Source organism: Streptomyces sp. P1-3 (assembly GCF_050613155.1).
Classification (GTDB): Bacteria; Actinomycetota; Actinomycetes; order Streptomycetales; family Streptomycetaceae; genus Streptomyces.
This window is the reverse complement of sequence record NZ_CP192512.1, coordinates 3,685,585-3,912,758: the sequence shown is the minus strand read 5'-3', so window position 1 is coordinate 3,912,758 and position 227,174 is coordinate 3,685,585. Positions and strand designations below refer to the sequence as shown.

The 227,174-nt window shown below is 71.2% G+C and carries 206 protein-coding genes, 3 tRNA genes and 3 pseudogenes (2 of these 212 only partly in view); 104 read left to right on the top strand and 108 right to left on the bottom strand.

From position 1 onward, the window contains the following. Nucleotides 1-1,707, bottom strand: the 5' portion of a protein-coding gene (aspS, locus tag ACQUSR_RS16720) for an aspartate--tRNA ligase (protein WP_431043368.1). It extends 72 nt beyond the left edge of the window; 1,707 of the gene's 1,779 nt are visible here — the first part of the coding sequence; the start codon lies at nt 1,705-1,707; its stop codon lies off the left edge, out of view. A gap of 163 nt (nt 1,708-1,870) precedes the next feature. On the opposite strand from aspS, the gene ACQUSR_RS16715 reads away from it, so the two are divergent. Then, on the top strand, nt 1,871-4,018 hold the full coding sequence (locus ACQUSR_RS16715; RefSeq protein WP_431043367.1) for an ATP-binding SpoIIE family protein phosphatase: 2,148 nt from the start codon (nt 1,871-1,873) through the stop codon (nt 4,016-4,018). Here ACQUSR_RS16715 and ACQUSR_RS16710 read toward each other — a convergent pair. Then, a complete protein-coding gene (locus ACQUSR_RS16710) occupies nt 4,015-5,142 on the bottom strand; it encodes an AI-2E family transporter (protein ID WP_431043366.1) in 1,128 nt (375 codons plus the stop codon). The two genes, ACQUSR_RS16715 and ACQUSR_RS16710, sit on opposite strands and share 4 nt — an antisense overlap. 94 nt (nt 5,143-5,236) lie before the next feature. Next, on the bottom strand, nt 5,237-6,190 hold the full coding sequence (locus ACQUSR_RS16705; protein ID WP_431043365.1) for a pirin family protein: 954 nt from the start codon (nt 6,188-6,190) through the stop codon (nt 5,237-5,239). Nucleotides 6,191-6,371: 181 nt separating this feature from the next. On the opposite strand from ACQUSR_RS16705, the gene ACQUSR_RS16700 reads away from it, so the two are divergent. Together ACQUSR_RS16700 and ACQUSR_RS16695 are read left to right on the top strand one after the other, a co-directional pair. Further along, nucleotides 6,372-7,217, top strand: coding sequence for a class I SAM-dependent methyltransferase (locus ACQUSR_RS16700; protein ID WP_431043364.1), 846 nt, complete (start codon nt 6,372-6,374; stop codon nt 7,215-7,217). Nucleotides 7,218-7,265: 48 nt separating this feature from the next. Then, complete coding sequence (locus ACQUSR_RS16695) at nt 7,266-7,910, top strand: TetR/AcrR family transcriptional regulator (protein ID WP_431043363.1); 645 nt, start codon at nt 7,266-7,268, stop codon at nt 7,908-7,910. A 12-nt stretch (nt 7,911-7,922) separates the two neighbouring features. Here the strand turns inward: ACQUSR_RS16695 and ACQUSR_RS16690 are convergent, their stop codons facing one another. Continuing rightward, nucleotides 7,923-8,402 (bottom strand): SseB family protein, encoded by a 480-nt coding sequence (locus ACQUSR_RS16690; RefSeq protein ID WP_431043362.1) that lies wholly within the window; start codon nt 8,400-8,402, stop codon nt 7,923-7,925. Between the two features lie 241 nt (nt 8,403-8,643). Here ACQUSR_RS16690 and ACQUSR_RS16685 point away from each other — a divergent pair, with 241 nt between their 5' ends. From ACQUSR_RS16685 to ACQUSR_RS16670, 4 genes are all read left to right on the top strand, one after another. After that, complete coding sequence (locus tag ACQUSR_RS16685; RefSeq protein ID WP_431043361.1) at nt 8,644-10,470, top strand: acyl-CoA dehydrogenase; 1,827 nt, start codon at nt 8,644-8,646, stop codon at nt 10,468-10,470. Nucleotides 10,471-10,625: 155 nt separating this feature from the next. After that, the gene (locus ACQUSR_RS16680; RefSeq protein ID WP_431043360.1) at nt 10,626-11,918 is read left to right on the top strand and encodes a M18 family aminopeptidase; all 1,293 of its coding nucleotides are present in this window, start codon (nt 10,626-10,628) and stop codon (nt 11,916-11,918) included. Between the two features lies 1 nt (nt 11,919). Continuing rightward, nucleotides 11,920-14,244, top strand: coding sequence for a BTAD domain-containing putative transcriptional regulator (locus ACQUSR_RS16675; RefSeq protein WP_431043359.1), 2,325 nt, complete (start codon nt 11,920-11,922; stop codon nt 14,242-14,244). Nucleotides 14,245-14,363: 119 nt separating this feature from the next. Further along, nucleotides 14,364-15,101: a DUF4232 domain-containing protein gene (locus tag ACQUSR_RS16670; RefSeq protein ID WP_431043358.1), complete on the top strand. Its 738-nt coding sequence runs from the start codon at nt 14,364-14,366 to the stop codon at nt 15,099-15,101. Between the two features lie 186 nt (nt 15,102-15,287). Here ACQUSR_RS16670 and ACQUSR_RS16665 read toward each other — a convergent pair whose 3' ends face one another. Then, nucleotides 15,288-17,123, bottom strand: a complete 1,836-nt coding sequence (locus ACQUSR_RS16665; protein WP_431043357.1) for an NHL domain-containing thioredoxin family protein — start codon at nt 17,121-17,123, stop codon at nt 15,288-15,290. A gap of 112 nt (nt 17,124-17,235) precedes the next feature. On the opposite strand from ACQUSR_RS16665, the gene ACQUSR_RS16660 reads away from it, so the two are divergent. The 3 genes from ACQUSR_RS16660 (at nt 17,236) to ACQUSR_RS16650 (ending at nt 19,830) form a co-directional block, all read left to right on the top strand. Further along, complete coding sequence (locus tag ACQUSR_RS16660; RefSeq protein WP_431043356.1) at nt 17,236-17,553, top strand: hypothetical protein; 318 nt, start codon at nt 17,236-17,238, stop codon at nt 17,551-17,553. A gap of 23 nt (nt 17,554-17,576) precedes the next feature. Continuing rightward, on the top strand, nt 17,577-19,283 hold the full coding sequence (locus tag ACQUSR_RS16655; RefSeq protein ID WP_431043355.1) for an alpha/beta hydrolase: 1,707 nt from the start codon (nt 17,577-17,579) through the stop codon (nt 19,281-19,283). A 100-nt stretch (nt 19,284-19,383) separates the two neighbouring features. Beyond that, nucleotides 19,384-19,830, top strand: coding sequence for a hypothetical protein (locus ACQUSR_RS16650; RefSeq protein WP_431043354.1), 447 nt, complete (start codon nt 19,384-19,386; stop codon nt 19,828-19,830). A gap of 12 nt (nt 19,831-19,842) precedes the next feature. On the opposite strand, the gene ACQUSR_RS16645 is transcribed toward ACQUSR_RS16650, so the two are convergent. Further along, a complete protein-coding gene (locus ACQUSR_RS16645) occupies nt 19,843-20,640 on the bottom strand; it encodes a carbon-nitrogen family hydrolase (protein ID WP_431043353.1) in 798 nt (265 codons plus the stop codon). Between the two features lie 146 nt (nt 20,641-20,786). Here ACQUSR_RS16645 and ACQUSR_RS16640 point away from each other — a divergent pair, with 146 nt between their 5' ends. After that, the gene (locus ACQUSR_RS16640) at nt 20,787-21,614 is read left to right on the top strand and encodes a maleylpyruvate isomerase family mycothiol-dependent enzyme (protein WP_431043352.1); all 828 of its coding nucleotides are present in this window, start codon (nt 20,787-20,789) and stop codon (nt 21,612-21,614) included. Between the two features lie 246 nt (nt 21,615-21,860). Here the strand turns inward: ACQUSR_RS16640 and ACQUSR_RS16635 are convergent, their stop codons facing one another. The 3 genes from ACQUSR_RS16635 to ACQUSR_RS16625 form a co-directional block, all read right to left on the bottom strand. After that, entirely contained in the window at nt 21,861-22,949 is a 1,089-nt protein-coding gene (locus tag ACQUSR_RS16635; protein WP_431043351.1) for an alanine racemase, read from the bottom strand. Between the two features lie 71 nt (nt 22,950-23,020). Further along, entirely contained in the window at nt 23,021-24,346 is a 1,326-nt protein-coding gene (locus ACQUSR_RS16630) for an MFS transporter (protein WP_431043350.1), read from the bottom strand. Beyond that, nucleotides 24,343-25,029 (bottom strand): GntR family transcriptional regulator, encoded by a 687-nt coding sequence (locus ACQUSR_RS16625; protein ID WP_431043349.1) that lies wholly within the window; start codon nt 25,027-25,029, stop codon nt 24,343-24,345. Before ACQUSR_RS16625 ends, ACQUSR_RS16630 begins: the two co-directional genes overlap by 4 nt. 100 nt (nt 25,030-25,129) lie before the next feature. On the opposite strand from ACQUSR_RS16625, the gene ACQUSR_RS16620 reads away from it, so the two are divergent. Both ACQUSR_RS16620 and ACQUSR_RS16615 read left to right on the top strand, forming a co-directional pair. After that, nucleotides 25,130-25,357, top strand: a complete 228-nt coding sequence (locus ACQUSR_RS16620) for a FitA-like ribbon-helix-helix domain-containing protein (protein WP_431043348.1) — start codon at nt 25,130-25,132, stop codon at nt 25,355-25,357. Then, nucleotides 25,354-25,746 (top strand): type II toxin-antitoxin system VapC family toxin, encoded by a 393-nt coding sequence (locus tag ACQUSR_RS16615; protein WP_431043347.1) that lies wholly within the window; start codon nt 25,354-25,356, stop codon nt 25,744-25,746. Before ACQUSR_RS16620 ends, ACQUSR_RS16615 begins: the two co-directional genes overlap by 4 nt. 26 nt (nt 25,747-25,772) lie before the next feature. Here the strand turns inward: ACQUSR_RS16615 and ACQUSR_RS16610 are convergent, their stop codons facing one another. From ACQUSR_RS16610 to ACQUSR_RS16600, 3 genes are read right to left on the bottom strand one after another with little or no spacing between them, the layout of a single operon-like run. After that, nucleotides 25,773-26,609 carry a GNAT family N-acetyltransferase gene (locus tag ACQUSR_RS16610; protein WP_431043346.1) on the bottom strand — a complete coding sequence of 279 codons (837 nt, stop codon included), beginning with the start codon at nt 26,607-26,609 and terminating at the stop codon, nt 25,773-25,775. Between the two features lie 41 nt (nt 26,610-26,650). Next, nucleotides 26,651-27,007 (bottom strand): ASCH domain-containing protein, encoded by a 357-nt coding sequence (locus ACQUSR_RS16605; RefSeq protein WP_431043345.1) that lies wholly within the window; start codon nt 27,005-27,007, stop codon nt 26,651-26,653. Nucleotides 27,008-27,024: 17 nt separating this feature from the next. Next, a complete protein-coding gene (locus tag ACQUSR_RS16600) occupies nt 27,025-28,353 on the bottom strand; it encodes a tetratricopeptide repeat protein (protein WP_431043344.1) in 1,329 nt (442 codons plus the stop codon). Nucleotides 28,354-28,494: 141 nt separating this feature from the next. On the opposite strand from ACQUSR_RS16600, the gene ACQUSR_RS16595 reads away from it, so the two are divergent. The 4 genes from ACQUSR_RS16595 (at nt 28,495) to fabI (ending at nt 31,262) form a co-directional block, all read left to right on the top strand. Continuing rightward, the gene (locus ACQUSR_RS16595; RefSeq protein ID WP_431043343.1) at nt 28,495-28,767 is read left to right on the top strand and encodes a hypothetical protein; all 273 of its coding nucleotides are present in this window, start codon (nt 28,495-28,497) and stop codon (nt 28,765-28,767) included. Between the two features lie 44 nt (nt 28,768-28,811). Next, nucleotides 28,812-29,354 carry a hypothetical protein gene (locus ACQUSR_RS16590; RefSeq protein ID WP_431043342.1) on the top strand — a complete coding sequence of 181 codons (543 nt, stop codon included), beginning with the start codon at nt 28,812-28,814 and terminating at the stop codon, nt 29,352-29,354. Nucleotides 29,355-29,503: 149 nt separating this feature from the next. After that, the gene (locus ACQUSR_RS16585) at nt 29,504-30,490 is read left to right on the top strand and encodes a radical SAM protein (RefSeq protein WP_431043341.1); all 987 of its coding nucleotides are present in this window, start codon (nt 29,504-29,506) and stop codon (nt 30,488-30,490) included. Next, a complete protein-coding gene (fabI, locus tag ACQUSR_RS16580; RefSeq protein ID WP_431043340.1) occupies nt 30,471-31,262 on the top strand; it encodes an enoyl-ACP reductase FabI in 792 nt (263 codons plus the stop codon). Before ACQUSR_RS16585 ends, fabI begins: the two co-directional genes overlap by 20 nt. 86 nt (nt 31,263-31,348) lie before the next feature. Here fabI and ACQUSR_RS16575 read toward each other — a convergent pair whose 3' ends face one another. From ACQUSR_RS16575 to pdhA (ACQUSR_RS16565), 3 genes are read right to left on the bottom strand one after another with little or no spacing between them, the layout of a single operon-like run. Then, nucleotides 31,349-32,815 (bottom strand): dihydrolipoamide acetyltransferase family protein, encoded by a 1,467-nt coding sequence (locus tag ACQUSR_RS16575; protein WP_431043339.1) that lies wholly within the window; start codon nt 32,813-32,815, stop codon nt 31,349-31,351. Between the two features lie 23 nt (nt 32,816-32,838). Continuing rightward, on the bottom strand, nt 32,839-33,819 hold the full coding sequence (locus ACQUSR_RS16570) for an alpha-ketoacid dehydrogenase subunit beta (RefSeq protein WP_431043338.1): 981 nt from the start codon (nt 33,817-33,819) through the stop codon (nt 32,839-32,841). A gap of 1 nt (nt 33,820) precedes the next feature. Next, the gene (pdhA, locus tag ACQUSR_RS16565) at nt 33,821-35,008 is read right to left on the bottom strand and encodes a pyruvate dehydrogenase (acetyl-transferring) E1 component subunit alpha (RefSeq protein ID WP_431043337.1); all 1,188 of its coding nucleotides are present in this window, start codon (nt 35,006-35,008) and stop codon (nt 33,821-33,823) included. A 323-nt stretch (nt 35,009-35,331) separates the two neighbouring features. On the opposite strand from pdhA (ACQUSR_RS16565), the gene ACQUSR_RS16560 reads away from it, so the two are divergent. The 3 genes from ACQUSR_RS16560 to ACQUSR_RS16550 all read left to right on the top strand — a co-directional run bounded on the left by ACQUSR_RS16560 (nt 35,332) and on the right by ACQUSR_RS16550 (nt 37,762). After that, entirely contained in the window at nt 35,332-36,003 is a 672-nt protein-coding gene (locus tag ACQUSR_RS16560) for a response regulator (RefSeq protein ID WP_431047633.1), read from the top strand. A gap of 235 nt (nt 36,004-36,238) precedes the next feature. Then, nucleotides 36,239-36,685: a pyridoxamine 5'-phosphate oxidase family protein gene (locus ACQUSR_RS16555; protein ID WP_431043336.1), complete on the top strand. Its 447-nt coding sequence runs from the start codon at nt 36,239-36,241 to the stop codon at nt 36,683-36,685. Between the two features lie 24 nt (nt 36,686-36,709). Further along, entirely contained in the window at nt 36,710-37,762 is a 1,053-nt protein-coding gene (locus ACQUSR_RS16550; protein WP_431043335.1) for a phosphotransferase, read from the top strand. A 161-nt stretch (nt 37,763-37,923) separates the two neighbouring features. Here ACQUSR_RS16550 and ACQUSR_RS16545 read toward each other — a convergent pair whose 3' ends face one another. After that, nucleotides 37,924-39,561, bottom strand: a complete 1,638-nt coding sequence (locus ACQUSR_RS16545) for a protein kinase domain-containing protein (RefSeq protein WP_431043334.1) — start codon at nt 39,559-39,561, stop codon at nt 37,924-37,926. A gap of 338 nt (nt 39,562-39,899) precedes the next feature. Between ACQUSR_RS16545 and ACQUSR_RS16540 the strand changes: the two genes are divergently transcribed. Further along, complete coding sequence (locus ACQUSR_RS16540) at nt 39,900-41,594, top strand: protein kinase domain-containing protein (RefSeq protein ID WP_431043333.1); 1,695 nt, start codon at nt 39,900-39,902, stop codon at nt 41,592-41,594. Nucleotides 41,595-41,788: 194 nt separating this feature from the next. On the opposite strand, the gene ACQUSR_RS16535 is transcribed toward ACQUSR_RS16540, so the two are convergent. The 11 genes and pseudogenes from ACQUSR_RS16535 to pdhA (ACQUSR_RS16485) all read right to left on the bottom strand — a co-directional run bounded on the left by ACQUSR_RS16535 (nt 41,789) and on the right by pdhA (ACQUSR_RS16485) (nt 54,467). Beyond that, nucleotides 41,789-42,493 carry an NAD-dependent epimerase/dehydratase family protein gene (locus tag ACQUSR_RS16535; protein ID WP_431043332.1) on the bottom strand — a complete coding sequence of 235 codons (705 nt, stop codon included), beginning with the start codon at nt 42,491-42,493 and terminating at the stop codon, nt 41,789-41,791. 186 nt (nt 42,494-42,679) lie between these two features. Next, a complete protein-coding gene (locus ACQUSR_RS16530; RefSeq protein WP_304462826.1) occupies nt 42,680-43,243 on the bottom strand; it encodes a bacterial proteasome activator family protein in 564 nt (187 codons plus the stop codon). 182 nt (nt 43,244-43,425) lie between these two features. Then, nucleotides 43,426-44,154, bottom strand: a complete 729-nt coding sequence (locus ACQUSR_RS16525; protein ID WP_431043331.1) for an ABC transporter ATP-binding protein — start codon at nt 44,152-44,154, stop codon at nt 43,426-43,428. 491 nt (nt 44,155-44,645) lie between these two features. Next, nucleotides 44,646-45,209: pseudogene (locus tag ACQUSR_RS16520) on the bottom strand (PadR family transcriptional regulator); the annotation flags it as partial. Nucleotides 45,210-45,226: 17 nt separating this feature from the next. Continuing rightward, nucleotides 45,227-45,730, bottom strand: coding sequence for a hypothetical protein (locus ACQUSR_RS16515; RefSeq protein WP_431043330.1), 504 nt, complete (start codon nt 45,728-45,730; stop codon nt 45,227-45,229). Nucleotides 45,731-46,026: 296 nt separating this feature from the next. Further along, entirely contained in the window at nt 46,027-47,004 is a 978-nt protein-coding gene (locus tag ACQUSR_RS16510; protein WP_431043329.1) for an NAD(P)H-quinone oxidoreductase, read from the bottom strand. A gap of 366 nt (nt 47,005-47,370) precedes the next feature. Beyond that, entirely contained in the window at nt 47,371-48,999 is a 1,629-nt protein-coding gene (locus ACQUSR_RS16505) for a molybdopterin molybdotransferase MoeA (protein WP_431047631.1), read from the bottom strand. A gap of 470 nt (nt 49,000-49,469) precedes the next feature. Continuing rightward, complete coding sequence (locus ACQUSR_RS16500) at nt 49,470-50,327, bottom strand: DUF6457 domain-containing protein (protein ID WP_431043328.1); 858 nt, start codon at nt 50,325-50,327, stop codon at nt 49,470-49,472. Nucleotides 50,328-50,563: 236 nt separating this feature from the next. Further along, the gene (locus ACQUSR_RS16495; RefSeq protein WP_431043327.1) at nt 50,564-52,282 is read right to left on the bottom strand and encodes a dihydrolipoamide acetyltransferase family protein; all 1,719 of its coding nucleotides are present in this window, start codon (nt 52,280-52,282) and stop codon (nt 50,564-50,566) included. After that, nucleotides 52,282-53,328, bottom strand: a complete 1,047-nt coding sequence (locus ACQUSR_RS16490) for an alpha-ketoacid dehydrogenase subunit beta (RefSeq protein WP_431043326.1) — start codon at nt 53,326-53,328, stop codon at nt 52,282-52,284. Before ACQUSR_RS16490 ends, ACQUSR_RS16495 begins: the two co-directional genes overlap by 1 nt. Continuing rightward, nucleotides 53,325-54,467 (bottom strand): pyruvate dehydrogenase (acetyl-transferring) E1 component subunit alpha, encoded by a 1,143-nt coding sequence (gene pdhA / locus ACQUSR_RS16485; protein WP_431043325.1) that lies wholly within the window; start codon nt 54,465-54,467, stop codon nt 53,325-53,327. Before pdhA (ACQUSR_RS16485) ends, ACQUSR_RS16490 begins: the two co-directional genes overlap by 4 nt. Before the next feature lie 168 nt (nt 54,468-54,635). On the opposite strand from pdhA (ACQUSR_RS16485), the gene ACQUSR_RS16480 reads away from it, so the two are divergent. After that, entirely contained in the window at nt 54,636-55,124 is a 489-nt protein-coding gene (locus ACQUSR_RS16480; RefSeq protein ID WP_431043324.1) for an Lrp/AsnC family transcriptional regulator, read from the top strand. A gap of 120 nt (nt 55,125-55,244) precedes the next feature. Here ACQUSR_RS16480 and ACQUSR_RS16475 read toward each other — a convergent pair whose 3' ends face one another. Then, complete coding sequence (locus ACQUSR_RS16475; protein WP_431043323.1) at nt 55,245-55,835, bottom strand: TetR/AcrR family transcriptional regulator; 591 nt, start codon at nt 55,833-55,835, stop codon at nt 55,245-55,247. Further along, nucleotides 55,832-57,367: a 3-hydroxyacyl-CoA dehydrogenase gene (locus ACQUSR_RS16470; RefSeq protein ID WP_431043322.1), complete on the bottom strand. Its 1,536-nt coding sequence runs from the start codon at nt 57,365-57,367 to the stop codon at nt 55,832-55,834. The genes ACQUSR_RS16475 and ACQUSR_RS16470 overlap by 4 nt, the downstream gene beginning before the upstream one ends. A gap of 202 nt (nt 57,368-57,569) precedes the next feature. Here ACQUSR_RS16470 and paaN point away from each other — a divergent pair, with 202 nt between their 5' ends. Beyond that, the gene (gene paaN, locus ACQUSR_RS16465; protein WP_431043321.1) at nt 57,570-59,276 is read left to right on the top strand and encodes a phenylacetic acid degradation protein PaaN; all 1,707 of its coding nucleotides are present in this window, start codon (nt 57,570-57,572) and stop codon (nt 59,274-59,276) included. Between the two features lie 50 nt (nt 59,277-59,326). Here paaN and ACQUSR_RS16460 read toward each other — a convergent pair whose 3' ends face one another. The 3 genes from ACQUSR_RS16460 to ACQUSR_RS16450 all read right to left on the bottom strand — a co-directional run bounded on the left by ACQUSR_RS16460 (nt 59,327) and on the right by ACQUSR_RS16450 (nt 62,356). After that, nucleotides 59,327-60,109, bottom strand: coding sequence for a TrmH family RNA methyltransferase (locus ACQUSR_RS16460; protein WP_431043320.1), 783 nt, complete (start codon nt 60,107-60,109; stop codon nt 59,327-59,329). A gap of 25 nt (nt 60,110-60,134) precedes the next feature. Next, a complete protein-coding gene (locus tag ACQUSR_RS16455; protein WP_431047629.1) occupies nt 60,135-61,463 on the bottom strand; it encodes an HTTM domain-containing protein in 1,329 nt (442 codons plus the stop codon). 140 nt (nt 61,464-61,603) lie between these two features. After that, the gene (locus tag ACQUSR_RS16450) at nt 61,604-62,356 is read right to left on the bottom strand and encodes a DUF5819 family protein (protein ID WP_431047627.1); all 753 of its coding nucleotides are present in this window, start codon (nt 62,354-62,356) and stop codon (nt 61,604-61,606) included. A 144-nt stretch (nt 62,357-62,500) separates the two neighbouring features. On the opposite strand from ACQUSR_RS16450, the gene paaA reads away from it, so the two are divergent. From paaA to ACQUSR_RS16420, 6 genes are all read left to right on the top strand, one after another. Then, the gene (gene paaA / locus ACQUSR_RS16445) at nt 62,501-63,451 is read left to right on the top strand and encodes a 1,2-phenylacetyl-CoA epoxidase subunit PaaA (RefSeq protein ID WP_431043319.1); all 951 of its coding nucleotides are present in this window, start codon (nt 62,501-62,503) and stop codon (nt 63,449-63,451) included. Further along, complete coding sequence (gene paaB / locus ACQUSR_RS16440) at nt 63,448-63,747, top strand: 1,2-phenylacetyl-CoA epoxidase subunit PaaB (protein WP_431043318.1); 300 nt, start codon at nt 63,448-63,450, stop codon at nt 63,745-63,747. Before paaA ends, paaB begins: the two co-directional genes overlap by 4 nt. Then, on the top strand, nt 63,744-64,445 hold the full coding sequence (gene paaC / locus ACQUSR_RS16435) for a 1,2-phenylacetyl-CoA epoxidase subunit PaaC (RefSeq protein WP_431043317.1): 702 nt from the start codon (nt 63,744-63,746) through the stop codon (nt 64,443-64,445). Before paaB ends, paaC begins: the two co-directional genes overlap by 4 nt. Further along, nucleotides 64,439-64,936, top strand: a complete 498-nt coding sequence (paaD, locus tag ACQUSR_RS16430; RefSeq protein WP_431043316.1) for a 1,2-phenylacetyl-CoA epoxidase subunit PaaD — start codon at nt 64,439-64,441, stop codon at nt 64,934-64,936. The genes paaC and paaD overlap by 7 nt, the downstream gene beginning before the upstream one ends. Then, nucleotides 64,936-66,030 carry a 2Fe-2S iron-sulfur cluster-binding protein gene (locus ACQUSR_RS16425; RefSeq protein WP_431043315.1) on the top strand — a complete coding sequence of 365 codons (1,095 nt, stop codon included), beginning with the start codon at nt 64,936-64,938 and terminating at the stop codon, nt 66,028-66,030. The genes paaD and ACQUSR_RS16425 overlap by 1 nt, the downstream gene beginning before the upstream one ends. Before the next feature lie 151 nt (nt 66,031-66,181). Beyond that, nucleotides 66,182-67,351 (top strand): acyl-CoA dehydrogenase family protein, encoded by a 1,170-nt coding sequence (locus tag ACQUSR_RS16420; protein ID WP_431043314.1) that lies wholly within the window; start codon nt 66,182-66,184, stop codon nt 67,349-67,351. A gap of 122 nt (nt 67,352-67,473) precedes the next feature. Here ACQUSR_RS16420 and ACQUSR_RS16415 read toward each other — a convergent pair whose 3' ends face one another. The 4 genes from ACQUSR_RS16415 to ACQUSR_RS16400 all read right to left on the bottom strand — a co-directional run bounded on the left by ACQUSR_RS16415 (nt 67,474) and on the right by ACQUSR_RS16400 (nt 71,043). After that, the gene (locus tag ACQUSR_RS16415; protein ID WP_431043313.1) at nt 67,474-67,821 is read right to left on the bottom strand and encodes a rhodanese-like domain-containing protein; all 348 of its coding nucleotides are present in this window, start codon (nt 67,819-67,821) and stop codon (nt 67,474-67,476) included. Nucleotides 67,822-67,873: 52 nt separating this feature from the next. Next, nucleotides 67,874-68,743, bottom strand: coding sequence for a hypothetical protein (locus ACQUSR_RS16410; RefSeq protein WP_431043312.1), 870 nt, complete (start codon nt 68,741-68,743; stop codon nt 67,874-67,876). Nucleotides 68,744-68,872: 129 nt separating this feature from the next. Further along, complete coding sequence (locus tag ACQUSR_RS16405; protein ID WP_431043311.1) at nt 68,873-70,357, bottom strand: DUF2252 domain-containing protein; 1,485 nt, start codon at nt 70,355-70,357, stop codon at nt 68,873-68,875. Between the two features lie 314 nt (nt 70,358-70,671). Then, a complete protein-coding gene (locus ACQUSR_RS16400) occupies nt 70,672-71,043 on the bottom strand; it encodes a winged helix-turn-helix transcriptional regulator (RefSeq protein ID WP_431043310.1) in 372 nt (123 codons plus the stop codon). Nucleotides 71,044-71,233: 190 nt separating this feature from the next. Between ACQUSR_RS16400 and ACQUSR_RS16395 the strand changes: the two genes are divergently transcribed. After that, nucleotides 71,234-71,887 (top strand): FMN-dependent NADH-azoreductase, encoded by a 654-nt coding sequence (locus ACQUSR_RS16395; protein WP_431043309.1) that lies wholly within the window; start codon nt 71,234-71,236, stop codon nt 71,885-71,887. 208 nt (nt 71,888-72,095) lie between these two features. Here ACQUSR_RS16395 and ACQUSR_RS16390 read toward each other — a convergent pair. Further along, nucleotides 72,096-72,179 (bottom strand) — tRNA-Leu (locus ACQUSR_RS16390). A 467-nt stretch (nt 72,180-72,646) separates the two neighbouring features. Here ACQUSR_RS16390 and ACQUSR_RS16385 point away from each other — a divergent pair. The 8 genes and pseudogenes from ACQUSR_RS16385 to ACQUSR_RS16350 form a co-directional block, all read left to right on the top strand. Next, nucleotides 72,647-73,513: an FhaA domain-containing protein gene (locus ACQUSR_RS16385; protein WP_431043308.1), complete on the top strand. Its 867-nt coding sequence runs from the start codon at nt 72,647-72,649 to the stop codon at nt 73,511-73,513. A 10-nt stretch (nt 73,514-73,523) separates the two neighbouring features. After that, nucleotides 73,524-74,060 carry an FHA domain-containing protein FhaB/FipA gene (locus tag ACQUSR_RS16380; RefSeq protein WP_431043307.1) on the top strand — a complete coding sequence of 179 codons (537 nt, stop codon included), beginning with the start codon at nt 73,524-73,526 and terminating at the stop codon, nt 74,058-74,060. 30 nt (nt 74,061-74,090) lie between these two features. Continuing rightward, nucleotides 74,091-75,743: a PP2C family protein-serine/threonine phosphatase gene (locus tag ACQUSR_RS16375; RefSeq protein ID WP_431043306.1), complete on the top strand. Its 1,653-nt coding sequence runs from the start codon at nt 74,091-74,093 to the stop codon at nt 75,741-75,743. A 22-nt stretch (nt 75,744-75,765) separates the two neighbouring features. Further along, nucleotides 75,766-77,199 carry an FtsW/RodA/SpoVE family cell cycle protein gene (locus tag ACQUSR_RS16370; RefSeq protein ID WP_431043305.1) on the top strand — a complete coding sequence of 478 codons (1,434 nt, stop codon included), beginning with the start codon at nt 75,766-75,768 and terminating at the stop codon, nt 77,197-77,199. Next, the gene (locus tag ACQUSR_RS16365) at nt 77,196-78,671 is read left to right on the top strand and encodes a peptidoglycan D,D-transpeptidase FtsI family protein (RefSeq protein ID WP_431043304.1); all 1,476 of its coding nucleotides are present in this window, start codon (nt 77,196-77,198) and stop codon (nt 78,669-78,671) included. The genes ACQUSR_RS16370 and ACQUSR_RS16365 overlap by 4 nt, the downstream gene beginning before the upstream one ends. A 202-nt stretch (nt 78,672-78,873) precedes the next feature. After that, nucleotides 78,874-80,859 (top strand): Stk1 family PASTA domain-containing Ser/Thr kinase, encoded by a 1,986-nt coding sequence (pknB, locus tag ACQUSR_RS16360; RefSeq protein ID WP_431043303.1) that lies wholly within the window; start codon nt 78,874-78,876, stop codon nt 80,857-80,859. A gap of 197 nt (nt 80,860-81,056) precedes the next feature. Beyond that, nucleotides 81,057-81,717, top strand: a pseudogene (locus ACQUSR_RS16355) (helix-turn-helix domain-containing protein); the annotation flags it as partial. Between the two features lie 38 nt (nt 81,718-81,755). Then, nucleotides 81,756-81,916: pseudogene (locus ACQUSR_RS16350) on the top strand (DUF397 domain-containing protein); the annotation flags it as partial. 18 nt (nt 81,917-81,934) lie between these two features. On the opposite strand, the gene ACQUSR_RS16345 reads toward ACQUSR_RS16350, so the two are convergent. The 6 genes from ACQUSR_RS16345 to ACQUSR_RS16320 all read right to left on the bottom strand — a co-directional run bounded on the left by ACQUSR_RS16345 (nt 81,935) and on the right by ACQUSR_RS16320 (nt 86,948). Continuing rightward, nucleotides 81,935-82,672 carry a class E sortase gene (locus tag ACQUSR_RS16345; protein WP_431043302.1) on the bottom strand — a complete coding sequence of 246 codons (738 nt, stop codon included), beginning with the start codon at nt 82,670-82,672 and terminating at the stop codon, nt 81,935-81,937. 53 nt (nt 82,673-82,725) lie between these two features. Continuing rightward, nucleotides 82,726-84,447 carry a class E sortase gene (locus ACQUSR_RS16340; protein WP_431043301.1) on the bottom strand — a complete coding sequence of 574 codons (1,722 nt, stop codon included), beginning with the start codon at nt 84,445-84,447 and terminating at the stop codon, nt 82,726-82,728. Then, nucleotides 84,444-85,097, bottom strand: coding sequence for an aminodeoxychorismate/anthranilate synthase component II (locus tag ACQUSR_RS16335; protein WP_304462855.1), 654 nt, complete (start codon nt 85,095-85,097; stop codon nt 84,444-84,446). Before ACQUSR_RS16335 ends, ACQUSR_RS16340 begins: the two co-directional genes overlap by 4 nt. After that, nucleotides 85,094-85,270 (bottom strand): hypothetical protein, encoded by a 177-nt coding sequence (locus tag ACQUSR_RS16330; RefSeq protein WP_431043300.1) that lies wholly within the window; start codon nt 85,268-85,270, stop codon nt 85,094-85,096. The genes ACQUSR_RS16335 and ACQUSR_RS16330 overlap by 4 nt, the downstream gene beginning before the upstream one ends. 97 nt (nt 85,271-85,367) lie before the next feature. Further along, nucleotides 85,368-86,138 (bottom strand): class E sortase, encoded by a 771-nt coding sequence (locus tag ACQUSR_RS16325; RefSeq protein WP_431043299.1) that lies wholly within the window; start codon nt 86,136-86,138, stop codon nt 85,368-85,370. Nucleotides 86,139-86,177: 39 nt separating this feature from the next. Then, nucleotides 86,178-86,948: a DUF881 domain-containing protein gene (locus ACQUSR_RS16320; protein ID WP_431043298.1), complete on the bottom strand. Its 771-nt coding sequence runs from the start codon at nt 86,946-86,948 to the stop codon at nt 86,178-86,180. Nucleotides 86,949-87,096: 148 nt separating this feature from the next. Here ACQUSR_RS16320 and crgA point away from each other — a divergent pair, with 148 nt between their 5' ends. After that, the gene (gene crgA / locus ACQUSR_RS16315) at nt 87,097-87,354 is read left to right on the top strand and encodes a cell division protein CrgA (RefSeq protein ID WP_431043297.1); all 258 of its coding nucleotides are present in this window, start codon (nt 87,097-87,099) and stop codon (nt 87,352-87,354) included. Between the two features lie 390 nt (nt 87,355-87,744). Here crgA and ACQUSR_RS16310 read toward each other — a convergent pair whose 3' ends face one another. Further along, a complete protein-coding gene (locus tag ACQUSR_RS16310; RefSeq protein ID WP_431043296.1) occupies nt 87,745-88,635 on the bottom strand; it encodes a rhomboid family intramembrane serine protease in 891 nt (296 codons plus the stop codon). A 121-nt stretch (nt 88,636-88,756) separates the two neighbouring features. Continuing rightward, nucleotides 88,757-89,290 carry a peptidylprolyl isomerase gene (locus ACQUSR_RS16305; protein WP_431043295.1) on the bottom strand — a complete coding sequence of 178 codons (534 nt, stop codon included), beginning with the start codon at nt 89,288-89,290 and terminating at the stop codon, nt 88,757-88,759. A 230-nt stretch (nt 89,291-89,520) separates the two neighbouring features. Between ACQUSR_RS16305 and ACQUSR_RS16300 the strand changes: the two genes are divergently transcribed. From ACQUSR_RS16300 to ACQUSR_RS16285, 4 genes are all read left to right on the top strand, one after another. Beyond that, nucleotides 89,521-90,246: a DUF5324 family protein gene (locus tag ACQUSR_RS16300; protein WP_431043294.1), complete on the top strand. Its 726-nt coding sequence runs from the start codon at nt 89,521-89,523 to the stop codon at nt 90,244-90,246. 281 nt (nt 90,247-90,527) lie between these two features. Next, a complete protein-coding gene (locus ACQUSR_RS16295) occupies nt 90,528-92,270 on the top strand; it encodes a sensor histidine kinase (protein WP_431047625.1) in 1,743 nt (580 codons plus the stop codon). Between the two features lie 93 nt (nt 92,271-92,363). Next, the gene (locus tag ACQUSR_RS16290; RefSeq protein WP_431043293.1) at nt 92,364-93,017 is read left to right on the top strand and encodes a response regulator transcription factor; all 654 of its coding nucleotides are present in this window, start codon (nt 92,364-92,366) and stop codon (nt 93,015-93,017) included. An 81-nt stretch (nt 93,018-93,098) separates the two neighbouring features. Then, complete coding sequence (locus ACQUSR_RS16285) at nt 93,099-93,299, top strand: SCO3870 family protein (RefSeq protein WP_431043292.1); 201 nt, start codon at nt 93,099-93,101, stop codon at nt 93,297-93,299. Here the strand turns inward: ACQUSR_RS16285 and ACQUSR_RS16280 are convergent. Continuing rightward, entirely contained in the window at nt 93,291-93,590 is a 300-nt protein-coding gene (locus ACQUSR_RS16280) for a hypothetical protein (protein WP_431047623.1), read from the bottom strand. The two genes, ACQUSR_RS16285 and ACQUSR_RS16280, sit on opposite strands and share 9 nt — an antisense overlap. Continuing rightward, nucleotides 93,554-93,626 (bottom strand) — tRNA-Ala (locus tag ACQUSR_RS16275). Before ACQUSR_RS16275 ends, ACQUSR_RS16280 begins: the two co-directional genes overlap by 37 nt. Before the next feature lie 120 nt (nt 93,627-93,746). On the opposite strand from ACQUSR_RS16275, the gene ACQUSR_RS16270 reads away from it, so the two are divergent. Both ACQUSR_RS16270 and ACQUSR_RS16265 read left to right on the top strand, forming a co-directional pair. After that, nucleotides 93,747-94,292, top strand: coding sequence for a helix-turn-helix domain-containing protein (locus ACQUSR_RS16270; protein WP_431043291.1), 546 nt, complete (start codon nt 93,747-93,749; stop codon nt 94,290-94,292). A 76-nt stretch (nt 94,293-94,368) separates the two neighbouring features. Continuing rightward, nucleotides 94,369-96,093: a serine/threonine-protein kinase gene (locus tag ACQUSR_RS16265; RefSeq protein WP_431043290.1), complete on the top strand. Its 1,725-nt coding sequence runs from the start codon at nt 94,369-94,371 to the stop codon at nt 96,091-96,093. A gap of 76 nt (nt 96,094-96,169) precedes the next feature. On the opposite strand, the gene ACQUSR_RS16260 is transcribed toward ACQUSR_RS16265, so the two are convergent. The 11 genes from ACQUSR_RS16260 to dnaA all read right to left on the bottom strand — a co-directional run bounded on the left by ACQUSR_RS16260 (nt 96,170) and on the right by dnaA (nt 110,747). Then, a complete protein-coding gene (locus ACQUSR_RS16260) occupies nt 96,170-97,573 on the bottom strand; it encodes a hypothetical protein (RefSeq protein WP_431043289.1) in 1,404 nt (467 codons plus the stop codon). A 219-nt stretch (nt 97,574-97,792) separates the two neighbouring features. Further along, nucleotides 97,793-97,927, bottom strand: a complete 135-nt coding sequence (locus ACQUSR_RS16255; RefSeq protein ID WP_003958712.1) for a DLW-39 family protein — start codon at nt 97,925-97,927, stop codon at nt 97,793-97,795. 181 nt (nt 97,928-98,108) lie between these two features. Then, nucleotides 98,109-98,182: transfer RNA gene (locus ACQUSR_RS16250), tRNA-Ile, on the bottom strand. A gap of 65 nt (nt 98,183-98,247) precedes the next feature. Beyond that, nucleotides 98,248-98,982 carry a DUF3566 domain-containing protein gene (locus tag ACQUSR_RS16245; protein ID WP_431043288.1) on the bottom strand — a complete coding sequence of 245 codons (735 nt, stop codon included), beginning with the start codon at nt 98,980-98,982 and terminating at the stop codon, nt 98,248-98,250. 3 nt (nt 98,983-98,985) lie between these two features. Next, nucleotides 98,986-101,613 (bottom strand): DNA gyrase subunit A, encoded by a 2,628-nt coding sequence (gene gyrA, locus ACQUSR_RS16240; RefSeq protein ID WP_431043287.1) that lies wholly within the window; start codon nt 101,611-101,613, stop codon nt 98,986-98,988. Between the two features lie 43 nt (nt 101,614-101,656). Then, a complete protein-coding gene (gyrB, locus tag ACQUSR_RS16235) occupies nt 101,657-103,687 on the bottom strand; it encodes a DNA topoisomerase (ATP-hydrolyzing) subunit B (protein WP_431043286.1) in 2,031 nt (676 codons plus the stop codon). A gap of 286 nt (nt 103,688-103,973) precedes the next feature. Continuing rightward, a complete protein-coding gene (locus tag ACQUSR_RS16230; RefSeq protein ID WP_431043285.1) occupies nt 103,974-104,561 on the bottom strand; it encodes a DUF721 domain-containing protein in 588 nt (195 codons plus the stop codon). Continuing rightward, nucleotides 104,558-105,688 carry a DNA replication/repair protein RecF gene (recF, locus tag ACQUSR_RS16225; protein ID WP_431043284.1) on the bottom strand — a complete coding sequence of 377 codons (1,131 nt, stop codon included), beginning with the start codon at nt 105,686-105,688 and terminating at the stop codon, nt 104,558-104,560. Before recF ends, ACQUSR_RS16230 begins: the two co-directional genes overlap by 4 nt. A gap of 50 nt (nt 105,689-105,738) precedes the next feature. Further along, on the bottom strand, nt 105,739-106,614 hold the full coding sequence (gene gnd / locus ACQUSR_RS16220) for a phosphogluconate dehydrogenase (NAD(+)-dependent, decarboxylating) (protein ID WP_431043283.1): 876 nt from the start codon (nt 106,612-106,614) through the stop codon (nt 105,739-105,741). 132 nt (nt 106,615-106,746) lie between these two features. Continuing rightward, nucleotides 106,747-107,877: a DNA polymerase III subunit beta gene (dnaN, locus tag ACQUSR_RS16215; protein WP_431043282.1), complete on the bottom strand. Its 1,131-nt coding sequence runs from the start codon at nt 107,875-107,877 to the stop codon at nt 106,747-106,749. Nucleotides 107,878-108,827: 950 nt separating this feature from the next. Continuing rightward, nucleotides 108,828-110,747, bottom strand: coding sequence for a chromosomal replication initiator protein DnaA (gene dnaA / locus ACQUSR_RS16210; protein WP_431043281.1), 1,920 nt, complete (start codon nt 110,745-110,747; stop codon nt 108,828-108,830). Between the two features lie 422 nt (nt 110,748-111,169). Between dnaA and rpmH the strand changes: the two genes are divergently transcribed. The 9 genes from rpmH to ACQUSR_RS16165 all read left to right on the top strand — a co-directional run bounded on the left by rpmH (nt 111,170) and on the right by ACQUSR_RS16165 (nt 117,780). Next, nucleotides 111,170-111,307 (top strand): 50S ribosomal protein L34, encoded by a 138-nt coding sequence (rpmH, locus tag ACQUSR_RS16205; protein ID WP_125638610.1) that lies wholly within the window; start codon nt 111,170-111,172, stop codon nt 111,305-111,307. A 16-nt stretch (nt 111,308-111,323) separates the two neighbouring features. After that, nucleotides 111,324-111,722: a ribonuclease P protein component gene (gene rnpA, locus ACQUSR_RS16200; protein ID WP_431043280.1), complete on the top strand. Its 399-nt coding sequence runs from the start codon at nt 111,324-111,326 to the stop codon at nt 111,720-111,722. Next, nucleotides 111,719-112,036, top strand: a complete 318-nt coding sequence (gene yidD, locus ACQUSR_RS16195; RefSeq protein WP_431043279.1) for a membrane protein insertion efficiency factor YidD — start codon at nt 111,719-111,721, stop codon at nt 112,034-112,036. The genes rnpA and yidD overlap by 4 nt, the downstream gene beginning before the upstream one ends. A gap of 3 nt (nt 112,037-112,039) precedes the next feature. Further along, on the top strand, nt 112,040-113,191 hold the full coding sequence (gene yidC / locus ACQUSR_RS16190) for a membrane protein insertase YidC (protein ID WP_431043278.1): 1,152 nt from the start codon (nt 112,040-112,042) through the stop codon (nt 113,189-113,191). Nucleotides 113,192-113,205: 14 nt separating this feature from the next. After that, nucleotides 113,206-113,715 (top strand): protein jag, encoded by a 510-nt coding sequence (locus tag ACQUSR_RS16185; RefSeq protein ID WP_431043277.1) that lies wholly within the window; start codon nt 113,206-113,208, stop codon nt 113,713-113,715. Between the two features lie 111 nt (nt 113,716-113,826). Continuing rightward, complete coding sequence (gene rsmG, locus ACQUSR_RS16180) at nt 113,827-114,564, top strand: 16S rRNA (guanine(527)-N(7))-methyltransferase RsmG (RefSeq protein ID WP_431043276.1); 738 nt, start codon at nt 113,827-113,829, stop codon at nt 114,562-114,564. 246 nt (nt 114,565-114,810) lie between these two features. Beyond that, entirely contained in the window at nt 114,811-115,917 is a 1,107-nt protein-coding gene (locus ACQUSR_RS16175) for a ParA family protein (protein ID WP_431043275.1), read from the top strand. Beyond that, nucleotides 115,914-117,032, top strand: coding sequence for a ParB/RepB/Spo0J family partition protein (locus ACQUSR_RS16170; protein WP_431043274.1), 1,119 nt, complete (start codon nt 115,914-115,916; stop codon nt 117,030-117,032). Before ACQUSR_RS16175 ends, ACQUSR_RS16170 begins: the two co-directional genes overlap by 4 nt. A 130-nt stretch (nt 117,033-117,162) precedes the next feature. Beyond that, entirely contained in the window at nt 117,163-117,780 is a 618-nt protein-coding gene (locus ACQUSR_RS16165; RefSeq protein WP_431043273.1) for a GNAT family N-acetyltransferase, read from the top strand. Between the two features lie 81 nt (nt 117,781-117,861). Here ACQUSR_RS16165 and trxA read toward each other — a convergent pair whose 3' ends face one another. The 7 genes from trxA to ACQUSR_RS16130 all read right to left on the bottom strand — a co-directional run bounded on the left by trxA (nt 117,862) and on the right by ACQUSR_RS16130 (nt 127,757). After that, nucleotides 117,862-118,188 carry a thioredoxin gene (trxA, locus tag ACQUSR_RS16160; protein ID WP_431043272.1) on the bottom strand — a complete coding sequence of 109 codons (327 nt, stop codon included), beginning with the start codon at nt 118,186-118,188 and terminating at the stop codon, nt 117,862-117,864. A gap of 42 nt (nt 118,189-118,230) precedes the next feature. Next, on the bottom strand, nt 118,231-119,181 hold the full coding sequence (gene trxB / locus ACQUSR_RS16155) for a thioredoxin-disulfide reductase (RefSeq protein ID WP_431043271.1): 951 nt from the start codon (nt 119,179-119,181) through the stop codon (nt 118,231-118,233). A 106-nt stretch (nt 119,182-119,287) separates the two neighbouring features. Continuing rightward, nucleotides 119,288-120,244 (bottom strand): hypothetical protein, encoded by a 957-nt coding sequence (locus ACQUSR_RS16150; protein WP_431043270.1) that lies wholly within the window; start codon nt 120,242-120,244, stop codon nt 119,288-119,290. Then, nucleotides 120,241-120,930 carry an RNA polymerase sigma factor SigM gene (sigM, locus tag ACQUSR_RS16145; protein WP_431043269.1) on the bottom strand — a complete coding sequence of 230 codons (690 nt, stop codon included), beginning with the start codon at nt 120,928-120,930 and terminating at the stop codon, nt 120,241-120,243. The genes ACQUSR_RS16150 and sigM overlap by 4 nt, the downstream gene beginning before the upstream one ends. Nucleotides 120,931-120,975: 45 nt before the next feature. Further along, entirely contained in the window at nt 120,976-122,727 is a 1,752-nt protein-coding gene (locus tag ACQUSR_RS16140; RefSeq protein ID WP_431043268.1) for a protein kinase family protein, read from the bottom strand. A 109-nt stretch (nt 122,728-122,836) separates the two neighbouring features. Next, nucleotides 122,837-125,320: a murein biosynthesis integral membrane protein MurJ gene (gene murJ, locus ACQUSR_RS16135; protein ID WP_431043267.1), complete on the bottom strand. Its 2,484-nt coding sequence runs from the start codon at nt 125,318-125,320 to the stop codon at nt 122,837-122,839. Nucleotides 125,321-125,366: 46 nt separating this feature from the next. Beyond that, nucleotides 125,367-127,757: a DUF6049 family protein gene (locus ACQUSR_RS16130; protein WP_431043266.1), complete on the bottom strand. Its 2,391-nt coding sequence runs from the start codon at nt 127,755-127,757 to the stop codon at nt 125,367-125,369. 192 nt (nt 127,758-127,949) lie between these two features. On the opposite strand from ACQUSR_RS16130, the gene ACQUSR_RS16125 reads away from it, so the two are divergent. Next, nucleotides 127,950-129,440, top strand: a complete 1,491-nt coding sequence (locus ACQUSR_RS16125) for a CCA tRNA nucleotidyltransferase (protein WP_431043265.1) — start codon at nt 127,950-127,952, stop codon at nt 129,438-129,440. Between the two features lie 121 nt (nt 129,441-129,561). On the opposite strand, the gene ACQUSR_RS16120 is transcribed toward ACQUSR_RS16125, so the two are convergent. The 4 genes from ACQUSR_RS16120 to ACQUSR_RS16105 all read right to left on the bottom strand — a co-directional run bounded on the left by ACQUSR_RS16120 (nt 129,562) and on the right by ACQUSR_RS16105 (nt 133,324). Further along, a complete protein-coding gene (locus tag ACQUSR_RS16120) occupies nt 129,562-129,999 on the bottom strand; it encodes an LppU/SCO3897 family protein (protein WP_431043264.1) in 438 nt (145 codons plus the stop codon). Between the two features lie 109 nt (nt 130,000-130,108). Then, a complete protein-coding gene (locus ACQUSR_RS16115) occupies nt 130,109-131,377 on the bottom strand; it encodes an MFS transporter (protein ID WP_431043263.1) in 1,269 nt (422 codons plus the stop codon). A 79-nt stretch (nt 131,378-131,456) separates the two neighbouring features. Beyond that, nucleotides 131,457-132,539: an inositol-3-phosphate synthase gene (locus ACQUSR_RS16110; RefSeq protein WP_431043262.1), complete on the bottom strand. Its 1,083-nt coding sequence runs from the start codon at nt 132,537-132,539 to the stop codon at nt 131,457-131,459. A gap of 65 nt (nt 132,540-132,604) precedes the next feature. Continuing rightward, nucleotides 132,605-133,324, bottom strand: coding sequence for a helix-turn-helix transcriptional regulator (locus ACQUSR_RS16105; protein WP_431043261.1), 720 nt, complete (start codon nt 133,322-133,324; stop codon nt 132,605-132,607). A 378-nt stretch (nt 133,325-133,702) separates the two neighbouring features. On the opposite strand from ACQUSR_RS16105, the gene ACQUSR_RS16100 reads away from it, so the two are divergent. Beyond that, on the top strand, nt 133,703-136,411 hold the full coding sequence (locus tag ACQUSR_RS16100; RefSeq protein ID WP_431043260.1) for a transglycosylase domain-containing protein: 2,709 nt from the start codon (nt 133,703-133,705) through the stop codon (nt 136,409-136,411). 173 nt (nt 136,412-136,584) lie between these two features. Further along, a complete protein-coding gene (locus tag ACQUSR_RS16095; RefSeq protein ID WP_431043259.1) occupies nt 136,585-138,102 on the top strand; it encodes a glycosyltransferase family 87 protein in 1,518 nt (505 codons plus the stop codon). A 55-nt stretch (nt 138,103-138,157) separates the two neighbouring features. Here ACQUSR_RS16095 and ACQUSR_RS16090 read toward each other — a convergent pair whose 3' ends face one another. From ACQUSR_RS16090 to ACQUSR_RS16080, 3 genes are all read right to left on the bottom strand, one after another. Beyond that, nucleotides 138,158-139,189 carry an alanine racemase gene (locus tag ACQUSR_RS16090; protein WP_431043258.1) on the bottom strand — a complete coding sequence of 344 codons (1,032 nt, stop codon included), beginning with the start codon at nt 139,187-139,189 and terminating at the stop codon, nt 138,158-138,160. A gap of 99 nt (nt 139,190-139,288) precedes the next feature. After that, nucleotides 139,289-140,407, bottom strand: coding sequence for a lipid II:glycine glycyltransferase FemX (locus ACQUSR_RS16085; RefSeq protein WP_431043257.1), 1,119 nt, complete (start codon nt 140,405-140,407; stop codon nt 139,289-139,291). 138 nt (nt 140,408-140,545) lie between these two features. After that, complete coding sequence (locus ACQUSR_RS16080) at nt 140,546-140,875, bottom strand: hypothetical protein (protein ID WP_431043256.1); 330 nt, start codon at nt 140,873-140,875, stop codon at nt 140,546-140,548. Between the two features lie 262 nt (nt 140,876-141,137). On the opposite strand from ACQUSR_RS16080, the gene rpsF reads away from it, so the two are divergent. The 4 genes from rpsF (at nt 141,138) to rplI (ending at nt 142,914) form a co-directional block, all read left to right on the top strand. Beyond that, nucleotides 141,138-141,428: a 30S ribosomal protein S6 gene (gene rpsF, locus ACQUSR_RS16075; protein ID WP_004950685.1), complete on the top strand. Its 291-nt coding sequence runs from the start codon at nt 141,138-141,140 to the stop codon at nt 141,426-141,428. A gap of 75 nt (nt 141,429-141,503) precedes the next feature. Further along, nucleotides 141,504-142,088, top strand: coding sequence for a single-stranded DNA-binding protein (locus ACQUSR_RS16070; protein WP_431043255.1), 585 nt, complete (start codon nt 141,504-141,506; stop codon nt 142,086-142,088). A gap of 124 nt (nt 142,089-142,212) precedes the next feature. Then, nucleotides 142,213-142,449, top strand: a complete 237-nt coding sequence (gene rpsR, locus ACQUSR_RS16065) for a 30S ribosomal protein S18 (RefSeq protein WP_003978893.1) — start codon at nt 142,213-142,215, stop codon at nt 142,447-142,449. Nucleotides 142,450-142,467: 18 nt separating this feature from the next. After that, entirely contained in the window at nt 142,468-142,914 is a 447-nt protein-coding gene (rplI, locus tag ACQUSR_RS16060) for a 50S ribosomal protein L9 (protein WP_431043254.1), read from the top strand. Between the two features lie 105 nt (nt 142,915-143,019). On the opposite strand, the gene ACQUSR_RS16055 is transcribed toward rplI, so the two are convergent. After that, entirely contained in the window at nt 143,020-144,306 is a 1,287-nt protein-coding gene (locus ACQUSR_RS16055; RefSeq protein ID WP_431047621.1) for an MATE family efflux transporter, read from the bottom strand. Nucleotides 144,307-144,917: 611 nt separating this feature from the next. Here ACQUSR_RS16055 and dnaB point away from each other — a divergent pair. Further along, nucleotides 144,918-146,414 carry a replicative DNA helicase gene (dnaB, locus tag ACQUSR_RS16050; protein WP_431043253.1) on the top strand — a complete coding sequence of 499 codons (1,497 nt, stop codon included), beginning with the start codon at nt 144,918-144,920 and terminating at the stop codon, nt 146,412-146,414. A 111-nt stretch (nt 146,415-146,525) separates the two neighbouring features. Here the strand turns inward: dnaB and ACQUSR_RS16045 are convergent, their stop codons facing one another. After that, complete coding sequence (locus ACQUSR_RS16045) at nt 146,526-147,542, bottom strand: MBL fold metallo-hydrolase (protein ID WP_431043252.1); 1,017 nt, start codon at nt 147,540-147,542, stop codon at nt 146,526-146,528. Between the two features lie 274 nt (nt 147,543-147,816). Here ACQUSR_RS16045 and ACQUSR_RS16040 point away from each other — a divergent pair, with 274 nt between their 5' ends. From ACQUSR_RS16040 to ACQUSR_RS16025, 4 genes are all read left to right on the top strand, one after another. After that, on the top strand, nt 147,817-148,278 hold the full coding sequence (locus tag ACQUSR_RS16040; protein ID WP_431043251.1) for a carboxymuconolactone decarboxylase family protein: 462 nt from the start codon (nt 147,817-147,819) through the stop codon (nt 148,276-148,278). A gap of 83 nt (nt 148,279-148,361) precedes the next feature. Then, a complete protein-coding gene (locus ACQUSR_RS16035) occupies nt 148,362-149,768 on the top strand; it encodes a serine hydrolase domain-containing protein (protein ID WP_431043250.1) in 1,407 nt (468 codons plus the stop codon). Nucleotides 149,769-149,845: 77 nt separating this feature from the next. Continuing rightward, nucleotides 149,846-150,766 (top strand): TetR/AcrR family transcriptional regulator, encoded by a 921-nt coding sequence (locus tag ACQUSR_RS16030; RefSeq protein WP_431043249.1) that lies wholly within the window; start codon nt 149,846-149,848, stop codon nt 150,764-150,766. A gap of 120 nt (nt 150,767-150,886) precedes the next feature. Further along, nucleotides 150,887-152,131: an SGNH/GDSL hydrolase family protein gene (locus ACQUSR_RS16025; protein WP_431043248.1), complete on the top strand. Its 1,245-nt coding sequence runs from the start codon at nt 150,887-150,889 to the stop codon at nt 152,129-152,131. A gap of 72 nt (nt 152,132-152,203) precedes the next feature. On the opposite strand, the gene ACQUSR_RS16020 is transcribed toward ACQUSR_RS16025, so the two are convergent. Both ACQUSR_RS16020 and ACQUSR_RS16015 read right to left on the bottom strand, forming a co-directional pair. After that, nucleotides 152,204-152,659, bottom strand: a complete 456-nt coding sequence (locus tag ACQUSR_RS16020) for a GNAT family N-acetyltransferase (protein WP_431043247.1) — start codon at nt 152,657-152,659, stop codon at nt 152,204-152,206. 83 nt (nt 152,660-152,742) lie between these two features. Beyond that, nucleotides 152,743-153,216: a MarR family winged helix-turn-helix transcriptional regulator gene (locus tag ACQUSR_RS16015; protein ID WP_431043246.1), complete on the bottom strand. Its 474-nt coding sequence runs from the start codon at nt 153,214-153,216 to the stop codon at nt 152,743-152,745. Between the two features lie 206 nt (nt 153,217-153,422). Here ACQUSR_RS16015 and ACQUSR_RS16010 point away from each other — a divergent pair, with 206 nt between their 5' ends. Continuing rightward, nucleotides 153,423-154,664: an MFS transporter gene (locus ACQUSR_RS16010; protein WP_431043245.1), complete on the top strand. Its 1,242-nt coding sequence runs from the start codon at nt 153,423-153,425 to the stop codon at nt 154,662-154,664. Here ACQUSR_RS16010 and ACQUSR_RS16005 read toward each other — a convergent pair. After that, nucleotides 154,576-155,118, bottom strand: coding sequence for a DUF2269 domain-containing protein (locus tag ACQUSR_RS16005; RefSeq protein ID WP_431043244.1), 543 nt, complete (start codon nt 155,116-155,118; stop codon nt 154,576-154,578). The genes ACQUSR_RS16010 and ACQUSR_RS16005 overlap by 89 nt on opposite strands. Before the next feature lie 91 nt (nt 155,119-155,209). Between ACQUSR_RS16005 and ACQUSR_RS16000 the strand changes: the two genes are divergently transcribed. The 3 genes from ACQUSR_RS16000 (at nt 155,210) to ACQUSR_RS15990 (ending at nt 159,187) form a co-directional block, all read left to right on the top strand. Further along, nucleotides 155,210-155,842, top strand: a complete 633-nt coding sequence (locus tag ACQUSR_RS16000) for an HAD family hydrolase (protein WP_431043243.1) — start codon at nt 155,210-155,212, stop codon at nt 155,840-155,842. 328 nt (nt 155,843-156,170) lie between these two features. Beyond that, nucleotides 156,171-158,177 carry a globin domain-containing protein gene (locus ACQUSR_RS15995; protein ID WP_431043242.1) on the top strand — a complete coding sequence of 669 codons (2,007 nt, stop codon included), beginning with the start codon at nt 156,171-156,173 and terminating at the stop codon, nt 158,175-158,177. A 14-nt stretch (nt 158,178-158,191) separates the two neighbouring features. Beyond that, complete coding sequence (locus ACQUSR_RS15990; RefSeq protein WP_431043241.1) at nt 158,192-159,187, top strand: pyridoxamine 5'-phosphate oxidase family protein; 996 nt, start codon at nt 158,192-158,194, stop codon at nt 159,185-159,187. 96 nt (nt 159,188-159,283) lie between these two features. Here the strand turns inward: ACQUSR_RS15990 and ACQUSR_RS15985 are convergent, their stop codons facing one another. The 5 genes from ACQUSR_RS15985 to ACQUSR_RS15965 form a co-directional block, all read right to left on the bottom strand. Continuing rightward, the gene (locus ACQUSR_RS15985; RefSeq protein WP_431043240.1) at nt 159,284-159,772 is read right to left on the bottom strand and encodes an NUDIX domain-containing protein; all 489 of its coding nucleotides are present in this window, start codon (nt 159,770-159,772) and stop codon (nt 159,284-159,286) included. A 52-nt stretch (nt 159,773-159,824) separates the two neighbouring features. Then, nucleotides 159,825-160,721: a LysR family transcriptional regulator gene (locus ACQUSR_RS15980; protein ID WP_431043239.1), complete on the bottom strand. Its 897-nt coding sequence runs from the start codon at nt 160,719-160,721 to the stop codon at nt 159,825-159,827. A gap of 263 nt (nt 160,722-160,984) precedes the next feature. Then, nucleotides 160,985-162,166, bottom strand: coding sequence for a cystathionine gamma-lyase (locus tag ACQUSR_RS15975; RefSeq protein ID WP_431043238.1), 1,182 nt, complete (start codon nt 162,164-162,166; stop codon nt 160,985-160,987). Between the two features lie 17 nt (nt 162,167-162,183). Further along, nucleotides 162,184-162,702, bottom strand: a complete 519-nt coding sequence (locus ACQUSR_RS15970) for a low molecular weight protein-tyrosine-phosphatase (protein ID WP_431043237.1) — start codon at nt 162,700-162,702, stop codon at nt 162,184-162,186. A gap of 67 nt (nt 162,703-162,769) precedes the next feature. After that, nucleotides 162,770-163,147: a phage holin family protein gene (locus ACQUSR_RS15965; RefSeq protein WP_431043236.1), complete on the bottom strand. Its 378-nt coding sequence runs from the start codon at nt 163,145-163,147 to the stop codon at nt 162,770-162,772. Nucleotides 163,148-163,194: 47 nt separating this feature from the next. Here ACQUSR_RS15965 and ACQUSR_RS15960 point away from each other — a divergent pair, with 47 nt between their 5' ends. From ACQUSR_RS15960 to ACQUSR_RS15945, 4 genes are all read left to right on the top strand, one after another. Then, entirely contained in the window at nt 163,195-163,512 is a 318-nt protein-coding gene (locus ACQUSR_RS15960) for a cupin domain-containing protein (RefSeq protein WP_431043235.1), read from the top strand. 161 nt (nt 163,513-163,673) lie between these two features. Next, the gene (locus ACQUSR_RS15955; RefSeq protein WP_431047619.1) at nt 163,674-163,895 is read left to right on the top strand and encodes a DUF5326 family protein; all 222 of its coding nucleotides are present in this window, start codon (nt 163,674-163,676) and stop codon (nt 163,893-163,895) included. A gap of 143 nt (nt 163,896-164,038) precedes the next feature. Continuing rightward, entirely contained in the window at nt 164,039-164,815 is a 777-nt protein-coding gene (locus ACQUSR_RS15950; protein ID WP_431043234.1) for an IclR family transcriptional regulator, read from the top strand. A 110-nt stretch (nt 164,816-164,925) separates the two neighbouring features. Continuing rightward, nucleotides 164,926-165,363, top strand: coding sequence for an SsgA family sporulation/cell division regulator (locus tag ACQUSR_RS15945; RefSeq protein ID WP_431043233.1), 438 nt, complete (start codon nt 164,926-164,928; stop codon nt 165,361-165,363). 10 nt (nt 165,364-165,373) lie between these two features. On the opposite strand, the gene ACQUSR_RS15940 is transcribed toward ACQUSR_RS15945, so the two are convergent. After that, nucleotides 165,374-166,780 carry a YibE/F family protein gene (locus ACQUSR_RS15940; protein WP_431043232.1) on the bottom strand — a complete coding sequence of 469 codons (1,407 nt, stop codon included), beginning with the start codon at nt 166,778-166,780 and terminating at the stop codon, nt 165,374-165,376. 222 nt (nt 166,781-167,002) lie between these two features. Here ACQUSR_RS15940 and thiC point away from each other — a divergent pair, with 222 nt between their 5' ends. After that, the gene (gene thiC, locus ACQUSR_RS15935; RefSeq protein ID WP_431043231.1) at nt 167,003-168,754 is read left to right on the top strand and encodes a phosphomethylpyrimidine synthase ThiC; all 1,752 of its coding nucleotides are present in this window, start codon (nt 167,003-167,005) and stop codon (nt 168,752-168,754) included. Between the two features lie 81 nt (nt 168,755-168,835). Here thiC and ACQUSR_RS15930 read toward each other — a convergent pair whose 3' ends face one another. The 3 genes from ACQUSR_RS15930 to ACQUSR_RS15920 all read right to left on the bottom strand — a co-directional run bounded on the left by ACQUSR_RS15930 (nt 168,836) and on the right by ACQUSR_RS15920 (nt 172,529). After that, entirely contained in the window at nt 168,836-169,732 is an 897-nt protein-coding gene (locus ACQUSR_RS15930; protein ID WP_431043230.1) for a hypothetical protein, read from the bottom strand. 207 nt (nt 169,733-169,939) lie between these two features. Continuing rightward, entirely contained in the window at nt 169,940-171,223 is a 1,284-nt protein-coding gene (locus ACQUSR_RS15925; RefSeq protein WP_431047617.1) for a metallophosphoesterase, read from the bottom strand. Nucleotides 171,224-171,428: 205 nt separating this feature from the next. Beyond that, nucleotides 171,429-172,529 carry a LacI family DNA-binding transcriptional regulator gene (locus ACQUSR_RS15920; RefSeq protein ID WP_304462957.1) on the bottom strand — a complete coding sequence of 367 codons (1,101 nt, stop codon included), beginning with the start codon at nt 172,527-172,529 and terminating at the stop codon, nt 171,429-171,431. 346 nt (nt 172,530-172,875) lie between these two features. On the opposite strand from ACQUSR_RS15920, the gene hisC reads away from it, so the two are divergent. Further along, nucleotides 172,876-173,955, top strand: a complete 1,080-nt coding sequence (gene hisC / locus ACQUSR_RS15915; protein WP_431043229.1) for a histidinol-phosphate transaminase — start codon at nt 172,876-172,878, stop codon at nt 173,953-173,955. A 166-nt stretch (nt 173,956-174,121) separates the two neighbouring features. On the opposite strand, the gene ACQUSR_RS15910 is transcribed toward hisC, so the two are convergent. Beyond that, on the bottom strand, nt 174,122-174,493 hold the full coding sequence (locus ACQUSR_RS15910; protein ID WP_431043228.1) for a cyclophilin-like fold protein: 372 nt from the start codon (nt 174,491-174,493) through the stop codon (nt 174,122-174,124). Nucleotides 174,494-174,712: 219 nt separating this feature from the next. On the opposite strand from ACQUSR_RS15910, the gene ACQUSR_RS15905 reads away from it, so the two are divergent. The 5 genes from ACQUSR_RS15905 to ACQUSR_RS15885 all read left to right on the top strand — a co-directional run bounded on the left by ACQUSR_RS15905 (nt 174,713) and on the right by ACQUSR_RS15885 (nt 185,539). After that, a complete protein-coding gene (locus tag ACQUSR_RS15905; protein WP_431043227.1) occupies nt 174,713-176,308 on the top strand; it encodes a cytochrome ubiquinol oxidase subunit I in 1,596 nt (531 codons plus the stop codon). A 38-nt stretch (nt 176,309-176,346) separates the two neighbouring features. After that, nucleotides 176,347-177,393, top strand: coding sequence for a cytochrome d ubiquinol oxidase subunit II (cydB, locus tag ACQUSR_RS15900; RefSeq protein ID WP_431043226.1), 1,047 nt, complete (start codon nt 176,347-176,349; stop codon nt 177,391-177,393). A gap of 12 nt (nt 177,394-177,405) precedes the next feature. Next, nucleotides 177,406-181,347 (top strand): thiol reductant ABC exporter subunit CydD, encoded by a 3,942-nt coding sequence (gene cydD / locus ACQUSR_RS15895; RefSeq protein WP_431043225.1) that lies wholly within the window; start codon nt 177,406-177,408, stop codon nt 181,345-181,347. Nucleotides 181,348-181,357: 10 nt separating this feature from the next. Next, complete coding sequence (locus tag ACQUSR_RS15890) at nt 181,358-183,025, top strand: GAF domain-containing sensor histidine kinase (protein ID WP_431043224.1); 1,668 nt, start codon at nt 181,358-181,360, stop codon at nt 183,023-183,025. Between the two features lie 648 nt (nt 183,026-183,673). Then, the gene (locus ACQUSR_RS15885; RefSeq protein ID WP_431043223.1) at nt 183,674-185,539 is read left to right on the top strand and encodes a M23 family metallopeptidase; all 1,866 of its coding nucleotides are present in this window, start codon (nt 183,674-183,676) and stop codon (nt 185,537-185,539) included. A gap of 65 nt (nt 185,540-185,604) precedes the next feature. Here the strand turns inward: ACQUSR_RS15885 and ACQUSR_RS15880 are convergent, their stop codons facing one another. Then, nucleotides 185,605-186,495, bottom strand: coding sequence for a Cof-type HAD-IIB family hydrolase (locus tag ACQUSR_RS15880; RefSeq protein ID WP_431043222.1), 891 nt, complete (start codon nt 186,493-186,495; stop codon nt 185,605-185,607). Between the two features lie 235 nt (nt 186,496-186,730). Here ACQUSR_RS15880 and ACQUSR_RS15875 point away from each other — a divergent pair, with 235 nt between their 5' ends. From ACQUSR_RS15875 to pspAB, 3 genes are all read left to right on the top strand, one after another. Then, entirely contained in the window at nt 186,731-187,642 is a 912-nt protein-coding gene (locus ACQUSR_RS15875) for an LLM class flavin-dependent oxidoreductase (RefSeq protein ID WP_431043221.1), read from the top strand. Nucleotides 187,643-187,741: 99 nt separating this feature from the next. Then, entirely contained in the window at nt 187,742-188,644 is a 903-nt protein-coding gene (htpX, locus tag ACQUSR_RS15870; RefSeq protein WP_431043220.1) for a zinc metalloprotease HtpX, read from the top strand. Nucleotides 188,645-188,651: 7 nt separating this feature from the next. After that, nucleotides 188,652-189,254, top strand: a complete 603-nt coding sequence (pspAB, locus tag ACQUSR_RS15865; protein WP_431043219.1) for a PspA-associated protein PspAB — start codon at nt 188,652-188,654, stop codon at nt 189,252-189,254. On the opposite strand, the gene ACQUSR_RS15860 is transcribed toward pspAB, so the two are convergent. The 4 genes from ACQUSR_RS15860 to ACQUSR_RS15845 all read right to left on the bottom strand — a co-directional run bounded on the left by ACQUSR_RS15860 (nt 189,255) and on the right by ACQUSR_RS15845 (nt 193,724). Next, the gene (locus tag ACQUSR_RS15860; protein ID WP_431043218.1) at nt 189,255-189,824 is read right to left on the bottom strand and encodes an RNA 2'-phosphotransferase; all 570 of its coding nucleotides are present in this window, start codon (nt 189,822-189,824) and stop codon (nt 189,255-189,257) included. Next, a complete protein-coding gene (locus tag ACQUSR_RS15855; RefSeq protein ID WP_431043217.1) occupies nt 189,817-190,884 on the bottom strand; it encodes a MerR family transcriptional regulator in 1,068 nt (355 codons plus the stop codon). The genes ACQUSR_RS15860 and ACQUSR_RS15855 overlap by 8 nt, the downstream gene beginning before the upstream one ends. A gap of 165 nt (nt 190,885-191,049) precedes the next feature. Continuing rightward, nucleotides 191,050-192,864, bottom strand: a complete 1,815-nt coding sequence (locus ACQUSR_RS15850) for an SDR family oxidoreductase (protein WP_431043216.1) — start codon at nt 192,862-192,864, stop codon at nt 191,050-191,052. Then, nucleotides 192,861-193,724, bottom strand: a complete 864-nt coding sequence (locus ACQUSR_RS15845) for a M24 family metallopeptidase (protein ID WP_431043215.1) — start codon at nt 193,722-193,724, stop codon at nt 192,861-192,863. The genes ACQUSR_RS15850 and ACQUSR_RS15845 overlap by 4 nt, the downstream gene beginning before the upstream one ends. 258 nt (nt 193,725-193,982) lie before the next feature. On the opposite strand from ACQUSR_RS15845, the gene ACQUSR_RS15840 reads away from it, so the two are divergent. From ACQUSR_RS15840 to ACQUSR_RS15825, 4 genes are read left to right on the top strand one after another with little or no spacing between them, the layout of a single operon-like run. Next, complete coding sequence (locus ACQUSR_RS15840) at nt 193,983-194,984, top strand: ABC transporter ATP-binding protein (protein WP_431043214.1); 1,002 nt, start codon at nt 193,983-193,985, stop codon at nt 194,982-194,984. Then, nucleotides 194,981-195,874 (top strand): ABC transporter permease, encoded by an 894-nt coding sequence (locus tag ACQUSR_RS15835; RefSeq protein ID WP_431043213.1) that lies wholly within the window; start codon nt 194,981-194,983, stop codon nt 195,872-195,874. The genes ACQUSR_RS15840 and ACQUSR_RS15835 overlap by 4 nt, the downstream gene beginning before the upstream one ends. After that, complete coding sequence (locus tag ACQUSR_RS15830; protein ID WP_431043212.1) at nt 195,871-196,788, top strand: ABC transporter ATP-binding protein; 918 nt, start codon at nt 195,871-195,873, stop codon at nt 196,786-196,788. Before ACQUSR_RS15835 ends, ACQUSR_RS15830 begins: the two co-directional genes overlap by 4 nt. 15 nt (nt 196,789-196,803) lie before the next feature. Then, nucleotides 196,804-197,532 carry an ABC transporter permease subunit gene (locus ACQUSR_RS15825; protein WP_431043211.1) on the top strand — a complete coding sequence of 243 codons (729 nt, stop codon included), beginning with the start codon at nt 196,804-196,806 and terminating at the stop codon, nt 197,530-197,532. 118 nt (nt 197,533-197,650) lie between these two features. Here the strand turns inward: ACQUSR_RS15825 and ACQUSR_RS15820 are convergent, their stop codons facing one another. Then, on the bottom strand, nt 197,651-198,283 hold the full coding sequence (locus tag ACQUSR_RS15820; protein ID WP_431043210.1) for a DJ-1/PfpI family protein: 633 nt from the start codon (nt 198,281-198,283) through the stop codon (nt 197,651-197,653). 152 nt (nt 198,284-198,435) lie between these two features. Next, a complete protein-coding gene (locus tag ACQUSR_RS15815; RefSeq protein ID WP_431043209.1) occupies nt 198,436-199,398 on the bottom strand; it encodes a GlxA family transcriptional regulator in 963 nt (320 codons plus the stop codon). Nucleotides 199,399-199,616: 218 nt separating this feature from the next. On the opposite strand from ACQUSR_RS15815, the gene ACQUSR_RS15810 reads away from it, so the two are divergent. The 3 genes from ACQUSR_RS15810 (at nt 199,617) to ACQUSR_RS15800 (ending at nt 201,710) form a co-directional block, all read left to right on the top strand. Continuing rightward, a complete protein-coding gene (locus ACQUSR_RS15810) occupies nt 199,617-200,417 on the top strand; it encodes a DUF4239 domain-containing protein (RefSeq protein ID WP_431043208.1) in 801 nt (266 codons plus the stop codon). Nucleotides 200,418-200,427: 10 nt separating this feature from the next. After that, on the top strand, nt 200,428-200,778 hold the full coding sequence (locus ACQUSR_RS15805) for an MmcQ/YjbR family DNA-binding protein (protein WP_431043207.1): 351 nt from the start codon (nt 200,428-200,430) through the stop codon (nt 200,776-200,778). A 101-nt stretch (nt 200,779-200,879) separates the two neighbouring features. Beyond that, nucleotides 200,880-201,710 carry a hypothetical protein gene (locus ACQUSR_RS15800; protein WP_431043206.1) on the top strand — a complete coding sequence of 277 codons (831 nt, stop codon included), beginning with the start codon at nt 200,880-200,882 and terminating at the stop codon, nt 201,708-201,710. On the opposite strand, the gene ACQUSR_RS15795 is transcribed toward ACQUSR_RS15800, so the two are convergent. Beyond that, nucleotides 201,707-202,993 carry an acyltransferase family protein gene (locus ACQUSR_RS15795; protein WP_431043205.1) on the bottom strand — a complete coding sequence of 429 codons (1,287 nt, stop codon included), beginning with the start codon at nt 202,991-202,993 and terminating at the stop codon, nt 201,707-201,709. The genes ACQUSR_RS15800 and ACQUSR_RS15795 overlap by 4 nt on opposite strands. Nucleotides 202,994-203,315: 322 nt before the next feature. On the opposite strand from ACQUSR_RS15795, the gene ACQUSR_RS15790 reads away from it, so the two are divergent. From ACQUSR_RS15790 to ACQUSR_RS15780, 3 genes are read left to right on the top strand one after another with little or no spacing between them, the layout of a single operon-like run. Next, nucleotides 203,316-204,488: a sensor histidine kinase gene (locus tag ACQUSR_RS15790; RefSeq protein ID WP_431043204.1), complete on the top strand. Its 1,173-nt coding sequence runs from the start codon at nt 203,316-203,318 to the stop codon at nt 204,486-204,488. Then, the gene (locus ACQUSR_RS15785) at nt 204,485-205,189 is read left to right on the top strand and encodes a response regulator (protein ID WP_431043203.1); all 705 of its coding nucleotides are present in this window, start codon (nt 204,485-204,487) and stop codon (nt 205,187-205,189) included. The genes ACQUSR_RS15790 and ACQUSR_RS15785 overlap by 4 nt, the downstream gene beginning before the upstream one ends. Nucleotides 205,190-205,242: 53 nt before the next feature. Next, the gene (locus tag ACQUSR_RS15780; protein ID WP_431043202.1) at nt 205,243-206,439 is read left to right on the top strand and encodes an asparaginase; all 1,197 of its coding nucleotides are present in this window, start codon (nt 205,243-205,245) and stop codon (nt 206,437-206,439) included. A 133-nt stretch (nt 206,440-206,572) separates the two neighbouring features. On the opposite strand, the gene ACQUSR_RS15775 is transcribed toward ACQUSR_RS15780, so the two are convergent. The 4 genes from ACQUSR_RS15775 to ACQUSR_RS15760 all read right to left on the bottom strand — a co-directional run bounded on the left by ACQUSR_RS15775 (nt 206,573) and on the right by ACQUSR_RS15760 (nt 210,260). Further along, complete coding sequence (locus ACQUSR_RS15775) at nt 206,573-207,247, bottom strand: hypothetical protein (protein ID WP_431043201.1); 675 nt, start codon at nt 207,245-207,247, stop codon at nt 206,573-206,575. Between the two features lie 240 nt (nt 207,248-207,487). Then, complete coding sequence (locus tag ACQUSR_RS15770; RefSeq protein WP_431043200.1) at nt 207,488-207,862, bottom strand: hypothetical protein; 375 nt, start codon at nt 207,860-207,862, stop codon at nt 207,488-207,490. A 300-nt stretch (nt 207,863-208,162) separates the two neighbouring features. Next, on the bottom strand, nt 208,163-209,464 hold the full coding sequence (locus ACQUSR_RS15765) for a ricin-type beta-trefoil lectin domain protein (protein ID WP_431043199.1): 1,302 nt from the start codon (nt 209,462-209,464) through the stop codon (nt 208,163-208,165). A gap of 256 nt (nt 209,465-209,720) precedes the next feature. Then, complete coding sequence (locus ACQUSR_RS15760) at nt 209,721-210,260, bottom strand: hypothetical protein (RefSeq protein WP_431047615.1); 540 nt, start codon at nt 210,258-210,260, stop codon at nt 209,721-209,723. A gap of 362 nt (nt 210,261-210,622) precedes the next feature. Here ACQUSR_RS15760 and ACQUSR_RS15755 point away from each other — a divergent pair, with 362 nt between their 5' ends. The 3 genes from ACQUSR_RS15755 to ACQUSR_RS15745 all read left to right on the top strand — a co-directional run bounded on the left by ACQUSR_RS15755 (nt 210,623) and on the right by ACQUSR_RS15745 (nt 212,704). Beyond that, complete coding sequence (locus tag ACQUSR_RS15755; protein WP_431043198.1) at nt 210,623-211,522, top strand: LysR substrate-binding domain-containing protein; 900 nt, start codon at nt 210,623-210,625, stop codon at nt 211,520-211,522. A 100-nt stretch (nt 211,523-211,622) separates the two neighbouring features. Next, nucleotides 211,623-212,075: a carboxymuconolactone decarboxylase family protein gene (locus tag ACQUSR_RS15750; protein ID WP_431043197.1), complete on the top strand. Its 453-nt coding sequence runs from the start codon at nt 211,623-211,625 to the stop codon at nt 212,073-212,075. After that, the gene (locus ACQUSR_RS15745; RefSeq protein ID WP_431043196.1) at nt 212,075-212,704 is read left to right on the top strand and encodes a hemerythrin domain-containing protein; all 630 of its coding nucleotides are present in this window, start codon (nt 212,075-212,077) and stop codon (nt 212,702-212,704) included. The genes ACQUSR_RS15750 and ACQUSR_RS15745 overlap by 1 nt, the downstream gene beginning before the upstream one ends. Nucleotides 212,705-212,859: 155 nt before the next feature. Here ACQUSR_RS15745 and ACQUSR_RS15740 read toward each other — a convergent pair whose 3' ends face one another. Continuing rightward, nucleotides 212,860-213,615 (bottom strand): helix-turn-helix domain-containing protein, encoded by a 756-nt coding sequence (locus tag ACQUSR_RS15740; RefSeq protein WP_431043195.1) that lies wholly within the window; start codon nt 213,613-213,615, stop codon nt 212,860-212,862. A gap of 237 nt (nt 213,616-213,852) precedes the next feature. Here ACQUSR_RS15740 and ACQUSR_RS15735 point away from each other — a divergent pair, with 237 nt between their 5' ends. Beyond that, nucleotides 213,853-214,518: a DUF4097 family beta strand repeat-containing protein gene (locus tag ACQUSR_RS15735; protein WP_431043194.1), complete on the top strand. Its 666-nt coding sequence runs from the start codon at nt 213,853-213,855 to the stop codon at nt 214,516-214,518. Between the two features lie 214 nt (nt 214,519-214,732). Here the strand turns inward: ACQUSR_RS15735 and ACQUSR_RS15730 are convergent, their stop codons facing one another. The 3 genes from ACQUSR_RS15730 to ACQUSR_RS15720 form a co-directional block, all read right to left on the bottom strand. Next, nucleotides 214,733-215,581 (bottom strand): LLM class flavin-dependent oxidoreductase, encoded by an 849-nt coding sequence (locus tag ACQUSR_RS15730; RefSeq protein ID WP_431043193.1) that lies wholly within the window; start codon nt 215,579-215,581, stop codon nt 214,733-214,735. A 136-nt stretch (nt 215,582-215,717) separates the two neighbouring features. Beyond that, nucleotides 215,718-215,969: a DUF397 domain-containing protein gene (locus tag ACQUSR_RS15725; RefSeq protein ID WP_431043192.1), complete on the bottom strand. Its 252-nt coding sequence runs from the start codon at nt 215,967-215,969 to the stop codon at nt 215,718-215,720. Continuing rightward, nucleotides 215,966-216,748, bottom strand: a complete 783-nt coding sequence (locus tag ACQUSR_RS15720) for a helix-turn-helix domain-containing protein (RefSeq protein ID WP_431043191.1) — start codon at nt 216,746-216,748, stop codon at nt 215,966-215,968. Before ACQUSR_RS15720 ends, ACQUSR_RS15725 begins: the two co-directional genes overlap by 4 nt. Before the next feature lie 114 nt (nt 216,749-216,862). On the opposite strand from ACQUSR_RS15720, the gene ACQUSR_RS15715 reads away from it, so the two are divergent. Together ACQUSR_RS15715 and ACQUSR_RS15710 are read left to right on the top strand one after the other, a co-directional pair. Further along, the gene (locus tag ACQUSR_RS15715) at nt 216,863-217,249 is read left to right on the top strand and encodes an ATP-binding protein (protein WP_431043190.1); all 387 of its coding nucleotides are present in this window, start codon (nt 216,863-216,865) and stop codon (nt 217,247-217,249) included. Then, a complete protein-coding gene (locus ACQUSR_RS15710) occupies nt 217,246-217,668 on the top strand; it encodes a hypothetical protein (protein ID WP_431043189.1) in 423 nt (140 codons plus the stop codon). The genes ACQUSR_RS15715 and ACQUSR_RS15710 overlap by 4 nt, the downstream gene beginning before the upstream one ends. 497 nt (nt 217,669-218,165) lie before the next feature. On the opposite strand, the gene ACQUSR_RS15705 is transcribed toward ACQUSR_RS15710, so the two are convergent. Next, nucleotides 218,166-218,408, bottom strand: a complete 243-nt coding sequence (locus tag ACQUSR_RS15705; protein ID WP_431043188.1) for a hypothetical protein — start codon at nt 218,406-218,408, stop codon at nt 218,166-218,168. Between the two features lie 182 nt (nt 218,409-218,590). On the opposite strand from ACQUSR_RS15705, the gene ACQUSR_RS15700 reads away from it, so the two are divergent. After that, entirely contained in the window at nt 218,591-219,394 is an 804-nt protein-coding gene (locus ACQUSR_RS15700) for an L-gamma-glutamyl-L-propargylglycine hydroxylase BesE (protein WP_431043187.1), read from the top strand. Between the two features lie 29 nt (nt 219,395-219,423). Further along, entirely contained in the window at nt 219,424-220,431 is a 1,008-nt protein-coding gene (locus ACQUSR_RS15695; RefSeq protein ID WP_431043186.1) for a serine/threonine dehydratase, read from the top strand. Between the two features lie 372 nt (nt 220,432-220,803). Here the strand turns inward: ACQUSR_RS15695 and ACQUSR_RS15690 are convergent, their stop codons facing one another. The 3 genes from ACQUSR_RS15690 to ACQUSR_RS15680 form a co-directional block, all read right to left on the bottom strand. Beyond that, the gene (locus ACQUSR_RS15690; RefSeq protein ID WP_431043185.1) at nt 220,804-221,730 is read right to left on the bottom strand and encodes an aminoglycoside phosphotransferase family protein; all 927 of its coding nucleotides are present in this window, start codon (nt 221,728-221,730) and stop codon (nt 220,804-220,806) included. A 107-nt stretch (nt 221,731-221,837) separates the two neighbouring features. Beyond that, complete coding sequence (locus tag ACQUSR_RS15685; RefSeq protein ID WP_431043184.1) at nt 221,838-222,317, bottom strand: hypothetical protein; 480 nt, start codon at nt 222,315-222,317, stop codon at nt 221,838-221,840. An 81-nt stretch (nt 222,318-222,398) separates the two neighbouring features. After that, nucleotides 222,399-223,289 (bottom strand): LysR family transcriptional regulator, encoded by an 891-nt coding sequence (locus tag ACQUSR_RS15680; protein ID WP_431043183.1) that lies wholly within the window; start codon nt 223,287-223,289, stop codon nt 222,399-222,401. A gap of 259 nt (nt 223,290-223,548) precedes the next feature. Between ACQUSR_RS15680 and ACQUSR_RS15675 the strand changes: the two genes are divergently transcribed. Beyond that, on the top strand, nt 223,549-225,060 hold the full coding sequence (locus tag ACQUSR_RS15675; RefSeq protein WP_431043182.1) for a glycoside hydrolase family 30 protein: 1,512 nt from the start codon (nt 223,549-223,551) through the stop codon (nt 225,058-225,060). Here the strand turns inward: ACQUSR_RS15675 and ACQUSR_RS15670 are convergent. After that, nucleotides 225,009-226,580 carry an MFS transporter gene (locus ACQUSR_RS15670; protein WP_431043181.1) on the bottom strand — a complete coding sequence of 524 codons (1,572 nt, stop codon included), beginning with the start codon at nt 226,578-226,580 and terminating at the stop codon, nt 225,009-225,011. The genes ACQUSR_RS15675 and ACQUSR_RS15670 overlap by 52 nt on opposite strands. Before the next feature lie 120 nt (nt 226,581-226,700). On the opposite strand from ACQUSR_RS15670, the gene ACQUSR_RS15665 reads away from it, so the two are divergent. Continuing rightward, nucleotides 226,701-227,174, top strand: partial view of an Lrp/AsnC family transcriptional regulator gene (locus ACQUSR_RS15665; RefSeq protein WP_431043180.1) — the start only. 603 nt of this gene lie beyond the right edge of the window; the window shows 474 of its 1,077 coding nt (coding positions 1-474); its start codon is at nt 226,701-226,703; its stop codon lies beyond the right edge, outside the window.

The window sequence follows — 227,174 nt, the reverse complement described above, 5'->3', positions numbered from 1 at the left end:
GACCTCGCTCGGGGCGCCCATCAGCAGGTCCTGAGCGTTGCCGTTGAGCGGGAAGGCGATGGTCTCGCGGATGTTCGGCTCGTCGGCCAGCAGCATGACGATGCGGTCGACGCCCGGCGCGATGCCGCCGTGCGGCGGGGCGCCGAACTTGAACGCGCGCAGCATGCCGCCGAACTCGCTCTCGACCTCTTCCTTCGAGTAGCCCGCGATCCCGAACGCCTTGTACATGATGTCCGGCTCGTGGTTCCGGATCGCGCCGGAGGACAGCTCCACGCCGTTGCAGACGATGTCGTACTGCCAGGCCAGGACGTCCAGCGGGTCCTGGGTCTCCAGCGCCTCCAGGCCGCCCTGCGGCATGGAGAACGGGTTGTGCGAGAACTCGATCTGGCCGGTGTCCTCGTTCTTCTCGAACATCGGGAAGTCGACGATCCAGCAGAAGCGGAAGACGTTCTCCTCGAAGTGGCCGGCGCGCTTGGCGGCCTCGACGCGCACGGCGCCCATGATCTTGGAGACCTCGTCGAACTCGCCGGCACCGAAGAAGACCGCGCCGCCGGGCTTGAGGCCCAGCGCCTCGGTGAGCGCCGCCACGTTCTCCTCGGTGAGGAACTTGGCGATCGGACCGGTCAGCGCGCCGTCGTCGCCGACCCGGACCCAGGCCAGGCCCTTCGCGCCGTGCTCGACCGCGAACTCACCCATCTGGTCGAAGAACTTGCGCGGCTGGTCGGCGGTGTCCGGCACGGCCAGGGCGCGCACGTGCTTGTCGGCGAACGCCTTGAAGCCCGAGCCCGCGAAGACGTCCGAGACGTCCACGAGCTCCAGCTTGGCGCGCAGGTCCGGCTTGTCGGAGCCGTACTTGACCATCGCCTCGCGGAACGGGATGCGGGGGAACGGCGAGGTGACGTGGCGACCGCCGCCGAACTCCTCGAAGAGGTCGGTCATGACCTTCTCGATGACCTGGAAGACGTCCTCCTGCTCGACGAAGCTCATCTCCATGTCGAGCTGGTAGAACTCGCCCGGCGAGCGGTCGGCGCGGGCGTCCTCGTCGCGGAAGCACGGCGCGATCTGGAAGTAGCGGTCGAAGCCCGCGATCATCAGCAGCTGCTTGAACTGCTGCGGGGCCTGCGGCAGCGCGTAGAACTTGCCGGCGTGCAGCCGCGACGGCACGAGGAAGTCGCGGGCGCCCTCGGGCGAGGTCGCCGACAGGATCGGGGTGGCCAGCTCGTGGAAGCCGAGCGCGGTCATCTCGCGGCGGAGCGCGGCGATGACCTGGGAGCGCAGGATGATGTTGCGGTGCATGCGCTCGCGGCGCAGGTCCAGGAAGCGGTACTCCAGGCGCCGCTCCTCGTTGACGCCGTCGTCCGCGTTGATCGTGAACGGGATCTGGTCGGCGGCGCCCAGCACCTCGACCTCGGTGACCTCGACCTCGATCTCGCCGGTGGGCAGCTCGGGGTTGACGTTGTCGGCGCCCCGGCTGACGACCTTGCCGTCGATCCGGACGACGGTCTCCTTGGTGAGGTGGCTCAGCGCCTCGTTGGCGGGCGTGCCGGGACGGGCGACGAGCTGGACGAGGCCGTAGTGGTCGCGGAGATCGATGAAGAGGATGCCGCCCAGATCACGCCGATTGTGCAGCCAGCCGGAGAGGCGCACGTCGGTGTCGACGTCAGCGGCGCGGAGCTCGCCGCAGGTGTGGGACCGGTACCGATGCATCGTTCATCCAAGTCGTCTGGTCGGAGGGCGGTGGACACCCGCTTGGGGCGTGGGCACCCGCTCGCGCGGGGCAAGCGGGATACACGCTGTAGGCCACCCGCAAGGGTACCGGCGTCTCGCCTCTCACTGGTAAGGCTGTGGCAAATGCTCATAAGGTAGTGCAATGCGCACCGAGGACGTTCTGGCCGCCGTGGCCACCGGCCTGTGGCGCTGGGACGGTGCCTCGGAGTGCGTCAGCCTCGACGCCGAGGCCGCCCGGCTGATCGGGCTGCCCGCCGAGCCGACGACGCTGGGCGAGTCGGCCATCCGCGCCCGCTTCCACCCGGTGGACTGGGTCGGGGTCCAGGCCGTCGCCGAGCTGGCGATGGCCGAGGGCACCCTGGCGGAGGCCCGGCTGCGGGTGGTGGACGGGCGCGGCACCGTGCTGCGGACCATACGCACCCGGTGCCGGCTGACCACCGCGACCGCCGCCCAGCAGTTCGTCGGCACCTTCCAGGAGGTCGCCGGGCCCCAGCCGGGCGCCGGGGACGGGCCGCCCGGCACCGGGACCACCTGGGCGGGCACCGACGAGTGGCGGCGCGGCCGGGAGGCGTTCCTGCTGGACGCGGGCCGGGCGCTCGCCGAGGCGGCCTCGACCACCGAGGTGCTGCGCGTGGTCTCCGGCCTGTCCATGCCGGGCTTCGAGCCGTCGGGGATGGCCGTACTGGGCACCGACGGCGACCGGATCACGATCATCGGGCACCACGGCCACCGGCCGGAGGACGAGAAGCCGTTCCTGGACCTGAGGGTGGACGGCGACCATCCACCCGCGGAGGTGATCCGCACCGGGCGGGCGGTGTACCTGCCGACCCCGGAGGAGTACCGGCGGCGCTTCCCGGCCGCCTTCCGGCTCACCGAGCGGTTCAGGCGGCGCTCCTGGGCCTTTCTGCCGCTGACCGTCGCGGGCCACACCATGGGCGCCTGGATGGCGTCGTTCAACCATCCGGTGGCCTTCAGCCCGGATGAGCGCTCGGTGCTCGGCACGGTCGCCCGGATGCTCGCCCAGGCGCTGACCCGCGCCCACCTCCACGACACGGAGCGCGCGCTGTCCGACGGGCTCCAGCGCACCATGCTGCCCGCCGCCAAGCCCGACATACCGGGGCTCTCGGTGGCCGCGCGCTATGTGCCGACCGGCGGCGGGCTCCAGGTGGGCGGCGACTGGTACGACGTGATCGACCTGCCGTCGGGGCGTACGGCCCTGGTCATCGGCGACGTACAGGGCCATGACGTGCGCGCGGCCGGGCTGATGGGCCAGCTGCGGATCGCGCTGCGCGCCTACGCCGCCGAGGGCCACCACCCGGACGCCGTGCTCTCCCGGGCCTCCCGCTTCCTGGCGGGCCTGGTGGACGGGTCGGGGCAGCAGGCGGCGGGCGCCTACGACGCCCCCGAGGCCTACGACCCGCGCTTCGCGACCTGCCTGTACGCCGAGGTGGACCCGGTGGCGGGCACCCTCGACATCGCCCGCGCGGGCCACTGCGACCCGGCGGTACGGCTCGCCGACGGCACGCTGATGACGCGGCCCACCGCGGGCGGGCTGCCGCTGGGCATCGACCCCGACACCGACTACCCGACGACGCGGATCGTGCTCGACCCCGGCGAGACGCTGCTGCTGTGCACCGACGGGCTGATCGAGACCGGCGGGCACGACCTGGACAGCGGCTGGGATCGGATCCGCGAGGTCTGCGAGGGACACCCGGCCGACAGCCCCGGCGGTCTGGAGGGCCTCGCCGACGCCCTGGTCCAGGCCGTACACGGCCCCGCCTCCCACCACACCACCGGCCCGCTCGCCGACCGCCGCGAGGACGACATCGCGCTGCTGCTGATCAGCAGGGACGCGGAGGTGTGCGTCGTGGGCGGCCGGTCGGCGCCGGTGCGGCGTACGGCGATGACGGTGGCCCAGGCCCAGCCGGAACGGATCGCCGACGGGCGCGAGCAGGTGCGCCAGCTGCTGCACGACTGGCCCGACCCGGACCAGGTCGAGTCGGCCGTGCTGCTGGTCTCCGAGCTGGTCACCAACGTCCTGGTGCACACCGACGGGGACGCGCTGATGCTCGCCGAGATCAGCGGCAGGCGGGGCGCGCGCCGCTTCCGGCTCGATGTGGCGGACGACAGCGACGAGCTCCCCCACCGCCGCCGGCCCGGCGAACTGGCTTCCTCGGGCCGCGGCCTGTGGCTGCTGGAGATGCTCGCCGACACGTGGGGCGTGGACCCGCGGGGCGCGGGCAAGTGCATATGGTTCGAGCTGCTGGAGGAAGGCTCGGGGCCGGACTAGCCCGCGCCGAGGTCGTCCTCCCGCGGAGGGCCAGGGCCGCCGGTGACCGCGGCGCCGTCGCCCGCGTACGCCGCCCGCAGCTCCGAGAGCACCCCGAAGGCCGCCGCGGCCAGCGGGACGGCCAGCAGCATGCCGAGGATCCCGGCGACCCCGGCACCGGCGGTGATCGTGATCATGACCAGCGCGGGGTGCATCTGCACGGTCCGGCTCTGCACCACCGGCTGGAGCACATGCCCCTCGATCACCTGCACCGCGAGCACCACGCCGAGCGTCCACGCGGCGATGTCGAGACCGCCGTCGGCCAGCGCCACGAGCACCGCGACGGTCCCGGACAGGAACGCTCCGAGGTACGGGATGTAGGCGCCGACGAAGACGAGCGCGGCCAGCCCCGCCGCGCCCGGCACGTCCAGGATCAGCAGCCCGATCCCGATGAGCACGGCGTCGATGAGCGCGATGATCGTCGTACCGCGCATGAAGCCCTCGACGGCCGCGAAGGCGCGGCGGCCCATGGCCTCCAGGTGGTGGCCGCGCCCCGCCGGGGCGAGGGAGTGCAGCACGGCGGCCGCCTTGTGCGAATCACGCAGGAAGAAGAAGGTCAGGAACAGCGCCAGCACGGAGATGGCGATCATCTCGCCGAGGATGCTGATGCCCTGCAGCACCCCCAGGGCCGCCGTCCCGCCGAACCTGCTGCCCAGCTCCTTGATGTTGGAGGCGATGTCGTCCACGGAGCTGCCCGCCGTACCGAAGTGGTCGGACAGCTTCTGTGCCGCGTCCTTGATGGCGGCGAGGATCTGGTCACCGGTGTCGATCAGCGCGCTGACCACGATGTATCCGGCGCCGCCGACGACGGCGACCAGGGCGAGGCAGGTCAGCCCGGCGGCCAGCGAGCGGTGCACGCGCATCCGCAGCAGCCGCCGGTACAGCGGGCCGAGCAGCGCGGTGCCCAGCAGGGCGAGCAGGACGGGCGTCACCGCCGCCTTCACCTGCGCGCACAGCCAGACCCCGACGCCCCCGACCCCGGCGACGAGCAGCACCACGACACACCAGGCGGCCAGGCGGCGGGCCCCGTCCGGCAGGAGCTGACGGTTCGGCGTCTGATCGGTGCCCGTCTGATCGGTGCCCACACAGCCACCCCACCACGCGCCCACCGGGCCTGCCCGCCCGGCGCCCCCGACGGGGTGACCCCCCGTCAGCCCGTCGCCGCCCCGGGCCGGGGGGTTACGCCGCGTCGGCGGGGATCGTGCCGAGGCGCCCGGCCTGGAAGTCCTCGAAGGCCTGCGCCAGCTCGGCGTGCGTGTTCATGACGAACGGCCCGTAGTGCTTCATCGGCTCGCGGATCGGCAGCCCGCCCAGCAGCACGACCTCGAAGTTCGGGCTGCGCGACTCCTGGCTCGCGTCCGCCCGGAGGGTCAGTGAGTCGCCCGCGCCGAAGACCACCGTCTGGCCCGTCCGGAAGGGCCGGCCCTCCGCGCCCGCGGTGCCCCGGCCGGCCAGCGCGTACGCCAGGCCGTTGAAGTCCGCGCGCCACGGGAGCGTCACCTCCGCGCCCGGGTTCACCGAGACGTGCAGCATCGTGATCGGCGTGTGCGTGACGCCCGGACCCCGGTGGCCGTCGATGTCGCCCGCGATCAGCCGCAGCAGCGCGCCCCCGTCGGCCGACGTCAGCAGCTTGACGCGGCCGCCGCCGATGTCCTGGTAGCGCGGGGGCATCATCTTGTCCTTCTTCGGCAGGTTGACCCACAGCTGGAGGCCGTGGAAGAGCCCGCCGCTGACCACCAGGGACTCCGGCGGCGCCTCGATGTGCAGCAGTCCGGAGCCCGCGGTCATCCACTGGGTGTCGCCGCCGTTGATCGTGCCGCCGCCCCCGTGCGAGTCGCGGTGCACGAAGGTGCCGTCGATGAGGTACGTGACGGTCTCGAAGCCGCGGTGCGGGTGCCAGGGGGTGCCCTTGGGCTCGCCCGGCGCGTACTCCACCTCGCCCATCTGATCCATCATGATGAACGGATCGAGGTGCTGGTAGTCGATTCCGGCGAACGCCCGCCGCACCGGAAAGCCCTCGCCTTCGAAGCCGCCGGGAGCGGTGGCGACACCCAGCACCGGGCGCTGCCGGGCCCCCTCGGGCGCCGCTACGCGGGGCAGGGTCAGGGGATTGTCAACGGTCACTGCTGGCATGACGGCCTCCTCGGTCGTTCAGGATTCAACTTAGTTGAACGGTGAACCACCCGCAAGAGGGCCTTATTCCGCCACCACATTCCGCCGCCACCCCATTGACCCACCACTCCCGTGAGGGCAAGATGAACGAGCGTTCATGAACGCTCGTTCATTCTCACGCGACCGGGGAGGAAGGGTTCCGATGACCCGCATCGTCAACACCCAGCAGGCCGAGGCATGGAACGGATACGAGGGCGAGCACTGGGCCGCCCACGACGACCGCTACGACGCCGTGAACAGCGGATTCAACGACGTCCTGCTGGACGCCGCCGCGATCGGCGAGCGGGACCGGGTGCTCGACATCGGCTGCGGAAACGGCCAGCTGACCCGCCTGGCCGCCCGCCGCGCCCCGCTCGGGCAGACCGTCGGGGTCGACCTCTCGGCCCCCATGCTCGCCAGGGCGCGGACCCGCGCCGCCGAGGAGGGCGTACCCAACGTCGCCTTCACACAGGACGACGTCCAGGTCCGCGCCTTCCCCGACGGCGGGTTCGACACGGCCGTCAGCCGGTTCGGAGTGATGTTCTTCGCCGACCCCGTGGCCGCGTTCAACAACGTCGCACGCGCGCTGCGCCCCGGCGGGCGGCTGGCGTTCCTGTGCATGACGACGCTCGACGGCACCGACCTGGGGACCGTCCTGGACGCGATGAGCGCCCACATGCCGCGGCCCACCGGACCGGACGGCACCGGCCCGACCTCGTTCGCGGACCCCGCCCGCGTCCACACGGTGCTCACCGCCGCCGGTTTCGCGGACGTCCGGTGCGACCACGTCGAGGCGGACCAGGTCTGGGGGCGGGACGTGCCGGACGCGGCCGCCTTCCTCGGCGACTGGGGACCGGTCGCCTTCCACCTGCGGCAGGCCGGACCGGACGCCGCGGCCCGGGCCCGGCAGGCCCTCACCGACGCCCTGCGGCCCTTCGCCCGCCCCGACGCCGTCCGGACGCGCGGCACGGCATGGCTGGTCACCGCCGGGCGCCCGTCGGCGGTGTGACCGTCCCCATTACGAGCGGTGTGACCGTCCCCCATTACGATGCGGGGGATGTCACCCAGAAAGGCCGCGGCGCTGCGCGACAGCGGCGGCGAGCAGGATCTGCGCCGGCACCTGATCAGCACCGCCGAGCGCCTGATCGCCGAGCGCGGGAGCCTCGGGCTCACCGTGCGCGCCATCGCCCGCGAGGCCGGGGTGGCCGACGGAGTGCTCTACAACCACTTCGCCGACAAGGAAGAACTGCTGGCCCACGCCCTGCGCGCCCACGTACGCACCGTGGAGGCGGGGCTGGGCGGCCTGCCCGAGCCCGGCAGCGGCACCGTCGAGGCCAATCTGCGCGCGCAGATCAGCTACGGCCTCGCCCTGCACCGGGGCATCCTGCCCGCCTTCGCGGGGCTGCTGGCGCACCCCAAGGTCCTCGCCGGATTCGCCGGCCTCGGCGAACCCTGCGGCGACTGGCGCGACCGGCTGGCCGACTATCTGCGCGCGGAGCGGGACCTGGGGCGGCTGGCTCCCGGCGCCCGGGTGGAGTCGGCCGCGGCCATGATCGTCGGCGTCTGCCACGAGACGGTCCTGTCGCTGCTGTTCCAGGGGGCCGAGGCACTGACGGCGCCGCCACTGGGGCCGGAAGCGGTCGACGACCTGGTCAGCGCCGTACTCGACGGCATCGGCCGCACCGACGGCACCGGCGACTGACCGGTCCGGCCCCTAGCCGTACATCCGGCGCATCACGAAGTCGACCATCTGCTCCACGGCCTTCGCGTCGAAGACCATCCGGTGGTCACCCTCCATGTCGAGGACGAAGCCGTACCCGGTGGGCAGCAGGTCGATCACCTCGGCGCCGGTGATCACGAAGTACTTCGACTCCTTGCCCGCGTAGGAGCGCAGCTCCTTGAGCGAGGTGAACATCGGGATCACCGGCTGCTGGGTGTTGTGCAGCGCCAGGAAGCCCGGGTTGTCGCCGCGCGGGCAGTAGACCTTGGATGTCGCGAAGATCTGCTGGAAGTCCTCGGCCGCCATCGAGCCGGTGGTGAAGGCGCGCACCGCGTCGGCCAGCGAGGGCGGCGACGGTTCGGGGTAGAGCGGCTGCTCGCCGTAACCGCCGCCCGGCATCTGGGGCTCCTGCGGCGGGGGCGGCGGAGCCGCGTAACCCTGTCCCGCGCCCGCGTTCTGGTCGTAGCCGTACATGCCCCGAAGCGTACTGATTGACGTACGCCCCGGTCTAAAGACCGCGGATTCCCGCCACGGTCGATCCGGATAGGTATGCATCCCGGTTCGCATAGTCATGCGACACCCAGGACCCGCACGAAAGCTCGGTCACACTTCGCCGGATGAGGGTTGCCTCTTATTACCCACGGGTAGCATCATGGTGATTACCGATTGGAATGTCTAAGAGGTCCCTCCTCCCGAGCCTTACGGAGCCGTCGCCATGGGGCACTACAAGTCGAATCTCCGCGACATCGAGTTCAACCTCTTCGAGGTGCTCGGCCGCGACAAGCTGTACGGCACCGGCCCGTTCGCCGAGATGGATGTCGAGACCGCCAAGAGCATTCTTGAGGAGATCGCCCGCCTCGCGGAGAACGACCTCGCCGAGTCCTACGCCGACGCCGACCGCAACCCGCCGGTCTTCGACCCGGAGACCAACACCGCCCCGATCCCGGCCTCGTTCAAGAAGAGCTACCAGGCCTTCATGGACTCCGAGTACTGGCGTCTGGGCCTGCCCGAGGAGATCGGCGGCACCACCTCGCCGCGCTCCCTGATCTGGGCCTACGCGGAGCTGCTGCTCGGCTCCAACCCGGCGATCTGGATGTACTCCTCGGGCCCGGCCTTCGCCGGCATCCTCTTCGAGGAGGGCAACGAGGCGCAGAAGAAGATCGCCCAGATCGCCGTCGAGAAGCAGTGGGGCTCCACCATGGTCCTCACCGAGCCGGACGCCGGCTCGGACGTGGGCGCCGGCCGCACCAAGGCCATCCAGCAGGAGGACGGCTCCTGGCACATCGAGGGCGTGAAGCGCTTCATCACCTCGGGCGAGCACGACATGTCGGAGAACATCCTCCACTACGTGCTGGCGCGCCCCGAGGGCCACGGCCCGGGCACCAAGGGCCTGTCCCTCTTCCTGGTGCCGAAGTTCCACTTCGACTGGGAGACCGGCGAGCTGGGCGAGCGCAACGGCGTCTACGCCACCAACGTCGAGCACAAGATGGGCCTGAAGGCGTCCAACACCTGCGAGATGACCTTCGGCGACCGCCACCCGGCCAAGGGCTGGCTGATCGGCGACAAGCACGACGGCATCCGCCAGATGTTCATGATCATCGAGTTCGCCCGCATGATGGTCGGCACGAAGGCGATCTCCACGCTCTCGACGGGCTACCTGAACGCGCTGGAGTACGCCAAGGAGCGCGTCCAGGGTCCCGACCTGGCGAACTTCATGGACAAGACCGCGCCCAAGGTCACCATCACCCACCACCCGGACGTGCGCCGCTCCCTGATGACGCAGAAGGCGTACGCGGAGGGCATGCGCTCCCTGGTGCTGTACACCGCCTCCGTCCAGGACGCGATCGCCGTCAAGGAGGCCGCGGGCGAGGACGCCAAGGCGCTGGTGGGCCTCAACGACCTGCTGCTGCCCATCGTCAAGGGCTACGGCTCGGAGAAGGCGTACGAGCAGCTGGCCCAGTCGCTGCAGACCTTCGGCGGCTCCGGCTACCTCCAGGAGTACCCGGTCGAGCAGTACATCCGGGACGCCAAGATCGACACCCTCTACGAGGGCACCACCGCCATCCAGGGCCAGGACTTCTTCTTCCGGAAGATCGTCCGCGACCAGGGCCAGGCGCTGACCGCCCTGTCCGAGGAGATCAAGAAGTTCCTCGCCGAGGCCACCGGCGGCGAGCGGCTGGCCGCCGCCCGCGACCAGCTGGCCAAGGCCGCGGTCGACCTGGAGGCCATCGTCGGCGCCATGCTGACCGACCTCGCCGCCACCGAGAAGGACGTCAAGTCCATCTACAAGGTCGGCCTGAACACCACCCGCCTGCTGCTGGCCTCCGGTGACGTGGTCGTCGCCTACCTGCTCCTCAAGGGTGCCGCGGTCGCCACCGAGAAGCTCGCCGACGCCTCCGCCAAGGACAAGGCGTTCTACACGGGCAAGATCGCGGCGGCGGAGTTCTTCGCCAGGGAGATCCTGCCGGGCGTCTCGGCCCAGCGCGCGCTGGCCGAGTCCGTCGACCAGTCCCTGATGGAGCTGGACGAGGCCGCGTTCTAGCCGCCGCTGCTCCCGTCCGCCGGGACGACCGCGCCAGGACACCGCGCCGGGGCCGCCTCCTCACGGGGAGGCGGCCCCGGCCGCGTAAGCGCGGCCCACGCATCAGCGGCCCACGCATCAGGGGCCGGAAGACGACCGCTCCTTATCCTGAATCCATGAGCTCTCCGTACCGCTTCGACCGCGGCCATACCGACGACCTGCTCTCCTTCCTCGCCGCCAGCCCCTCCCCGTACCACGCCGTGGCCAACGCCGCGGCGCGGCTGGACAAGGCCGGTTTCCGGCAGGTCGAGGAGACCGACGAATGGGACGGCGGCACGGGCGGCCGATACGTGCTGCGGGGCGGGGCGATCATCGCCTGGTACGTGCCCGAGGGCGCGACCCCGTCCACTCCGTACCGGATTGTCGGCGCTCACACAGACTCTCCCAATCTGCGCGTCAAGCCGCTTCCCGACACCGGTGCGCACGGCTGGCGGCAGATCGCCGTCGAGGTGTACGGCGGCCCGCTGCTGAACACCTGGCTCGACCGGGACCTGGGCCTGTCCGGCCGGCTCTCGCTGCGCGACGGCGGCAGCCGCCTGGTGTCCGTCGACCGCCCGCTGCTGCGCGTACCGCAGCTCGCCATCCACCTCGACCGGTCCGTCAGCACCGAGGGCCTCAAGCTCGACAAGCAGCGCCACATGACGCCCATCTGGGGCCTGGGCGATCCGGACGAGGGCGACCTGATCCGCTTCCTCGCCGAGGAGAGCGGGCTGGACGCCGCGGACGTCACCGGCTGGGACCTGATGGTGCACAGCGTCGAGCCGCCCGCGTATCTGGGCCGGGACCGCGAGCTGGTCGCCGGGCCCCGGATGGACAACCTGCTGTCCGTACACGCCGGTACGGCGGCGCTCGCCGCCGTCTCCGCCCGGGACGGCCTGCCGTTCATCCCCGTCCTCGCCGCCTTCGACCACGAGGAGAACGGCAGCCAGTCCGACACCGGCGCCGACGGACCGCTGCTCGGCAACGTGCTGGAGCGCTCGGTGTTCGCCCGCGGCGGCGCGTACGAGGACCGGGCGCGCGCCTTCGCCGGCACCGTCTGCCTCTCCTCCGACACCGGCCACGCCGTCCACCCCAACTACGCGGAACGGCACGAGCCCGGCCACCACCCGCTGCCCAACGCCGGCCCGATCCTCAAGGTCAACGTCAACCAGCGGTACGCCACCGACGGCGCGGGCCGGGCGGTGTTCGCCGCCGCCTGCGAGCGCGCCGAGGTGCCGTGGCAGACGTTCGTCTCGAACAACGCCATGCCCTGCGGCACCACCATCGGCCCGATCACCGCCGCCCGGCACGGCATCGCCACCGTCGACATCGGAGCCGCGATCCTGTCCATGCACTCCGCCCGCGAGCTGTGCGGCGCGGAAGACCCGCACCTGCTCGCCACCGCGCTGGCCTCCTTCCTGGAGGGTTGATGTGGAGTTCGCACTGCTGGGCCCGGTCACCGTCGCCACCGGGCGGGGAGAGCTGCCGCTGGGCCCGCCCAAGCGGCGCAGCGTCCTGGCCATGCTGCTGCTGCAGCCCAACACGACGGTCTCCGTCGAGCAGTTGACCGCCTCCCTGTGGGAGGACGAGCCGCCCGCGCACGCCCGCACGGTCATCCAGGGGCATGTGTCCAAGCTGCGCGCCGCCCTCGCCGAGGGCGGCGCGGCGGAGTACGGCGTCGAACTGACCACCCACGGCTCGGCGTATCTGCTGCGGCTGCCCGAATCACTGGTGGACGCACACCGGTTCGGCGAGCTGGCGGCCCTGGCCCGGCCCGAGACCGCCCCCGACGACGCGGTCGGGCTGCTGCGCGAAGCGCTGTCACTGTGGCGCGGCCCGGCGCTGACCGGCACCGTCTCCACCCCGCCGTTCGCCGCGGCGGCGCACGCGCTGGAGGAGCGGCGGCTCGCGGCCGTCACCGCGCTGGCGACCGCGTACGGGACCCTGGGCGAACACGACCGAGCGGCGGCCTCGCTGTCCCCGCAGGCCGTCGCCCACCCGCTGCGCGAGGGCCTGGTCGCGGCGCTGATGCTCGCGCTGTACCGGGCGGGGCGGCAGTCCGACGCGATCGAGTGGTACCACCGCACCCGCCGGACGCTCGCCGACGAACTGGGCGTCGACCCGGGCGAGCGGCTCCGGGACGCGTACGAGCGCATCCTGGCGGGCGAACGGGGCGCCGTGCGCGGCGTGGTGCCGCACGCACGGCCGGGGACGGCCGACGGCGCCGCGGTTCAGGGCACGCACGCCGCGGGCACCGGTGCCGCCGGTACGGGCGGACGCGCCGCCGGCGCGGGTCCGGCGGCCGCCGCTGCCTGGGACGGCGGGCGGCACGCGCCGGGGGCCGGCGAGACCCGCGGCGCGGTTGCGGAACACGGCCCTGGTCGCTCTGGCAGCCCTGGTGGCCTTGGCGCCCCTGGCGGCTCTGGGGGCCCTGGGGGCCCTGGCGGCTCTGGGGGCCCTGGTGGCCTTGGCGCCCCTGGCACCCCCGGCGGCTCTGCGGGCCCTGGCAGCTCTGGGGGCCCTGGTGGCCTTGGCGCCCCTGGCACCCCCGGCGGCTCTGCGGGCCCTGGCAGCTCTGGGGGCCCTGGCGGCCCTGGTGCCGCAGCGGGCGCGTACGGCACCGGGCTGGGGCCCGGCACCGTCGCCGGGCCAGGTGGCGGGACCGGGCCGGGCCCGCACGGGACCGATGCCCCGCGGGTCCATGGGCCCGACACCGGCGTGCAGACCGCGCCGGAGCACGGGGCCGAGGCCGGGGCTCAGATGCTGCCGCGAGCGCCCGCCGGGTTCTTCGGGCGGGGGGCGGAGTCGGAGCGGTTGACCCGGCTCGCGCTGCCCGGGGCCGTCACCGACAGCGCCGTCGTCCTCGTCACCGGCCCCGCCGGGGTCGGCAAGACCGCCCTCGCCGTGCGCTGGGCGCACGCGCACGCCCGCGCGTTCCCGCACGGGCGGCTCTTCGCCGATCTCCGCGGCTTCAGCGCGGGCCAGGAGGCCGAACCCGCCCAGGTGCTGCGGGACTTCCTGCTCGCGCTGGGGGTCGAGGCGGCCCGTATCCCGGAGTCGGTGGACGCCGCCGCCGCGCTGTACCGGTCGCTGTCGGCGCACCGCGCCCTGCTGGTCGTGCTGGACAACGCCCGCAGTTCCGCGCAGGTCCGGCCGCTGCTGCCGGTCGGTCCGCACTGCGTCACGCTCGTGACCAGCCGCAGCAGGCTGGACGGGCTGGTCGCCACCGACTCGGCCCGCGCGGTGCCCCTGCGCGCGCTCGGCCCCGAGGACGGGGTGGCGCTGCTCGGTGCCGTACTGGGGCCGGACCGGGTCGCCGAAGACCCTGTCGCCGCCCAGGAGTTGGTCGGGTTGTGCAACGGGCTGCCGCTGGCGCTGCGGGCCGCAGCGGCGCAGCTGACCGCCCGACCCCGCTGGCGGCTGGCCCGGCTGGCGGCGGCGCTGCGCGACGAACGCCGCCGACTCGCGCTGCTGTCCGCGGAGGACACCGGCATGGCGGCGGCGCTCCGCGCGTCCGTGGCGCGGTTGTCGGCGGACGACGCGCGGCTGCTCGCAACACTGGGCAGCAGCTTCGCCCGGGAGGTGGACGTGTCCGCGGTCGCCGAGATAGCCGGCTCGGATCCGGAGCTGACCCGGGACGGCCTGGGGCGGCTCGCGGAGATGCACCTGATCGACGAAGAGGCCACCGACCGCTATGTGATGAGCGATCTGGTCAAGCTCTTCGCGCAGGACGAGGAGAAGGAGAACGGCCGTTAGGGCGAGAGGACGCTAGGCCGTTAGTGGGACGTTAGCGGGACGGCAACGGTACGGCAGCGGCGTGGGGGAAGCTCATATCCGTACCGAGGAACAGCACTCGCTTCCGGGGGGAATCCGCCATGAACGCCACCGCCGCCGCCACACGCCGCTCCCGCGCCCTGTGGAGCGCCGTCGCTCTGGCCGCCGCGGCCACGCTCACCCTCACCGCCTGCGGTTCCGACGAGGACGGGGTGAAGACGACGGGCACGGGGTCGTCGACCACGTCGGCCGCCTCGGGCAAGCAGGTGGACGAGGCGGCATCCGGCTCCGGCCAGTCCGCGGACAGCGGCACGGGCTCCGACGGCAAGGCCGGCTCCGGCGGGGCCGACGGCACCGGCGGGGTCAAGGATCAGAACGGCTCCACCGGCAGCAAGCAGCCGCAGGCCTCCGGAAAGACGGCGACGTGCACCACCGCGCAGGTGTCGCTCAAGGTCAGCGAGGTCAAGCGGCCGGTCAACCACCTGGTGCTCCAGGCCACCAACACCTCGAAGAGCGCCTGCAACGCCTACGGCTACCCGTTCCTCGGGTTCAACGGCGACCAGGCCACGATGAGCGTCTTCGAGGAGAGCAAGCCGCAGGCCGTCACGACGCTGGCGCCGGGTCAGACCGCCTACGCGGGCATCGCCTACTCCTCGGCGAGCGGCGAGGGCGGCAACCCGCGCCAGGCCGCCAAGCTGCGGGTCTCCTTCGCCGGGCCGAACCAGGACGGCAGCGCCGGCGGCACCACGGAGCTGGCCCTGCCCCGCACCCTGACGGTGGACGACTCCGCGAGCGTCACGTACTGGCAGAGCGACCTGGCCGACGCGCTCACGTACTGACCCACCTCCCATGGACTGATCCGGTCCGCCTGATGCCCCCCATATGGGCGGAACGGATCAAACGGGCCGCTCCCGACCAGATCAGGGACCCGAAAGGGGCTGATCGGGAGCGGCCCGTCGGCATGCACTCCGCATCGTCAGGCCCCCGTCGTCAGGCCCCCGTCGTCAGGCGCTTCTCGAACGCCGTCAGCCCGTGGCCGCGTCGTCCATCCCGGCCAGCACCAGCGGCAGCCGGTCCGCGCCCCCCTCGGCGATCCTCACCGGCACCCCCCAGTCCTGCTGGTGCACATGGCAGGCCGGGTACTCGTTGTGCGGGTCGTCGTCGCAGGACGCGGCCATCGCGGAGACATGCAGCACGCCCTCGGTGACCCCGTCGGCCAGGACCAGTTCCCGGCTGAGGTCCGTGCCCGGCCCCGCGCCGTCCGCGAGCAGCTCGGGCGGGGTGGAGCTGACCAGCAGCCGGGTGGAGGGGCCGTAGCGCGTGTCGAGTTTCTGGCCCGCGGGCGCCTGGAAGACCACGTCGAGCCGGAGCGTGCCGGGCGCGACCTCGGTGGCCGCCCGCTGCGTGCGGTGGGCCACCGCCTCGACCCGCACCGCCTCCTCGGGCAGCCGCAGCCGGGTCAGCCGGTGCCGCGCGGACTCGACGACCACGATGTCGCCGTCGACGAGCACCGCCCCGGAGGGCTCCCGCAGGTCCGTGGCCAGCGTGCTGACCTCGTCGGTCGCCGGGTCGTAGCGGCGCAGCGCGTGGTTGTAGGTGTCCATCACGGCGACGGATCCGTCGGGCAGGGCCGTGACGCCCAGCGGGTGCTGGAGCAGGGCCTGGGCCGCGGGGCCGTCGCGGTGCCCGAAGTCGAACAGGCCGGTGCCGACCGCCGTACGGACCGCGAAGCCGTCGACACGGTCGGGGTCGCGCTCGACCCAGCGCAGCGCGGAGGTTTCGGAGTCGGCGAGCCACAGCCGGTCCGCGGTGGCGGCGAGCCCGGACGGCTGCGCGAACCACGCCTCGGCCGCGGGCCCGTCGACCAGGCCCTCATTGGTGGTCCCGGCGGCCGCCTCGACGGTCCCGGTCTCCGGGTCGTACGTCCACAGCTGGTGGACGCCCGCCATGGCGATCCACAGCCGGTCGGCGAACCACGCGACGTCCCACGGCGAGGACAGGTCCACCTCGCGGGCGGGGCCGGACGTCGGCGAGCCCTGCCACCATTGGGAGCCCGTCCCGGCCAGGGTGGTGACCTTCCCCGTCTCCGGGTCGAAGCGGCGCACGGCGTGGTTGACGGTGTCGGCGACCGCCACCGTCCCGTCCGGCAGCAGCGCCAGCCCCTGCGGCTCCTGGAACCGGGCCCGGTGCGGGGCGCCGTCCGTCAGCCCGCGGCCGCCCTGCCCGATCCGGCGCAGCACCGTCTCCCCGTCGGCCGCCAGCTCCACGAGCTGGTGCCGCGTGGTGTCCGACACCAGGTAGCTGCCCGCGGGCAGACGCAGCGCCTTACCGGGGAAGCGCAGATCGGTGGCGACCGGCTCCGGCGGCACGTACGGACCGTCGCCGCGCCGCAGCGTGCCCTTGGCCGCGTGCTCGGCCTCCAGCTCGCCCACCAGTGCGGCGAGGGCGTGCGCGTGGCCCTCACCGGCGTGCTGGGCGACGACGTACCCCTCGGGATCGATGACGACGAGGGTCGGCCAGGCCCGTACCGCGTACTGCTTCCAGGTGGCCAGCTCCGGGTCGTCCAGGACGGGGTGGTGCACCTCGTACCGCTCGACGGCGTCGACCACGGCCTGGTGCTCGGCCTCGTGCACGAACTTCGGGGAGTGCACTCCCACGATCACGACCGTGTCGCGGTGCTTCTCCTCAAGCTCCCGCAGTTCGTCCAGGACGTGCAGGCAGTTCACACAGCAGAACGTCCAGAAGTCGAGGATGACGATACGGCCCCGCAGCTCGGCGAGGGTGAGGGCATTGCCGCCGGTGTTGAGCCAGCCGCCCTTGCCGATCAGCTCGGGGGCGCGGACGCGTGCACGTGAAGCCATACCGCCATCCAACATCACCGGCCCGGAAAGCGGAATCCGGCCACCCCTCGGCAACCGCGAAGCTAGGGTGATCAACGCGGTCCTACGGCTAACGGGGAGGGCGAGTAGCCGCATGTCCCAGAATGACGATCTCAAGGTGACGCCTGCTGTTTTACGCGCGGCAGCGGCAGCGGCCGACACCATCAGCAATGACTTGACGAGCAAGATCAAGACCGCCGTCGACGACAGCGTCACGGTTACCGAGTCACTGTCCGGTTGGGCCGTCACCAAGCAGCTCGACACCACCACGGAGTCCTGGCGCCTTGGGCTGAAGACCATACGGGAACGGCTTGAGGCAACGGCGACGGCGCTGCGGGGCACGATTTCGGATCACGAGTGGAACGAAAAGGAAATCGCGCTGAAGTTCCCTGCCGGACACGACAAGCGGTGACTCGCAAACGGGGTGGATGACAGATGGGGTCAGAAAGCGTCAGCTTCGCCAAGTTATTCAAAGCAGACTTCTCGGATCTGGAGGCCGCCGCCAAGTCGTGGCGCAAGCTCTCCAAACACATCACCGAGACCTCCGTGCAGCAGCATCGGACCCGTGTGACGGGCCCCCTGCACGCCGGGGAGTGGGAGGGGGAGGCCGCCCGGGCGGCCCGCACCTCGCTGGAGCAGAAGGAGCGCCAGTTAGGCATCGCCGCGCAGCAGACCGGGCTGATAGCGGCAACACTCTCGACGGCCTACGAAAAGCTGGTGGCGGCCAGGACAGAACTGCGTAATGTCGTCCGCCAGGCGGAGGACGCCCATTACGACGTCGACGACAACGGCGCCATCCAGGCGCCGAGACTGCCGACCAGCGGGCAGAACGACCCGGATTATGACGCGCTGAGCAAGAAGTACAGCAGCGAGATGGCCGGTTACCAGCAACGCATGGAAAAGGCGCTGACCAAGGCCGCGAAGGTCAGCGACGAAGCCGCCACGTTGCTCGCCCGGATCGAACCCGAGATCATCGACCGGCGAAACGGCTGGGTGGACGCCAACCTCGACGCGCTGCGTGTCGCCGACCTGGCCGGCGTGGATTCATCCAAGCTTCCGAGGAAGAACGCGAGTGCCAGCGAGGTCGCCAACTGGTGGGAGGACCTGGACGAGACCGAGAGGCAGCTGTACATCGCGTCCTATCCGGAGGACCTCGGCCAGTTGAACGGCTTGCCGTCCACCGTGCGCGACCAGGCGAACAGGCGGTACCTGGAGCAGGAGCTGGCCATCTACGAGTCCCAGCCGATCCGCGATCTGACCCCCACGATGCAGAACGAATACGGTTCGCTGCTCAAACTCAACCAACGCCTGAACGAGGAAGACGCCAACGAGAAGCACCGGCAGCTGTTCCTCCTCGGCCTCGACCCGTCCGACGACGGCCGGGCCATCGTCTCGGTGGGCAACCCCGACACGGCCAAGAACACGGCCGTGTACGTCCCCGGAATGGACACCACCCTCGCCACATTCGGCGGCGACATCACGTGCGCCGACAACATGGTGAAGGCGAGCGAGCAGTACGGAAAGCCCGGTGACACCGCCGTGGTCGCGTGGCTCGACTACGACGCGCCCGACGGCCTTGTACAAGCCCGCAAGCCCAGCTACGCACAGGACGCCGGGCCCGGACTCCAGGACTTCGTCACCGGCTTGTGGCAGACGAATGAGGAGCCGAACGCCCGTCGCACGATAGTGGGCCACAGCTACGGCAGTGTGGCCGTCAGCGAGGCCCTGCGCAGCCCCGGGGGCATTCCCGTCGATGACGTCATCGTCGCCGGAAGCCCCGGCATGCGCGTCTCCCGAGCCGCCGATCTGGGCATTGCGCCCGAGCACGTGTGGGCCGGGGAGGCTCCTGGCGACATCGTTCCGGACACGGGGAGGGCGGGCGTGGCCCACGGAGAGGGCGAGAGCCTCACCAGGAGGATCCGAGGCATATTCGACGGAGGGTTCGACCACATCAACACGGTTCCCACCGATGACCAGTTCGGCGCGAACAGATTCCACACGGGAAGCGCACGTGGGCACAGTGACTACTGGGACATGGAACGCGACGCGCACGGTTCGGAGGTTCCGAACGAAAGCCTGGACAACCAGGCGCAAATCATCACGGGATACCACGGAGGCAGGGATGTGACACTCGTTGACTGATGTCCGAACGGGTAGGGCTGTGGCGGCCTTGGTTCTCCTGGCCGCCCTGTCCGGCTGCGGGAGTTCCGACGGCGACCGCAAGGAGAAAAAGGAGAAACCAGTGCAGACGATCAGCGCAGCGACGCTCGGTGACCGCTTACGCGATATGTCCAAGCACGTCTACACAGCCCTGGATGTGCCAGACCCCATCGATGGGCCCACCGATGAGGTCACCCCGTACACCTGCGATGGCGACAACGGGCGGCCGCGCGAAGACCAGTACGGGCTGACCCACTGGTGGCAGATCAATGACATCAAGGATTTCAAGGCCCAGTTCATCCCTGCGGTGAAACGACTCAAGGAATACGGGGAGCGGCAGGGCTGGGAGATCGCAAAATTCAAGCTTCCGCCGGACGTCCTCGATCCGATCGTCGTCATGAGGGACCCGCGCACGGGATACGGTGTCTGGGTCAAAGCGCTCACGGGCAACGACCTCAAGCGCATCATCGCCCGCGTGAGCTCCCCCTGCGTCAAGGTGCCCCCCGGCGGAGAGAACCCCGCCACCTGAACCCCGAGGACGTCACCGTCGGCGCGGCGTCGGCAAGCCCAGCAGCCGGTCCTTCAGGGCCGGGAACTCCTCGCGGGTCTTGGCCACCCGCGCCAGGTCCAGTTCGACGTCGAGTACCTGCTCGTCCGGCCCCGCCTCGGCGAGCACCTCGCCCCACGGGTCCACGACGATGCTGTGTCCGGCCTGTTCCACCCCGGCGTGCGTGCCCGCGGTGCCGCAGGCCAGGACGTACGCCTGGTTCTCCACCGCGCGGGCGCGGGCCAGCAGGGTCCAGTGCTCGCGCCGCCGCGCGGGCCAGCCCGCCGGGATCACCAGCATCTGCGCGCCCGCGTCCACCAACAGCCGGAACAGCTCGGGGAAGCGCAGGTCGTAGCAGGTGGCCAGGCCGATCGTGGCGTCCGGGAGGACGGCGGTGGCGATCTCCTCGCCCGCGCCCATCATCACGGCCTCGCCCTTGTCGAAGCCGAAGCGGTGGATCTTGCGGTACGTACGGGCCAGTTCGCCGTCGGGGGAGAAGAGCAGGGAGGTGTTGTAGAGGGGGCCCTGGGGATCACGTTCCACGATGGACCCCGCGTGCAGCCACACCCCGGCGTCGCGCGCGGCCGCCGACATGGCCTCGGCCGTCGGGCCGTCCAGCGACTCGGCCTCGGCGGCGAACGACTCGTACGCGAACGCGCCCACCGGCCACAGTTCGGGCAGGACGACCAGATCGGCACCGGCCCGCGCGCGGACGAGCGCGGCCACTCGCACCCGGCGGTTTTCCACCGACTCGTCCGGGTCCACACCGATCTGGATCAAGGAGGCACGCACACTACCACCGCTCTCAGCTATCGACCCGTCAATCGGGGCCTACGATCAGATGCGAAAGCACTGCCGGGGTACTCCTGCGCAGCGTAACTTAATCGCCAGACAGCCAGACAGCACCCAGCCCGCGTATCAACCGCCCGAGGGGTCCCGTGACCGTCCATCCCAGCCTTCAGACCTCCATCGACGCCTGGACCCACTCCATCGAGGCGATATCCGCGTTGGTCACCCCACTCGTCGAGGGCGAGTGGAACCGGGCCACCGAGTGCCCAGGCTGGTCGGTGCGCGACATCGTCTCCCATGTCATCGGCCTGGAGTGCGAGATGCTGGGCGACCCGCGTCCGATCCACTCACTGCCGCGCGACCTGTTCCACGTCAAGGACGAGCTCTCCCGCTACATGGAGGTGCAGGTCGACGTACGGCGCTGCCACACGGCGCCGGAGATGACGTCCGAACTGGAGTACACGATCATCCGCCGGTCCCGGCAGCTGCGGAACGAGAAGCGGGAGCCGGACACGGTGGTGCGCACCGTGCTGGGCGGCAAGGAGATGCCGCTCGAACGGGCCCTGAAGCTGCGGGCGTTCGATGTGTGGGTGCATGAGCAGGATCTGCGCCGGGCCCTGGGTCAGCCCGGCAATCTGGACTCGCCGGGCGCCCACATCGCCCGTGACGTGCTGCTCGCGGGGCTCCCGTCGGTGGTCGGCGAGCGGGCCGGCGCGCCCGCGGGTTCGGCGGTCGTCATCGACGTGAGCGGCCCGCTGGAGTTCATGCGTACGGTGCGGGTGGATGCCGAGGGCAAGACGACGGTCGACGGCAGCGTCTCGCTGGGGCCGGCCGTGACGCTCGCGGTGGACTGGGAGACGTATCTGCGGCTGGCCTGCGGGCGGGTGCGGCCGGAGGCCGTGGCGGAGCGGGTCAAGGTCGAGGGCGACCAGGAGCTGGCGCGCGCGATCCTGGCCGAATTCGCGGTGACGCCCTAACTAGCGCCACCCGGCACCCGGCAGCAGGCGGCAGGCGGCAGGCGGCAGGCAGGCTCGTATCGCCACCCCGCCCCAGGCACCGCCAGGCCCGTGGCGCCATGTCGCCCCAGGCGCCGCCGAGCCCGTAGCACCCACCGGCCCCAGGCGCCGCCCCCGGCACCACCAGGCACCGCTTGGCGCCCGCAGCGCCACCCCGCCCCCTTCCGTCCCTCCCCTTGTCTCACCGTCGCGGCCGAGCGCCGCCGGTCAGGAGTTCGCCCCGCGGGCCGTGACAGGCCAGCGGTCGACCACCGCGCCGCCCCGGGTCACCAGGAGCTCGTCGGCCAGGTTCACCGCCGTACACACGTGGTTGGGTACGACGGCCAGGAGCGTGCCGGGCCGCGGCGGCGGAGTGCCGGGTGCCAGCGTGACGACGGCGTGGTGCTCGGAGAGCGAGGTGACGACCGCGCCGGGCAGCTCCGGGAGGAGCCCGTGGCCGGGCGCGTGCGGCGAGGTGTCCGTACTGAGGATCTTGCTCCCCGCGTCGAGGACGAAGCGGTCGGGCGCGGGCACGCTGACGACGGTGGCGGCGGCGGCCAGGGCGACGTCCTGGACGGTGCAGCTGCCCAGCGCGACCTGGGTCGCGTCGTTGAAGACGTAGACCCCGGGCCGCAGTTCGTTGACCACGCCGGCCCGCGCCGCGCCCGCGGTGGGGGTGGAGCCGCCGCTGATCACGGGGGCCGTCAGGCCGATGCCCTCGATGGCGCGGGCCGCTTCGCCCAGCGTGCGTTCCTCGTCGCGAGCCGCCGACTCGCGGGCCTCGGGCCCGTACCCGTGGCCGGGGAAGGTGAAGACGCCCCGCACCAGCAGACCCGCGTCGGTGGCCGCCCGCGCCACGGCCGCGGCGCGGTCCGGGGCGACGCCCGTGCGGTGGTGGCCGCTGTCGATCTCGATCAGGACCCAGAGCGGCCGAGCGGCGCCGCTCATGGCGCGCCCAAGCTGCGCGGCGCCCTCTACCGAATCCACACCCACGCTCAGCGCGACCCGCTCGGCCAGGCTCCGCAGCCGCCGCGCCTTGCCCTCGTCCACCCAGAGCGGGTACGCGATGAAGAGGTCCTCGACCCCCGCGTCCGCGAAGATCTCGGCCTCGCCGATGGTCGCGACGCTGAGCCCCGTCGCCCCCGCGCGGATCTGATACTCCGCCAGGCGCGGGCTCTTGTGGGTCTTCGCGTGCGGCCGCAGCGCGAAGCCGAGTGTGCGGGCCCGGTCGGCCATCCTGGCGATGTTGCGCTCCAAGATGTCCGCGTCCACCACCAGCGCCGGTGTGCTCACGCCCGCAGGCGGCCGAATCGTCACGTCATCGCTCCTGGTCGAATAGGAAACACGTACAGCACAAATCTGTACACAAACACGCACATATGCAGTCGTCAGACCGGAACATGTACCGCCTCCACGCGACTGGCCATGACCCGCTCCCGCTCACGCCGGTGCGCCCGGCCCCACAGGCGCAGGATCTGGCTCAGGCCCAGCGCCTGAAGGACGAAGACCGAGGAGAAGGCGATCCGGTAGTCGTCGCCCGTGGCGTCGAGAAGGAGGCCCACGGCCAGCAGTGTGGTGATCGAGGCCGTGAAGCCGCCCATGTTGACGATGCCGGACGCGGTGCCGAGCCGCTCCGACGGGTTCGCGGGCCGCGCGAAGTCGAAGCCGATCATGGAGGCGGGGCCGCAGGCCCCGAGTACGACGCACAGCGCGATCAGCACCAGGCGCGGGGCGTGCTCCCCAGGCCAGGCCAGGACTCCGCCCCACAGCAGCGCGGTGGCGGCGACCGTGCCGAGGGCCAGCGGGGCCCGTGCGGCGTGGTGGCGGGCGATGACCTGCCCGTAGACCAGGCCGATCACCATGTTGGACAGCACCACCAGGGTCAGCAGCTCGCCGGCGGCGGCCCGGTCGAGCCCCTGCGCCTCGACCAGGAACGGCATCCCCCACAGCAGCAGGAAGACCATTGCCGGGAACTGGGTGGTGAAGTGCACCCACATGCCCAGCCGGGTGCCGGGTTCGTGCCAGGCCGCGGCGATCTGGCGCCGTACGAAGCCCTTGTCGGCGTGCGCGGTCGGCGGGGGTTCGTACCCCTCGGGGTGGTCGCGCAGGAACAGCAGCGCCAGGACCAGCACCAGCACGCCGCCGAGCGCGCTGCCCGCGAAGGTCGGGGTCCAGCCGAAGCGGTGCAGCAGCTGGGCCAGCACCAGCGTCGAGATCAGGTTGCCCGCCATGCCGAAGAGCGCGGCTGTCTGCGCGATCAGCGGACCGCGGCGGGCCGGGAACCAGCGCGCCCCCAGCCGCAGCACGCTGATGAACGTCATCGCGTCGCCGCAGCCCAGCAGTGCGCGGGAGGCGAGCGCCATGCCGTAGGAGTGGGACAGCGCGAAGCCGAGCTGCCCCGTCGTGTACAGCACGATGCCCATGGTGAGCACCTTGCGGGTGCCGAGCCGGTCGACCAGCAGGCCGACGGGTATCTGCATCCCCGCGTACACCAGCAGCTGGAGGACGGAGAAGGTGGACAGCGCGGAGGCGTTGACGTCGAACCGGTCCGCGGCGTCCAGACCCGCCACACCCAGGCTCGTACGGTACGTGATCGCCACGAAGTAGATCGAGACGCCCAGGCCCCAGACGGCGATCGCGCGCCGCCCGCCGGGTGGATCCCCGGGCAGCGCGGGCCCGCCGCCGGCGCGGCTCGTCCCGGCGGGGACGCTCATCGCGCCTCGCCCCGCGCCAGGTTCCGCACCCAGCTGACGTGCCGGTGCACGACTGCGGCGGCCGCGTCCGCGTCACCGCCGCGCAGCGCCCGCAGGATCTCCCCGTGCTCGGCGATGTTCTTGGCGATGCGGTCCGGATGCGCGTGCATCACTGCCACGCCCATGCGCAACTGCCGGTCGCGCAGCTGGTCGTAGAGCCGGGAGAGGATCTCGTTGCCGGCGTGCCGCACGATCTCGGCGTGGAAGCACCGGTCGCTCACCGCCACCGCCGCCAGATCCCCGGCCGCCGCCTCCCGCCTCTGCCGCTCCAGCAGCTCCTCGAGCCGCGCGAGCAGCGACGGGGGCGCGGGCACGGCCTTGCGGGCGGCGTACTCCTCCACCAGCAGGCGCGTCTCGACCACGTCGGCGATCTCCTGCACGGACACCGGCAGGACCAGCGCGCCCTTCTTCGGATAGAGCCTGATCAACCCTTCCGCCTCAAGGCGGAGCAGCGCCTCGCGCACGGGCGTCCGCGACACCCCGACGGCTTCGGCGAGATCCCCTTCGGTGAGCAGCGTCCCGCCCTCGTAGCTCCGGTCGAGGACACCCTGCTTGACGTGCGCGTAGACCCGCTCGGCGGCGGGCGGCTGCTTGGCGGGGGCTGACTTCGCGGGAGACGTGGCGGGAGCGGGGGCAGGAGACATGCCCACAGCATAGATACAACAGGGATACGGCCGGGAGAGCCGTCCACGATCCGGACCTTCGCCAGGAGCGGTAGCGCTGATTAAGCGCTATTCTGCATGCATGGCTACTGTGCAAATTCGGAACCTCGACGACGAGGCCTACGCCATACTGCGCCGACGCGCGGCCGAGTCGGGCCGGTCCTTGCAGGAGTACCTGCGCATGCGGCTGGAACGGGATGCGCTCCAGCCCACAATCGACGAAGCGCTCGGGGCCGCCCGTGACGGACTCACGAGCAGCGTGTCCATGGAAGACATCCTCGCCGCACAACGTGAAGGGCGCGGCGAGTGATCGTCATCGACAACTCGGTGCTGGTGGCGGCGCTTCTGGACCACGGGCCGACAGGGAAGGCGTGCGCCGCCCGCATGTCCGGCCAGTCGCTGGCCGCACCGTCACTCATCGACATCGAGGCGGCGAGCGCGATCCGCGGTCTCCTGCTGGGCAAGAAGATCAAGCCGACCGACGCACACCACGCACTCCACCTGCTCCCCACCCTGCCGATCCGGCGCGTCCACCATGCGGATCTCCTGCCCCGGGTCTGGGAACTGCGTGCCAATTTCACGGCGTACGACGCCGCATACATCGCGCTGGCCGAGCACCTGGGCGCCCCACTGATCACCGGCGACGCGAAGCTGCAGCGCGGCTCGGGGGCTCGCTGCGCCATCGAGGTCATCCGCTGAGCCGTACGCCCGCCTTGTGCGTGGCGTCAGTTCACCGGCACACCCGAAGCGGCGAGCCGGCGGACCACCTGCCGGTACGCGGGCGCGCAGCGGTCGCTGTCCGCGCGCCCCAGCCAGGCGAGTTCGGCGATCTCGCGGCCGGGGATTGGATCGATATTGTCCGGCCCGCCGGTGAAGCACCGCATCCGCAGCGGGCGGCCGTTCTGCCCATGCGCGACGTCATGGACGGTGAACGCCTCGGTCAGGGCATCTGCGTCGACGACCAACCCCAGTTCCTCACCCAACTCCCGAGCCAGCGCCTGCGGCGCGGTCTCGCCCGGCTCGTACTTCCCACCGGGCAGGTAGAAGACGTCCTTGCCCTTGGTCCGTACGTTCAGCACCCGGCCGTCCCGTACACACAGCCAGGCCACCGACTCCAGCGGTTTGGGCCGGCACAGCGCGACGAGCTCGTGCCCGGTCTCCTCGTCCGTCCGCCGCCCTCGCTCCGCGAACCCCATACGGTCGTAGAACCGGCGGGCGCGCTCGTTCCGCTCGAAGACCTCCAGCGTCACTTCGCCGTGCAACGTGACGGCATGCTCCAGCAGCACCCGCCCGACCCCGGCCCCCTGCGCCTCGGGCGCGACGAAAAGCCCACCGATCTCGGCCTCCAGCAGCCCGAGCAGCCCGATGACGGTGCCCTCCGCAGTCTCGGCGACCCAGTTGTCGGCGTGTACGAGACAGACCTCCCGCACCTTCCGCGCCCGGGCGCCCGCGCCCTCCCCGTCGATGAACGGATGCGCGGCCTTAGAAGCCCGCGACCACAGATCGACCACGGCCTCCTCGTCGGTCGGCTGATAGGGGCGGATGATCGTTTCCAAGCTCACCCGACCGACCGTAAGCAACGTCCATTACCCAGGCAATCGCATTACCGCGCCGGCAGCAGCTCCAGGTGAATCGCGAGGACGCCGAGCGCCTCTTTCTCGACGGGATAGATCCCGCGACAGGCTGCCAGCAGCTCTTCTCGGCTCTTCCCCTCCCCGCCGATGGCACGGCTGTCCTCAGCGTCCAGCATGGCCTCGAAGGAGGCGTACTCCTTCACTTTGACGACCCGCGTACGCAGGACGTCATCACCGGAGACGAAGCACAGCACCAGCCCCGGGGCGATCTTCCGCATGCTGGGGTAGCCGACGCGGACCTCGACGGTCTTGATGCCTGCCGCGATCAGATCGAAGTAGGGCTTGCGGATATTGATCGCGCGCTCGCCGCGCTCCGGTTCGGCCACGCCAGTCTCCTTCACGCTCACGTGGTGGCAGATTCCAACGGCAGCAGCGCTTCCGCGCGCTCCCGGAGTTCTGCCGCCTCGGGCACACTCCGGTGACGGTCCAGACGCGCGTACATGTCCTGCGCGGCCTGCCCCACCTTCACTGACCGGATGCCGTCCGCGCACTCCAGGAACGCCCCCCATGTGGACAGCGCCGCGTCGAGGTCGCCTCGCCGCAGGTGGACCTGGCCCAGGTCGGCAAGAACGATGGCGCGGCTACGCCGACGGTCCAGGCCATGAATGTCCAACGCCTGTCCGAGATAGTCGGTCGCAGCGTCCAGATCGCCGAGTTGGGCGAGGATCATCCCGGAGTGGTGGGCCCATCGGCCGACGCTGAAGTGCGACGCCCACGACTCACCCGGCGGAGCGTCCGGTGCCCGCTCGATGGCGGCTCGGGAGTCGGCCAGCGCGCGGGTGGCCAGCCGGCGGTCGCCGTCCAACGCGGCGGCATCCGCCAACGTGGTCTGGTAGTACGACACAGCACGTGGGTCGTCCAGGTTCTTGGCCTCCTCGACACACTTCTCCGAGATCCGCAGAGCGACAGCCCGGTGCCCGAGGTCGATGGCCTGCACCGCCAGACCGCGCAGGGCGGTCGCCGAGAGTTCCACGTCCCCGGCTTCGGCGGCGAGGCGGTACGCGTGTGCGTAGTACCGCTGGGCCAAGCCATCGTTGCCCTCGTCCTGAGCCATCCAACCGGCCAGATGGACAAGCTGCGACGACGCCGCGAACAGGGCACGCCCGGTGTTCTCGGTGTACGTGCCCTCCAGCCAGGGGCCGACATCTTCGGTCAGGTACCGCACCGCAAGGTGGCGAGCATGGCCGCCTCCCAGCTCGGCGGCCGCATCACCCAGACGCTGCGTCATCTGCCGGATGGCGACGATCTCACCCGAGCCGACTCGAATACTCCGCGCGCGGTTGGCGGTGCGTCGAACGATGCTTTCAGGATCCGGCAGGTTCAAGACGCCGAGGGCGTACGCACCGGTCGCGCCAAGGAAGTTCCGCCGTAGCACGTCGCTCCTTCCCAATTCGAGGACTGACGCCACGGTATCCGCGACCACCGGTTCGGACTCGGCGCGTTCCCCTGCGCGTACCAGCGTTGCATCCAAGTCCAGGACTTCGACGATGAACGGAAGCCAGTAATCCGGCTTCCGTTTGCCCACCATCCACCGGCGGACGGACTGTCGATCGAGCCCGTTGGGCCCTCGCCCTTCCGCGATCCCTAACTCTCTGGCGAGCTTCGCAGGCCCCCAACCTCGTGACTGGCATGCCTGCCGGATTAGCTCGCCGATCTCCAGACCTTCGAACACTTCGCCCCCCATCCCCTTCGGCGGGCCTACACGGGCCTACAGAGGGCCCACAGCCTGGCACCTCCTCACCGTCCGTATCCAGGCATTGACTGAACATCACGCAGACGGTTGGCGGCCATCAAACGGAAAGGCGAATACCGCATGCCAGGCGACAACAAGACACCTGCTCCCGGGGGCACCTGGTCTCCCGTCACGCACACCACCCCGCTCAAGCGGGACGTGATGTATGACCACCGAGCCCAACAGGCCGCCCTCGGTATCGAGATGCACCACACCGATGGCCGCACGACGGAATCGGTCCTGGTCCTCACTCCGGACCAGGTTGAGCTGTACCGCATCCAGCTGGAGCAGGCCATCGAGAAGCGGGAAAAAGCCCGCAGGGCACTCATGGCCGGGCCCACCGTGCGCCGCTGACCGCGCCGAACAAGACCGCGACCAGAACAGGAGGATGTCGGACAGTGGACACACGCAACCGACACAGGAATCAGTGCGAGGAGTACGCCCGTCTGGACCGGCGGCCGTACTTCGAGCGCAAAGCTCGCTACGAGGTGGCGGCCGACCGGATGCGCCGGGGCGGCTTGTGCGATCGCGACATCGTCGTGGACGTAGGAGCCGGGTACACGGAACTCGACGTGTGCCTGCGCGTGGACCACGGCTGGCGCGGACGGTACGTGCCGGTGGACGGCTGGCTCGACGGGACCGATTTGGAGGTCTGGAAGCCCGAAGACACCTTCGGCTGGTTCGCCGCGCTGGAAGTCCTCGAACACCTCAAGGACCCGGGCCGGTTGGTCGAGGAGTTCAAGGCCAAGGCCACCCGTGGATTCGTCATCACCACCCCGAACCCGAACGTCGTGGACGTCCTCGCCATGGACCCCACCCACATTACGCCGCTGAGCCGGGACGTCCTGGAATCGTGGGGGATCTATACGACGGTTCACAAATTCTACGGTCGGCACGAAGACGGCATCGCCGGGCTCTGGACTCGGGAGCCGGTTCGATGACCGCTTCTGCCGCGCGGCGCCGTCTGCTTCCCGTCATCCCCGTGCAAGGGCGGGGTGACGCGGCCCCTCCGCCCGAGGTGGTCCAGCGCGTCAACAGCCTTCCGATCCAGTCCGTTGAAGACGTCCGTGCCCGTTTCCCCCATGTGCCGGTGGAAGAGATTCGAGCCGACGGGCATTTCGGCAACCTGCGGATCCTGACCACCAGCACATGCCGCATGCGCTGCGGCTACCCGGGCGAAGACATCATGTGGTGCCACAACGAGGGAATGGAGCGGAACAAGGTTCCGGAAGCCGACCTCGACCGCATGCTCACCACGGTGGCGTACTTCCGCGCCAACTTCGGCATCGACCACGTCACCCTCGCCGGACTGCAACCCCGCCTGGACGATGACCTGTTGGGCTTCATCGAACGGCTTCGGGCTCAGGGCATCACCAAGGTGTCACTCGTCAGCCACGGCCTGGATCTCGTCCCTTGGCTGCTCCGGCTGAGGTCCGCCGGGCTGTCGGACGTGGTGCTGTCCATCCAGGCGTTCGAGCGTGCCGCGTACGCGGACATCATGGGCGTGGACGCGTTCGACAACGCACTCGCCGTCATCGACGCCTGTCACCGGATGGAACTGCCCATCACGGTCAACCGGGTCCTCCTACGCGGCTACCACAGCGACATCCCCGCCTTCCTCGCCTGGGCCGCTCGGCGGAATCTCCGGGTCCGCCTGTACGACGTGCTCTGGATGCCCGGCCAGGAGGCTCAGTTCCTCACCCACCACGTCTCGTGGCAGGAACTGACCGGCTTGTGGGAGAGCCTGGTCGAACGGATCACGGTGTGGACGTACGGGCTCCCCGGGCGGATCAACATCGTCTTCTGGCTCCGGGGCGGCGGCTCAGTGGAGACCAACGTCAACGCGCCGAAGCGGCAGCACACCACTCCCTTATGCCTGAGCTGCGGCCTCAAGGACGCATGCGCCGAGGGGTGGCTGGGCTGCGGGATCCGCGTCACCGCAGACCAGAAGGTGACCCCTTGCGTGCTCCGGCCCGATCTCGCGCTCCCGCTGCTACCTGACGGTAGCCAATACGTTGGGCCCGCCACGCTGACGACCTACCTCGCCGGGGAGAACCATGAGCCTGCTGGACGGTAAGCGACTGATCATTTCGGGCGTGCTGACGGACGACTCGATCGCCTACGCGGTCGCCGAAACGGCCATGCACGAAGGTGCCGAGGTGCTGCTGACCAACGCTCCCGGGCGCCCCTCATCGATCATGGGCCGGATCGCGAAGCGGCTGCCGGCCGAGCCCGTGGCGCTCGTTCCGGCCGACCTCACCGACGACGGCGGCGTACAGGCCATCCACGACGCGGCGGCCGAGCGGTGGAACGCCGTGGACGGGGTGCTGCACGCTGTCGCCTATGCCCCGGAGGCCGCCCTCGGAGGCAACTTCCTCCACACCGAGTGGGACGACGTGGCAACCGCCGTCAAGGTCTCCGCCTTTTCACTGAAGACGCTTTCGGCGGGACTGCGCCCGCTGATGGAGAAGGCCGACAACGGGGCGTCGGTCGTGAGTCTGGACTTCGACGCGTCCGTCGCGTGGCCCGTCTACGACTGGATGGGCGTGGCGAAAGCGGGGCTGGAGTCCATCACCCGCTACCTCGCCCGGGACCTCGGACCAGCCGGAATCCGGGTCAACACCGTCTCCGCCGGGCCCATCCGGACCATGGCGGGGAAGTCCATCCCAGGCTTCGACCGGCTCGCCGACGCCTGGGGGAGCCGCGCGCCCCTCGGGTGGGATGTGCGGGACGCCGGTCCTGTCGCCGGGACGGTCGCGTATCTCTTCTCGGACCTGTCGCGCGGCGTCACCGGCAGCGTGCTGCACGTGGATGGCGGGTACCACGCCATGGGCGCCGACAAGCGGTGACCGCCGCGCGGTGACAGCCGCAGACGCGGCGAGAGGGGCCGGGAGCGCGGCTGCGCTTCCGGCCCCTCTCGGTGTCGTACGGGCGGCTACGCCCAGGTGATCAGCTTCTTCGGGTTCTCCAGGACCGCCGCGATGTCCGCCAGCACCTTCGAGCCCAGTTCGCCGTCGACCAGGCGGTGGTCGAAGGACAGGGCCAGGGTCGTCACATGGCGTGGCTTGACCTTGCCCTTGTGGACCCACGGCTGGAGCTTGATCGCGCCGAAGGCGAGGATCGCCGATTCGCCGGGGTTCAGGATCGGGGTGCCGGTGTCGACGCCGAAGACGCCGACGTTGGTGATGGTGACCGTGCCACCGGACATGTCCGCCGGGCTGGTCTTGCCCTCGCGGGCGGTGGCGACCAGGTCGGAGAGGGCCTGGGACAGTTCGGGGAGGGCCTTGGTGCCCGCGTCCTTGATGTTCGGGACGATCAGGCCGCGCGGCGTGGCCGCCGCGATGCCCAGGTTGACGTAGTCCTTGTAGACGATCTCCTGGTTGGCCTCGTCCCAGGTCGCGTTGATGTCCGGGTTGCGCCGGATGGCGACCAGCAGGGCCTTGGCGACCAGCAGCAGCGGGTTGACCCGCAGGCCCGCCATGTCCGGGTCCTGCTTGAGGTCCTGGACCAGCTTCATCGTCCGGGTCACGTCCACGGTGATGAACTCCGTGACGTGCGGGGCCGTGAAGGCGCTGGAGACCATCGCCTGCGCGGTGGCCTTCCGTACGCCCTTGACCGGCACCCGGCGCTCGCGGTCCGCGCCGACAGCGGCCGGAGCGGGGGCGGTCACGGCCACGGGCTCGGGGGTCACGGGCACGACGGCCGGGGCCGCCGCCGAGGCCGCCGCGTGCACGTCCTCGCGGGTGATGGTCCCGTCCGGGCCGGTCGGGGTCACCGTCGCCAGGTCGATTCCCAGGTCCTTGGCGAGCTTGCGCACCGGCGGCTTCGCCAGCGGGCGCGCGCCGATCGGCGCGGTGGTGAAGGTCCCGGTGGGGGCGGGGGTAGTGGCCGCGGGGACCGGGGCGGCCGGGGCCGCGCCGTGTCCGTTCAGCTCACTCTGTATCGCGGACGCCGCCCGCCGCTCCTCCGGGGCGGCCCTGCCGGGCACCGGCTTGCGCGGGCGCCGCTTCGTCGACGACGGCGCGGCGCCGTAGCCGACGAGGACCGCCTGGCGGCCCTGCGGCTCCCCCTCCGCCTCCTCCGCCGGCTTCTCGGGAGCGGCGGGCGCGGCCTCCGCCCCGGTACCGGACGGCGTCCCCGCGCCGGGCTGGGTGTCCACCGAAATGATCACTGTGCCGACGTCGACCGTGATGCCCTCGCCGAAGCGCAGCTCGTGCACCACGCCGTCGAACGGGATCGGCAGCTCGACGGCGGCCTTGGCCGTCTCGACCTCGCACACCACCTGGCCGTCCGTCACCGTGTCGCCCGGCGCCACGTACCACTTGAGGATCTCCGCCTCGGTGAGCCCCTCGCCCACGTCGGGCATCTTGAACTCGCGGAAGCGCTGATCGGTTCCAGTCATGGTCACGACTCTCCTCAAGCCCCTCAGTACGCCAGCGCGCGATCGACGGCGTCGAGTACCCGGTCCAGTCCCGGAAGGTACTCGTCCTCCAGCCGGGACGGCGGGTACGGGGCGTGGAAGCCGCCAACCCGCAGCACCGGGGCCTCCAGGTGGTAGAAGCACCGCTCGGTGATCCGCGCGGCCAGCTCCGACCCCATGCCCATGAAGACCGGCGCCTCGTGCACCACCACCAGCCTGCGCGTCTTCTCCACCGACCGCTGCACGGTGTCGAAGTCGATCGGCGACATCGACCGCAGGTCCACGACCTCGATCGACTTGCCCTCCTCGGCGGCGGCCGCGGCCGCGTCCAGGCAGACCTTCACCATCGGCCCGTAGGCCGTCAGCGTGAGGTCGGTGCCCTCGCGGACCACCCGGGCCGCGTGCAGCGGGCCGGGGATGGCGGAGGTGTCCAGCTCGGACTTGTCGTGGTAGCGGCGCTTCGGCTCGAAATAGATCACCGGGTCATCGCTGGCGATCGCCTGCTGCATCATCCAGTAGGCGTCGGACGCGTTCGACGGGGAGATCACCTTCAGGCCCGCGACGTGCGCGAACAGCGCCTCGGGCGACTCGCTGTGGTGCTCGACCGCGCCGATGCCGCCGCCGTAGGGGATACGGATGACGACCGGCATCTTGACCTTGCCCAGCGCGCGGGCGTGCATCTTGGCCAGCTGGGTGACGATCTGGTCGTACGCGGGGAAGACGAAGCCGTCGAACTGGATCTCCACCACCGGGCGGTAGCCGCGCAGCGCGAGGCCGATCGCGGTGCCGACGATGCCGGACTCGGCGAGCGGGGTGTCGATGACCCGCTCCTCGCCGAAGTCCTTCTGGAGGCCGTCGGTGACCCGGAAGACGCCGCCGAGCTTGCCGACGTCCTCACCCATGATCAGGACCTTGGGGTCGTTCTCCAGCGCGGTGCGCAGGGACGCGTTGATCGCCTTGGAGAGCGACATCTTCTGGACAGCCATGTCAGTTGCCCTCCTCGGACGCGGAACCGGACACGGGACCGGACTCGGAATCGGTCACGAACGATGCGTGGTACGCGGCGAACTCGGCGCGCTCCTCGTCGACCAGCATGTGTCCGTCCGCGTAGATGTTGTCGAAGAGCGACATGGGTTCCGGGTCGGGCATCGACCGCACCACGTCGCGCACCCGCTTGGCGAGCGCGTCGCTCTCCGTCTCCAGCTCGGTGAAGAACGCCTCGTCGGCGAAGCCCTCGGCGGTGAGGTAGGTCCGCATCCGCAGGATCGGGTCGCGCGCCTCCCACAGCTCGCGCTCCTCGGAGCTGCGGTAGCGCGTGGGGTCGTCGGAGGTGGTGTGCGCGCCCATGCGGTACGTGAACGCCTCGATCAGGGTCGGGCCCTGGCCGGTGCGGGCCCGCTCCAGCGCCTCCCGGGTGACGGCCAGGCAGGCGAGGACGTCATTGCCGTCCACCCGCACGCCCGGGAAGCCGAAGCCCGCGGCGCGCTGGTACAGCGGCACCCGGGTCTGCTTCTCGGTCGGCTCGGAAATGGCCCACTGGTTGTTCTGGCAGAAGAAGACGACCGGCGCGTTGTACACGGCGGAGAAGGTGAAGGCCTCGTTGACGTCGCCCTGGCTGGAGGCGCCGTCGCCGAAATAGGCGATGACCGCGGAATCCGCGCCGTCCTTGGCCACGCCCATCGCGTATCCCGTGGCGTGCAGCGTCTGCGACCCGATGACGATCGTGTACAGGTGGAAGTTGTTGACCGTGGGGTCCCAACCACCGTGGTTCACGCCGCGGAACATGCCCAGCAGATTGACCGGGTCGACCTCGCGGCACCAGGCGACGCCGTGCTCACGGTAGGTGGGGAAGACGTAGTCGTCGTCGCGCAGGGCCCGGCCGGAGCCGATCTGCGCGGCCTCCTGGCCCAGCAGCGAGGCCCACAGGCCCAGCTCGCCCTGGCGCTGGAGAGTCGTGGCCTCGGCGTCGAAGCGGCGGGTCAGCACCATGTCCCGGTACAGGCCGCGCAGTTCTTCGGGGGTCAGGTCGATGGAGTAGTCCGGGTGCTCGACCCGCTTGCCCTCCGGCGTCAGCAGTTGCACGAGCTGAGGTTCATCCGCCGGGCGTTGCTTAGCGCTGCTGCGCTTGGTGCTGCTGCGGCGTGGCTTGCGCGCGGCAGTGCTGTCCACGGTCACGTGTGCTCCTCCGTCTGTCCGGCCCCCGGGGTCCACCGACGGGCCAGTGCGGCTCGCCTGGGCGGCGATGGCGCACGGGGTGGTGTGCGCCGAGGGCCGGCCAGGCGTGACAGGTGTCCCGGCGGATGCCTGCAAAAAGCACGTTACCCAGTGCTTCACATCTCTGCGAAACCCTTCCTGACCTGCAATTTTGCTTGGATATCCAAGTAAATCGCGAAGGATCGGAAACTTTCACTGGTCAGAGCCCCGCAGGCCCGCGGAACAGCGGCACGTTATCCCGAGGACAAGAGCAAGGGAAGACTTTGTGTGTGAGACTGGATCCCGTGCCCGAAGAAGGAAAAATCACGGTATTTCTCCTTGACGACCACGAAGTCGTCCGGCGTGGCGTGCACGACCTCCTCTCCGCGGAGCCGGGAATCGAGGTGGTCGGAGAGGCGGGGACCGCCGCGGACGCGCTCGTCCGGATCCCGGCCACCCGCCCCGATGTCGCCGTACTCGACGTCCGCCTGCCGGACGGCAGCGGCGTCGAGGTGTGCCGCGAGGTCCGGTCGGCGGACGCCTCCATCCGGTGCCTGATGCTCACGTCCTTCGCCGACGACGAGGCGCTGTTCGACGCGATCATGGCGGGCGCGTCCGGGTACGTGCTCAAGGCGATCCGCGGCGGCGAGCTGCTGGCCGCGGTGCGGGACGTGGCGGCGGGCAAGTCGCTACTGGACCCGGTGGCCACGGCGCGGGTGCTGGAGCGGCTCCGGGAGGGCGCGGGGCCCCGGACCGACGACCGGCTGGCGAACCTCACCGAGCAGGAGCGGCGGATCCTCGACCTCATCGGGGAGGGGCTCACCAACCGCGCGATCGGCGAGCGGCTGCACCTCGCGGAGAAGACGATCAAGAACTACGTCTCCAGCCTGCTGTCGAAGCTCGGCATGCAGCGGCGCTCGCAGGCGGCGGCGTACGTGGCCCGGCTCCAGGCGTCCGGCCCGGGCCCGCAGGACTGAACCGCTCCGGCCCGGGCCCGCAGGACTGAACCGGTCGATCCCGGGCCTGGCCCGCAGGACCGAACCGGTCGATCCCGGGCCTGGCCCGCAGGACCGAACGGCCCCGGCCCCGGCCCTGACCCCGGCCCCAGCCCCAGCCCCGGGGCTGAACCGGTGGCCGGACGGGACCTAAGCCCCGCGACCACGGGCCCGCCGCCCCTACAGACGCCCCCGAGCGCGAGCGCAAGGTGGAGCCATGCCCACCGACAAGCACCGCGATCCCCGCGCCCTGGACCTGCTCCGCCGTACCCGCTACGGCCGGATCTCGGTGAGCATCGGCGCACTCCCCTTCGTGACCGTGGCCCGGCACACCGTCAGCGGCGCCGACGTCCTGCTGCGCCTGCACCGCGGCCACGGCTACCACCGGGCGTGCGACGGGAACGTCGTCGCCTACGGTGTCGACACCGCGGGCGGCGACGGCCCCGCCGGCGCGGCGGCGGCCGATGAGTTCTGGTCCGTGCAGTGCGTGGGCACCGCCCGCGCCGTACGCCCCGAACCCGATGAGCTCACGCGCCTGGGACCGGTCCCCCGGCTGGCCGACGACGCCCCGTACGACCCGGTGTATCTACGTCTGCGACCACGGTTCGTAACCGTCCATCACATCGCAGGTATCGCCGCGTCGCAAGCTGAGCACTCTCCGTGACGCACGTCATTTAACATCTGTCGCGTGCCGCGCTCACCTGTCCCCCTCGCCGAGACCGCCCCTCCCGACGGGACGACACTGCACACCTTGCTGCGGCGCTACGACATCCCCGGCGAGCCGCTCTCGTGCGAGCCGCTCGCCCAGGGCCTGCTCAACCGCGGCTACCGGCTCGCCACCACCCGCGGCCGCTACTTCCTCAAACACCACCTCGACGGCGACCGGGCCGCGATCGCCCGTCAGCACCGGGTGACACTGCGGCTGGACGCCCTCGGGCTGCCGGTCGCGCCGCCCGTCGCCGACACGGGCGGCCGCACGGTCACCGTCATCGACGGCCGTTGCTGGGCGCTGCACCCGTGGATCGACGGACAGCACCGCGACGGCGGTGAACTGACGCACACTCAGTCCGCCCGGCTGGGCGCCCTGCTGGGGCTGGTGCACACCTGCCTGGAAGAGGTCATCGACCCGCGCACGCCCGCGCCCCGGGCGCCGCACGCCCCGGACGAGGCCGGCGCCGACCCCGCGCACACCTTCGCCCTCATCGACCGGCTGCTGGCGCTCGCCCGCGCCCGCCGCGGCCACGACGCGTTCGACGAGCTGGCCGTGCACCGGCTGGTGGAGCGGCGGGAGTTGCTGGAGCGGCACGCGCACCGCCGTCCGGCGGCCGCCGCCGTCCCCGCCACGGGCTGGGTCCACGGCGACTTCCACCCCTTGAACCTGCTCTACCGGGATGCGGAACCCGCCGCGATCGTGGACTGGGACCGGCTGGGCGTGCAGCCGCGCGCGGAGGAGGCGGTACGGGCCGCCGCGATCTTCTTCGTCCGGCCCGGCGGCACGCTGGAGCTGACCAAGGTGCGCGGATACGCCCGCGCCTACCGCCGCACCACGGGCGCCGGGCCCGCCGAACTGGCCGCCGCCGCACACCGGGTGTGGTGGGAACGGCTCAACGACTTCTGGATGCTGCGCTGGCGCTACCAGTTGGGGGACCGGCGCGCGGACCACCAGTTCCCGGCGGCCGCGGCGCTCGCGGTGTGGTGGACGCGGGAGTACGACGCGGTGCGCGAGGCGTTCGCGGGCTGACCGGCCCGCGAAGCCCGCGAACCACCGAGTCGGCCCCGTACGTCTCCGGGCCCCCGTACGTCTCCGGTCCCCGTGCATCTCCGGGTCCCCGTACATCTCCGGGTCGGCGACGCACGCGGCCGAAGGCGGTCGTCAGGGGCCGATTCGGTCGAAGGCCGTCGTCAGGGGCCCACTCCGCCGTCTTCGCCACCCGTCACGCCACCGGTGTCCGTCGGGTCGGTGGGCTCGGTCGGCGGATCGGTCGGCTCCGTCGGCGGATCGGTCGGCTCGGTCGGCGGGTCCGTGGGCTCGGTCGGCGGGTCCGTGGGCTCCGTCGGCGGATCGGTCGGCTCCGTCGGCCCCGTGCTCGGGGTCTGGGTGTCGTACGTCGGCCCCGTACTCGGCGTGTAGCCGCCCGTGTTGCCGCCCGTGTCCCCCGGCTGCTGGGTCTGCGTCGGCGTCTCGGTCGGCTTCCTCGTCGGGTCCTTGGTGCTGGAATGCGACGTGGACGGGCCCGGCTTGTCCCTGCCGGGGTCCTTCTTGTTGCCGTCGAGGTCCAGCGCGAACGCGACGCCCGCCGCGATGGCGATCACCGCCAGCACGACCAGCAGCACCACCTTCCCGCGGCCGCGGCGGCCGCCCCCGCCCCGCCCGGACCCGTCGTCGTACCCGTCATAGCCGTCGTATCCGCCGTCGTCCCCGTAGCGACCGGCCACGGCCGGCTGCTGCGAGGTGTCCCCCTGGCCGGGGTGCGGCAGGGCCGTGGTGCCGGGCAGGCCCATCGCCGCGGTCGAGCCGCCCAGGTGCTGGGGGATCGGCCCGGTGTTCCACGTACCGGTGTGGCCACCGGCCTCCTGGAGCATCTGCAGCGCGTACTGCACCAGGCCGCGCATCTCCTCCGCGCTCTGGAACCGGTCGTCCGGGTCCTTGGCGAGCGCGCGCATCACCATCCCGTCCAGCTCCGGCGGCACCGCGCCGTCGGAGATCTCCGACGGCGGCACCGGCACGTCCTGAACGTGCTGGTAGACCACCGACAGCGGGGTCTCGCCGACGAACGGCGGGCGCAGCGCCAGCAGTTCGTACAGCAGGCAGCCGGTGGCGTACAGGTCCGAGCGGTGGTCCACGGCCTTGCCGAGGGCCTGCTCGGGGGAGAGGTACTGGGGCGTGCCCATGACCATGCCGGTCTGGGTCATGGTGGTGGACGACGCGCCGTGCAGGGCACGGGCGATGCCGAAGTCCATGACCTTCACCGCGCCGCTGTTGGTGATGATCACGTTGGCGGGCTTGATGTCGCGGTGCACGATCCCGTGCTGGTGGCTGTAGGCCAGCGCCTCCAGCACCCCGGAGACGATGATCAGCGCCTGCTCCGGCGGCGGCGCGTCGGCGTTGATCAGCAGATCCCGGATGGTCCGGCCCTGGACCAGCTCCATCACGATGTACGGGACGGTGTGCTGGCCGCCTGCCGCGGAGCCGCTGTGCAGCACCGTGTCCTCGCCGGAGTCGTAGACGGCGACGACGGCATGGTGGTTGAGCCCGGCGACCGACTGCGCCTCGCGCGTGAACCGGGCCTTGGAGACCGGGTCCTCGGCCAGGTCGGCGCGGAGCAGCTTCACCGCGACCGTACGGCCCAGGCGGACGTCCTCGGCGGCGAAGACCTCGGCCATGCCGCCGCGGCCGAGCCGGTGGGTGAGGCGGTAGCGGCCGTCGCCGACCAGACCACCATTCCCCCAGATTTCCGGCGAATCGGGCATTCCATTGCCCCCCACGGCGCCCCCAGCATCAGGTTCGGAGGGCCCTTGGGCGCTCTGGGTCTGTGCCATCGGTCCTCGCCGTCGTGATCTGTCCGCTTGCGCGGGCGGTATACGGTGCTCCGGCTCTTCACGCTACAGGCTCCGCGCCGTACTCCGGTCCGGGATGGACCGGTCATCAAACCCGTTACGGGGTAAGCGACGCAAATCACGTGGTGGCTTCTTGCGCATCCGGTCACGGATCGGGCACGCGGCTTGACGTGTCCGTGGCCTGCGGCAGACTTGGCGAAGATATCGGGAACAGCGAGATCAAGACACGGCGATCACCAAGATCACGGTCAGCGACTCAACAGGACGATCAGAGCGCGGATCCATGCGTCAGGGCAGTGCGCCGAGGGGGAAGTAAAACAATGAGCCAGCACGGCGCACAAGGCCGCTTCGCGGGCCAGTCGATCGGCGGCGGCCGGTACCAGCTCCAGGATCTGCTCGGCGAGGGCGGCATGGCGTCGGTGCACCTCGCCTACGACACCGCGCTGGACCGGCAGGTCGCCATCAAGACCCTGCACACCGAGCTCGGGCGCGAGCAGTCCTTCCGCGAGCGCTTCCGGCGCGAGGCGCAGGCCGTGGCCAAGCTCTCGCACACCAACATCGTCTCGGTCTTCGACACCGGCGAGGACGACATCAACGGCTCCCTGATGCCGTACATCATCATGGAGTACGTCGAGGGCCAGCCGCTGCGCTCGGCGCTCGACACCGACGTCCAGCAGTACGGGGCGATGCCCACCGACAAGGCCCTGAAGATCACCGGCGATGTGCTCGCCGCTCTCGAGGTCAGCCACGAGATGGGCCTGGTCCACCGCGACATCAAGCCCGGCAACGTGATGATGACCAAGCGCGGTGTGGTCAAGGTCATGGACTTCGGTATCGCGCGCGCCATGCAGTCCGGCGTCACGTCGATGACGCAGACCGGCATGGTCGTGGGCACCCCGCAGTACCTCTCGCCCGAGCAGGCGCTGGGGCGGGGCGTGGACGCGCGCAGCGACCTGTACTCGGTCGGCATCATGCTCTTCGAGCTGCTGACCGGACGGCTGCCGTTCGACGCGGACTCGCCGCTGGCCATCGCGTACGCGCACGTGCAGGAGGAGCCGGTCGCGCCCTCCACCATCAACCAGTCCATACCGCCCGCGGTGGACGCGCTGGTGGCCCGCGCGCTGAAGAAGAACCCCAACGAGCGCTTCCCCACCGCCGAGTCGATGCGCGACGAGTGCGAGCGGGTCGGCCGCACCGGCCAGACCGGCACCTCGCCGATCATCATCACCGGCGGGCCGCCGGCGCGCAGCGGCGCGGGTGTCGGCTCGGCGGTCTTCCCGCCGCTGGACACCCCGGCCCCGGGCGCGCAGGGCGTGCAGACGCCGTACCAGCCGCAGCCGGGCGCCGGCCAGTACCAGGGCGGCTTCGGGCCCTCCACCCCGCCGCCGACCGCCCCCCACCAGCAGGCGTTCGCGGCTTCGGCACCCGCGCAGGCGCAGGCGCCCACGGTGTCGTACCCCGGCGGGGCTTCGACCCCGCCGCCGTACAACGTCACGCCCACCCCGGCCGCGTCCGGCGGCAGCGGCGGAGGCAGCGGGAGCGGGAGCGGGAGCGGTGACAACGGCAACAAGAAGGTGATCATCGGCTCCGCGGTGGTCGCGGCGCTGGCGGTGCTCGGCGTGGTGCTGGTCATCGCGCTCAGCGGCGGCGGCAAGGACGACGACGAGCCGGAGGCCAAGCCGACGCCGACCAAGAGCGCCACGCCGTCCGGCTTCAACCCGGGGAACGACGTCAAGAGCAAGACGATCGACCCCGAGGAATGCACGGAAGCCGACACGGTCTACGACGACGACGACGCCATCCGGCTGCCGAACTTTCAGTTCAAGTTCGACGAGTCCGTGAAGAAGTGCATCACGGACGCGGGCTGGAAGTACAAGGTCACTCCGAAGAACGAGGCCGTCTGGGGCAAGGGCTCGGTGCTCGACTACTCCCCCAAGGGCACCTACGACGACAAGTTCATTCCGGACACCAACAACGTGATCGAGCTGGTCGTCTCCACGGGCATCCCCGAGTAAGCACGGCGAGCTTCGGCTGTGAGCCTTGCGCCATGGGCCCGGCACGCACTGTGCGTGCCGGGCCCATGGCGTTTGCGGTCACTGGGTCTGGTGCGGAGGGTCTGGTGCGGAGAGTCTGGTGCGGAGGCTTCGGTCGGGTGGCCGGTCGACGATCAGCGGTCGGCGGTCGGCGGTCGGCGGTGAGTGGTCGGCGGTCACCTGTCGGCGGTGAATCCCGTGCGCCAGCTCGGGTGGAGCGGACGCCAGCCACGGGAGCGCGCCAGCGCGTTGTCCGCGCCCCGCTGCCAGCCCTCACGCCCCTCGGCGGGGGCGGCCGCCGGGGCGTCAGTGGCGCGGCCGCGCAGCAGAGCCTCGACGGGCCCGCCGGGCGCGTACCAGGTACCGGGGCCGTAGAACTCGCCGTACCGCAGGATGACGTACTCCGGCAGTTCGGCGCACGCCTCCTCCAGGGCCCGCAGACTGCCGCGCATCGCGGCCCGTCGGCCCGGGGTGGCATCCAGCGGGGTGCGCTCGTCGGCGGGCCCGTCACCCGGCTCGTACGCGAAGGCCAGCGACTGCGCGACGATGCGGGTGACTCCGGCACGCTTGGCCGCGCCCACCAGGTTGCGGGTGCCTTCGCGGCGGATCCGCCCGTTGGCGGCGGGGTCGCCGTACGCGAGGTCGGTGAGCTGGTGGACGACCACGTCGGGGGCGGCGGCCGCGACCGCCCGGTCCACGGCGGCCGCGTCGTAGACGTCCATGGGTACGGCGGTGACGCCCTGCGCCCTCAGCCGGGCCAGGCCCTCGGGTGTACGGGAGGACGAGGTGACGTGGTGCCCCGCGGCCAAGAGGAGCGGGACGAGGCGCCGCCCCACGGCGCCCGTCCCACCGGCGACGAAGATGCGCAGCTGATCACTCATGCGGCCAGCCTAGGAAGGGGGCGGCGCATGGGCATGGGGGACTGAGGGGCCGATTCCATGGGCCAATGCGCGGTCGCGTGCGGCCCTGGCCCGCACTGCCAGAGGCCCGGATCCGCACTGTCAGAGGTACGGACCCGCACTGTCAGAGGTACGCGTTCGCACGGTCAGAGGTACGGACCCGCTCCGTCAGAGGTACGGGCCGGACCGCGCACCACCGTGGTGCGGCCCGTGCTCGTCGTCCTCGCCGCCCGCGATACCCGCCGGCAGCGCGCGGCGCATCTGCTCCAGCTGCGCGCGGGCCGCCATCTGCTGGGCGAACAGTGCCGTCTGGATCCCGTGGAACAGGCCCTCAAGCCAGCCGACCAGCTGTGCCTGGGCGATCCGCAGCTCCGCCTCGGTCGGCACGGCCTCGTCCGTGAAGGGCAGCGAGAGCCGCTCCAGCTCCTCGATGAGCTCCGGCGCCAGGCCGTCCTCCAGTTCCTTGACCGAACTGGAGTGGATCTCCTTCAGCCGGACCCGGCTGGCCTCGTCGAGAGGCGCCGCCCTGACCTCTTCCAACAGCTGCTTGATCATGCTGCCGATCCGCATGACCTTCGCGGGCTGCTCGACCATGTCCGTCACGGGAACCTCGCGGGACTCGTCGTCACTGCTGCCGTCGCCTGCTCCGGCGCTGCCGAGGGCCATGCCGTCCGGGCCGACGACCAGGACGTGCGGGCTCTCCTGCGACCGTTCGTTCATCGGCTGGTTCATGTGGCCATTCTCTCGCACCTGTGGTTCGGGTCGATGATGCCCCCGTTCCCAGCTGATCCACCGCTTTTCGGCCGATGCCGACACACTGCCGGAACGTGCGACTGAGCGGGTGGGGCTGGTGGGGCTGGTGGTGGGGCCGACGAGGCTGGTGAGCGGGTGGAGGAAGCGGGTGGGGAGACCCGTCACCGGTGCGCCTCGGCGGACAGCAGCCACTCGGCGGAAGTGGACAGGGTCTGGCCCACCATCGCCCCGTCGCGTAGGAAGACGACCCTGTCCGCCCAACCGGCGTACCTGGCCTCGTGCGTGACGATCACCGCCGCTGCGCCCGCGTCGCACCGGACCCGCAGCAGCGCCATCACCGACTCCCCCGTCTCGGGGTCCAGCGCTCCGGTCGGTTCGTCCGCCAGCACCAGTCGGCGGTGGCCGACGAGCCCGCGGGCGATGGCGACACGCTGCCGCTGGCCGCCGGACATCTCGTCAGGGAACCGGCCCGCCACGGCGGACAGGTCCAGCTCGGCAAGGGTGGCGAGCGCCTCCCGGCGGGCCTCGCCGTCCGGGACACCGTCGCGTGTGCGCGGCAGGGCGATGTTCTCGGCGGCGGTGAGGGTCGGGCTGAGGTCGTCTCCCTGGGCGACGTAGCCGATGCACCGGCGGCGTACGGCCGCGAGCCGGGTACGGCTGAGCCGGGCGAGGTGCTCCCCCGCGACGACGACCTCACCGCTGGTCGGCTGGTCGAGGCCGCCCGCGAGGCTGAGGAGGGTGGACTTCCCGGAGCCGGACGGCCCCATGACGGCGACGAGTTCGCCGGGAAACACGTCGAGATCGATGCCACGCAGGGCGTGCACCACGGCGGCGCCGCTGTCGTGAATCCGGGTGAGCGCTGTCAGTCGGAGGACGGGCTGCTCGGTCATATGCGGTTGTTCCCCCTGGTCCGCTGGTGCCTGGTCCATTGGTCCGTTGGTCAGACGGATGTCGCGGTCGGGCGATCGGTTCAGTGGTGCCGCGAGAATGCGCGTTTTTCGCCGGGCGAGGGGGCGTCCCGCCGTCGGCCGCGCACGCGGTGGCGCGTCGGTGTACGGCAGTCTCATGCGCGGAGACGTACGGAGACGTAGGGAGGCGTAGGGAGGCTTACGGAGGCTTACGGAGACGTAGGAGGCGTACTCAGACGTCAGGTACGGAGGCTTACGGAGACGTCACCTGCCGCGGCGTCACGAACCGCGACGGCGTCCCCGGACGGGCGCGCGCCGTCCGCACACGGGTCCCCGGCACCCTCCGGGGCGCCCTCCGAGGTGCCCTCACGGTCCGCACCGTCCGCGCCGTCCAGACTGTCCGCTCGATCCTCTCCGTCCTCTCCGCCTTCTCCATCCTCTCCGTCCTCCCTCAGGGCTTCCTCGGACTCATCGGGCGCGGGCGCCCGGCCCGTTTCCCGATCCGCCAGCTCGGCCGTCAGGCGTACCAGGCGGGACTCGCAGCGGTCGAGCCAGCGGGCCTCCGCCTCGGCCTGGAAGATGAGCTGTTCGAGAACGAGCAGCCAGGCCACGTCGTCCCGGGTGGCCGGTTTCAACGCACGCGCCTTGAGCCGGGTGTAGTCCTGCATGGCCCTGACGGTGTGGTGGCGCTGCTTCTGGATCACGGCGCGGATATCGACGCCAGGGGAGCCGACGGCCATCGCCAGCTTGATCGCGAGTTCGTCACGGGGCGGGCTGGTGCGGTCGACGGGCGTCTCGTACCAGGCGCGCAGGGCGGTCCTGCCCTCGTCGGTGATGGAGTAGAGCGTGTGGCCCGCCGCGTCCTCGCCGCCCTGGACGACCAGACCGTCCCGCTCCAGGCGTGCGAGGGTCGTATAGACCTGTCCTACGTTGAGCGGCCAGGTGGCCCCGGTCCGCGACTCGAACTCCGTGCGGAGCTGGGAGCCGTAACGGGGGCCCCGCTCCAGCAGGGCCAGCAGTCCGTGGCGAATCGACATATCGAGTAGGTATACCGTCAGCGGCGCCTGAGCCGCAGTCCGAAGTACGCGAGCCCGAGCCCCGCGAGAGCCATTCCGGTACCGAGCGGCAGCACCCGCATCGCCCGGCCGCTGGTCGGCCCGTCGGCCTTCCGCCGCTGGCCGGCAGCGGGTCCGGTGGTGGACCCGGCGGCGCGTTCGGAGGCCGCTTCGCCAACGCCGCCAACGGGATCGCCTACGGGGTCGCCTACGGGTTCAGCGGCACGCTCCGCGGCGTACCGAGGCCGGTCCGCGGGCGCCGTGGCGGCGGGCGGGACAGCGGGCCGGGCCGATCCATGGACGGTGCCGCCCTGCTCGTCGTCGGCCATGGGCGGGACGGCGGGGGCTGCCGAACGGCCGGGGTGGGCGCGGCCCGCGCCCGGACGGTTGCCCGCGAGGTCGCCTCGGTCGTCGGCGGCGGCGAGCGGGGCCGAAACGGAGAGCGAGAGAACAGCAGCCAGTAGGCCGACCACCAAACGTCGCGAACCAATCACTGCCGCCACGCCGTCATCCCTCCCGTGCCCGAAGCCGCCAGGTGACGGGTACAGGGTCACACGAGCGAATTCCTCCGGCATCTCGGGAACAGCTCGCCGGACGAGGGGCCGGGAGGAGACCGACCAGGCGCGGGCCGCGGGGGCAACCAGCCTGGGGAGCCGCCCCGCCGGGGGGCCGACCAGCCCGGGGGCCGACCAGCCCGGGGGCCGACCAGGCGCGGGGGCCGACCAGGCGCGGGGCCGCCGGAGGGCAACCCGCCCGGGGACCGACCCGCCGGGGGGGGCGACCAGCCCGGGACAGGCGACTAGGCCGTCAGAAGCACCTTGCCCACGTGCGCACCCGCGTCGAGCACCCGGTGCCCCTCCGCCGCCTCACGCAGCGGAAGCGTACGGTCCACGACCGGCCGGACCCGCCCCGTCTCGATCAGCGGCCAGACGTGCTCCCGTACCGCCGCAACGATCGTCGCCTTCTCGGCCAGCGGCCGCGCACGCAGCGAGGTGGCCGTGACGGCGGCACGCTTGGCCAGCAGCGTGCCCAGGTTCAACTCGCCCTTGACGCCGCCCTGCAGGCCGATGATCGCGAGTCGGCCGTTGACAGCAAGCGCCTTCACGTTCCGATCGAGGTACTTCGCCCCGATGATGTCGAGGATGACGTCCGCACCCGCCCCCGCCGTGGCCTCGCGGATCTCCTCCACGAAGTCCTGTTCGCGGTAGTTGATGAGGATGTCGGCACCGAGCTTGCGGCACTGGTCGAGCTTGTCCGCGCTCCCGGCCGTCACCGCCACCCGCGCCCCGACCGCCTTGGCCAGCTGAATGGCCAGGGTGCCGATACCGCTCGCGCCGCCGTGCACCAGCAGCGTCTCTCCGGGCCGGAGATGGGCGACGAGGAAGATGTTCGACCACACGGTGCAGGCGACTTCAGGCAGCGCGGCAGCTGTGACGAGGTCGACGCCGACCGGAACGGGGAGCAACTGCCCGACGGGGACGGCGACCTTCTCGGCGTAGCCGCCGCCTGCCAGCAGCGCGCACACCTCGTCGCCGACGGCCCATCCGGTGACGCCCGGGCCGAGCGCGGCGATCCGGCCCGAGCACTCCAGTCCGGGGTATGGGGAGGCGCCGGGCGGCGGATCGTAGAAGCCCTGGCGCTGCAGCAGGTCGGCACGGTTGACGGCGCTGGCCGCGACGTCGACCAGAACCTCTCCCTCACCGGGCACGGGATCGGGGACCTCGGCCCAGACGAGGGCTTCGGGGCCGCCGGGTTCGGGGATGGTGATCGCATGCATGGCGGCGAGGCTACTCCTGATGCCGATCCGGCCACCCGCGGTCCACCACCGGGCGCCCGCCCAACGTCCGGATTCCGGAGTCCGGATTCCGGATTCCGGATTCCTGTCCCCGCCGCCCCGGGCCTTCGGTGCCGCGATGAGCTGATGCCGGTCAACCCGCCACCCGGTCGTCCGCCCGCCGGTCCGACCCTGCCGCCCGCCGGTCCGACCCCGTCGCCCACCGGTCCGGCCCCGTCGCCCACCGGTCCGGCCCGCCGTCCGCCGGGCCGCGCCCCTGACTGCCCGTAACGAGGGCACACCGGCGACCCCCGAGGCGGGAAGGGGTGGGACCCCCGTGCAGACAGCCTCACACGCGTGCAGGCAGCCTCACGCGACATCGTCAGGCCTACGCGCGCGAGCGGTACGAGGCGGGCCGGCCGGCGGCACGGTGAACGGCATACCGGCGGCCGTGATGGAGGGCGCGGCCGGAGGCACCGACGCCGCCCATGGCAGATGGAGCACCTCGGCCCGGGCGCCGCGCTCCGCCCCGCCCGGCGGGACGACGGCGAGGCCGTCGGCGACCGCTATGCCGCGCAGCATCGCCGGACCATGGAAGCGCAACGGTTCCGCCTCGCCGCTCCGGTAGCAGACGGGTACGAGCCGGGTGTCCCGCGGATGCCCGGGCACGGCCGCGGAGAGCGGCGCGGTCACGGGCGAGGGCACCCTCGCCGCACTCCCGGTCTCGGCCGCGGCCGGATTCGCAGCCCCAGCCCCAGCCCCAGCCCCCGTCGCACCCGCACCCGCACCCGCAGGCGCTGCCGCCGTCGAGGAAACGGCCGTCTGCGCGCGCGACACCACAGGGGCAACCGGGAGACGACCCGAGAGCGTACGCAACAGCGGCTCGGCCAGCGTCAGCAGGCCGGAGACAGCTGCCAGCGGATTCCCCGGCAGCCCCACCAAATGCTTGCCCGGCGCGATCCGGGCCAGCAGCATCGGATGCCCCGGCCGCACGGCGACGCCGTCGACCAGCAGCTCGGCCCCGAACCGCCGCAGCATCGGGTGGACATGGTCGACCGGGCCGGAAGCGGTTCCTCCGGTAGTGACGACGACGTCGGCGGTCGAGACGTCGACGGCGGCGTACAACGCCCCGACCTCGTCCGCCACATGACGTGTCGCCAGGACGTCGGCGCCCAGGGCTGTCAGCCACGGCCCGAGCATCGGCCCGAGAGCGTCCCGGATCCGGCCGTCCTGGGGGAGCCCCTCGGTCAGCAACTCATCACCGAGGACCAGGACTTCCACCCGCGGGCGGGCGACCGTGACCAGTTCGTCGTAACCCGCGGCCGCGGCCAGCCCCAGGACAGCGGCGGTCACCAGCGTCCCGGCGGACAGCAACTCGTCCCCGATACGGCACTCCTGGCCCCGCGGCCGGATGTCCTGCCCGTGCACCACCGGGTGCCCGGCGACGGCACGCAGCCAGGCCGCCGCCCCAGGGCTCTCGGGCGCGCTGGAGCCCTCGTCCGTGATCGTGCCGTGCTCGCTGCGCACGACGGCCGTGGCTCCCATGGGAACGCGGGCACCGGTCGCGATACGCACCGCATACCCGTCCGGAAGCGGGGCAGACAGTTCCTGACCTGCGAGGATGCTCTGCTCTTGGTCGGGCACCCGCCATGGGCCGGGACCGGCCACGGCCCAGCCGTCCATGGCGGAGGTGTCGAAGGAAGGCAGGTCGGTCAGAGCGGTGAGGGGAGCGGCGAGAACGTGCCCGAGCGCGCCGCCGAGCGGGCGTACGGCGGAGCCCAGGGGTGCCGCGGCACCGGCGGCGACGGCTCGGGCCTCCGCCCACGCGATCCCTTCACGATGGGCCCTTGCCCCGCCGCCGGAGCGACCCGAACCCGAACCTTCACCTGGTCCTGAACCGGCCACGAAACCGGAATCCGACCCCGACCGCGAACCTGAGCCCGACCCCGAACCCGAACCCGAGCCCGAATCCGGACCGGAACCCGGCTCCTCCCCCAAAGGAGAACCGCAGGCGGGAGCCGCACCGCTCCCGGTACGGACAGATGCGGACTCATCCCACGGCTCCCACGAAAGCCGCTCGCGCTGCTCGTGCCACACATGCCGCTCGTGCCGTTCGTCCCGCTCTTCCCACGGATCCCAGTCGGCCCGCGCGGCCCGCCCGGCGCTGCCACCCGCGTCGGAGCGCCCATCGGAGCCCCCATCGGAGCGCGCACCCGGCGTACTGGAGCACACACAGGACCGGTCACCACCGGCGACCGCACCAGACCGGTCACCAGCGGGCGCACCAGACCGGACGGCGGCAGACCCACCGGGCCGGACGGCGGCGGTGCCACCACCGCGCCCATCGCCGCGCCCATCGCCGCGCCCATCGTCGCCGCCCCGGCGCCCGTCGTTGCGACCGCCACGCCCCTCGTTGGCGAGCGCCAGCGCCTGCTCGACCTCGCGGTCCACGTCCCGCTCCCGCCCGGTCATCCCGCGGACTGCCCCGGCGTCCCGGTCTCGTCGGCCCACCGGGCAGCCAGCGCGACGGCCTTGCGGGTCGCCTCGGCCAGCTCTTCGGGGCCGCCGCCCCGCTGCGCGGCGGCGTAACCGACGAGGAAGGTGGTCAGCGGCGCGGCAGGGCGGGCGACCCCGTGGGCCGCGTCCCGGGCAAGGTCGAGAAGCGCGGCCGTGTCGACGTCGAGATCGATACCGAGCTCCGCCTTGACTGCGGAGATCCATTCATCCAGCACGTGTCCATGCTCCCTGATGCGCGCGCGGGCCGCGCTGATGTCATCCCAGGTGTCGCAGTCGAACGACGCACTGGGGTGGTGCAGGCGGCCGAGCGACAGTTCGGCGGTCAGGAGCCGCAATGGCAGGCCGCTCAGGCGGCCGTGCTCGGTGGCGAGCAGCGCGAGCTCGCGGCGCAGGGATTCGGCGCGGTAGGCCGCGACCAGCGGCTGTTCGCGGCCCGAGCCGTCCGTGAGCAGCATGCCCTCCGTCCCGGCCTCGGCCAGCCCCGCCCGCAGCACCCCGACCGTGTCCGCCGTGAGAAACGGCAGGTCCGCCGAGAGCACGAGCACGACGGGGGCGGTCACCTCGCACAGCCCGGCGGCGAGCGCGGCCAGCGGACCACCGCCGGGTGGTTCCTCACGCGTCCAGCGCACGGGTCGTGCGGTGGGACGGCGCGGGCCGACGACAACGGTCCGCCGGGCGTCGGCGCACGCGCTCAGCACCCGGTCGAGCAGTGCTCGCCCACCCACGCTCAGGCCGGGCTTGCCGGCACCGTCCAGCCGCCGCGCCGCGCCCCCGGCGAGGATCACCGCGTCGTATCCACCCGCGCTCATCCCACGAGTATGGCCGCACCCCGGCGTCGTCCCGCTCCCGCCTAGGCCTTCTCCCATCGACCACGCCGCGCACCGCACCGCACGCACCGCACCGCACCGCACCGCACCAAGCCATACGGGAGCCGACCACCCGATGCCACCCGACCGTACGAGCACCGACCACCCATACGACCCGGTCGCACGAACACCCGACCACCCCTTACGACCCCCGGTCGTAAGAGCGCCTGCCGGGCCCGTCAGACGGACCGCAGCAGCACCGCTGGATGCTCGACGCAGTCGGCCACGTACCGCAGGAATCCTCCAGCGGTCCCCCCGTCGCACACCCGGTGGTCGAAGGTGAACGACAGCTGCACCACCTTCCGTATCGCCAGCTCTCCCTCGTGCACCCACGGCTTGGGCACGATCCGCCCGACGCCGAGCATCGCGGCCTCGGGGTGGTTGATGATCGGTGTCGAACCGTCGACCCCGAACACGCCGTAGTTGTTCAGCGTGAACGTGCCGCCCGTCAGCTCGGCGGGAGTGATCCGGCCCGCCCGCGCCGCCTCCGTCAGGCGCGCCATCTCCGCGCCCAGCCCCTCGGCACTGCGTGTGTGCGCGTCCCGTACAACGGGGACGACCAACCCGCGGTCGGTCTGCGCCGCGAAGCCGAGGTGTACGGCGGGCAACCGGACGATCTCCCTGGCCTCGGTGTCCACAGTGGCGTTGAGCTCGGGGAACCGGGCCAGTCCTGCCGTACAGATCCGTGCCAGCAGGGCGAGCAGCGAGATCGTGGGCCCGCCGGCCGCGTTCATCGCGGAGCGGGCCGCGAGGAGTTCGGTGGCGTCGGCGTCCACCCAGCAGGTGGCATCAGGGATCTCGGTCCGGCTGCGGCTGAGCTTGTCCGCGACCGCCCCGCGCAGCCCTCGCAGCGGTATGCGCTCCACTCTCGCCGGCAGTCCCGTCGGCCCTCCGGCGCCCATCGCCCCAGTGCCCGTACCGGCACTGACACCCACCGACCGGGTGCCTGTACCGACACCCACCGCGGCGGGGCCCGTACCGACCACGCCTCCAACCGGCACGCCGAGCCCCTCGCCGACGGCCACGCCCGCCCCCGGCCTAGGCGCCGTGACGTCAGCGCCCGCCCGTACGGCGCGCTCGACATCGGCTCGCAGGATCAGCCCGTCGGGGCCGCTACCGGTCACCTCCCGCAGGTCCAGCCCGTGCTCCCGGGCGAGTCGCCGGACCAGTGGGGAGATCACCGCCACCGGTGCCTCGGGAGCGGTACCCGGCGCCGCGTGCTCCGCCGCCCCCGCACCGCCCACCGCGCCCGCGGCCCGGGCTTCCACATGACCTCGGCCTGGACGAGCGCCCTGGTCCCACACCGCACCGTCGCCGCCCGCACCACTCACCACCGCACCGCCGGCGGGCGCCTCGGGACCCCGCACAGGACCGCTCACCGCCGGACCGCCGACAGCCACCTCGGGGCCCCGCACCGGACCACCGCCCGTGCGGGAGCCGCCCCCCGGGCCTCCCACGCCGCCCACCGGCCGTACCCGCCGCCTGCGGGCAGCCGGTGCCCCGGTGCCGTATCCGACCAGCACGTTGCCCGAGCCCTCATCAGCGCCGGTGCCCGCTGCCGCGCTCGCGCCCGCACCGGATTCGCTTCCGGTGCCCGTTCCGCCGACGGACCCGGTGTCCGGTGCCGCCGCGCCGCCGGAGGTGCCCCCCACGGACGGGACGGCGACGGTCAGCAGCGGGGCCCCCACCGGGAGTTCGGTGCCCTCCTCACCGAAGCGGGCCGTCACCACGCCTCCGTACGGACACGGCACTTCCACCATCGCCTTGGCGGTCTCGACCTCCACCACCAACTGGTCGACGACGACCACTTCGCCCACGTCCACCAGCCAGCGCACGATCAGCGCCTCGGTGAGGCCCTCGCCCAGATCGGGCAGCGTGAACTCGCGTACCACCGGCATCAGTCCCCGCTCCCCTCAGTCCACTGCGACTCCCACTGGAGCCGGGCCACGGTGTCGAGCACCCGGTCCACGCCCGGCAGATGGTGCCGCTCCAGCTTGGGCGGCGGGTACGGGATGTCGAACCCGGCGACCCGCAGCACCGGCGCCTCCAGATGGTGGAAGCAGCGCTCAGTGATCCGTGCGGCGATCTCTCCTCCGGGGCCGCCGAAACCGGCCGACTCGTGCACCACGATCGCCCGGCCGGTCCTGCGCACCGACGCGCAGACCGTCTCGTCGTCGAACGGCACCAGGGAGCGCAGGTCGACCACTTCGAGGTCCCAGCCCTCGGCGCGGGCCGCCTCGGCGGCCTCCAGGCACACCGGCACCGACGGTCCGTACGAAACGAGCGTCGCGGCTCCCCCGGCCCCCGATGAGTGCCGCCGCACCACCGCGCGCCCTATGGGCGCGACCTCCTCCGGCCGGTCGGCCGACCAGTCCGCCTTCGACCAGTACAGCCGCTTGGGTTCGAGGAAGACCACCGGGTCGTCCGAGGCGATGGCGGCGCGCAGCAGTCCGTAGGCGTCGGCGACGGTGGCCGGGGCGACGACGTGCAGGCCGGGCGTGGCCATGTAGTACGCCTCGGAGGAGTCGCTGTGGTGCTCGACACCGCCGATCCCGCCGCCGTAGGGCACCCGCACGGTCAGCGGCAGCGGCAGCGCGCCGCGCGTGCGGTTCCGCATCCGCGAGACATGGCTGATGAGCTGCTCGAACGCGGGATAGGCGAAGGCGTCGAACTGCATCTCGACCACGGGTCGCAGACCGTACATCGCCATTCCGACGGCGGTGCCCAGGATGCCCGCCTCCGCCAGCGGCGTGTCCGTGCACCGGTCGTCGCCGAACTCCTTGGCCAGGCCGTCGGTGATCCGGAAGACGCCGCCGAGCGTGCCCACGTCCTCGCCGAGGACGTGCACCGACGGGTCCTCGGCCATGGCGTCGCGCAGCGCGCGGCCCAGCGCCTGCGCCATGGTGGCGGGCTTGCGGGCGGTCTCGACAGTCGCGGTGGTCATCGCTCCCCCTCCTGCTCCTGGGATTCGGCGTCGAGCTCGGCGCGCAGCTGTGCCGCCTGCTCCCGCAACTGGCTGGTCTTCTCGGCGTAGACATGCTCGAACAGCTGCATCGGGTCCAGCACGGGCTCCTGGTTCATGCCCTCCCGGAGCCGCGCGGCCATGGCCTCGGCTGCCTGGCGGGCGGCCTCTATGCCGTCGTCGTCGATGAGAGCGCGTCCTCTCAGCTCGGCTTCCACCAGGTCGATCGGGTCGTGGGCGCGCCACGCGGCCAGCTCCGCTTCGGACCTGTAGCGGGTCGCGTCGTCGGCGTTGGTGTGCGCGTCGATCCGGTAGGTGACGGCCTCCACGAGAGTCGGCCCGCCGCCCTCGCGGGCCCGCCGCACGGCCTCGGACAGCACCTGGTGGACCGCCACCGCGTCGTTGCCGTCGACCAGCCTGCCGGGCATGCCGTATCCGACGGCCTTGTGGGCCAAAGAGGGGGCCGCCGTCTGCTTGGCGAGGGGCACGGAGATCGCGAAGCCGTTGTTCTGGACGAGGAAGACCACCGGTGCCTGCCAGACCGCCGCGAAGTTCAGGGCCTCGTGGAAGTCGCCCTCGCTGGTGCCCCCGTCCCCCACCACGGCCAGTGCCACCACGTCGTCGCCCTTGAGCCGCGCGGCGTGCGCGAGGCCCACCGCGTGCGGGAGCTGGGTGGCCAGCGGGGTGGACAGCGGCGCCACTCGGCACTCGTGCGGGTCGTAGCCGTTGTGCCAGTCTCCGCGCAGCAGGGTGAGCGCCTGCACCGGGTCCAGGCCCCGGACGACGGCGGCCAGGGTGTCGCGGTAGCTGGGGAAGAGCCAGTCCTGCTCCTGCAGCGCCAGTGCGGCGGCCACCTGGCACGCCTCCTGGCCGGTGGAGGAGGGGTAGACGGCGAGTCGGCCCTGCCTGGTGAGCGCGGTCGCCTGCGCGTTGTACCGGCGGCCGCGCACCAGTTCCTCGTACAGCCTGGTCAGCAGCTCGGGAGCGACATCCGCCGCGGCGGGCGTGCCCAGCACACGGAACGGCTCCGCGTCGGGCAGCAGCGGCGCCGCCTCGACACGCGGCCGCCAGGCGGGCGGGGGAGTCGGCCGGTACGCACCGGGCTGCTCAAGGACCGTCATGGCGACCTCCTCGTAGGGGGAAGCTGGGGAGGGACCGGGTAGATCCCTCACCTACCGATTGTTCGGTCGTCGGCACATTTTGGCTACAGGCGACCGCAGCCTGTGGACAAACGGTTTTCCACAGCATGGGATGAAGGCAGAGCGTCCACGAAGGGGAGGCGGGGCGGTATGCAGGACGAACAGATGGCCAACTACGGAGGAAGGCCCCCCGCCCGGCCGCTGGACGGCGTGGACCGCGACATCCTGCGCATGCTCCAGACGGACGGCCGCGCCTCGGTACGTTCCGTCGCCGAGCGGGTACACATCTCGCGGGCCAACGCCTACGCCCGCATCAACCGCCTCATGGACGACGGGGTGATCCGCGGCTTCTCGGCCCAGGTGGACCAGGAGCGGGCGGGGCAGAGCGCGTCCGCGTACATCACGTTGAAGATCGTGCAGAATTCGTGGCGCACGGTCCGCGAGCAGTTGCGCGCCCTGCCGGGCGCCGCTCATATCGCCCTGGTCAGTGGCGATTTCGATGTCCTGCTGCTGGTGCACACCGCCGACAACCGCTCGCTGCGCGAGCTGGTGCTGACCCGGATCCAGTCCATCCCGGAAGTGCTGAGCAGCCGCACGCTGCTGGTGTTCGAGGAGACGGACCTGGCCACCGAGCCCTGACCGGGCCCACCGAGTCCTGCCCGGGCCTCCGGGCCCCGACCGGGGCCGGGGGCGTCCGAGCCGTCCGCTCCCGCCTGACGGCCCCGGCCGGGCCGGTGCCCGAAGCCGGGGCCGGGCGGCTCAGGTCCGCAGCCCCGCGAACGCGGTACGGACCACGGCCTCGGCCACTTCTTCGCTGGTCGCGGCGCCGCCGCGGCCCGGCCGGTACCACTCCACAATGGAGTTGATCATGCCGAAGAGCAGCCGGGTCGCCAGCCGGACGTCAACGTCCCCGCGCAGATCGCCGTCGGCCGCCGCCTGCTTGAGCAGTTCGGCCACCTCGTGGTCGAACTCGCGCCGCCGCTCCATGGCCCACCGCTCGGTGTCGGTGTTGCCGCGCACCCGCAGCAGCAGCGTGACGTACGGCAGTTCCGCCATCAGCACCTCGGTGGTGCGCCGGGTCACGTACTCCAGCCGGTCGATCGCCCGGCCCTCGCCCGCGGCGGACTCCTGGAGGATGCCGAACAGACCGTCCAGGGCGCGGCTTATCGCGCGCCGCAGCAGCTCCTCCTTGCCCTTCACGTGGTGGTAGATGGAGGACTTGGAGATGCCGGCGGCACGGGAGAGATGCTCCATCGAGGTGCCGTCGTAGCCGCGCTCGTTGAACACCTCGACGGCGACCGCGAGCAGCGATTCGGGCGTGTAGGTGTCGCGCTTGGCTGCCATGGTCATGAGGGAACCACATCCTCTGCCACGTACGCACGGCGGATCAGCCCCAGCGACGGGGCGTAGCGGCCGGTCGGGAATCGCTTGTGCAGCTCCGTGAGCAGGTCGTACAGCGTCCCGTGCCCCACCTGTTCGCCCCAGGCCAACGGGCCCTGCGGATAGTTCACGCCGAGGCGCATCGCGGTCTCGACGTCCTCCGGCGAGGCGACGCCCTTGGCGACCGCGTCGGCGGCGAGGTCCACCAGCATCGCGACCGTCCGGGCCACGATCATGCCGGGAACGTCGCCGATGACGCTGACCTTCTTGCCGAGCGCCTGGAACAGCCCGACGGCGTCGTCGACGAGGGCCCGCGGGACGTCTTCCGCCGCCGAAACGGCGACACGCGTGGCCGAGCGGTAGTCCAGCGCGAGGTCGAAGTAGACGATGTCGTTGTACTCGATGGAGGTCGCGCCGTCGGCCAGGCAGAGCCTGCCGCCGGCCGGGAGCTGGATGCCGGGCCGGTCCGCGTCGGTGCGGCGCACCCGGATCCCCGCCTCCTCGATCATCGCGGGCAGCGCCGCCGCCGGTCCCTCCAGAGTTCCGCGGATGACGACGGAGGCGGGCGGGTCCGCGGGCTCGGCGGTGTGCGGCTCGGGCCGCTGGGCGCCTTCCGCGTAGTCGTACCAGCCGCGCCCGGACTTCCGGCCGAGCAGACCGGCCTCGACCATCCGCCGCTGCGCCAGCGAGGGGGTGAATTTCGGATCGTGGAAGAACGATTCCCATACGGATCGCGTGACGGCCTCGTTCACGTCCTGGCCGATGAGGTCGGTGAGCTCGAACGGCCCCATCTTGAATCCGCCGGACTCGCGCAGCACCGCGTCGATGGTGGCCGGATCGGCCGCCCGCTCCTCATAGACGCGGAAGGCCTCGGCGTAGAAGGGACGAGCGACCCGGTTGACGATGAAACCGGGGGTGTCGGTGCAGCGCACCGGCGCCTTGCCCCAGGCCGCGACGGTCTCGTACGCCAGGTCGGCAGCGGCCGCGTCGGTGGTGAAGCCGCTGACCACCTCGACCAGCGGCAGCAGCGGCGCGGGGTTGAAGAAGTGCAGGCCGACGACACGGCCGGGCACGCGCAGGGCGCCCGCCACGGCGGTGACGGAGAGGGAGGAGGTGTTGGTGGCGAGCAGACACCGTTCGGAGACCACCGACTCCAATGCGGTGAACAGCTGCTGTTTGGCGCCCAGTTCCTCCAGGATCGCCTCGATGACCAACGCGGCGTCCGCCAGCCCGGCCAGTTCGCCGACGGGGGTCAGCCGCTCCCGCGCCGCGTCCCGCTCCTCGGCCGGAATCCGCCCCTTGTCGACCAGCCGGTCCAGACGCGCCATGATCGCGTCGGCGGCGGTTTTGGCTCGGCCCGGAGCCACGTCGTAAAGCCGCACCGGGTGGCCGGCGACCAGTGCCACCTGGGCGATTCCCTGCCCCATGATGCCGGTGCCGACAACGGCGACGGTGCTGTTGTGCGCGATTCCCTGGCTGTCGTCCCGGTCATTCGCAGTCATGCAGCTCATCCTCCCGGACAAGTTGTCCACAGCTTCGACAGGCCCCCTTGCCCCGACCGATCGTTCGGTTAATCTATCCCTGTCACACCGCAGCCGCCCACCCGTCCCTCAGTACCGCCCCCACAGTGCCGATTGCGGCCACCGCCGCGTGGGGACGCCGCCGGCGCCCCTTTCTTGGAGCTCACCGAGGAGTTGGTCAGTCGTGACCGCCGGATTCAGCACAGCGCAGTTGATCGAGAAGCACCGCCCCACACTCGACCAGGCCCTGGACACGATCCGCACCCGCGCGTACTGGTCCCCGCACCCCGAGCACCCCAAGGCGTACGGCGAGAACGGCAGCCTGAGCGCCGCCGACGGCCAGGCCGCCTTCGACACGCTGCGCGACACCCGCCTCGACCTGGGCCAGCCCGGCACCGACGGCTGGGTTGGCGGTGAAGTCTCGCCTTTCGGCATCGAGTTGGGCGTGGAGTACCCGCACCCCGACATCGAGGTGCTGCTGCCTGCGATGCGCTCCGGGATGGCGGCCTGGCGCGACGCCGGGCCCGAGGCCCGCGCCACGGTCTGTCTGGAGATCCTCGCCCGGATCAGCGCCCGCACCCATGAATTCGCCCAGGCCGTCATGCACACGAGCGGACAGGCGTTCATGATGGCCTTCCAGGCCGGCGGCCCGCACGCCCAGGACCGCGGCCTGGAGGCCGTCGCGTACGCATTCGCCGAGCAGACCCGCACCCCCCTGACCGCCGACTGGTCCAAGCCCCAGGGCAAGCGCGACCCGCTCGAGCTGCGCAAGGCGTTCACCGCCGCCCCCCGCGGCATCGCCCTGCTGGTCGGCTGCAACACCTTCCCGACCTGGAACGGCTACCCCGGCCTGTTCGCCTCCCTGGCCACCGGAAACCCCGTGCTGGTCAAGCCGCACCCGCGCGCCGTGCTGCCGCTCGCGCTCACGGTGCAGGCGGCCCGGGAGACGCTGAGCGACGCCGGATTCGACCCGAACCTGGTCGCCCTCGCCGCCGAGCGACCCGACGAGGGCCTGGCCAAGACACTCGCGGTCCATCCCGACATCCGCATCATCGACTACACCGGCTCGACCGCCTTCGGCGACTGGCTGGAGGCCAACGCCCGCCAGGCGCAGGTCTTCACCGAGAAGGCCGGGGTCAACACCGTCGTCATCGACTCCACCGACGACTACAAGGGCATGCTGGGAAACCTGGCGTTCTCCCTCTCCCTCTACAGCGGCCAGATGTGCACCACCCCGCAGAACCTGCTCATCCCCCGCGACGGCATCGACACCGACGCCGGCAGCAAGACCTACGACCAGGTGGTGGCCGACCTGGCCGCGGCGGTCGACGGGCTCCTGGGCGACGACGCCCGGGCGAACGCCCTGCTGGGCGCCATCGTCAATCCGCAGGTGGGCGAGCGCGTCGACGCCGCCACCGAACTGGGCGAGGTCGCTCTCGCCTCCCGCCGGGTCGCCAACCCCGACTTCCCCGGCGCCACGGTGCGCACGCCGGTCATCGTCAAACAGGACGGTGCACGGAAGCAGTGGGAGGACGCGGACGCCGACGCCGCGTACCTCACCGAGTGCTTCGGCCCGGTGTCCTTCGCCGTCGCCGTGGACTCCACCGACGACGCGATCGCGCTGCTGCGCCGCACTGTCCGGGACAAGGGCGCGATGACCGTCGGGGCGTACACCACCTCGCCCGCCGTGGAGCGGCTCATCGAGGAGGCGTGCCTGGAGGAGTGCGCCCAGCTCTCGCTGAACCTCACCGGTGGTGTCTATGTGAACCAGACCGCCGCCTTCTCCGACTTCCACGGCTCGGGCGGCAACCCGGCCGCCAACGCCGCACTGTGCGACGGGGCGTTCGTGGCGAACCGCTTCCGGATGGTGGAAGTGCGCCGCCCGGCCTGACGCCCGGGGCCCTCCCGGGCCGGCCTCCCCTTCCGGCCCGGGAGCCACGATCAGCCGCGCGGCAGCTGGCCGGTCTGCGCTGGGGGCGGGCCTCCCCAGTGGAAGAGAGCCATGGCCACACTCGTGGCGAGGTTGTAGCTGGACACCTGGGGTCGCATGGGGAGTGCTACGAGCTCGGTCGCCCGGCTGCGGAGCTCCGGCGAGATCCCGTGGCGCTCAGACCCGAATGCGAGCAGCGCATCGTCCGGGAGCACCACGGACCTGATGTCCTCGCCTTCCGGGTCCAGGGCGTACAGCGGCCCGGGCGGGAGATCACCGAGCGACACCCGCTCCACTGCGGTGGCGAAGTGGAGACCCGCACCCGCTCGCACCGCGTTGGGGTGCCATGGATCCATATCACCCGTGGTGACGACACCCGTGGCTCCGAGACCAGCGGCGAGCCGGACCACGGCACCGACATTCCCGAGATTGCGGGGGTTGTCCAGCACGACGACCGGCGACAACCGCGGCAGCCTCGACAGCTCGTCCCGGTTCGCCTGGCGGCTGGGCCTGACCGCTACGGCGGCGACCTGCGTGGGGTGAACCCGGGGCAGTAGATCCCGCAAGGCCTGCGTCGGCACCTCGACAACCAGATCACCAATCACGTCACTCAGGTCGTCGGCCAAGTCGGCCGCGAGTGCCAGCACGGAGTCTTTGTCGCTCGTCAGCGCCAGCCGCACGTTCGCCCCGAAGCGGAGCGCGTGCTTGAGGGCATGGAAACCGTCAAGCAGCACACCGTCAGGAGCAATCTCCCGCCATTGCTGCACAGCCCTCGTGGCTTCGTCGTCGGTCATCCCCTCAGACTACGGCTCAGGGCTCTCACCAGGGCCTTCGCTCCTGCGGGCGCGCGGTACCCAGCCGGAGCCACTGCCGAACGTGACGGGCCCGCGCCCCCGCCCAGATCAGGAAGGCCGTCGGGAGGAACACCGCGTCCGCCGCGATCATGGCGAGGGAGAAGAACGGCAGGCCCAGCAGGATCGCGATACCGATGTGCTCCAGCACCATCAGGGCGATCAGCACGTTCTTTATCTTCCGGTGGAAGACGGTGAACGGGAAGGCCACCTGGATGACGACCGTGCCGTAGGTGAGCACCATCACCACCAGGCCGCTCTTCACGAGCAGGTCGGCCAGCGCCGGCCAGGGGGAGAAGTACTCGAGGTGCAGGGGGTAGTAGAGCGCGGTGCCGTCCTGCCAACGCGACCCCTGGACCTTGTACCAGCCCGCGGTGGCGTATATCAGGCAGACCTCCGCCATGATCACCAGCAGTGTGCCGTTGTGGATCAGGTGGGCGACCGAGTCCAGAACGGTCCGCGGTTCGCCCGGCGCGTAGCGCCGTACCAGCCACCACAGCGCCTGGACGACCCACAGGCCCCACAGGACGGTGGCCCAGCCCAGGCCCGGGAGCGGCCCGTTCGCCGTCCACGCCAGCTGGGAGTCGGTGAACATCTGCAGGGCGGCGAGTGCGAGCCCGGTGCCGGCCCACAGCACGGCGCCGGTGGCATCGCGCGGCTGACCGTCCGCAGCCTGGCGGGCGGACTGCCGGGCGGCACGGCGCGCGTCGAGGGACCACACCTGTCCGCAGCGGGTCAACACCAGGTACGTCGACATCAGATGGATGACGTTGTCTCCGCCGTCCCCGAGGAAGACGCTGCGGTTCTGCAGAGAGAGCACGCCGATCATGAAGAGCACGGACATGGTGCGGGTGCGCCAGCCCAGCATCAAAAGGGCACTGGAGACGATCGCGAGCGCGTAGACGATCTCGAACCAGGCCGTGCTGTCGGACCACACGAGCAGCGTGAAGGCGTGGTTGCCGTCGACGAGCTGGCGGGCCATGTCCAGGCTGAACGGGCCGTCGGGGCCGTACAGCTCGCGGCGGTGCGGCCACTCGCGCAGCAGGAAGCACAGCCAGGTGAAGGCGAACCCTATCCGTATGACGGCGCTCTGGTACGGGCCGAGGGAGGAGCCGGTGACCTGGGCGAACGCGGCCTCGACGCGACGGCCGAAGCGGGCCCGGGCCGACGGCGCGGCCCGGGGCGGGGCGCCGATCGGCGGCGCGTACAGGGGTGGCGGCGGTGCCAGGGGGGCGGCGTGCGGCGAGTGCGGGTGCGTGGCCGGAGGGCCGGGCGCCGGGGGGAGGGCCTCCGGCACGGGTGCCGCGGAGGGCGGTGGCGGCACCTGCCGCGGCAGCGTGGGTGGCGGGGTCGGCGTCTGTGACGGGGCGGAGCCCGGCTGAACGTCCGGTGCGGGCTCCGGCTCGTGGCCGGGGGAGGGCGGCGCGGCGGGATGGGTCACCGGCTGGTCCCCTCAGGTATGTCGGCGGCGGTCACGGTCCACCAGGGCAGCTGCCGGTGGACGGTCCTCAGGTCGATCTTCTCGTCGCTCCACGGCGGCGGGGCGACGGGTCTGGTCACGGACCTGATCTGCACGCGCTGGACCGTGCGGCCGTCCTCTTCGCCGCCGATGCGGAGCATCACGATCCGCCGCAGGTACTCCCCGAAGAGCTGTCCGCGTCGGCCGATGGGCTGGTCCTGGGCGTCGTGCGAGCCTACGTAGAAGTCCCAGGCGCGGCGCAGTTCGTTCTGCTGGGTGTGGCTGGGCAGAAGGCTGTGGCGGATCGCGTCCCCGTCCTGGGCGGTCAGGTCCTTCCAGCCGGTGGTGGAGATTCCCCCCTCCGGCGCACGGACCTCGGCACGCACCTGGACCGAGACGTTCTGCTGCAGCGGATTGGGGGCGAAGAGCTTCCAGTTCTGTTCGAACTCGGGATAGATGTAGTCATCGATCGTCTCGCCATGCTGCTTGCTGGCGGTGTTCGGCGGTGCGACGTGCAGGAACACCATCGTGAGATGCACGGCCACAGCCACCGCGACGGCCGCGGCCGCCAGCGCGATGATCAGCTGTCCGGGCAGCGAGAGCCCGGCGGCGCCGCCCGCCTTCTGCTCTTCCGGCTCCATTCCCGCCCCGATCCCCGTGGTGCTGCCCTGTGCTGGCTCCTGCCGCCCCTGCTGCCGGCGGCCGCGCGGTCCGACGTCCCGCCCCGGCACGGTACCCACGCGGGCGCACCAGGCACAGAGGCCTCGGAGTTATCCACAGGGTTGACACCCTACGTTCCCTCGCCCCACCATTGAACCGAACGATCGGTCGGTTGGGTCGGCCGGTCACCCGGCAGCGACGGCGAGGGGGCTGGCATGACCACGATGGCGGCGGGCGCGGAAGCGTATGAGGCGGTGTTCGACGCCGCACTGGCCGCGGACGAGCGCATCGAGCCACGTGACTGGATGCCAGACGCCTACCGCGCCTCACTCGTCCGCCAGATAGCCCAGCACGCGCACTCCGAGATCATCGGCATGCAGCCGGAGGCCAACTGGATCACCCGCGCACCCTCCCTGCGGCGCAAGGCGATCCTGATGGCCAAGGTGCAGGACGAGGCAGGCCACGGCCTGTACCTGTACAGCGCGGCGGAAACCCTCGGCACCGGCCGCGACGAGCTGCTGGACAAACTCCACTCGGGCCGCCAGAAATACTCGTCGATCTTCAACTACCCCACGCTGACCTGGGCCGACGTCGGCGCCATCGGCTGGCTGGTGGACGGCGCCGCGATCACCAACCAGGTGCCGCTGTGCCGCTGCTCCTACGGCCCCTACGCCCGCGCGATGATCCGCATCTGCAAGGAGGAGTCCTTCCACCAGCGCCAGGGATACGAACTGCTGCTGACCCTCAGCAAAGGCACCGAGGAGCAGCACGCCATGGCACAGGACGCCGTCGACCGCTGGTGGTGGCCATCGCTGATGATGTTCGGCCCACCGGACGCCGAGTCGGCACACTCCGCCCAGTCCATGGCATGGAAGATCAAGCGGCACTCCAACGACGAACTACGACAGCGCTTCGTCGACATCTGCGTCCCCCAAGCCGAAAGCCTCGGCCTGACCCTCCCCGACCCCGATCTGCGATGGAACGAGGAACGGGGCCACCACGACTTCGGGCCCATCGACTGGGAGGAGTTCCACCAGGTGCTGCGAGGCGACGGCCCGTGCAACGCCCAGCGCCTGTCCCAGCGGCGCCGGGCACACGAGGAAGGCGCCTGGGTGCGCGAAGCGGCCGCGGCCTATGCCGCGAAACACGGAGAGGCACGGTCATGAGCACGGACACGGGTCAGGGCGACTGGCCGCTGTGGGAGGTGTTCGTCCGCAGCAAGCGCGGACTGAGCCACACCCACGCCGGAAGCCTGCACGCACCGGACGCCGAGATGGCGCTGCGCAACGCCCGCGATCTCTACACCCGCCGTTCGGAAGGCGTCTCGATCTGGGTGGTGCCCTCCGCCGCGATCACCGCTTCGTCGCCGGACGAGAAGGACCCGTTCTTCGAACCGTCCGCGGACAAGCCCTACCGGCACCCGACGTTCTACGAGATCCCCGAGGGGGTGCGGCACCTGTGACCGCCGCACTCGCCCTGGGCGACGACGCGCTCGTGCTCTCCCACCGGCTGGGGGAGTGGGCAGGACACGCCCCCGTGCTGGAGGAGGAGGTCGCCCTCGCCAACATCGCCCTGGACCTGCTCGGCCAGGCGCGGATCCTGCTGTCCCTGACCGGAGACGAAGACGAACTCGCCTACCTCCGCGAGGAACGCGCCTTCCGCAACGTCCAGCTCGTCGAGCAGCCCAACGGCGACTTCGCCCACACCATCGCCCGCCAGCTGTACTTCTCCACCTACCAGGAGCTGCTGTTCGAACAGCTCGCCGACGGCTCCAGCGCCTTCGCCCCACTCGCCGCGAAGGCCGTCAAGGAAGTCGCCTACCACCGGGACCACGCCGAGAACTGGACACTGCGGCTCGGCGACGGCACATCCGAGAGCCACCAGCGGATGCGCCGCGGACTGGACACCCTGTGGCGTTACACCGGCGAACTGTTCGATCCGGTCGAGGGCTGCGAAGCCGACTGGACCGCACTGCGCGACAACTGGCTGAACCGCATCGGATCCGTACTGGACCGCGCCACCCTGCCCCTGCCCGAAGGACCGCAGCGCGACGCGTGGACAGCCGGCGGCGGACGCCAGGGCATCCACACCGAACCGTTCGGCCTGATGCTCGCCGAGATGCAGCATCTGCACCGCAGCCACCCGGGGGCGACATGGTGACCCTCACTCCACTCGAAGCCGAACTCGCCGAACTCGCCGGTTCCGTACCCGACCCGGAACTGCCCGTCGTCACCCTCGCCGAGCTGGGCGTGCTGCGCGGACTCCACGTCGTGGCCCCTGGCAGAGTCGAGGTCGAACTGACCCCCACCTACACCGGATGCCCGGCCGTCGAAGCCATGGCCGCGGACATCGAGCGCGTCCTGCACGACCACGGCATACCGCAGGTCGAGGTCCGCACCGTACTGTCCCCGCCCTGGACCACGGACGCGATCACCGCCGAAGGACGCCGGAAACTGGCCGAGTCCGGTATCGCACCACCCCGCGCCGCCGCCGCGACGGCAGGCCCGGTGCCGCTGACCCTGGCCATCCGCTGCCCGCACTGCGGCTCCACCGACACCACCCTGCTGAGCCGCTTCTCCTCCACCGCCTGCAAAGCCCTGCGCCGGTGCGAGTCCTGCCGCGAACCCTTCGACCACTTCAAGGAGTTGTGATGGCCAGCCAAGCGCCCACCGCAGGCCACCACGGCGCCTTCCACCCGCTGCGGGTGACAGCGGTGGACCAGCTCACCGACGACTCCGTCGCCATCACCCTGGCCATACCGGCCGCACTGCGCGACACTTTCCGCCACCTGCCCGGACAGCACATCGCGGTGCGGCGGTTCGTGGACGGCGCGGAGATCCGGCGCACGTACTCCATCTGCACTCCCGCTCCGGACACCGCCGCCGACCCGCAATCCCTCCAGGTGGGAGTGCGGCTCGTCGACGGCGGAGAGTTCTCCACCTACGCCCTGAAGCAACTCGGCCCCGGTGACACCATCGAGGTGATGGCCCCCGCCGGACGCTTCGTCCTCGAACCGCGGGCCGGAAGCTTCGCCGCGATCGTCGGCGGCAGCGGCATCACTCCCGTGCTGTCCATCGCCACGACACTGCTGGAACGCCGCACCGACACCCGCTTCTGCCTCATCCGCAGCGACCGCACCGCCGCCTCGACGATGTTCCTCGAAGAGGTCGCCGACCTGAAAGACCGCTGGCCCGACCGGTTCCAGCTGGTCACCGCGCTTTCCCGGGAGGAACAGCAAGCCGGCCTGGTCTCCGGGCGGCTGGACGAGCAGCGGCTGGCCACCCTGCTGCCCGCCCTGCTGCCCGTGGCATCGATAAACGGCTGGTTCCTCTGCGGCCCCCACGGGCTGGTCCAAGGCGCCGAGCGGGCGCTGCACGCCCTCGGCGTCCCCCGCGACCGTGTCCACCAGGAGATCTTCCACGTGGACGACGGCGCCTCACTGGCCCCGAGCAACCGCCAGGCCCCCAGCCACAGCACGGTCACCGCGACTCTGGACGGCCGGTCGGGCCGCTGGCCCGTACAGGACGGGGAATCGCTGCTGGAGACCGTCCTGCGCAACCGCGCCGACGCGCCGTATGCCTGCAAGGGCGGGGTGTGCGGGACCTGCCGGGCGTTCCTGGTCTCGGGCGAGGTGCGAATGGACCGGAACTTCGCGCTGGAGCCGGAGGAAGTGACTGCGGGCTATGTGCTGGCCTGCCAGTCGCACCCGCTCGACGAGGAGGTGGAGCTGGACTTCGACCGTTGACCGGCGCCCCTTGCGGCAGGTGCACCCGATTCCGACGCGCGCTGACCGTGCCGAGCCGTTCCCTTCTCCTAGAACGTGTTCTATCTTGACGAGCCGTCAGGCAATGTGACGCCTCGTCAGTCAGGCCGGTGCGTACGGAGGGACGGCGACCGTGGACTTCACCTTCACCGAAGAGCAGCAGGCAGCCATGGAGACGGCACGAGCGGTCTTCTCCGGCACCCATCCGGACGACGTTCCCAGCCCCGCCCTCACCCCCGGGGCGGTCGCCGACGACATCGACCGCCCGCTCTGGCGCAGACTCGCCGACGCCGACCTAGTGGGCCTCACCCTCGACGAACGGTACGGCGGCGCGGGACTCGACCCGATCGCGCTCTGTCTTGTTCTGCGCGAAGCCGGCCAAGTCCTCGCCCGCGTACCACTGCTGGAGAACAGTGCGGCCGCACTCACCATCCAGACCTACGGCAGCACCGAACTGCGCCACGCCATACTCCCCCGCACCGGGCGCGGCGAACTGATCCTCACCACAGCCGCCAGCGGACGCACCGGACACGACCCAGCCGAGCTGGCCGTCCAGGCACACCACCGCACCGACACCTGGACCCTCGCCGGCGTGCAGACCACCGTGCCCTGGGCACACCACGCGGACAGGGTGCTGAGCCCCGCCCAGACCGAAACGGGGCACACCGTACTGGCACTGATCCCCCGCACCCATGACGGCGTCACACTGCTGGAGCAGGTCTCGACCAGCGGCGAGCAGTACGCCGAACTTCACCTGGACGCCGTGCGGATCAGCAACTCCGACGTCATCACCGCAGACGGCGCATGGGAATGGCTGCGGCACCTACTCACCACCGGAACCTGCGCGCTCGCCCTCGGCCTCGCCACCCGCGTACTCGCCATGACCAGCGAGTACACCGGGAAACGCGAACAGTTCGGCTTCCCGCTGGCCACCTTCCAGGCAGTCGCCGTCCAGGCCGCCGACCGCTACATCGACCAGCGCGCGATGGAAGCCACACTCTGGCAGGCCGCATGGCGGCTCACCACCGACCACCAGCCCACCACCGCACCCCAGGACACAGCGACCGAGACAGGCACCCTCCCCGCCGCCGCGGACATCGCCGTCGCCAAGATCTGGGCCGCCGAAGGAGTACGCCGCACCGTCCAGACCGCACAGCACCTGCACGGCGGCTTCGGCGCGGTCACCGACTACCCGCTGCACCGCTATCACGCCTGGGCCAAACAGCTGGAACTCTCACTCGGCTCCGCCGCCGCACACGAGGAGGCACTCGGCGACCTACTCGCCGCCCACCCCCTCACCTGACACCACCGCCCAGACCACCACCAGCCGGTCACAGACCGCAGAAAGACCGCGCCCAATGCACGGCCGCGACAGGCAGCCGAGAGGCCTTCACCCGACAGCGAAGCGGCGACCGGTACAGGCCGCTAAAGGACGAAGGCGTCCGCCTCGGCCCGTCCGCTGATCAGCGGACGGCCCGCCGCGTCCCAAGCGAGCATGCCGCCACCGACGTTCACCGCGTCCAGGCCCTGTGCGATCAGGTACTGCGCCACCTGCGCCGACCGGCCGCCGACCCGGCACACCACATGCACACGCCGACCATCGGCGACCGCCTCAGTCAGCTCACCGAACCGGGCGACGACCTGACGCATGGGGATGTGCAGCGCCCCCTCAGCATGCCCGGCCACCCACTCGTCGTCCTCCCGAACGTCCAGGAGGAAACCATCGACGGGCACCGCCGCGGCGGCGACCTCGGGAAGCTGGCCAAATTGCATCAGTCGTACCTCTCTCACGCCTGGTCCGGCGACAGTCCTGGACTAAGGGAACCTACTGCACAAGCTCCGCAAGCCGGGCTTCCTTCTCCGAGACCTGCGCGAGCAGCTGCTCGGCGATCTCCTCCAGCAGCCCGTCCGGGTCCTCCGGCGCCATCTTGATCATCGCGCCTATCGCGCTCGACTCCATCTCGGCGGCCATCGCGGCCAGCAGTTCCTTACGCTCGGCCAGCCACTCCAGCCGCGCGTACAGCTCCTCGCTGCGGCTCGCCCGCCGCTCCGCGGGCCGCGGGCCGGCCGCCCATTCGTCCGCCAGCGCCTGCAACGCGGCCTCGTCCCCCGCTGCGTACGCCGCGTTGACCCGCACAATGAACTCGCCGCGCCGCACCCGCTCGTCCTCGGAATCCGCCAGGTCCGGGTGCGCGCTACGGGCCAGCTCACGGTAGAGCCGCCGGGCCTCCTCGCTCGGCCGCACCCGCGACGGCGGCTGCACCGGCTGCTCATTGAGCATCGCCGTCCCCTCCGGCGACAGGCCCTCCGAGTCGATCCAGCCGAAGAACAGCTCCTCCACGTCCGGCATCGGCATCACCAGGCCACGCGCCTCCTGCGCCCGGCGAACGTCGTCCGGGTCCCCGGTGCGCGCCGCGATCGCCTCCGCGATCAGCGCGTCGAGTTCATCGAGCCGCGAGTACACGGGCCCGAGCCGCTGGTGATGCAGGCGGGAGAAGTTCTCCACCTCGACCCGGAAGGTCTCCACCGCGATCTCGAACTCGATCAGTGCCTGCTCCGCCGCTCGCACCGCCTGCTCCAGCCGCCGCGTGCCCGCCGCCTCCGCTGCCTGCGCGGCCTCGGCCGCTGCCGCGTCCACCTGCGGTTCCGTTCCCGCGGCCGACTGCCCTGCCTGGTGCGCTTCCGGGTTCGTCACCCGCCCAGCCTACGTCCGGCCCACCACCACCGAGACATCCCCGCCGCAGAGCGCACCCAACCGGGCGGAAACGCCAGGGGAGGGGCCCCTCCCCCCTCCCCTCCCCCCCCCGCCCCCTCGGTTGCCTGGTCAGACGCCCGGCTCTGCCGCTATGCGGCCCGTGCGGATCGCCGCCACCAGGTCGGCGTGGTCCGCCTCCGTGCGGTCGGCGTACGCCACGGCGAACGCGGTGACGGCCTCGTCCAGCTCTTCGCTCTTGCCGCAATAGCCCGCGAGCAGGCGCGGGTCAGCGGTGTGCGTGTGGGCGCGCGCCAGGAGCGCGCCGGTCATCCGGCCGTAGTCGTCCAGCTGGTCCGGGGCCAGCGCCGCCGGGTCCACACTGCCCTTGCGGTTGCGGAACTGCCGAACCTGATACGGGCGCCCTTCGACCGTGGTCCACCCCAGCGCCATGTCGCTGACGACCTGCATCCGCTTCTGTCCGAGCACCACGCGTCGGCCCTCGTGCTCGACCACCGGAACATCGAACCCCGCCTTCGCCACATGGGGCAGCAGTGCGGAGGGCCGGGCCTCCTTGACCTGGAGCACCAAGGGCTCGCCCCGGTGGTCCAAGAGCAGCACCACATACGACCTGGTCCCCACGCTTCCGGTGCCGACCACCCGGAACGCCACGTCTTGTATCGCGTAGCGAGCGAGCAGCGGCAGCCGGTCTTCGGGCAGCGTCCCCAGATACTCGCCCAACGACGCGGCGACGGCCGCCGCCTCCTCGTCGGGTATTCGGCGCAGCACCGGTGGGGCGTCGACGAAGCGCCGTCCGCCATCCGCCGTGGGTTCGGTCGCCCGGGCCGCGAACCGGGCGCTGGTGTTCCGCCGGGCTTTGTCCGAGACCCGCTCCAGCGTTCCGAGGAGGTCCTTGGCATCGGTGTGGGAGACCAGTTGCTCGTCGGCGATGGCGTGCCATGCCTCGGCCGCGGGCAGCTTGGCCAGCAGCCTCAGGGTTCGCCGGTACGCGCCGACCGCGTCGTAGGCCGCCGCCCGGCAGGTGTTCTCGTCCGCGCCGGTCTCCCTGCCGGCCAGGACCAGCGAGGTCGCCAGGCGCTTCACGTCCCACTCCCACGGACCGTGCACGGTCTCGTCGAAGTCGTTGAGGTCGATGACCAGGCCACCGCGCGCGTCGCCGTACAGTCCGAAGTTGGCGGCGTGGGCGTCGCCGCATATCTGCGTCCCCACGCCTGTGACCGGGGTGGCGGTCAGGTCGTACGCCATGAGACCGGCCGATCCGCGCAGGAAGGCGAACGGTGTCGCGGCCATCCGGCCGGCCCGTATCGGCGTGAGCTCGGGCAGCCGCCCGGCACTGGACTGCCTGACCGCGGTCACCGCGTCCGGCCGCCCGTCGGCCAGGCGCGGCGCGGCGTGCGCGGACCGGGGCACGCGCTCGCGCAGCGCCTTGCCTTCCCGCTTCGCGCCGCCGTTCCGCTCCCGGGCGAACCCGGGCACGTGAGGCAGCAGTCGGCTCGCCGGGAGGATCCGTTCCGCCAGCCGGGGCCCGGCCGCGGACGCCGTCTCGGCCCCGGCGGTAGCCGCTGCCCCGTCCCCGGGCATTTCGGCGTCAGTCATCGTGAGCCCCCCGTTTTCTCCCCCCGGCCTCTCCCAGACTGGGCCGATGTCGACTGCCTCGACGGTACAACCGGGGGCACAAGGCGGTGAGAGCCTGTGGATAACCGTCCGGGAGCCCCGCGGGCAACTCCGGTCGCCTGTGGAAAACATCGGCCGAGAGTGCTCCCGTCGGCCGTGAACTGCGCAGCTCATCATCTGCGTGACTGCCCAGGCCGGCCCCCGAACTGCCGGGTCGGCCGCTGCACTGCCCAGGTCGGCCCCGAACTGCCAGGTCGGCCGCCGTACCGCCCAGGTCGGCCCCCGTACTGCTCAGGTCATCTGCGGAACCGCTCGGGGCAGCCGCCGCCGTCCGGGAGGTAGGTCTCCGCCCACCGTGACAGTTCCTTCAGCGCGGGCTCCATCGCCTTGCCCGCAGCGGTCAGCCGGTACCCGACCCGCAGCGGAGGCCCCTCGTCGACTTCCCGTGCGACCAGGCCCACCCCAGCCAGCTCAGCGAGCCGGTCCGACAGCATCCGCTCGCTGATGCCGGGGATCGCCCGCCGGATCTCCGCGAAGTAGGCCCCTCCCCCCATCAGCACCGCGACGATCAGCCCGGTCCACCGCTTCCCGAAGAGCTCGAAGACGCGCGTCATGTCGTCGCCGACCTTCTTGCACGCATGCTCGCTGCGCTCGCCGGGATCTCTCATACCCCCAGGTTACCGCCTTCCCGTACGGGACTATAAAAAAGTAAGCTACTGTGTTAAACATAGTTACGCACGGAACTCCGGAGGCCCTTCAACCGCCTGAGCTCGTGCACCGATGCCGCTACCGACGTCCCCCGACGTCCTCACCGAGCTCGCCGGTCCGCCCCGGCGACCTGATCCACGGAGCCACACCATGCCCACGCTGCTGCACATCGACTCGTCCATCTACCCGACCGAAGGCTCTGCCTCCCGCCCTGTCACCAACGCATTCCGCAAGGAGTGGGAAGCCCAGCACCCCGACGGCACGGTCATATATCGCGACCTCGCCGCCGATCCGCTGCCCCACCTGGACGCCGCCGCCTTCACCGCGGGATTCGTGAGCCCGGACGAGCGCTCTCCCGAGCAGCAGGCCGCCTTCGCGCTCCGTGACACGCTGGCGACCGAGCTCGAACAGGCGGATGTGGTCCTGATCGGCGCCCCGATGTACAACTTCACGATCCCGTCCAGCCTCAAGGCATGGCTCGACCACGTGATCATCATCGGGCGTACGTCTCTGACCGAGGCCCCCAGCGCCGCCGGCACCCCCGCGGTCGTCGTGGCCAGCCGTGGCGGCGGCTACGGTCCGGGCACCCCGCGCGAGAGCTTCGAGTTCGTGACCAACTACCTGGACAAGGCCCTCAACGGCGGACTCGGCCTCGAGGTCGACTTCATCGTTCCGGAGCTGACCCTGGCCCGTACGACCCCGGCCATGGCCGACCTCATCGAGCTCTCCGACGCCTCGAAGGCCAAGGCCCACGAGGACGCCGTCGGCAAGGCCAAGGAGCTCGCCGCCCGGTTCGCCGCGTAGGCCCGCAGCCGCGTAAGCCCGCCCCCGGGGCCTCCCGGCTCCGTACGGTTGCGCACGGTACCGCCGACCGTACGGAGCCGCACCTCAGCCTCAGCCCCGCAGGCTCAGCCATCCAGCCGCAGCCGCAGCCGCAGTGAGAAGAAAGCAGAAACGAGAACGGGCCCCCACTCGTGACATTCGTCACGAACGGAGACCCGTTCTCTCTGTGTGCGCGAGGGGGGAGTTGAACCCCCACGCCCTTTCGGGCACTGGAACCTGAATCCAGCGCGTCTGCCTATTCCGCCACCCGCGCATGGGTGTTGCCGTGAGATTCTCTCTCAAGTCACCGGGCGGTTTCGTCCGGCTCGTTTTCGTGAGCGCCTTCCGACATGCAGAACATTAGCACGCTGCGGAGGGTGCCTTCACACCCGTTTCCGCCGCCGGCAGCGGGCTGCGATCAGGGACATGGATCACACCGGATCGAGCGCGCGGAGCGGGGCCAGTCGCCCGCCGGGCAGCTCCCCCAGGCCGCCCGGGCGTCCCCCAGGCGGCCCTCTTACCGCCCCCGACCGCCCCGGACCGGTGCGGGCCGCCCCCCAGGCGTCCGAAGACCTCGCCGGTTGCGGGACACTGTCTTGAAGCCGCCTCTACGATCCCTTGTGAGAGGTCACACTGCTCCACAGGGCCAGGAAGGGGAACCACCCGATTTCCCGACGCGTGGATACGATCAGTAAGCAGTATCAGGACGACACTGAGGAAGACTGAGGAAGGAGGTGCCCCGTGGGAGTACTCAAGCGCTTCGAGCAGCGTCTCGAAGGCCTCGTCAACGGCACCTTCGCCAAGGTGTTCAAGTCCGAGGTCCAGCCCGTGGAGATCGCGGGCGCGCTCCAGCGTGAGTGCGACAACAACGCCACCATCTGGAACCGCGACCGGACGGTCGTCCCCAACGACTTCATCGTCGAGCTGAGCGCGCCGGACTACGAGCGCCTCAGCCCGTACTCCGGTCAGCTCGGCGACGAGCTGTCCGGAATGGTCCGGGACTACGCCAAGCAGCAGCGGTACACCTTCATGGGTGCCATCAAGGTGCACCTGCAGAAGGCCGACGACCTGGACACGGGCCTGTACCGGGTCCGCAGCCGCACCCTGGCCGCCAGCGAGTCGCAGAGTCCGCCACAGGGCGCGCAGGGGCAGGGCCGCCAGCCGCAGGGGCCGCACGCGCAGGCGCCCGCGCAGCGGCCTGCCGGGGCGCGGTCCGGGCCCGGGCATCCGCCGCAGCCCGCGGGCGCGCCGCCCATGCCCAGCGCCCCGCCCGGTGCCGCCAGGGCCGGGTCGCGTACGGGCGCCGCGGGTGCCCCGTCCCATGGGCAGACCCGCCGCTGGATCGAGATCAACGGCACCCGGCACCAGATCTCCCGGCCCACGCTCGTGCTGGGCCGGAGCACCGACGCGGACGTCCGCATCGACGACCCCGGAGTGTCCCGCAGGCACTGCGAGATCCGGGTCGGATCACCCTCGACCGTCCAGGATCTGGGGTCGACCAACGGCATCGTGGTAGACGGACAGCACACCACGCGCGCTACGCTCCGCGACGGCTCGCGCGTCGTCGTGGGCAGCACCACCATCGTTTACCGGCAAGCCGAAGGGTGAAGCGGGGGCAATGTCAGAGCTGACCCTCACGGTCATGCGGTTGGGTTTCCTCGCCGTACTGTGGCTGTTCGTCATCGTGGCCGTCCAGGTCATTCGCAGCGACCTGTTCGGGACCCGCGTGACACAGCGCGGATCCGCGCGCCGGGGCGCCCCCGACCGGCCGCAGCAGGGGCAGCGGCAGGCGGCGGCGCCGCAGCAGCGGCAGCAACAGCAGCCGTCCGGAGGCCGCGGAGGCGGCCGGGGCCGGCGGGGCGCGCCGACCAAGCTGGTGGTCTCCGAAGGGACGCTGGCGGGCACCACGGTCGCGCTCCAGGGGCAGACGATCACGCTGGGCCGGGCGCACGACTCCACGATCGTGCTGGACGACGACTACGCCTCCAGCCGGCATGCCAGGATCTACCCGGACCGTGACGGCCAGTGGATCGTCGAGGACCTCGGGTCGACCAACGGCACGTATCTCGACCGGACCCGGCTCACCACGCCGACCCCTGTTCCGCTGGGCGCGCCGATCCGTATCGGCAAAACCGTCATCGAGCTGCGGAAGTAGTACGACCATGACGACCGGAGGGTGGGCAGCGTGGCCGCGAAGGGGCTGTTCCCGGAGCCGACGGGTGAGGTGCGCATGAGTCTGTCGCTGCGTTTCGCCGCCGGATCGCACAAGGGCATGATCCGCGAGGGCAACGAGGACTCCGGCTATGCCGGGCCGCGCCTGCTCGCCGTCGCCGACGGCATGGGCGGCCAGGCCGCCGGTGAGGTCGCGAGCTCCGAGGTGATCTCCAGCCTCGTGCAGCTCGACGACGACGTGCCCGGCTCCGACCTCCTGACCTCCCTCGGCAGCGCCGTGCAGCGCGCCAACGACCAGCTGCGGGTCATGGTCGAGGAGGACGCCCAGCTGGAAGGCATGGGCACCACGCTCACCGCCCTGCTGTGGACCGGGCAGCGGCTCGGGCTGGTCCATGTCGGCGACTCGCGCGCCTATCTGCTGCGGGACGGGGTGCTCACCCAGATCACGCAGGACCACACGTGGGTGCAGCGGCTGGTCGACGAGGGCCGGATCACCGAGGAAGAGGCCACCACCCACCCGCAGCGCTCCCTGCTGATGCGCGCGCTGGGCAGCGGCGACCATGTGGAGCCCGATCTGTCGATCCGCGAGGTGCGGGCCGGGGACCGGTATCTGATCTGTTCGGACGGCCTGTCCGGGGTGGTCAGCCACCAGACGCTGGAGGACACGCTCGCCAGCTACCAGGGCCCGCTCGAGACGGTGCAGGAGCTGATCCAGCTCGCGCTGCGCGGCGGCGGCCCGGACAACATCACGTGCATCGTCGCCGACGTGCTGGACGTCGACGACAACGAGGCCCTGGCGGCGCAGCTCAGCGACACCCCGGTCATCGTGGGCGCGGTCGCGGAGAACCAGGTGCAGCTGGGCGACGGCGGCGCCGCGCAGACCCCGGCGGGCCGGGCGGCCGAGCTGGGCCGTTCCGTGCCGCAGCAGGGGGACGCTCCGGGGGGCTTCGGGCCGCCCGGGAGCGGGGACCCGTCGCTGGGCGGGCTGCCGGAGGGCGGCTTCGGCGGGTACGTCGACGAGGACTTCACCAAGAAGCCGGCCCGCGGCAGGTGGGTCAAGCGGAGCCTGTACATCGCGCTGAGTCTGGCGGTGCTCGGCGGCGGCCTGTACGGCGGCTACCGGTGGACGCAGACCCAGTACTACGTGGGCGCCAACGGCGACCATGTGGCGGTCTACCAGGGCATCAGCCAGGACCTGGCGTGGATCAGCCTCAACGAGGTCCATGAGGACTTCCGCGACATCGAACTCAAGTACCTGCCGGTGGACCAGCGGGAGCGGGTCAAGGAGACGATCGCGTTCAGCAGCCTGGGCCAGGCCCGGGACAGGGCCCATGACCTCGGCACACTGGCGAGCGCCTGCCGCAAGGTGGAGGAGCGCCGGAAGGCCGAGGAGGAGCGGCGGAAGGCCGAGGACGCCCAGAAGGACCTGAGCAAGGACAAGGGCCAGACGGGCGGCGCGGGCGGCGGGAGGACCGAGCAGAGCAAGGCCCCGGGCGGCACTGCCACGAGCACGCCCCCGGGCGGCACCGACAGGGCCGAAGGCACGGAGATGGTGGCGCGCGCCGCGCAGGCCGCGCCGACCCCGACTCCCGCGCCGAAGCCCGGCCCCACCCTCACGGCGGAGGAGCAGGAATTGGCCTCGCAGTGCAGCAGCGCCCAGCAGTGAAGCCGTAGGGGGCCTTCGACTCATGAGCAGTACCACCAACACGACCACGATCAGTACGGTCGGGCCGCCCAGCAGGCGCAACACCGAGCTGGCGATGCTCGCCTTCGCGGTGATCATCCCGGTTTTCGCGTACGCCAACGCGGGTCTCGCGCTCAGTGACGAGCTGCCGTCCGGCCTGCTGAACTACGGCCTGGGGCTGGGCCTCATGGCCGCTGTCGGCCACATCGTGGTGCGCAGGTTCGCGCCGTACGCCGACCCGCTGCTGCTTCCGCTGGCGACGCTGCTCAACGGTCTGGGCCTGGTGCTGATCTGGCGGCTGGACCAGTCCAAGCGGCTGGCGCAGACGGCCCACGCCCAGGGGCACGAGTACATCGCCTCCGCCCCGAAGCAGCTGATGTACTCCGCGATCGGCATCGCGCTGTTCGTCGCCGTGCTGATGCTGCTCAAGGACCACCGCAGGCTCCAGCGCTACACCTACATCTCGATGGTCGGGGCGCTGGTCCTGCTGCTCCTGCCGCTCGTGCCGGGCCTGGGCATGAACGTCTTCGGCGCCCGGATCTGGATCAGCGTCGCGGGGTTCTCCATCCAGCCCGGTGAGTTCGCGAAGATCGTCATCGCGGTCTTCTTCGCCGGGTATCTGATGGTGAAGCGGGACGCGCTGGCGCTGGCCAGCCGGCGTTTCATGGGCCTGTACCTGCCGCGCGGCCGCGACCTGGGCCCGATCCTCGTGGTGTGGGCGATGTCGATCCTCATCCTGGTCTTCGAGACCGACCTGGGCACCTCGCTGCTGTTCTTCGGCATGTTCGTCGTCATGCTGTACGTGGCGACCGAGCGCACCAGCTGGATCGTGTTCGGTCTGCTGATGTCCGCGGTCGGCGCGGCGGTCGTCGGCTCGGTCGAGCCCCACGTGAAGCTGCGGGTGAACACCTGGCTGCACCCCTTCGCCGTCTACGACAACCCGCGCCCGAGCTGGGCCAACACCGAGCAGATCGCGCAGGCGATGATGGCCTTCGGCTCCGGCGGCACCGTCGGCACGGGCCTGGGCCAGGGCAACTCCGACCTGATCGGCTTCGCCGCGAACTCCGACTTCATCCTCGCCACGGTCGGCGAGGAGCTGGGCCTGGGCGGCACGATGGCGATCCTGCTGCTCTACGCGTTGATCGTGGAGCGCGGGGTGCGGACGGCGCTGGCGGCCCGCGACCCGTTCGGCAAGCTGCTGGCCTGCGGTATGTCCGCCGCCTTCGCGATCCAGGTGTTCGTGGTCGCAGGCGGCGTCATGGGGCTGATCCCGCTGACGGGTATGACGATGCCGTTCATGGCGAACGGCGGTTCGTCGGTGATCGCGAACTGGGCGCTGGTGGCCGTACTGATCAGGATCAGTGACACCGCCCGCCGCCCGGCCCCGGCGCCCGCTCCGTCCCCAGACGCCGAGATGACCCAGGTGGTCCGACCGTGAACAAGCCTGTCCGTCGTATCGCGATCTTCTGCGGTCTGCTGGTCTTCGCCCTGCTGCTGCGCGACAACTGGCTGCAGTACGTGCAGGCGGAGGACCTTCAGAAGCACAAGAACAACCGCCGGGTGCTGATCGCGCGCTACAACCAGGCGCGCGGCAACATCTTCGTCGACGGCGGCTCGACGGCGATCACGGGCTCGGTCGAGACCAAGGACAGCGCCGACTTCAAGTACAAGCGCACGTACAAGAACGGCGAGATGTGGGCGCCGGTCACCGGCTACGCGTCCCAGGTCTACGGCGCCAACCAGATCGAGAAGCTGGAAGACGGCATCCTCACCGGCGACGACGACCGGCTGTTCTTCAACCGGACGGTCGACATGTTCACCGGTAAGGAGAAGAAGGGCGGCGACGTCATCACGACGCTCAACTCCAAGGCGCAGAAGGCAGCCTTCGAGGGGTTGGGCAACAAGAAGGGCGCCGTCGCCGCGATCGACCCGCGCACCGGCAAGATCCTCGCCCTCGCCTCCACCCCGTCGTATGACCCGTCGACCATCGCCGGTCACAAGGACGAGAAGGCGTGGACGGCGCTGACCAGCAAGAAGAACACCGACACGCCGATGCTGAACCGGGCGCTGCGGCAGACCTACCCGCCGGGCTCGACGTTCAAGGTCGTCACCGCGGCCGCCGCCCTGGAGGACGGCAAGTACAGCAGCATCGACGAGAAGACCGACTCGCCGCTGCCGTGGCGGCTGCCGCTGTCGTCGAAGAACCTGGAGAACGAGGGCCCCATCCCCTGCGAGAACGCCACGCTGCGGGAGGCCCTGCGCGTCTCCTGCAACACCGTCTTCGGCAAGCTCGGCGACGATCTCCGCAAGGACAAGATGCGCGAGCAGGCGGAGAAGTTCGGCTTCAACGATCCGGAGATCGACACGCCGGTGCGCGCCGCCGAGAGCGTCTACCCGGAGGAGATGGACCGGCCGTCGAACGCGATGTCCGCCATCGGCCAGTACGACACCCGCGCCACCCCGCTCCAGATGGCCATGGTGGCCGCGGCGATCGCCAACGACGGCAAGCTCATGGAGCCGTACATGGTCGACAAGCTGCGCGCCCCGAACCTGAACGTCATCGAGCAGCACTCGCCGAAGGAGCTGCGCCAGGCCGTGTCCTCGGACACCGCTCACAAGCTCCAGGACATGATGGAGACGGTCGTCGCCACCGGCACAGGCACCAAGGCCCAGATCCAGGGGGTCACCGTCGGTGGCAAGACCGGCACGGCCCAGCACGGTGTGGCGAACAGCAAGAACCCGTACGCGTGGTTCATCTCGTACGCGAAGGGCAACGACGGCTCCCCGGTCGCCGTCGCCGTGGTCATCGAGGGCTCGGACACCACTCGTGACGACATCGCGGGCGGCAGGCTCGCCGCGCCCATCGCACGCGACGTGATGAAGGCGGTACTCGACAGCGAGAAGAAGTGAGCCTGGTCACGCCGTGATACCGATTCCGCACGTCGCTGTACCGGTCGGGTATCAGGTAACGGTCACGGCCGGGGCCCGTACAGGCTGGCGGGTAGCGTATGCCCGAGCAACAGCAGCACATCGCCGGGCCCCACGCCTGGGGGCACCTCCCAGCGGCCGCGCTGGGGGCGGTCGGGAATGACGGAAGAGGGCTGGAGTAGCTATGGAAGAGCCGCGTCGCCTCGGCGGCCGGTACGAACTGGGCTCGGTGCTCGGGCGCGGTGGCATGGCCGAGGTCTACCTCGCCCATGACACCCGGCTCGGCCGCACCGTCGCCGTGAAGACGCTGCGGGTGGACCTCGCCCGCGATCCGTCTTTCCAGGCCCGGTTCCGCCGGGAGGCCCAGTCGGCCGCCTCGCTCAACCATCCCGCGATCGTCGCGGTCTACGACACCGGCGAGGACTACGTCGACGGCGTCTCGATCCCGTACATCGTGATGGAGTACGTGGACGGCTCCACCCTCCGTGAGCTGCTGCACTCCGGGAGAAAGCTGCTGCCCGAGCGGACGCTGGAGATGACCACCGGCATCCTCCAGGCGCTGGAGTACTCGCACCGCAACGGCATCGTCCACCGGGACATCAAGCCCGCGAACGTGATGCTGACCCGCACCGGCCAGGTCAAGGTCATGGACTTCGGCATCGCCCGCGCCATGGGCGAGTCCGGGATGACGATGACGCAGACCGCGGCCGTCATCGGCACCGCGCAGTACCTCTCCCCCGAACAGGCCAAGGGCGAGTCCGTCGACGCCCGCAGCGACCTGTACTCCACCGGCTGCCTGCTGTACGAGCTGCTGACGGTGCGCCCGCCCTTCGTCGGCGACTCCCCGGTCGCGGTCGCCTACCAGCACGTACGGGAAGAGCCGCAGCCGCCGAGCACGTACGACCCCGAGATCACCCCCGAGATGGACGCGATCGTCCTGCGGGCGCTGGTCAAGGACCCTGACTACCGCTACCAGTCGGCCGACGAGATGCGCGCCGACATCGAGGCGGCCCTGGAGGGCCAGCCGGTCGCGGCGACGGCCGCGCTGGGCGCCGCCGGCTACGGCGAGGACCAGCCGACGACGATGCTGCGGGCCCAGGACTCGGGCCCGCAGACGTCGATGCTGCCGCCGATGCGCGACGACGACGGCGGTTTCGGCTACGACGAGCGACCGGACCGCCGCCGCGGTGGCGGTGGCGGCGAGAAGAAGAGCCACACGTCGACGATCCTGCTGGTGCTCGCGGGCATCCTGGTGCTGGTCGGCGCGATCTTCATCGGGAAGTCGGTGTTCGGTGGGGGCAAGAACGACGACACGGTGACGGTGCCGTCGCTGCAGGGGCAGACGTTCCCAGAGGCCCAGGCAGCGGGCAAGAACGGCGACTTCAAGGTCGAGAAGGCCGGGACGAAGTTCTGCGAGGAGAAGAAGAACACCGTCTGCGACCAGAACCCGAAAGCCAACACCGAGGTCGAACGGAACGGCACCGTCCAGGTGTGGCTGTCCAAGGGGCCGAAGCCAGCTGAGAAGGTCCAGGTCGAGGACGTGACCGGGCAGGACTTCGAAACGGCTAAGGCGGCGCTGAAGGCCAAGGGCTTCGACGTCCAAAAGAAGACCGAGGAGTCCGACCAGCCCGCCAATTTGGTTCTCAGCCAGGACCCGCCCGGCGGCGAGACGGTCGCGCGGGGTACGGCGGTCACACTGACCGTCGCCAAGGCGCGGACCCAGCTGACCGTCCCATCGGTGATCGGCATGACCTTCGAAGAGGCCAAGGCCAAGCTTGAGAGCAAGGGCCTGAAGATCCAGTCGGTGGAGGAGGAGAAGCCCGGCGCCGAGGTGGGGAAGATCTTCGAGCAGACCCCCGAGGGCGGCAAGGACGCCGTTAATGGCGACACCATCAGCGTGAAGATCGCGAAGCAGCCCGCGACCCCGGAGAACGTCCAGGTCCCGGCGCTGTCCAACATGTCGCTCAAGGACGCCAAGAAGACCCTTGAGGACATGGGCCTGACCGTCGGCTCCATCGCCGGGCCGCAGGACGACAACGCGACCGTGATGTCCAGCATGCCGGGCGCGGGTTCCGAGGTGCCCAAGGGCACGGCGATCAATCTCTTCACCATGCCCGGCCAGGGCAACGGTAACGGCGGTGACGAGGGCGACGGCGGCATATTCGGATAGCCGCCAAGGCGGACGCACCGACGCATAGCCAGTCACTTCACAGAGAAATCGCCGGACACCTCGCTGGTGTCCGGCGATTTCCCTATGCATGCCTCAGTAGCGGTCCGCGGCGCCGATGTCCTCTCCCTCACGGGCGATCGACAGGGGCAGCCGGGGACGGGCGGTCACCGCGCCGCCGCCTTCGTGCCGAGAGACCCGTGGGAGCCGACGTCGACGCCGTGGATGGCCAGGACGCGGGCGATGTACGGGCCGTAGGGCCCGTCGCGAGGGTCTTTTACAAAGCGTGCATTCACGATCACAGCTCCGGCGTAGCCTCAACACGCCTCCACGAGGGGCTGACGCAGCAGGATCTGGCGGAGAGGGTGCGCTACCAGCCGCCGTACATCAGCAAGATCGAGAACGGGATCGTCCTGGAAAGCGAGAAGTTCGCCGTAGCCTGCGACAAGGCGTTCAACACCAGTGGGTTCTTCTCGCGCCTTCGTGAGCGCATCAGCCGACGAGGGCACCCATTATGGTTCGAGCCGTACGTGAAGCTCGAAGCACAGGCGGTCAGCATCCTCGACTTCTCCACCACGCTGATCATGGGCATGTTGCAGACGGAGAACTACGCCCAGGCGGTCTTCCACGCCGCCAACCCGCGCGCCGAGCTCAACACGATCAAGGAGAGTCGAGGTGGGCGGCCCTGCGCTCATGCGGGGGCAGATGGAACATCTGGTGGCGGCAGCGGAGTCCCCTCACGTCACCATTCAGGTGCTGCCCTTCTCGGCCGGAGCCCCGGCGTCCCACGCGCCTTTCACCTTGCTGACCTTCGGCAACGCTCCCAGCGTCCTCTACACGGACAACCTGCCGAGTGGGCAGTTGCACGACTCTTCAGGCGCGGTGGAAGAGGCGACGGCAACGGCGGACAGTGCGTCGAGGTCGCCCCTGCGTTCGCCTCCGCCGGTGTCGTTCCCGTACGCGACAGCAAGGACCCCAGGGCCCCGCGCTGACCTTCTCGGCCGACGGCTGGTCGTCGTTCGTCTCGGCCGTCAAGCGCGGAGAGTTCCCCGGCGCCTGAGCGCCGCTCCGCAGCCGCTCAGCGGATCTCCTCCGGCGGGGTGCGGTCCTTGTCGACCTTCTCCGTGCGGACCAGCTCGCCCCACACGATGTAGCGGTACTTCGAGGTGTAGACCGGCGTGCACGTGGACAGCGTGATGTAGCGGCCCGGCTTCTTCTTGCCCGACTCCTCGGGGACCTGGTTCAGGACGCCCACGTTGAACTTCGAGGTCTCGTCGAGCTTCCCGAAGACCTTGTAGACGTACCAGGTGTCGCGGGTCTCGAAGACCATCGGATCGCCGTCGTCCAGGTCGTCGATGTTGTGGAACTTCGCGCCGTGTCCGTCACGGTGCGCGGCCAGCGTGAAGTTGCCCTTCTTGTCCCACGGCATGGCGGACTTGACCGGCTTGGTGTAGAAGCCCGCGACGCCGTCGTTGAGGATCTTGGTCGTGGTGCCCCGCTTGACCAGGATCTCGCCTTCCTTCAGCGCCGGTACGTGCAGGAAGCCGATGCCGTCCTTGGTGTCGAGCTTGCCCGGGCCGTGCGCCCAATGGTCACGGACCCGGTCGCCCTGCCGCTTCGCCTCGCGGTCGGCGAGCACGTTCGTCCACCAGAGGGAGTACAGGACGAACAGCGCCATGACCACGCCGACGGTGATGAGCAGTTCGCCCAGGACGCTGACCGCGGTGGCGATCCGGCCGCGGGCGCGGCGCGGGCGCGGGGCCGGTTCCGGCGCGGACTCGCTGTCCTGTCGTTCGTCCTGCTCGGTCCGTGCCACCGCCGGGTACTCCGTTTCTCGCGCGAGCTCTCGCTCAGCCGACGCTTTCTCGCTCAGCCGACCAGCGCGTCCGGCTTGCCCTCGCTGCGCGGCCGCTCGTCGACCATCTTGCCCCACACGATCATCCGATACGTACTGGTGAACTCGGGCGTGCAGGTGGTGAGGGTGATGTAGCGGCCGGGGGCGGTGAAGCCGGATCCCGTCGGCACCGGCTTGATGACGGAGACGTTGGACGGCGGCGTCTGCGGCATGATGCTGGTCATCTCGTACGTGAAGAAGGTGTTCTGCGTCTCCACGACGATCTCGTCGCCGGGCTTGAGGCGGTTGATGTAGCGGAACGGCTCGCCATGCGTGTTGCGGTGCCCGGCGACCGCGAAGTTGCCCTTCTTGTCCCACGGCATCGCGGACTTGAGCGCGCCCTTCGCGTAGTGGCCGACCATGCCGCGGTCGAGGACCTTGTTCTTGCTGATGCCTTCGGCGACCGGGACCTTCACGTCGAGCTTGGGGATGTACATGATGGCGAACCCCTTGCCGGGCGCGAACGCGCCCGGCGCCCGCTCGTCCCCGTGCTCGGCCCACTGCTTGTGGAGCTTGTCGGTCTCGCGGTTGGCGATCTGGTGGGCCCTGATGTTGGTCCACCACAGCTGGTAGGTGACGAAGAGCAGCATCAGCACGCCGAGGGTGATGAACAGTTCGCCGGCGAGCCGGCTGACGACGACGCCGGGGCCGTCCTTGCGGGCGCGGGCGGCGCGCCGGGCCTCCAGCCGGGTACGGGGCGCCGTCCTGGCGGTGCTGCCGGTGCCGGCAGCTTTCGGGCCGGAGGCTGCCGAGCCGGGGGCCGCGGGGCCCGTGGCCGTGGCGGTGTGCGCGGCGGTGGCGGTGTTCGCGGCCGCGGCGGTGGCGGATGAGCGGCGTCCGCGTCTGCCGCCCCTGCGGGCGGCCTCCTGGGCGGCCTTGCGGCGCGCGGCCCGGCCGCCCGGCGCAGGTGCCTCCTCGGACGCGGTTCTCTCCGGTTCGGGCGACTCGGGCGGCTGCGGCGACTCGGGGGTCCGCGGTGGCGGCACCTCCCGTGGGACCTCCCCGGCGCCGTGCGGCACCTTGCGCAGCGCGACGGTCTCGTCGTCGCGGGGCGGTGGCACCGTCCCCGGCGCCGTCCGCGGCCGGGGCTCGTGCGGCTCCCGGGCCCCCGGCTCCGGCCCGGACCCCGATCCCGGTCCGGCCCCCGGCTCCGGCCGGGAGGGCGGCTCCGCCTCGGACCCTGGCTGCGGCTCCGACCCGGGCCCTGGCTGCGGCTGCTGCTGCGGTGGCTGCTGCTGCGGCAGCGGCTGTGCCCACGATGGCGCCTGCGTATATGCCCACGACGGCGGCCGTGACCGCGGCCGCGCGGTGCGCAGCCCCATGGTCTCGTCGTCCCGCACCGACTGTTCGTATCCCACCGGTGTTTCGTACCGCACCGACCGTTCGGGCGGCAGCGGGACACGGCCGTAAGCGGCGCTGTTCGGCGGCTCCTCCACTCCCGGAGCCGCTCCGAGCGTCGCCCCGAGCGCCGCTCCCGGCGGCTCCCCCGCCCCCGGCACCGCCCCGGGCACCGGCGGCGGCAGCGGGTCGTTGAGCGGATCGTCGAGCCGGTCGACGGCCGCCGCGAGCGCGGCCCGCTCCCCGTACGCGTCATGCGTCTCGTACGCGTACGTGTCGTACGTGTCGTACGCGTACGGCGCAGGCTCCTGGGAGTCCTGATCCGCGCCCCCCTCACGCTCGGGGCGGAGTGCGGTCACTCGACGGCCTTGCCGCCGACCATGCCGACCACTGGCGCAAGCCCCTCCGAACGTCGTATCGCGCCGGTGTCCCCGCACGTCACCAGCCAGTTGGCGAGCATGCGGTGGCCCCATTCGGTGAGTACGGACTCGGGGTGGAACTGCACGCCCTCGACCGGGAGTTCGCGGTGGCGCAGCCCCATGATGATGCCGTCGTGCGTACGGGCCGTGACCTCCAGCTCGTCCGGGACGGTGGCGGGTTCGGCGGCCAGCGAGTGGTAGCGGGTCGCGGTGAACGGCGAGGGGAGCCCGGCGAAGACGCCCTTGCCCTCGTGCTCGACCAGCGACGTCTTGCCGTGCAGCAGCTCGGGGGCGCGGTCCACCACGCCGCCGTACGCGACGGCCATGGACTGCATGCCGAGGCAGACGCCGAAGACCGGTACGCCGGTGGCGGCGCAGTGGCGCACCATGTCGACGCAGACACCCGCCTCCTCGGGGGTGCCGGGTCCCGGCGACAGCAGGACGCCGTCGAACCCGTCCTGCGCGTGACTGAGGGAGACCTCGTCGTTGCGGAGCACCTCGCACTCGGCGCCGAGCTGGTAGAGGTACTGGACGAGGTTGAAGACGAAGCTGTCGTAGTTGTCGACGACGAGGACGCGTGCCTTGCTCACCGGTTGTCCGCCATTCCCTCGTCCACCGTCACGTCGTTGAACGGCAGCAGCGGCTCCGCCCACGGGAAGACGTACTGGAAGAGCACATAGACGATGCCGAGCACGAGCACGATCGAGATCAGTGCCCGAATCCACGCGTTGCCCGGCAGATGCCGCCAGATCCAGCCGTACATGCCGTCCCTACTCGCCGATGACCAAGCTGTGCGCGGCACCGGAGACGAGCACCGGAGCGCAGCAACAGAGTAAGGGGCGGAGGGCGGGGCCGGAGGGTCAGCCGGGCAAAGTGTCCGGCTTCCCGAGGGCGGCGGGCGAGGTGCGCTCCAGGTGTGCCCAGACGATCAGCCGGTGGCTGTGTCCCCATTCGGGGTCGCAGGTGGTGAGGGTGAGGTAGCGGCCGGGGCGGCGGTAGCCGGACCGGTCGGGCACGGGTTCGATGACGCCGGTGTCGGAGGGCACGGTGCGGTACGGCTTCGCGTCGATGCGGTACGTGTACCAGGCGGTGCCGTCGGTGAGCACCACGGCGTCGCCGGGGCGCAGCCGGGGAAAGTCCTTGAACGGGTCGCCGTAGGTGCGGCGGTGGCCGGCGACCGCGAAGTTGCCGGGGGCGCCGAGCGGGGCGGTGCCGGTGTAGTGGCCGAGGCCCTTCTTGAGGGTGCCGGTGGCGGTGCCTTCGAGGACGGGCTTGGCCCAGTCGCGGCCGAACCGGGGGATGTACATGATCGCGAAGGACTCGCCGCGGCCGTGGCGGGCGCGGGCCCCCGGGCCGGGGTCGGCGCCCGGTGGTGCCGGATCCTCTCCGGAGCCGCCGCCGGCGTCCGGACCGGCGTCTGGACCGGCGTCCGTATCCGCGCCTGTGTCCGTATCGGTGCCGGTCACCGCGCCGGTCGACCAGCGGTCCTGGAGGCGGTCGATCTCGCGGTCCATGGCGGCGTCGGCGCGTACCCCCGTCCAGTACAGGACGTAGACCACGAACAGCACGATCAAGGTGCCCAGGGTGAGGCAGATCTCGCTCAGCGTCCTGACGACCGTCCGCACCCTCATCGGCTGCTCCAGCTGGCCTACGGCCGCTCCTTGCGGCTGCTACTTCACGGGCTGTGCCTGATGCAGGTCCACTGTGCCGGAGTAGCCCGGAAGAGTCATCGTGTCGTGCTGGTCGACATCCCAGCCGAGTCCGTAGGCCTCGACGTACCCCTGGTAGTTCTGGATCGCGGGGGACTCGGCGAGCGCGCGGCGCAGCGCGTCCGGGTCGCCGACGGCGGTCACCTTGTACGGCGGCGAGTAGAGCCGGCCCTGGAGGATCAGGGTGTTGCCGACGCAGCGGACGGCGCTGGTGGAGATCAGCCGCTGGTCCATGACCCGGATGCCCCGCGCGCCGCCCTGCCACAGGGCGTTCACGACGGCCTGGAGGTCCTGCTGGTGGATGACCAGGTCGTTGGGCTGCGGCTCGGGCACGCCGGGAATGCGGGCGGTGGCGTCGGCCGGGGCGTCGGAGAGCGTGACGGTCAGGGCCGCGCCGCGCACGGGGCGGGTCCCGGCGGCCTTCTCCAGGGCGGCGAGGCGGGCGTCCTCCTCCTTGGTGCTGCCGTCGTCCCGGCGGGCGAGCCCGTCGACCTCGGAGCGGACCCGGCCGGTGCTCTCCTCCAGGTCGGCGTTCTTCCGGCTGCGCTCCTGGATGAGGTCGGACAGCCGCAGCATCGACTCGTCGCTGCGCAGATCGGTGCCCTTGGCGGTGTTGAAACTCATCCAGAAGATGAGCCCGGCGAGGGCGAAGATCGCCAATGTCAGCAGCCGCATCGGACGGAAGGAGGGGCGACGTGGTGCCGGGGTGGGGGAGTCAGCAGAATTGCTCAACGTACCCTTACTCCTTACGACGCCGCGGAAGCACTACGCTAACGGACGCCGGGGGATGGAAGAGCTGCTCCGCCGCCGTCCGGCCCCGGCGCCAGCCGTCCCTATAGTTTCCGCGCGGTCACGCAGCGCATCGACAGGAGAGTTCCTCGTGCCGAAGTCACGGATCCGCAAGAAGGACGACTACACGCCGCCGCCCGCGAAGCAGGCCACCTCCATCAACCTGAACTCGGGCCGCGGCTGGGTCGCCCCGCTGATGTTGGCCATGTTCCTGCTCGGTCTGGTGTGGATCGTGCTGTTCTACGTGACCGATGCGCAGTTGCCGATCGAGGCGATCGGCAACTGGAACATCGTGGTCGGCTTCGGGTTCATCGCCGCGGGGTTCGTGGTCTCCACCCAGTGGAAGTAGGCGCTTCCGGCTCCTCCCCGTGAGCGCCTCCCGGCCACCCCTCCCCAGAGGTGTCCACAGAGTTATCCACAGCAGGGGAAAAACTCAGAAGATCTGTGGATAACCTCTGTGAGGTTGACGCCGGTCTGACTGCGCAGGTGGCGCACCGACGCCGGCCATGCCGGTCCTGGGCTGGGGAAACGCCGGGATCCGCGGATCTGCGCGGTCACGGGCGGTCTCCTCCACAGGAGGTACGAGATCGAACACCTGCTGTGGACAACATCGGCACCGGGGTCCGCGCGCGTGGGTGAGACGTACCGCCTGTGACTAGTGGGCCTAAGCGCCTGTGGCCCCGGTGGAACGTACGCGCCCGTGTGGCTACGGGACTGCCCGGGCTCGCGGCTCGCCGCCTCAGCCGAGCTGGGCCGTCCGCACGCACACCAGGACGACGACGGCCAGCAGCACCAGCGCGTACGTTCCGCGCTGGACGAGGGCGCGGTGCTCGCGCGGTGCGTGCACCAGCCCGTAGGCGACCGCCGTGCCGGTGATCAGACCGCCGATGTGGGCCTGCCAGGCGATGTCGCTCAGCGCGAAGGTGAAGACCAGGTTCAGCCCGAGCAGGATGAGGACCGGCCGCATGTCGTAGTTGAGGCGGCGCATCAGCACCGCCGTGGCGCCCAGCAGACCGAAGATCGCGCCGGAGGCGCCCAGCGAGCCCTGGTACGGCTCGGCGATCAGATAGGTCAGCGCGCTGCCGCCGAGGGCGGACAGCAGATACAGCGCCAGGAAGCGGGCGCGACCGAGCGCGGCCTCCAGCGGCGGGCCGAGCCACCACAGCGACAGCAGGTTGAACGCGATGTGCATCGGCTCTTCGTGCAGGAAGGTCGCGGTCAGAAGCCGGTACCAGTCGCCTTCGGCGATGCCCTCCAGCTCCATGGTGCCCGGCGTATGGGCCTGGCCGACCAGCATCAGGTCGTCCAGCAGCCGGTCGCCGTACGCCAGGACCGCGATCCACAGGGCGAGGTTGATCCCCAGCAGGATCTTGGTGATCAGCCGCGGGTCCGCGGCCAGCGACGCACCGGATATGGTGCGCGGCTGTATCGGGGCGCGCCGCGGGGCGTGGCCGCCGGGGCCCGCGGCCGGGGCGGACGCGGCGTGCGCGCCGTGCACGCACTCGGGGCACTGGAAACCGACCGAGGCACTGACCATGCACGCGGGACAGATCGGCCGCTCACAGCGTGTGCAGCTGATGCCGGTCTCCCGGTCCGGGTGCCGGTAGCAGCAGACCGCCTGGTCTTCCATGTCTCCCCTTGCCCTGTGTGTTCGCTTGCCTGACCGAACCGCCCCGCCTGCCCTCAAGACGGACGGGCGGGGCACAGGGTTCCCGTACGAACTGGTCTCCCGGACGGTCTCCCGGAAGCGATCAGCCTTCGCGCTTCTCCACGACGACGGACTCGATGACGACGTCGTTGACCGGGCGGTCGGTGCGCGGGTTGGTCTCAGTGCCGACGATCGCGTCGACGACCTTCTTGCTCGCGTCGTCGACGACCTCGCCGAAGATGGTGTGCTTGCCGGTCAGCCAGGTGGTCGGCGAGACCGTGATGAAGAACTGCGAGCCGTTGGTGCCCGGACCGGCGTTGGCCATGGCCAGCAGGTAGGGCTTGTTGAACGACAGGTCCGGGTGGAACTCGTCCGCGAACTTGTAGCCGGGGCCGCCGGTGCCGTTGCCCAGCGGGTCACCGCCCTGGATCATGAAACCGCTGATGACGCGGTGGAAGACCGTGCCGTCGTAGAGCTTGTCCGTCGTCTTCTGTCCGGTCTTCGGGTTGACCCACTCGCGGGAGCCCTCGGCGAGCTCGACGAAGTTCTTGACCGTCTTCGGGGCGTGGTTCGGCAGGAGCCGGACCAGGATGTCGCCGCGGTTGGTCTTCAGGGTGGCGTAGAGCTGCTCGGCCACGATCTACCTTCCATAGTCTTCACTGACCCTTCCGATCCTCGCATGGACCCGGGCACGAGGAGCAACCACGGCGCTGGGCGCGGGCACGGGTCGCCCTGTGGCCGCCGCTCGGGGAGGCCCGTTATGCCCCGGATGCCCGCTCTCGCATGCCGCGCGGCTCACCGGCAGGCATGATCTCCAAGTGGGGACAGTCCCGGATCCCGGAGTACGCGACCGAGGAGGAGGATGCCGTGACCCGCACTGACAGCGTGCGCGCCGCGACCGGCACCGCGAAGGACAGCGTTCTGCACGCCGCGGAGGTGGTGGCGCCGTACGCCGGCACGGCCAAGGACGCCGCCGCGCACTACGCCCACCAGGCCCGCGCCCGGCTGGGGCCCAAGGTCTCCCACGCCGCGCACCGGGCCGGAGACGCGACCGCGGCCTGGTACCACGGGCCGGTCGCCCGCCAGATCGAACACGCCCGCTGCGCGCTCCCCCCCAGGGTCGACGCCGCCGCGACGCGCGCCGCGACCCGTACCCGCAAGGCCGCGCGCCACGCCGCCGACTACACCGCGCCGCGCATCGAGCACGCGGTGACCGCGACCCGCGCCGCCGCCCAGCCCGCCCGCGAGGAGGCCATGGCCCGTGGTACGGCCGCCCTCGCCGCGCTGCGCGGCCAGGTGAGCGCGGGGGAGATCGCCATGATCGCCAGGCACCGCGCCCGCCGGGCCCGCACCCGGCGGGTGTTCAAGCGGTTCACGGCGGGTGGCCTCCTGGCGGGTGGGGCCTACGCCGCCTGGAAGTGGTGGGACAAGCAGGCGAACCCGGAATGGCTGGTGGAACCGCCCGCCCCGACCGAACTCGCCGAGGGCCAGCCGCTGACCTCGGTCGACGGCAGCGGCCAGGGAGGCGGCACTCCGGACGAGCGGGCCGGGCAGCAGGCACCGGAACGGAAGGAACGCGGCGACCAGCCCTGACCGCGCAAGCGGCGGAAAGCGCCTTCCTCACCATCTTCCGAAGAGCCCCATCTTCCGGAGAGCCTTCCGGATCATGCTTCCGGCGCCGGCGTGTGACTTTCGTCGTTGGCACTCGCGACCAATGGCCGATGCGGCGCCCGGCCGGGGTTCCCTAGCGTGGGCGCGTGACTCGTGTGGAATCCACGGCCCTCGCGGTGTCGGCCCGCCGGGCGCCGACGGCGCGGCTGCGTTCGGCGGCCCGGCGGCTGGCCGCCCCGGGCAGGGCTCTCTTCGCCCCCGGGATGTGGCCTGTCCGGCGCATCGTGGGCGAATCCCTGCTGGGCGTGCTGCTCGGGCTGCTGGGGGCGGGTCTCGAGGCCCTGGACACCAACAGCGTCGTGCAGATCGTCGCCGTCGGGCTGGCCGCCGCGCTGCTGTCACCGGTGCGCCGGGTGCTGCCCGCCACCGTGCTGCTGGTGGCCGCCGTCGGTTCGTCCGTGTTCATCGGTTCGTCCGTGTTCATCGGTTCGTCCGTGTTCATCGGCCTCGCGCCGCTGGTCCTTCTCGCCGCCTGGTCGGCAGGGCGGCGGATCGACGGGGTCGGCAGGGCGGTCGCCACCTTCGGCTTCGCGTACGTCCTCACCCTCGGCCTGTCCGTCCTGCGGGAACCGCGCTTCTCGCTGTCGCTCCTGGTCTTCACCGCCCTGTGGCTGCTGGTCGCGATCGTCGTGCCCGGCCTCGCCGGCCGCTACTCGTCGCAGCGCCGCACGCTGACCGACACCCTCCGGGAGTACAACGCCCAGCTGCTGCGTGAACGCGCGATGATCGCCGGACAGGCCCGGATACGGGAGCGTCAGCGCATCGCGCAGGACATGCACGACAGCCTCGGCCATCAGCTGGCGCTGATCTCGGTGCACACCGGCGCGCTGGAGGTGGACCGCGAGCTCACCGGGCGGCAGCGGGAGGCCGTGGGGGTGCTGCGCGAGGCATCGGTGGCCGCGATGCACGAGTTGCGCGAGGTGGTGGGGCTGCTGCGGGACGGCACGGAGGCCCCCGGCCACGGAGGCGCCTCCCAGGCCCTTGAGGCCATGGGGGAGGAGGACGCCAAGGCGCCGTCGCGCGGGGTGGCCGGTATCGACGGCCTGGTGGAGGCGTCCCGGGGCGCCGGTGCGGCCGTGCAGCTGCGGCGCTCCGGCGAGCCGCGTCCGCTCGCCCCGACCGCCGACCACGCGGCGTACCGCGTCGCTCAGGAGGGCCTGACCAACGCCCACAAGCACGCCCCGGGCGCCACGATCACCATCGAGTTGCGGTACGAGCCGGACTCGCTGGTCGTGGAGGTCGCCAACGGCCCCGCACCGGAGAGCGCGGACGCCGGCCGGAGCACGGTCAGCGGTGGTCAGGGCCTGACCGGGCTCGGCGAGCGGACCCGGCTCATCGGGGGCATGGTGCACGCGGGCCCGACGGCGGAGGGCGGCTTCCGGCTGGCGGGCGTGCTGCCGTACACCTCGCCGCAGGGCGGTCTCCCGAGCCCGTCGCCCAGCGGCGCGGCGCCGACGTTCGTCGATCCGGCCGGCGACTTTCGGGAGCAGATTCCGGCGGGCTCCCTCGGCGAGGGTGATCCGGTCATCGACTGGAACGGCATGCCGAAGGAGCTGGCCAAGGCAATGAACAGGGACAAGAAGAGGAGCGGCATAGCCATCGGCTGCGGGGTGGCGGCGCTGATCGGCCTGGCGCTGGTGGTCGCGGTGGTCGTCGGGGCCTTCCTGTTCATAAGTGAGGCGGACAAGGCCATGATCGAGCCGAAGCAGTACGACGCGGTGAAGGTGGGCCAGTCCGAGAAGGAGGTCCGCGACAGGCTGCCCGGTGGGGACTCGTTCCTGACCGACGGCCTGGACAAGGGTGCGCCGCCGGAGCCCGAGGGATCGAAGTGCGTCAGCCTGATGTCCACGGAGTCCGGCAGCAGTTGGGACAAGGACCCCGTCTTCCGGTTCTGCTTCAAGGACGGCAAGCTGATCGAGAAGAGGTCCTTCGAGGTCAAGAACTGAGGAGGACCGGACCGTGAGGTCCGGGGGCGGCTCGATCGGGGATGATGGCGAGGTGCCCGCAGGTATGACCGCTCAAGACCGCGCAGGAGAGTCGTGATCAGGGTTCTCGTCACGGACGACGAGCCGCTCATTCGGGCAGGTATCAGGATGATCCTCTCCTCCGCCGACGACATCGACGTGGTCGCGGAGGCGGCCGACGGCCGTGAGGCGGTCGAACTGGCCCGGACCCGGCGCGTGGATGTCGTGCTGCTCGACATCCAGATGCCGGTCATGGACGGGCTGACGGCCCTGGCCGAGCTGCGCCGGACCGTCCCCGACACCCGGGTGCTGATCCTGACGACCTTCGGGGAGCGGCAGAACGTGCTGCGCGCCCTGTCGGAGGGCAGCGCGGGATTCCTGCTGAAGGACTCGGCGCCCGCGGAGCTCATGCGCGCGGTACGGGCCGCCGCGGCCGGAGACGCGTACCTGTCGCCGGGCGCCACCCGCCATGTCGTGGACTCGCTGGCGTCCGGCCAGGCCGCGCACCGCGCCGAGGGGGCGCGCCGTCGGCTGGAGACGCTGACGGACCGCGAGCTGAACGTGCTGGCCCTGCTGGGCGAGGGCCTGTCCAACGCGGATGCCGGTCAGCGGATCCACATGAGCGAGGCCACGGTGAAAACGTATGTGAGCCGCATTCTGGCCAAGCTGGGCTGCGAGAACCGGGTGCAGGCCGCGCTGCTGGCACGAGACGCCGGCCTGGGCACATGATCGAAATGCTGCACCATGTGCGTGAGCTGCGCTTTTCGGGGCAGGTGTGGGGTAGTTGACAGCACGTAGGTAGGAGATGAGATGGCACAGGCCCCATTCGGCGCCCTGGCCGCCGCGCTCGCGGGGCTCGGAACGGCGCTGGGCTTCCTCGCGATCCAGTTGCGCGCGGACGGCTACGAGCAGTACGTCGGATCCGTGATCAACGCCAGCAGTCTGATGTACTTCACCGCGATCATGGTTGCGGTGGCGTGGGCCCGTGACAGCCGGTTGCGCTCAGGCTGAGTTCTCCGACCGCGGCGGCGGGTGCCAGGGCACCGGCCGCCGCCTTCCCCGCCCGACGAGCGTGCCAGGCGTGAGCCGTCCCTGCCTGGCGGGGGTGGAGTCATAGACGCAGGACAGGAGTTCAGGGCCGATTCCGCAGTGGTTGAGCAGCGTCGCGCTCTTCGCGGTCGCACCGAAGGCGGCCACGCTCCTGCCCTGTGCGAGAAAGAGACCCCCCTGACCGCGTTTCCGCAGGTCAGAGGGGTCTCCAGACGTGGAGCCTAGGAGAGTCGAACTCCTGACATCCGCCATGCAAAGACGGCGCTCTACCAACTGAGCTAAGGCCCCGTCGCCGATCAGGATACCCGGTGTCGGGACCCTTTCCCGACCGGGTATCGCTCGTGCGTGCCACCGTCCGTAGGATGCCTCGCGAGATTCGCGGCAGCGAAGCGAAGGGGAGACAGCGAGATGGACGCAGCACAGCAGGATGCCACCGCCCGCGCACGAGAGCTGCAGCGCAGCTGGTACGGGGAGCCGCTGGGGGCGCTGTTCCGCCGCCTCATCGACGACCTCGGCCTCAACCAGGCCCGCCTCGCGTCCGTACTCGGCCTCTCCGCGCCCATGCTCTCGCAGCTCATGAGCGGACAGCGCGCGAAGATCGGCAACCCCGCCGTCGTCCAGCGGGTGCAGGCGCTCCAGGAGCTCTCCAGCCAGGTCGCGGACGGCCGGGTCAGCGCCGCGGAGGCCGCCGAGCGCATGGAGGAGATCAAGAAGACCGCGGGCGGGTCGGTGCTCAACACCACGCAGACCACCGCCAGCACCGGCGCGCCGACCGTGCGCCGTGTGGTCCGCGAGATCCAGTCGCTGCTGCGCTCGGTGGCCGCCGCCGGCGACATCATCGACGCCGCGGACTCCCTTGCCGCCACCCAGCCCGAACTCGCGGAGTTCCTGCGGGTGTACGGCGCCGGCCGGACCGCCGAGGCGGTCGCCCACTACGAGGCGCACCAGAGCTGACGCACCGGCTGCCGGGCGCAGGCACCGGGGACCGGTCACTGGGACACGAAAACGGGCGCGGGGCGGGACGGAACGGATGGGCGAGGTCTTCGCAGGCCGGTACGAACTGGTGGATCCGATCGGCCGCGGCGGCGTGGGGGCCGTGTGGCGCGCCTGGGACCAGCGGCGCCGCCGCTATGTCGCGGCGAAGGTGCTCCAGCAGAGCGACGCGCACACCCTGCTGCGCTTCGTCCGCGAGCAGGCGCTGCGCATCGACCACCCGCACGTGCTGGCCCCCGCGAGCTGGGCGGCCGACGACGACAAGGTGCTGTTCACCATGGATCTGGTGGGCGGCGGCTCGTTCGCGCATCTCATCGGGGACTACGGCCCGCTGCCGCCCCGCTACGTGTGCACACTGCTGGACCAGTTGCTCTCGGGACTGGCGGCCGTGCACGCGGAGGGCGTGGTGCACCGTGACATCAAGCCCGCGAACATCCTGCTGGAGGCGACTGGCACCGGGCGCCCGCACGTCCGCCTGTCGGACTTCGGCATCGCGCTGACCAAGGGTGAACCCCGGCTCACCGAGGCCGACTTCGTGATGGGTACGCCCGGCTACTTCGCGCCGGAGCAGATGCAGGGCGCCGAACCCGACTTCCCGGCCGACCTGTTCGCCGTCGGGCTGGTGGCGCTGTATCTGATCAGCGGGCGCAAGCCGGACGCCGACGCGATCGTGCGGCGCTTCGAGGAGCACGGTGTGCCGGGGGCGCCGGAGGGCGTGCCGGAACCGCTGTGGCAGGTGATCGCCAATCTGCTGCAACCCGATCCGGAGGACCGGTTCCGTACGGCGACGGGCGCGCGCAAGGCGCTCGCCGAGGCGGTCGAACTGCTGCCGGAGCCGGATCTGGACGACGAGGCGATCGAGGTCTTCGACCATCTCGGGCCGCTTCCGGCGGGGTTCGGCCCGGACGGACCGGAGCGCAAACCGAGGCGTTCCCACCGCAAGCCCGGCGCCCCCTCCTCCCCTGCTCCTTCTTCTGGTTCTTCCGGTTCCTCCGAGGCGACCACCGTCGCGCCGGTGCCGTCGATGTCGGACACCGGAAGCTTCCAGCTCCCGCCGCCGCTGCCGGAGGGGCCACGGGACGGGGTGGAGCCGGGCGCCCCGGGACCGTACACGCCGCCGGAGACGGGCCGCGGGCAGCCGGAAACGCCCGGACGACCGGGAACGTACGGGCAGAGCGACCAGCCGTACGGGCAGCGTGCTCGGCCCGAAGACGCCGACCGGCAGGGCCCGGCGGTACCGCTGCCATACCGGTACGGCAGCGGTGCGGGCCCGGCGCCGGACCGCCCGGCCCCGTACCGCCCGCACGCGGACGGCCCCGGCCCCGGCCCCGGCGGCCGCGACGCGTACGGGACTACGGCCCGGCCGGAGGCGGCTCCGGGGCCGGGGCGGCCCGTGGGTCCGCCGACGCCGGCCGGCGCCTCGCCGCCGGTGCCTCCGGGACCGCCCACACCGACTCCGTCGTTCACTCCGCCGCCCTTCGGCCCGCCCATACCGCCGACACCCACGCCGACGCCCACGCCTTCGCTCACGGGGACCCCGACGCCGCCCGGTTACGGCAACGCCCCCACGCGGCCGTACACCGCTCCGCAACCAGCCCCGCGGCCCGCTCCACAACCCGCGCCCGCGGCCCGGCCCTCGGCGTCCGCCGCGCCGCAGCGGGCCGCCCGGCCCGGACCGCCCGCGAAGGTGGCCGTTCCGGTGCTGCTGCTCGCGCTGCTGTGCTTCGCTGTGGGGGCATGGGCCTTCATGGCATCCGGCTGAACGGCCCCGCCCCGCGGCCGCGCGGCCCGTGTCGAGGCGGTCCGGTCCGGCGGGGCGCGCCGTGACGCGGCCCGCCTCACCCCTCGGCCGAGGCCGCCGCGCGGCGGGCGAGGACCGTCCACAGGGCCAGCCCGAGCAGCAGCAGTGTGCCCGCGCCGAACGACGCGTAGGCGACGGCCCGCAGGGTGTCGTCCCGCCCGCCGCCCGTACCGGAGGACACGGCCGGTCCGTCGCCGCGCGGCGCCCCGAGGCCGGAGCCGTCCGGATCCTCCCGGTAAGCCGGCTCGGGCTGCCGCTCGCCCTCGACAGCCAGCCGCAGCGTGACCGGTGCGGTGCCCTCGAAGTACGGCGCGGTACCGGCGTTGAGGGTGACCGCCAGGTAGTAGGGGCCGGCCACGCTCATCGCCCGGACCCGTGCCTTCGCCCGCTCGTAGCGGTTGCCGTAGGTGACGGGGGCGGTGAGCCCCAGTTGGTCCTGGGCCCTGGCCCCCTTGTACGGCGCGAACGCGCCTCTCTGGACCAGCCCGCGCGCCGGGTTGTACAGCGAGACCCCCAGCGCGTCGCCCACGTACGCGCGCGTGCCCGGGCCCGAGCCCGGGGTCGCGCCCGCGCCGCCGCCCGTACCCACCCCCCGGGCGGCGTCGGGGAGTTCGACGTCGGCGTAGAGCTGCTGCCCCCAACTGAGCGGCACCTGGTAGTAGCGGGTCTCGCCGGGCTTCATCCGCAGCTTCCACACCCCTGTGGACAGCGCCCGCGCGTCGCTGAACCCGGTGCCGCCGGGCCGCAGTTCCCGCACCGGCCCGCGGGGCAACTCCGACGGCCGCGTGCGCCGCCCCTGTTCCGCCGGGCGCGCCGACTCCCCGCCCGTGACGGCGGGTTCGCGCTGGAAACTCAGCTCCAGCGGCCAGCGGCCCGTGCCCCGCGCGTCCTCCGACCCCTCGCCCGGTCCCTCGCCCGATCCGCCGCCCGATCCGGTGCGCTCCACCATGAAGTCGTACGTGCCGGCGCCCTGGCAGGCCGCGGCGCGCGGGCCGGTCTCCTTCCGCCGTGCGGCGTATCCGGCGAGCGGATGGGCCACACCGCGCACCTGCGCCCGCACATCCGTCTGATCGCAGACACCGCCGTCGCCGTCGGCCAGCGAGACCTTGACGCCGTCGGCGTGCGCGGCGGGGTCGGAGCCGGGCGGCGGGACCGCGACCGCCGAAAGGTACGCGGTGGAGTCGGCATCGAGCTCGACCCGGTAGCGGCGCCGCTGGCCGGGGCCGATGTCGTCCACGTACGTGCCCTTGGGCGCCAGGGTGGGCACGCCGTCCTTGCCCCCGGCGGTGCGGTCGACCTTCGTGCCTCGGGGCCGGTACGACGCGATGCCCTCGGATCCGTCGGAGGGCGCGGCCAGGACCGGCCCGGGGATCCCCGCCAGCACCCCCAGCGCCGCCCCCACCGCGGCGAGGCCGGTTCTGACCTTGCTGCGGTCCTTCATCACGCGTCACCCCTCGTCCGGCCGCCGCCCCACGCACTTTGCCAATGCAAGCGATTCGTTCACGAAAGCGAATCGCCTCCGTGAGTCGATCGATCGCCATGAGCCGACCGATTCCGTCGGCCGACCCATCCCCCGGCCAACGCGATCACTTTCCGCCCGCCAACGTCAACGGGGCCCCGACCGCCATCGCGATCGGGGCCCCGCACAGGACTTGTCGACTCAGACACCCGAACCTGCGGGCACGGAGTCAGTCGCCTCCGTCCACAGATCCTGCTCGGCGCGATCCGCCTGGATCTGGCGGTACACGAGGAGCCCGCCGATGGCGGCCAGTGCGACCAGGAGAAGCTTCTTCACCGCGCGACCTCGTCTTTCCTTGACGTAGGGGACCTCTGGCGCCCGATGATACACACCGCCCGATATCAATCGGTGACCTATACCCACTCTGGTACCGAAGCAATCAAGGCCGGGACCTATGCGAAACGCCCGGCCCCTCCGAGGAGGTTCCGGGCGTCTGTGACCTTCCGGTCATACACGGTGCGGGTACCAGGACTTGAACCTGGGGCCTCATCCTTATCAGGGATGCGCTCTAACCGTCTGAGCTATACCCGCGCGTTCGCTGCACCGAAAGATTAGCGCACCACTGGCCATGTCCCAAAATCGGTGACCGGCAGGCGCTATTCGTCCTCCGCCAGCGTGACCTCCACACCGCCCACGAAGCCCGCCGACAGGTTGTAGATGAAGGCCCCCAACGTGGCCAGGGCGGTCGCCAGCACCACGTTGATCGCTGCGATGACCGACGTGAAGACCAGCACGCGCGGCAGGGAGAGGAAGGACTCCAGGTCGAAGCCGCTGCCCTCCTTGGACTCGGTCGCCTCGCTGATCGTCCCGCCGACCGTGCTGAAGACGCCCATCGCGTCCATGACCGACCACAGCACCGCGACCGCGACGATCGTGCAGATGCCCAGCGCGATGGCCAGCAGGAAGCTGACCTTCATCACCGACCAGGGATCCACCTTCGCCACCCGCAGCCGCGCCTTGCGGGTCCGCGGAACCGTCCGGCCAGCTGCCGCCGGGCCCTGCGGGCGGGGGCGGCGGGCGGTGGCCTTGCCCGCCGGCACGCTGGTGCTGCCCGCGCCGGACGACGTGGCCGCCCCGGGCGGGGCGTAGGCCTGCGGCGGGTGATACGGCTGCGCGGGCTGCGAGCCGGCGGACCGCTCGCCGGGGAGGGGGCCCGCCGGATACGTCTCGTAGCCCGGCTGCGGCCCTCGGGCGTCCGTCACGGTCTGCGTCCCCCCTCGGGAGTCTGCGACGAAGCCACGGGCACCACCCTCGGTCGTCGGTCCGGCCGCCGGATTCCCCTCGGAATCCGCCGCCCCGCCGCCCTCGGGGGTGCCCGTGGCTCCACTCACTGCCTACTCCTCGGTCTCTGCGGCCGGGGGCGCCATGCCCTCGGCCGACACCTCGGACTCGGCCGCGTCGACCGCCTCGGTCCCTTCGACCTCATCGGCCTCGCTGCCGGCCTCGGCGTTCCGGGCGATGCCCACGACGGCATCGCGCTTGCCCAGGTTGATCAGTTGGACGCCCATGGTGTCACGGCCCGTCTCCCTGACCTCGTTGACCCGCGTACGGATCACACCGCCCCCGAGGGTGATGGCGAGGATCTCGTCACGCTCCTCGACCACCAGCGCGCCCACCAGCGAACCCCGGTCCTCCACGATCTTGGCGGCCTTGATGCCCAGGCCGCCGCGGCCCTGGACGCGGTACTCGTCCACGGGGCTGCGCTTGGCGTATCCACCGTCGGTGGCGGTGAACACGAACGTACCGGGCCGGACGACATTCATCGAGAGGAGCTCGTCCCCCTCGCGGAAACTCATGCCCTTGACACCCGAGGTCGCGCGCCCCATCGGGCGCAGCGCCTCATCGGTGGCGGTGAACCTGATCGACTGCGCCTTCTTGCTGATCAGCAGCAGATCGTCCTCGGCGGACACCAGCTCGGCGCCGATCAGCTCGTCCTCGCCACCCTCCTCGGTCTCCCGGAGGTTGATGGCGATGACACCGCCGGAGCGCGGCGAGTCGTAGTCCTTCAGCGGCGTCTTCTTCACCAGGCCGGACTTGGTGGCCAGCACCAGGTACGGCATGGCCTCGTAGTCGCGGATGGCGAGGATCTGGGCGATCTGCTCGTCCGGCTGGAAGGCCAGCAGGTTCGCCACGTGCTGGCCGCGCGCGTCCCGGCCGGCGTCCGGCAGCTCGTACGCCTTGGCCCGGTAGACCCGGCCCTTGTTGGTGAAGAACAGCAGCCAGTGGTGCGTGGTGGAGACGAAGAAGTGGTCGACGATGTCGTCCTCGCGCAGCTTGGTGCCGCGCACCCCCTTGCCGCCGCGCTTCTGCGAGCGGTAGTCGTCGGTCTTCGTCCGCTTCACATAGCCGCCGCGCGTGATGGTGACGACGATGTCCTCCTCGGCGATCAGGTCCTCCATGGACATGTCGCCGTCGAAGGGGATCAGCTGGGAGCGCCGGTCGTCGCCGAACTTCTCGACGATCGCGGTCAGCTCCTCGCTGATGATCTGCCGCTGCCGCTCGGGCGAGGCGAGGATCGCGTTGTACTCGTTGATCTTCGCCTGGAGCTCGTCGTGCTCCTGGATGATCTTCTGCCGCTCCAGGGCCGCGAGCCTGCGCAGCTGCATCTCCAGGATCGCGTTGGCCTGGATCTCGTCGATGGTCAGCAGGCCCATCAGGCCCTCGCGCGCCACCTCGACCGTGTCGCTGCGCCGGATCAGCGCGATGACCTCGTCGATCGCGTCCAGCGCCTTGAGCAGACCGCGCAGGATGTGCGCCCGCTCCTCGGCCTTGCGCAGCCGGAAGCGGGTCCGGCGGACAATGACCTCGACCTGGTGGGTCACCCAGTTGCGGATGAACGCGTCCAGGGAGAGGGTCCGCGGCACCCCGTCGACCAGCGCCAGCATGTTGGCGCCGAAGTTCGTCTGGAGGTCGGTGTGCTTGTACAGGTTGTTGAGGACGACCTTGGCGACCGCGTCCCGCTTGAGCACGATGACCAGCCGCTGGCCGGTGCGCGAGGACGTCTCGTCGCGGACGTCCGCGATGCCGCCGATCCTGGCGTCCTTCACCAGGTCGGCGATCTTCTGCGCGAGGTTGTCCGGGTTGACCTGGTACGGCAGCTCGGTGACCACCAGGCACTGGCGGCCCTGGATCTCCTCGACCTCGACCACCGCGCGCATCGTGATCGAGCCGCGGCCGGTGCGGTACGCCTCCTCGATGCCCTTGCGGCCCACGACCAGCGCGCCGGTCGGGAAGTCCGGGCCCTTGATCCGGTCGATCAGCGCGTCGAGCAGCTCCTCGGGGGTGGCCTCGGGGTTGGCCAGGAACCACTGGGCGCCCTCGGCGACCTCGCGCAGGTTGTGCGGCGGGATGTTGGTCGCCATGCCGACCGCGATCCCGGCCGAGCCGTTGACCAGCAGGTTCGGAATCCGGGACGGCAGGACCGTCGGCTCCTGGTTACGGCCGTCGTAGTTGTCCTGGAAGTCGACGGTCTCCTCGTCGATGTCCCGGAGCATCTCCATGGCCAGCGGCATCATCTTGCACTCGGTGTACCGCATGGCCGCGGCCGGGTCGTTGCCCGGAGAGCCGAAGTTGCCGTTGGAGTCCACCAGCGGCATGCGCATGGACCAGTGCTGCGCGAGTCGCACCAGCGCGTCGTAGATCGAGGCGTCGCCGTGCGGGTGGTACGTACCCATGACGTCGCCCACGACGCGGGCGCACTTGTAGAAGCCCTTCTCGGGGCGGTAGCCGCCGTCGTACATCGCGTACAGCACGCGGCGGTGCACCGGCTTGAGGCCGTCCCGCACATCGGGCAGCGCGCGGCTCACGATGACGCTCATCGCGTAGTCGAGGTACGAGCGCTGCATCTCCGTCTCGAGACCGACGGTCTCGATGCGGAGACCGGCGCCCTCGGCGGCGGCGGCGGCGGACGCCTCGGAGGGCGTGGGAGCGTCGGACGGCGAAGGGGTGGTCTCGTCGGCCATGGCTGGTCAAAATCCTTTCGAAGCGGTGCTGGTGCGGGCCGACTCAGATGTCGAGGAAGCGGACATCCTTGGCGTTGCGCTGAATGAAGGAGCGCCGTGCCTCGACGTCCTCACCCATCAGCACCGAGAACAGGTCGTCCGCCTGTGCGGCGTCGTCCAGCGTGACCTGGCCCAGGACGCGGTGGTCGACGTCCATCGTCGTCACGCGCAGCTCTTCGGCGTTCATCTCGCCCAGACCCTTGAAGCGCTGGACCGAGTCGTCCCGGACGCGCTTGCCGTTCTCCCGCCCGGCCTGGATCAGCGCGTCGCGCTCGCGGTCGGAGTAGGCGTACTCGAAGTCGTCCCGGCCCCACTTGATCTTGTACAGCGGGGGGCGGGAGAGGAAGACGTGCCCGGCCTCGACCAGCGGCCGCATGAAGCGGAAGAGGAAGGTCAGCAGCAGGGTGTTGATGTGCTGGCCGTCGACGTCGGCGTCCGCCATCAGGATGATCTTGTGATAGCGGAGCTTGCTGATGTCGAAGTCCTCGTGCACACCGGTGCCGAACGCCGAGATCAGCGCCTGGACCTCGTTGTTCTGGAGGATCTTGTCGACGCGAGCCTTCTCGACGTTGAGGATCTTGCCGCGGATCGGGAGGATCGCCTGGTACTGCGGGTTGCGTCCGGACTTGGCCGAGCCGCCGGCGGAGTCACCCTCGACGATGAAGATCTCGCACTTGGCCGGGTCGTTGGACTGGCAGTCGCTCAGCTTGCCCGGCAGCGACGCGGACTCCAGCAGGCCCTTGCGGCGGGTCAGGTCGCGCGCCTTGCGGGCCGCCACGCGGGCGGTCGCGGCCTGGATCGACTTGCGGATGATGTCCGCGGCCTCGTTGGGGTTGCGGTCCAGCCAGTCGATGAGCTGCTCGCGGACGATCTTCTGGACGAAGGTCTTCGCCTCGGTGTTGCCCAGCTTGGTCTTCGTCTGGCCCTCGAACTGCGGCTCGCCGAGCTTGACCGAGATGATCGCGGTCAGACCCTCGCGGATGTCCTCGCCGGTGAGGTTGTCGTCCTTCTCCCGCAGCAGCTTCTTGTCGCGCGCGTACTGGTTGATCAGCGTCGTCAGCGCGGCGCGGAAGCCCTCCTCATGAGTACCGCCCTCATGGGTGTGGATGGTGTTCGCGAAGCTGTAGACACCCTCGCTGTACTGGGTGTTCCACTGCATCGCGACCTCGAGGGAGAGCATCCGCTCCTTGTCCTCGGCCTCGAAGCCGATGACGGTGGGGTGGACCATCTCGCCCTTGCGCGAGTTCAGGTACTTCACGAAGTCGACGATGCCGCCCTCGTAGAAGTACCGGACGGAGAGCGGCTTGCCCTCCTCGTCGACGTGCGCGTCGCGCAGGTCGGTCAGCGAGATGGTCAGGCCCTTGTTGAGGAACGCCATCTCCTGGAAGCGCCGCGACAGCGTCTCGAAGGAGTACTCGGTGGTCTCGAAGATGTCGCCGTCGGCCCAGAACGTCACCGAGGTGCCGGTCTCCTCCGCGGCCTCGTTGCGGGCCAGCGGCGCGGTCGGCACACCGAGCTTGTAGTCCTGCGTCCAGCGGTGGCCGTCGGTCTTGACCTCGACGGCGACCTTCGTCGACAGGGCGTTCACCACGGACACGCCGACGCCGTGCAGACCACCGGAGACCGCGTAGCCGCCGCCGCCGAACTTGCCGCCCGCGTGCAGCACGGTCAGCACGACCTCGACGGCCGGCTTGCCCTCGGACGGCACGATGCCCACCGGGATGCCACGGCCGTTGTCGACGACCCGTACGCCGCCGTCGGCGAGGATCGTCACGTCGATCGTGTCCGCGTGCCCGGCCAGCGCCTCGTCGACGGAGTTGTCGACGACCTCGTAGACCAGGTGGTGCAGGCCCCGCTCACCGGTGGAACCGATGTACATGCCGGGGCGCTTGCGGACCGCGTCCAGACCCTCCAGGACGGTGATCGCGCTGGCGTCGTACGACGGCGATGCCGAGGCGTCGCCGTCGATGTCGGACGGGATGTTCTCGTTGGGGTTGCCGGAATCGGCCACGAAGCGCCCTTTCTGGCACAGCACACGCCGGCTCCGGGGCAATCGGGAGCGGCTGCGTCGTTCAGTGCTTGTCGACGTGTCCCGCGCAGTGGGGCGGGATTTCCCCTCAGTCTACCGGTAGCGGCGACATGAATGGGGGTTTGCGGGCGCCTGAGTACGCATGTGGCGCCCTGAACCAGCCGCAGCCGACTCCCCATATCTGGGTGAGGGCTCCAAGAGGCTCACACAGGCACTCAGCGCTTCCGACTGTCAACCCGTGGCTACCGAATCCGGGGACCGGGGCGCGCCCCCGTGACAGATCCGCCCCGACCTACCCGTATGTGTCGCCGGGGCCCGTGCTCCCCGGCGCGCGCAGCGGCCCGTAGCGCCGTGCGGGACCGCCCGGCCCCAGCACCTTGATCAGCCGTACCGTGCCCTGCCCGAGATCCTGGTTGAGCCGCGCGACCAGCTGCGGAGCCAGCAGCCGCAGCTGCGTCGCCCAGGCCGTGGAGTCGCAGCGCACCGTCAGCACCCGCGCCTCCTCGTCGTACCGCTGCGGCTCGCAGTGCTGCGCCACCTCCGGGCCCACCATCTGCGGCCACCGCCCCATCACCCCGCCGACGGCGGCCGGCGCCTCCCAGCCGCGCTCGGTGATCAGACGGTTGATCGCCGCGCCCAGCGGCAGCGGATCGCGCCCGTCGGCGCGGGCCCCGGAGCGCAGGCCCCCGCGCCGCGCCTGCTTCTTCGCCTGCGCGGCGGCACCGCGGGCGCGCGCCTGCTCCTTGGCGGCGCGCAACGCGACCCGCGCGAGGTCCACTCCGGAGGGCTCGGGAACGCCCGAGGCCGGAACCTGGGTGCCCGGAGCGGGGGTGCCGCTGTGTGGTGTGCCCGCGTGCGGGACGCCCGGCTGCTCGGTCATACGCGGTCGACCTCGCCGCCCGCGACCGCGTACCGGGCACCCGCCAGCACCGGCGGTACGTCATCGTCCACCGCGGCCGTCACCAGCACCTGCTCGCCGGGGGCGACCAGCTCGGCCAGCCGCTCGCGCCGCCGCGCGTCCAGTTCGGCGAAGACGTCGTCCAGGACGAGGACGGGCTCGTTGCCCTCCGCGCGCAGCAGCTCGTAGCTGCCCAGGCGCAGCGCCAGCGCGTAACTCCAGGACTCGCCGTGGCTCGCGTACCCCTTCGCGGGCAGCTGCCCCAGTCGGAGTACGAGGTCGTCGCGGTGGGGTCCGACGAGGGTGACACCGCGCTCGATCTCCTGCTTGCGGGCGTCCGCGAGCGCGGCGAGCAGCACCTCGTACAGCTCCTCGCGGCCGCGGGCCTCCGCCATCGCCTCACCCGCCGAGCCGCGGTAGTCGAAGGACAGCGGGCCGCCGCCCGGCGCCAGCTCCTCGTACGCCTTGTCGGCCAGTGGCTGGAGCGTGGCGATCAGGTCGAGGCGGCGGGCCAGCAGTTCGGCGCCCGCCCGCGCCAGATGCTGGTCCCACACGTCGAGAGTGGACAGGTCCATGGTCCGGCCGCCGTGCCGGCGGGCCATGGCCGCGGACTTCAGCAGGGTGTTGCGCTGCTTGAGCACCCGCTCGTAGTCGGAACGCACCCCGGCCATCCGCGGCGCCCGCGCGGTGATCAACTCGTCCAGGAACCGGCGGCGCTCCCCGGGGTCGCCCTTGACCAGCGCCAGATCCTCCGGTGCGAACAGCACGGTCCGTACGATCCCGAGCACATCACGCGGCCTGACCTGGGAAGATCGGTTGATCCTGGCCCGGTTCGCCCTGCCCGGATTGAGCTCCAGCTCGATGAGCTGCTGCCGCTCACCCTGCACCACCGCCGCCCGTATGACGGCCCGGTCCGCGCCCATCCGCACCAGCGGGGCATCGGAGGAGACCCGGTGGCTGCCGAGGGTCGCCAGATAACCGATCGCCTCGACCAGATTGGTCTTGCCCTGGCCGTTGGGCCCGACGAAAGCGGTGACGCCCGGGTCGAGTGGAACCTCGGCCCGGGCGTACGAGCGGAAGTCGGCGAGTGACAGATGTGAGACGTGCACGGTGACGCCGACCTCCCCCGGCTGCTGCTGTGGTGCTGGGTGTTGCCGGGTTACTTGTTCTCTACGGCGTGGCCGCCGAACTGGTTGCGCAGCGCGGCGATCATCTTCATCTGCGGGGAGTCGTCCTGACGCGACGCGAAGCGCGCGAAGAGGGACGCGGTGATCGCGGGCAGCGGGACGGCGTTGTCGATGGCGGCCTCGACCGTCCAGCGGCCCTCGCCGGAGTCGGCCGCGTAGCCGCGCAGCTTGTCCAGGTGCTCGTCGTCCTCCAGGGCGCGCACGGCGAGGTCGAGCAGCCAGGAGCGGATGACCGTGCCCTCCTGCCAGGAACGGAAGACCTCGCGGACGTCGGTGACCGAGTCCACGGCCTCCAGCAGCTCCCAGCCCTCGGCGAAGGCCTGCATCATCGCGTACTCGATGCCGTTGTGGACCATCTTGGCGAAGTGGCCCGCGCCGACCTTGCCCGCGTGCACGGAGCCGAACTCGCCCTCGGGCTTGAGCGCGTCGAAGACCGGCTGGACCCTGGCGACATGCTCGGCGTCGCCGCCGTACATCAGCGCGTAGCCGTTCTCCAGGCCCCAGACGCCACCGGAGACGCCGCAGTCGACGAAGCCGATGCCCTTTTCAGCGAGCTCCTCGGCGTGCTTCTCATCGTCGGTCCAGCGGGAGTTGCCGCCGTCCACGACCACGTCTCCGGGGGAGAGCAGCTCACCGAGCTCGTCGATGGTGGACTGGGTCGCCGCCCCCGCGGGGACCATCACCCACACGACCCGCGGACCCTGGAGCCCGTCCACAAGCTCCTTGAGGCTGTGGACATCGGCGAGGTCCGGGTTCCGGTCGTAACCGATGACGGTGTGGCCTGCGCGGCGGATGCGCTCGCGCATGTTGCCGCCCATCTTGCCGAGGCCGACGAGACCGAGCTCCATCAGTGATCCTTTGACGTCGTCGTTGCGCTGTCGCGCGCTTCGTACTGGGTTACGAGCCTACGCCCGCACCCCCGCGCACATCCGTGGGCTCAGCCGCTCAGTCGCGCCACCGGCCGAGCCGTTCCGTCAGCCTCAGCCCGACAGCCGCACCGGCATGATCAGGTACTTGTACGCGTCGTCCGCCTCGGCGTCGACCGCCGGCCGGCCGCTGAGCAGCGCGGGCTTGGTGGACGTGGTGAACGACAGCTGAGCCACCGGGGCGTCGATCGCGCTGAGGCCGTCCAGCAGGAACGTCGGGTTGAAGGCGATCGAGATGTCGTCGCCCTCGAGCTGCGCGTCCACGCGTTCCACAGCCTGTGCGTCGTCGCTGGAGCCGGCCTCCAGGATCAGCACGCCCTGCTCGAAGCTCAGCCGCACCGGCGTGTTGCGCTCGGCGACCAGCGCCACGCGCTTGACCGCCTCGACGAACGGGGCCGTCTCGATCACCGCGACGGAGTTGAACTCGGTCGGGAACAGGGTGCGGTACTTGGGCAGGTCGCCCTCCAGCAGCCGCGTGGTCGTGCGCCGTCCGGCGCCCTCGAAGCCGATCAGCCCCTCGCCCGCGCCCGAGCCGGACAGCGCCAGCGAGACGGTGTCACCGCTGGTCAGCGACTTGGCGGTGTCGAGGAGGGTCTTGGCGGGCACCAGCGCGACCGCGGAGATGTCCGGCGTCTCGGGCTTCCACAGGAACTCCCGGACCGCGAAGCGGTAGCGGTCGGTGGAGGCCAGCGTGACGGTGTCGCCCTCGATCTCGATCCGGACACCGGTGAGCACCGGGAGCGTGTCGTCGCGGCCCGCGGCGATGGCGACCTGGGCGGCGGCCGCGGCGAAGACCTCGCCGGGCACGGTGCCGGTCGCGGTCGGCATCTGGGGCAGGGCCGGGTACTCCTCCACAGGCAGGGTGTGGAGTGTGAACCGCGAGGAGCCGCAGAACACGGTCACTCGTACACCGTCTGTGGAAATCTCCACCGGCCGGTTGGGGAGGGCGCGGCAGATGTCGGCGAGCAGGCGGCCGGAGACGAGGACGGTGCCCTCCTCGTCGATGTCCGCCTCCACCGACACGCGGGCCGAGACCTCGTAGTCGAACGAGGAGAGGCTCAGCGCGCCCTCCTCCGCCTTCAGCAGCAGGCCCGCGAGAACCGGCACCGGCGGACGGGCCGGAAGGCTGCGGGCCGCCCAGGCCACCGCCTCCGCGAGTACATCGCGCTCCACCCGGATCTTCACCGTAAGCCGCCTCCTGCTGTTGCTGGCTCGCCCTGCTGGCCTTCGTCGTCGGCTGACTGCCGCCTGACCAGTCTGACGCACGCCACCGACAGCCGGTGCGGCTCGGGGTCAAGTCGGGGCCAGAGGCGTGGCGCGGCTCGGAGCCGAGTTGTGCACAGGCCCCGCTTCGAAGCGATTTCCCCGCTCTAACTCTGTGGTCGTAGTAGTAGGGCCTGTGGAAACCGTGGACAACTGCTTTTTCGCAGGTCAGGGCGGGTTTTTTATCCACCGGCCCTGTGGGCGGCCGCGGTGGATAACCGGGGGTGTCTGTGGATCGCCGGAAGTTCTGCACAGGCCATGCACAGAGGAGCCCTGGTTCTCCCCAGCGCCGTCCCCAGTTTTACCCAGGTTCCCCACAGCCCAACCCGGCATCTTGATGTGACGCCTTTCACTCGTGTCAGCGACGAGGGGTGTCGCGTTGCCGAACAGTGGACAAGGGTGTGGAGAAGCTGTGGGCAACCGCGATCTCGCTGTGGGCGGGCGGTGGACAACCGCGCGAGCCCCCTGTGGGCGGGCGCGTCGTCCACAGTCTGTGGACAGCCGTTTGCCACAATTCCACAACCCGCTGACCTGGACTGACACTGTTCCACAGGCGGCTCCTGTGGACAGGATCGGGACAACCTCGACTTCCCCAGGGTGTGGACGGTGGACAGCCCCCGAATCTGTGGAGAAGTGGCAGGTCCGGCGCGTAATCGAACAGCGGCGGCGATGTGTTCGGCGGCCTTGCACAGGGGCTCCGGGCTCTCGGAGCCCTTCTGAGGCCTCTCCCGGAGCGCCGCAACAGGCGTGATGATGCCCCCGAGACCTCTCTGAAACCCCTGAGGAACCCCTCTGGGACGACGAAAGGCGCTCCGGGAAGTCGTCCCGGAGCGCCTTGGAAGCAGCCGTCTGGAGAGGGGCCTGCGGTCGCGTCAGCCGTTCTTGATGCGGTTCGTCAGCTCGGTCACCTGGTTGTAGATGGAGCGCCGCTCGGCCATCAGCGCCCGGATCTTGCGGTCGGCGTGCATCACGGTCGTATGGTCGCGGCCGCCGAACTGCGCCCCGATCTTCGGCAGCGACAGGTCGGTCAGCTCACGGCACAGGTACATCGCGATCTGCCGGGCGGTCACCAGCACCCGGCTGCGCGAGGCGCCGCACAGGTCGTCCACGGTGTGCCCGAAGTAGTCGGCCGTCGCCGCCATGATCGCGGTGGCGGTGATCTCGGGCGCCGTGTCCTCGCCGCCGGGGATCAGGTCCTTCAGGACGATCTCGGTGAGGCCGAGGTCCACCGGCTGCCGGTTGAGGCTGGCGAAGGCCGTGACGCGGATCAGCGCGCCCTCCAGCTCGCGGATGTTGCGCGAGATCCGCGAGGCGATGAACTCCAGCACCTCCGGCGGGGCGTTCAGCTGCTCCTGCACCGCCTTCTTGCGGAGGATCGCGATCCGGGTCTCCAGCTCGGGCGGCTGGACGTCGGTGATCAGGCCCCACTCGAAGCGGTTGCGCAGCCGGTCCTCCAGGGTGACCAGCTGCTTGGGCGGCCGGTCGGAGGAGAGCACGATCTGCTTGTTGGCGTTGTGGAGGGTGTTGAAGGTGTGGAAGAACTCCTCCTGCGTCGACTCCTTGCTCGCGAGGAACTGGATGTCGTCGACGAGCAGGATGTCCATGTCGCGGTAGCGCTTGCGGAAGGCGTCCGCCTTGCCGTCGCGGATGGAGTTGATGAACTCGTTCGTGAACTCCTCGGAGCTCACGTAGCGCACGCGGGTGCCCGGGTAGAGGCTGCGCGCGTAGTGCCCGATCGCGTGCAGCAGGTGCGTCTTGCCCAGGCCGGACTCGCCGTAGATGAACAGCGGGTTGTACGCCTTGGCGGGGGCTTCGGCGACCGCGACCGCGGCGGCGTGCGCGAAACGGTTGGACGCCCCGATCACGAAGGTGTCGAAGAGGTACTTGGGGTTCAGGCGCGCGGTCGGCTCACCGGGGCCCGAGGCGGGCGCGGGCTGCGCGGCGAGCGGGCCCGGGGCGCCGGTGGGCGCGCTCGGGCCACCGGGCCCGGACGGCCCGCCGTGGCCCTCGGATCCACTGGGGCCCCGGTGCGCGCCGGGGCCTCCGCGGCCGCCGGGTCCAGGCCCACCGGGACCGCTGCTGCCGCCGGTGCCCGCGGCTCCGGCGCCGCCGGGGCCCGTGCGCGGCCGGTCCAGGTGTTCGGGCAGGTCACGGCGCTGCTGCTCGTACGGGCGCGGTGCGTGCTGGGAGGAGTACGGGTCGCTGCCGTCGGGGAAGCCGCCCAGCCGCTGCTGCTGCCAGCTGTAGTCCTCGCCCGCCCGGGGCCAGGTGCCGGGCTCGGGGCGCGGCCGGTCGTAGTCGGGGTAGGCGGGGCGGGCGGTCGGCAGGTCGTCGGCCGCCCGCGCCCCATAGGTCTCGTAGCCCTCGCGGCCGCCGTCGTAGGCGTCCCGGACGCCGTAGCCGTCGCGCTCGTAGGCGTCGCGGCCGTCGCGGTTGTCGCGCTCGTACGTGTCGCGCTGGGGATCCTCGTAGCGCGAGGACGGCTGCGGGCGCTGCGGAGGGGCGGGCGGCTCGCCCGCGGAGTCGTCGACGGTGATCGCGATCCGGATCGGACGGCCGCACTCGCGGCTGAGCGTCTCGCTGATCAGCGGGGACAGCCGGCCTTCCAGTACGCCCTTGGCGAACTCGTTCGGCACGGCGAGCAGCGCGGTGTCGGCGACCAGGGCCAGCGGCTGGCACCGCTTGATCCAGTGCTCGTCCTTCGCCTCGACACCGTGGCCCCGGCCTTCGCCCAGGAGCTGTTCGAGCACGCGTGGCCACACTGCGGCAAGATCGGCAGGTACGTCAGCCACAGGGCACGCTCTCTCACTCGCTGGGTGGGGGACGCCGACAGGTCCCACGAATGTGTGGTTCTCGGGACGGGCGGGAAGGAATCGGAGCTTGGCCACGGTAGTCAGGCCGAGGTGCGCGGTTCAAGTCGTTGTCCACAGGGTGTGTACAAATGTGCCATGCGATGTCGCCCCGCGTTCTACTGCCCCCGTGGCGGCGACGCGGAGAGCGGAGGCGGCGCCGCCGGTTTGACCGGATGGCGTAGCCGCGCGTACCGTAACCAGGTCGAGTTGTCGATGGCTGCTGCCGCCTGCCTCCGATGGGCAACGATCACCTGGTGTGGTCATGAAGCGGTGCACTCGGGCGTATTGCGAGCTACTCGTGGGCGCACGGTGACAGCCAGGCGATGTCCCGCCATCACACGATTCATTTCTGGAGCCCCCGAGTGAGCAAGCGCACCTTCCAGCCGAACAACCGCCGCCGCGCGAAGACCCACGGCTTCCGGCTGCGGATGCGCACCCGTGCCGGCCGCGCGATTCTCGCGGCCCGCCGTGGCAAGGGTCGCGCACGCCTGTCCGCCTGATCCAACAGGTCATGTCGTGCTGCCTACCGAGCATCGGCTGAGGCGGCGCGAGGACTTCGCGGCCGCGGTACGCCGAGGACGCAGGGCCGGTCGCCCGCTCCTTGTCGTCCACCTACGTAGCGGTACAACGGACCCGCACGCACCTGGGGAGAGTGCTTCCCCGGTGCGTGCGGGTTTCGTCGTCAGCAAGGCGGTCGGCGGAGCCGTCGTCCGCAACCTGGTGAAGCGGAGGCTGCGCCATCTCATGCGCGACCGCCTTGATCGGTTGCCCGCGGGTAGCCTGGTGGTCGTGAGGGCGCTGCCCGGTGCGGGTGAAGCGGGTCACGACCAGTTGGCACGTGACCTGGACACCGCGCTGCAGCGGCTGCTGGGCGGGGCCACCCCTACCGAAGGCACGGGGAGGGTACCGCGATGAAGTACCCGTTGCTCTGGCTGATCAAGCTGTACCAGTGGACCATCAGCCCCCTGCTGGGGCCCGTCTGCAAGTACTACCCGTCGTGCTCGCACTACGGCTATACGGCCATCGACGTGCATGGCGCGGTGAAAGGGACGGCGCTGACCGCCTGGCGCATCCTGCGCTGCAACCCGTGGTCGCTCGGGGGCGTCGACCACGTCCCACCCCGGAAGCGTCCGGTCTGGCATCAGCGGCTGAGGAGCCGCCTCGGTGGGCACCCTGCTGTCCCGCCCGCCGCACAGCCCGAGACTCAGCCCAACGCCCAAGGAGTCTGATTCGTGGACACGATCCTCGGTCCTCTCTATGACGCAGTTTCCTGGATCATCGTCCAGTTCCACTCGCTCTACAGCCTCGTCTTCGACGAGAACAGTGGCTGGGCGTGGGGTCTGTCCATCGTCTCGCTGGTGGTCGTGATCCGTATCTGTCTGATCCCGCTTTTTGTGAAGCAGATCAAGGCGACGCGGAACATGCAGGCGCTTCAGCCGAAGATGAAGGCGATCCAGGAGCGCTACAAGAACGACCGGCAGCGCCAGTCCGAAGAGGTGATGAAGCTCTACAAGGAGACGGGGACCAACCCGCTCTCGAGCTGCCTCCCGATTCTGGCCCAGTCGCCGTTCTTCCTCGCGCTCTACCAGGTCCTCAACAAGATCGCGAACAACCACACCGTCGGTGTGATGGACAGGGATCTGGTGGAGAGCGCCCGTGAGGCGCACATCTTCGGCGCCCCGCTGGCCGTGAAGTTCATGTCCAGCGTGGAGAAGGTCCACTCGCTGGACGCCTCGATGACCAATGTCCGGGTCGTCACGATCACCATGATCGTCCTGATGTCGGCGTCGCAGTTCTTCACCCAGCGCCAGCTGATGACGAAGAACGTCGACCTGACGGCGAAGACGCCGTTCATGCAGCAGCAGAAGATGCTGATGTACGTCTTCCCGGTCATGTTCGCCGTCTTCGGCATCAACTTCCCGGTCGGTGTGCTCGTCTACTGGCTGACCACCAACGTCTGGACCATGGGCCAGCAGATGTTCATCATCCGCCGGAACCCCACCCCGGGCAGCCTCGCCTTCAAGCAGCGCCAGGAGCGGCTGCGGGCCAAGGGCAAGCTCACGGAGGAGCCCGCCGAGGTCGAGGCGAAGAAGGCGGCGGAGGCGGCCCGTGCCGCCCGGCAGCAGCCCAAGCGCCAGACCAAGGCGAAGCGGCAGACCACCGGTGCCCAGCCGCAGCGGCCGACCGGCGGCGCGCAGCCGCAGGCCCGGTCCCGGGCACAGACCGGGGGCCCGAAGGCCGCCGGTTCCACCTCGCTGGAGAAGGGCGAGGGAGAGAAGAAGGACGAGGCGCAGGGCGGCAAGCCGGCCGGCGGTTCCTCCCGTAAGGCCAAGACCGGTGGGCGCAAGGGCCAACAGCGGCCTAAGCACCCGTCCAAGAAGTAAGAAGGAGTCCATCCGTGACGGAAGGCACCACGCCAGCTGCTGAGGGGAGCGACACCCTGACCCGCCTTGAGCAGGAAGGGGAGATCGCGGCCGACTACCTGGAAGGGCTGCTGGACATCGCGGACCTCGACGGTGACATCGACATGGACGTCGAGGCCGACCGCGCCGCAGTGTCGATCATCAGCGACTCGACCAGCCGTGACCTGCAGAAGCTCGTGGGTCGCGACGGTGAGGTGCTGGAGGCTCTCCAGGAGCTGACCCGCCTCGCGGTGCACCGCGAGACCGGTGACCGGAGTCGGCTGATGCTGGACATCGCCGGGTTCCGGGCCCGTAAGCGGGAGGAGCTCACCGAGCTGGGGACCAAGGCCGCGGAAGAGGCCAAGGGCACCGGCGAGCCGGTGAAGCTCAAGCCGATGACGCCCTTCGAGCGGAAGGTCGTGCACGACGCGGTCGCGGCGGCCGGCCTGCGCAGCGAGTCCGAGGGTGAGGAGCCCGAGCGCCGCGTGGTCGTGCTCCCGGCCTGACCCTTGTCGTAGGCCGGATCGTATCGACCCGGCTGTACGGCACACACGGCCCCGTCTGCTCGCAGGCGGGGCCGTATCTTGTCAGCCTGACAACAGCGTTCAACAGAGTGCTTGGGTAACGGAAGGACGGTCCCCGTGACGGAAGCAGCGGAGCTCCCCCCGGCGCCGGAGGTGGCCCGGGATGTATTCGGTGAGCGCTTCCCTGAGGCCGTTCGGTACGCCGAGCTGCTGGCCGATGTGGGCGTGACCCGCGGTCTGATCGGTCCGCGCGAGGTGCCGCGGCTGTGGGAGCGGCATCTGCTGAACTGCGCGGTGCTCTCGGAGGTGGTCCCTGAAGGGGTCACGGTGTGCGATGTGGGCTCGGGTGCCGGACTGCCGGGTATTCCGCTGGCGCTGACCCGCCCGGATCTGCAGATCACGCTGCTGGAGCCGCTGCTGCGCAGGACGAACTTCCTTCAGGAGATCGTGGAGCTGCTGGGGCTGGATCACGTCACCGTGGTGCGTGGCCGGGCCGAAGAGGTGCTGGGGAAGTTCCCGCCGGTGCATGTGGTGACGGCGCGGGCCGTCGCTCCGCTGGACCGGCTGGCGGGCTGGGGTGTGCCGCTGCTGCGCCCGTACGGCGAGATGCTGGCCCTGAAGGGCGACACGGCGGAGGAGGAGCTCAAGCAGGCGCGGGCGGCGCTGAGCAAGCTCGGTGTGGTCGCGACGTCCGTGCTGCATGTCGGCGAGGGGATCGTGGACCCGCCGTCCACCGTGGTGCGGGTGGAGGTCGGGGAGAGCCCCGGCGGCGTACGGTTCGCCGCCAAGCGCGCGAAGGCCGCCAGTAAGGGGACCCGTCGGCGGCGCTGAGCTGCGGCGGTGCTCCATACAAGCTGTCAAAACTACGCAATCCGGAGTGTCGAGACGGTGTGATGCGCTCTCGCGTGCATCGTGTTTCACGTGAAACGCCGCTCCTTGCTGCATGGAATCATCAGCCGTGGTCGCGCGGCCGCCGGGTCACGCGACCGCACGTCCCCTGTACGAGCTACGCGATTGTCCACAGATGTGGATTCCTCCACAGGAGAACGGGCCTCGCTGGTTCACGACCCCGAAAGCATGGCAGGCTCTGTTCATTGCGAGCCTGATGTCGAGGAGAGTGAATCCTTGCGGTCCGACGCCAACATCGCGGGGCCGATGGCCGATCCGGTCCCCGGCCCCCGTACCGAACCGGCGGGGGAGGACGTCCGCTCCATGCCCCCGCTCGGGCAGGAGGGGCACGGTGAAACCCCGGCCCCTATGGACAACATCCCTGTCGGTCGCCCGGCCCCGCTGGCGGTAGCGGGGATCGGCCGCGCGGGTGAGGGCCTGCCCCGGCCGGATGAGACCCGGGTGATCGTGGTCGCCAACCAGAAGGGCGGGGTGGGGAAGACCACCACTACGGTCAATCTGGCCGCCTCGCTGGCGCTGCACGGAGGCAGGGTGCTGGTCATCGACCTCGACCCGCAGGGCAACGCCTCGACAGCTCTGGGGATCGACCACCACTCTGAGGTCCCGTCGATCTACGACGTCTTGGTCGACAGCAAGCCGCTCTCCGATGTCGTGCAGCCTGTGCCGGATGTGGAGGGGTTGTTCTGCGCCCCGGCCACGATCGATCTGGCCGGCGCCGAGATCGAACTGGTCTCCCTGGTGGCTCGCGAGAGCCGGCTCCAGCGCGCGATCCAGGCGTACGAGCAGCCGCTGGACTACATCCTCATCGACTGCCCGCCCTCGCTGGGTCTGCTGACGGTGAACGCGCTGGTGGCGGGCGCTGAGGTGCTGATCCCGATCCAGTGCGAGTACTACGCCCTGGAAGGTCTCGGCCAGCTGCTGCGGAATGTGGATCTGGTGCGGGGACATCTGAACCCCCAGCTTCATGTCTCGACCATCCTGCTCACCATGTACGACGGGCGGACCCGGCTGGCCTCCCAGGTGGCGGACGAGGTCCGCAGCCACTTCGGCAATGAGGTGCTGAGGACGAGCATCCCCCGGTCGGTCCGTATCTCCGAGGCGCCCAGCTACGGGCAGACCGTCCTCACCTACGACCCAGGCTCCAGCGGTGCGCTCTCCTATCTGGAGGCTGCCCGCGAGATGGCACTCCGGGGGGTCGGAGTGCGCTACGACGGCCGGCACGCCCACGCGGTGGCCGAGATCAATCAGCACAGCATGCAGGAGGGGACCCAGTGAGTGAGCGACGTAGAGGCCTGGGCCGTGGGCTTGGTGCGCTGATCCCTCCCGCACCGAAGGCCTCGGACAGCGCAGGGCCCATGGTGACGGCGGGGAGCGGCTCACCCACCGCGGTGCCGGTGCTGACGCCCGAGCGCGGTGTGGCCGCGGCGAAGGTGACCGCACTCCCCAGCGCCGGTGTTTCACGTGAAACGGAGACGCTGCCCAAGGAGCCCGAGGCGCCGCAGCCCGCCGCCGCGCCGGTCGCGGACGAGGTGGCCGGGGCGCATTTCGCCGAGCTTCCCCTGGACTCCATCAAGCCGAACCCGCGCCAGCCGCGCGAGTTCTTCGACGATGACGCCCTGGCCGAACTGATCACCTCGATCCAGGAAGTCGGCCTTCTCCAGCCCGTCGTGGTACGGCAGTTGGCGCCCGAGCGCTACGAGCTCATCATGGGCGAGCGTCGCTGGCGAGCCTGCCGTGAGGCGGGGCTGGAGAGGATCCCGGCCATCGTCCGGGCCACCGAAGACGAGAAGCTGCTCCTTGATGCGCTGCTGGAGAACCTGCACCGCGCTCAGCTCAACCCGCTGGAAGAGGCCGCTGCCTATGACCAGCTGCTGAAGGACTTCAACTGCACGCATGACGAGTTGGCCGACCGGATCGGGCGTTCGCGCCCTCAGGTCTCCAACACGCTGCGGCTGTTGAAGCTCTCCCCGCCGGTGCAGCGCCGGGTGGCTGCGGGCGTACTCTCGGCGGGCCACGCCCGCGCTCTGCTCTCGGTGGAGGATGTCGAGGAGCAGGACCGGCTGGCACACCGGATTGTCGCCGAAGGGCTGTCGGTCCGGGCGGTCGAGGAGATCGTCACCCTGATGGGCTCCCGGTCTGCCGGAGCGGCGAAGGCCAAGAGCCCGCGTGCCGGCACTCGGGTGTCCCCTGCGCTCACCGATCTCGCGTCGCGACTCTCCGACCGTTTCGAGACGCGGGTGAAGGTGGACCTGGGCCAGAAGAAGGGAAAGATCGTCGTCGAGTTCGCCTCGATAGAGGATCTGGAGCGCATCCTCGGGACGCTGGCACCGGGTGAGGGTCGGGTGCTGGAGCAGAAGCTGTCCGAGGAAGCCGAGGGCTCGTCCGAGTAGGGCACCGGTCACGACCCGCCCTCTTTGCTCGATGGCGATGCCGGGCAAGGTTCCCGCGGATACGATGCGATCAGGTAGGCGCACAGGCCGCCGGGCGCGCGGTCGGTGGGAGAAGTGAGGAACTGGCTGCATGGGGCGTCGGGTCGTACCGCTCACGCTGGACAACCTTCCGGACCTCCCCAAGCGGTGCCGCTCCTGTGTCTTCTGGGAGCTCGACCCGGTCAACGGTGAGGCCGCGGTTCGGGCCGGCCGGCCCGAGCTGGAGAAGGAAGCCTGGATCTCAGCGGTATTGCTGGAGTGGGGTTCGTGCGGGCGCGTGGTCTATGTGGACGAGGTGCCGGCGGGCTTTGTGCTGTACGCGCCTCCGGCCTATGTGCCGCGCTCGATGGCGTTTCCCACCAGCCCCGTGGCCGCGGATGCCGTCCAGTTGATGACGGCGTGGCTCTCCCCCGGCTACCAGGGGCAGGGGCTGGGGCGGGTGATGGTGCAGACGGTGGCCAAGGACGTCATCCGGCGGGGTTTCAAGGCGATCGAGGCATTCGGCGACGCCGCCTGGAAGGAACCGGCGTGTGTGCTGCCCGCCGACCATCTGCTCGCTGTGGGGTTCAAGACCGTACGTCCCCATCCCCGGTATCCCAGGCTCAGGCTGGAGCTGCGTACCACGCTCTCCTGGAAGGAGGACGTGGAGCTGGCTCTGGACCGGCTGCTCGGTGCCGTCCAGAAGGAGCCGGTGCTCCGGCCGCTGTGAACAGCGAACGGGCCCGCCCCCAGTGATGGGGGCGGGCCCGTTTCACGTGAAACAGCGCTGCACTCCAGCGCTCGTCGCTTCCTAGGCCAGGAAGTCGGACAGGTCGCGCTCGATCGCGGCCTTCGGCTTCGCGCCGACGATGGTCTTGACGACCTCGCCGCCCTGGTAGACGTTGAGCGTCGGGATCGACATCACGCCGTACTTGGCGGCCGTGTCCGGGTTCTGGTCGATGTTGAGCTTGGCGATGACGATCTCGCCGTGCTCGGCGGCGATCGCCTCCAGGGACGGGGCGATCTGGCGGCACGGACCGCACCACTCGGCCCAGAAGTCGACCAGCACAGGCTTGTCGCTCTTGAGGACGACCTCCTCGAAGTCGGCGTCCGTCACGGTTACCGTGGCACCGGCCATGGCAGTCTCCTTAATCAGTGGGTGCAGGGGGAGGGGTGGGGGTCAGGCGGCGTTCTCGCCGTCGGCCAGCGCGGCCAGATACCGCTCGGCGTCCAGCGCGGCGGAGCAGCCGGTGCCGGCGGCGGTGACCGCCTGACGGTAGGTGTGGTCCACGACATCGCCCGCGCCGAACACACCCGTGAGGCTGGTACGGGTCGAGGGCGCCTCGACCCTCAGGTAGCCCTCGTCGTCCAGGTCCAGCTGGCCCTTGAACAGCTCGGTGCGCGGGTCGTGGCCGATCGCGATGAACAGGCCTGTGACCGGCAGGTCCGAGGTCTCCCCCGTGTTTCGGTTGCGCAGGGCCAGGCCGGAGAGCTTGCCGTCGCCGTGCAGCTCGGTGACCTCGCTGTCCCAGACGAACGAGATCTTCGGGTCGGCGAAGGCCCGCTCCTGCATCGCCTTGCTCGCGCGCAGGGTGTCCCGCCGGTGGACGACGGTGACGGACTTGGCGAAGCGGGAGAGGAAGGTGGCCTCCTCCATCGCGGTGTCACCGCCGCCGATCACCGCGATGGCCTGGTCCTTGAAGAAGAACCCGTCGCAGGTGGCGCACCAGGAGACGCCGCGGCCGGAGAGGTCGTCCTCGCGGGGCAGGCCCAGCTTGCGGTGCTGGGAGCCGGTGGTGACGATCACGGCCTTGGCCCGGTGGATGGTGCCCGCCGAGTCGGTGACGGTCTTGATCTCGTCGGAGAGGTCGACCGCGACCACGTCGTCCGGGATCAGCTCGGCGCCGAAGCGCTCCGCCTGGGCGCGCATGTTGTCCATAAGGTCAGGGCCCATGATGCCGTCGCGGAAGCCGGGGAAGTTCTCCACGTCGGTGGTGTTCATGAGCGCACCGCCCGCTGTGACGGAGCCCTCGAAGACAAGAGGCTTGAGGGAGGCGCGGGCCGTGTAGAGCGCGGCCGTGTAGCCCGCGGGCCCGGAACCGATGATGATCACGTTGCGGACGTCGCTCACTGATGTCTTCCTTGTCTTCGCCGGTGACGGGTTGGGGAGGCTCATCCCACCCAACGGATCCTACGGGTCCAGCATTCCCGGCGGCGTCAGCGGCTGGTGGTGCGGTTCAGCGCCGGTCGTAGGTCCGGTTCACCAGGATCGCGCCGGGAGACGCCGGGTCCGCGGTGGTACAGGCCGCGTCGATGACGAACGCGTCGACCCGGGAGGCGTCGGTCGGGTGCGGCAGGACGACGAGGTAGGCGGCCGTGCCGTCGTACGTCTCCTTCTGGGCGGCCAGCGGTGCCTCGGAGCGGCCGGTCCCGGCCTGGACGCAGGAGGGCACACGGACGTCGTCGGCGTTCAGCGTGTCGGGAGGAGAGTTCTTGGCGGTGACCTCCCGTGAGGGCTGGCCCTGCCTTCCGTCCTGATGGGCGAGGACTTGGTGGACGCGTGATTCCAGTCCGGCCGCGGAGAGTGAAGCGGACTCGGTCCGGGGAGCGACCGTCGATTCGGCGGTGGTCCTCCCATCGCTCGATCCCGAGTCGGAGGACTGGACGAGCCAGGTGCCCATGCCGAGGACGGCTGCGGCGCATGCGGTGCCGAGGAGCGCCTGAGGCCAGCGGCGGGAGCGCCCGTGCCGACCGCCGGAGCGTGGCGTCTGGCGGCCGGGGCCGGTGGCGGCGCGGGACCGCCCGGCGGGGCGGTCGGCCGGCGCGGTGGCCGCTGCCGTCTCTGCCTCCTCCGCGGGCCGCGACGTTTCACGTGAAACCCCGGCGGCCGCGCCGGGAGGCGTTTCACGTGAAACCTCGCAGCGATCCGGGTCGGTGGTGGAGTCGAGCAATGCCTCGGCGGCGAGCGCGGCATCGATCCGGCCCGCGACATCGTCTGGCATCCGCACTGCTCCGGGGAGGGTGCCCAGGAGCGAGCGGATCTCGTCCAGCGACGTGCGGACGTCGGCGCACAGGTCGCAGGCCTCGAGATGGCGGCGTAGATCCGCCGTACGGTCCGGGGGCAGCAGACCGTCGGCGAGTGCGGAGATCTCAGAGACCTCCGGATGCTCGTCCGTGTCGGTCGAGGTTGTCACGCTCGCCCACCTCCGCCCTTCACGGCATCTGCATCGTTCGGTCCTGCCGCTGGTGGGACGGATGTCCCCTGCGTCCGGTTCCTTCCCCTGCGCGGTGGCTGGCTATCCCTCGCGGTCGGGTGGAGATGGGTAAGGAGGGGCAGCAGCCGAGCCCGGCCACGTGAGCAGCGGCTCTTGACCGTGCCCGCGGGGACGTCGAGGATCTCGGCCGCCTCGGCGACGGGGTAGCCCTGCATGTCGACCAGCACCAGCGCGGCGCGCTGCTCGGCGGGGAGGGTGCTCAGAGCGCTCAGCAGCTCCCGGTGGAGGTCGCTTCGCTCTGCGGGGGCGGCGGCCGATTCATGGGGCTCGATGAGCTGCTCCAGCCGCTCGGTGTCAGCGATCGGAGAGGTGCGGCGCGAGGCGGTCTTACGGGCCCGATCCAGGCACGCATTGACCGTGATCCGGTGCAGCCAGGTGGTGACGGCCGACTGGCCTCGGAAGGTGTGAGCGGCCCGGTAGGCGGAGACGAGCGCGTCCTGGACCGCGTCAGCGGCCTCCTCGCGGTCGCCGAGGGTCCGCAGGGCAACAGCCCAGAGCCGATCACGGTGCCGCCGGACGAGCTCCCCGAACGCGTCCGGCTCACCCTTGACGTGGCACGCGAGGAGCTCGGCGTCGCTCAGGTCGCCGAATGCGGCGTTGTCCAACGTCGAGCCCCTCCCTTGAGCGTGCGGTCCGGCTGAGCCTTCCGCTCAGCCGGTGAACTTCACCTCGGTGATGGCTTGCTTGTAGAGCTTGTCGTAGGGCCCATCCGGAGGTGACTGGGGCAAAGCGGTCAGCCACACGAGTACGTATCGAGTCTTCGTCGGCTTCTTGACCGTCAGCTTGGCGGTCTTGCCGGTCTCCTCGATTGTGGCGAACGCTGTACCGAAGGAACTGGTCGGATTGGACGTGTCGGCCACCTGGGGGGTCAGAGAATCGGTGGCATACAGGGACACCTCGGTGCGGCCGCCCAGCTCGGCGCGGTAATGCAGCGCGAGTTCGGCGCCGCTCACCCGCTGCTCGGATCCGAGGTCGTAGATGATGCCGACGCCCTTAGAGGGCACGATCTTCGGATGGAATCCCGGACTATCGATGTAGCTCTTGGTGCGCCAGAAGGTCGAGGAGTCCTCGTCCCAGGTGTTCTTGACCTGGTCCGCGTTCTGCGGATTGGTGGGCGAGAACTCCTTGGCGCCCACGATCTTGATCGGCTTCGCGGTCTTCTTCGGCTTGTCGTTGCCCTTGCGCTCCGAGTTGTCCGAGCTCCCCGACCGCGACTCCTCTTTCAACAGTGTGTCCGCGAGCTGCCAGCTGCCCAGGCCGAGTGCCGCGATCAGCAGTGCCGAGACGGACCACTTGAGGGCCTTGCCGGTGCGGGTCTGCAGTGGGGGAGGCGGAGGTACCGGTGCGGGGCGGGCGGGGCTGGGGCGACGGCCGCCGGTCGGCGGCTGGCCGTATCCGGCCTGGGGGTAGCCGTTGCGCTGGTATGCCTCGGGCGGCGTAAAGGAGGGCTCCGGGGGCCGGATGCGCGGCATGGCCGCGACCGCCTTGGACAGCTCCTCAGGTGTGGTGCACGGCGACTCCTGGCGGGAGGCGGTGGCGCCGTCGTTGACCAGAGCGCGCATGGCGAGGTCCGACAGACCGCGGTGGACCCCGGCGCGCACCTGGTCGGGGGCGATCAGCCCGACGCCCTTGGGCAGCCCCGAGAGGCCGTAGGCGTCGCTCTCGTACGGCCAGCGCTGGGTGAGCGCCGAGTACAGCAGGGCGCCGATGGCCTCGGTGTCGGTGCGCTGCGGCTGGTCGGCGGAGATCCCCCGCAGCGCGGCCATGACGGCGAGGCCGCGGATGCGGTACTGGCCGGACTCGGTGCGGAGCACGGATCCGGGGTCGATGCGGAGGTGGGCCAGGCCCTCGCGGTGGGCGGCGGCCATGGCCTGTGAGACCTGGCTGACGAGCTGGTACGCCTCGTGCGGTTCCAGCGGGCCGCTCGCCAGGATGGTGGCGAGTTCGGTGGCGTCGGGGAGCCACTCGTGCACGACGTAGACCAGGTCGTTCTCCTCGACGGCGTCGAGGACCTGGACGAACCGGGGGTCGCCGAGCAGTGCCGCGGACCGGGCGGCGGCGAGCACCGGCCGGGCGCGCGGGTGGTCGGCGGGCAGCACATGGATGCCCACGGCTCGGCGCAGCTTCTCGTCGACGGCGCGCCAGCTGCTGAAGCCGTCCAGTCGGGTGACGCACTCCTCGAGGCGGTAGCGTCTGGCGAGTTTGTGGCCGCTGTGCAGCTCCGGGGGGCTCGCCTGGGCCTTGGCGGCGGTTTTGTTCTCCGCGCCCTCGGCGTCAGGGCCCTTGCCGGGCTTCTTCTCGGTCCCCGCCCCGTCGGTCATGGCCGTCTCCGCCTCGGCGGCCGACGGCTTCTCACCGTCGTTGTCGGCCACGTCGACGGCAGCCGTGCTCCGTTCCGCCACCGTCGTTCCTGCCTCCCCATCCGTTACCCCTGGTCCACAGCCAAGACAATTGTGCCCACAGACCGCCGCTATGCACGACACACGGTGGCGGACGAAGGTTGTGCTCAGGTCACCGGCCGAGACGTCCGCGGACCATACCAACCATGGCGGTCAGCTCTTCGACGCGCATCCGGCTCGCGGCGATGTAGAACACGATCAGGAGTACGGCCCCGCCGCCCGCCAGGGCGGCCATCGAGCCGAGGATTCCGCTGCCCAGGGCGCCGATAACGGCGTAGGCGACGCCACCGGAGAGCAGGGCGGCGGGCAGGCTGGCGCCCACCAGTCGAATGTAGGTGCGCACCACGCGGCGGCCGTCGAGATCGCCGCCGAGCCGGACGCTCAGCCGCTTCCAGGCGACGCCTACGCCGACGGCGTAGGCGAGACCGTACGCGGCCGCCATGCCGGTCACGGCCCATCGGGCGGGAAGGACGAAGTAGCACGCCGCGGAGACGCCTGCGTTCACGGCGGCGACGATCACCGTGTTGTAGAAGGGGGTGCGGGTGTCCTCGTAGGCGTAGAAGCCGCGGAGCACCACGTACTGCACGGAGAAGGGGATCAGCCCGAGGCCGAAGGCCATCAGCATGAAGCCCATGGCTCGGGCCTGCTCCGTACCCGAGGCGCCGAACAGCAGGGTGCACATGGGGATGCCGAGGGCGACGAAACCGAAGGCCAGGGGGACGATGGCGACCGCGGACGTCCGCAGTCCCTGGGAGATGTCGTCGCGGACCGCACCCGCGTCCCCGTCGTGCGCCGCGCGGGAGATCCGGGGCAGCAGGGCGGCCATCACGGAGACGGTGATGATCGCCTGTGGCATGCCCCAGATGAGCTGGGCACTGGAGTAGGCGAGGAAGCCGGTGCCCGGGTATTCGGGGTCGGCCTTGACTCCGGCCGAAGTGGCCAGTCGGGTGACGACGACGTTTCCGGCCTGGTTGGCGAGGACGAACAGGACGGTCCACTTGGCGAGCCGGGCGGACTTGCCGAGCCCCTTGCCGCGCCAGTCGAACCGCGGCCGGAACCGGAAGCCCGTGGCCCGCAGATACGGGAACATCGCCAGAGCCTGGACGACGAGTCCGAGCAGCGTGCCGATGCCGAGCAGCCGGATGCCTTCGGGGGTGATCGTCGTTTCGTTCATCCTGGAGCTGCTCTGGGTGCCGAACACCCAGATGAACAGGCCGAAGGTGGCGATGACGACGATGTTGTTGAGGACCGGGGTCCACATCATCGCGCCGAAGCGGCCGCGCGCGTTGAGGATCTGGCCGACCACGACGTGCACGCCCGTGAAGAAGATGATGGGCAGGCAGTAGCGGGCGAAGGTGACGGACACCTCGTTGGCGGCCGCGTCGCTGGCGATGTCGGGGCCCAGCAACTTGATCATCCAGGGGGCGGCGAACATCGACAGCGCCACGAGCCCACCCAGGATCACGATGGTGAGGGTGAGCAGCCGGTTGGCGAAGGCCTCGCCGCCGTCCTCGTCCTCCTTCATCGCCCGGACGAGCTGGGGGACGAAGACGGAGTTCAGGCCGCCGCCGACGGTGAGGAAGTAGATCATCGCCGGAAGCATGTAGGCGACGGCGTAGGAGTCACCGAGGGTGGCCGTGCCGATCGCGGCGACGATCATCATCTGGCGTACGAAACCGGTGAGCCGGGAGACCAGGGTGCCCGCGGCCATGACGGCGCTGGACTGGAGCAGGCTCGTGGCGCGGCCGCCGGAGCGTTTCGGTTCGGACGCGGCCGTGGCGGCTGCCGTGCCGGGGGCCCCGGCCGGCGGGCCGGAGGGCTGGGCCGGGACGTACTCCGGCCCAGGTGCGGACACGGGGGCCGGGCCCTGCGCCGGAGCGGGCGGGTAGCCGCCCGGTCCCTGCTGGTACTGCCCCTGGTGGTACTGCCCCTGCTGGTACGGCGCTGCGTGCGGCCCCTGCGCCTGCTGCGGGGCGTACGGGTGCTGGCCCTGCCCGTACTGGTCCTGGTCGGGGCGGCGCGGCTCGTACGGCTGCTGGTCGCGGAAGAGGTGCGCGAAGGCGTCCTGCTGCGGCTGGGCGCCGGCCGCCTGTGCGTCGGCCGCGTGCCCGACGAGGCCGTCGACGCCTGTGAACCGGGTCCCCGCGTCGTCCCCGTACGGCAGATTGCGCGAGGGGCCCTCGGGCTCGGGCGCGGGCGTCGGGGCCCACACGCGCGCGTCCGGGGCGTGCGGGGCGGCGGGTGGCTGCTGGTAGGTCGGGCCCTGGTAGGCGTCGGGCGCGGGCGGCGGGTGGGCGGCCCGGTCGTACCGGGCGTCCGTCAGCGGGTCCGCGGCGTACGGATCGTGCTCCTGGTACGGGTACGCGGCGAAGGTGCCGGTGCCGTACGGGTCCTGGACGTACGGGTCCTGGATGTACGGGTCGTGCACGGCGGGGAGCCGGCTGTAGGAGATCTGCCGAGGATCACCCAGATAGGGGTCCTGCTGGTGTGGCTCCGGCGCGTACGGATGCGGCGGCGCGGGATGCGGCGGCGGGACCGCGCCCGCCGGGTCCTCACCCGGGCCATGGACGCGATCACCGTCATACGGCGCGTTCATCGCTACCCCACCTCGTCGTCTGCGGCCGGACCGGCCCCGCCAGTGCTCAATGCTCCACTTTCTCACCTGAGCCGGATGGCTCAGCGCTTTGCGAACCGGTGTCCGGGGTCAGGTCACTCGGCTGCCCGGGTACGACGGGCGGCGCGGCAGTCGTCCCGTTCGTCTGTTCGCCCTCGTCCGGGCCTGTTTCCTCGCCTTCTGTGACTGTTTCGTCCGCTTCGGTGGCCGCGCTGCCGGAGTCGTTGTTGTTCTCGTCACTGTTCGCCGCGCGCTTGCGCTGGATGTAGATCCGCACGCCGGCGAGCACCAGCAGCAGGACGCCGCCCGCGATGACGAGGATCACGGTCGAGGTGGCCTCGGTGACGTTCACCTCGAAGGACGTGGCCTCGCCGTAGGGCTGCCCGTCGGCGGTGAAGAGCTGGGCCGTCACCCGGACCCGGCCGTTGGCGTAGGCGGTGGTGCCGAACTTCACGGACTGGCTGTGCCCGCCTTCGACGCTGATCGGCTGCGGATCGCCGACGGCCAGGCGGTTGCGCTGGCTGGAGGACAGCCGGAGCTCCAGGCCTTCCACGTTCTGCAGGAGGTTGTTCTGCACCGTGACGGGGATCGTCGCACTGCGCCCGGAGAGCGTGATCTTGGACTTCGGGATGAGCTGGACCTTCTTGGTCAGGTCCGACAGGTACGTCTTCACCGAGGCGCGGAAGTCGCTCGCGCCTCGGTGGTCGCGCCGCCACGACGTGGACATCTCGCGCATGATCGCGGTGCCGAACGGGGCGGCCACTCGGCCCTTCCGGGTGAGGATCACCGTGAAGCGGTCGAGGGTGAGCTTGGTGCGCTGGATGTCCTCGAAGGCCTCGGTCGGCAGCTCCTGGTGGCGCAGCGCGCGCGGGTAGGAGCGGCTGCCCGGTAGCTGATGGGTGGCCCCGGGGTCCGGCTTGGCCTTGGCCGCGCGTCCCAGGTCCAGCGGCTGGGTCCAGCCTCCGCCGGACAGGCTGCCGAGCGCGTCCGCCATGGCCTGGGCCTGGCTGACGCTGGGCATGCGCTGCGGGGCGACCACGATGCTGCGCTGCTTGCCCGGCGCCTGCAGGGTCAGCATCTGGGTCTGGGCGAGGAATCGCTGGACCGCCAGGGCGTGGCTCTCCGCCCCGGTCATGTCCCCGGCGAAGGCAGTGGACAGCCGGGCGTCGGCGACGATCGCGGTGTTGCCGCCACCGATCTGACGGGCGGCGGTGGGGGTGTACCGGAGATCGCCGGTCTCCTGGAGGCTGTCGCTTCGGGCGATGACGTTGTGGGCGCCCGCCGAGGTGGCGACATCGACGATGGAGGAGTCGATGGCGCCGTCGGCGGGCCAGGCGAAGTCCGTGCGCGGCTGCACGCCCAGGACGGTCTCGACGGTCTTGGCGGACAGCTCGGTGGCCGTCTGGAGGTGGCTCAGGCTGCCGGTGACGTACTTGCCGCGGTGGGCCAGGGAGGCCAGGTCGGGGTCGGCGAACGGCAGGGCCACCACCTGGCGACCCGCTACCGCGTGCGTGAGGTCGTTCAGCCACTGTTTGGCGACGGCCTGGCCGTCACCGGCCGCGGTGTCGCCGTCCGCCGTCTCGACCTGGTAGCCGTTCGCCATGGCTGCGGCCGAGGCCAGCAGGTCCGGGTCGATCACCCAGGTGACCGGTAGGTCCTTTCCGAGGGCGACGAGCTGCTGGAGCCGGCCGCCGGGGGCGAGCTCCGCCTTGAACGCGTCGTTCCGGAAGATCGGGGTCTGCTGCTCGTCGGTGTCCGTGCGCGCGGTGACTTGGGTGGTGGAGATCAGCGGCCACAGGTAGGTCAGCTGGGTCTTCTTGGCGGCCGCGGACGGCTGCCAGGGGAGGAAGGTCCGTTCGATGCCCAGCACCTGCTGCCAGGGCTGGGCGGCGGTCTGGCCGGTGACGGCGACGCCGATCTGATACGCCCCGGCCCCGCCGAGTTGCAGCTGCTTCACCGGGACGGTGAGCGTGAAGTCGCGCCGGGAGCCGGGCGCCAGGCGGCCGATCTTCTTCGTGTACTTGGCGTCGATCGCACGGCCGTCGAGGCTGGGGTCGTAGCCCTTGCGCTTGGCCGCGTCGTCGATCGCCGTACGGCTGGCCCTCGCCGGGGCGATCCGGAGACCGACCTGGGCGGCGGTGATCGGGGAGCGGCCGTCGTTGGTGACCGTGCCGGTGATCGTGAGGGTGGCGCTGCCGGACGGTGCGGTGGGCGTCAGGCGGTTGATGGCGACGTCGACCGTGCGGGAGCCGGTGGCCCGGCTGGCGGCGGGGGCCGCTTGGGCCGCATGGGCTTCGGAGGCGGTCGGGAGCTGTACGAGGCCCGCCAGCAGCGGCACGCCGGCGAGTAGCGCCCCTGTGCGCCTGAGCCACCGGCGGGCAGCAGAAGGGGTCCCTTGGAACTCTGCCGCCTCGGCCACGCGTCGCCCGTCCCTCGTCGTCTCGTCGTCAGTGGTCGTCGGAATGTGCGTCCACGCATGGTAACGATGCCCGCCGGAGGGAAGTGCTGCGGAGTGCCATACAAGATCGTCGCGATGGGTGTGCGGCGGTGGTCGAGCGCCGGACAGGAACCGGGAGGCTTCGGGCCTTGCGGCCACGTACCCTGTTCTGTTGTGCCGAACGCCAACAATGACAGCCTCACCCCGCAGCCGACGTCCGAACTGAGCCAGGCGCAGCGCCGCGCCGTCAGCGAGCTCCTGCGGGTGTCCCCCGTCGCGGACGATCTTGCCCGCCGATTCCAGGAGGCCGGGTTCCGTCTTGCCCTGGTCGGCGGTTCGGTACGCGATGCGCTGCTCGGCCGACTCGGCAATGACCTGGACTTCACCACCGATGCCCGTCCGGAGGACGTGCTGAAGATCGTGCGGCCGTGGGCCGACGCGGTGTGGGATGTCGGGATCGCCTTCGGCACGGTCGGCTGCCGCAAGAAGGCGCCTGGCGACAATACGGTCGTCCAGGACTATCAGATCGAGGTCACGACTTATCGGTCGGAGGCCTACGACCGCACCTCCCGCAAGCCCGAGGTGTCGTACGGCGACTCCATCGAGGAAGATCTGGTCCGCCGGGACTTCACCGTCAACGCCATGGCGGTGGCTCTCCCGGAGAAGGAGTTCATCGACCCCCACAACGGGCTGGAGGACCTGGCCGCGCGGGTGCTGCGGACCCCGGGCACGCCGGAGGAGTCGTTCTCCGACGACCCGCTGCGCATGATGCGCGCCGCGCGCTTCGCCGCCCAGCTCGACTTCGAGGTGGCGCCCGAGGTCGTCGCGGCGATGACGTCGATGGCGGACCGGATCGGGATCGTGTCGGCGGAGCGGGTGCGCGACGAGTTCAACAAGCTGCTTCTGGGTGCCCACCCCCGGAAGGGCCTGAAGCTGCTGGTCGACACCGGGCTTGCCGCCCACGTGGTGCCGGAGCTGCCCGCGCTGCGGCTGGAGCGCGACGAGCATCACCGGCACAAGGATGTGTACGAGCACTCGCTGACGGTGCTGGAGCAGGCCATCGACCTGGAGGACGACGGCCCGGATCTGGTGCTGCGGCTTGCGGCGCTGCTGCACGACATCGGGAAGCCGAAGACGCGTCGCTTCGAGAAGGACGGCCGGGTCTCCTTCCACCACCACGAGGTGGTGGGGGCGAAGCTGACCAAGTTCCGGATGATGAAGCTGAAGTACCCGAACGACCTGGTCAAGGACGTCGCGCGGCTGGTCGAGCTGCATCTGCGCTTCCACGGCTACGGCACGGGCGAGTGGACCGACTCGGCTGTGCGCCGGTACGTGCGGGACGCCGGGCCGCTGCTGGACCGGCTGCACAAGCTGACCCGCTCGGACTGCACGACGCGGAACAAGCGGAAGGCGACGGCGCTGTCCCGGGCGTACGACGGGCTGGAGGAGCGCATCGCACAGCTGAAGGAGAAGGAGCAGCTGGACGCGATCCGGCCCGATCTGGACGGCAACGAGATCATGGACGTCCTCGGTGTGGGGCCGGGGCCGCAGGTCGGCAAGGCGTACAAGCATCTGCTCGAGCTGCGGCTGGAGCACGGTCCGATGGAGCGGGACACGGCGGTCGCCGCGCTCAAGGAGTGGTGGGCGGCGCAGCCGCAGGACTGACGGCTGCCGCACTGTCCGGGCCGTGTTTCACGTGAAACGTCGTGCGGACGGGCGCGGGGGCGGCATGCGAGGGGGGCCGTGTTTCACGTGAAACACGGCCCCCCTCGCTCTTCGGCTCGCGTTACTTCTTGTTCTCGCCCAGGCAGAGCGTGAACGAGTCGCTGCCTTCCTTCCAGGTGATGTAGGCGACGCTGCCCGGCACTGACCTCGGGTCGCAGGTCAACTGCCCCACACTGGCACCGTCGGCCTTCTTCAGCACCTTGTGCGTGGCCTTGGCGTCGGTGCAGTCGAGCTTCTCGATCTCTGCTCCGCTGCCCATCCCGCCCTTGTTCTGCAGGCAGTCGCCGACGGCCAGCTTCTTGACGTCCTCACCGTCGCCGGCGAAGTACGCGCCAATCGCGATGGACACGCCCGCTATCGGGAGTACGACGTTCCTGAGGATCTTCTTCACGTTGCGGCGGGGCGCCGGGGCGGGCGCGGGCGGGAAGGCCGCAGGCCCGGTCGGGGCGGGGTGCTGCTGCGCGAACGGGTTCTGCCCCTGGGGCGGCGGAGTGGTCACTGACTTCCTTCGAACTGAAGCATGAGCGGGTGATTTTGCCGCCCGTAAGGTACATGGGGGCCGGAACGCTTCCGCGGCCAGCCCGCATGCTGTGGCCTGGATGTGACCATCAGCGGCGGTGGAAACCGGGGACAACCACGGCAACTGCCGCATAGATCGCGGCCACCGTCACCACCAGCACCGCCGACCTGCCGTCAGGAGGCAGCATCAGGGCGGCCACTGCCGCGGCGCCGACGAAGGCGCCGTTGAACAGGACGTCGTAGATGGAGAAGATCCGGCCGCGGAACGCGTCGTCGACGGCGGCCTGGACGACTGTGTCGGTGGCGATCTTCGCGCCCTGGGTGGCCAGGCCGAGGACGAACGCGGCCACCAGCATCGGCGCCGGTTCGAAGGGCAGCCCGAGGCCGGGTTCGAGGACGGCCGCGGAGGCGGCGCAGGCCACGATCCAGCCGGAGGTGCCGAACCGGGCCACGGCCCACGGAGTGACGACCGCCGCGGTGAAGAAGCCCGCGCCCGAGAAGGCGATCGCGACCCCGAGCAGGGCGAGCCCCTCGGACTCGGTGTCGCTCCACGCGTACCGGCAGAGCATGAGCACCGTCACCGTCAGCGCGCCGTAGTTGAAGCGCATCAGGGTCATCGCGGCCAGGGCGCGGGCGGCGAGCGGGCGTTGCCTGAGATGACGCAGACCCGCCTGGAGCCCTTGGGCGGTGCTCAGCAATGCCGATCGCTTCGTCTGGAGTTCGGCGGGATCCGGGCCCAGGAGACCGGGCGGCATCCGCAAGGCGGCGAGTCCGGCGCCGAGGTAGACCATGGCGCCGAGGAGGACGACCAGGGCATCCGCGGTCACGTCCTCGCCCGGGGTGGCGAAGCGCACGACGAACGCCAGACCGCCGCCCGCGGTGGCCGCGAGCGTACCGGCGGTCGGGGACAGCGAGTTGGCCATGACGAGCCGCTCCGGGCTGTCCACCACGCGGGGCAGGGCGGCCGAGAGCCCGGCCAGGATGAACCGGTTGATCGACGTGACGGACAGGGCGGAGGCGTAGAAGAGCCAGTCGGGGACCTGAGCCAGGATCAGTACCGCGGTGCCCGCGGCGAGGCCGCCGCGCAGCAGGTTGCCGAAGAGCAGCACCTGGCGGCGGCGCCAACGGTCCAGCAGGACACCGGTGAAGGGGCCGAGAAGCGAGTACGGGAGCAGCAGTACGGCCATGGCGGAGGCGACGGCCGCGGCGGAGGTCTCCTTCTCGGGGGAGAACACGACGTACGTGGCGAGCGCGATCTGGTAGACGCCGTCGGCCAGCTGGGACAGCAGACGGACGGCCAGCAGCCGCCGGAAGTCGCGGAGCCGGAGCAGCACGCGCAGATCACGTACGACAGGCATGGCGCTCAGCCTCACACAAACGGGCAGGTCCCCGGGTGCACGACCCGGGGACCTGTGATCAACAAGTGCGGAGCGAGCCTTAGCGCTCGACCTCGCCCTTGATGAACTTCTCGACGCTCTCGCGAGCCTCGTCGTCGAAGTACTGCACCGGCGGCGACTTCATGAAGTACGAGGACGCGGAGAGGATCGGGCCACCGATCCCGCGGTCCTTGGCGATCTTCGCGGCGCGCAGGGCGTCGATGATGACACCGGCGGAGTTCGGGGAGTCCCAGACCTCGAGCTTGTACTCCAGGTTCAGCGGGACGTCGCCGAACGCGCGGCCCTCCAGGCGGACGTACGCCCACTTGCGGTCGTCCAGCCAGGCCACGTAGTCGGACGGGCCGATGTGGACGTTCTTCTCGCCCAGGTCGCGGTCCGGGATCTGGGAGGTGACGGCCTGCGTCTTGGAGATCTTCTTGGACTCCAGGCGCTCGCGCTCCAACATGTTCATGAAGTCCATGTTGCCGCCGACGTTCAGCTGCATGGTGCGGTCCAGGATGACGCCCCGGTCCTCGAACAGCTTGGCCATCACACGGTGCGTGATGGTGGCGCCGACCTGCGACTTGATGTCGTCACCGACGATCGGCACACCGGCCTCGGTGAACTTGTCCGCCCACTCCTTCGTTCCGGCGATGAAGACCGGCAGCGCGTTGACGAAGGCGACCTTCGCGTCGATGGCGCACTGGGCGTAGAACTTCGCGGCGTCCTCGGATCCCACCGGCAGGTAGCAGACCAGGACGTCGACCTGCTTGTCCTTGAGGACCTGGACGACGTCGACGGGAGCCTCGGCCGACTCCTCGATGGTCTGGCGGTAGTACTTGCCCAGACCGTCGAGGGTGTGGCCGCGCTGCACGGTCACACCGGTCGCCGGCACGTCGCAGATCTTGATGGTGTTGTTCTCGCTGGCGCCGATGGCGTCCGCGAGGTCGAGGCCGACCTTCTTCGCGTCGACATCGAAAGCGGCCACGAACTCCACGTCACGGACGTGGTAGTCGCCGAACTGCACGTGCATCAGACCCGGCACGCGGCTGTTCGGGTCGGCGTCCTTGTAGTACTCGACGCCCTGCACCAGCGACGCGGCGCAGTTGCCCACGCCGACGACGGCTACGCGAACCGAACCCATTCCGGTTGCTCCCTGTGTGTACTCGATGAAGCCCTGCGGGAATGCAGAAGCTTGCTTGGCGACTCTTACTCGGCGGTGTCATCGGACGGATCCGGCCGGGATCCACCCCGGTGCCGGGGCGGTCCGCCCGTCTCTCCTGGCCGGTCCTGATCTCCCGGCCCGTGCTGCCTCCCGGCACTGGGGCCGGGAGACTGCGGCTGCTCGGCGGTCCCATGGCGCTGGTCCCGCCCGGCCCGCTCGCTCTCGATCAGCTCGTTGAGCCAGCGGACCTCGCGCTCCACCGACTCCATGCCGTGCCGCTGCAGCTCAAGCGTGTAGTCGTCCAGCCGCTCGCGGGTACGGGCCAGCGAGGCGCGCATCTTCTCCAGGCGCTCCTCCAGGCGGGTGCGCCGCCCTTCCAGCACCCGCATCCGGACATCACGCGAGGTCTGTCCGAAGAAGGCGAAGCGGACACCGAAGTGCTCGTCCTCCCACGCGTCCGGACCGGTGTGGGAGAGCAGCTCCTCGAACCGCTCCTTGCCCTCGGCCGTCAGCCGGTAGACGATCTTCGCCCGTCGGCCGGCGAGCGTCGCGGCGAGCGCCTCGTCCGGGGCGCTGCCCGGCTCCTCGACCAACCAGCCGTTGGCGACCAGTGTCTTAAGGCACGGATAGAGACTCCCGTAGCTGAACGCGCGGAACACCCCCAGTGAGGTGTTCAGGCGTTTGCGCAGCTCATAGCCGTGCATGGGGGACTCGCGCAGCAGGCCGAGGACGGCGAACTCAAGGATGCCGGAGCGCCTGCTCATTCCCCTCCTCCTCGCCGTCTGCGTCCCTTATGCACAGCCGATGTATCGACTCGATACATCCAGACGATAGAGCGAGCACTCCTCTGGGACAAGAGGGGCCATGGTGAACGGCGTCACATCGGTGAACCTGGGTGAATCGTTGAAGGATTCGTTGTAGTCAACGTGCCTGATTTGGAGTGAAGACGGCGGGTCGGTCAGTTTTGACCGTGCGTAGTCTGTTCGCCATGCAGACCACCGGGAACCGCGCAACACCACCAGAGGTCTGTGTTCTGGATGCCGTGCGCCCGGACGCGATCCGCGTCCGGGGCGCATGCCGGGGGGACCGGAAGCCACCTGCCGCCGTCAGGCGTGAGCGCCTGCCCGAGGAGTAGTCGTTCCATGAGCGAGCACCGTCGCAAGCCGCCGCAGCCGCAGGGCGGCGGACGCGCAGCGGCACGACGCGCCGTGCAGCAGCCGTCCGGCCGCCGTGCAGCGCCACCGAGTAACGCCACCGGTAGAGGCGCCGACCCGCAGGGCGAAGAGCCCGCCTACGGCGGCCGGGCCGAGGCCCGCCGCGCCGCCCAGCGCGGCGGCCGCCGACGGGCAGCCGAACCGGGTGCCGCCGGCTCCCAGGGCGCCGGGCACGGTTCCGGCGGCCATGGCGGCGCCGGACGGCGCGGCGGCGGGGCCGGCCGTGGCCGCGGCGCCGGGGGCGGCCGCCCCGCCAAGAGGCGCTTCATCGACTACCCGCGCGCGGGTAAGAGCGGGTTCCGGCGCTGGGTGCCGTCCTGGAAGCTGGTCACCGGCACCTTCCTGTTCTTCGTCATGCTTCTGATGGGCGCGCTGGGCATCGGGCTGATGCTGGTGGAGGTGCCCACCGCCCAGGCCGCCTCGAAGACCCAGAAGAACGTCTACTACTGGGCGGACGGCGAGCAGATGGTCGTCTCCGGCGGTGGTGACTACAACCGGCAGATCGTCCCGCTCAGCAAGATCTCCAAATCGATGCAGAACGCGGTGATCGCCGCGGAGAACGCCAGCTTCTACGACGACTCCGGCGTCGACCCGATGGGTATCGCCCGGGCGGTCGTGAACATGGCCAAGGGCGGTCAGACGCAGAGTGGCTCGACCATCACCCAGCAGTTCGTGAAGAACACCTACCTGGGTCAGGAGCAGACGATCTCGCGCAAGGCCAAGGAGCTTCTGATCTCCATCAAGGTCGGCGCCACCCAGGAGAAGGACGACATCCTCGCGGGGTACCTCAACACCGCGTTCTACGGGCGGGGCGCGTACGGCATCCAGGCCGCCGCCCGCGCGTACTACGACACCGACGCCGACAAGCTGAACGCGAGCCAGAGCGCCTTCCTCGCCGCGACCCTGAACGGGCCGAACCTCTACGACCCGGCGGGTGGCTTCGGCGCCGCCGCCAGGAAGGAGAAGAACGAGGCACGGGCCAAAGCGCGCTGGAAGTGGATCCTCAACCGCGAGGTCGAGGTCGGCCGGATGGAGAGGTCCAAGGCCGACGAGTGGATCAAGAAGGGTTTCCCGCGCCCTCAGCGCCCCAAGCCCGCCACCAACAAGGCCGGCCAGATCGGTTACCTCACCGACCTCGCCGACAATTACATCATCGCCAACACCAGCATCAGCAAGGCGCAGCTGGACAAGGGCGGCTACCAGATCCACACCACCTTCGACCGCACGAAGGTCAACGCGCTCAAGCGCGCGGTCGAGAAGGTGACCAAGGAGAACATCAAGCCGAAGCTCCGCCCTGACAAGGACAAGCACGTCCAGTTCGGCGGCGCCTCGGTGGAGCCCAAGACCGGCAAGATCGTCGCCATCTACGGCGGCAAGGACGCGCTGGAGCACTACACCAACAACGCCGACTACACCGGCGTGCAGGTGGGCTCCACCTTCAAGCCGTTCGTACTGGCGGCGGCGATGACCGACGGAAAGCGGAGCAAGGGCGGCCCCGAGCAGCAGCCCGCCTCGATGCGCACCCTGGTCTCGCCCAAGAGCGTCTACGACGGCGACAACAAGCTGACGCTGCGCACCTACAAGGGTGAAGTGTGGACCGACAAGAACGGCAAGGAGTGGCACCAGCGCAACGACGGTGACGAGGACAGAGGGCCCATCACGCTGCGCACCGCCATGCAGTACTCGGTGAACACCCCGTACATCCAGCTGGGCATGGACGTCGGTCTGGAGAAGGTGCGGGACGCCGCCCTCCGCGCGGGGCTCAGCGAGGACCAGCTCACCTCGCTCACCCCGACCTTCTCGCTGGGTACCTCGGCGCCGAGCGCCATCCGGCTCGCCGGCTCGTACGCGACTTTCGCGGCCCGGGGCGAGCAGGCCGACCCGTACTCCGTCGAGTCCATCGAGAAGGACGGCGTGGAGACGTGGAACCACAAGGACCACGCCAAGCTGGAGCACGCCTTCGACACCGACGTGGCGGACAACGTCACCGACGTGCTCAAGACGGTCGTGGAGAAGGGAACCGGTACGTCGGCGCAGATCGGCCGTCCGGCGGCGGGCAAGACCGGTACCACCGATGACAACAGGTCGGCCTGGTTCTCCGGCTACACCCCGCAGCTGTCGACCGCGATCGGCATGTGGCGGGTCGACGACAGGGCCGAGAAGCAGGAGTTCCTGTCCATGTACGGCGTGGGCGGCAAGCCCACGATCCACGGTGCCTCGTTCCCGGCGGAGATCTGGGCCGACTACATGCGCGAGGCGCTGAAGGACAAGAAGGCGCAGCCGTTCCCCGTCCCCCAGCCGATCGGCGAGAAGATCTACGGCGACGGCGCCAGCCCGCCGCCGACGACCACCGAGCCCAGCCGGACGCCGTCCAAGACGCCGTCGAAGACCCCGTCGCAGACGCCGTCCCAGACGCCCTCCACCACCCCGTCGACGGACGAGCCCTGCGACCCGTTCGACCCCTCGTGCGACGACAGCGGTGTGATCGGTGGTGGCAACGGCGGCCAGAACGGCGGCCAGAACGGTGGACCTGGCGGCGGACCCGGCGGCGGCACCACCGAACCGACCACCGAGCCGCCATCGGACGACAGCGGTGGCATCTTCGGCGGTCCCTCCGGGAGCACCCAGAGGGAATGACCGGTCAGCCCTCAGGGCACCCCGACCGGCCCGCGGCCGCGTGGAGCACCCGCTCCACGCGGCCGCGGCCGCTTTCGCCCCCCCCTGCCGCCCCACAGTCCGCCCGCCTCGGCACGCGGACTGTGGGGCGGCTCTCGCGAGCCGGTGCGGGGCCCGTACGGCAGGATGGCCGCATGACGAGCGCGCGTGAGGACTCACAGCCGGTACGGCCGACCGCGGAGGACGAGGTCGCCGCGGCCGGCAGCGAGCTGTTCGGCGGGCCCGCGGGGCGCCGTGCACGGCTCGGCACCAGCTGGTGGACGCCGGTGCGGATCATCGCGCTGGTCGCGATCGGCATGTTCGCGCTCGGCATGGCGCAGAAGGCGCCCTGCTACGACGGCGGCTGGTTCCACGGCGCCACCAGCCAGTACACCCACGCCTGCTACTCCGACATCCCGCACCTGTACAACGGCCGCGGCTTCGCCCTCGACGTCGTCCCGTACTTCGAGCGCATCCCGGACAGCGTCTCGGGCGGCATGGAGTATCTGGAGTACCCGGTGCTCACCGGCCTCTTCATGGAGGTCGCCTCCTGGCTCACGCCGCAGAACGGCACCATCCAGGACCGTGAGCAGACCTTCTGGATGGTCAACGCGGGCATGCTGATGGCCTGCGCCGCCGTCATCGCCGTCTGTGTCGCGCGTACGCACCGCCGCCGCCCCTGGGACGGGCTGCTCGTCGCCCTCGCCCCGGCCTTCGCGCTCACCGCCACCATCAACTGGGACCTGTTCGCCGTCGCGCTGACGGCCGCCGCGATGCTCATGTGGTCGCGTAGCCGGGTGCTCGCCGCGGGCATCCTCATCGGACTGGCCACCGCCGCCAAGCTCTATCCGGTGCTGCTGCTCGGTGTGCTGTTCCTGCTGTGCCTGCGGGCGGGGCGGCTGCGGGCCTTCGGCTCGGCGGCGGCCGGCGCGGTGGGTTCCTGGCTCGTGGTGAACCTGCCGGTGATGATCAGTACCAGCGGTGGGCTGCACATCCGTGAGGGGTGGCAGAAGTTCTACACCTTCAGCGAGGAGCGGCCGGTCGACTTCGGCTCGGTCTGGCTGATCATCTCCCAGCGCACCGGTGATCCGCTCACCGACGTCAACACGTACGCCACCGCCTTGATGGTGCTCGCCTGCGCCGGGATCGTGGCGCTCGCGCTGTGCGCGCCGCGCCGCCCGCGCTTCGCGCAACTGGCGTTCCTGGTGGTCGCGGCGTTCATCCTGACCAACAAGGTCTACTCGCCGCAGTACGTGCTGTGGCTGGTTCCGCTGGCGGCGCTGGCCAGGCCCAAGTGGCGCGACTTCCTCATCTGGCAGGCCTGCGAGGTCGTCTACTTCGTCGGCATCTGGATGTACCTGGCCTACACCTACGGTGAGCCGGCGCACCGGGGGCTGCCGCCGGAGGGGTACCAGCTGGCGATCGCCGCCCACCTGCTGGGCACGCTGTACCTGTGCGCCGTGGTGGTGCGAGACGCCCTGATGCCGCACCGGGACGTGGTCCGCCAGGACGGCTCGGACGACCCCTCGGGCGGGGTGCTGGACCAGGCGCCGGACGTGTTCGTCCTCGGCGCGGCAGGCGAGGGGCTGCATGAGCGGCCGCAGAACGGCTGGTACGAGCGGCCGCAGGACGGCCTGTACGAGTGCCCGCAGGACGGCCCGTACGCCAAGTAGGGCCCGGAGCCGCTCACGTGACGTGCGGCTTCCGGGCCCTGCCCCGCTCAGTGCCTCAGTGGTCGACCAGGCGGTCGAACGTCGTGGTGGTGTGCCGCAGGTAGGCGACCAGCTCGTCCCCGACCTGCGGTGCCGGGGCGTCGCTCGGCACGAAGAGCAGCGACACCTGCATGTGCGGGGGCTCGGCGAACCAGCGCTGCTTTCCGGCCCAGACGAACGGGGACAGGTTGCGGTTGACCGTCGCCAGGCCCGCCCGCGCGACGCCCTTCGCGCGCGGCATGACGCCGTGCATCGCCTTGGGGGCCTCCAGGCCGACGCCGTGTGACGTACCGCCGGCCACGACCACCAGATAGCCGTCCGAGGCGACCTTCTGCTGGCGGTAGCCGAAGCGGTCTCCCTTGGAGACGCGGGTGACGTCCAGGACGGAGCCCCGGTACTCGGTCGAGTCGTGGTCGCCCAGCCACAGCCGGGTGCCGATCCGCACCCGGAATCGGGTCTGCGGGAACTGCTGCCGCAGGCGCGCCAGTTCGTCCGCCTTCAGGTGGCTGACGTACATCGTGTGCAGCGGGAGCCCGGCCGCGCGCAGCCGGTCCATCCAGCCGATGACCTCCTCCACCGCGTCCAGCCCGTCGGTACGGTCGAGCGGAAGGTGGATGGCGAAGCCCTCGAGGCGGACGTTCTCGACGGCCGCGTGCAGCTTGGGCAGTTCGTCCTCGGTGACCCCGTGGCGCTTCATGCTGCTCATGACCTCGACCACGACACGGGCGCCGGCCAGGCCGTACGCGCCGTCGACCGAGGACACCGACCGGATGACGCGGTCGGGCAGCGGTACGGGCTCCTCGCCCCGCCGGAACGGGGTCAGCACCAGCAGGTCGCCGCTGAAGTAGTCCTTCATCCGGGCGGCCTCGTAGGTGGTGCCGACGGCGAGCATGTCGGTACCGATGCGGGCGGCCTCCTCGGCCAGCCGCTCGTGGCCGAAGCCGTATCCGTTGCCCTTGCAGACCGGGACGATGCCCGGGAACTGCTGGACCACGGACTGCTGATGGGTCCGCCAGCGTGCGGTGTCGACGTAGAGGGTGAGCGCCATGGACGGACCCGGGACCTTTCTCGTGGCTGCGGCGTGATGCTGCGACTGTCGGGAGCTAGCGGAGTGTCGGGACGTGCGGGATGCGGGGAGTGTGCCCCGTCAGCGGCGCGACATGTAGATGTCGAGCGCCTTGTGCAGCAGCTTGTTGAGCGGGAAGTCCCACTCCCCGACGTACTCGACGGCCTCGCCGCCGGTGCCGACCTTGAACTGGATGAGGCCGAAGAGGTGGTCGGTCTCGTCGAGGGAGTCGCTGATGCCGCGCAGGTCGTAGACGGAGGCGCCGAGCCCGTAGGCGTCCTGGAGCATCCGCCACTGCATCGCGTTGGAGGGCCGGACCTCGCGCTTGTGGTTGGCGGAGGCGCCGTAGGAGTACCAGACGTGCCCGCCGACGATCAGCATGGTGGCCGCGGCGACCGCCTCGCCCTCGTGCAGGGCGAAGTACAGCCGCATGCGGTTGGGGTCCTCGGAGTTGAGGACGTTCCACTGCCGCTGGAAGTAGCTCAGCGGGCGGGGGCGGAACTTGTCCCGCTCGGCGGTGATCTCGTACAGCCGCTGCCACTCCGCGAGGTGCTCGTAGCCGCCCTGGACGACCTGGACGCCCGCCTTCTCGGCCTTCTTGATGTTGCGCCGCCACAGCTGGTTGAAGCCCTTGTGGACCTCCTCCAGCGAGCGGTTCGCCAGCGGCACCTGGAAGACGTAGCGGGGCTGGACGTCACCGAAGCCCGCGCCGCCGTCCTCACCCTGCTGCCAGCCCATCTTCCGCAGCCGGTCGGAGACCTCGAAGGCACGGGGCTCGATGTGGGTCGCCTCGACGTCGCGGAGCCGCTTCACGTCGGGGTTCTGGATACCGGACTTGATCGCCGCGGCATCCCAGCGGCGGATGACCACCGGCGGGCCCATCTTCACCGAGAAGGCGCCCTGCTGCTTCAGATGCGCCAGCATCGGCTGGAGCCAGTCCTCCAGGTTGGGCGCGTACCAGTTGATCACCGGGCCCTCGGGCAGGTAAGCCAGGTACCGCTTGATCTTGGGCAGCTGCCGGTAGAGGACGAGTCCGACGCCGACGAGCTGGCCCGTCTTGTCGAACCAGCCGAGGTTCTCCGAGCGCCACTCCGACTTGACGTCCGCCCATGCCGGGACCTGGCAGTGGCTGGCCGAGGGCAGGCTCTGGATATACGCCAGATGCTGCTCTCGGCTGATCGTCCTCAGGGTCAGGCTCATTACGGGGCGCTCCTCGGCAGGTTTGTCCCCATGGTCGGGGGTTCCAGCTCTCGCGCCGAAGCCTACTGCGACAAGGAAGCGCCCCGTCTGGGCCCATGGGATCAAGCTCCGTGGGCCGGTCCCGGGAAGGGGCGGAGATCAGCCGAGCACACCGCCGAAGAGGCCGCCATGGGCCATGCCGAGACCGAAGCCCGCGGCGGACGCGCCGAGGCCGATGACCAGCACGAACCGTTCTCCGATGGTCGCGGAGATCATCTGTCCCCAGGCGCCGACAGCGATGCCGACCAGCCCGGTCCAGGAGCTGATCAGGTGCAGATCGTGGAAGAGGGCCGTGATGAACGCGACGAGGCCCAGCACCAGCGTCGAGGCGGCGAAGGAGTCCTCGACGGGATGGGGCTTGCCGTCGGTGTCGAGGAGGGAGAGAAGCCTCCGGCCGATGCGCTGGTCGGTCCGTGCTGCCTGTGCCATGGGGCACCTCCGATGGCCAAGGCGGCGCACTGTAACGCCGCTCACACCCGATGCGTACAGATTGCGGGGCAAGGTACCCGGATTTCAACCGGACGCGCGTGGGCGGGTACGCTGTACGGTCTGCGCCGGTCTCTGCCCGGAGCGGTGTACGGCCGAATGGCGGTGCACGGCGGAACGGCTGATCATGCCGGTGCGGAACGCATTACGACCCTCCTGCCACGGAACGACCGTGGCCGCTGAGTCCAAAGGAGGTGGGTTCCACATGCGTCACTACGAGGTGATGGTCATCCTCGACCCCGATCTGGAGGAGCGCGCTGTCTCCCCGCTGATCGAGAACTTCCTTTCCGTGGTCCGTGAGGGCAACGGCAAGGTCGAGAAGGTCGACACCTGGGGCCGTCGTCGTCTCGCGTACGAGATCAAGAAGAAGCCTGAGGGCATCTACTCGGTCATCGACCTGCAGGCCGAGCCTGCGGTCGTCAAGGAGCTCGACCGCCAGATGAACCTGAACGAGTCGGTCCTCCGGACCAAGGTCCTCCGTCCCGAGACCCACTGACCGCGTAAGCGTTCAGCGGTAATCGGGCTGCATCGCAACGAGTAGCAAGCAGCAACCCGCCGAGAGGTTCCCCCAATGGCAGGCGAGACCGTTATCACGGTTGTCGGCAATCTTGTCGACGACCCCGAGCTGCGCTTCACCCCCTCGGGTGCGGCGGTCGCGAAGTTCCGTGTCGCGTCCACCCCCCGCACCTTCGACCGTCAGACGAACGAGTGGAAGGACGGCGAGAGCCTGTTCCTGACCTGCTCGGTCTGGCGGCAGGCGGCGGAGAACGTCGCCGAGTCGCTCCAGCGAGGCATGCGCGTCATCGTGCAGGGCCGGCTGAAGCAGCGGTCCTACGAGGACCGTGAGGGCGTCAAGCGCACGGTCTACGAGCTGGACGTCGACGAGGTCGGCGCCAGCCTGAAGAACGCCACGGCCAAGGTCACCAAGACCAGCGGTCGCGGTGGCCAGGGTGGTTACGGCGGCGGTGGCGGCCAGGGTGGCGGCGGCTGGGGCGGCGGCCCCGGCGGCGGCCAGCAGGGCGGCGGCGGGGCTCCCGCCGACGACCCCTGGGCGACCGGCGCACCGTCCGGCGGCCAGCAGGGCGGCGGCGGTGGTGGTGGCTGGGGCGGTGGCTCCGGCAACTCCGGCGGCTATTCGGACGAGCCGCCTTTCTAGGCCCGTACGCCGTTTCACGTGAAACACGGGCTCATGGCCCACGGTTACTCAGTTTCACGTGAAACATCGCGTGGCGGCCTTGAAGGCGACAGCACACACTTCTTGATCACACTGGAGAGAGACAATGGCGAAGCCGCCTGCTCGCAAGCCTAAGAAGAAGGTTTGCGTGTTCTGCAAGGAGAAGATCTCCTACGTCGACTACAAGGACACGAACCTGCTGCGGAAGTTCATCTCCGACCGCGGCAAGATCCGTGCCCGCCGGGTCACCGGCAACTGCACCCAGCACCAGCGTGACGTCGCCACGGCCGTGAAGAACAGCCGTGAGATGGCGCTGCTGCCCTACACCTCCACCGCGCGCTAAGGGAAGGGTGACCACATCATGAAGATCATCCTCACCCACGAGGTCTCCGGCCTCGGTGCCGCCGGCGACGTCGTGGACGTCAAGGACGGCTACGCCCGCAACTATCTGGTCCCGCGTGGTTTCGCGATCCGCTGGACCAAGGGTGGCGAGAAGGACGTCGCGCAGATCCGCCGCGGTCGCAAGATCCGCGAGATCGCCACGATCGAGCAGGCCAACGAGATCAAGGCTCAGCTCGAGGGCGTCAAGGTCCGCCTGAGCACGCGCGCCGGCGAGGCCGGCCGCCTGTTCGGCTCTGTCACCCAGGCCGACATCGCCGCGGCGATCAAGGCTGCCGGTGGTCCGGACGTGGACAAGCGCCGCATCGAGGTGGCCGCGCCGATCAAGAGCCTGGGCGCGCACCAGGTCTCCGTGCGTCTGCACGCCGAGGTTGCCGCCAAGCTCGGCATCGAGGTCGTCGCTGCCTGAGTGCCGTGTTCGGCATAGCAATTCGGCATAGCAAGAGGAAGGGCCGCACCCCGCAGGGTGCGGCCCTTCCTCTTGGGTGGCTTCGGGCCCGCTCCTTGGGCGGCCTCAGGCCCGTACCGCCCCCGTGACGATCCAGCGGCCGGAGCGGGCCCGCAGCCCCAGCGTCGTCATGCGGGCGGCCATCATCAGAGCCATCGCACACCACACGGCGGTCAGACCGCCGCCGAGGGCCGGTATGAGCAGCGCGGCGGGGGCGAAGACGGCGAGGGTCGCGATCATCGCCCAGGCCAGGTACGGGCCGTCGCCGGCGCCTATGAGAACGCCGTCGAGTACGTACACGACGCCGGAGAGGGGCTGCGCCACGGCCACCACGAGCAGCGCGGGCAGCAAGGCGTCTCTTACGGCCGCGTCGCTGGTGAACAGCGGGATGAAGAGCGGGCGGGCCGCCACCACGAGCAGTCCGAGCACCACGCCCGAGGCGATTCCCCACTCGACCATGCGGCGGCAGGCCGCGCGTGCCCCGTCGGCGTCGCCCGCGCCCAGGTAGCGGCCGATGATGGCCTGTCCGGCGATGGCGATGGAGTCCAGGGCGAAGGAGAGCAGGTTCCACAGGGCGAGGGCGATCTGGTGAGCGGCGACGTCGGTGTCGCCGAGCCGGGCCGCGACGGCGGTGGCGATCATCAGGATGGCCCGGAGCGAGAGCGTACGGATCAGCAGGGGTGCCCCGGCCTGGGCGCAGGCGCGTATCCCGGTGAGGTCGGGGCGGAGCGAGGCACCGTGCCGCCTGGCTCCTCGTACGACCACGGTCAGATAGGCGGCGGCCATGCCGCACTGGGCGATGACCGTGCCCCAGGCGGAGCCGGCGATGCCGAGTCCGGCGCCGTAGACGAGGAGGACGTTCAGCGCGGCGTTGGCGGCGAAGCCGCCGATGGCGACGTACAGCGGGGTACGGGTGTTCTGCAGGCCGCGCAGTACGCCGGTGGCGGCCAGGACCACGAGCATCGCGGGGATGCCCAGGGCGCTGACCCGCAGATAGGTGACGGCGTGCGGGGCGGCGGTGGCGGAGGCGCCGAAGAGGTCGATGAGCGCGGGGGCGGCCGGGACGGCCAGGCATATCATTCCGGTGCCGAGGAGGAGGGCGAGCCAGATGCCGTCCATGCCCTGCCGTACGGCACCGGGGAGATCGCCCGCGCCGACGCGCCGGGCCACGGCGGCGGTGGTGGCGTAGGCGAGGAAGACGAAGACGTTGACCGCGGTGGTGAGCAGGGCGGCGGCGACCCCGAGGCCCGCGAGCTGAGTGGTGCCGAGGTGCCCCACGACCGCACTGTCGGCCATGACGAAGAGGGGCTCCGCGACCAGGGCGGCGAAGGCGGGCAGCGCGAGTGCGATGATTTCCCGGTCGTGGCGACGGCGGGTGGCGGTGCTGGGACGGGCCCTTTGGGGAGTGCCTTGATCGGTGCTTCGGTCGGTGCTTCGGCCGGTGCTTTGGTCAGTGCCTTGGGCGGTGCTTCGGTCTGCCGGCGAGCGCCGCGTCCGTGGCGTCTGCCGGGTGCTCGGGTTGCGCGCGGAGCCCTGGGTCATGCCCACCAATCTAATCTTCCACAGGTAAGAGACTCAACCGTCAGGCATCCCTTACATTCCGTGGGGAAAGGCGATCTTCTCTGCACCGTTTGTCGCGATCTTGCGCCGGGCGGGAAAGTTTTTCTTCCCCACAGCCTCTGGACCAAGAAGTCGCAGGTCACAGGCTTGACCAAGGGGTGGGTGTGCTGTTGTCCACAGTGCTGTCCCCCGTGTCGTGCACAGGATCGGCGGCGTTCTCCACAGGAAGTGGCCCGTCGTCCACATGGCCTGTGGATAACCAGATTGGCGCACGGCCCTTGTGGGCCTACCGTGGTCCGGCGCCCGCCGACACAACCGGAGCCGAGCGCCCTAGTTGTCAGAGCCGTGCCGTAAGAAGAAGGGGCACCGCGAAGTCCGCGCGGCGGACGGGAGGAGGTGGCGGGGTGAGCATGCCCGAGCCCCTGGACGACCCGTGGGCGGACGCCGGTCCCAGCGACCGGCTGCCCGCTCCGCGCCCCCGCCGCGGCGAGGGCCGGGCCGAGGGCCGCGGCCGCTTCGACGGCGGCTCGCACGGCGAGCGGGGCCGGGACGAAGGCGGCACCTGGGAGGGCTCTGGCTTCGAGCGCGTACCCCCGCAGGACCTCGACGCGGAACAGTCCGTGCTCGGCGGCATGCTGCTGTCCAAGGACGCGATCGCCGACGTGGTCGAGGTCCTCAAGGGCAACGACTTCTACCGCCCCGCCCACGAGACCGTCTACCAGGCGATCCTCGACCTGTACGCCAAGGGCGAGCCGGCCGACCCGATCACCGTCGCGGCCGAGCTCACCAAGCGCGGCGAGATCACGAAGGTGGGCGGCGCCTCCTACCTGCACACCCTGGTCCAGTCCGTCCCGACCGCGGCCAACGCGGAGTACTACGCCGAGATCGTCCACGAGCGGGCGGTGCTGCGCCGCCTGGTCGAGGCGGGCACCCGTATCACGCAGATGGGATACGCGGCGGACGGCGACGTCGACGAGATCGTCAACAACGCGCAGGCGGAGATCTACGCCGTCACCGAGCAGCGCACCAGCGAGGACTACCTGCCGCTCGGCGACATCATGGAGGGGGCGCTCGACGAGATCGAGGCGATCGGCTCCCGCAGCGGCCAGATGTCCGGGGTGCCCACCGGGTTCTCCGACCTGGACGCCCTGACGAACGGCCTGCACCCGGGCCAGATGATCGTCATCGCGGCCCGCCCCGCCATGGGTAAGTCGACCCTGGCTCTGGATTTCGCCCGGGCCTGCTCCATCAAGAACAACCTGCCCAGCGTCATCTTCTCGCTGGAGATGGGCCGCAACGAGATCGCGATGCGTCTGCTGTCCGCCGAGGCGCGGGTGGCGCTGCACCATATGCGCTCCGGCAGCATGACCGACGAGGACTGGACCCGGCTGGCGCGCCGGATGCCGGACGTGTCGGCCGCCCCGCTCTACATCGACGACTCGCCGAACCTGTCGATGATGGAGATCCGAGCCAAGTGCCGCCGACTCAAGCAGCGCAGCGACCTGCAGCTCGTCGTCATCGACTATCTCCAGCTGATGCAGTCCGGTGGTGCCCGGCGCCCCGAGAGCCGCCAGCAGGAGGTGTCGGACATGTCGCGTAACCTCAAGCTGCTCGCCAAGGAGCTGGAGGTGCCGGTGATCGCGCTGTCCCAGCTGAACCGCGGCCCCGAGCAGCGCACCGACAAGAAGCCGATGGTCTCGGACCTGCGTGAGTCGGGATCGATCGAGCAGGACGCCGACATGGTCATCCTGCTGCACCGCGAGGACGCCTACGAGAAGGAGTCCCCGCGGGCGGGCGAGGCGGACCTGATCGTCGCCAAGCACCGTAACGGTCCCACGGCGACGATCACGGTGGCCTTCCAGGGGCATTACTCGCGTTTCGTGGACATGGCGCAGACCTGAGCGGAGGGCGTGGCGCGGTGTGTGATCACCGCCGGGTGCTTCGCCGTCGGGTGCTTCCTCGGGTGTTTCACCGCCCGGTGCTTCACGACGGGGTATTTCACCAGCGGGCGCTCACCAGCGCACCGCCGTGAAGTCGATCGGCTGCGGACGCATGTCGCGGGCGCGGGCCGTCAGCCGTCGTATCCGCTGCGCCATGTGAGTGGCGGGCAGGTGCTTGCGGTCGCCGTGACCGGGGAGCAGCCACTCGAAGCGGAGTCGGTCGGCCGTGCGGGCCAGCGACGCCGCCAGCTCTTCGATGGAGTACCAGGTGACGCTCTCCGCCACCTCGATGTCGTCCGTGGACCGCGACCAGTAGAAGCTGTCTCCGCTGAAGCAGTACCGCTCGTCGGCGACGTAGAGCACGCTTCCCCTGGTGTGGCCTGGGAGCGGGTGGGCCAGTACGCCGTCGGCGATCTCGGCGGTCTCGGTGCCGCGCAGGACCCGGTCGGCGTCCGGGGCGGCGTCGAGGTCGCCTTCGTGGATCCATAGCCGGGCTCCGAAGCGGTCGGCGTAGCGGCGGCCGTGCGCCGCGTGGTCCCGGTGGGTGAGGAGGACGTCGGTGACGGGGCCGAGCTTCTCGTATCGGGCGGCCAGCGGATCACTCCAGCGAGGTGTGTCGACCATCATCAGCGTCCCGGAAGGGCGCCGCAGGAGGTAGGAGTTGGCCCCGGCGGTGTGGGGGGAGTTGTGCCCGCACAACTGGACGGTGTCGTCGAGCGGCAGGGGAAACGGGTCCAGGGCCGTGTCCAGTCGGCGGGAAGGAGGGCGGATGGAGCGGGTGGGGCAGGCGAACGCGGCGGCGTGCAGCAGGCGTTCCTCCGCGTCGCCGCTCGGCCGGCGCAGGAGCTCCGAACGTCCGCCGACCTCGCCGATCAGGCCGGGAGCGAGTTGTCTGGCGACGTCGCAGTTCGTGCAGCGGTCGTCGACGTACCAGTCGCGGCCTTCGCGGTCTTCACGGCCTTTGGGGCCCTCGGGGCCTTCGCTGCCTCTGGCGCCTTCGGCCCCTCCGGGGGCTCTGGTGACCTTGGTTCCTTCGGGGCCTCCGGTTCCTTCCGCTGGTCCGGGGTGGGCAGTCTGCGCGTCGTCCACGGTGCGGCTCACTTCTGGCGAGGCGTGTGCCGGGGATACCGGCCTCCGTGGCAAAGAGGCTCCTCGGCGGCTGCCGAAAGTGGAAGGGGGGCCGGATCTTGTTTCTGTCGGATGCCGCCCATCTCCGCGGGCAACGCCTGTGCCGGTTTGGCAGTAGATGGTGCGGAAAGTTCCCCGCTGAAATCTCATGTGGCGCCGCCGGTCACATTCCCGCGTCGGGATCCGTCAGTGCAGTGAAGGACGACATCGACCCCGACGCTTGAGGAGAGCAGCCATGCAGGCACGTATGGAGAACCCGGCCGTGATCATCCCTGAGGCCATGAAGGTCCTCCTGAACCTGTCCAAGGTCACCAGGAAGGGCGGCGTCGCGGAGACGACGCTTCAGTTGATCCAGCTGCGTGTGAGTCAGATCAACGGATGCAGCGTCTGTGTCGACGGGGACGCGCGCAGCGCCGGAAAGGCGGGTGTGAGCGACGAGCAGCGCTTCGCCCTGGCGGCCTGGCGGGACACGCCGTACTTCTCCGACGCCGAACGCGCCGTCCTCGCGCTCGCCGAGGCCGCCACCCGGCTCGCCGACAAGCCGGAGCCGGTACCCGACGCGCTCTGGGACGAGGCCGCCAAGCACTACAGCAAGGAGGAGCTGTCGGCCATCGTCCTCACCATCGGCATGACCAACATGTTCAACCGCATCAACGTCACCACCCGGCAGATCGCGGGCGTGCAGCCCTGGGAGTGACAGGCGTCTGAAGGCGTCAACGCCCCGCAGGACGGCGGAAATTCCGTTCGGACAGCGGAGGGCGCCGCGCATATGGTGCGCACATGACGCATCCTGACGAGTCCGGTGAGTTCACCGACCTGCTGCCCGCCACCCGCCGCGCCCTCCTGCACCGCATCGCCGTCGCCCAGGCCGAAGGCCGTACGCCCTCCCTGGTGGGGGCGGTGGTACGGGACGGGCGGACGGTGTGGACCGGATCGCGGACGTGTGTGGACGGGCACGGGCCGGACGGCGACACCCAGTACCGCATCGGCTCGCTGACCAAGACCTTCGTGGCCGTGCTGGTGATGCGGCTGCGTGACGAGGGCCTGCTGGACCTCGCCGACCCGCTCGGCAAGCACCTCGGCGACACCGCGTACCCCGTCGAGGCTGGGGACGCCACCATCGCCCAGCTCCTTTCCCACACCTCCGGACTGGCCGCCGAGGCACGCGGCCCCTGGTGGGAGCGGACGCCCGGGGAGCTGCGCCCGGAGCCCGCCGATCTGTTCGGAGAGCGCCCCGGGCGCCATCCGGCGGGCCGCCGGCACCACTACTCCAACCCTGGATACGCGCTGCTCGGCGCGCTGGTGGAGCGGCTGCGCGGAGCGCCGTGGGGCGAGGTGCTGCGGCGCGAGGTGCTGGCGCCGCTGGGGATGGCCCGCACGTCCCTGGAACCGCGCGCTCCGCACGCCGGGGGCTGGGCGGTCCATCCGTACGCGGACGTCCTGCTGCCCGAGCCCGCCGTGGACACCGGGCTGATGGCCCCGGCCGGGCAACTGTGGTCGACCGCCGATGACCTCGGACGCTTCGCCGCGTTTCTGCTGGACGGCGACGAGCGGGTGCTGGCGGCCGGGACGCTCGCCGAGATGCGCGAGCCCGCCGTCGCGCCGGACGAGAACGGGGACTGGTCGCTGGGCTACGGGCTCGGCTGCCAGCTGGTCGGCGGGGGCGGGCGGTTCCTGTACGGGCACGTGGGCACCATGCCGGGCTTCATGGCCGCCTTGTGGGTGAGCCCGGCCGACCGGCTCGGTGGGATCGCCCTGGCCAACGCCACGATGGGCCTGCCGATCAGCGTGGTCGCGGCCGAGCTGGTGGGCATCGTGGCGGACCGCGAGCCGCGCATCCCCGAGCCGTGGCGGCCGCTGACAGACGTCGACCCGGCGCTGCTGGCGCTGACCGGCGTCTGGTACTGGGGCGCGACCGCATTCCAGCTGCGGCTGGGCACCGACCGGGGGCTGGAGCTGAGTCCGGTCGGCGAGCTGGGGCGCGGTGCGCGGTTCCGGGCGGAGGCGGATGGCACCTGGACGGGTCTCGACGGCTACTACGCGGGCGAGACGCTGCGCGCGGTCACCGGGGAGGACGGGACGGTCGGCCATCTCGACGTGGGGACGTTCGTCTTCACACGGCAGCCGTACGAGCCGGGGGACGCCGTACCGGGCGGCGTCGATCCGGACGGCTGGCGGGGCGTCTAGAATCGGAACTCCCGACCCGCTTGAACGATACGGAGCGCCCGACCCGGTTGCGGCGGCTCCGCCGAGGAGGCGCGCAGGTGACCGAAGAGAACGAGACGCTGCGGGCCGACGCACGGCGCAACCGGGCCAGGGTGCTTGAGGCGGCCCAATCGGCCTTCAGTGCACAGGGCCTGACGGTTCCTCTGGGCGAGATCGCGCGTCGTGCGGGTGTCGGCGCGGGGACCGTCTACCGTCATTTCCCGTCCAAGGAACTCTTGTTCAGAGCGGTCGTCGAGGGCGGCATCCGGCAATTCACCGACGAGGCCGTGCGGTTGGCCGACGCCGAGGACGCCGGAGCGGCGTTCTTCCTGTTCCTCAAGGGAGTTGTGGCACGGGCATCGGACGACAAGGCGCTTCGGGACGCGTTCACCGCGGCCGCGGAGGCGTCCGCGGCGTCGGGGCGCGAGGCGTCCGCGGGCTTCGCCCAGGCGCTTGAGGTGCTTCTGACGAGAGCTCAGAAAGCAGGTGCGGTACGGCAGGACGCGGATCTGGCGGACGTGCGCGCACTGCTGGTGGGGGCTCTCGCGATGGAGCGGCACCGGTCGGCCGCCGGAGGGCCCGGACGGGCGGTGGGGATCCTCTGCGACGGGCTGCGTGCCCCGGGAAAGGGCCCGGCGGCGGTTCTTCCGGCTCCGGCGGCCGCCGTGACGAAACGCCGCGCCGCAGCGGCCGGCCGTAACGGAATGGCCGGTGGTGGGCGTAACGAAATGAGGGTGTGGCTGTGCGAGACCTGCGCTGTCCCGCTCTCCCCCGCCCCAACCGGCCGCCCACCGCGGTTCTGCGGTGCGGCGTGCCGGCAGAAGGCGCACCGCAGGCGGGCCCGCGCGGCCGACCGGGTGCCCGCTCCCGCTCCGTCCCAGGCGCCCGGCCTGTCCCAGGCGCCCGGCTCCTCCCGGACGCCCGCCCCCGCCCGCGCTTCCGTTCCCACTCGCGCTTCCGCTCCGCGCGGCTCAACCTGACCCCGCCGGTGGTACGCACACGGTGCGTACGCGGGTCGGAGGGCTGGGTGGCGGCACGGCCAGGCAGCAGGCTCGGAGGCGACTCAACAAGTCGTCGCCGTAACGGAATCGGAGCCTGTCATGGAACGTCGGCCCACCCACCGGGCAGCCGCCCTCACCGCCCCTGCCCCTGCCCCCGTCCCCACCCATGCCCATGCCTCCGCCCTGTCGGTCGATTGGGCGGCGGGCTGGTCGGCGCCGGTCCAACGGCCCAGTTCCGGCTTCGAGGAGAACTGGGCCGAGACCGGATTCGCGGATCAGACGGTGCGCCAGACCGTCCGGGTCACCGCCGGCGGCAGGGCGGCCCGGATCACGCTCTCGAACCGGTTCGGGCAGGGGCCGCTGCGGATCGCGGGCGCGAGCATCGCGCGTGCCGCATACGGCGCGTCCGTACACGGCGAGACGCTGCGGAAGCTGACGTTCGGCGGTCGGGAGACGGTCACTGTCCCGGCCGGCGGGGAGGTGACCAGCGACGGCGCACCGCTGCTCACCGCCGCGCTGGAGTCCGTCACCGTGACGCTGTACTTCGCGGCGCCCACCGGCCCTTCGACCTTCCACGCGCAGGCGTATGCGACGAGTCACCGGGCCGAAGGCGATCACCGCGCGGACCGTACCGGCGCCGCGTTCACCGAGGAGTCGCACTCCTGGTACTACCTCAGCGACGTCGAGCTGTCGGGCGGTCCGGCGGGCCAGGACACCGTCGTGGCGTTCGGCGACTCCCTCACCGACGGCTTCGGGTCCACGGTCGACGGCCATCACCGCTGGCCGGACCACCTGGCGCGGCGGCTGGCGGCCTCCGGCACGCCGCGCGCCGTCCTGAACGCCGGGATCGGCGGCAATCTGCTGCTGCGCGACTCGGCGTGGTACGGGGACGGGGCGGTGGCCCGGTTCCGGCGGGACGTGCTGGACAAGCCGGGCGTACGGTCGGTCGTGGCGCTGGTGGGCCTGAACGACATCGGGTTCAGCGAGGTGGACCTGCCCACCTACAAGCCGGACCCGGATGTGCCGGTGGAGGCGCTTGCCGAGGGCTATCGCGCGCTGATCGCCGAGGCGCACGCGCGCGGTGTCGCGGTGATCGGCGGGACGATCCTGCCGTTCAGGGGTGCGGAGTACCACACGGCGCGCTCCGAGGCGAAGCGCGCCGCGATCAACGCGTGGATCCGCGAGTCGGGGGAGTTCGACGCGGTCGTGGACTTCGCCGGGGTCGTGGCCTCGCCCGCGGATCCGCTCGCCCTCGATCCGGCGTACGATAGCGGGGACCACAAGCACCCGAACGACGCGGGGTACCGGGCGATGGCCGAGGCGATCGACCTGGCGACGCTGTGAAGGCTCCGGTTCGGGAAAGCACTCCGGTTCTTCCGTTCGGGAAGGCCCTTCCCTTCAGGAAAGCTCTTTCCTTCAGGAAAGCGTGAGCTTGAAGCCGACGTGGGAGGGTTCGAAGCCGAGCCGCTCGTAGAAGCGGTGGGCGTCGGTGCGGGACGCGTCCGAAGTGAGCTGCACCAGCGCGCAGCCCTCGCGGCGCGATGTGTCCACGGCCCACTCGATCAGCTGGGTGCCCAGGCCGTTGCCGCGTTCGTCGGCGTGGACCCGGACGGCTTCGATGAGCGAGCGGCTGGCGCCGCGCCGGGACAGGCCGGCGATCACGGTGAGCTGGAGCGTGCCGACCGTACGACCCTCGCGGACGGCGACCACGAGGTGCTGCTGCGGATCGGCCGCCAGCCGGTCGAAGGCGGTGCGGTACGGGGCCAGATCGTCAGGGGACTCGCGCCGCGCGCCGAGCGGATCGTCTGCGAGCAGCGCCACGATGGCGGGGATGTCGTCGGGCGTGGCGGGGCGTATCTCCAAGTCGCTCATGATCGGGAGCGTAGCCGCCGGCCGTGCCCCGCGCCGTGTCCTCACGGCTGTCGCCTCGCGCCCCCGCCCTGGCGCCAATAGCCCTATGCGGGCTTCTCCAGCGCCTCGACGGCAGCGACCAGGGGCGCGAGCTCCGGGCGCTTCGCCGCCTCCGCCAGCGCTTCGCGCACCGCCGTCTCATTGGTCGGACGCGCCTCCGCCAGCAGCCGCAGGCCCGCCTCGCTCACGTCGGTGTAGATGCCGCGCCGATCGGTGGGGCAGATGTACCGGGACAGCAGCCCGCGGTCCTCCAGCCGCCCGACCAGGCGGGTCGTGGCGGACTGGCTGAGGACGACGGCGTCCGCGAGCTGGTGCATCTGAAGGTGCCCGCCGTCGCCGTCGTGCTGATAGCTGAGCACGTCGAGGACGGAGAACTCGCGCACGCTCAGCCCGTGCCCGGCCTGCAGCGCGCGCTCCACGTGCGTCTCGATCCGGCCGTGCAGGGAGGACAGGGCGCACCAGCCCCGGGCGAGGGCCGGGGGGTTCTTCCCGGTGCGGTCGTCCGGCGTCTTCGGCATGGCCCCTCCTTCGGTCGTGCCACCCGCGGTGCCATCCGGGCCGTGGGTACGGCGGCCCGGGATCGCGCGTGGGTACGGCGGCCGGGGATCGCGCCGCCACCCAGGATAGAGCAGAGTGAAATAGTCGGCGCTTGCAAGTAGTCGGCGTATGCAAGTATTGTCTACGCATCAAACCTCCCCCTGCAATAAATTCGAGGGATACCGACATGCCTCTCGCCCTCCTGGCGCTCGCCATCGGCGCCTTCGGGATCGGCACCACCGAATTCGTGGTCATGGGCCTGCTGCCCGAGATCGCGGCCGACTACGACGTCTCCATCCCCCTGGCCGGGTACGCCACCACGCTCTACGCGCTCGGCGTCGTCCTCGGCGCGCCGCTGATGACCGCGCTCGGCACCCGGCTGACCCGCAAGCAGATGCTCCTCCTGCTGATGGGCGTCTTCATCGCGGGCAACGCGCTCACGGCCGCGGCCCCCGCCTTCGGGCTGCTGCTCGCCGGACGGATCTTCGCCGCCTTCACACACGGCGCGTTCTTCGGCATCGGCGCGATCGTCGCCGCCGATCTGGTCGCGCCCGAGAAGCGGGCCACGGCCATCGCGACCATGTTCACCGGGCTGACCGTCGCCAACGTCGTGGGCGTGCCCGCGGGCACCTGGCTCGGCCAGCAGGTCAGCTGGCGCGCCACCTTCCTGGCCATCGCCGTGCTCGGCGTCGTCGGCCTCGTCGGGGTCGCCAGGCTCGTCCCGGCGCAGCCTGAACGCGCCGCCGCCGGACTCGGCCGCGAGCTGGCCGTCTTCCGCAACCCGCAGGTCGGGCTCGCCATGCTGATGACCGTCCTCGGTTTCGGCGGCGTCTTCGCGGCCGTCACCTACCTCGCCTCGATGATGACCGAGGTCACCGGGTTCGCGTCGTCCTCCGTCACCTGGGTGACGGCCGTCTTCGGGCTCGGCATGGTCGGCGGCAACCTGCTCTCCGGGCGGCTGGCCGACCGCAACCCGATGCCGATGCTGTTCGCCTCGCTCGGCGGACTCGCCGTCACGCTCGGGCTGTTCACCTTCACCGCCCACAACAAGGCCGCCGCGGTCGTGACCATCGCACTGGTCGGCGCCTTCGGTTTCGCGACCGTGCCGCCGCTGCAGAAGCGGGTCATGGACCAGGCCGCGGCAGCGCCCACCCTCGCCTCCGCGGGCAACATCGCGGCCTTCAACTTCGGTAACGCGCTGGCCGCCTGGCTCGGCGGGATCGTCATCTCGGCGGGGCTCGGCTACACGGCGGTCAACTGGGTGGGCGCGCTGATGACGCTCTCGGCGCTGGGTGTCGCGGTCTTCGCGACGCGCCTGGAGCGGCGTACGGCGGTCCCGGTCAGCTTGCCGTCTTCGGCCGGGTCGCCGACCGCCGCGCCCCGGCTGAGCGCAACCGGCGCCCCCGCCGGGTCGGCCCCCACGGCTTGAGGACGGAGACCGCGGTGATGAACACGTACACCGCCGTGGCCACCGACGGCGCGATCACCAGGTCCGCGACGCCCGTCACGGCCTCTCCGGCCGCGAGCCGGTCCACCTCGTCCGCCGCCGCGTCGATCTCCGGGCGCAGCGCGAAGGCCGACGCGGCGGCCGCGGCGAGCGTCAGCCAGAACTTGGCCCACACCCAGCGGTGCCGGGCCAGCCCCCACGGCGTGCCCAGCGCCAGCACCAGCCCGCTGGCCAGCGTCAGCCCGGCGATGGGGAGCAGGAGCCAGTCGGCGAAGATCCGCATCGCGCGGTAGGCGGCCGCCGCCGTCTGCGGGGACCGGGTCGTCGCCCCCGCGACTCCGAGGGCGAGCAGACAGAGGGAGAGCCCGAGCCAGCCGACCGAGACGGCGACATGGGCGACGAGGAGGGACCTGCGGACGGGGCGTTTCAGCTGCATGTCCCCACGGTCCCGCCGGGCCCGCCCGGCCGCGTCTGACGGCGGGAGTATCCCCGCGTACGCGATATCGAGTACCTCTACGCTCGGCCGCATGACGAGACTGCATCTGTTCGACCTCGACGGCACGCTGATCCACGGTTCTGCGGCCGCTGTCGAGATATCGCGCCAGCTCGGTGTGGAGCGGGAAATCGCGGAGCTGGAGCGGCTGTTCGCGGGCGGCGGGCTGTATCCGGGGCAGTTCGCGATACGGGCCTGCGAGCTGTGGGCGGACCTCACCGAGGCGCAGGTGGCGGCCGCGTTCGAGCAGGCGCCGTGGCTGACGGGCATCCGCGAGGTCTGGGCGGACATCCGCGAGCGCGGGGAGAGGTGCGCGGTGATCTCCCTCTCGCCCGGCTTCTTCGTCGAACGGCTGCTGGACTGGGGCGCGGACGCGGCGCACGGCTCGCGCTGGCCGTCGGTTCCGTTCCGCGAACCGGTGGACCCGGCGGGCATTCTCGACCCGGCCGCGAAGGTACGGATCGCGGACGAACTCTGCGCGACATTCGGGCTGACGCGAGACGACTGCGTGGCGTACGGCGATTCGATGTCGGACGCGGAACTGTTCGCCGCACTCCCGATGTCCGTGGCCGTCAACGCCGATCACCACGTGCGCGGAATCGCCTCGTTCACCTATACGGGGAGAGATCTCCGAGAGGCTTACGAATTGGTCGGTAACCGCAGGTAATTACCAGCAATGTCGCAAGTAAGGAAGCCATTGGACTTGGGGCTTGTGTATATCGCGGCGCCGGGTAGGGTCGGGTCCGGTTCCGTGCGACGGCTGGCGTGGAGCCGCGTCGGGCCGACCAAGACTAACGGGAACCGGGCTCTCGTTACGTGAACTTCCGGCAATTTGTCCGTTGCGGCCGTAACGGATGGCATGCTGCACGGGCAAGGCGCGGGAGGGGCCGCACCGATGCCAGAGGAACAGACGGGGACCAGAGCGGGGAAGCGGGGGCGCATTCCACTTCCGGAAGTGCGAAGACCGACAGAAAGATGTTCGAGGCGAGGCAACCATGGACGCTCCGACCCCCACGTCGTCTGCCGAAAGCGGCGGCTCAGGTGGAAACAGCGGCGACTGGGGCTGGTTCACCCCGAGCAGGAAGGATGCCGCCGATCAGGCGGAGGCCCGCCCCCGCACCCCGGACGAGGAAGACGCCACCCCCAGCCGCCCGGTGAGCCGGATACGGCCCGTGGGGCAGGCGGCGGACCGCCGCGCGGCCCCGCGGGAGCCGAGACCGACCGCGGCCGGAACGGCCGCCTCCGTCGCGCCCGTCGCGCCCGTCGCGCCCGGCCCTGAGCCCTCGCCGATCCCCTCGCTCTACCGCGAGGCGCCGCAGCGCTCGGTGTTGTACCGGGAGGAGCACCAGCGGCCCGCCGAACCGCGGCGCGAACCGGGCGTCGCCCGGAACGTCCCAGCTCCAGCCCCAGCTCCAGCCCCCGCTTCGGTTCCCGCTCCCGCTCCGGTGCCGTCGCAGGCTCCCGCGCCCGCGCCGCAGGGCTCCGTCTTCACCCCGCTGCGGCAGGACTCCGTACGGCAGGACCCCGTACCGAGGGAATCCGTGCGGCGGGACCCCGAGCCCGCGCGTACCCGTCAGGGACCGGGGCCGGGACTGGGACCGGGGCCGGGACCGGGACTGGGACCGGGGCCGGAGGCGGAACTGATACGTACGCAGCCGGACCAAACGGACCAGCCGGACCAGCCGGACCGTCAGGGTCAGGCGCACCGGTACGACCAGCAGGACCCCGCCCGCGTCCGCCCGGCGTCCGTGGCGAACGCGTCCGAGCCCCAGCCCGAGGCCCGGCCCGAGCCGGCGCCCGAGCCCGAGGCCCGGCCCGAGCCGGTACCCGCCCCGGCGCCCGCCCCGGCCCCCGTGCCCCAGCCCGCCGAGGACGGATCCCCCGACGCGATCCTCATCCGGCGCACCATGGCGGAGATCGAGCCCGTGGCCGACAAGGTCACCTCGTACTTCTACGCGCTGCTGTTCGTCCAGCATCCCGATCTGCGGAACCTGTTCCCGGCCTCGATGGACACCCAGCGCGACCGCCTGTTCAAGGCGCTGCTCACCGCCGCCAAGCACGTGGATGACGCCGAGACCCTGACCGCATACCTGGCCAATCTCGGCCGTGGCCACCGCAAGTACGGCACCGTGCCTGAGCACTATCCGGCCGTCGGCGAGTGCCTGATCGGCGCGCTCACCCGGTACGCCTCCGAGAGCTGGGACGCGGAGACCGAGGCGGCGTGGGTCCGCGCGTACACCGCCATCTCGCAGATCATGATCGACGCGGCCGCCGAGGACGAACTGCGGGCCCCCGCCTGGTGGCAGGCCGAAGTGGTCTCGCACGAGCTGCGCACCTCCGACATCGCCGTGGTGACCGTCCGCCCGGACCAGCCGTATCCGTTCCTGGCCGGGCAGTACACGAGCGTGGAGACCCCGTGGTGGCCGCGCGTGTGGCGGCACTACTCCTTCGCTTCCGCGCCGCGCGCGGACGGGCTGCTGTCCTTCCACGTCAAGGCCGTACCGGCGGGGTGGGTCTCCAGCGCGCTGGTGCACCGGGCCCGCCCCGGGGACGTCATCCGGCTGGGGCCGCCGGCGGGTTCGATGACCGTCGACCACGGCAGCGACAACGGACTGCTCTGCCTCGGCGGCGGCACCGGCATCGCCCCGATCAAGGCGCTGGTGGAGGACGTCGCCGAGCACGGCCGTACCCGCCCCGTCGAGGTCTTCTACGGAGCCCGCAGCGACCACGACCTGTACGACATCGACACCATGCTGGGCCTCGCTCGGTCGCACCCCTGGCTCTCGGTGCGCCCCGTGGTCTCGGACGGCCCGACCAGCGGGCTGAGCGGTCAACTGCCGGACGCGGTCCGCCGGTACGGCCCCTGGAGCAGCTACGACGGGTATCTGTCCGGTCCGCCCGGAATGATCCGCAGTGGCGTGGACGCGTTGGTAGGCGTGGGCATTCCGCCGCAGCGCATCCGCCACGACTCCATCGAAGAGTTGGTCGCGACCGCCGACTAGGCAGGACAGGGACTGTGAAAGACCACGAGCGCACGCCGACATGGGCGGTCACGACGGTAGAGGCGCCCGCCACGGCACCGCCGGTACCGGCCACGCCGCCGCCGCTGCCCCCCACCGCGCCGCCGGTGCCCACCATGGCACCGCCCGTCCCCGCAGTCGCGCCGCCCGTACCCGCCATGGCACCGGCGGTACCCCCCGCGCGGGAGGTGGCGTCGCCCGCCACGGCGGCGGCCGGGCGCCGCCCGGGGAGCGACGGCGAGCACGCGCTGCAGCTGCGCTACGGCACGGCCGAGCGCGCCGACCGGTTCTACGACGACCAGGTGCTGGACCACCTCAACCCGCGCATGCGGGAGTTCGCGGCGCGCCAGGAGATGTTCTTCCTGGCGACCGCGGACCGGCACGGCGAGTGCGACAGTACGTTCCGCGCCGGTCCGCCCGGGTTCGTCCAGGTCTTCGACGCGCGTACGGTCGCCTATCCCGAGTACCGCGGCAACGGCGTACTCGCGAGCCTCGGCAACCTCGAGGAGAACCCCCATGTGGGCATCCTCATGATCGACTTCTTCCGGGACCGTGTCGGCCTGCACCTCAACGGCCGGGCCCGGGTGCTGACCGACGCGGAGATGCGCGCGGCCCGCCCCGATCTGCCGGTCGACCCGGTGCCCGGTCGGCGGGCCGTGGTGTGGGTGGAGGTGAGCGTGGAGGAGGCGTACATCCACTGCGCCAAGCACATCCCGCATCTGGCGAAGGTGCCGCCGCAGCCACGGGGCGCCGACCGCGAGCGGGACTGGGGGACGGACGACGTCAGGCGCAAGGGCGGGGACTTCTTCGGCGTGGCGGCGGGGGCGGGCGACCGCGCGCCGCGGCGCGCGCCGGTACGCGGCCGCCATGGCGCCGCAGCCGCGGACGGAGCCGATCCCGACCAGTGGCGCCGGGAGGCGGAGCGGGCGCTGGCCCGGGCGCGGCGGCGGGAGGCGGCGGCTGGGGAGCCCTTCAGCGGCTGGTTCCGCTAGCCGGGCGCGGGGGCCCGCCCCCGATCCCGGTCTCAAGGGTCTCCGAAAGGGTCTCCGAACGCCGGAACGTTCCGGCGGCCCTGTCCGCGGCCTTCCTCAGTCGAAGTCGTCCGCGAGCAGCGCCAGCACGCCCTCCACGTTCGCGTCGAGGTACGCCTGCAGCGACGGCGGCACCATCCCCACCGAGGCGATTCCCTTGTGGGTGAAGGGGATCCGTACCACCTCGTACTCCCCGCAGGGTTCGTCCACCTCCGGGCCGTGCCGCCGCGAGAGGTCCATCGAGTCCAGCCGGCAGACGAAGAAGTGCTGCACTTTCACGCCATGGGCGGCGTGGTGGAGGCTGTGCGAGACGGTGTCGACGAAGGCGGGGACGACGTGGCTGACCTTGGCGCCCAGTTCCTCGTCGACCTCGCGGTGCAGCGCGTCGACGACCGTGGCGTCCTCGGGCTCCACGCCGCCGCCCGGCGTGATCCAGTACGGTTCCTCGCCGGGCTTGGTGCGCTTGATCAGGATCATCTCCGGCTCGATGTCGCCGTCCAGCAGGATGGCGCGAGCGGTGCGCTTGACCACAGGTCGTTCGGTCATACGTGACATCTGCCGCACGCGGCATGGCGTGAAACCATCGCACCCGTCCGTCTCACCAGTCGACCGCAGCGCGCAGCAGCCACTCATGCGCCCGCGCGAGGTGCGGCAGGGCCAGTGCTCCGGTGCGTACCACCAGGAAGTACGTGCGAAGGGGCGGCACCGGCGGATCGAGCAGCGCGAGGACCCGCCCGGCGTCCAGCGCGTCCGCGCACAGATAGCGGGGCAGCACGCCGAGCCCCGCTCCGGCCGCGACGCAGCTCAGCACCGCCCGCAGATCGGGGACGACGACGGTCGCCGGGGCGGTCGGCGGCGCGTCGAAGACGGCGGACCAGTACTGGCCGACGAACGGCAGGCTCTCGTGCACCTCCACGACGGGCAGCCCCGCCAGCGCGGGAGCGCCGCGCATCCGCAGGGCGGCCGGGCCGCCGAGCCGGGCGGCCCAGCGCGGGGCCCCGACGAGCACATGCTCCTCGTCGCACAGCGCGGTGGCCGTCAGCAGCCTGCCGCGCGGCCGGGAGGCGGTGACGGCCAGGTCGTGGTGCCCGGCGGACATGCCCGCGAACAGCTCCTCGGAGCCGCCGAAGACGGTCCGTACGGCCAGCCCCTGGACGGTCAGCGGGGTGAGCGCGGGCAGCACGCGCTGGGCGAGGAACTCCGGGGGGCCGGCGAGGTGCAGGGTGCGCGGCGCGGAGCGGTCGTCGAACCGGGCCTCGGTGATCTCCAGCAGCGCGTCGAGGTGCGGGGCGACCTTGTGGGCGAGCTCGTCGCCGACGGTGGTGGGGACGACGCCACGGGCCTGGCGCAGGAACAGCGGGCGGCCCACCTGCCGCTCAAGGGTGCGGATCTGGCCGGTAACGGCGGGCTGGGAGAGTCCGAGGAGGGCGGCGGCCCGGGTGAAGGACCCGGCCCGGTGCACCGTGAGAAACGTGCGCAAGAGGGATAGATCCATCCCGTTCCCCTCGGAACGCCGCGGCCTGGCCGCATGCCAGCCATAAATATGCCGATAGGCCCATGCCTCTACCGTGATTGGACAATGACGCAGAGTCAACTAGCCTTTATCGAACGGTTCCTGGCATGCCGGGCACCGGGGCGTCTTGAGCCACGAGGGGGGAGGTTCAAGACGCCCGCCCGATCGGCCACGGGCATGTGCCGCGTGCCGCATGCCCGCGTGCCGGATCCCGCGCCGGGTTTCGCGCCGGCGCGCGTCCGGATCTACGCCCCGTCCCGGGCGGCCCCGCCCCGCGCCGCCTCGTCCAGTGCCCGTACGACGTCCGCGATCAGGTCGTCCGGGTCCTCCACCCCCACCGAGAAGCGGATGAAGCCCGCCGGGACCGCGTCTCCGCCCCAACGCGCCCGCCGCTCCGCCGTGGACCGCACGCCGCCGAAGCTCGTCGCGTCGTCCACCAGCCGCAGCGCGCCCAGGAAGCGTTCCGCGTGCGCCCGGTCGGGGAGGGCGAAGGACACCACGCAGCCGAACCGGCCGCCGCGCATCTGCGCCGCCGCCGTCGCGTGCGCCGGGTCGCCCGGCAGGCCGGGGTGGCGCAGTCCGCTGATCTCGGGGCGTTCGCTCAGCGCCTCGGCCAGCGCCAGCGCGGTGGCGGCCTGGCGGTCGACCCGCAGTTGGAGGGTGGCCAGCGAGCGGTGCGCCAGCCATGCCTCCATGGGGCCGGGGATCGCGCCGACGGTCTTGCGCCAGGCCCTGACCTCGGCGGCCAGCCGCGGATCGCGCGCGGTGGCGTAGCCGAGCAGGACGTCCCCGTGGCCGGTGAGCGCCTTGGTGCCGCTGGCCACCGCGAAGTCCGCGCCGAGTTCCAGCGGTCGCTGGCCGAGCGGGGTGGCCAGGGTGTTGTCGACGGCGACGAGGGCGCCCTCCGCGTGCGCGGCGTCGGCGAGGCGCCGGATGTCGCACACGTCGAGGCCGGGGTTGGACGGCGACTCGATCCACAGCAGCCGGGCGCCCGCCAGCACCTCCAACTGGGCGTCCCCGGCGGTGGGCGCGGTGCGCACCTCGACGCCGTATCCCTCCAGACGGGCGCGGAGCGGGACGAGGAGGTTGTAGCCGTCGTCGGGCAGGACCACCGCGTCGCCCTGGCGGAGCTGGGAGAGCAGGACCGCGGAGATGGCGCCCATGCCGGAGGCGAAGACCACGGTCTCGGCGTCCGTGCCGGGGGCTTCCAGCTCGCTGACCGCCCTTTCCAGCAGGGCCCAGGTGGGGTTGGTGTCCCGGCCGTAGGTGCCGGGGCCGCCGGCCAGATCGGCGTCGCCGTGCAGGTGGTAGTGCGCGGCGAAGACGGGCCCGGGCAGCGCGGGCTCGTACGTCCGGGGCTCGGGCAACCCGGCCCGCACCGCGCGGGTTCCGTCACCGGTGGCCATGCGCTCTCCTCGCTCGGTCATGCGCTCTTCCCGCCCGGTCATGCGCTCTTCCCCCGCTCCGCCGGGCCGATCGCCTCGCGGACGGCGGCCAGCAGGCCCTCGCTCGCCGCCTCGACCATCTGCAGGCAGGCCTGGAAGTCGTCCCGCCCGCCGTAGTAGGGGTCCGGTACGTCGAGATCGTCCGCCGCCGCGGCGGCCGGGTCGTAGGAACGCAGCAGCCGCACCTTGGCCGCGTCCCGTGGCGTGGGGGCGAGGCGGCGCAGCTCGTGGAGGTGGCCGCTGTCGAGTGCGATCACCAGGTCGAGCCGGTCGAACCACTCGCGCCGGAACCCCCGGGCCACGTGGGCCTGCTCGTACCCGCGCTCGGTGAGGACGGCGATGGTGCGGCGGTCGGCGCCGTAGCCCTCGTGCCAGCCGTCGGTGCCCGCGCTGTCGATCTCCACCCGGCCGCTGAGCCCGGCCTCCTCGGCGCGGGCACGGAAGACGGACTCGGCCATCGGCGAGCGGCATATGTTGCCGGTGCAGACGAAGCAGACACGGTAGGGCGACAGGCTCATGCGCCCATCATCGTCGACTGTCGCGGGATCCCCGGCGGTCCGTCCATGACGTGGGATCGGCCGCCGGTCAGTCCTTGTCGTCGGGCAGGACCATGTGCAGCGCCCAGGACACGACGGCGATGATCAGGCCGCCGAGCACCGCGGTGCCGAAGCCCTCGACATGGAAGGTGAGGTCGAACTCGTCGGCCAGCCGCGAGGTCAGCAGCAGCATCAGCGCGTTGATGACCAGCGAGATCAGACCGAGGGTCAGCACGAACAGCGGCAGCGCCAGCAGCTTCACCACGGGCTTGACGATGACATTGACCACACCGAAGAGCAGGGTGACCAGCACGAGCGTCAGTGCCTTGTCGCCTATGTTCCCGGTCAGCGTGACGTCTTTGAGCAACCAGATGGCCACGCCCAGGGCGCCGGCGTTCGCGAGCGTCTTGACTACGAAATTCCTCATGCTGAGATCGTGGCAGACCCGACCGGCCGAGCAAGGGGCAGTGAGCGATGAAGGTGTTCCGACTGGATGAACTGGAGGCGGAGCGCGCCGCCAACGACGGCGCGTATCTGCAGTTCCTGCGGGAGCGGAACATGTCGGTGGGGCTGTACGCGCTGGACGCGGGCGGCACGGACCCGCAGCGGCCGCACGCCCAGGACGAGGTGTACCTGGTGGTCAGCGGCCGGGCCTCGATCACGGTCGGGATGGAGACGACGCACGTGGCGCGCGGCAGCGTGGTGTACGTGCCGGCCGGGGTCCCGCACAAGTTCCATCACATCAGCGAGGACCTGCGGGTCATGGTCGTCTTCTCCCCGCCGGAGAGCTGAGCCTCCGGCCGGGGGCCGAAGCCTCCGCCGGAGTGCCGAGGCCGGACGGCGCCGACCCGTAGGGGACCGGTCAGGGGAGGACGGGGGACGGGACGGGGCCCCGCGGCGCCCGGGCGACCTAGCATCGAAAGTGCATGGACAGCACAGTGAAGGGACCGGCGATGGCGGCGAAGAACGTGTTCCAGGGGTTGCCGTGGTGGGTGACGTGGATCGCCATCCCGGTCCTCGTCCTCGCGGTCTTCGGAGGGCTGATCGTCACGGTGCTCGGCTTCGTGGCGTGGCTGGCCTTCCGGCTGCTGCTGCTGGTGGCGCTGGTCGGCGGTTTGGTCTATGCCGTACGGAAATTCACCTCTTCATCGTCTTCGTCCCGAGGTGACTGGTAATCGTAAGCAGCGCCCCACCTGCGGGTACACCTGGGAGGGACATCGCGCACCTATCCTCGGCCTGAAGGCATTACTCCGGTTAAAGTGCGAGTCTCCGGCGCCCTCTCCGGCGTCGCCTCGCAAACACACCCCGGGGGTGCCTGTTGGCGACAGAGAAGGCGGGTGCGGTCTCCGAACCCACCCTCATCACCTCGGTGCAGCGTGCGCTGCGCCTGCTGGAGGCCGTCGGAAGGCACCCGGGAGGCGCGCCCGCCAAGCAGCTCGCCCGGGAGTCGGGCCTGCCGCTGCCCACCGCCTACCACCTGCTCCGCACCCTCACCTACGAGGGGTATCTGAGCCGCGAGAGCGGTGTGTTCGTGCTCGGCGAGGCGGCCGAGCGCCTCGGTGGCGCGGGCGCGCGGGCGCGGCAGCGCACCGAGGTCGGCGCGGCCCTGACCCGGCTCGGCGACGAGGTGGGGGTCGCCGTGTACTTCTCGGTCTACCGGGAAGGCGAGGTGGAGGTCGTCGCGATCGCGGACGTCCCGGAGGCTCCCGCAGTCGAGGAGTGGGCGGACTTCCGGAGCACCGCGCACGCGCACGCCATCGGGCAGTGCCTGCTGGCGCAGCTCGACGAACGGGACCGTGAGGACCACCTGTCCCGGTATCCGGTGCAGGCCCTCACCCCGTACTCGGTACGGAACGCGAGCGATCTGCGGCGGCGGATGGCCGCCAGAGGGCGTTCACAACCGGTCATCGAACGGCAGGAGTACGTCTTGGGCACGGTCTGCGGCGCGTTTCCGGTCGCGGCGGGAGGCACGGCGGCCACCTTGGCCATTTCCGTACCCGCCAAGGAAGCGGAACGACTCCGTCCAGCAATGGAGTCGCTACGCTCCAGAGTCCCTCACGTCATCAGCTCCCTCTCGTTCTCTATCAGTATCTGAAATCCCACTCCTTGTGATCCGCTAGTGCTTGGCGGACCATGTTGTCAAGAGGGCCACTGGGTCCGAACCGGCCATTCCCAATCGATTCGGGGCGGCGAACGATGCGAGACATGCGCGACACAGTCCAGGCGGAAGTGACGATGTCCTTCGTGGTCTCCCAGGACCTGTCCTTCCGTATCCCGGTCGAGCTGGCGTACGACAGCGAGGACCCGTACGCCGTGGAAATCACCTTCAACCTCCCCGGGGACGCCCCCGTGACCTGGGCGTTCGCCCGTGAGCTGCTGCTGGACGGGCTCAGCAGGCCCACCGGTGAGGGCGATGTGCACATCACCCCCGTCCCCGGCGGGAGCACGTCCGACGTCTTCATCCGGTTGCAGGTCGGCGGCGAGCGCGCGCTGTTCCGGGTCGGGGCGGCGCCGCTGGTGGCGTTCCTGGATCGTACGGACCGGCTCGTCCCGTTCGGCGCGGAGCGGGACGCGGTCGATCCGGTGGGTGACCTGGACGCGGTGCTCAATCGCATCCTCGCCCATGACCGTTACGCGGGGTGAAGGAGACTCCTCAACTCACCTCTCGCCTACGGGGTTTGGCGCGGCGTCGGCGGCCCCGGCCCGATCCGCCGCCGCGGGGCGCCGCGCCCGCCCCGGCTCCGCCCGGGGTCGCGGGCTCCGGGTGCCTGCGGTCGGCGGTGACCACCAGCGCCGCCAGCGCGGTGGTCACGGGTACGGAGGCGACGAGTCCGATGCTGCCCACCAGGGTGCGGACGATCTCCTCGGCGACGATCTCGCTGGTCGCCACGGTGCCAACGCCGCTGTCCGCGATCGAGAACAGCAGCAGCAACGGCAGTGACGCGCCCGCGTAGGCCAGCACCAGCGTGTTGACCACAGAGGCGATGTGGTCCCGTCCGATGCGCATGGCGGCCGCGTACAGCTTCCGCCAACCCGCCGTCGGATCCGCGTCCTTGAGCTCCCACACCGCCGACGTCTGAGTCACCGTCACATCGTCCAGCACGCCCAGCGAACCGATGATGATCCCTGCCAGCAGCAGACCCCGGATCTCGATGTCCGGATAGAGGCCGTGCACCAGGCCCGTCTGGTCGTCGGTGTTGCCGGTCAGCGACGCCCAGCTGATGAAGAGCGACCCCAACAGGCCGATCAGCAGCAGTGACACGAGGGTGCCGAGCACCGCCACCGACGTACGGGCCGTCAGCCCATGGCACAGATAGAGCGCGATCAGCATGATCGCGCTGCCCCCGACCACCGCCACCACCAGCGGATTGTCGCCCTGAAGGATCGCCGGCAGGATGAACAGCGTCAGCACCCCGAAGCTGATCGCCAGTGCCACCAGTGCGAAGACCCCGCGCAGCCGTCCGACGGCCACCACGGCGAGCGCGAAGAGCCCGGCCAGCAGCGCCATCGGGAAGCCCCGGTCCACATCGCTGACCGAGTACTGGAGGTTCTTCGGCGCCTTGGGCGCGTAGGCCAGCTTGACCCGCTGGCCCGTGTCGTAGTGGCGGGACGCGTCCGGCCGCACGATCTCCTCGAACGTGCGCCCCTTGTCCTTGCCGGAGGTCACCTCGATGGTCGTACGCTCACAGGGCTGGTCGGCTTGCCGCGGCTGCTGCCCCGGCTGCTCCCCGGGGTCCGGCGGCTGCTGCGGCTGGGCGCCCACATCGGCGCAGTTCACCTCCTCGACCTTCACGACCTTCCCCGAGACGGTCTCCTGGTCGAAGCCGAGCCCGCTGCGCTGGCCGCCCTCGCCCTCGGGCGCGCCGCCCGGCCACAGCACGATCAGCCCGGCAACTACGGCGGCGGTGAACGGGATCAGCACCGCCGCGATGACCTTGCGCAGATGGGCCGAGACGGGCGTGGCGGGGCCGTGGGCGTGCGCGTGGGAGTGGCCGTGCGCGTGGCCGGGTGCCGGCCCGTCCGCGGGGTCGTGGGAGTGGGGCTCAGGTGTCGGGGTCACCGACCGATCATCGCAAGACCAGCACGAGACTCAAGCGCAAGACAAGCGCGCCCCTCTGTTCAGCGTGCCGGGGAACCCGTTAGCCTCGTGGCACCTTTGCAATCGCGGGAGCTCGGAGCACCGGGCTGAGAGGGCGCTGATATCCGTACATACGGTACGGAGAACCGCTGCGTCGACCGCTGAACCTGTTACCGGGTAATGCCGGCGTAGGGAGTGGGTCTCATGACCATGCAGGATGCACGCACGCGCGCGATCGGTTGGCACAAGGCGTATGTCACCGGTTCCCGCCCGGACCTGAAGGTGCCGGTCCGGCAGGTGCACCTCACCAATGGCCAGGACGTGGCGCTGTACGACACGTCCGGCCCGTACACCGACCCCGCCATCGAGACGGATGTCCGGCGCGGCCTGGCGCCGCTGCGGGAGAACTGGATCATCGCGCGGGGCGACACCGAGGAGTACGCCGGGCGCCCCATGCGCCCGGAGGACGACGGGCTCAAGCACACCGCGCCGCGCGGGGGCCTGAAGAACCTCGACGCGGTCTTCCCCGGCCGCCCCCGGCTGCCCCGCCGGGGCCGGGACGGCGCGGCGGTCACCCAGCTCGCGTACGCGCGGCGCGGCGAGATCACCGCCGAGATGGAGTACGTGGCGCTGCGCGAGAACGTCTCCCCCGAGGTCGTCCGCGAGGAGATCGCCGCGGGCCGCGCCGTGCTGCCGGCCAACGTCAACCACCCGGAGATCGAGCCGATGATCATCGGCAAGCGGTTCCTGGTGAAGGTCAACGCCAACATCGGCAACTCCGCGGTGACCTCCTCCATCGAGGAGGAGGTGGAGAAGATGACCTGGGCCACCCGGTGGGGCGCCGACACGGTCATGGACCTCTCCACCGGCCGCAACATCCACACCACCCGCGAGTGGGTGCTGCGCAACTCCCCCGTCCCGATCGGCACGGTCCCCCTCTACCAGGCGCTGGAGAAGGTCGACGGCAAGGCCGAGGAACTGACCTGGGAGATCTACAAGGACACCGTCATCGAGCAGGCCGAACAGGGCGTGGACTACATGACGGTCCACGCCGGGGTCCTGCTCCGCTACGTCCCGCTGACCGCCCGCCGCAAGACCGGCATCGTCTCGCGCGGCGGCTCCATCATGGCCGCCTGGTGCCTGGCGCACCACAAGGAGAGCTTCCTCTACGAGAACTTCGAGGAGCTCTGCGAGATCCTCGCCGCCTACGACGTGACGTACTCCCTCGGCGACGGCCTGCGCCCGGGCTCCATCGCGGACGCCAACGACGAGGCGCAGTTCGCCGAGCTGAAGACCCTCGGCGAACTGAACAGGATCGCCAAGGCGCACGGCGTCCAGACCATGATCGAGGGCCCGGGCCATGTCCCGATGCACAAGATCAAGGAGAACGTGGACCTCCAGCAGGAGATCTGCGAGGAGGCCCCCTTCTACACCCTGGGCCCGCTGACCACCGACATCGCTCCCGCCTACGACCACATCACCTCGGGCATCGGCGCCGCGATGATCGCCTGGTGGGGTACGGCGATGCTGTGCTACGTCACCCCGAAGGAGCACCTGGGCCTGCCCGACCGCGACGACGTCAAGACCGGCGTCATCACCTACAAGATCGCGGCCCACGCGGCGGACCTGGCGAAGGGCCACCCCGGCGCCCAGGAATGGGACGACGCGCTGTCCGACGCGCGCTTCGAGTTCCGCTGGGAGGACCAGTTCAACCTGGCCCTCGACCCGGACACGGCGCGCGAGTTCCACGACGAGACCCTCCCGGCGGAGCCGGCCAAGACGGCGCACTTCTGCTCCATGTGCGGCCCGAAGTTCTGCTCGATGAAGATCTCCCAGGACATCCGCCGTCAGCACGGCGAGTCCATGGGGGAGTCCGAGGCCGAGGCCGGGATGGCGGAGAAGTCGCGGGAGTTCGCGGAGGCGGGGAATCGCGTGTATCTGCCGATCGCCGACTGAGTCGCTGCCCAGGAGCGCGGTGGCGGAGGTCCTGTGGGGGGCCTCCGCCACCGCGAAATGCGGCGCCGCGGCTGCCGGTTGTCATTCCGGGTGGTGGTCCGGGCCGCCGTAGTCGGGGCTGGTGAAGTTCGGGCTGCTGAAGCGGGGGCGGGTGGCGGGGGTGTCGCCGTCTTCCGTGCTGAAGCCGGGACGGCTGTAGCCCAGGTGCGGCGTACGGCCCGCGGGCTGCGGGCGGCCGGGGCCGTAGGAGGGGGACGGGGCGCCCGCGGGGGGCGGGACGGCGGCCATCGCCTCGTACAGGAACGGCAGGACGCCGCGCTCCAGCAGCGCCTGCCGCCACGCCTCCCGGGCTCGGTCGACCTCTTGGGCCCGGGTCCGGGACGTCGCGCCGCGCGGGACGGTGCCGCCGTTGCGCAGTGCGGTCAGCAGCAGGCCGATGGCGGCGATGAGGATGCCCGCGGCGGTCAGGGCGGTGAAGAGCCAGCCCGCGGTGACCATCGGCCCGGCGATCGAGGGGGCCGGGTGCAGCATCCGCAACGTGTACCCGAGGAGGAGGAAGATCGCCGCGGCGGTCCCGGCCAGCAGCGGGGCGAGCACGGTGAGGATGGCCACCAGTCCCGCTCCGGAGGTGTTCGCCGCGGCGGTTCGATCGGCCGCGGCGCCGGCCTCCCCGCCGTCGTCGGCGTCACCGGGGTCACCGTCCTCGGCGGTGGCGGCGGTAGCAGGCGGCACCACGGCCGGGCGGTGCGCGGGGTCGCGCAGTTCGTCGCGCACCGCGACGAAGTGCTGGTACTCGGCGGCCGCGCACGCCGAGATCGCGGCCGAGGCGTTGAGCGCCATCGTGCGCAGCTGTTCATTGGTGAGCCGGCGGCCCGCGGCGGTGAACTCCGGACGGCGGTGCGCGGTACGCAGCGCCTCGTCGAGGATCCGCTCGAACTCCGGACGGTCCTCGATCAGCAGATGCGGAGCGCTGTTCATGTGCGTCCCCCGATACTCCGTAGGGGCCCTGAGGCGCGGCTTTCGCCGGCCGACGGGGCGGAAACGGAGGAGAGCCTGCTACGGATACGCCGATGGTAGAGCCGTTTTAGCGCGGGGTGACAGTATGTTTTCCGAATTCACTCCGGTCGGGTGGAACTCCCGGGGAAACTCCGGCGCCGCCCGAACACCGGTCCGTACACTCAACGTTCAGCTTGCCAGGGGCAGTTGGACGACCAGCAGTTTTCCTGCCATGGTCACGCCGCCGTCCATCGCGATGGCGAGATCGTCGGCGTAGACGTGCGGTCCTTCCACGGACGGGGCGCCGCCGTCCTCGCCGTCCTCCGAGCCGACCTCGCCCAGCAGATACGGAATGGGGCTGTGGCCGTGCACGATGCGCTGCCCGCCGTAGGTGTCGAGGAGCTCGCGCGCCGCCAACGGGCCGGCGTCCTCGTCGCGGAAGGCGAAGCGCTTGGTGAACTTGCGGAACAGATCCCAGCATTCGTCGGCGTCGCTGCGCTGCAACGCCTCGGTCACGGCGTCGTTGACCGCCTCGATGGAGTCGCCGTACTCCAGGTAGGCGGTGGTGTCGGAGTGCACCAGCAGATAGCCGTCCGCCTCGGTCATCGCGTCGAGCCGGGACATCCACTGGAGGTGGTGGTCCTCGAGCCGTTCCATGTCGGTGCGCTGGCCGCCGTTGAGCAGCCAGGCGGCCTGGAAGGAGGCGGTGCCGGCGCCGGAGTTGACCGGGGTGTCGCCGAACCGCTTGGCGCCGATGAGCAGCAGCTCGTGGTTGCCCATGAGCGCCTTGCAGTAGCCGCCCGCGGCGGCGGCCTGCGCGGACAGCTGCATGACGAGGTCGATGACGCCGATGCCGTCCGGGCCGCGGTCGGTGAAGTCGCCGAGGAACCACAGCCGGGTGTTGCCCGCGGCCCAGTCGCCGTTCTCGTCGATGAGTCCCTCGGCGGCCAGGGCCTCGCGCAGTTCTTCGTGGTAGCCGTGGACGTCGCCGACGACATAGAGCGGCCCGGGGCCGTCGCCCTCGGCGGCCGCGCGCGCCGGGTCGGGGACCGGGGTGAGCGCGACGGTCGGCCGGTCCCCCGGCGGGACCAGGGGGCGGTCCACCATGGTGTGGCCGGGGCCCATGAGCGGCAGGCTGCGCTCGGTCGGGGTGTACTCCGGGATGTTCTGGACGTCGGGCCGCTGGGTGGAGGTGGCCACCGGGCCCGGGTTGGCGTACGGCCGTGGCCGCACGGGCGGAGTCACGGGCGACGAGGTGTGGGCGGGCACGGGTGACGGCGCCGGGGCGGGCACGGGCGACGACGCGTGGGCGGGTGCCGGTGACGGCGACGACGCGTGGGCGTGGGCGGGTACAGGTGACGCCGCCGGGGGAGGCACGGGCGACGACGCGTACGCGGGTACGGGCGGCACTGCCGCCGTGGTCCGTGCCGTGGGTCCCAGACCGGCCCCCTGAGTCATCGACCCCTCCACCATCGCGCCGCACGTGCACCCTGTGGACCGTGCCTGGTCGAGGGCGGTCCGCGGTGTCATCCGCCCATCATAGGAATGACCGTCAGGGCTTGTGACGCACCAGGGTGCCGTCAATCGGAATGAGGCTCCACTCCACTAGGGATTTCTCCCGAATTGGTCCGGTAGAGACCCGCTCCAGACTACCGAGCCCGCTCCAGCGGAGCTCTGCTCATTCTCCCGTGGGGCCGCGTGGCGGGCTGATGGTGGTGCGCGGTGAGCGGCGCTGGGAGGAGGTGCGGACCATCAGCTCGGTCGGTATCACCTGCTCGACGGGGCGCCCGGCGTCGTGTCCTTCGATCGCGTCGATCAGCAGCTGGACGACGGCGGTGCCGATCCGGCGCGGCTTGAGGGACAGGGTCGTGATGGGCGGGTCGGTGTTGGCGTACACGGCGGACTCGCTGCAGCACACGAGCAGCAGGTCGTCGGGGACGCGCAGCCCGTAGCGGCGGGCGGCGGCGAGCAGGTCGGTGCCGTTGGGGTCGAAGAGGCCGTAGACCGCGTCGGGGCGGTCGGGCCGGGCGAGCAGCCGGTCGGCGGCGACGGCCCCGGCGCAGGGGTCGTGGGCCGGGTACTCCTCGTACACCGGGTCCTGGCCGACCCGCTCGCACCAGTTCAGGTACGCGGTGGTGGACAGCCGGGTGTAGGTGTCGGTGGTGGTGCCCGTCAGCAGGCCGATCCGGCGGGCGCCGGCCTCGGCGAGATGGTCGAGCAGGCCCGCGACGGCGGCCTCGTGATCGTTGTCGACCCAGGCGGTGACGGGGAGCGTGCCGGCCGGGCGGCCGTCGCTGACCACGGGGATGCCCTGGCGGAGCAGCTCGGTGACGACCGGGTCCTGGTCGGAGGGGTCGATGACGACGGTGCCGTCGAGGGCGACGTTGGACCACACGTCGTGCCGGGAGGTGGCGGGCAGGATGACCAGGGCGTAGCCGCGGGCCAGCGCTGCGGAGGTCGCGGCGCGCGCCATCTCGGCGAAGTAGGCGAACTCCGTGAAGGTGAAAGGTTCATCCCCGTAGGTGGTCACCGTCAGCCCGATCAGGCCCGATTTGCCGGTACGGAGCGTGCGGGCGGCGGCGGACGGCCGGTAGCCGAGCCGGTCGGCGACCTCGCGGACATGGCGGCGGGTGGCGTCCGGTAACCGGCCCTTGCCGTTGAGCGCGTCGGAGACAGTCGTGATCGAGACCCCGGCCGCGGCGGCCACGTCCCTGATGCCCGCCCGCCCCAACCGGCGGCCGGTCGACCCGCTCACCTGGTGCTTCCCTGCTGCTGTCATGGCGAGCCGATAGTAGGGCTCCGCCGGTACGTCTGATGGGTCCCGCGAATGGCGATCGAAAGGCACGATTCTGCAAGATCATCATTGCTGGATCGCCTTAGAAGGCCAGGTGGTTGGGGGAGCGGCGGTGTCTATGCAGGCCTCTGGCATATCTACGTCTGGTGATTGGTCCATGTTTCGAAGTGGTCTCAACTCACCTTCACGGGTGATGCGCGCTACGGCGCCCGCCACCGGCGCGCGGAGAAATGGAAATGCGCCCCTGACCCGGTTCCTCCTTACGGTGACCGGGTGAATCCTCCTAAGGTGTGCAGTATTGATGTGCCAGGACGGTCGAGGAGGACCCGCGGTGTCTGACAAGAGCCCCAAGCTGCGTGCTGCGCTGGACGGCATCCCCACCTACAAGCCGGGGAAGCCCGCCGCCGAGGGCGGCCCCGCGGCCTTCAAGCTGTCCTCCAACGAGAACCCCTACCCGCCGCTGCCGGGCGTGCTGGAGAGCGCCGCCCGCGCCGCCGCCTCCTTCAACCGCTACCCCGACCTGATGTGCAGCGGCCTCATGGCCGAGCTCTCGGAGCGTTTCGAGGTGCCGGTGACGCATCTGGCCACCGGCACCGGTTCGGTCGGCGTCGCCCAGCAGCTCGTCCAGGCCACCTCCGGCCCCGGCGACGAGGTGATGTACGCGTGGCGGTCCTTCGAGGCGTACCCGATCGTCGCCCAGGTCTCGGGCGCGACCTCGGTGCGGGTGCCGCTGACCGACGCCGAGGTCCACGATCTGGACGCGATGGCCGCCGCGATCACCGACCGGACCCGGCTGATCTTCGTCTGCAACCCCAACAACCCCACCGGCACCGTGGTGCGCCGCGCGGAGCTGGAGCGCTTCCTGGACCGGGTGCCCTCGGACGTGCTGGTGGTGCTGGACGAGGCGTACAAGGAGTTCATCCGCGACGAGCAGGTGCCGGACGGCATCGACCTGTACCGGGACCGGCCGAACGTCTGCGTGCTGCGCACCTTCTCCAAGGCGTATGGCCTGGCCGGGCTGCGGGTCGGCTTCGCCGTGGCCCACGAGCCGGTCGCGGCGGCGCTGCGCAAGACGGCGGTGCCGTTCGGGGTGAGCCAGCTGGCGCAGGACGCGGCGGTCGCCTCACTGCGCAGCGAGGACGCGCTGCGGGAGCGGGTCGACGCGCTGGTCGCGGAGCGGACACGGGTCGTCGCGGCGCTCACCGCGCAGGGCTGGACGGTGCCGGAGACGCAGGCGAACTTCGTGTTCCTGCGGCTGGGCGACCGTACGCAGGACTTCGCCGCGGCCTGCGAGAAGGCGGGAGTGATCGTCCGTCCTTACGGGGACGAGGGGGTGCGCACGACGATCGGCGAGGTCGAGGCGAACGACATCTTCCTGCGCGCGGCGGAGGAGTTCCGCGCCCAGCTGTAGCGCCGACGCGGCAGCCCGGAGCCGGTGGCCTGGTGGCCCGGTGGCTCCGGGCCGCCCGGCCGCGCGGGTCCGGGCCGAGTCGTATCCCTTCGGGATGTGCGGGGCCGGGCGGGGTCGCGGCGCGTCACGCGGGTAGCGGGTGGGGAAGGCACCGCAGGCCACCCACCTACGCCCGCTCCACCCGGATGACGTCGCCGGCGCGGACCGTGGCCAGCGTCCGGGGGTCTCCGTCGAGGCGGCCCAGTACATTGCACGGGCTCGCCAGCCGGCATTCCTCGCCGCGTGAGATCGGTGTGGGTCCGTACGGGAGCGCGAGGGCGTTTCCCTCGATCCAGAACGCGACGGTTCCCGGTGGTACCACCTGCCGCGCGGCGGATTCCAGCGCCGGTTCGAGCCCGGTGTCGAAGTAGACCTCTTCTCCCCACGTGTGCGCCGTCGACCGGATCGGAAGCGCGGCGAGCAGGGCGGCGGCCGTCGGGGTGTCGTCGAGTGTGGCGGTGAGTCGGCCCGCGGGCCAGACGATGCGTATCTGCTGCACGCAGGGATTCAACAATATGTTGAAGCGTGGGGGAAGGGGTACCCCGCGGTAGCCCACCCCCCGGTGAAAGCAGCCGAAAGCCTGTGCGTCATAATTCCTTGTGAATGTGAATGCATTCACAAGCTCTGCGGTTTGCGGTGCTTTGCGTGTGAGTGGGGGCAACCGCGGAGGGGTCTGCGGCCGCGGCCGCGGTGAGAGCACGACGGTAAGGAGAACGACGTGGACCTGGCTCTGGCGCCAGAGACACTGGCGCGCTGGCAGTTCGGCATCACGACCGTCTACCACTACCTCTTCGTCCCGCTGACCATCAGCCTCGCCGCCTTCACGGCGGGCATGGAGACGGCCTGGGTCCGCACGGGCAAGGAGAAGTACTTCCATGCCACCAAGTTCTGGGGAAAGCTCTTCCTGATCAACATCGCGATGGGGGTGGTCACCGGCATCGTGCAGGAGTTCCAGTTCGGGATGAACTGGTCCGACTACTCACGCTTCGTCGGTGACGTCTTCGGCGCTCCGCTCGCGATGGAGGCGCTCATCGCCTTCTTCTTCGAGTCCACCTTCATCGGGCTGTGGATCTTCGGCTGGGACAAGCTGCCCAAGAAGCTGCACTGCGCCTGCATCTGGATCGTCGCCGCGGGCACGGTGCTGTCCTCTTACTTCATCCTGGCCGCCAACTCCTGGATGCAGCACCCCGTCGGCTACAGCATCGACAAGGCCACCGGAAAGGCGCAGCTCACCGACATCTGGGCGGTACTGACCCAGAACACCACCCTGGTCGTGGTCTTCCACACCCTCACGGCCGCCTTCCTCACCGGTGCCGCGTTCGTCGTCGGTATCGCCTCCTTCCATCTGTGGCGCGCCAAGCGCGCCCTGGAGAAGGGGGAGGAGCCGAGCGTGAAGCGGAGCAAGCAGATCGGCGCCATGCGGTCCTCGCTGCGGGCCGGTCTGGTCATCGCGGTGATCGCGGGTATGGGCACCGCCATCAGCGGTGACGAGCTCGGCAAGGTGATGTTCGAGCAGCAGCCCATGAAGATGGCCGCCGCCGAGGCGCTGTGGGAGACCCAGGCGCCCGCGCCGTTCGCGGTCTTCGCCGTCGGCGACGTCGGCGAGGGGCACAACAGCACCGAGCTGGAGATCCCCGGGCTGCTCTCCTTCCTCGCGCACAACAACTTCTCCGACGCCGTGCCCGGCATCAACGACCTCGCCGAGCAGGAGGCGCAGCTCTACGGCGGCGACCCCGAGGACTACGTTCCCAGCATCTTCATGGCCTTCTGGGGCTTCCGGCTGATGATCGGCTTCGGGATGACCTCGTTCGCCGCCGGCGTCATCGGCCTGTGGACCACTCGCCGCAAGCTCTGGCTGGCACCCGAGTTCCGTACCGGGGAGAACGAGGTGCCCCGGCTGATGCTGACCCGGCGCCGGGAGCTGAACCCGTTCCTGACCCGGTGGGCGTGGCGGCTGGGCATCCTCACCATGGGATTCCCGTTGATCGCCAACTCCTTCGGCTGGATCTTCACCGAGATGGGTCGTCAGCCCTGGGTGGTGTACGGGCTGATGAAGACCGGTGACGCGGTCTCGCCCGGCGTGGGCACCACCGAAGTGCTGATCTCCATGGGCGTCTTCACCCTGCTGTACGGCGTGCTCGCGGTGGTCGAGGTACGGCTGCTGACCAAGTACGCCAAGGCCGGGCCGGACGTCGACGAGAAGCCGCCCGCGAAGGACCCGCGGCTGCGGATGCCGTCCGGTGGCCCGTCCGGTGGTGCCGGGAGCGCTGCCGCCGCTGAGGACGCAGACCGCCCGCTGACCTTCGCGTACTGATGCCGAGCGTCGCGTAACGACGGCAGGGAGAGCACGACATGCACCTTCACGACATCTGGTTCCTGCTGATCGCCGTCCTGTGGATCGGCTACTTCTTCCTCGAAGGATTCGACTTCGGCATCGGGGTGCTGACCAGGCTGCTGGCCAGGGGCCGCACCGAGCGCCGCGTCCTGATCAACACCATCGGACCGGTCTGGGACGGGAACGAGGTGTGGCTGCTGACGGCGGTCGGCGCGACCTTCGCCGCCTTCCCCGACTGGTACGCCACCCTCCTCAGCGGCTTCTACCTGCCGCTGCTGGCCATCCTGGTCTGCCTCATCCTGCGCGGCGTCGCCTTTGAGTACCGGCACAAGCGCGACGAGGAGCGCTGGCAGCGCAACTGGGAGCACGCGATCTTCTGGTGCTCGCTGATCCCCGCCTTCCTGTGGGGCGCGGTCTTCGCGAACCTCGTGCGCGGCGTGCCGATCGGCCCCGACAAGAACTACGCCGGGGACGTCGGCGATCTGCTCAGCCCGTACGCGCTGCTGGGCGGGTTCACCACGCTGGCGCTGTTCACCTTCCACGGCGCGGTGTTCGCCGCGCTGAAGACGGTCGGCGACATCCGGGTACGGGCCCGCCGCCAGGCCGGGCTGCTGGGCCTGGGCGCGGCGGCGCTGCTGGTGGCGTTCCTGGCCTGGACCCAGGCCGACAGCGGCAACGGCCGCAGTCTGATCGCGCTCGCCGTCGCGGTCGCCGCGCTGGCCGCGGCGCTGGCCATGAACGCCCGGGGCCGGGAGGGCTGGTCGTTCGCGCTGTCCGGCGTCACCGTCGCGGCGGCGGTCGGCATGCTCTTCCTGGCGTTGTTCCCGGACGTCATGCCGTCCTCGCTGGACCCGCGATGGAACCTGACGGCCGACAACGCGGCGTCCAGCCCGTACACGTTGAAGATCATGACCTGGACGGCGCTCGTGATGACCCCGCTGGTCGTGGCCTACCAGGCGTGGACGTACTGGGTGTTCCGCAAGCGGATCGGTGTCCAGCACATACCCGCGGGGCACCGGCCGGTACCGGTCGGGCCCGCGGCGCCCAAGCCCTCGGCCGACTGAGGAACGCGGATCATGCGTCCTGTGGACCCCCGGCTCCTCCGCCACGCCCGTGCCACTCGTGGCTTTCTCGCCGCATCGGTGGCGCTCGGGCTGGCGGGGGCCGGGCTCGTCGTCGCCCAGGCGACGCTCATCGCCGAGCTGGTGGTCGGCGCGTTCCAGCAGGGGCGGGCGGCCGGGGAGCTGATCCGGCCGCTGACCCTGCTGGCCGCCGTGGCGGTCGGCCGCGCGCTCGTCGCCTGGCTGACCGAACTGACCGCCCACCGGGCGAGTGCGGCGGTGAAGTCCGCGCTGCGCATGCGGCTGTTGGCGCATGCGACCCGGCTGGGGCCACGACGTTTCACGTGGAACATCGGGGAGTTGACCACACTCGCCACGCGCGGCGTCGACGCGCTGGACGACTATTTCGCGCGCTATCTACCGCAGTTGGGGCTCGCGGTCGTCGTACCCGTCGCGGTGCTCGCCCGGATCGTGACCGCCGACTGGGTCTCGGCGCTGATCATCGCGGGCACGCTGCCGCTGATTCCGCTGTTCATGGTGCTGATCGGCTGGGCGACGCAGAGCCGGATGGACCGGCAGTGGCGGCTGCTGACCCGGCTGTCCGGCCACTTCCTCGACGTGGTCGCCGGATTGCCGACGCTGAAGGTCTTCGGCCGGGCGAAGGCCCAGGCGGCGTCGATCCGTACGATCACCGCCGACTACCGCCGAGCCACCCTGCGCACGCTGCGGCTGGCGTTCCTGTCCTCCTTCGCGCTGGAGTTGCTGGCGACGCTCTCGGTGGCGCTGGTCGCGGTCGGCATCGGCATGCGGCTGGTCCACGGAGAACTGGACCTCACGACCGGGCTGGTGGTGCTGATCCTGGCCCCGGAGGCGTATCTGCCACTGCGTCAGGTGGGCGCGCAGTACCACGCGGCGGCGGAGGGCCTGGCGGCGGCGGACGAGGTCTTCGCGGTACTGGAGCGGGAGGCGCCCGCGACGGGTGGGCTGGAGGTACGGGGCGCCTGCTCGGTCGCGGCGGGCGGACCGGTCACGGAGGGCGGCTGCTCGGCCGTGGCAGGCGGACCGGCCACGGAGGGGGGCCGCTCGGCCGCGGCGTTGGCCTTCGAGGATCTGGTCGTCACGTATCCGGGCCGTGCGGAACCGGCGCTCGCGGAAACGTCGTTCGAGGTCCGCCACGGGGAGACGGTGGCCCTGGTCGGACCGAGCGGGGTCGGCAAGAGCACGCTGCTCGACGCGGTCCTGGGCTTCGCCACGCCCGCCGGCGGCCGGGTGCTGATCGACGGTACGGACCTGGCGGAGCTGGACGTGGAGAGCTGGCGGCGGCAGGTGGCCTGGGTTCCGCAGCGGCCGCACCTGTTCGCCGGGACGATCGCGGAGAACGTGCGACTGGCCCGGCCGGACGCGGACGACGCGGCGGTACGGGGTGCCCTGCGGGCGGCCGGGGCGCTGGAGTTCGCGGAGACGCTGCCGGGCGGGATCGACGCGGCGGTCGGCGAGGGCGGGGCGGGCCTGTCGGCCGGACAGCGCCAGCGGATCGCCTTGGCCAGGGCCTTCCTGGCGGACCGGCCGGTCCTGCTGCTGGACGAGCCGACGGCAAGCCTCGACGGGGAGACGGAAGGGGGCGTCGTCGACGCGGTACGGAAGCTGTCGGCGGGCCGCACGGTACTCCTGGTCGTCCATCGCCCCGCGCTGCTGGCGGCGGCGGACCGCGTGGTCCGTCTGGCGCCGGCCGGCCCGGTCACGGTCTCGGGCGGCCCTGCCGGTGGCGCGAGCGCCGCTTCGGTGCAGCGCTCGGCGGTGGTGGTGAGGGGTTCGGCGGGGGTGCCGGGTAGCCCGGCTGGGCCGGGCTCCTCGGCGGTCCGGGGTGCGCCAGATGACGCCGGGGACGGACTCGGCGAGGGCACGAGCGCGGCGCGGGGCGACCGCAGCCCGCGCCAGGGCGGCTGCGGCCTGAGCGACGGAGACCACGCGCCGGAGACGGGGACGGGGATGGCCAGGGGCGCGTCGCCGGGGGGCCGTAGCCGGGTCAGGGGCACGGTGCCGGGTGCCCGGGGCCAGGGTAAGGACGCGGTGCCGGGTGCCCGGGGCCGGGGCAACGGCGCGGCGGCGGGGGGTCGCGGCCGGGGCAACGGCGCGGTGGCAGCGGTGTTCGCGGGGTGCCGCTCGCAGCGGGGCCGGTTCGGGCTCGCGCTGCTGCTCGGCGCTCTCGCCCTCGGCAGCGCTGTCGGCCTCATGGCCGTCTCCGGCTGGCTGATCTCGCGCGCCTCGCAGCATCCGCCCGTCCTCTATCTCATGGTCGCCGTTACCGCGACCCGCGCTTTCGGCATCGGCCGCGCCGTCTTCCGCTACGCGGAGCGGCTCGTCTCGCACGACGCCGCCCTCCGCCTCCTGGCCGATCTGCGCGTCGCCGTCTACCGGCGGCTGGAACGGCTGGCCCCCGCCGGTCTGCGCGACACCCGGCGCGGCGATCTCCTCTCCCGCCTCGTCGCCGACGTCGACGCGCTTCAGGACCACTTCCTGCGCTGGCTGCTCCCCGTCGGCACGGCACTGGCCGTGGGAACCGCGTCCGTCGGCTTCACCGCGTGGCTGCTCCCCGAGGCCGGGGCCGTCCTCGCGGCCGGTCTGCTGACCGCCGGGGTCGCCGTCCCGCTGCTGGCCGGCACGATCGCGCGCCGCGCCGACCGCCGGCTGGCCCCCGCCCGCGGCGCGCTCTCCACCGAGGTCGTCGACCTGCTGCACGGGACCGCCGAGCTGACGGTCGCCGGTGCCCTGCCGCGCCGCCTCGACTCGGTACGCCGCGCCGACCGCACGCTCACCCGGATCGCCCGCCGCGCGGCCGCCGCCACCGCCCTCGGCGCCGGACTGTCCGCCCTGACCTGCGGGTTTACCGTGACCGCCGCCGCGTGGCTCGGTGTACGGGCCGTGGCGGACGGGCGGCTGCCCGGCGTGTGGCTGGCGGTCGTGGTCCTGACGCCGCTCGCCGCGTTCGAGGCCGTCGTGGGGCTGCCGCTCGCGGTGCAGTACCGGCAGCGGGTGCGGCGTTCCGCCGAGCGGGTGGCGGAAGTGCTGGACACCCCGCCCCCGGTGACCGAGGGCACAGGCCAGGCCCCCGCCTCGCCGTTCCCCCTCGTCGTAAGGGATCTGACCGCCTGCTACCCGGGGCGGACCGCGCCCGCCCTCGACGGGTTCGCCCTGGAGTTGACCGCCGGGCGCCGGGTCGCCGTCGTGGGCGCGTCCGGCGCGGGCAAGTCCACGGTCGCCCAGGTGCTGCTGCGCTTCCTGGACGCCGAGTCCGGTACGTACACCCTCGCGGGCCGGGAGGCCGCCGCGCTGGACGGGGACGGCGTACGGCGGCTGGTGGGGCTGTGCGCACAGGACGCGCACGTCTTCGACAGCTCGCTGCGCGAGAACCTGCGGCTCGCCCGGCCCGGCGCCGGCGACGGCGAACTGCGGGCGGCGCTGCGTTCCGCGCGGCTGCTGGAGTGGGTGGACGGGCTGCCGGACGGCCTCGACACCCTCGTCGGCGAGTTCGGCGCCCGGCTCTCCGGCGGCCAGCGTCAGCGGCTGGCCCTGGCCCGCGCGCTGCTCGCCGACTTCCCCGTCCTGCTGCTCGACGAACCGGCCGAACACCTCGACCTGGCGACCGCGGACGCCCTGACGGCCGATCTGCTGGCCGCCACGGAGGGGCGTACGACGGTGCTGATCACGCACCGGCTGGCGGGGCTCGCCGGGGCGGTGGACGAGGTGATCGTCCTGGCGGAGGGGCGGACGGTGCAGCGCGGGACGTACGAGGAGGTGACGGCGGCGGACGGCCCGTTCCTGCGGATGCTGGAGCGGGAGCGGCTGGTGGAGCGGGACCAGCCGGCGGAGCGGGAGCGGGCCGCCGAAGGCGCGGAGGACATCGCCGGGCACTCGGCGGGCAATCAACAACTTTCCCTGACAAAAGGTGCTTATTAGGCTCAAGGGCATGGCAGCCACGGCAGGACCACAGGACGACTCCCACGACGGTTCCCGGGACGACTTCGACGCGGCGACCGAGGCCACCCGAGGCCTGCGCGGCCTCTCCACCGAGCTGACGTCCCGTATCCCGCGTCTGCTGGAGGCGATGCGCACCATCGGCAGCGGCCTCGACGTCCACTCCGTCCTGGACCGGATCGCCCGGACGGCCGCCGAGTTCGCCGAGGCCCGCCAGGCCGGCATCGGGGTCTTCACCGCGACCGGCGACGGCCTGGCCGATCTGATCACCTACGGCGTGCCCGACGGCGACCGGGCGCGCGTCGCGGAGCTTCTCGCAGACCCGTCCGCCGCCCGCTCCCTCGACCTGACCTCCTCGCCGGAGCGCGACTGGCTGCGCGTACCGATCCGCGTCCAGGGCGAGCACTTCGGAGACCTGTACCTCACCGGTAAGCGGGGCGGCGGCTCGTTCGGCGTCTCCGACCTCGGCATGGTGAAGGTGCTGGCGACGGAGGCGGGGATCGCGATCGGCAACGCCCGCCTGTACGACACCACCCGGCAGCGCGAGCGCTGGATCGACGGCTCCGTGGCCGTCACCACCGCGCTGCTCTCCGGCGGCGACGCGGAGGACGCGCTCTCGGTCGTCGCCGAACAGGCGCGCCGCCTGGCCGGTTCGACGGCCGGGATCGTGCTCGTACCGGAGGAGAACGGCGGCCTGGAGATCGTCGCCGCGAACGCCGACGACCCGTCAGGACTGATCGGCACGGTCGTGTCGGCGCGGTCCCCGATCGTGCCGCGGCTGCTCGCCGGTGAGCCGGTGTTCGTCGACGACTCGGCGACCGACCCGCGGATGACCGCGCCCGTCTCCCAACGGTACGGCCCCAGCATGATGCTGCCGCTGCGCAGTGGCGACCGCGTGCTCGGCATCCTCGCCACCCCGCGCGCACGCGGCGGCCCGCCGTTCACCGGCACCGAACGGGTGCTGGCCACGCAGTTCGCGGCACAGGCGGCGCTGGCGCTGGTCCTGGCGGAGGCGCAGCGCGACCGGGAGCGGCTCGCGGTGTACGAGGACCGCGACCGGATCGCGCGCGATCTGCACGACCTGGTCATCCAGCGGCTGTTCGCGACGGGGATGATGCTGGAGAGCGCGCAGCGCCAGGCGGACCGGCCGGAAGTGCGGGAGCAGGTGGGCCGGGCCGTCGACGAACTCGACGCGACGATCCAGGAGGTACGTACGGCGATCTTCGCGCTGCAGCAAGGGCCCGCGGAGGTGCCGTCGGGGCTGCGGACGCGCGTACTGCGGGAGATCGGCACGGCCGCGGTGCCGCTGGGCTTCCAGCCGTCGGTGGCGTTCGTCGGCGCGGTGGACGCGCGGGTCGGCGAGCCGACGGCGAAGAACCTGATCGCGGCACTGCGCGAGGCGCTGTCGAACGCGTTCCGGCACGCGCGCGCGGACCGTATCGAGGTCACGGTCGACGCGACGGTGACGCTGCCGGACGGCCGGGAGGGGGTACGGCTGCGGGTCGCGGACAACGGGGTGGGCATCCCGGCCGGGGGCCGCCGCAGCGGCCTGCGGAACCTGGCCCGGAGAGCCGAGTCCCTGGGCGGCTCCGCCACGTACGGCCCCGGCATCGGCCCGGAGACGGCGGGCACGACGATCACCTGGGAGGCCCCGCTGTAGGCGCCCCGCGGGCCCGGGGCCAGGGCCGGGGCCAGGGCGCGCGGCGCCTACGGGTGGTCCGGGGCGCCTGGGCGCCCGCACCGGCGGTCCCTTGGGGGCGCGTGCCTGTGGGCCCTGGGCGCGTGCACCGGCGGTGCCCTGGACCCCACGTGTCTGTGGTCCCCTGGGCGCGTGCACCGGCGGTCCCCCAGGCCCCGCGTGCCGGCGGTCTCTTGGGCCCGCTTGCCGGCGGTCCCCCGGGGGACACCGGCGGTCCCTTGGGCCCGCGCACCGGCTGTCCCCCCGAGCCTCGCGTGTCTGCGGCCCCCTGGGACTGCGTACCGGTAGTCCCCTGGAGCCTTGCCCCGGCGGGCCCCGGGGCCGTGTGCCTGCGGCCCCCCCCGGGGGGCCCGCGTTCCGGCCGCCCCTGGGGCTGCGTACCGGCGGTCCCCTGGGTGCGCACCGGCTGTCCCCCGAGCCCTGCGTGTCTGCGGTCCCCGGGGGCCGCGCATCGGCCGGTTCGGGGTGGGGCGGGCGCGTGGGTGGAAGGGTGCCGCGCGCTCGTACACCCGTCGTGGGGACGTTCGCTGCTCCGTTCGGCGTGCCGCACGGCGTGGCTCAGGCAGGCTTCGCCACGACCGCACGGGGAGCCGGGTCACCATCCCCTTTATGCGACCTCCGTACCGCGGGCAGCGCTTCACCGCCCGAGCCGTGTGCTCTCTCACGGTGGTGCTGTGTGTCCTGCCCGCGTGCGACGGCCCCGCTCTCGCGGCCGCCCCGCCGGCGGCGGAGATCGGAACGCGCGGCATTCGCGAGCGAGCCGCGGACCGGGCGGCGCGGGCGAGCGCCGATGTGGTGCGGCTGCACCAGAAGGCCGGCGAGGTCGCACGGCGGTACGAACAGGGACGCGCCGCCGTGCGCCGCCAGCGCGCCGAGACCCGACGCGTCGCCCGCGCCCTGCGGCACGAACGCCACACCACGGAGCGGTTACGGCAGGCGGCGGGCCGCCTGGCCCGCGAGCGCTACCGCTCCGGCGCACTGCCGTACGCACTGCTCCCGCTGCGCTCGCTCGGCGCCGACGCGCACTCCCGGTTGCGCGGCGACCGCACGCTGGCGCGGTGGCTGAGCGAGTCTCGGGCGAGCGGCCGCCGACTGGCCGAACGGGAGCGGGCGGAGGCCGCCCGGACGCGTGAGTTGGTGGCCCGGGCCCGGCGGCTGAACGCCGACATACACGCGGTCGAGCGGAAGCTGGCGCGGGCGCGGGTCACGTTGCGGCGGACGGCGTCGCGCGTGGCGCGTGACGGGCAGTGCGTCGTGCCCGGCCGCGGGGCGCGCCCCGCGGCCGGGGCGCGGACCGGGTTGCCGCTCCCCCGCACCGAGGCGCGCGAGCCCGAAGGGGCCCGGCAGCCCGGGAGGTCGTACCGGGCCGACCCCGAGCAGCCCGACCTTGGGCAGTCCGACCCCGGGCGGCCTGACCCTGGGCAGTCCGACCCCGGGTGGCCCGGCTCCGGTTCCTCGGGTTCCGGCTCCTTCGTTTCCCGGGGCCCCGGCCTCCGGCCCCCGCTCCAGGACGCCGACCCCGGCGCCGGTTCCGGCTCCGACCCCCGTTCCGACGCCGAGTCCTCGCCGCGGGACTGGCTCCTGTCGGGTACGGGACGCGGCTCTGGCTCTGGTTCCGGTTCTCGGGCGTGGCCCCTGTCCAGACCCGGGAACGGCCGTGGTTCCGGTCCCCGGGCGTGGCCGTTGTCCGGATCCGGGGGTGGCTCTGCTTCCGGGCCCTTCGCATGGCCGGTGGCAGGCTCCGGGAACGGTCCCGACGCCCGGCCCAGGGCGTGGCCGCTGTCCGGCTCCGGGCGGATCACCCGGCCACCGTATGCCGATCGAGTCGATGCCGATGGAGCCGCGGAGCCGGACGACGCGACCAGGGACGGGCTGCTTCTTCCCTACGCCGGCTCCGCCGATTCCGCCGGGTCCGCCAATTCCTCCGGCTCGCCGGAGTCCGCGGCCCCGGTCGCGTCCGCGTACGAGCCCGACTCCTCCGGTTCCCGAACCGGTGCCGGCGGTCCGTCGCGGGCCAAGCGTGCGGGGACGCGCGCCGCGCCCCGTGCGGCGTGGACCCGCCCGGTGGCTGCCTACACGCTGTCCGCCGGGTTCGGTCGCGCCGGATCGCGGTGGGCGCACCGGCACACCGGGCAGGACTTCGCCGTGGCCGTCGGCACCCCGGTACAGGCCGTCGGCCACGGCGAGGTCGTCTCACTGGGGTGCGGTGGCCCGTACGGGATGAGCGTGCTGCTGAGGCACGCGGGCGGGGCCTATACGCAGTACGCGCATCTGTCGGCCGTGTTCGCCGCCCCAGGGGCGCGGGTCCGGGCGGGCCAGTGGATCGCGCTGTCCGGAGACACCGGCAATTCGACCGGCCCGCATCTGCACTTCGAGGTGCGGCGCGGCCCGAAGTCACGCTCCGCGGTGGACCCGGTGGGCTGGCTGCGCAGGCGCGCGGTGAGTCTCCCCGCGCGGGTGGACGGGAAGCGGTAGACGGGAAGTAGACGGGCAGCAGAAGCAGAAGCAGAAGCAGAAGCCGACGCCCGGGCCCGTCCCGCTCAGAGCCCCAGCACGCGTTCTATGACGAGCGCGACGCCGTCCTCGTTGTTCCCCGCCGTACGGTGCGTCGTCGCGGCCAGGACCGCCGGGTGCGCGTTGGCCATCGCGTACGACGTACCCGCCCAGCCCAGCATCTCCAGGTCGTTCGGCATGTCGCCGAACGCCATCACCTCGTCCGGGGCGATACCCCGTTCCGCGCAGGCGCGGGCCAGCGTGCTGGCTTTGCTGACGCCGAGGCCGCTGATCTCCAGCAGGGCGGTCGGGCTGGACCGGGTGAAGGACCCGTGGGCGCCCGCCGCCGCGCGGGCCAGTTCCAGGAAGGCGTCGGGGGAGAGCTCCGGGTGGTGCGCCAGCAGCTTGAGGATCGGCTGGTGGCCGTGGTCGCCGTCCGCCGCGAGCAGTTTCTCCACCGGGGCGACCATTGCGACCGGATCCAGGGAGAAGGGCGGGTAGAGCGGCTCGTAGTGGACGCCGCTGGTCCGCTCGACGGCGAAGGCGACCCCGGGCGCGGCCGTGCGGACCGCCGCCACCACGTCGAGGGCGTCGGCGCGCTCCAGCGGGTACAGGCTGACGAAGCGGCCGCCGTCGCGCAGGTCGACCACGGCCGCGCCGTTGGCGCAGATGGCCAGGCCATGGCCGTGTACGTGGTCGCGGACGACGTCCATCCAGCGCTCCGGGCGGCCGGTCACGAAGAAGACCTCGATGCCCGCCCGCTCCGCGGCGGCGAGCGCGGCGACGGTGCGGTCGGAGACCGTCTTGTCGTCGCGCAGCAGGGTGCCGTCGAGGTCGGTGGCGATCAGCCGGGGAACGGCCGGGGCCGTCGTCCTGTCCGGGGCGGGGGCCGGGGCCGAGGTCTCGGGCTGCTCGGTAGCGGGAGTCACGGCAACCATCCTCCCGCATATGCCGTGCATGTGTCGTACTGGTGCGCGAAGGGGTGCGCGTATGAGCCACCCGCGCGCGGCGCCGAGCCACCTGCGTGCGGTGCGGCGCCCGGTGCCTCGGGCCCCTGGCCCGCGTACGCCTCCGGTCCCTGGCCCGTGCACGCCTCCGGACCCTGACTTGCGTACGCCGCCTGCCCCCGACCGTCACAGACCGATGTCGTACCCACCCCTTACGCTCGGATCCATGCGACTGAGCACCGTGATCCTTCCCATCCACCGCTGGTCCGAGGGCGGCCGCGAGGTCTGGCAGCGAGCCGAGGAGCTCGGCTTCCACGCCGCGTACACCTACGACCACCTCTCGTGGCGGTCGTTCCGCGACGGGCCGTGGTTCGGGGCCGTGCCGACCCTCACGGCCGCCGCCGCGGCGACCTCGCGCATGCGGTTGGGCACGCTCGTCACCTCGCCGAACTTCCGGCACCCGGTCACGCTCGCGAAGGAGCTCATATCGCTCGACGACATCTCGGGCGGGCGGATCACGCTCGGGATCGGCGCGGGCGGGGTCGGCTTCGACGCGACAGCGCTGCTGGGCGAGGGCCAGGAGCCGTGGCGGCCGCGGGAGCGCGCCGACCGGTTCGGCGAGTTCGTGCCGCTGCTCGACCAGTTGCTCACGCAGGACGTGGTGTCGTACGAGGGCACCCACTACGCGGCGCGCGAGGTGCGCAACATCCCGGGCTGTGTGCAGCGGCCGCGGCTGCCGTTCGCCGTCGCCGCGACCGGGCCGCGCGGGCTGGCTCTGGCCGCGCGGTACGGGCAGGCGTGGGTGACCACCGGCGACCCCAAGATCGCCGACACCGGCACCCCGGCCGAGTCCGTCGCCGCCATCGCCCGGCAGATCGAAGGGCTGGGCGCGGCGTGCGCGGAGACCGGGCGGGACGTCGCCGAGCTGGACAAGATCCTGCTCACCGGCTTCACCCCGGACCGCAACCGGCCGCTGGAGTCCGTGGACGCGTTCGTGGACTTCGCGGGCGCGCACGCGGCGCTCGGCATCGACGAGATCGTGCTCCACTGGCCGATACCCGACTCCGACTTCGCGGCCGACCTGGCGGTCTTCGAGAAGATCGCCTCGGAGGGCCTGGCACAGCTCGGCGCCGTGTAGCAGCTGCTGCGCACACCCCCGGGCCTCTATGTCGCATACCCGGCCCTTTATGTCGCATAGAGGATGGAAGGTGCAGAATCGGGTGTGGAGGTGCTCCTCATGGCACGCACCCGATTCGCCCCTGACCGGGGCCTGACAACCCGCATGGTCAGCACGATGTTCCTGATCGGGCTGCTCTATGTGGTGTTCGTCGGCGCGCTCCTGGCGCTGCTGCGCGGCTCCTGGCCGGTGATCCTGCTCATCGCCGGGGGCCTGTTCATCGCCCAGTTCTGGTTCAGCGACCGGATCGCGGCGTTCAGCATGGGGGCGCGGGAGGTCACCCCGGAGCAGGCACCCGAGCTGCACGGCGCGGTGGACCGGCTGTGCGCGCTGGCCGACATGCCCAAGCCCCGGGTGGCCATCGCCCACACCGACGTGCCGAACGCCTTCGCCACGGGGCGTAATGAGCGCACCGCGCTGGTGTGCGCCACCACCGGGCTGCTGCGGCGGCTGGAGCCGGACGAACTGGAGGGTGTGCTGGCGCACGAGCTGTCGCACGTAGCGCACCGCGATGTGGCGGTGATGACCATCGCCTCGTTCCTGGGCGTGCTGGCCGGGCTGATCACGCGGGTCGCGCTGTGGGGCGGATTCAGCAGGGGCAACAGCCGCGACAACAACGCCGCGATCCTGATGCTGCTGATCCCCCTGGTCAGCGCCGTCGTCTACGCGATCAGCTTCCTGCTCACCCGGCTGCTGTCCCGCTACCGCGAGCTGTCCGCCGACCGCGCCGGTGCGCTGCTGACTGGTCGGCCCTCGGCGCTCGGCTCCGCGCTCACGAAGGTCACCGGTCAGATGGCCCGGATCCCCACCCGGGATCTGCGGCAGGCAGAGCCGTTCAACGCGTTCTACTTCGCGCCCGCGCTCTCCGGCGAGACCGCGTGGCGGCTGCTGTCCTCCCACCCGACGCTGGAACAGCGCCTCGACCAGCTCGGCCGCATCTCCGCGCAGCTCGGAAGGGGCTGATCATCCGGTGGGTCTCCTGGACGCCATCCTCGGGCGCAGCAAACCGGTCCGGCCCGATCTCGACCAGCTCTTCGCGCTGCCGTCCGCCGCCATCACACTCCAGGCGGGGGCCGGGTTCACCCCGACCGGGGTGGGGTCGGTGTGCTTCGCGACCGTCGAGGGCGGCGCGTTCGAGCGGCTGCGGCAGGACGTGCGGGCGCTGCTGGACGCCGATACCGAACGCGGCGGGGCGCCGGTGGAGTTCAGCCGCGACTCCTACGGATACACCTGGCTGCTCACCCGGCAGCCGCCCGACGACTGCGCGGCGCTCGTCAACGATCTGCACGCCGTCAACACCGCGCTCGAAGAGGCGGGGTTCGGCCCGCAGCTGCTCTGTTCCCTGATGGCCTTCCGGGGTGCTTCCGAAGGGGGAAGCGCCCGCGGACTGGCGCTGGTCTACCTCTACAAACGCGGCACCTTCTACCCCTTCGCGCCGCTGCCGGACGCCACCGAGAAACGCGACAACGCCCTGGAGCTCCAGATCAGATCGCTGCTCGCGGACGATCTGCGGGTCGAGAAGGACCTGTCCCGCTGGTTCCCGGTCTGGGGCGCACCGGGTCTCTCCGGTTGATCAACCGGGGAAGCGGAGGAATTCCGGCGGGACGCGGTCGACCAGCCAGACGCCGTTGGCGCTCACCTGGAAGACGTGTCCGGCGTGCCGCATGGCCGTCGCGTCCACGGACAGCACAATCGTCCCCCAGCGCGGCCGCTGGGAGGTGCCCCCACCCCGCCGGGCGCCGACGCGGGTGGCGGTCTCGCGGTCCGGCGAGAGATGCACCGCGTGCCGGTTCATCGGGCGCAGCCCCTCCACGCGGATCGCGGCCACGTGGCGGGCGACCGTGCCGTGGAAGAGGTACGGAGGCGGTTCGGCCGTCGGCAGGCCGAGGTCGACGGCCACCGTGTGGCCCTGGTTGGCGCGGATCCGGCCGCCCTCGACCGCGTACCGCCGCTTGTCGTTGGACGCGACGACCCGGTCCAGTTCGGCACGGGTGAAGCGGAAGCCGTGCGCTGCCGCCGCCGCGATCAGGAGGTCGATCTCCACCCAGCCGTGGGCGTCGAGGGTGATCCCGATCCGCCCGGGGTCATGCCGCAGATGCCGTGCCAGGTACTTCGAGATCTTCACATCGCGTCTGTCATCCATCACCTGCCATGGTGCCTCCGCCGTCCGGCTCGCGCACGGGGTTATCCGGCTCGCGCACGGGGGTGTCTGGCTCCCGCACGGGGCTGTGGCGTGCGGCGAGGGCGTCCATCGTGCGGGCGGCCACCTCGCGGTCCGCGGCGGCGGCGATGAAACCGGCGGTGCCGTCGGGGCCCGCCAGGGCACGCACCGCCCGCACGGTCATGGCGGGCAGCGGCACCGGTTCCGAACCGGGGTACGGGCCGGGACCGGCGCCGTCGTCGGACGGGTCGCCGGTGCGCGCGGCGGCCGCGATGGCGGCCAGCCGGTGCCGCACATAGCGGGTCGCCAGTGTGCGCATGGCGCGGGCGAGTTCGGCGTCGACCGTCGCCTGCGCCAGCGGGCGCAGCCGCCGCACCAGGGAGGCGGCCTCGGCGGCCTCGGCGTCGCTGGGCGGGTGGTCCAGATAGCGCTCGAAGACGAACTCGGTGGTGAAGTCCAGGAAACGGGCGGCGATGTGCTCGACCTGGCCCCGCAGTTCGCGCAGATGGTTGGAGATGGCCAGCAGCGGGACGCCCGCGGAGTGCAGTTCCACGGCGACCGCCAGTTCCGCGGGACTGGGCACCAGGAACTCGTCGGGGCGGCCGGGCACCGGCTCCAGCACCCCCAGCTCCATCGCCTCCGCGACCGCCTCGGCCACGTCGGGCGCGCCGCCGAAGGACTCGGCCAGCTCGGCGCGGGTGGTGCGGGCCGTCTCCTCGTCGGACCACGGCCCCGCGGCCTCGGCGACCAGCCCGAGCACCCCGCCCAGGCCACGGCCGGTGTCCCACGCCTCCAGCAGCTCCTTGATGCTGGCCAGGGTGTAACCGCGGTCCAGCAGCTCGGAGATCTGCCGCAGCCGGGCCAGGTGCGCCTCCCCGTACAGGTTCGCCCGCCCGCGCCGCTCCGGCCGCGGCAGCAGCCCGCGGTCCTGGTAGGCGCGGATCGTACGGACCGTGGCGCCGCTGCGGTGGGCCAGCTCCTCGATGCGGTACTCCGCACCCGCCCCCTCGGGCCGGGGCTCCCCGGGGGCGGGCTTGGGCACCGGCGCCGGCCGGGGGGCCGGCCGGGACGCCGGTAGGGGTGCCGGTGGCGGTGATGGCGACTGTTCGGACAAGCGGGCACTCCTCATGGACGGCGGCGCGGCGGCCCTGGGGCGGGGCGGCGACGCTCCGGGGATCGTACGACCGTCCGGTTGCGCGGGCACTGCTCACATCGGCATGTCGATCCTCCCCAGCGCGCGCAGGGCCTTGGGGGATATCCGGCCCAGGAAGCGGGCGCCGCGTGCCTCCGGGGTGACCGGGACGACCGCCTGATTGCGCGCCACGGCCCGCAGCACCGCCGCCGCGACCTTCTCCGGCGGGTAGTTGCGCCGTGCGTACAGCTGCGAGGTCCTGCTCTGGCGGCGCTTCTGCTCCTCCTCCGGCACACCGGTGAACCGGGTCGTCGCCGTGATGTTGGTGTTGACGATGCCGGGGCAGATCGCCGAGACGCCTATGCCCTGGCCCGCCAGTTCGGCCCGCAGGCACTCGCTGAGCATCAGCACCGCCGCCTTGGACGTGCTGTAGGCGGGCAGCGCCTTGGACGGCTGATAGGCGGCCAGCGAAGCGGTGTTGACGATGTGTCCGCCCTGGCCGCGCTCGGCCATCTGGCGGCCGAAGACCCGGCAGCCGTGGATGACGCCCCACAGATTGACGTCGAGCACCTTGCGCCAGTCGTCCGCCGTGGTGTCCATGAACGAACCGGCCATGCCGATACCGGCGTTGTTGACCAGCATGTCCACCACGCCGTACTCCGCGGCGACCTTGGCGGCCAGCTTCTCCATGGCCTGCTCGTCGGAGACGTCCGCGGTCTCCGCCCAGGCGCGTGGCGCGCCGATGAGCCGGGCCAGCTCCGCGGTGCGGGCCGCGCCCTCCGCGTCCCGGTCCACCGCCACCACCCGGGCGCCCGCCTCCGCGAACGCGAACGCCGTGGCCCGGCCGATGCCGCTCGCCGCGCCCGTCACCAGCACCAGCCGGCCGCCGAACCGGTCGGCGTACGGCCCGGCCGGTTTGTCCGGCACGGCCCGGCCGCCGCCCTCGACGGAGTCCGCGAACGCGGCGACCCACGCGGAGATCTGGTCGGGCCGGGTGCGCGGCAGCCAGTGCCTGGCCGGGATCGTGCGCCGGGTCAGCCGCGGGACCCAGCGGTCCAGGTCGTCATAGAGCCGCTCGGACAGGAAGGCGTCGCCCGTCGGCACGATCAGTTGCACGGGGACGTGTGCGATGGCGTCCCGGCGCGGCCGCAGCAGCCGCTCCCGCACGTTGTCCCGGTACAGCCAGGCGCCGTGTGCCGCGTCGTCGGGCAGCGACGCCGTCGGATAGCCGCCCGCCGCTCCCGCGGGGAGCTTCTCGACGCGCTCCAGGATCCTCGGCCAGCGCCTGCCGAGCGGGCCCCGCCAGACCGCCTCGGGGAGGGCCGGGGTGTGCAGCGCGGCCACGTACCAGGACTTGGCGCTCTGGCCGAGCAACTGGGCCACGCGGCGCGGGGTGGGGCGGGTCATCCGGCGCTTGATCCAGTGCCCGAAGTGGTCCAGGCAGGGCCCCGACATGGAGGTGAAGGAGGCGATGCGGCCCTCGGTGCGCTCGACGGTGACGAACTCCCATGCCTGCACCGAGCCCCAGTCATGGCCGACCAGGTGCACCGGCCGGTCCGGGCTGACGGCGTCCGCCACCGCGAGGAAGTCGTCGGTCAGCTTCTCCAGTGTGAAGCCGCCGCGCAGCGGGGACGGCGCACTGGACCGCCCGCAGCCCCGCACGTCATAGGCCACGACGTGGAAGCGGTCCGCCAGCCGCCGGGCGACGTCGGTCCACACCTCCTTGCTGTCCGGATAGCCGTGCACCAGCAGAACGGTCGGCTGTTCCGGGTCGCCCCACTCGACCACGCACAGCTCCACCTCGCCGCTGCGCACCCGGCGCTCGGTCACGCCCCCGACCACGTCCTCGGGCACGCTCTCGCTCCCGCCTCCCGCCGTCGTACCGCTCATGCGGACTCCCCCTTCCAGCGCCGCACGTGCGGCAGATCGTCGTCCAGCCAGAACGCGCTCTCCTCGGGATCCCGGGAGTCGGTGACCACCAGGATCTCCTCGAACTTCGCGCCCGTGCCCCGGAAGCCCAGGTGCGGTTCGACCGCCCACAGCCCCGGCTGCGGCGGGTGGTCGGAGAAGCGGTAGGGGCTCCACAGCGGGGACCAGCCCTCGCGGTGGCCGTGCACCGCGTCGGACACGAGCCCCTTGAGGCTCTGGGTGCCGAACCCGAACAGGTGGGGCGTCCAGCGCCGCTCCTTGACCCGGTCCACCTTGTGCGCGATGACCCCGAACGGATACGCCCGGTGCCGGTTCGCGTACCCCTGGCGCGCCATGAGCCGGTCCACGTCCTGGTAGATCTCGCGCAGCGAGCGCCGCTCCCGCACCTCGCGCAGGATCAGCTCACGGTGCGCTTCGAGGTCGGCGAGCAGCCGGTCGTGCACGGGGTTGAGGCCCAGGCAGCCGCTGTACCCGATGTCCGCCGTGTACCCCTTGAACACCGGCGCCATGTCGAGGATGAACGGCATCCCCGGCTCCAGCGCCCGGTTCGTGGGAAAGAACTGCAACGGTATTCGGAAGTTCGTGAACGCCGTGCGGTCGCCGAACCAGGCGAACGGCAGATGGAACCAGTCCCGCACCCCGCGCTCGCGCAGCCATTCCCGCTGCATCCGTGCCGCCTCGCGCTCCGTCACCCCGGGTCGCAGCCGCGCCGCGACCGCCTCCGCGCACTCGTAGCTGAGGCGCTGCACGTCTCTGAAGCCCCGCAGCTCGTCCCGGACCCCACTGAGGTCGGCGCCCAGTCGCCGGCCCAGCCGGTCCACAGCCGAAATCATCGCCACCCGCCCGTCTGCCCATGTCTGAGCCCCGCCCGAAGTTGACACTGATGAATGTGACAATCCCCGGGGGCTGAGTCAAGGGCCCCGCAGTACCTGTGGATACCCTCGGTAACACCGACTGTCGTCTCATCCGGACCCCCCTGCCCCTACGGGTCGGTCAGACCGCAGGACGACGCGCCGACCGCCGGAATCCAGCCGTCAGGTTTGACGATTGTTGTGGCGCACGCCACTACGGTCGAACGCGTGACAGTGATTTCCACCGAAGGCCTGAGTAAGCGGTACCCCCGTGTCACCGCGCTCGACCGGCTCTCCGTCGACATCACACCGGGCGTCACCGGCCTGGTGGGTGCCAATGGCGCCGGTAAGTCCACACTCATCAAGATCCTGCTCGGCCTCTCCCCGGCCAGCGAGGGCACCGCCCGCGTCCTCGGCCTCGACGTGGCCACCGAGGGCGGCGCCATCCGCGAGCGCGTCGGCTACATGCCCGAGCACGACTGCCTGCCGCCCGACGTCTCGGCGACCGAGTTCGTCGTCCACATGGCGCGGATGTCCGGGCTGCCGCCCGCCGCCGCCCGCGAGCGCACCGCCGACACGCTGCGCCACGTCGGGCTGTACGAGGAGCGCTACCGCCCCATGGGCGGCTACTCCACCGGCATGAAGCAGCGCGTCAAACTCGCCCAGGCCCTCGTCCACGACCCGCGGCTGGTGCTGCTGGACGAGCCGACCAACGGCCTGGACCCCGTCGGCCGGGACGACATGCTGGCGCTGATCCGCCGCGTCCACACCGACTTCGGCATCTCCGTGCTGGTCACCTCCCACCTGCTCGGCGAACTGGAGCGCACCTGCGACCACGTCGTCGTCATCGACGGCGGCAAGCTGCTGCGCGCCAGCTCCACCAGCGACTTCACCCAGGCCACGGCCTCCCTCGCGGTCGAGGTCACCGACCGGGAGGACGCGCTGCGGGAGCGGCTGGCCGCGGCCGGGCTCGCGGTGCGAGCCGACGGCGTCCTGCTGCTGGTCGACCTCGACGCCGAGCGCGGGGACGCCACGTACGACACGGTCCGCGACGCCGTCGCCGACCTCGGGGTCGGCCTGGTGCGCATGGAGCAGCGCCGCCACCGCATCGCCGAGATCTTCCGCGACGGCCCCGGCCGCGAGCACGGAAACGGCCCCGGCCACGAGCACGAAACCGGCCCCCGCATCGACCACGACACCGCCGCCCACACCAAGAAGGGAGCGGCATGAGCACGGAAACCGCTCCGCGCGGCGCCTCCATCCACAACATCGGCTACCGCCACTACGACGGCCCGCGCCTCGGCCGCGCCTACGCCCGCCGCTCCCTGTTCTCGCAGAGCCTGCGCGGCGCCTACGGCCTCGGCCGCTCGGCGAAGTCCAAGGTCCTGCCGATGATCCTGTTCGCGGTGATGTGCCTGCCCGCCCTGATCATCGTCGCCGTCGCGGTCTACATGAAGACCGGCCGCCTGCCGCTGGAGTACACCAGGTACGCGCTGTACCTCCAGGCCGTCATCGGCCTCTACGTCGCCTCCCAGGCACCCCAGTCCGTCTCCCGCGACCTGCGCTTCAAGACGGTCCCGCTGTACTTCTCCCGCCCCATCAAGTCGGCCGACTACGTCGCGGCCAAGTTCGCGGCCATGACGTCCGCGCTCTTCATCCTCACCGCCGCGCCCCTGCTGATCCTGTACGTGGGCGCCCTGCTCGCCAAGCTCGACTTCGCCGAACAGACGAAGGGCTTCGCGCAAGGACTGGTCTCCGTGGCCCTGCTCTCCCTCCTCTTCGCCGGAATCGGCCTGGTCATCGCCGCGGTCACGCCGCGCCGCGGCTTCGGGGTCGCCGCCGTGATCGCCGTACTGACCATCAGCTACGCCGCGACCGGCGTGATCCAGGGCATCGCGTTCAACCAGGACAACACCGACGCCATCAGCTGGTTCGGCCTGTTCTCGCCGATCACCCTCATCGACGGCGTACAGACCGCGTTCCTCGGCGCGACCTCGAACTTCCCCGGCGGGTACGGCCCCGACGCGGGCACCGGCGCCGTCTACCTCCTTGTCGTCCTCGGCCTGATCGCCGGCTCGTACGGGCTGCTGACGCGCCGCTACCGGAAGGTGGGGCTGTGAGCACCATCGCCATCGACAACGTCTCCCGCTGGTTCGGAAACGTCGTCGCCGTGAACGACGTCAGCATGACCATCGGCCCCGGCGTGACCGGTCTGCTCGGTCCCAACGGAGCCGGGAAGTCCACCCTCATCAACATGATGGGCGGCTTCCTGCCGCCCTCCACCGGCACCGTCACCCTCGACGGCCGCCCCATCTGGCACAACGAGGACGCCTACCGCCACATCGGGCTGGTGCCCGAGCGCGAGGCGATGTACGACTTCCTCACCGGCCGCGAGTTCGTGCTCGCCAACGCAGAACTCCACGGCCTGGAACGCCCCGTCGCCGCCGCCAAGAAGGCCCTTGCCACGGTGGAGATGGAGGAGGCGGCCACCCGCAGGATCGACACGTACAGCAAGGGCATGCGGCAGCGCGTCAAGATGGCCTCCGCCCTCGTCCACGACCCGTCCGTGCTGCTCCTGGACGAGCCGTTCAACGGCATGGACCCGCGGCAGCGCATGCAGCTGATGGACCTGCTGCGGCGGATGGGCGCAGAGGGCCGCACGGTCCTGTTCTCCTCCCACATCCTCGAGGAGGTCGAACAGCTCGCCGCGCACATCGAGGTCGTCGTCGCGGGCCGGCACGCCGCCTCCGGCGACTTCCGCAAGATCCGCCGCCTGATGACCGACCGGCCGCACCGCTACCTCGTACGGTCCAGCGACGACCGGGCGCTGGCCGCGGCCCTCATCGCCGACCCGTCCACCTCCGGCATCGAGGTCGACACGAGGGAAGGCGAACTGCGCGTCCAGGCCGTGGACTTCGCCCGCTTCACCGAACTGCTGCCCAGGGTCGCCCGCGACCACGGCATCCGGCTCCTCACGGTCTCGCCTTCCGACGAGTCCCTGGAGAGCGTCTTCTCCTACCTCGTAGCGGCCTGAAAGGAGCCAACAGCGATGCCCGCGCTCTACCACCCCACCGTCGCCCGGCTCACCTACCGCGCCCTTCTCGGCCGCCGCCGCGCGCTCCTCCTGGCGGCCCTGCCCGCCCTGCTGCTGGTGATCTCCATCGCCGTACGGGCACTGTCCGGAGCCGACGACTCCACCGCCGACGGCATCCTCGGCGGCTTCGCACTGGCCACCATGGTCCCGCTGATCGGCGTCATCGCCGGTACGGGCGCGATCAGCCCGGAGATCGACGACGGATCGGTCATCTATCTGCTCGCCAAGCCCGTCAAACGTCCCACGATCATCTTCACCAAGCTGATCGTGGCCACGGCGGTCACCGTCGCCTTCTCCGCCGTCCCGACCCTCCTCGCGGGGTACATCCTCAACGGCAACAGCCAGCAGCTCGCGGTCGCCTACGCACTGGCCGCCGCCGTCGCGTCCGTCGCCTACAGCGCGATCTTCCTGCTGCTGGGTACGGTCACCCGGCACGCGGTCGTCGCGGGCCTGGTCTACGCCCTGGTGTGGGAGTCGGTCTTCGGCAACCTGGTCGCCGGAGCCCGCACCCTCAGCGTGCAGCAGTGGGCCCTCGCCCTCGCCCAGCGGACCGCCGAGGGCGACGTGATCTCCTCCGACGTCGGGCTGCCGGCCGCGGTGGTGCTGCTGAGCGCCGTCACGGTCGCCGCGACGTGGTACGCGGGGCGGCGGCTGCGGTCGCTGACGCTGGCCGGGGAGGAGTGAGCCGGTCCCCCGGCTCCCCGTAGCCAGCTGTCCCAGCTCCCCCCATGGCCGGGCTCCCCCCCCCAGCCCCCCGCGTGGCTTGGCTCCCCCAGGACCCCCGTACCTGGGGGAGCGCCGGTCAGAGGGTCGCCCGCAGCACCTCCACGGCCTTGGCGAGCACCTCGGGCGGAGCCGTCTGCGGCGACCCCGCCCCGTACGGCGGCTCCGGGTCGTACTGCATCAGCAGCTGGGAGACCTGCGCGACCTCGTCGCCCGCGATCCGGCCGCTCAGCGCCAGGCCCATGTCGATGCCCGCGGAGACCCCGGCCGACGTGACGTACTTGCCGTCGAAGACGTAGCGCTCCTCGACCGGCTCGGCGCCCAGCGCGGCGAGTTCCTCCATGAAGGCCCAGTGCGTCGTGGCCCGGCGCCCCTGCAACAGCCCCGCCGCGGCCAGGATCACCGAACCGGAGCACACCGAGGTGGTCCAGGTGCTGGTTGCGTCCGCGCGCCGCAGCCACGCCAGCACCTTCGAGTTCGTCTGCTGCGCGGCGCAGAACGGGCTGCCGGGTACGAGCACGATGTCCGGGTCGGGCACCTCCTCCAGCGCCGCCTCGGCGACCAGCCGCAGATTCCCGGTCTCGTTGGCCACCGGCCCCGGCCGCTCGGCCACGAACACCGGCTCCCAGCCCGGCAGATGGCCGAGCGACTCGTACGGGCCGATCGCGTCGAGGGCGGTGAAGCGGTCGTACAGGAGGATGGCGATGCGCATGCTGGTGGAACCTTTCGGTGAGTGGTGGACGTTGAGCGTGTGCGCCTACTGCGCCTACTGCGCCTACTGCGCCTACTGCGCCTACTGCGCCTACTGCGCCTATGCGCCTACTGCGCCTACTGCGCCTACCGCGCCTACCGCGCCGTGTGCGCCTACTGCACCGCCGGATGGAAGCGCCGCCGGTACTCGGCGGGCGCGGCCCCGAGCCGCCGGATGAACGCCCTGCGCATCGCCTCCGGCGTGCCGTAGCCGCAGGCGCGCGAGATCTCCCCGATGCCGTCGTCGCTGTCTTCCAGCAGCCGTCTGGCTGCCTCCAGGCGGGCCCGTTCCACGTACTGCCCGGGCGCCATGCCGACCTCGGCCCGGAAGGCGCGCGCGAAGTGCCGCGGGGACAGGTTCGCCCGGTCCGCCAGCGCGGCGACGGACAGGTCCGCCGCCGGGTGCTCGGCGATCCACGCCTGTACGTCGCGCAGCGGGCGGCGCTGCGCGGTCTGCGCGGCCAACTGGGCGCTGAACTGCGTCTGATTGCCGGGGCGGCGCAGGAAGACCACCAGGTGCCGGGCGACGCGCAAGGCGACATCGCGGCCCAGATCCTCCTCTACCAGCGCGAGCGCGAGGTCGATACCGCTGGTCACCCCGGCGGAGGTGGACACCTGCCCGTCCCGGATGAAGATCGGTTCGGGGTCGACCTCCACCTTCGGGTACCGACGGGCGAGCGAGCCGGTCCTCGTCCAGTGCGTCGTCGCCCGCCGCCCGTCCAGCAGCCCGGCCTCGGCGAGCGCGAAGGCGCCCGTACAGATCGACACGACGCGTTCGGCGGCGGGAGCGCGCTCGCGCAGCCACGCCACGAGCCGGGGATCGAGGGCACGGGTGCCCGCGCCTCCCGGGACGACCAGCGTGTGCGGTGTGGGCGCGTCCGCCAGCGACGAGTCAGGGGTGACGAGCAGTCCGCTGGAGGTACGGACCGGCTCGCCGTCGAGGGTCGCGGTGCGGACGCGGTAGGCGTCCGGCACACCCCCCGCACGGTCCACCGCGTCGAACACCTCCAGGGGGCCGGTGAAGTCGAGGCTCAGTGTTGCCTCGAAGAGCACGATCAGGATGGTCCGTGGCGGCATGGCTCCATCGTGGCCGGGGGCGGTTACGGCAGCAATGCCGAATTTCCCACCTTTCCTGCCATGCCCGCCCCGCGCGCGCCGTCAAGCGCCGCGGGGCCATGTGCGGGAGTGTCCGCCCCTGTGCGGGTGATGATCCCGGGCCGGGCGGGCGCACCGCGCCGGACGCGGAATGGCTTACCCGTAAGCCTTTCGTCGTGTCGGGAGAGTCGGGAGAGAGCGTGGCGCTCTGGCTGCTCAACCACCTCAGCACGGCGGCCCTGACGGTCCTGGTCGTGGGCGGCGTCGTAACGCTGTCGGTGGCGGGCAGCCTCCTCGTCCGCCGCCGGGTCCCCTCGCTGGTCAAAGGCGAGCACAACGAGATGGTGGGCGTGGTGCTCGGCATGTTCGCCGCGATCTACGGGATCATCCTCGCCTTCGTCATCGTGACCCTCTGGGAGCAGCTGGAGCAGACCCGGACCACGGTCGAGACGGAGGCCACCGACGTCTCTCTGATCGTGCGCGACGCGGGCTCGTTCCCGCCCGGGCCGCGGGCGCGGATGGACAAGGCCGTCCACGACTACCTGCATGCCGTGGTGGACGACCAGTGGCCGCACATGCAGAACGGGACCGCACAGCACAGCGTCACCGCGGGACAGATAAAGGGGCTGTACACGGCACTGCAGGGCTACGAGCCCGCCACCGCGTCGGAGCAGGTCTTCTACGAACAGGCGAGCACCATGCTGAACGACGTGGCCGCACAGCGTCGCGACCGGCTGGCGATGGCGCATCGCCAGTTGCCGCCGCTGCTCCAGGTCCTGGTCTTCGGCGGCGCGCTCGTGATCATCCCGCTGATGTTCCTGTACGGCATCCGGAACCGCTGGATGCACGTGCTGTTCGTGGGATCGGTCTCCGCGCTGATCGGGTTCAGCCTGCTGCTGGTCGTGGTGCTCGACCGCCCGTTCGCGGGCGATGTGCGCGTGAGCCCGACTCCGTACAAGGAGGGCTCACTCGCCCGCTTCTGGGACGGGCCTCCGCCTTAGTGTTGTGAGCATGATCGATGCTGAGGACGTCCGCCGGATCGCGCTCTCCCTCCCCGAGACGGTGGAGAAGGAGGCGTGGAGCATGCCCACCTTCCGCGTCGCCGGGAAGATGTACATCACGATCCCCGACGACGAGACGTCGTTCGCGGTGCGGTGCCCCAAGCACGAGCGGGCGGAGCTGATCGCGGCGGAGCCGGAGAAGTTCTGGGTGCCGCCGCACGAGGCGGGTTCCGCGTGGGTACGGGTGCGGCTCGCCGCGCTGGAGGACATGGACGAACTGCGCGACATCCTCGTGGACTCCTGGAAGCAGGCGGCGCCCGACCGCCTCCTGGAGCTCTTCACCGACCCGGGCCGCGCGTGATGGCGCTGGACACGCCCCGTACGACGCGGCAAAGCGCGCCGCGGGTCCAGCGGTTGACCGGAAGGCCCGGGAACGGGGAGTGGACGTGGAAGTCCGTCCACGTGGCGACGGCCGTGCTCGTGGTCGAGGCCTTCTGGACCCTGGTCGTCTACGGATTCGTGGCCATGACCCAGGAGTCGCCGAGGCCGCCGGACGGTCCGGCCGTGTTCCTGCCGCTGTTGCCGTTCATGGCCTGCATCGCGTACCCGGCGGGCCTGCTGTTCTCCGTGGCGATCACCCTGCCCACCGCCGTACTGGCGCGCTGGACGGGCCCGCGATGGTGGCGGGTCCCGGCCGTCGTGGGGGTGTCGGCGGTGGCGGTGCTCCCGGTGACGGCCGTGCTCTGCGCCCTCTTCCGTGTGCGGGGCTGGGACATCGCCTGGCTGTACGCACTGCTGTGGGCCGGGCTCGGGACCGGAGCCCAGCTCGTACGGATCTCCGCGCGGCGGCTCGTCGCGGGCCGCAAACCGTCGTTGACCTGGCGCGTCTACGCGTACGGGGGACTGGCCATGGCGGTCTGCTTCGCCCTCGGCACGGTGGCACGCGGCACCGGCCTCGTCGACGACTACCGCCCGCCGCAGGTGTCCCGGCATGACCTCGTCGGTACGTGGACCGACGGCGACGGCGGCACGCTCCGCCTCGCCGCGGACGGCACGGCGACCGCCGGCGGCCTCGCAGGTGACGACCTCGGCGACGAGCGTTGCGACGGCACCGGGGCGTGGACATACGACCGGGGCGACGGCCCGTGGGGGCAGACGGTCAGCCTGGACGGCGTCGGCTGCTGGTCCGCCGAGGAGTGGACCGTGGGCGGTACGGCGGACCGACTGAAGATCAATTACGAGTACGACTGGGACCCGGACTCGACCGAGTGGTACGTGCTGACGCGCCGCTAACGCGGCAGACGTCTGATCCGGAACCGGCGCAGGACCGGCCGTTCCACCAGCGTGTAGGACAGCCACCCGGCGAGGATCGAGAGCAGCGTCACGAAGGGGAGCAGGACGAAGAAGTCACCGGTGTCGAGCCGTGCGTACTCACCGTCCATGACGTGGCGTACCAGCACCTGCATGATGACCAGGTGCCAGAGGTAGATCCCGTACGAGTTGCGGCCGAGCCACTGCGGCACCGGCCTGGACAGCAGTAGCTCGGGCCCGCTGCCGCGAGCGAGCAGCAGCGGCGCCGCGAGCCCCGCGGCGATGAGCATGTGGCAGACGTACCTGACCGTGGCCTCGGTCTTGGTCAGGACAGCCGGGTCGACGACGCTCCCGGCCCAGTCCGTGTTCGCCATGGCCAAGGCGATCAGTGCCACGCCCCAGCACACCCATGGGTGGCGTGCCACCAGGCGCTCGGCGGCGGTGTGCCGACCGGTGGCCGCGGCCCGACCGGCCACGATGGCGAACGCCATGCCGGCGGCGAGGAAGCCCAGGTAGCCGCGCAGCCACCACAGACTCGGCGGGCCGAACGGGTCCGACGGGGTCGTCGAGACCAGCCAGATGACGTCGAGGACCGCGACGCCGGCGAGCAGGGCGAGCGAGACGCGGGTCCCGTGCCGCAGGGTCAGGACCCGGTGCAACACGAACGCGACCAGGGGAAGCGCCAGGTAGAAATGGATCTCGGTGCCTATGGTCCAGGTCTGCGCCCAGTGGCTCACCACTCCCGGATCGGCCCGCAAGTCCTGCCAGTGCTGCACGTGCTGGGCGCTCAGGAGTCGCACCGTGCGCCATGTGTCGCCCAGTCGGTCGCGGTCGAACGCCACAAGCGCGGTCACGATGAGCAGCCAGTACGCGGGGAAGACCCGCAGGAAGCGGTGCCAGAAGAAGTGAGCCGCCTTGGGGGCCGCGCGGCCGCTCAAGGTCGCGTCCACCCAGGGCCGGTAGAGCAGATAGCCACTGATGATCAGGAAGATCGGGACCGCGGCCTGGAAGCCGGTCATCACCCTCGCGAACGGCCCGGCCTCGCCGTTCTCGTCGATCATGCCCCCTGTCCACTGGGCGAGATGGACGAGGAGGACCATGCACGTCGCGATCGCGCGCAGGCCGTCGACCGCCGGCTCGAAGGTCCGCTCGGATCGAACCAGGGTGGGACCGGCTGGAGTCGCCTTCACCCCGTGGCCCGCCGGGACGCCCTCGCCCCGGGCCTGGCCGGAGCCCGTGCGCGGAAGCCTGAGAAAACTCGTCATTGCGATGAATCCCGTTCCCATGACATCTGTAGAACCGAGTTGACGTGCGGAACGTGCGGAACGCGAAGACGTCGGAGAGGGCGCGGGCCCATCCCCCCGTGTGTCCCCCGGTGGCCCGCGCCCTCTGGCGGCGTTGGGTTGGTCTGGCCCGGCGCCGCTCGTGGTGCTGGTACAGGACGCTACGTGCGGGCCGTGAGCCGCGTCGTCCTCTGCCGGTTGGATATCGCGGCAAACCTCTGGTGTGGCCGCGCGGGGTCTGCAACTTCCGCGGTACACCGGCGGTCTGACGTCACCTTCGGGACGGCCCGGATACGCTGCGCCGGTGCGGATCTGCGAGTATCGCCCACGTACCGTCGAGGCGTGGCTCTCGATCGCCGTGTTCACCTTCGGCATGCTGCTCACTCCTCACTTCACGGGCGCGGAGTTCACCGAGTTCGACCTGACCGGGTACGTGCTGGTGGCCCTGATCACGCTGCCGGGCATGCTGGTCAGAAGGGCGCCGGTCGCCGTCTGCGTGCTCGTGAACGCCGCCTATCTCCTGTATGTCCTGGCGGGCTACTGGCCCTTGCTGATCGTGCTCGGTCCCGTGCTCGCCGTCTACACCGTGGCGTACCTGCGGACCACCTGGGTCTCGGTGACGTGCGCGGCCATGATGAGCTCGGTCTGGATCGTCGGCCCTCTGATCAGCTATGACACCCCGACGTTCGGCGTCGTCACGAACGGCCTCTTCTTCCCCGCGGTGATCTGGCGCTTCGGCGCCGTCGCCCGCCGCACCGGCGAACTGACCCGGAAGCTGCGCCGGGAACAGGCCGAGCGGGCCCGCCGCGAGGTCGCCCAGGAGCGTGGGCGGATCGCGCGCGAGCTGCACGACGTGGTCGCCCACCACATGTCGGTGGTCTCGGTCCAGGCGGGCCTCGCGCGGTTCGTCTTCTCCTCCGATCCGGACACCGCGCGGACCGCGCTCGGCACCATCGAGGAGGTCAGCGCCGAGGCCCTGGAGGAGATGCGCCGCATGCTGCACCTGCTGCGCTCGGAGGACGGCGGATACGACTGCGGGGCGCCGGTCGCCCCGATGCCGGGGGTCGAGCGCCTGGACGAGATGGTCGAGCGGGTGCGATCCGGGGGCGTCCCCGTCGACCTCCACGTGGTGGGCGCGCCCCGCCCGCTCGCGCCCGGCGTCGAGCTCTGCGTCTACCGCGTCGTCCAGGAAGCGCTGACCAATGTGCTGAAGCACACGCGTGAGGCCCGGGCCACCGTCGAACTCCACTACCGTCCCACCCACTTGACGGTCTCCGTCATCGACGACGGAAAGGGGGTGATTCCGGCCAGACTGGGGAAGGACGGCGGGCATGGCTTGATCGGCATGCGGGAGCGGGCCAAGCTCTACGGCGGGTCGATCAGCATCGGCCCGCGGAGCGAGGGAGGGTTCGCGGTGCGTCTCACCCTGCCGACCTCCGCCCAGGGAGCGGCGCAGGGGGACAACGCCGAGTCATGACGCGCGTGCTGGTTGTCGACAACCAATACCTGATCCGGGCCGGCCTGGTCGGCCTGTTGCGGGCGGTGCCCGGCTTCGAGGTCGTCGGCGAGGCGGCCGACGGCGCCGAGGCCGTCGCGCTCGCGGCGCGGACCCGGCCCGAGGTGGTCCTGATGGACATCCGGATGCGGGGCATGAACGGGATCACCGCCACCGAGCAGATCCTCGCCCAGGCCGCGGCCGCGGACCAGCAGCCCCCGCGCATCCTGGTGCTGACCACCTTCGACCTCGACGAGTACGTGTACGGGGCGCTGCGGGCCGGGGCGTCCGGGTTCCTGCTCAAGGACGCCGGACCGGAGCGGCTGATCGCGGCGGTGACGGCGGTCCACGGCGGCGACACGCTGTTCTCGCCGAGCGTGACCCGCAGACTCGTCGAGGCGTTCGCCGTCCAGTCCGGGTCGGTGCACGCCGCCGGAGTCGACTCGCCCGGCGCTCTGGACGCGTTGACGGAGCGCGAGATCCAGGTCCTGAAGCTGATAGCGCGCGGCCTGAGCAACGCGGAGATCGCCGACCGCCTCTACATCAGCGAGGCGACCGTCAAGACGCACCTCAACCGCACCATGACCAAGCTGTCGTTGGACAGCAGGGCTCAGGCGGTTGTGGCGGCCTATGAGACGGGACTGGTCACGCCCAGGCGCGCGGGCGGAGACCCCCTAGGGTGAGGCCGGCCGGGGCGACGGCGCCCCGGCCGGCGGTTCGAGTGAAGGGGCCAGCGATGGCAGTCGCACTGTTCACCCTCGGCGGGACGATCGCGATGGCGGGCGTCGGCAGAGCCGGCCAGGACGTTGGGCGAGGCGGGGGCGACGACGGCGGCCCAGGCCGGGGCCAGGACGTGGGCCGGGGCGAGGGTGGCGGTGGCGGCCCCGTTGTCGCGCGGCTGACCGGCGCCGATCTCACCGCCGCCGTCCCCGGACTCACCGAGCTCGGCACCCCGTTGGAGATACGGGACGCCCACGCCGTCCCCAGCGCCAGCCTGACCACCAGCCATATGCTCGCCGTCGTACGGGACGCCTCCCGCGCCGTGGCCGAGGGCGCGGCCGGTGTCGTCGTCACGCAGGGCACGGACACCCTGGAAGAGACCGCTTACCTCGTCGACCTCGTATGGCCGCACGAGGAGCCGTTCGTCCTCACCGGCGCCATGCGCAACCCGACCCTGGCCGGTCCGGACGGCCCGGCGAACCTGCTCGCGGCGGTGCTCGTCGCCGAGGCCGCCGAGGCCCGCGGGCTCGGGGCGCTGGTGGTCTTCAACGACGAGATCCACGCGGCGCGTTGGGCCCGTAAGACGCACAGCACGAGCACGGCGGCCTTCGCGTCCCCCAACGCGGGCCCGATCGGCCATGTCATCGAGGGCGGGGTACGCGTCCTGGCCCGGCCGCCCCGCCACGAGCCGCTGCCGGTCGCGCCCGCTCTGCCGTCGGGCGGGCCGGCCGGGGCGGATGGGTCGGATGCGTCGGGCGGACCGGTCGGGTCGGAGGCGTCGGACGGGTTCGTCGCGGCGGACGCTTCGGACGCGTCGGGCGGGTCCGTCGCGGCCGGCGCTTCGGAGGCGCCCCGCGTGGCCCTGTACACCGCCGCCCTGGACGACGACGGCGCGCTCCTCGACGGCCTCGCGGATACGCACGCCGGGCTGGTCGTCGCGGGCTTCGGCGTCGGGCACGTGCCGGCGCCGCTGGCGCCCGTCCTCGGCGCCCTGGCGGAGCGCATCCCCGTCGTCCTGGCCTCCCGCTGCGGCAGTGGCTCGGTCCTGCGTGCCACCTACGGCGCGGTCGGCTCGGAGGTGGACCTCCAGCGCCGGGGCCTGATCGACGCCGGTCTCCTCGACCCGTACAAGGCACGGATACTGCTCCGGCTGCTCCTGGCCGACGGTGCTGACCGCTCAGCCGTCGCGGCGGCCTTCGCCCGCCACGGCTGAGCGGCTCAGACCTCGCTGAGCGGCTCAGACCCCAAGGAAGCTCGCGTCAGCGGAAGGGGAGAGTGCTCCCCCGGCGGGAGCGGGGCGCCTGACGGCCCGACCCGCACACCGCCGGGAACGCACGGGAGGGCGCTTACTTGTCGTGCTCTTCCTGCTTGTCCTTGTCCTGGCCCTCCTGCTTGCCCTGGTTCGGCCCGAACGGGCCGAGGGGGATGTCCTTCCAGGTGGGGACAGCGATGTCGGGGACGATGCTCGCGCCGCGCTTGCCCTCCTCGGAGTCCTTCGCCTCGTCCGCCGGTGCGGCCTCCGGCTGCGGGTTCACGACCGGGGCGGCCGACTCGTGGTGGTGCTCGGGAGCCGGAGCGGGCGCGGGGGCCGGGGCCGCCTCATGTGACGGGGCGCTGGGGGCGGGGGCCGGAGCCGGAGCGGGAGCAGGGGCGGCCTCGTGGGTCTCGGCGGCGGGGGTCGACGCGGCATTGGTCTGCGACGGCTTGCCGAGGACGGGCTCGGCGGCCGCGACGGGCATGTCAGGGGACAGCCGCGTGTTGTCGGGGGCGGGAGCCGGGGCGGGGGCGGGCAGGATCGTGGCGTCGGCCGTGGCGGTGGACGGGCCGGTGCTGGCGGACGAGCCGTCGGCCATGGCGGTGGAGGGGCCGGTGCTCGCCGTGGTGACCGGCTGGCCGGCGGTGTCGATGACGGCGGGGTTGGTGGCTGGGCGGGGGTCCGCGGCGGCGGGACCGGCCGCGCCGACAAGGGCTGCCGTGGCGACGGCGAAGCCGGCGAGGACGGTGCGCATACGCAAACGCATTCGAATCTCCAAATCGGGTGAAGGGGCCCGAGATCATCGGGCGCGTCGACACCTCATTGCCCCGGCGAAGTGGGGCTGCCGGAGAGATCACTCGAACGCGGGCGCTGATTCACGCGTATGCCACGTATCCTCGCCAGAACGGAGCCCCGCACGACCGCTGTGACCTGCGGCGTCCGCTCAGGCTCCGGGATAAACCCGACTCTGGCGCCCGCTACCGGTCGCGCGGTAGCGGGGCTTGTGTTATTTGCGGCTCAGCATCTTGCCGTCGTAGCACCGCCCGAACTGGCTGTACTGGTCGCCGTAGAAGCCGAACGAGCCGTGCGTGATCGACGTCTGGCCCTCGGCGGGGACGTCGCCGCCGTAGGTGAAGGTGACGTGGCAGTCGCGCGGGGCGAACGTCCACTCGCCGTTGATGCAGGCGTGGGTGCCCCGGGGCCCCATGCGGGTGGGCGATTCGATCACCGTCCCCTGGTCGTAGAGCTGCTTCCGGCTGTCGCTGTAGCAGGCTCCGATGCCCGGGCCGGCGGACGCGGGGGAGACGGTGGCGAACAGCGCGCCGCCCGCCGTCACTCCGGTGCCGGTGACCAGCAGCACGAGACGGGACAAGCGCTTCATCGACGACCTCTGTTTGAACGGCTGATACGGCATGCATCCTTGCCGGGTCCGAAGCGGCCGGTGCGGCGCGCGACCGGCGCCACGCGGAAGACCAGCACAAGGAGTGCACGCGGGGCTGCGGTGTTGACGGATCCGGGCCGTGTCAGGCGGGTTTGCGGGCCTCGATCTCGAAGAAGGCGTGGAACTCCACGGAGGCGGCGGCGTCGGCTTACGGAGACGGGCCGGACGGGCACAAGCCCGTCCGGCCCGCTGGGGTGCTCGCCGGAGCTGCTTCGGAGTTACTCCAGGGCTACTCCCGAGCTACTTCGGGGTGACCCAGACCTGCCGCTTGTTGGTGTTCGCCGTGTAGAGCTGGATCTTGGTGCCGTTGGCGGTCGAGCCGCCGGCCACGTCGAGCACCTTGCCCGAGGCGACGTGCACGATCTGGCCCTTGGCGTTGACCGACCAGCGCTGCGACGCCCCGCCGTGGCAGTCGAAGAGGCTGATCCTGTTGCCGTTCGTGTTCGCGTTGCGCGCGTTGTCCAGGCACTTGCCCAGCGCGCGGAACGTGCCGTCCTTGCCGAGGATCCAGGACTGCGCGACCCCGCCGTTGCACGTGAAGAGCTCGATCTGCGTGCCGTTGGCGGCCTTCCCGCCCTTCACGTCGAGGCACTTGCCACCGAGCCCGGACACCCTGCCCTGCGGAGGCAACTGCGCCCCGGTGTGCGCGGCGAAGTAGCGCAGGCCCTGCACGTCGAACTGCTGGACGTAGGTGCCCGCGCGCTTGTCCTGATAGCCATGCTGGGTGTTCGTGCACATGACCGGCTTCTGGCCGGAGTCGCTGCCCTTGACGCAGTCGCCGCGCGTCGCGCTGCGGTCCGCGTGCTCCATCCCCAACGTGTGGGCGACTTCATGGCTGATGTGGTTGCGCAGGAACGTCTCACCCCAGGAAGGCGAGGGTTTGCCGTCCGCGGTGAAGAACGAGCTGTCGATGTACGCGTGACCGCTGGTCACGGTGTCGGGTACGGACCGGGAGTGGAAGCCGCAGCTCAGGTTCTTGACCCCCGACCCGTCGTGGACGACCTGCCACGGCTTGCCGTCCGTGCCCGGCACGCACGGGCGCTTCAGCAGACCGATGACGACCTCGCCCTTGGGCCTGACGTAGTCCCAACCCACCGGCTTGGTGTCGATGGTGAACGGCAGGTTCGTGACGCGCCGCAGGTCCGTGACCGACGCCTTCACGTAGCGGCCCAGCCAGTCCACGGACTTCTGGTCGTAGAACTTGACGGTGTAGCCGGTTGGCAGCCCCTTGGGCGCGGCCAGTTTCCACCCTTCGCCGTGGGGTGACGCGGCCGCGGCAGCGGCCGTCCTCGGGGTGGATGACGCCTTCAGCGACATGACGCCGTTCTTGAAGGTGGTCCCGTCGATGTCGGAGGCGGCACCGAAGTCCCCGGAGTGGGAGGCGGAGTTGTTCGCCGCCGCACTCGCCGGTGCCCCTGCCGGGTGTGCGGCCTTCGGCGCCTTGTCGTCGGAGCCGAACGCGCTGGAAGTGAGCGGCACGGCGGCGGCGATGCCGGCCGCGGCGCACGCGGCGACGATGGATATGCGACGCTTGCGCGTCAAACGATGCCTGGCTGTGAATCGCAAGTCCCCGTTGGCCTTTCGCAGAAAGAAGGCGTGTCGACCCCGGCCGCTCACCAGTTCGGGAGCCCGGGGCCGAAGTGATCTTAGGGGAGCGGCATCCGCGAAGGCCTACTCGGGAAGTCGCCCGGACGCCCGGACGCCAGGCACTCCGTCAGCGGCTCGCCGGTCCGCCGGGTGGGCGGGCCCTCCGTCGCTGAGCCTGTCCGGGCTGGTTGTCCGTCACTCGCGCGCAGGGTCAGGCAGCGAGGGTGATCGCGGTCAGGGCGATCGCGGAGGAGCCGAAGACAATGGTGTGGCGGGCCTTCTGCAGGAGCTGGACCCAGGAGGGGAAGGCGTTCTCGGCGGCCTTGAGGAAGGCGGCGACGTCGATACGGGCCAGCTCGGCGTCGTTCTTGCGGCGGAAGGCGGCCTCGACGGACTTTACTGCGGTCAGGTTGCTGTAGAGGATCAGGGCGTTCATAGCGATGACCGCGCACTGGAAGATCCAGGTCAACGGGGTACTCCAGGAGTGCTGGGCGAAGTTGAGGACTGCGAGGGTCGTCATGGCCGCGGCGACCGCGACGGGAGCCCAGGTCTCGTGGCCGCCGGCGTCGAAACGCAGACCGTTCTCCTCCAGGACGGCCGGGCGAACGCCCTGGCCGGCCAGCTCCGCATCGGCCGCGGCCTTCGCGACCGGCCCGAAACGGTGCCGCACAAGCGGGATCGAGAGGAAGGCGAGGGCGACGAACAGCTGGCAGACGGCGGCGAAGGCGTTCATCGGAATCTCCCCGAGCATCAGTTGCACTTAGTACAAGTTGGTGGCAGGGGAGAAGGTAACCATGAATTGAACTAAGTGCAAGAGGGTCGGTGTCGGCAGCCAGTCGCCATGGGGGAGTGGCTCTTGCACTTTGTTCAAGACCTGCGCTACGTTGCGATTGAACAAAGTGCAATCCGCGCTGACCCTGAGGGTTCTGACCATGACCGGGCAAGGCGCTGATCTGGGCGACGGTCCCTCATCTGCGGCTGCCTGACCGCCTGTCGGCGGCAGAAGGCGCACCTTCCGGCCTGGGTGCCCCGACACCCGCATGCCTTCGCGAGTCGAGTGCCGCATGTACCCGAGGCGGCTCCTGCGGAACGAGGGGGCTATGGGAGGGAACCATGGAACGTTCGGAGATCGAGGCGTTTCTCGCCCTGGCCGAGGAGTTGCACTTCGGTCGCGCCGCCGATCGTCTGGGGTTCTCCACCGGGTGGATCAGTCAGACCATCCAGAGACTGGAACGCCGCATCGGTGCACGGCTGTTCGACCGCACCAGTCGCAGGGTGACGCTGTCCACCATCGGCGTGAGGTTCCACGACGACCTGCGGCCCGGCTACCAGCAGGTCCAGTACGCCCTGGAGCGTGCCATCAAGGCGGCCCGCGGGTTCGATGATCCCTTGCGAGTGGGGTTCCTCGGCGCGTCCGCGGGGCAGTTCGTCCTGGAGGCGGCTCGCGTCTACCGGGCCGCGCATCCGCGCTCCGAGGTCCACATCCAGGAGCTCCAGATGCACGACTGCATCTCGGGCCTGCGCGAGGGCGCGGTGGAGATGGTTCTCAACACGCGGCCGCTGGCGGAGGCGGACCTGGCCACCGGTCCGGTCTTGTGGAGCGAACCCCGCTACCTGGCCGTATCCACCGGGCATCCACTGGCCGGCCGGGACGAGATCAGCCTGGAGGATCTGGCCGGCGTCACTCTGCTGCGCATGCCGGACAACGCACCGGCCTCCATCAGCGACGACCGGGTGCCGTCCCGCACCCCCGGCGGCAAGCCGATCGCCCACGGTCCCCCCGTCTCCACTTTCATGGAAGTCCTGGGCCTGGTCGGCGCGGACGAAGGCGCCTTCACCGTGGACGGTCAGGTGACCCGCTTCTACCTGCGCCCCGATGTCACCTACGTCCCGTTCGGTGATGCCGCGCCCATCGAGTGGGGCTTCGTCTGGCGCAGGGCGGACGAGACCGCGCGCATCCGTGACTTCAACGAGAGGGCCGTCCTGCTGAGCCGATCGTTTAGCTGGCTCTGACGAGGGTGTACCAGCTGGGCATTGATCACCGTGGTGCCCGCCGAAAGGATTGAGGTCGAAACGACATTCCTTGCGAGGAGTAAATTCCGTGCAACCACGTATGAAGAATCCGGCCTTCGTCCTTCCGGACGGTATGAAGGGCATCGCCGCGATTTTCAAGGCCATCAATCAGGGTGGTATCTCCCATGAGCTCCAGGAGATCGTCGGGCTGAGGGCCAGCCAGATAAACGGATGCAGTGCCTGCGTTCACGCACACGCCCAGAATCTGCGGAAGGCAGGAGTGAGCGAAGAGCGGGTTGCCGCCGTCGCGGCGTGGCGCGAGGCACCGTTCTTCAGCGAGGACGAGGCCGCGGCTCTTCGCCTTACGGAGTCCGTGACCCGGCTGGCCGACCGCTCCGGCGACGCGGTGCCCGACAGGGTGTGGGACGAGGCCGCTGACCACTTCGACGAGCAGCAGCTGGCCGCGCTCCTTCTCGTCATCGGCGTGACCAACCTGTTCAACCGGCTCAACGCGGCCATCAAAGAGCCGGCCGGAACTTCCTGGGGCCAGTAATGGCCGACAGGCTGGATATGACCGCGATGTTCGCGATGCACGACGCGCTGCGGCGTGAATTGCATTACCTGACCAGAGCAGCTGCCGATCCCCGGCGCATGATGAGCACCACAGTCGGCTGGGAGCTCTTCAAGAAGTCCCTGCACATCCACCACACGGCCGAGGACGATGCGCTGTGGCCGGCGCTCCGGGCGACCCTGTCCGGCCGCCCGGACGAGCTGGCGCTGCTGGATGCGATGGAAGCCGAGCATGCCCTGATCGACCCGCTGATCGAGGCGATCGACGTAGCCATGTCCGACCCCGACACCGAACCGGCGGTCGTGGGGAGCCTGGCGGATGAGCTGGCCGACGCGCTGACCGCTCACCTCAAGCACGAAGAGAACGAGGCCATACCACTGATCCAGGCCACTGCGACCCCGCAGCAGTGGGCCCACTTCAGCCAGGTCCACGGCCAGCGAATCGGTCCCGACGCCCCACGGCTTCTCCCCTGGCTCCTGGACGAAGCCACCGAGGAGACCGCCGCCACGATGCTCGCCTCCCTCCCCGAGGCGGCACGCGCCGCCTACGCGGACCAGTGGCGCCCCGCGTACAACGCGCTGGACCGCTGGAACCCGTACACGCCCGTCTGACCCGGGTGCGCATGGTGAGAAGGGCCCCGGAGACCCCGGGGTCCTTCTTGCGCACCCGCGCATGATCGAGGCGGCCTGGCGGGCGCGCGATGGGGTCGGCTGAGGTTGAAGGGTCCGGCGTGGGCGCCGCTGGCTGTGACCATCAGGACGGCTGTCTATCCGTGATCCGAACCTGGCGTGGCAGTGCCGCCTGAGCTCGCTTCGGGTTTCGTGTAGAGGACCTCGCGGACCTGCTCCGTGGCGCGGAGGATGCTCTCGCTGATGAAGTCGCTGAAGCGGGCGATGTTCTCCAGGCGGACGGCGGCCGGGCTGTCGCGGCCAAGGATGCCGACGCCCCGCCGTGCGGTCTCGGCGACCTGGGCGATGCCGCGGGCGCTGGCGATCGTCGACTGGTACCAGACGTCGTCGTCGACGAAGTAGCGCTCGCGGCGGCGTTCGTGGCGTTCCCGGCGGATGAGGCCCTGAGCTTCGAGGACCGCGATCGCTTTGGAGACGGACGCCGGGCTGACCTGGAGGTGCTGGACGAGTTCGGACGCGGTGAGGCTGCCCGCGTCGGCGATAAAGAGGCAGGTCAGCACCCGAGCCGTCATCTTGGGCATGCCCTGCTGCATCAGAAGGGTGGTGAACGCCTCCTCGTACTCGCGCACGGCCTCGGCGTCGCGCCCGTGGCCCTGCACCGGCGCTCCCTGCTCTCGGGGCACGGCCTGCCTGCGCCGGTGGGCCCGGCGTTCGGTGGCGCGGTGGGCCAAGTCGGCGCGGTAGGCGGTGGGGCCGCCGTTGCGCATCACCTCACGCGTGATCGTCGAGGTCGGGCGGTCGAGGCGTCGGGCGATCTCGGCGTAGGGGAGGCTGTCGGCCAGCCCCAGCGCGATCTTCTGGCGGTCCTGCTGGGTGAGCCTGCCTCCCGGCATCGCGATCTCCCTGGTGATCCTTCGTGGCGGTCCCTGATCCCCCACTATAGCGTTCACATCTCGTCCATTGCAACGATCGGAGCAACTTTCGTTGCGTTGCTCTCAAGGTCGTTGCAACAGTTTCTTGGCGTCTACCTGCATAAACGTCGATCATGCGCAACAGATGTGTTGTCAGATTCTGAAAAGCAACGTAGCTTTTCCGGTGTCAGAAACAACGAACGACCACGGGAGAGCACGATGCAGAAGTTCGACACCCCCGCCCCGATCTCCGCCGTCCTGGACATCCCCGCCGGACGCATCCAGGTCATCGCCGCGGACCGCGCCGACACCACCGTCGAGGTCCTGCCCGCCAACGCCTCCAAGGGCCGCGACACCAAGACCGCTGAGCAGACCACCGTCGCCTACGCCGACGGCGTCCTGCGGATCTCGGCCCCGACCCCCAACAACCAGCTCTTCGGCCCCTCCGGATCCCTGGAGGTCACCGTCCAACTGCCCGTCGGCTCCCGCATCGAGGTCAAGGCCGCCAGCACCGAGCTCCGCGGCGTCGGACGCCTCGGCGACATCGCCTTCGAAGGCGCATACCGCCAGATCAAGATCGACGAGGCCGCGAGCGTCCGCCTCACCGCGACCGACGGCGACGTCGAGGTGGGCCGGCTCAACGGCCCCGCGGAGATCAGCACCGCAAGGGGCGACATCCGGATCGCCGAGGCCGTGCGCGGCACGGTCGTGCTCCGCACCCAGTCCGGCGACATCTCGGTCACCGCCGCCGCCGGCGTCTCGGCCGCCCTGGACGCCGGCACCGACTGCGGCCGCGTCAGCAACGCCCTCAAGAACGATGGCACCGCCGAACTCGACATCCGCGCCACCACCTCCCACGGCGACATCACCGCCCGCAGCCTCTGAAGGAGCAGCACCAGGACTGTCCGGCCGGACCCACCGCTATCGAGATCCTTTCGGTGCGGCAAGAAGCCGAAGCGTTCGGCGGACTGTTCCTTCGAGGCAGCCGTCGGGGCGCACTGGGCCGGCCCGGTGCGGCGCCGCCTTCGGGAGCCGCCGACCGGCGGACCGACATCCTCCGGCCGACGCCCCGCAGTGCCTGCCAGCGCTTCTCGTCGGGTTACGGGACGAGGTCGGCGAGGCGGTCGACCTGGGTGGGGTCGGTGGACCAGCAGTAGAGCATGACCTCGTCCGCGCCCAGATCGGCGAACCGGTCGATCGTCTCGCGGACGGCCTCCGGGGTGGTCAGCAGGCTGTCGACCGCCCAGGCCTGCGCATTGCCGGTGAACGCGTAGTACTCCAGCAAGGCGGCGCGCGCCTCGTCCGCCTGCTCGGTGCCGAGTGCCACGTTCACCTGGGCGACGATGCGGGGACGACCGGCCCGCCCGGCGCGCTGCCAGGACTCCTCGACCGTACGGAACAGGCCGCCCGCCCACGAGGGCGGCGCGGCGGCGAGGAAGCCGTCGCCCCAGCGGGCGATCCGCTCCAGCGCGGCGGGCTTGAACCCGCCGAAGAGGACCTCCGGGCCGCCGGGCCGAGCGGGGCGCGGACCGATGGGGCCCGCGGCGTCGCTGTAGGGCTCGCCGGACCAGACGCGGCGCATCGTCTCCATCTGCGCGTCGAGACGGGCGCCGCGGCGGCGCAGTTCGGTGCCAGCGGCCGCGTGGTCGTCCTCGCGCCCGCCGATCCCGAGCCCGAGCACGAACCGCCCACCGGAGAGCCGGTCGAGGGTGGCTGCCTGCTTGGCCAGCAGCGCGGTCTCGCGCAGCGGGGCGAGCAGGACCTGGGTCTGGACGCGGATACGGCTGGTGGCCCCGGCGAGGGCCGCCAGGGTCACCAGGGGCTCGGGGTTGTCGTACACGAGCCGGTCCAGCAGCCCGAGCGTCGAGAACGGACCGGCGTCGGCACGCCGCGCCCAGTCGAACAGCGCGGCGGGGTCACTGATGGGAAGGCCAAGGCCGACATGCATGAGAACTCATCCTTAGGAAGGGCACGACGAATCGTGCGATCACTGATCGCTTGCCGCCCCTCCTGCACCTCGGTCGCGCGATGGCGTGAGGTGGTGGCTCCCGCTCTGCGGCGTACTTCTGGAGAGCCTTGATCTTTTAGAGTGCCTGCACCCTAGCGAACGCGACGAACGCCGTCCACTCCTCGGGGGAGAAGGAGAGGGCGGGGCCGGTCTTGTCCTTGGAGTCGCGGACGTGCACGGTGTGCGGGCAGGTGGCGACCTCTACGCACTGGCCGCCGTTGTCGCCGCTGTACGTCGACTTGTGCCAGTCCAGGGCCACTTCGACGCACTGGCCGCCCGCGTCGCCGCTGTAGCTGGACTTGAACCATGCGAGGTCGGTGGTGTTCACAGTTCGCCTGCCATCTGCTCAATGAACGTGGCGGACTCTCCCAGCGAGAGCGCCTGGGACCGCAACATGCCGAAGCGCTCGATGAGTTCGCTGACCTGCTCGCGGTCCTCGATCAACACTCCACCTGCCTGGCCCTCCACGTAGGCTAGCCGCTCCCGTTCGGGGGTCTCCAGCAGTGTCCACGGCCCATTGAAGCCCGCGTGGGCTTCGCGGGCCGTCGGCATCACCTGGATGTGGATATTCCGCCGCTCGCCGAGCTCCAGCAACCGCTGCAACTGCCCGCGCATGACCTCGCGCCCACCCAGCGGCTTGCGCACCAGCCATTCCTCGATGACGAAGGTCAGCGTGGCCGCCGGAACGCGCTCCAGCAGGGCCTGCCGCGCGAGCCGCGCCTCCACGCGCCGTTCGATCTCCTCCTGGTCGAGGTGCGGCACTCGTGCACCGAGCACGGCGCGGGCGTACTCCTCGGTCTGCAGGAGTCCGTTGAGTACGAGGCAGTCGTACGTCCACAGGGTGACGACCTGGGCTTCCTGGTCCTTGTAGCCGTTGAACCACGACGGGTACCGGTCCCGCTCCACGTGCTTCGCGGCCTTCTTGATCACCCCCTTGACGCCCAGCAGATCCTCCGTCCCCGTGATGAACTTGGGGCTCGGCATCCGCCTGCCGCCCTCGATCATCGCCACCAGCGACGTCGAGTACTTCACATGATCGGCCAGCTGATCGCGTGTGAAGCCTTTTGCCTCCCGGAGCCCCTGTACGACCGCTCCGAAGACCCTCATGCTCGACGAACCTTCGTTACTGCCACTCACTGTGCGCCCCCTTAATGTGCACACGCAGGTGTGTAGTTGCGTCACTGCTGGTCAGAGTAGGCACGGGCGGCCACCTTTGACCGTATGAAGACGCAAACACCACCCGAAGTGGTGCTCCAACTCGACGCTGACCCGGCGCAGTTCTCCGGGCTGCGGCGTATCATCGGCGCGCACCTGCGCCTGTGGGGCCGGTTCCCGCTGGCCGGGGCGGCGGAGTTGTGCGTGACGGAGTTGCTGAGCAACGTGCACCGGCACGCGGGTTCGCCGGAGTGCGAGCTGACGCTGCGGCTGCTGGCGGACGGCGTGGAGGTCGCTGTCAGCGACCACTCGTACGTCCTGCCCCGGGCCACGGGGCTACCGGCCTGGCGGTCGGAGACCGGGCGCGGGCTGTCCGTGGTGGCCGGGCTCGCGGACACCTGGGGGGCGACCCCGACCGCGACCGGCAAGCGCGTGTGGGCGGTGCTCCGGTGATCACGCGCAAGCTGATCGACTCCGTGGCGGCGTGGAGCTGGCTGGAGACGACGGAGGTCGGGACGGCGGCGTTCGTGCTGATGGCGCGGCCGGAGCCGGACGAGCGGATGGCGGCGCTCGCGGACGGGATGGGGCTGGTCACCCCGCGCCGGCGGCTGCCGAGTGTGGGGCCGCGCGTCGTGCTGCGCGGGCTGTCGTACGCGGCCGTACGGGTGGACGGGTGCGACCACGCGATCGGGGTCCTGGTCGGCGAGCGATGGTCGCGGTTCGTCGCCGGGGGTGGGCCGGTCGTGCTGATGGCGGGGCTGCGGCCGCTGCGGCGGGGTGCGACCCGCGACGAGGTCGACGCGTACGTCGCCGCCGCGACCATCGCCGACCGCATCCGGCTCGGCATCGCCCACGCGCGGGGTGTCCGGTGACCTTCCTCGTACCGGTGAACCTCCCCGGTTCAGGGGCGTCGGCGCAGGCCGTAAGCCATAGCGTTCCGGTCGAGGTGGACATGCTGGTCGGGCGGCTCACGGTGGGCACTTCGACGCTGCCCGTGGACCGCAACGGGTGAGAGGAGCCTCTGGTCGTGGCTGCGGACCGGGTCGGACGGGAGGCCTTGCCCTGGGTGCGTTTCCTGCCCGAGGCAGACGTGGAGACGCTGGCATCTGAGCTGGCCGACACGGTGAGCGAGGCGGCGTCGCTGGGCGACGCGGGCCCCCGTGGCGCAACTGCTTCTGGAGTGGCGGCACAGCGCCGAGGTGTCACGCCGACCCCGACCTGCACGCGGCGCTGACCCGCCCGCTCGGTGAGGACCACGGCCCCGCACTGTCACCGCACCCGGAGGAGAGCGGGTAAGGCCGAAGCGCGGTGGGCGGGCGGGTGCCCGGCACCCTCTCAGGGCACCGGGCATCCGCGGCATGAGGGGCTGCTAGAGACCGACGTCCCACCAGCTGTGGTGGCCGTGGCCGTGGCCGTGGCCATGGCAGTGGTGGCCGTGCCCATGCCCGTGGCCATGTCCGTGCCCATGGCCATGTCGGTGGCAGTCCCCGCCACCGAACTGCGCGGCTGCCGACGACGGCGTGAGCGGCATCGCCTGTGCGGCACCGGCCAGTGGCAGGGTCGCGGCGGCGGTGAGCAGGGCGGCGGCCGCCACCCGATGGAGCTTGTTCATGATCGAACTCCTTGATGTCTGCGGGAGCGAGACATCTCGGAACGTAAGTCAGCGGTGACCTCCTGTCGCACCGAGCGTCATGCCACTGCTCCATTGAGGTGTCGAAACGGCCGTGACATGCGAGTCCGCTTGACGGGCCGTACCGTCGTGGTAGGCACTCATCTCCGCTGTTTGGAGGCGATATGCCCCGCACGGCGCTCGACCCCCTGTTCACCGCCGTGGACGCGCCCGCCTTCACCGACCGGCACCTGGCGGAACTCGCCGCCGGGACGCTCGCGGCGGTGCGCGTCCCGGACTTCCTCGACCGGCAGACGTGCGCGTCGGTGCTGGCGGGCCTCGACCGGCTGCCGACCGCCGACTACGACCACGCCCGCGTACCCACCCCGATCCTGCGGTTCGGACCCGCGCTCAACGACTACCGCGAGCCCGACGGGACGTTGGACGTCGACCGGTATCTGAAGCACGCCGAGGCCGCCGACGACGCGTGGCGGCGGGCCGGAATACGGCCGGATCCGATCGCCGCCTCCCTTGAGCGGCTCGGTTCCGCCTGGGGGGTCACCGTCAGCCCTGCCACCATCGACGGCCGACCGGCCTTCGGCGGCACGCTGCGCGAGATCGACAACGGCGCGCTGATCCACTACGACTCGGTCAACCGCGAGTTCCCGACCGGGCTCTTCGACCAGCAGGTCGTCGCCCAACTGGCCTTCAACATCTGGGTGCAGGCCCCGGCCGACGGCCGCGGGGCGACCATGATCTGGCGACACCGATGGGAGCCCGTCGACGAGCGGTACCGCGACGCCTACGGCTACCGGCCGGAAGCAGTGAACGGCCACCAGCGGGTGAGGCTCGTCCCCGAGACCGGCGACGGGCTGCTGTTCAACCCGGTCCACTTCCACGCGGTCGAACCCTGCCCCGGCCAGCGGCGGATCGCCTTCGCCTTCTTTCTCGCGCTCACCCTCACCGGCCAGTTGATCTCCTGGTCATGACACCGTCTCCGTAAGGGCATATGCCTGCCATGGACGAACTGACCTACGACGACATCAAGGCCGCCACCGACCGGATCGCCGGGCGCGTCCGCCCGGTCGCCGTGGCCCCGCTGGATACCGGCGAGATCCGTACCGGCCATCGCGAACCCCACCACACCCATGAGTGGGGCGAGCCCACGCCCTGCCATGTCTGGCTGGCGCTGGAATACCTTCAGCACACCGGGTCGTTCAAGGCCCGTGGCGCGCAGAACTTCATCCGTGCCCACCGGGAGGCCGGCGCCCTCCCGGACGCCGGTGTCACGATCGCCTCGGGCGGCAACGCCGGGCTCGCCTGCGCCTGGGCCGCCCAGCAGCAGAACGTCCGGGCCACCGTCTTCCTGCCCGCCACCGCCCCGCCGGTGAAGGTGGCCAGGCTGCGCGGCTACGGGGTGGAGGTGCGGCTGGTCGGCGCCGAGTACGCCGAAGCGGCGGCCGCCTGCGAGGAGTTCGCCGCCTCCAGCGGCGCGCTCACCTCGCACGCGTACAACCACCCGCTCATCGCGGCCGGAGCGGGGACGCTGGTGGAGGAGCTCCGCCGGCGGATCCCCGACCTGGACACCGTCGTCGTCGCGGTCGGCGGCGGCGGGCTGTTCTCCGGGGTCGCCACCGCCGCCCGGCATCACGGTGTGCGGGTCGTCGCCGCCGAGCCCGAGAACTGCCGGGCGTTGAACGCGGCACTGGAGGCCGGGGCGCTCGTCGACGTCACCGTCGATTCCGTGGCCGCCGACTCGCTGGGCGCCCGGCGCGCCTCCGCCATGGCCTTGCACGCCGCGCAGCAGGAGAACGTCCTCTCCGTGCTGGTGTCGGATACCGACATCGTCCAGGCCCGGCAGGCTCTGTGGGAGCACCACCGCATCGCCGTCGAACACGGCGCGGCCACCGCGTTCGCCGCGCTGACCAGCGCGAACAGGGTGTACGTGCCCGTCAGCGGGGAGAAGGTCGCGGTCGTGCTGAGCGGTGCCAACACGGATGCGCGGACGTTGGCGGCTGACACGTAGCGAACATACGAACGCGCGATCGGATGTTCATTAGAACGTGTGATCACCGCCGGTAACGCTTCCCCCGTGACTTAGGGGCACGCGATGCTTACGTTGTGCGAGCGGGGGGCTGCAGACTTTCGCCGCGCGACCCGGGCCAGCGGTCAAGTCCCATACCGCGCCGGGGGGTTGGTCCCACTCAGCATTCACACGAGGAGTTCGTTTCGTGAACGTAGTCACCGACATCGTCGCCGCCGTCGCCTGCTTCCTGGGCTGGCTCATCTGACGAGATTGAGTCCGACGCGAGTCCCCGCGTCGATGTGACGACCCGGCGCCGCCCTCCCGGTCCCACGGAGGGGCGGCGCTGTGTCGTTTGCCGAGCGGGGCGGCTGGTCAGGCGAGGTGCGGGATCAGGGCCTCCGCGATGGCGACCTGGGTCTCCTGGAGCTCGTCCTCCCCGTCCTCCACGTCCCACAGGGAGTTCTGGAGCACCCGCGCCAGGGTCCAGCGCATCGCGCGCTGGCGGTCCAGCCCGACCACCTCCGTCAGGAGGTCGAAGCGGCGGCGGACCGCGCGGGGGATGTCGCCGGTGGCGGCGACTTCGTCCCAGCGGTTGCGCAGCGCGGGCATCAGATCGAAACCGGGGTCGCCCGCGAGGGGCTTGGGGTCGATGGCCAGCCAGGGCTCGCGGCCGGAGCCGGGGAGGGAGGCCAGCACGTTCTCGTAGTGCAGGTCCCAGTGGAGCAGCCGGTCGCCGGGTTCGTCCCGGACCTCCCGTACCGCGGCCGCGCAGGTCTCCAGCAGACGGCGTTCGTCCGGGTCGCTCAGTTCGGGCAGGGCGCCGGGCAGCTCGGCCAGCATCGCGTCGGTGAGGTCGGCGAGGGTGCGCAGCCCGGCGGGGGCGGGGCGGGCGGCGAGGCGGGACAGCAGCCCGGCGAGCTTGAGCAGGGCCACCTGGTCGTCGGGTACGGAGGCGAGGGAGCGCCGCCCGTCCAGCCGCTCCAGCAGCATCGCGCCGGACGCGGCGTCGTGGTCCAGCAGGCGCACGACGCCGTCGCCCGACCATGCGCGCAGGCCGAGCGGCTCGCCTTCGGTCTCGTCCGTCACCTGCTGGAGCTTGAGCGCGGCGGCGGTGCCGTCCTCGCGCAGGACGGGTACGACGAGGGCGGCCGCCCCGTGCGCGGGGGCGCCGTCCGGACGCAGTCCCCACCGCTCCAGGAACTCCGCGATCAGCTTCGGCAGCGCGGCGATCCACTCCGGGCCGTCGTCGTAGTCCTGGTAGGCGGCGGCGAGTCGCTCGGGGACGGTGATGCGCGTCATGAAGGGGGAGGCTCCTCGATGATGCCGATGGGGTGACCCGGCGCGGTGATCTTACGATCGCCGTCCGATCCGGTCACCACTGGTCCGGGCCCCGCCCCCACGGCCCGTCAGCCCACGGGCTTCTTGCGGATGGTGACGTCACATGTGACGGGAGCCGTGACGGGAGCGGAGCCGGTCGTCACCTTGATCGGCTGGCTCTTCTGCGGGTCCACGGTGGCGACCTTGGGGCTGTTCTGGAGGCGGAGATGCTCGCCCCCGGACTTCCACGTGACGAAGGCGTCGTAAGTGAACTTCTTCGTCATGTCGGGGTTGGTGAGGGTGGCGGCATAGACGAGCTGCTTGCTCGCCGCGTCGTAGCTGCACTGGACATCGGACGCATCGGCCAGGCCGTTGATGTCGTCGGCGCCGGGCGGCATGGTCACGTTCCCGCCGGTGCCGGCAGAGGACGAGGAACCGCCTCCGCTGGTGCCGCCGGACACCAGGCCGCCCGAGCCGCCGTTGTTGTCGCGGTCCTTCTTGCAGCCGGTCAGTGCGGTGGCGAGCACGATCGTGACGGCGGCGGCGACACGCAGATGCCGACGTTGCATACAGAATCCCCCGTGAACAGTGAAAGTCAGGCCAGGTGGCCGGAGTTGGCAGGTTCGCGCCACCCTAGGTGCAGCCCCCGCCTACCTCAAAGTCAGGCTGGCGGTCACCGTCTCCGCGAACTCGACCGCCGCCGGGCTCAGCGCCTCCCACTGGCGGACCGCCCAGCCCGCCGCCAGGGGAGGCAGCGACGGGATCGGGATCAGGCGGAGGTCGCGTCGGGCGGCGTCGTGCCAGCCGGGAAGGGCGGGCACGACGGCGTGGCCGAGGCCCAGTTCGGCCAGCAGGATCGCGGTGTCCCAGTCCGCGACGCTCGTCGTGGACGCCGGCTCGGTGCCCTGGCGGGTGAGGTGCTGGTCCAGCCGCGCCCGCGAGACGGAGTTCTCCGGGAGCCGGATGTGGCGGATGGCGGACAGCTCGTCGGGGCCGATCTCGGCGCGGTCCGCGAGCGGGTCTCCCGCCCGGACCGCCAGCACCCACGGCAGCGTGGTGACGGGCCGCTGCTCCACGCCCCGCACCGGCGGGCCGATCGTTATCCACGCCAGGTCCACCGTGTTCGCGGCCAGTGCCTCGAAGCACGCGCGGCTGGAGTTCTCCGTCTGGAACTCCAGCCTGACGTCCGGATGCCGCTCGCGGAACGCCACCACCCCGGCCGACATGAAGTGCCGCACGGTCGTCGCGCCCGTCGTGACGCGCACCGTCCCGCCGTCGCCCTGCCGCATGTCGCGCAGTCGCCGCAGCGCGTGGTCGAGGCCGCCGAGCCCGTCGGCCGCCGCGCGGTGCAGGACACGGCCGGCCTGGGTGGGCGCGACACCGCGCGGCTGGCGCTCCAGCAGGGCGAGGCCCAGCTCCCGTTCGAGCCGCTTGACGCGCTGGCTGACCGCCGACTGGGTGCAGCCCAGATCGCGGGCCACGGCGCTGAGGCTGCCGGAGTCGCATACCGCGACGAAGGCGCGGAGATCGTCGAGAGTCATGAAGTCAAAGGTATAGCTGAAATCAAAGGGATAGCTGGGGGGTTTGGAAGGAAACCTGAGGATTGACTTGGGTGTTCGGCAGGAGCGATGATCTTCTCAGGGCCCTGGGCGGCAACCCGTCCACGGCGGCCGCGTCACGGCTCCGGACCGTATGGCCGCCACGGACGGGTGCCGACCCGACCGAGGTTGACACCCGCGCGAATGCTTCGGATGATCCCAGTCACCGCCCGGTCCGCCCCCAAGGAAGGCGGTCGGCCCGATGAGGCTCCCGCGCCGCGTGCCCGCGGTCCCCGTTCCCGCGGTCCCCGCGCTGCTCTGCGTTCTCGTCGGCGTACTCCTCGCCGGATTCCTCGCCGCCGACCCGCTGTCGCCGGACCCCCGCCCCGCGCGGCCGCCCGGCGGCGGCACCGTCGACGTATGGCTCACCACCACCTCCGGGCCCGGCGGCCGGGACGTCGTCAAGGGGCTGGAGCGGCAGCGGCCCCTGCGGTTCACCGGGCGGGCGGCGGGGCGCGGCGCCATCACCGTTGACGCGTCGCGGACCTACCAGGAGTTCGCGGGCGGCGGCGCCTCGTTCACCGACACCGCCGCATGGCTGCTGAACAGCAGCGGCGCGCTGAGCGACCGTAAGCGCGAGGAGGTGATGCGCAGGCTCTTCTCCCCGGACGACGGCATCGGGCTGAGCTTTCTGCGCAACCCGATGGGCGCCTCCGACCTCGCACGCTTCGGCTACACCTACGATGACCTGCCGGCGGGCCGCACCGACCCGGGCCTGAGCCGCTTCTCCATCAAGCACGACCTCGCCGACGTCCTGCCGCTGACCCGGCGGGCCCGGGAACTCAACCCCGCCCTCACCGTCATGGCCTCGCCCTGGACCGCCCCGGCCTGGATGAAGGACAACAAACGACTGGACCAGGGCCACCTGGCCGCCCGCTATTACGGCACGTACGCCCGCTACTTCGTGAAGTACCTCCAGGCGTACCGGGCACACGGGGTCCCCGTCGGCTACGTCAGCGCGCAGAACGAGCCCACCTGCTGCCGCGGCTACCCCTCCATGCGCTGGAGCGGCTCCGGCCTGCACTACTTCACCAAGCGCGAACTGCTGCCCAGGCTGCGGGCCGCGGGCCTGCCGACGAAGGTGCTCGCGCTGGACTGGAACTGGGACCGGTACGAGAGCCACGGCGCGCCCGTCGTCGCCGACCCGGCAGTCCGCGCCCACCCCAACTTCGGCGGGATCGCCTGGCACGGCTACTCCGGTGACGCGCGGACCCAGAGCGCGGTCCACGACGCCCACCCCGGCGTGGACGCCTTCGACACCGAGCTCTCCGGCGGGGACTGGACCGCCGACCAGCACCGGTCCGACATGCGGGGCCTGATCGACGCCACCCGCAACTGGGGGCGCAGCTGGGTCAAGTGGAGCCTGGCCGTCGACCAGGACGGCGGGCCGCACCACGGCGGCTGCGGGAGCTGTACGGGGCTGGTCACCGTGCACAACGGCGACCGGCGGCACGGCGAGGCCGACTTCACGGTCGAGTACTACACGATGGGGCACCTGACGAAGTTCGTGCGGCCGGGCGCGAGCCGCATCGCCTCGACCGCCGACTCCGCCGTCCCGAACGTCGCCTGGCGCAACCCGGACGGCTCGCGGGCGCTCATCGCGTACAACGACACCGGCCGCGCGCGCACCATCGAGGTGGGCGCGGACGGCCGGTCGTTCCGCTACGAACTGCCCGCGGGCGCGTCCGCGACCTTCACCTGGCGCGGGGACTGACCGCCCGCGGGCGGCCGCGCGGCGGGACGGGGCGGCTGAGGGCCGCCGCGTACGACGGCCAGCACCAGCACGCCCGCCGCGAGAGCCGTCAGCCCGGCGTACAGGCAGATGCGGTCCAGGCCGGCGGCGAACGCGTCGCGCACCACCGACTCCAGCGCGCGCCGGGCGGGGCCGGGCTCGGCCGCGTGCAGGACGGACTGGGCGTGGCCGCCGCTGATCGCCTCCGCGGCCTCCCCCGTGTGGTCGCCCGGCGCCTTGTCCCGCACGACGTCCCGCACGCGCGACGCGAACACCGTGCCCAGCACCGCGATGCCCAGCGCGTACCCGAGCTGCTTGAAGGTGTTCACCGCGCCGCTGGCCATGCCCGCGCGCTCCGGCGGGGCCGAGCCGAGAGCGGCCTGCACCAGGACCGGCATCGAGCATCCGATGCCTGTGCCGGTCAGGGCCAGTCCGGGCGCGAGCGCGGCCCAGTCGGCACCGGAGTCCAGCAGCAGCACGTTCATGAGCACGCCCGCGCCCACCAGCAGCAGCCCGCAGCCGACCGCCCGGCCAGGCGCCACGCGCCCCAGGAGCCGTCCGCCGAGGGCGCCGACGAGCATCGCGGTCACGCCCAGCGGCAGGATCGCCAGACCGGCCTGCACCGGGCTGAGGCCGAGGACGGACTGGAACCAGATACCCGTGTATGTGAGGTAGGGGAACGCCGCGGCCTGGAGCAGCAGGGAGGCGGCCATCAGGACGGCGAAGGACGGGCGGCGCATCAGCCGCAGGTCCAGCAGCGGCTGCCGGGTCCGCCGCTCCGCCAGGACGAACGCCACGAGCGCCACGGCGGAGCCGAGGAGGGCGGCGCGGGCGGCCGGGTCGGACCAGCCCTCCTCGCCGCCCCGGATCAGTCCGTACGTCAACGCCCCGGCGCAGAGCGTGAAGAGCACCGCGCCCGGCCAGTCCACTCGGGAACCGGGCGCGCCGCGCGACTCCGCGACCGTGCGGACGGTGATCCATATGGCGAACACGGTCAGCGGCAGGTTGACGAGGAAGATCCAGCGCCAGTCGGTGTACTCGGTGAGCAGACCGCCCAGCACCGGGCCCATGGCCGCGGCCGCGCCGCTGGTGCCGCCCCACACGCCGAACGCGACGGCACGGTCCCGCCCGGCGTACGCGGCCATCAGCAGCGGGGTGTTGGTCGCGAACATCGCGGCCGCGCCCACGCCCTGCACGGCCCGCGCGGCGATCAGCACGCCCGCGTCGGCGGCCAGCCCGCAGGCGAGGGAGGAGAGCGCGAAGACGGCCAGTCCTGCCACGTACAGGCGGCGCCGCCCGAACAGGTCCGCGGCGGAACCGGCGGCCATCAGCAGCGCGGCCAGCGCCAGTGCGTAGATGTCCATCACCCACTGGAGGGAGGTGAAGGAGGCGTCGAGACCGCGGGCGATCTCCGGCAGCGCCGTGTTCACGATCGTGACGTCGACGAGCAGCATGAAATTGCCGAGGGTGATGGCCGCCAGGGGCCACCATTTGCTCCGCATGGGAACTCCGAACTCCGTGGTAGGGAAAAGGCGTTGCCATACGGTCCGGTCGGGGGCGGAACCATCTCCAGCCGGCCCAAGTCGACGCGGCGGATTCCGACATGGCATTAGCCTGGAGCGGTGAAATCCGACAGGGGCAGGGATGGGAAGGGAGCCGGCGGACGGCCGGGGCCCGCCGCGTACGACGACCTCGACCGGCAGCTCGTGCACGCCCTCCAACTGGACGGCCGCGCCCCCTTCAGCCGGATCGCCGAGGTGCTCGGCGTCTCCGACCAGACCGTCGCGCGCCGCTACACCAGGCTGCGCTCCTCCGGTGCCATCCGCGTCTTCGGGCTGACCGACCCCGCCCAGCTCGGCGAGGTGGTCTGGCTCGTGCGCGTGGAGTGCGAGCCGGACGCCGCGGCCTCGGTCGCCGAGGCGCTCGCCCGCCGACCCGACACGTCGTGGGTGAGCATGCTCTCCGGCGGTACGGAGATCGTCGCCGTGACACGGGCGGCCACCGACGAGGACAGCGACGCGCTGCTGCTCCGGGCGCTGCCCCGGACCCGGCAGGTGGTGGGCATGACCGCGCACTTGCTGCTGCACACCTTCTTC

Coding starts and splice junctions, on each gene's coding strand:
- ACQUSR_RS15970 (WP_431043237.1), bottom strand. CDS start 162,702: ATGAGCCTGTCGCCCTACCGTGTCTGCTTCGTCTGCACCGGCAACATA.
- ACQUSR_RS16100 (WP_431043260.1), top strand. CDS start 133,703: ATGAGCGAGCACCGTCGCAAGCCGCCGCAGCCGCAGGGCGGCGGACGC.
- ACQUSR_RS16370 (WP_431043305.1), top strand. CDS start 75,766: ATGAGCAGTACCACCAACACGACCACGATCAGTACGGTCGGGCCGCCC.
- cydD (WP_431043225.1), top strand. CDS start 177,406: ATGCGTCCTGTGGACCCCCGGCTCCTCCGCCACGCCCGTGCCACTCGT.
- ACQUSR_RS15995 (WP_431043242.1), top strand. CDS start 156,171: ATGGACGCTCCGACCCCCACGTCGTCTGCCGAAAGCGGCGGCTCAGGT.
- ACQUSR_RS16555 (WP_431043336.1), top strand. CDS start 36,239: ATGCCCACCGACAAGCACCGCGATCCCCGCGCCCTGGACCTGCTCCGC.
- rplI (WP_431043254.1), top strand. CDS start 142,468: ATGAAGATCATCCTCACCCACGAGGTCTCCGGCCTCGGTGCCGCCGGC.
- ACQUSR_RS16715 (WP_431043367.1), top strand. CDS start 1,871: ATGCGCACCGAGGACGTTCTGGCCGCCGTGGCCACCGGCCTGTGGCGC.
- ACQUSR_RS16660 (WP_431043356.1), top strand. CDS start 17,236: ATGTCCCAGAATGACGATCTCAAGGTGACGCCTGCTGTTTTACGCGCG.
- ACQUSR_RS15730 (WP_431043193.1), bottom strand. CDS start 215,581: ATGCATGTCGGCCTTGGCCTTCCCATCAGTGACCCCGCCGCGCTGTTC.
- ACQUSR_RS15875 (WP_431043221.1), top strand. CDS start 186,731: ATGCGACTGAGCACCGTGATCCTTCCCATCCACCGCTGGTCCGAGGGC.
- htpX (WP_431043220.1), top strand. CDS start 187,742: ATGGCACGCACCCGATTCGCCCCTGACCGGGGCCTGACAACCCGCATG.
- gyrA (WP_431043287.1), bottom strand. CDS start 101,613: ATGGCCGACGAGACCACCCCTTCGCCGTCCGACGCTCCCACGCCCTCC.
- trxA (WP_431043272.1), bottom strand. CDS start 118,188: ATGGCCGGTGCCACGGTAACCGTGACGGACGCCGACTTCGAGGAGGTC.
- ACQUSR_RS15980 (WP_431043239.1), bottom strand. CDS start 160,721: ATGGATCTATCCCTCTTGCGCACGTTTCTCACGGTGCACCGGGCCGGG.
- ACQUSR_RS15695 (WP_431043186.1), top strand. CDS start 219,424: ATGGACGAACTGACCTACGACGACATCAAGGCCGCCACCGACCGGATC.
- ACQUSR_RS16325 (WP_431043299.1), bottom strand. CDS start 86,138: ATGAGGGTGCGGACGGTCGTCAGGACGCTGAGCGAGATCTGCCTCACC.
- ACQUSR_RS15780 (WP_431043202.1), top strand. CDS start 205,243: ATGGCAGTCGCACTGTTCACCCTCGGCGGGACGATCGCGATGGCGGGC.
- ACQUSR_RS15920 (WP_304462957.1), bottom strand. CDS start 172,529: ATGACAGCAGCAGGGAAGCACCAGGTGAGCGGGTCGACCGGCCGCCGG.
- ACQUSR_RS16005 (WP_431043244.1), bottom strand. CDS start 155,118: ATGCAGCTGAAACGCCCCGTCCGCAGGTCCCTCCTCGTCGCCCATGTC.
- ACQUSR_RS15670 (WP_431043181.1), bottom strand. CDS start 226,580: ATGCGGAGCAAATGGTGGCCCCTGGCGGCCATCACCCTCGGCAATTTC.
- ACQUSR_RS16490 (WP_431043326.1), bottom strand. CDS start 53,328: ATGACCACCGCGACTGTCGAGACCGCCCGCAAGCCCGCCACCATGGCG.
- ACQUSR_RS16025 (WP_431043248.1), top strand. CDS start 150,887: ATGGAACGTCGGCCCACCCACCGGGCAGCCGCCCTCACCGCCCCTGCC.
- ACQUSR_RS16265 (WP_431043290.1), top strand. CDS start 94,369: ATGGGCGAGGTCTTCGCAGGCCGGTACGAACTGGTGGATCCGATCGGC.
- paaA (WP_431043319.1), top strand. CDS start 62,501: ATGACCACGATGGCGGCGGGCGCGGAAGCGTATGAGGCGGTGTTCGAC.
- ACQUSR_RS16475 (WP_431043323.1), bottom strand. CDS start 55,835: ATGACCATGGCAGCCAAGCGCGACACCTACACGCCCGAATCGCTGCTC.
- ACQUSR_RS16040 (WP_431043251.1), top strand. CDS start 147,817: ATGCAGGCACGTATGGAGAACCCGGCCGTGATCATCCCTGAGGCCATG.
- ACQUSR_RS16480 (WP_431043324.1), top strand. CDS start 54,636: ATGCAGGACGAACAGATGGCCAACTACGGAGGAAGGCCCCCCGCCCGG.
- ACQUSR_RS16035 (WP_431043250.1), top strand. CDS start 148,362: ATGACGCATCCTGACGAGTCCGGTGAGTTCACCGACCTGCTGCCCGCC.
- ACQUSR_RS16400 (WP_431043310.1), bottom strand. CDS start 71,043: ATGAGAGATCCCGGCGAGCGCAGCGAGCATGCGTGCAAGAAGGTCGGC.
- ACQUSR_RS15700 (WP_431043187.1), top strand. CDS start 218,591: ATGCCCCGCACGGCGCTCGACCCCCTGTTCACCGCCGTGGACGCGCCC.
- ACQUSR_RS16270 (WP_431043291.1), top strand. CDS start 93,747: ATGGACGCAGCACAGCAGGATGCCACCGCCCGCGCACGAGAGCTGCAG.
- ACQUSR_RS15960 (WP_431043235.1), top strand. CDS start 163,195: ATGAAGGTGTTCCGACTGGATGAACTGGAGGCGGAGCGCGCCGCCAAC.
- ACQUSR_RS16695 (WP_431043363.1), top strand. CDS start 7,266: ATGTCACCCAGAAAGGCCGCGGCGCTGCGCGACAGCGGCGGCGAGCAG.
- ACQUSR_RS15735 (WP_431043194.1), top strand. CDS start 213,853: ATGCAGAAGTTCGACACCCCCGCCCCGATCTCCGCCGTCCTGGACATC.
- ACQUSR_RS16015 (WP_431043246.1), bottom strand. CDS start 153,216: ATGCCGAAGACGCCGGACGACCGCACCGGGAAGAACCCCCCGGCCCTC.
- pdhA (WP_431043325.1), bottom strand. CDS start 54,467: ATGACGGTCCTTGAGCAGCCCGGTGCGTACCGGCCGACTCCCCCGCCC.
- ACQUSR_RS16690 (WP_431043362.1), bottom strand. CDS start 8,402: ATGTACGGCTACGACCAGAACGCGGGCGCGGGACAGGGTTACGCGGCT.
- pknB (WP_431043303.1), top strand. CDS start 78,874: ATGGAAGAGCCGCGTCGCCTCGGCGGCCGGTACGAACTGGGCTCGGTG.
- ACQUSR_RS16700 (WP_431043364.1), top strand. CDS start 6,372: ATGACCCGCATCGTCAACACCCAGCAGGCCGAGGCATGGAACGGATAC.
- ACQUSR_RS15715 (WP_431043190.1), top strand. CDS start 216,863: ATGAAGACGCAAACACCACCCGAAGTGGTGCTCCAACTCGACGCTGAC.
- ACQUSR_RS15795 (WP_431043205.1), bottom strand. CDS start 202,993: ATGACGAGTTTTCTCAGGCTTCCGCGCACGGGCTCCGGCCAGGCCCGG.
- ACQUSR_RS16175 (WP_431043275.1), top strand. CDS start 114,811: ATGGCAGGCTCTGTTCATTGCGAGCCTGATGTCGAGGAGAGTGAATCC.
- ACQUSR_RS16280 (WP_431047623.1), bottom strand. CDS start 93,590: ATGGCGGATGTCAGGAGTTCGACTCTCCTAGGCTCCACGTCTGGAGAC.
- ACQUSR_RS16115 (WP_431043263.1), bottom strand. CDS start 131,377: ATGCCTGTCGTACGTGATCTGCGCGTGCTGCTCCGGCTCCGCGACTTC.
- ACQUSR_RS16425 (WP_431043315.1), top strand. CDS start 64,936: ATGGCCAGCCAAGCGCCCACCGCAGGCCACCACGGCGCCTTCCACCCG.
- ACQUSR_RS15885 (WP_431043223.1), top strand. CDS start 183,674: ATGCGACCTCCGTACCGCGGGCAGCGCTTCACCGCCCGAGCCGTGTGC.
- ACQUSR_RS15685 (WP_431043184.1), bottom strand. CDS start 222,317: ATGCAACGTCGGCATCTGCGTGTCGCCGCCGCCGTCACGATCGTGCTC.
- ACQUSR_RS15930 (WP_431043230.1), bottom strand. CDS start 169,732: ATGAACAGCGCTCCGCATCTGCTGATCGAGGACCGTCCGGAGTTCGAG.
- ACQUSR_RS16470 (WP_431043322.1), bottom strand. CDS start 57,367: ATGACTGCGAATGACCGGGACGACAGCCAGGGAATCGCGCACAACAGC.
- ACQUSR_RS15815 (WP_431043209.1), bottom strand. CDS start 199,398: ATGCCGCCACGGACCATCCTGATCGTGCTCTTCGAGGCAACACTGAGC.
- yidD (WP_431043279.1), top strand. CDS start 111,719: ATGAAGTACCCGTTGCTCTGGCTGATCAAGCTGTACCAGTGGACCATC.
- ACQUSR_RS16260 (WP_431043289.1), bottom strand. CDS start 97,573: ATGAAGGACCGCAGCAAGGTCAGAACCGGCCTCGCCGCGGTGGGGGCG.
- ACQUSR_RS15675 (WP_431043182.1), top strand. CDS start 223,549: ATGAGGCTCCCGCGCCGCGTGCCCGCGGTCCCCGTTCCCGCGGTCCCC.
- ACQUSR_RS15805 (WP_431043207.1), top strand. CDS start 200,428: ATGATCGATGCTGAGGACGTCCGCCGGATCGCGCTCTCCCTCCCCGAG.
- ACQUSR_RS16010 (WP_431043245.1), top strand. CDS start 153,423: ATGCCTCTCGCCCTCCTGGCGCTCGCCATCGGCGCCTTCGGGATCGGC.
- ACQUSR_RS15755 (WP_431043198.1), top strand. CDS start 210,623: ATGGAACGTTCGGAGATCGAGGCGTTTCTCGCCCTGGCCGAGGAGTTG.
- paaD (WP_431043316.1), top strand. CDS start 64,439: ATGGTGACCCTCACTCCACTCGAAGCCGAACTCGCCGAACTCGCCGGT.
- thiC (WP_431043231.1), top strand. CDS start 167,003: ATGACCATGCAGGATGCACGCACGCGCGCGATCGGTTGGCACAAGGCG.
- ACQUSR_RS16295 (WP_431047625.1), top strand. CDS start 90,528: ATGTGGCCTGTCCGGCGCATCGTGGGCGAATCCCTGCTGGGCGTGCTG.
- ACQUSR_RS16405 (WP_431043311.1), bottom strand. CDS start 70,357: ATGACTGACGCCGAAATGCCCGGGGACGGGGCAGCGGCTACCGCCGGG.
- ACQUSR_RS16685 (WP_431043361.1), top strand. CDS start 8,644: ATGGGGCACTACAAGTCGAATCTCCGCGACATCGAGTTCAACCTCTTC.
- ACQUSR_RS15760 (WP_431047615.1), bottom strand. CDS start 210,260: ATGCTCGGGGAGATTCCGATGAACGCCTTCGCCGCCGTCTGCCAGCTG.
- ACQUSR_RS16595 (WP_431043343.1), top strand. CDS start 28,495: ATGCCAGGCGACAACAAGACACCTGCTCCCGGGGGCACCTGGTCTCCC.
- ACQUSR_RS16090 (WP_431043258.1), bottom strand. CDS start 139,189: ATGGCGCTCACCCTCTACGTCGACACCGCACGCTGGCGGACCCATCAG.
- ACQUSR_RS15965 (WP_431043236.1), bottom strand. CDS start 163,147: ATGAGGAATTTCGTAGTCAAGACGCTCGCGAACGCCGGCGCCCTGGGC.
- ACQUSR_RS15985 (WP_431043240.1), bottom strand. CDS start 159,772: ATGACCGAACGACCTGTGGTCAAGCGCACCGCTCGCGCCATCCTGCTG.
- ACQUSR_RS16545 (WP_431043334.1), bottom strand. CDS start 39,561: ATGGCACAGACCCAGAGCGCCCAAGGGCCCTCCGAACCTGATGCTGGG.
- ACQUSR_RS15775 (WP_431043201.1), bottom strand. CDS start 207,247: ATGCGTTTGCGTATGCGCACCGTCCTCGCCGGCTTCGCCGTCGCCACG.
- ACQUSR_RS15835 (WP_431043213.1), top strand. CDS start 194,981: ATGAGCACGGAAACCGCTCCGCGCGGCGCCTCCATCCACAACATCGGC.
- ACQUSR_RS15925 (WP_431047617.1), bottom strand. CDS start 171,223: ATGGTGGAGGGGTCGATGACTCAGGGGGCCGGTCTGGGACCCACGGCA.
- ACQUSR_RS16070 (WP_431043255.1), top strand. CDS start 141,504: ATGGCAGGCGAGACCGTTATCACGGTTGTCGGCAATCTTGTCGACGAC.
- ACQUSR_RS16230 (WP_431043285.1), bottom strand. CDS start 104,561: ATGACCGAGCAGCCGGGCGTCCCGCACGCGGGCACACCACACAGCGGC.
- gnd (WP_431043283.1), bottom strand. CDS start 106,614: ATGGAGCTCGGTCTCGTCGGCCTCGGCAAGATGGGCGGCAACATGCGC.
- ACQUSR_RS16535 (WP_431043332.1), bottom strand. CDS start 42,493: ATGAGTGATCAGCTGCGCATCTTCGTCGCCGGTGGGACGGGCGCCGTG.
- ACQUSR_RS16110 (WP_431043262.1), bottom strand. CDS start 132,539: ATGGGTTCGGTTCGCGTAGCCGTCGTCGGCGTGGGCAACTGCGCCGCG.
- ACQUSR_RS15860 (WP_431043218.1), bottom strand. CDS start 189,824: ATGGATGACAGACGCGATGTGAAGATCTCGAAGTACCTGGCACGGCAT.
- ACQUSR_RS16570 (WP_431043338.1), bottom strand. CDS start 33,819: ATGGCTGTCCAGAAGATGTCGCTCTCCAAGGCGATCAACGCGTCCCTG.
- fabI (WP_431043340.1), top strand. CDS start 30,471: ATGAGCCTGCTGGACGGTAAGCGACTGATCATTTCGGGCGTGCTGACG.
- ACQUSR_RS16000 (WP_431043243.1), top strand. CDS start 155,210: ATGACGAGACTGCATCTGTTCGACCTCGACGGCACGCTGATCCACGGT.
- ACQUSR_RS16665 (WP_431043357.1), bottom strand. CDS start 17,123: ATGGCTTCACGTGCACGCGTCCGCGCCCCCGAGCTGATCGGCAAGGGC.
- murJ (WP_431043267.1), bottom strand. CDS start 125,320: ATGAACGCGCCGTATGACGGTGATCGCGTCCATGGCCCGGGTGAGGAC.
- ACQUSR_RS16530 (WP_304462826.1), bottom strand. CDS start 43,243: ATGAACCAGCCGATGAACGAACGGTCGCAGGAGAGCCCGCACGTCCTG.
- ACQUSR_RS16380 (WP_431043307.1), top strand. CDS start 73,524: ATGTCAGAGCTGACCCTCACGGTCATGCGGTTGGGTTTCCTCGCCGTA.
- ACQUSR_RS15770 (WP_431043200.1), bottom strand. CDS start 207,862: ATGAAGCGCTTGTCCCGTCTCGTGCTGCTGGTCACCGGCACCGGAGTG.
- ACQUSR_RS16625 (WP_431043349.1), bottom strand. CDS start 25,029: ATGTCTCCTGCCCCCGCTCCCGCCACGTCTCCCGCGAAGTCAGCCCCC.
- ACQUSR_RS16105 (WP_431043261.1), bottom strand. CDS start 133,324: ATGAGCAGGCGCTCCGGCATCCTTGAGTTCGCCGTCCTCGGCCTGCTG.
- ACQUSR_RS16285 (WP_431043292.1), top strand. CDS start 93,099: ATGGCACAGGCCCCATTCGGCGCCCTGGCCGCCGCGCTCGCGGGGCTC.
- ACQUSR_RS15750 (WP_431043197.1), top strand. CDS start 211,623: ATGAAGAATCCGGCCTTCGTCCTTCCGGACGGTATGAAGGGCATCGCC.
- ACQUSR_RS16705 (WP_431043365.1), bottom strand. CDS start 6,190: ATGCCAGCAGTGACCGTTGACAATCCCCTGACCCTGCCCCGCGTAGCG.
- ACQUSR_RS16670 (WP_431043358.1), top strand. CDS start 14,364: ATGAACGCCACCGCCGCCGCCACACGCCGCTCCCGCGCCCTGTGGAGC.
- ACQUSR_RS15680 (WP_431043183.1), bottom strand. CDS start 223,289: ATGACTCTCGACGATCTCCGCGCCTTCGTCGCGGTATGCGACTCCGGC.
- ACQUSR_RS16415 (WP_431043313.1), bottom strand. CDS start 67,821: ATGCAATTTGGCCAGCTTCCCGAGGTCGCCGCCGCGGCGGTGCCCGTC.
- ACQUSR_RS15850 (WP_431043216.1), bottom strand. CDS start 192,864: ATGAGCGGTACGACGGCGGGAGGCGGGAGCGAGAGCGTGCCCGAGGAC.
- paaB (WP_431043318.1), top strand. CDS start 63,448: ATGAGCACGGACACGGGTCAGGGCGACTGGCCGCTGTGGGAGGTGTTC.
- ACQUSR_RS16630 (WP_431043350.1), bottom strand. CDS start 24,346: ATGAGCGTCCCCGCCGGGACGAGCCGCGCCGGCGGCGGGCCCGCGCTG.
- ACQUSR_RS16495 (WP_431043327.1), bottom strand. CDS start 52,282: ATGCCGGTGGTACGCGAGTTCACGCTGCCCGATCTGGGCGAGGGCCTC.
- ACQUSR_RS16540 (WP_431043333.1), top strand. CDS start 39,900: ATGAGCCAGCACGGCGCACAAGGCCGCTTCGCGGGCCAGTCGATCGGC.
- ACQUSR_RS16095 (WP_431043259.1), top strand. CDS start 136,585: ATGACGAGCGCGCGTGAGGACTCACAGCCGGTACGGCCGACCGCGGAG.
- ACQUSR_RS16330 (WP_431043300.1), bottom strand. CDS start 85,270: ATGTACGGCTGGATCTGGCGGCATCTGCCGGGCAACGCGTGGATTCGG.
- ACQUSR_RS15955 (WP_431047619.1), top strand. CDS start 163,674: ATGGCGGCGAAGAACGTGTTCCAGGGGTTGCCGTGGTGGGTGACGTGG.
- ACQUSR_RS16575 (WP_431043339.1), bottom strand. CDS start 32,815: ATGACTGGAACCGATCAGCGCTTCCGCGAGTTCAAGATGCCCGACGTG.
- ACQUSR_RS15880 (WP_431043222.1), bottom strand. CDS start 186,495: ATGGTTGCCGTGACTCCCGCTACCGAGCAGCCCGAGACCTCGGCCCCG.
- ACQUSR_RS16655 (WP_431043355.1), top strand. CDS start 17,577: ATGGGGTCAGAAAGCGTCAGCTTCGCCAAGTTATTCAAAGCAGACTTC.
- ACQUSR_RS15745 (WP_431043196.1), top strand. CDS start 212,075: ATGGCCGACAGGCTGGATATGACCGCGATGTTCGCGATGCACGACGCG.
- ACQUSR_RS16525 (WP_431043331.1), bottom strand. CDS start 44,154: ATGACCGAGCAGCCCGTCCTCCGACTGACAGCGCTCACCCGGATTCAC.
- ACQUSR_RS16510 (WP_431043329.1), bottom strand. CDS start 47,004: ATGCATGCGATCACCATCCCCGAACCCGGCGGCCCCGAAGCCCTCGTC.
- ACQUSR_RS16500 (WP_431043328.1), bottom strand. CDS start 50,327: ATGAGCGCGGGTGGATACGACGCGGTGATCCTCGCCGGGGGCGCGGCG.
- ACQUSR_RS16460 (WP_431043320.1), bottom strand. CDS start 60,109: ATGACCGACGACGAAGCCACGAGGGCTGTGCAGCAATGGCGGGAGATT.
- ACQUSR_RS16310 (WP_431043296.1), bottom strand. CDS start 88,635: ATGGAAGACCAGGCGGTCTGCTGCTACCGGCACCCGGACCGGGAGACC.
- ACQUSR_RS16080 (WP_431043256.1), bottom strand. CDS start 140,875: ATGGCACAGGCAGCACGGACCGACCAGCGCATCGGCCGGAGGCTTCTC.
- ACQUSR_RS16020 (WP_431043247.1), bottom strand. CDS start 152,659: ATGAGCGACTTGGAGATACGCCCCGCCACGCCCGACGACATCCCCGCC.
- ACQUSR_RS15825 (WP_431043211.1), top strand. CDS start 196,804: ATGCCCGCGCTCTACCACCCCACCGTCGCCCGGCTCACCTACCGCGCC.
- ACQUSR_RS15705 (WP_431043188.1), bottom strand. CDS start 218,408: ATGAACAAGCTCCATCGGGTGGCGGCCGCCGCCCTGCTCACCGCCGCC.
- rpsF (WP_004950685.1), top strand. CDS start 141,138: ATGCGTCACTACGAGGTGATGGTCATCCTCGACCCCGATCTGGAGGAG.
- ACQUSR_RS15740 (WP_431043195.1), bottom strand. CDS start 213,615: ATGCCGGGAGGCAGGCTCACCCAGCAGGACCGCCAGAAGATCGCGCTG.
- ACQUSR_RS15820 (WP_431043210.1), bottom strand. CDS start 198,283: ATGCGCATCGCCATCCTCCTGTACGACCGCTTCACCGCCCTCGACGCG.
- cydB (WP_431043226.1), top strand. CDS start 176,347: ATGCACCTTCACGACATCTGGTTCCTGCTGATCGCCGTCCTGTGGATC.
- ACQUSR_RS15720 (WP_431043191.1), bottom strand. CDS start 216,748: ATGAGGGTCTTCGGAGCGGTCGTACAGGGGCTCCGGGAGGCAAAAGGC.
- ACQUSR_RS16395 (WP_431043309.1), top strand. CDS start 71,234: ATGCCCACGCTGCTGCACATCGACTCGTCCATCTACCCGACCGAAGGC.
- ACQUSR_RS15975 (WP_431043238.1), bottom strand. CDS start 162,166: ATGACCGAGCGAGGAGAGCGCATGGCCACCGGTGACGGAACCCGCGCG.
- ACQUSR_RS15945 (WP_431043233.1), top strand. CDS start 164,926: ATGCGCGACACAGTCCAGGCGGAAGTGACGATGTCCTTCGTGGTCTCC.
- ACQUSR_RS16680 (WP_431043360.1), top strand. CDS start 10,626: ATGAGCTCTCCGTACCGCTTCGACCGCGGCCATACCGACGACCTGCTC.
- ACQUSR_RS16620 (WP_431043348.1), top strand. CDS start 25,130: ATGGCTACTGTGCAAATTCGGAACCTCGACGACGAGGCCTACGCCATA.
- ACQUSR_RS16165 (WP_431043273.1), top strand. CDS start 117,163: ATGGGGCGTCGGGTCGTACCGCTCACGCTGGACAACCTTCCGGACCTC.
- ACQUSR_RS16085 (WP_431043257.1), bottom strand. CDS start 140,407: ATGAGCCTGACCCTGAGGACGATCAGCCGAGAGCAGCATCTGGCGTAT.
- ACQUSR_RS15785 (WP_431043203.1), top strand. CDS start 204,485: ATGACGCGCGTGCTGGTTGTCGACAACCAATACCTGATCCGGGCCGGC.
- ACQUSR_RS15890 (WP_431043224.1), top strand. CDS start 181,358: ATGGCAGCCACGGCAGGACCACAGGACGACTCCCACGACGGTTCCCGG.
- ACQUSR_RS15690 (WP_431043185.1), bottom strand. CDS start 221,730: ATGACGCGCATCACCGTCCCCGAGCGACTCGCCGCCGCCTACCAGGAC.
- rpsR (WP_003978893.1), top strand. CDS start 142,213: ATGGCGAAGCCGCCTGCTCGCAAGCCTAAGAAGAAGGTTTGCGTGTTC.